Origin of the sequence: Variovorax monticola (genome assembly GCF_051216855.1) — a bacterium.
GTDB lineage: Bacteria > Pseudomonadota > Gammaproteobacteria > Burkholderiales > Burkholderiaceae_C > Variovorax.
Genome location: NZ_JBPJZP010000003.1, coordinates 113,519 through 331,803 on the forward strand (window position 1 = coordinate 113,519; position 218,285 = coordinate 331,803).

Annotated in this window: 227 protein-coding genes and 1 pseudogene (2 of these 228 running past the window's edge); 116 read left to right on the plus strand and 112 right to left on the minus strand. The window is 67.9% G+C overall.

From position 1 onward, the window contains the following. The 4 genes in view from ACSFA5_RS11650 to ACSFA5_RS11665 are tightly spaced (at most 11 nt apart) and all read right to left on the minus strand, a layout consistent with a single transcriptional unit that may run on beyond the window. Positions 1-28: the start of an aspartate/glutamate racemase family protein gene (locus tag ACSFA5_RS11650; protein ID WP_435444192.1), read on the minus strand. 650 nt of this gene lie to the left of the window's left edge; 28 of the gene's 678 nt are visible here — the first part of the coding sequence; its start codon is at positions 26-28; its stop codon lies off the left edge, out of view. An 11-nt stretch (positions 29-39) separates the two neighbouring features. Beyond that, positions 40-810, minus strand: a complete 771-nt coding sequence (locus ACSFA5_RS11655) for an amino acid ABC transporter ATP-binding protein (RefSeq protein WP_435444193.1) — start codon at positions 808-810, stop codon at positions 40-42. Between the two features lies 1 nt (position 811). Next, positions 812-1,609, minus strand: a complete 798-nt coding sequence (locus ACSFA5_RS11660) for an amino acid ABC transporter permease (protein WP_435444194.1) — start codon at positions 1,607-1,609, stop codon at positions 812-814. Between the two features lie 9 nt (positions 1,610-1,618). Next, positions 1,619-2,452 (minus strand): transporter substrate-binding domain-containing protein, encoded by an 834-nt coding sequence (locus tag ACSFA5_RS11665; protein WP_435444195.1) that lies wholly within the window; start codon positions 2,450-2,452, stop codon positions 1,619-1,621. 148 nt (positions 2,453-2,600) lie between these two features. Between ACSFA5_RS11665 and ACSFA5_RS11670 the strand changes: the two genes are divergently transcribed. From ACSFA5_RS11670 to ACSFA5_RS11695, 6 genes are all read left to right on the plus strand, one after another. After that, entirely contained in the window at positions 2,601-3,731 is a 1,131-nt protein-coding gene (locus tag ACSFA5_RS11670; protein ID WP_435444196.1) for a sterol desaturase family protein, read from the plus strand. After that, on the plus strand, positions 3,731-4,519 hold the full coding sequence (locus ACSFA5_RS11675) for a YaeF family permuted papain-like enzyme (RefSeq protein ID WP_435444197.1): 789 nt from the start codon (positions 3,731-3,733) through the stop codon (positions 4,517-4,519). Before ACSFA5_RS11670 ends, ACSFA5_RS11675 begins: the two co-directional genes overlap by 1 nt. After that, positions 4,516-5,760: a BaiN/RdsA family NAD(P)/FAD-dependent oxidoreductase gene (locus tag ACSFA5_RS11680; RefSeq protein ID WP_435444198.1), complete on the plus strand. Its 1,245-nt coding sequence runs from the start codon at positions 4,516-4,518 to the stop codon at positions 5,758-5,760. Before ACSFA5_RS11675 ends, ACSFA5_RS11680 begins: the two co-directional genes overlap by 4 nt. A gap of 110 nt (positions 5,761-5,870) precedes the next feature. Next, positions 5,871-6,083, plus strand: a complete 213-nt coding sequence (rpsU, locus tag ACSFA5_RS11685; protein ID WP_007833691.1) for a 30S ribosomal protein S21 — start codon at positions 5,871-5,873, stop codon at positions 6,081-6,083. A gap of 108 nt (positions 6,084-6,191) precedes the next feature. Then, a complete protein-coding gene (locus tag ACSFA5_RS11690) occupies positions 6,192-6,641 on the plus strand; it encodes a GatB/YqeY domain-containing protein (RefSeq protein WP_435444199.1) in 450 nt (149 codons plus the stop codon). Then, complete coding sequence (locus ACSFA5_RS11695) at positions 6,641-7,120, plus strand: NUDIX domain-containing protein (RefSeq protein WP_435444200.1); 480 nt, start codon at positions 6,641-6,643, stop codon at positions 7,118-7,120. Before ACSFA5_RS11690 ends, ACSFA5_RS11695 begins: the two co-directional genes overlap by 1 nt. Before the next feature lie 13 nt (positions 7,121-7,133). Here the strand turns inward: ACSFA5_RS11695 and ACSFA5_RS11700 are convergent, their stop codons facing one another. Next, positions 7,134-7,889 (minus strand): sulfite exporter TauE/SafE family protein, encoded by a 756-nt coding sequence (locus tag ACSFA5_RS11700; RefSeq protein ID WP_435444201.1) that lies wholly within the window; start codon positions 7,887-7,889, stop codon positions 7,134-7,136. Between the two features lie 113 nt (positions 7,890-8,002). Between ACSFA5_RS11700 and ACSFA5_RS11705 the strand changes: the two genes are divergently transcribed. Beyond that, positions 8,003-8,908: a LysR family transcriptional regulator gene (locus ACSFA5_RS11705; protein ID WP_435444202.1), complete on the plus strand. Its 906-nt coding sequence runs from the start codon at positions 8,003-8,005 to the stop codon at positions 8,906-8,908. 41 nt (positions 8,909-8,949) lie between these two features. On the opposite strand, the gene pmbA is transcribed toward ACSFA5_RS11705, so the two are convergent. After that, positions 8,950-10,320 carry a metalloprotease PmbA gene (gene pmbA, locus ACSFA5_RS11710; RefSeq protein ID WP_435444203.1) on the minus strand — a complete coding sequence of 457 codons (1,371 nt, stop codon included), beginning with the start codon at positions 10,318-10,320 and terminating at the stop codon, positions 8,950-8,952. 115 nt (positions 10,321-10,435) lie between these two features. On the opposite strand from pmbA, the gene yjgA reads away from it, so the two are divergent. Both yjgA and mog read left to right on the plus strand, forming a co-directional pair. Then, a complete protein-coding gene (gene yjgA / locus ACSFA5_RS11715) occupies positions 10,436-11,092 on the plus strand; it encodes a ribosome biogenesis factor YjgA (protein ID WP_435444204.1) in 657 nt (218 codons plus the stop codon). Positions 11,093-11,240: 148 nt separating this feature from the next. Further along, positions 11,241-11,831, plus strand: a complete 591-nt coding sequence (mog, locus tag ACSFA5_RS11720; protein ID WP_435444205.1) for a molybdopterin adenylyltransferase — start codon at positions 11,241-11,243, stop codon at positions 11,829-11,831. A 41-nt stretch (positions 11,832-11,872) separates the two neighbouring features. Here mog and ACSFA5_RS11725 read toward each other — a convergent pair whose 3' ends face one another. The 4 genes from ACSFA5_RS11725 to czcI all read right to left on the minus strand — a co-directional run bounded on the left by ACSFA5_RS11725 (position 11,873) and on the right by czcI (position 18,324). Then, the gene (locus ACSFA5_RS11725) at positions 11,873-15,064 is read right to left on the minus strand and encodes a CusA/CzcA family heavy metal efflux RND transporter (RefSeq protein WP_435444206.1); all 3,192 of its coding nucleotides are present in this window, start codon (positions 15,062-15,064) and stop codon (positions 11,873-11,875) included. A 9-nt stretch (positions 15,065-15,073) separates the two neighbouring features. Next, positions 15,074-16,501: an efflux RND transporter periplasmic adaptor subunit gene (locus ACSFA5_RS11730; protein WP_435444207.1), complete on the minus strand. Its 1,428-nt coding sequence runs from the start codon at positions 16,499-16,501 to the stop codon at positions 15,074-15,076. An 18-nt stretch (positions 16,502-16,519) separates the two neighbouring features. Next, entirely contained in the window at positions 16,520-17,851 is a 1,332-nt protein-coding gene (locus tag ACSFA5_RS11735) for a TolC family protein (protein WP_435444208.1), read from the minus strand. A gap of 98 nt (positions 17,852-17,949) precedes the next feature. Beyond that, positions 17,950-18,324: a cation efflux protein, CzcI family gene (gene czcI, locus ACSFA5_RS11740; RefSeq protein ID WP_435444209.1), complete on the minus strand. Its 375-nt coding sequence runs from the start codon at positions 18,322-18,324 to the stop codon at positions 17,950-17,952. A 161-nt stretch (positions 18,325-18,485) separates the two neighbouring features. Here czcI and ACSFA5_RS11745 point away from each other — a divergent pair, with 161 nt between their 5' ends. Both ACSFA5_RS11745 and ACSFA5_RS11750 read left to right on the plus strand, forming a co-directional pair. Next, positions 18,486-19,163: a heavy metal response regulator transcription factor gene (locus tag ACSFA5_RS11745; protein ID WP_435436568.1), complete on the plus strand. Its 678-nt coding sequence runs from the start codon at positions 18,486-18,488 to the stop codon at positions 19,161-19,163. Next, the gene (locus ACSFA5_RS11750) at positions 19,160-20,500 is read left to right on the plus strand and encodes a heavy metal sensor histidine kinase (RefSeq protein ID WP_435444210.1); all 1,341 of its coding nucleotides are present in this window, start codon (positions 19,160-19,162) and stop codon (positions 20,498-20,500) included. The genes ACSFA5_RS11745 and ACSFA5_RS11750 overlap by 4 nt, the downstream gene beginning before the upstream one ends. 18 nt (positions 20,501-20,518) lie before the next feature. On the opposite strand, the gene ACSFA5_RS11755 is transcribed toward ACSFA5_RS11750, so the two are convergent. Continuing rightward, positions 20,519-21,784 (minus strand): cation:proton antiporter, encoded by a 1,266-nt coding sequence (locus ACSFA5_RS11755; RefSeq protein ID WP_435444211.1) that lies wholly within the window; start codon positions 21,782-21,784, stop codon positions 20,519-20,521. An 89-nt stretch (positions 21,785-21,873) separates the two neighbouring features. Further along, positions 21,874-24,219 (minus strand): heavy metal translocating P-type ATPase, encoded by a 2,346-nt coding sequence (locus ACSFA5_RS11760; RefSeq protein ID WP_435444212.1) that lies wholly within the window; start codon positions 24,217-24,219, stop codon positions 21,874-21,876. 70 nt (positions 24,220-24,289) lie between these two features. Between ACSFA5_RS11760 and cadR the strand changes: the two genes are divergently transcribed. From cadR to ACSFA5_RS11785, 5 genes are all read left to right on the plus strand, one after another. Further along, positions 24,290-24,760, plus strand: a complete 471-nt coding sequence (cadR, locus tag ACSFA5_RS11765; RefSeq protein WP_435444213.1) for a Cd(II)/Pb(II)-responsive transcriptional regulator — start codon at positions 24,290-24,292, stop codon at positions 24,758-24,760. Between the two features lie 176 nt (positions 24,761-24,936). After that, the gene (locus tag ACSFA5_RS11770) at positions 24,937-25,134 is read left to right on the plus strand and encodes a CsbD family protein (RefSeq protein ID WP_435444214.1); all 198 of its coding nucleotides are present in this window, start codon (positions 24,937-24,939) and stop codon (positions 25,132-25,134) included. A gap of 43 nt (positions 25,135-25,177) precedes the next feature. Then, a complete protein-coding gene (locus ACSFA5_RS11775; RefSeq protein ID WP_435444215.1) occupies positions 25,178-25,426 on the plus strand; it encodes a CsbD family protein in 249 nt (82 codons plus the stop codon). Between the two features lie 37 nt (positions 25,427-25,463). Then, a complete protein-coding gene (locus ACSFA5_RS11780) occupies positions 25,464-26,438 on the plus strand; it encodes a hypothetical protein (protein ID WP_435444216.1) in 975 nt (324 codons plus the stop codon). A gap of 85 nt (positions 26,439-26,523) precedes the next feature. After that, positions 26,524-28,011 (plus strand): PAS domain S-box protein, encoded by a 1,488-nt coding sequence (locus ACSFA5_RS11785; RefSeq protein WP_435444217.1) that lies wholly within the window; start codon positions 26,524-26,526, stop codon positions 28,009-28,011. Between the two features lie 15 nt (positions 28,012-28,026). Here ACSFA5_RS11785 and cysE read toward each other — a convergent pair whose 3' ends face one another. Together cysE and ACSFA5_RS11795 are read right to left on the minus strand one after the other, a co-directional pair. Continuing rightward, complete coding sequence (gene cysE, locus ACSFA5_RS11790; protein ID WP_435444753.1) at positions 28,027-28,827, minus strand: serine O-acetyltransferase; 801 nt, start codon at positions 28,825-28,827, stop codon at positions 28,027-28,029. Between the two features lie 57 nt (positions 28,828-28,884). Next, complete coding sequence (locus ACSFA5_RS11795; RefSeq protein WP_435444218.1) at positions 28,885-29,640, minus strand: RNA methyltransferase; 756 nt, start codon at positions 29,638-29,640, stop codon at positions 28,885-28,887. A gap of 120 nt (positions 29,641-29,760) precedes the next feature. Here ACSFA5_RS11795 and ACSFA5_RS11800 point away from each other — a divergent pair, with 120 nt between their 5' ends. The 5 genes from ACSFA5_RS11800 to ACSFA5_RS11820 all read left to right on the plus strand — a co-directional run bounded on the left by ACSFA5_RS11800 (position 29,761) and on the right by ACSFA5_RS11820 (position 35,547). Further along, positions 29,761-30,813: an inositol monophosphatase family protein gene (locus ACSFA5_RS11800; protein WP_435444219.1), complete on the plus strand. Its 1,053-nt coding sequence runs from the start codon at positions 29,761-29,763 to the stop codon at positions 30,811-30,813. Continuing rightward, positions 30,813-33,059 carry an FUSC family protein gene (locus ACSFA5_RS11805; protein ID WP_435444220.1) on the plus strand — a complete coding sequence of 749 codons (2,247 nt, stop codon included), beginning with the start codon at positions 30,813-30,815 and terminating at the stop codon, positions 33,057-33,059. Before ACSFA5_RS11800 ends, ACSFA5_RS11805 begins: the two co-directional genes overlap by 1 nt. Then, complete coding sequence (locus ACSFA5_RS11810; RefSeq protein WP_435444221.1) at positions 33,056-34,132, plus strand: mechanosensitive ion channel family protein; 1,077 nt, start codon at positions 33,056-33,058, stop codon at positions 34,130-34,132. Before ACSFA5_RS11805 ends, ACSFA5_RS11810 begins: the two co-directional genes overlap by 4 nt. A 165-nt stretch (positions 34,133-34,297) precedes the next feature. Further along, positions 34,298-35,059, plus strand: a complete 762-nt coding sequence (locus ACSFA5_RS11815; RefSeq protein WP_435444222.1) for a FecR family protein — start codon at positions 34,298-34,300, stop codon at positions 35,057-35,059. A gap of 95 nt (positions 35,060-35,154) precedes the next feature. Further along, positions 35,155-35,547 (plus strand): YbaN family protein, encoded by a 393-nt coding sequence (locus ACSFA5_RS11820; RefSeq protein ID WP_435444223.1) that lies wholly within the window; start codon positions 35,155-35,157, stop codon positions 35,545-35,547. A 32-nt stretch (positions 35,548-35,579) separates the two neighbouring features. On the opposite strand, the gene ACSFA5_RS11825 is transcribed toward ACSFA5_RS11820, so the two are convergent. Next, positions 35,580-36,056: an Lrp/AsnC family transcriptional regulator gene (locus tag ACSFA5_RS11825; protein ID WP_435444224.1), complete on the minus strand. Its 477-nt coding sequence runs from the start codon at positions 36,054-36,056 to the stop codon at positions 35,580-35,582. 106 nt (positions 36,057-36,162) lie between these two features. On the opposite strand from ACSFA5_RS11825, the gene ACSFA5_RS11830 reads away from it, so the two are divergent. After that, positions 36,163-36,792: a LysE/ArgO family amino acid transporter gene (locus ACSFA5_RS11830; RefSeq protein WP_435444225.1), complete on the plus strand. Its 630-nt coding sequence runs from the start codon at positions 36,163-36,165 to the stop codon at positions 36,790-36,792. Here the strand turns inward: ACSFA5_RS11830 and ACSFA5_RS11835 are convergent. After that, complete coding sequence (locus tag ACSFA5_RS11835; RefSeq protein WP_435444226.1) at positions 36,765-38,012, minus strand: DUF418 domain-containing protein; 1,248 nt, start codon at positions 38,010-38,012, stop codon at positions 36,765-36,767. The genes ACSFA5_RS11830 and ACSFA5_RS11835 overlap by 28 nt on opposite strands. Positions 38,013-38,134: 122 nt before the next feature. Here ACSFA5_RS11835 and ACSFA5_RS11840 point away from each other — a divergent pair, with 122 nt between their 5' ends. Next, positions 38,135-38,278, plus strand: a complete 144-nt coding sequence (locus ACSFA5_RS11840) for a hypothetical protein (RefSeq protein ID WP_435444227.1) — start codon at positions 38,135-38,137, stop codon at positions 38,276-38,278. 18 nt (positions 38,279-38,296) lie between these two features. Here ACSFA5_RS11840 and ACSFA5_RS11845 read toward each other — a convergent pair whose 3' ends face one another. Further along, positions 38,297-39,289, minus strand: a complete 993-nt coding sequence (locus ACSFA5_RS11845) for a LysR substrate-binding domain-containing protein (RefSeq protein ID WP_435444228.1) — start codon at positions 39,287-39,289, stop codon at positions 38,297-38,299. Positions 39,290-39,434: 145 nt separating this feature from the next. Here ACSFA5_RS11845 and ACSFA5_RS11850 point away from each other — a divergent pair, with 145 nt between their 5' ends. The 3 genes from ACSFA5_RS11850 to ACSFA5_RS11860 all read left to right on the plus strand — a co-directional run bounded on the left by ACSFA5_RS11850 (position 39,435) and on the right by ACSFA5_RS11860 (position 42,936). Next, positions 39,435-40,445, plus strand: coding sequence for a Bug family tripartite tricarboxylate transporter substrate binding protein (locus ACSFA5_RS11850; RefSeq protein ID WP_435444229.1), 1,011 nt, complete (start codon positions 39,435-39,437; stop codon positions 40,443-40,445). Positions 40,446-40,628: 183 nt separating this feature from the next. Then, positions 40,629-41,597, plus strand: a complete 969-nt coding sequence (locus ACSFA5_RS11855; RefSeq protein ID WP_435444754.1) for a Bug family tripartite tricarboxylate transporter substrate binding protein — start codon at positions 40,629-40,631, stop codon at positions 41,595-41,597. A gap of 22 nt (positions 41,598-41,619) precedes the next feature. Further along, the gene (locus ACSFA5_RS11860) at positions 41,620-42,936 is read left to right on the plus strand and encodes a sulfatase family protein (RefSeq protein WP_435444230.1); all 1,317 of its coding nucleotides are present in this window, start codon (positions 41,620-41,622) and stop codon (positions 42,934-42,936) included. Positions 42,937-43,022: 86 nt separating this feature from the next. Here ACSFA5_RS11860 and ACSFA5_RS11865 read toward each other — a convergent pair whose 3' ends face one another. Beyond that, positions 43,023-43,889 carry a protein NO VEIN domain-containing protein gene (locus ACSFA5_RS11865; protein WP_435444231.1) on the minus strand — a complete coding sequence of 289 codons (867 nt, stop codon included), beginning with the start codon at positions 43,887-43,889 and terminating at the stop codon, positions 43,023-43,025. Positions 43,890-43,989: 100 nt separating this feature from the next. Beyond that, the gene (locus tag ACSFA5_RS11870) at positions 43,990-44,730 is read right to left on the minus strand and encodes a hypothetical protein (RefSeq protein WP_435444232.1); all 741 of its coding nucleotides are present in this window, start codon (positions 44,728-44,730) and stop codon (positions 43,990-43,992) included. A gap of 151 nt (positions 44,731-44,881) precedes the next feature. On the opposite strand from ACSFA5_RS11870, the gene katG reads away from it, so the two are divergent. Further along, positions 44,882-47,140 (plus strand): catalase/peroxidase HPI, encoded by a 2,259-nt coding sequence (katG, locus tag ACSFA5_RS11875; RefSeq protein WP_435444233.1) that lies wholly within the window; start codon positions 44,882-44,884, stop codon positions 47,138-47,140. 49 nt (positions 47,141-47,189) lie between these two features. Here the strand turns inward: katG and ACSFA5_RS11880 are convergent, their stop codons facing one another. From ACSFA5_RS11880 to ACSFA5_RS11915, 8 genes are read right to left on the minus strand one after another with little or no spacing between them, the layout of a single operon-like run. Further along, on the minus strand, positions 47,190-47,987 hold the full coding sequence (locus tag ACSFA5_RS11880) for a crotonase/enoyl-CoA hydratase family protein (protein ID WP_435444234.1): 798 nt from the start codon (positions 47,985-47,987) through the stop codon (positions 47,190-47,192). A gap of 13 nt (positions 47,988-48,000) precedes the next feature. Then, positions 48,001-49,002: an acyl-CoA dehydrogenase family protein gene (locus ACSFA5_RS11885; protein ID WP_435444235.1), complete on the minus strand. Its 1,002-nt coding sequence runs from the start codon at positions 49,000-49,002 to the stop codon at positions 48,001-48,003. Positions 49,003-49,022: 20 nt separating this feature from the next. After that, positions 49,023-50,180 carry an acyl-CoA dehydrogenase family protein gene (locus ACSFA5_RS11890; protein ID WP_435444236.1) on the minus strand — a complete coding sequence of 386 codons (1,158 nt, stop codon included), beginning with the start codon at positions 50,178-50,180 and terminating at the stop codon, positions 49,023-49,025. Beyond that, positions 50,177-51,424, minus strand: a complete 1,248-nt coding sequence (locus tag ACSFA5_RS11895) for a CaiB/BaiF CoA transferase family protein (protein ID WP_435444237.1) — start codon at positions 51,422-51,424, stop codon at positions 50,177-50,179. Before ACSFA5_RS11895 ends, ACSFA5_RS11890 begins: the two co-directional genes overlap by 4 nt. 10 nt (positions 51,425-51,434) lie before the next feature. Then, positions 51,435-52,415 (minus strand): Bug family tripartite tricarboxylate transporter substrate binding protein, encoded by a 981-nt coding sequence (locus ACSFA5_RS11900; RefSeq protein ID WP_435444238.1) that lies wholly within the window; start codon positions 52,413-52,415, stop codon positions 51,435-51,437. Between the two features lie 11 nt (positions 52,416-52,426). Then, positions 52,427-53,422, minus strand: a complete 996-nt coding sequence (locus ACSFA5_RS11905; RefSeq protein WP_435444239.1) for a tripartite tricarboxylate transporter substrate binding protein — start codon at positions 53,420-53,422, stop codon at positions 52,427-52,429. A gap of 37 nt (positions 53,423-53,459) precedes the next feature. Next, positions 53,460-53,969 (minus strand): MaoC family dehydratase, encoded by a 510-nt coding sequence (locus ACSFA5_RS11910; protein WP_435444240.1) that lies wholly within the window; start codon positions 53,967-53,969, stop codon positions 53,460-53,462. Then, positions 53,966-55,141 carry a CaiB/BaiF CoA transferase family protein gene (locus ACSFA5_RS11915; protein WP_435444241.1) on the minus strand — a complete coding sequence of 392 codons (1,176 nt, stop codon included), beginning with the start codon at positions 55,139-55,141 and terminating at the stop codon, positions 53,966-53,968. Before ACSFA5_RS11915 ends, ACSFA5_RS11910 begins: the two co-directional genes overlap by 4 nt. 89 nt (positions 55,142-55,230) lie before the next feature. Between ACSFA5_RS11915 and ACSFA5_RS11920 the strand changes: the two genes are divergently transcribed. Next, entirely contained in the window at positions 55,231-56,124 is an 894-nt protein-coding gene (locus ACSFA5_RS11920) for a LysR family transcriptional regulator (RefSeq protein ID WP_435444242.1), read from the plus strand. Positions 56,125-56,145: 21 nt separating this feature from the next. Here ACSFA5_RS11920 and acpA read toward each other — a convergent pair whose 3' ends face one another. Next, on the minus strand, positions 56,146-58,344 hold the full coding sequence (gene acpA / locus ACSFA5_RS11925; RefSeq protein WP_435444243.1) for an acid phosphatase: 2,199 nt from the start codon (positions 58,342-58,344) through the stop codon (positions 56,146-56,148). 200 nt (positions 58,345-58,544) lie between these two features. Between acpA and ACSFA5_RS11930 the strand changes: the two genes are divergently transcribed. The 3 genes from ACSFA5_RS11930 to ACSFA5_RS11940 all read left to right on the plus strand — a co-directional run bounded on the left by ACSFA5_RS11930 (position 58,545) and on the right by ACSFA5_RS11940 (position 61,653). Then, positions 58,545-59,963: a cytochrome-c peroxidase gene (locus ACSFA5_RS11930; protein ID WP_435444244.1), complete on the plus strand. Its 1,419-nt coding sequence runs from the start codon at positions 58,545-58,547 to the stop codon at positions 59,961-59,963. Positions 59,964-60,158: 195 nt separating this feature from the next. Then, positions 60,159-60,749 carry a PadR family transcriptional regulator gene (locus ACSFA5_RS11935; protein WP_435444245.1) on the plus strand — a complete coding sequence of 197 codons (591 nt, stop codon included), beginning with the start codon at positions 60,159-60,161 and terminating at the stop codon, positions 60,747-60,749. A 64-nt stretch (positions 60,750-60,813) separates the two neighbouring features. Then, a complete protein-coding gene (locus ACSFA5_RS11940) occupies positions 60,814-61,653 on the plus strand; it encodes a siderophore-interacting protein (protein ID WP_435444246.1) in 840 nt (279 codons plus the stop codon). A 134-nt stretch (positions 61,654-61,787) separates the two neighbouring features. On the opposite strand, the gene ACSFA5_RS11945 is transcribed toward ACSFA5_RS11940, so the two are convergent. The 4 genes from ACSFA5_RS11945 to ACSFA5_RS11960 all read right to left on the minus strand — a co-directional run bounded on the left by ACSFA5_RS11945 (position 61,788) and on the right by ACSFA5_RS11960 (position 65,510). After that, positions 61,788-63,323 carry a DHA2 family efflux MFS transporter permease subunit gene (locus ACSFA5_RS11945; RefSeq protein ID WP_435444247.1) on the minus strand — a complete coding sequence of 512 codons (1,536 nt, stop codon included), beginning with the start codon at positions 63,321-63,323 and terminating at the stop codon, positions 61,788-61,790. After that, positions 63,320-63,793, minus strand: coding sequence for a MarR family winged helix-turn-helix transcriptional regulator (locus ACSFA5_RS11950; protein ID WP_435444248.1), 474 nt, complete (start codon positions 63,791-63,793; stop codon positions 63,320-63,322). Before ACSFA5_RS11950 ends, ACSFA5_RS11945 begins: the two co-directional genes overlap by 4 nt. A gap of 64 nt (positions 63,794-63,857) precedes the next feature. Further along, entirely contained in the window at positions 63,858-64,835 is a 978-nt protein-coding gene (gene corA, locus ACSFA5_RS11955) for a magnesium/cobalt transporter CorA (protein ID WP_435444249.1), read from the minus strand. Between the two features lie 48 nt (positions 64,836-64,883). Then, positions 64,884-65,510, minus strand: a complete 627-nt coding sequence (locus ACSFA5_RS11960; protein ID WP_435444250.1) for a hypothetical protein — start codon at positions 65,508-65,510, stop codon at positions 64,884-64,886. Between the two features lie 277 nt (positions 65,511-65,787). On the opposite strand from ACSFA5_RS11960, the gene ACSFA5_RS11965 reads away from it, so the two are divergent. Genes ACSFA5_RS11965 through ACSFA5_RS11985 form a run of 5 tightly spaced genes read left to right on the plus strand, consistent with a single transcriptional unit; the run spans position 65,788 to position 70,830 of the window. Continuing rightward, complete coding sequence (locus tag ACSFA5_RS11965; protein WP_435444251.1) at positions 65,788-66,123, plus strand: type II toxin-antitoxin system RelE/ParE family toxin; 336 nt, start codon at positions 65,788-65,790, stop codon at positions 66,121-66,123. 2 nt (positions 66,124-66,125) lie between these two features. After that, the gene (locus ACSFA5_RS11970; RefSeq protein ID WP_435444252.1) at positions 66,126-66,458 is read left to right on the plus strand and encodes a helix-turn-helix domain-containing protein; all 333 of its coding nucleotides are present in this window, start codon (positions 66,126-66,128) and stop codon (positions 66,456-66,458) included. A 28-nt stretch (positions 66,459-66,486) separates the two neighbouring features. After that, positions 66,487-69,144 carry a DNA mismatch repair protein MutS gene (gene mutS / locus ACSFA5_RS11975; protein WP_435444253.1) on the plus strand — a complete coding sequence of 886 codons (2,658 nt, stop codon included), beginning with the start codon at positions 66,487-66,489 and terminating at the stop codon, positions 69,142-69,144. A gap of 28 nt (positions 69,145-69,172) precedes the next feature. Next, a complete protein-coding gene (locus tag ACSFA5_RS11980) occupies positions 69,173-70,012 on the plus strand; it encodes a proteasome-type protease (protein WP_435444254.1) in 840 nt (279 codons plus the stop codon). Between the two features lie 5 nt (positions 70,013-70,017). Further along, on the plus strand, positions 70,018-70,830 hold the full coding sequence (locus ACSFA5_RS11985; RefSeq protein ID WP_435444255.1) for an alpha/beta hydrolase: 813 nt from the start codon (positions 70,018-70,020) through the stop codon (positions 70,828-70,830). A gap of 36 nt (positions 70,831-70,866) precedes the next feature. On the opposite strand, the gene ACSFA5_RS11990 is transcribed toward ACSFA5_RS11985, so the two are convergent. From ACSFA5_RS11990 to ACSFA5_RS12020, 7 genes are read right to left on the minus strand one after another with little or no spacing between them, the layout of a single operon-like run. Continuing rightward, on the minus strand, positions 70,867-72,339 hold the full coding sequence (locus tag ACSFA5_RS11990; protein WP_435444256.1) for an amidase: 1,473 nt from the start codon (positions 72,337-72,339) through the stop codon (positions 70,867-70,869). Between the two features lie 48 nt (positions 72,340-72,387). Then, the gene (locus ACSFA5_RS11995; protein ID WP_435444257.1) at positions 72,388-72,768 is read right to left on the minus strand and encodes an AzlD domain-containing protein; all 381 of its coding nucleotides are present in this window, start codon (positions 72,766-72,768) and stop codon (positions 72,388-72,390) included. After that, a complete protein-coding gene (locus tag ACSFA5_RS12000) occupies positions 72,768-73,508 on the minus strand; it encodes an AzlC family ABC transporter permease (protein ID WP_435444258.1) in 741 nt (246 codons plus the stop codon). Before ACSFA5_RS12000 ends, ACSFA5_RS11995 begins: the two co-directional genes overlap by 1 nt. Then, a complete protein-coding gene (locus ACSFA5_RS12005) occupies positions 73,505-75,142 on the minus strand; it encodes a dipeptide ABC transporter ATP-binding protein (protein ID WP_435444755.1) in 1,638 nt (545 codons plus the stop codon). The genes ACSFA5_RS12000 and ACSFA5_RS12005 overlap by 4 nt, the downstream gene beginning before the upstream one ends. A gap of 22 nt (positions 75,143-75,164) precedes the next feature. Continuing rightward, a complete protein-coding gene (locus ACSFA5_RS12010; protein WP_435444259.1) occupies positions 75,165-76,037 on the minus strand; it encodes an ABC transporter permease in 873 nt (290 codons plus the stop codon). A 2-nt stretch (positions 76,038-76,039) separates the two neighbouring features. Continuing rightward, positions 76,040-76,981 carry an ABC transporter permease gene (locus ACSFA5_RS12015; RefSeq protein ID WP_435444260.1) on the minus strand — a complete coding sequence of 314 codons (942 nt, stop codon included), beginning with the start codon at positions 76,979-76,981 and terminating at the stop codon, positions 76,040-76,042. Between the two features lie 32 nt (positions 76,982-77,013). Then, positions 77,014-78,636 carry an ABC transporter substrate-binding protein gene (locus tag ACSFA5_RS12020; protein ID WP_435444261.1) on the minus strand — a complete coding sequence of 541 codons (1,623 nt, stop codon included), beginning with the start codon at positions 78,634-78,636 and terminating at the stop codon, positions 77,014-77,016. A gap of 201 nt (positions 78,637-78,837) precedes the next feature. On the opposite strand from ACSFA5_RS12020, the gene ACSFA5_RS12025 reads away from it, so the two are divergent. From ACSFA5_RS12025 to ACSFA5_RS12040, 4 genes are all read left to right on the plus strand, one after another. Further along, positions 78,838-80,256 carry an aminotransferase-like domain-containing protein gene (locus ACSFA5_RS12025; protein ID WP_435444262.1) on the plus strand — a complete coding sequence of 473 codons (1,419 nt, stop codon included), beginning with the start codon at positions 78,838-78,840 and terminating at the stop codon, positions 80,254-80,256. 56 nt (positions 80,257-80,312) lie between these two features. After that, positions 80,313-80,924, plus strand: a complete 612-nt coding sequence (locus ACSFA5_RS12030; RefSeq protein ID WP_435444263.1) for a GNAT family N-acetyltransferase — start codon at positions 80,313-80,315, stop codon at positions 80,922-80,924. A 99-nt stretch (positions 80,925-81,023) separates the two neighbouring features. Next, entirely contained in the window at positions 81,024-81,728 is a 705-nt protein-coding gene (locus ACSFA5_RS12035; protein ID WP_435444264.1) for a response regulator transcription factor, read from the plus strand. Then, on the plus strand, positions 81,638-83,542 hold the full coding sequence (locus ACSFA5_RS12040) for a sensor histidine kinase (protein WP_435444265.1): 1,905 nt from the start codon (positions 81,638-81,640) through the stop codon (positions 83,540-83,542). The genes ACSFA5_RS12035 and ACSFA5_RS12040 overlap by 91 nt, the downstream gene beginning before the upstream one ends. Before the next feature lie 40 nt (positions 83,543-83,582). On the opposite strand, the gene ACSFA5_RS12045 is transcribed toward ACSFA5_RS12040, so the two are convergent. Then, complete coding sequence (locus tag ACSFA5_RS12045) at positions 83,583-84,410, minus strand: undecaprenyl-diphosphate phosphatase (protein ID WP_093128436.1); 828 nt, start codon at positions 84,408-84,410, stop codon at positions 83,583-83,585. Between the two features lie 155 nt (positions 84,411-84,565). Here ACSFA5_RS12045 and ACSFA5_RS12050 point away from each other — a divergent pair, with 155 nt between their 5' ends. Further along, complete coding sequence (locus ACSFA5_RS12050) at positions 84,566-85,459, plus strand: hypothetical protein (RefSeq protein WP_435444266.1); 894 nt, start codon at positions 84,566-84,568, stop codon at positions 85,457-85,459. A 27-nt stretch (positions 85,460-85,486) separates the two neighbouring features. Here the strand turns inward: ACSFA5_RS12050 and ACSFA5_RS12055 are convergent, their stop codons facing one another. Genes ACSFA5_RS12055 through ACSFA5_RS12065 form a run of 3 tightly spaced genes read right to left on the minus strand, consistent with a single transcriptional unit; the run spans position 85,487 to position 88,455 of the window. After that, entirely contained in the window at positions 85,487-86,128 is a 642-nt protein-coding gene (locus ACSFA5_RS12055) for an aspartate/glutamate racemase family protein (protein WP_435444267.1), read from the minus strand. Positions 86,129-86,152: 24 nt separating this feature from the next. After that, complete coding sequence (locus tag ACSFA5_RS12060; RefSeq protein ID WP_435444268.1) at positions 86,153-87,067, minus strand: transporter substrate-binding domain-containing protein; 915 nt, start codon at positions 87,065-87,067, stop codon at positions 86,153-86,155. A gap of 53 nt (positions 87,068-87,120) precedes the next feature. Continuing rightward, complete coding sequence (locus ACSFA5_RS12065) at positions 87,121-88,455, minus strand: aspartate aminotransferase family protein (RefSeq protein ID WP_435444269.1); 1,335 nt, start codon at positions 88,453-88,455, stop codon at positions 87,121-87,123. Between the two features lie 126 nt (positions 88,456-88,581). Between ACSFA5_RS12065 and ACSFA5_RS12070 the strand changes: the two genes are divergently transcribed. After that, positions 88,582-89,448 (plus strand): MurR/RpiR family transcriptional regulator, encoded by an 867-nt coding sequence (locus tag ACSFA5_RS12070; RefSeq protein WP_435444270.1) that lies wholly within the window; start codon positions 88,582-88,584, stop codon positions 89,446-89,448. A 12-nt stretch (positions 89,449-89,460) separates the two neighbouring features. Here ACSFA5_RS12070 and ACSFA5_RS12075 read toward each other — a convergent pair whose 3' ends face one another. Continuing rightward, positions 89,461-90,189 (minus strand): GntR family transcriptional regulator, encoded by a 729-nt coding sequence (locus tag ACSFA5_RS12075; RefSeq protein WP_435444271.1) that lies wholly within the window; start codon positions 90,187-90,189, stop codon positions 89,461-89,463. A gap of 183 nt (positions 90,190-90,372) precedes the next feature. Between ACSFA5_RS12075 and ACSFA5_RS12080 the strand changes: the two genes are divergently transcribed. Continuing rightward, positions 90,373-90,738, plus strand: coding sequence for an SPW repeat protein (locus ACSFA5_RS12080; RefSeq protein WP_435444272.1), 366 nt, complete (start codon positions 90,373-90,375; stop codon positions 90,736-90,738). Positions 90,739-90,839: 101 nt separating this feature from the next. Here ACSFA5_RS12080 and ACSFA5_RS12085 read toward each other — a convergent pair whose 3' ends face one another. The 4 genes from ACSFA5_RS12085 to ACSFA5_RS12100 all read right to left on the minus strand — a co-directional run bounded on the left by ACSFA5_RS12085 (position 90,840) and on the right by ACSFA5_RS12100 (position 101,018). Further along, positions 90,840-92,327, minus strand: a complete 1,488-nt coding sequence (locus tag ACSFA5_RS12085) for an efflux transporter outer membrane subunit (protein ID WP_435444273.1) — start codon at positions 92,325-92,327, stop codon at positions 90,840-90,842. A 13-nt stretch (positions 92,328-92,340) separates the two neighbouring features. After that, positions 92,341-95,616 carry an efflux RND transporter permease subunit gene (locus ACSFA5_RS12090; protein ID WP_435444274.1) on the minus strand — a complete coding sequence of 1,092 codons (3,276 nt, stop codon included), beginning with the start codon at positions 95,614-95,616 and terminating at the stop codon, positions 92,341-92,343. Positions 95,617-96,256: 640 nt separating this feature from the next. Beyond that, positions 96,257-99,454 carry an efflux RND transporter permease subunit gene (locus ACSFA5_RS12095; protein WP_435444275.1) on the minus strand — a complete coding sequence of 1,066 codons (3,198 nt, stop codon included), beginning with the start codon at positions 99,452-99,454 and terminating at the stop codon, positions 96,257-96,259. A 34-nt stretch (positions 99,455-99,488) separates the two neighbouring features. Further along, positions 99,489-101,018, minus strand: coding sequence for an efflux RND transporter periplasmic adaptor subunit (locus ACSFA5_RS12100; RefSeq protein ID WP_435444276.1), 1,530 nt, complete (start codon positions 101,016-101,018; stop codon positions 99,489-99,491). A gap of 266 nt (positions 101,019-101,284) precedes the next feature. Here ACSFA5_RS12100 and ACSFA5_RS12105 point away from each other — a divergent pair, with 266 nt between their 5' ends. The 5 genes from ACSFA5_RS12105 to ACSFA5_RS12125 are packed head-to-tail and all read left to right on the plus strand — an operon-like array spanning position 101,285 to position 105,026. Next, positions 101,285-101,806 (plus strand): DUF6622 family protein, encoded by a 522-nt coding sequence (locus ACSFA5_RS12105; RefSeq protein ID WP_435444277.1) that lies wholly within the window; start codon positions 101,285-101,287, stop codon positions 101,804-101,806. A gap of 44 nt (positions 101,807-101,850) precedes the next feature. Further along, entirely contained in the window at positions 101,851-102,807 is a 957-nt protein-coding gene (locus ACSFA5_RS12110; protein WP_435444278.1) for a sterol desaturase family protein, read from the plus strand. Beyond that, the gene (locus ACSFA5_RS12115; RefSeq protein ID WP_435444279.1) at positions 102,804-103,100 is read left to right on the plus strand and encodes a 2TM domain-containing protein; all 297 of its coding nucleotides are present in this window, start codon (positions 102,804-102,806) and stop codon (positions 103,098-103,100) included. Before ACSFA5_RS12110 ends, ACSFA5_RS12115 begins: the two co-directional genes overlap by 4 nt. 2 nt (positions 103,101-103,102) lie before the next feature. Next, positions 103,103-104,176 carry a sensor histidine kinase gene (locus tag ACSFA5_RS12120; protein WP_435444280.1) on the plus strand — a complete coding sequence of 358 codons (1,074 nt, stop codon included), beginning with the start codon at positions 103,103-103,105 and terminating at the stop codon, positions 104,174-104,176. A gap of 19 nt (positions 104,177-104,195) precedes the next feature. After that, entirely contained in the window at positions 104,196-105,026 is an 831-nt protein-coding gene (locus tag ACSFA5_RS12125) for a LytR/AlgR family response regulator transcription factor (protein WP_435444281.1), read from the plus strand. Positions 105,027-105,117: 91 nt separating this feature from the next. On the opposite strand, the gene ACSFA5_RS12130 is transcribed toward ACSFA5_RS12125, so the two are convergent. Continuing rightward, positions 105,118-105,465: a hypothetical protein gene (locus tag ACSFA5_RS12130; RefSeq protein ID WP_435444282.1), complete on the minus strand. Its 348-nt coding sequence runs from the start codon at positions 105,463-105,465 to the stop codon at positions 105,118-105,120. 149 nt (positions 105,466-105,614) lie between these two features. Between ACSFA5_RS12130 and ACSFA5_RS12135 the strand changes: the two genes are divergently transcribed. Further along, positions 105,615-107,441, plus strand: coding sequence for a glutamine--tRNA ligase/YqeY domain fusion protein (locus ACSFA5_RS12135; protein WP_435444283.1), 1,827 nt, complete (start codon positions 105,615-105,617; stop codon positions 107,439-107,441). A gap of 83 nt (positions 107,442-107,524) precedes the next feature. On the opposite strand, the gene ACSFA5_RS12140 is transcribed toward ACSFA5_RS12135, so the two are convergent. Further along, positions 107,525-107,794, minus strand: coding sequence for a hypothetical protein (locus ACSFA5_RS12140; RefSeq protein ID WP_435444284.1), 270 nt, complete (start codon positions 107,792-107,794; stop codon positions 107,525-107,527). Between the two features lie 235 nt (positions 107,795-108,029). Here ACSFA5_RS12140 and ACSFA5_RS12145 point away from each other — a divergent pair, with 235 nt between their 5' ends. The 3 genes from ACSFA5_RS12145 to ACSFA5_RS12155 are packed head-to-tail and all read left to right on the plus strand — an operon-like array spanning position 108,030 to position 110,496. Further along, entirely contained in the window at positions 108,030-108,995 is a 966-nt protein-coding gene (locus tag ACSFA5_RS12145) for a GSU2403 family nucleotidyltransferase fold protein (RefSeq protein WP_435444285.1), read from the plus strand. Further along, positions 108,992-109,555, plus strand: coding sequence for an rRNA large subunit pseudouridine synthase E (locus tag ACSFA5_RS12150; RefSeq protein ID WP_435444286.1), 564 nt, complete (start codon positions 108,992-108,994; stop codon positions 109,553-109,555). Before ACSFA5_RS12145 ends, ACSFA5_RS12150 begins: the two co-directional genes overlap by 4 nt. 32 nt (positions 109,556-109,587) lie before the next feature. After that, positions 109,588-110,496: a M23 family metallopeptidase gene (locus ACSFA5_RS12155; RefSeq protein WP_435444287.1), complete on the plus strand. Its 909-nt coding sequence runs from the start codon at positions 109,588-109,590 to the stop codon at positions 110,494-110,496. A gap of 60 nt (positions 110,497-110,556) precedes the next feature. Here ACSFA5_RS12155 and ACSFA5_RS12160 read toward each other — a convergent pair whose 3' ends face one another. Beyond that, positions 110,557-110,946, minus strand: a complete 390-nt coding sequence (locus ACSFA5_RS12160) for a DoxX family protein (protein WP_435444288.1) — start codon at positions 110,944-110,946, stop codon at positions 110,557-110,559. Between the two features lie 31 nt (positions 110,947-110,977). After that, on the minus strand, positions 110,978-111,913 hold the full coding sequence (locus ACSFA5_RS12165; protein ID WP_435444289.1) for a M14 family metallopeptidase: 936 nt from the start codon (positions 111,911-111,913) through the stop codon (positions 110,978-110,980). Positions 111,914-112,060: 147 nt separating this feature from the next. Between ACSFA5_RS12165 and ACSFA5_RS12170 the strand changes: the two genes are divergently transcribed. Continuing rightward, positions 112,061-113,251 carry a Fic family protein gene (locus ACSFA5_RS12170; protein WP_435444290.1) on the plus strand — a complete coding sequence of 397 codons (1,191 nt, stop codon included), beginning with the start codon at positions 112,061-112,063 and terminating at the stop codon, positions 113,249-113,251. A 28-nt stretch (positions 113,252-113,279) separates the two neighbouring features. On the opposite strand, the gene ACSFA5_RS12175 is transcribed toward ACSFA5_RS12170, so the two are convergent. Together ACSFA5_RS12175 and ACSFA5_RS12180 are read right to left on the minus strand one after the other, a co-directional pair. Next, the gene (locus ACSFA5_RS12175) at positions 113,280-114,482 is read right to left on the minus strand and encodes an ammonium transporter (protein WP_435444291.1); all 1,203 of its coding nucleotides are present in this window, start codon (positions 114,480-114,482) and stop codon (positions 113,280-113,282) included. Between the two features lie 202 nt (positions 114,483-114,684). Continuing rightward, on the minus strand, positions 114,685-115,119 hold the full coding sequence (locus ACSFA5_RS12180; protein WP_435444292.1) for a PaaI family thioesterase: 435 nt from the start codon (positions 115,117-115,119) through the stop codon (positions 114,685-114,687). A 208-nt stretch (positions 115,120-115,327) separates the two neighbouring features. Here ACSFA5_RS12180 and ACSFA5_RS12185 point away from each other — a divergent pair, with 208 nt between their 5' ends. Continuing rightward, positions 115,328-116,164, plus strand: coding sequence for a hypothetical protein (locus ACSFA5_RS12185; protein ID WP_435444293.1), 837 nt, complete (start codon positions 115,328-115,330; stop codon positions 116,162-116,164). Between the two features lie 21 nt (positions 116,165-116,185). Here the strand turns inward: ACSFA5_RS12185 and ylqF are convergent, their stop codons facing one another. Continuing rightward, complete coding sequence (gene ylqF / locus ACSFA5_RS12190; protein WP_435444294.1) at positions 116,186-117,154, minus strand: ribosome biogenesis GTPase YlqF; 969 nt, start codon at positions 117,152-117,154, stop codon at positions 116,186-116,188. 331 nt (positions 117,155-117,485) lie between these two features. On the opposite strand from ylqF, the gene ACSFA5_RS12195 reads away from it, so the two are divergent. Both ACSFA5_RS12195 and ACSFA5_RS12200 read left to right on the plus strand, forming a co-directional pair. Further along, on the plus strand, positions 117,486-117,914 hold the full coding sequence (locus tag ACSFA5_RS12195; protein WP_435444295.1) for a CBS domain-containing protein: 429 nt from the start codon (positions 117,486-117,488) through the stop codon (positions 117,912-117,914). Positions 117,915-118,032: 118 nt separating this feature from the next. Continuing rightward, a complete protein-coding gene (locus ACSFA5_RS12200; protein ID WP_435444296.1) occupies positions 118,033-118,392 on the plus strand; it encodes an HPF/RaiA family ribosome-associated protein in 360 nt (119 codons plus the stop codon). Between the two features lie 39 nt (positions 118,393-118,431). Here ACSFA5_RS12200 and ACSFA5_RS12205 read toward each other — a convergent pair whose 3' ends face one another. The 4 genes from ACSFA5_RS12205 to ACSFA5_RS12220 all read right to left on the minus strand — a co-directional run bounded on the left by ACSFA5_RS12205 (position 118,432) and on the right by ACSFA5_RS12220 (position 122,489). Beyond that, positions 118,432-119,355, minus strand: a complete 924-nt coding sequence (locus ACSFA5_RS12205) for an SDR family NAD(P)-dependent oxidoreductase (protein WP_435444297.1) — start codon at positions 119,353-119,355, stop codon at positions 118,432-118,434. Positions 119,356-119,528: 173 nt separating this feature from the next. Beyond that, positions 119,529-119,909: a response regulator gene (locus ACSFA5_RS12210; RefSeq protein WP_435444298.1), complete on the minus strand. Its 381-nt coding sequence runs from the start codon at positions 119,907-119,909 to the stop codon at positions 119,529-119,531. Positions 119,910-120,043: 134 nt separating this feature from the next. After that, positions 120,044-121,603 (minus strand): glutamate--cysteine ligase, encoded by a 1,560-nt coding sequence (gene gshA, locus ACSFA5_RS12215; protein WP_435444299.1) that lies wholly within the window; start codon positions 121,601-121,603, stop codon positions 120,044-120,046. A gap of 214 nt (positions 121,604-121,817) precedes the next feature. Then, positions 121,818-122,489 carry an alpha/beta hydrolase gene (locus ACSFA5_RS12220; protein ID WP_435444300.1) on the minus strand — a complete coding sequence of 224 codons (672 nt, stop codon included), beginning with the start codon at positions 122,487-122,489 and terminating at the stop codon, positions 121,818-121,820. A gap of 163 nt (positions 122,490-122,652) precedes the next feature. On the opposite strand from ACSFA5_RS12220, the gene ACSFA5_RS12225 reads away from it, so the two are divergent. Beyond that, the gene (locus tag ACSFA5_RS12225) at positions 122,653-122,961 is read left to right on the plus strand and encodes a hypothetical protein (protein ID WP_435444301.1); all 309 of its coding nucleotides are present in this window, start codon (positions 122,653-122,655) and stop codon (positions 122,959-122,961) included. Between the two features lie 82 nt (positions 122,962-123,043). On the opposite strand, the gene ACSFA5_RS12230 is transcribed toward ACSFA5_RS12225, so the two are convergent. Further along, positions 123,044-123,961: a Bug family tripartite tricarboxylate transporter substrate binding protein gene (locus tag ACSFA5_RS12230; RefSeq protein WP_435444302.1), complete on the minus strand. Its 918-nt coding sequence runs from the start codon at positions 123,959-123,961 to the stop codon at positions 123,044-123,046. A 167-nt stretch (positions 123,962-124,128) separates the two neighbouring features. On the opposite strand from ACSFA5_RS12230, the gene ACSFA5_RS12235 reads away from it, so the two are divergent. After that, entirely contained in the window at positions 124,129-124,605 is a 477-nt protein-coding gene (locus tag ACSFA5_RS12235) for a Fur family transcriptional regulator (RefSeq protein WP_435444303.1), read from the plus strand. 30 nt (positions 124,606-124,635) lie between these two features. On the opposite strand, the gene zigA is transcribed toward ACSFA5_RS12235, so the two are convergent. Then, the gene (zigA, locus tag ACSFA5_RS12240; RefSeq protein WP_435444304.1) at positions 124,636-125,829 is read right to left on the minus strand and encodes a zinc metallochaperone GTPase ZigA; all 1,194 of its coding nucleotides are present in this window, start codon (positions 125,827-125,829) and stop codon (positions 124,636-124,638) included. 162 nt (positions 125,830-125,991) lie between these two features. Here zigA and ACSFA5_RS12245 point away from each other — a divergent pair, with 162 nt between their 5' ends. After that, a complete protein-coding gene (locus tag ACSFA5_RS12245) occupies positions 125,992-126,645 on the plus strand; it encodes a glutathione S-transferase (RefSeq protein ID WP_435444305.1) in 654 nt (217 codons plus the stop codon). Positions 126,646-126,652: 7 nt separating this feature from the next. Here the strand turns inward: ACSFA5_RS12245 and ACSFA5_RS12250 are convergent, their stop codons facing one another. Next, positions 126,653-127,555, minus strand: a complete 903-nt coding sequence (locus tag ACSFA5_RS12250) for a LysR substrate-binding domain-containing protein (protein ID WP_435444306.1) — start codon at positions 127,553-127,555, stop codon at positions 126,653-126,655. Between the two features lie 171 nt (positions 127,556-127,726). Between ACSFA5_RS12250 and ACSFA5_RS12255 the strand changes: the two genes are divergently transcribed. After that, the gene (locus ACSFA5_RS12255; RefSeq protein ID WP_435444307.1) at positions 127,727-129,058 is read left to right on the plus strand and encodes an MFS transporter; all 1,332 of its coding nucleotides are present in this window, start codon (positions 127,727-127,729) and stop codon (positions 129,056-129,058) included. A 47-nt stretch (positions 129,059-129,105) separates the two neighbouring features. Continuing rightward, positions 129,106-130,209, plus strand: coding sequence for a M14 family metallopeptidase (locus ACSFA5_RS12260; protein ID WP_435444308.1), 1,104 nt, complete (start codon positions 129,106-129,108; stop codon positions 130,207-130,209). A 27-nt stretch (positions 130,210-130,236) separates the two neighbouring features. On the opposite strand, the gene ACSFA5_RS12265 is transcribed toward ACSFA5_RS12260, so the two are convergent. After that, on the minus strand, positions 130,237-131,034 hold the full coding sequence (locus ACSFA5_RS12265; protein ID WP_435444309.1) for an enoyl-CoA hydratase/isomerase family protein: 798 nt from the start codon (positions 131,032-131,034) through the stop codon (positions 130,237-130,239). A gap of 15 nt (positions 131,035-131,049) precedes the next feature. Beyond that, complete coding sequence (locus ACSFA5_RS12270; protein ID WP_435444310.1) at positions 131,050-131,430, minus strand: hypothetical protein; 381 nt, start codon at positions 131,428-131,430, stop codon at positions 131,050-131,052. 195 nt (positions 131,431-131,625) lie between these two features. Between ACSFA5_RS12270 and ACSFA5_RS12275 the strand changes: the two genes are divergently transcribed. Then, entirely contained in the window at positions 131,626-132,822 is a 1,197-nt protein-coding gene (locus ACSFA5_RS12275) for a lactonase family protein (RefSeq protein ID WP_435444311.1), read from the plus strand. Positions 132,823-132,848: 26 nt separating this feature from the next. Then, a complete protein-coding gene (locus ACSFA5_RS12280) occupies positions 132,849-133,061 on the plus strand; it encodes a hypothetical protein (RefSeq protein ID WP_435444312.1) in 213 nt (70 codons plus the stop codon). Between the two features lie 61 nt (positions 133,062-133,122). Here ACSFA5_RS12280 and ACSFA5_RS12285 read toward each other — a convergent pair whose 3' ends face one another. The 3 genes from ACSFA5_RS12285 to ACSFA5_RS12295 form a co-directional block, all read right to left on the minus strand. Continuing rightward, the gene (locus tag ACSFA5_RS12285; protein WP_435444313.1) at positions 133,123-134,031 is read right to left on the minus strand and encodes a DUF808 domain-containing protein; all 909 of its coding nucleotides are present in this window, start codon (positions 134,029-134,031) and stop codon (positions 133,123-133,125) included. A 119-nt stretch (positions 134,032-134,150) separates the two neighbouring features. Further along, positions 134,151-134,834, minus strand: coding sequence for a PepSY-associated TM helix domain-containing protein (locus ACSFA5_RS12290; protein ID WP_435444314.1), 684 nt, complete (start codon positions 134,832-134,834; stop codon positions 134,151-134,153). 5 nt (positions 134,835-134,839) lie between these two features. After that, positions 134,840-135,358, minus strand: a complete 519-nt coding sequence (locus ACSFA5_RS12295) for a GNAT family N-acetyltransferase (RefSeq protein WP_435444315.1) — start codon at positions 135,356-135,358, stop codon at positions 134,840-134,842. A gap of 87 nt (positions 135,359-135,445) precedes the next feature. Between ACSFA5_RS12295 and ACSFA5_RS12300 the strand changes: the two genes are divergently transcribed. From ACSFA5_RS12300 to ACSFA5_RS12310, 3 genes are read left to right on the plus strand one after another with little or no spacing between them, the layout of a single operon-like run. After that, positions 135,446-135,595 (plus strand): hypothetical protein, encoded by a 150-nt coding sequence (locus ACSFA5_RS12300; RefSeq protein WP_435444316.1) that lies wholly within the window; start codon positions 135,446-135,448, stop codon positions 135,593-135,595. Next, positions 135,592-135,891 (plus strand): VF530 family protein, encoded by a 300-nt coding sequence (locus ACSFA5_RS12305; RefSeq protein WP_435444317.1) that lies wholly within the window; start codon positions 135,592-135,594, stop codon positions 135,889-135,891. Before ACSFA5_RS12300 ends, ACSFA5_RS12305 begins: the two co-directional genes overlap by 4 nt. Then, complete coding sequence (locus ACSFA5_RS12310) at positions 135,888-136,175, plus strand: 2Fe-2S iron-sulfur cluster-binding protein (protein WP_435444318.1); 288 nt, start codon at positions 135,888-135,890, stop codon at positions 136,173-136,175. The genes ACSFA5_RS12305 and ACSFA5_RS12310 overlap by 4 nt, the downstream gene beginning before the upstream one ends. Here ACSFA5_RS12310 and ACSFA5_RS12315 read toward each other — a convergent pair. Continuing rightward, positions 136,172-137,371 (minus strand): MFS transporter, encoded by a 1,200-nt coding sequence (locus ACSFA5_RS12315; protein WP_435444319.1) that lies wholly within the window; start codon positions 137,369-137,371, stop codon positions 136,172-136,174. The two genes, ACSFA5_RS12310 and ACSFA5_RS12315, sit on opposite strands and share 4 nt — an antisense overlap. Before the next feature lie 218 nt (positions 137,372-137,589). Between ACSFA5_RS12315 and ACSFA5_RS12320 the strand changes: the two genes are divergently transcribed. Beyond that, a complete protein-coding gene (locus ACSFA5_RS12320) occupies positions 137,590-138,261 on the plus strand; it encodes an RluA family pseudouridine synthase (protein ID WP_435444320.1) in 672 nt (223 codons plus the stop codon). On the opposite strand, the gene ACSFA5_RS12325 is transcribed toward ACSFA5_RS12320, so the two are convergent. The 5 genes from ACSFA5_RS12325 to egtB all read right to left on the minus strand — a co-directional run bounded on the left by ACSFA5_RS12325 (position 138,258) and on the right by egtB (position 142,896). Further along, positions 138,258-138,704 (minus strand): universal stress protein, encoded by a 447-nt coding sequence (locus ACSFA5_RS12325; RefSeq protein WP_093128323.1) that lies wholly within the window; start codon positions 138,702-138,704, stop codon positions 138,258-138,260. The two genes, ACSFA5_RS12320 and ACSFA5_RS12325, sit on opposite strands and share 4 nt — an antisense overlap. A gap of 152 nt (positions 138,705-138,856) precedes the next feature. Next, on the minus strand, positions 138,857-139,612 hold the full coding sequence (locus ACSFA5_RS12330) for a 2OG-Fe dioxygenase family protein (protein WP_435444321.1): 756 nt from the start codon (positions 139,610-139,612) through the stop codon (positions 138,857-138,859). Beyond that, positions 139,609-139,893: a DUF427 domain-containing protein gene (locus ACSFA5_RS12335; RefSeq protein WP_435436443.1), complete on the minus strand. Its 285-nt coding sequence runs from the start codon at positions 139,891-139,893 to the stop codon at positions 139,609-139,611. The genes ACSFA5_RS12330 and ACSFA5_RS12335 overlap by 4 nt, the downstream gene beginning before the upstream one ends. 724 nt (positions 139,894-140,617) lie before the next feature. Further along, positions 140,618-141,634 carry an L-histidine N(alpha)-methyltransferase gene (gene egtD, locus ACSFA5_RS12340; RefSeq protein WP_435444322.1) on the minus strand — a complete coding sequence of 339 codons (1,017 nt, stop codon included), beginning with the start codon at positions 141,632-141,634 and terminating at the stop codon, positions 140,618-140,620. Between the two features lie 2 nt (positions 141,635-141,636). After that, a complete protein-coding gene (gene egtB / locus ACSFA5_RS12345) occupies positions 141,637-142,896 on the minus strand; it encodes an ergothioneine biosynthesis protein EgtB (protein WP_435444323.1) in 1,260 nt (419 codons plus the stop codon). A 155-nt stretch (positions 142,897-143,051) separates the two neighbouring features. On the opposite strand from egtB, the gene ACSFA5_RS12350 reads away from it, so the two are divergent. Next, complete coding sequence (locus ACSFA5_RS12350; protein ID WP_435444324.1) at positions 143,052-144,398, plus strand: NAD(P)/FAD-dependent oxidoreductase; 1,347 nt, start codon at positions 143,052-143,054, stop codon at positions 144,396-144,398. A 22-nt stretch (positions 144,399-144,420) separates the two neighbouring features. On the opposite strand, the gene ACSFA5_RS12355 is transcribed toward ACSFA5_RS12350, so the two are convergent. Next, the gene (locus tag ACSFA5_RS12355; protein ID WP_435444325.1) at positions 144,421-144,954 is read right to left on the minus strand and encodes a thermonuclease family protein; all 534 of its coding nucleotides are present in this window, start codon (positions 144,952-144,954) and stop codon (positions 144,421-144,423) included. 131 nt (positions 144,955-145,085) lie between these two features. Here ACSFA5_RS12355 and ACSFA5_RS12360 point away from each other — a divergent pair, with 131 nt between their 5' ends. Further along, complete coding sequence (locus tag ACSFA5_RS12360; RefSeq protein ID WP_435444326.1) at positions 145,086-145,565, plus strand: tetratricopeptide repeat protein; 480 nt, start codon at positions 145,086-145,088, stop codon at positions 145,563-145,565. Positions 145,566-145,588: 23 nt separating this feature from the next. Here ACSFA5_RS12360 and ACSFA5_RS12365 read toward each other — a convergent pair whose 3' ends face one another. Then, the gene (locus ACSFA5_RS12365; protein ID WP_435444327.1) at positions 145,589-145,837 is read right to left on the minus strand and encodes a GlsB/YeaQ/YmgE family stress response membrane protein; all 249 of its coding nucleotides are present in this window, start codon (positions 145,835-145,837) and stop codon (positions 145,589-145,591) included. 269 nt (positions 145,838-146,106) lie between these two features. Between ACSFA5_RS12365 and ACSFA5_RS12370 the strand changes: the two genes are divergently transcribed. Both ACSFA5_RS12370 and ACSFA5_RS12375 read left to right on the plus strand, forming a co-directional pair. Further along, positions 146,107-146,286 carry a DUF3606 domain-containing protein gene (locus ACSFA5_RS12370; RefSeq protein WP_435444328.1) on the plus strand — a complete coding sequence of 60 codons (180 nt, stop codon included), beginning with the start codon at positions 146,107-146,109 and terminating at the stop codon, positions 146,284-146,286. A gap of 304 nt (positions 146,287-146,590) precedes the next feature. Then, positions 146,591-149,728, plus strand: a complete 3,138-nt coding sequence (locus tag ACSFA5_RS12375; RefSeq protein WP_435444329.1) for an autotransporter family protein — start codon at positions 146,591-146,593, stop codon at positions 149,726-149,728. A gap of 39 nt (positions 149,729-149,767) precedes the next feature. On the opposite strand, the gene ACSFA5_RS12380 is transcribed toward ACSFA5_RS12375, so the two are convergent. The 3 genes from ACSFA5_RS12380 to ACSFA5_RS12390 all read right to left on the minus strand — a co-directional run bounded on the left by ACSFA5_RS12380 (position 149,768) and on the right by ACSFA5_RS12390 (position 153,206). Further along, positions 149,768-150,328 carry a M23 family metallopeptidase gene (locus ACSFA5_RS12380; RefSeq protein WP_435444330.1) on the minus strand — a complete coding sequence of 187 codons (561 nt, stop codon included), beginning with the start codon at positions 150,326-150,328 and terminating at the stop codon, positions 149,768-149,770. Positions 150,329-150,330: 2 nt separating this feature from the next. Beyond that, complete coding sequence (locus tag ACSFA5_RS12385; RefSeq protein WP_435444331.1) at positions 150,331-151,395, minus strand: L,D-transpeptidase family protein; 1,065 nt, start codon at positions 151,393-151,395, stop codon at positions 150,331-150,333. Positions 151,396-151,517: 122 nt separating this feature from the next. Continuing rightward, complete coding sequence (locus ACSFA5_RS12390; protein ID WP_435444332.1) at positions 151,518-153,206, minus strand: long-chain fatty acid--CoA ligase; 1,689 nt, start codon at positions 153,204-153,206, stop codon at positions 151,518-151,520. A gap of 228 nt (positions 153,207-153,434) precedes the next feature. Here ACSFA5_RS12390 and ACSFA5_RS12395 point away from each other — a divergent pair, with 228 nt between their 5' ends. The 29 genes from ACSFA5_RS12395 to ACSFA5_RS12535 all read left to right on the plus strand — a co-directional run bounded on the left by ACSFA5_RS12395 (position 153,435) and on the right by ACSFA5_RS12535 (position 175,729). Beyond that, the gene (locus ACSFA5_RS12395) at positions 153,435-153,875 is read left to right on the plus strand and encodes an OsmC family protein (protein ID WP_435436432.1); all 441 of its coding nucleotides are present in this window, start codon (positions 153,435-153,437) and stop codon (positions 153,873-153,875) included. Positions 153,876-153,916: 41 nt separating this feature from the next. After that, positions 153,917-154,891 carry a Bug family tripartite tricarboxylate transporter substrate binding protein gene (locus tag ACSFA5_RS12400; protein WP_435444333.1) on the plus strand — a complete coding sequence of 325 codons (975 nt, stop codon included), beginning with the start codon at positions 153,917-153,919 and terminating at the stop codon, positions 154,889-154,891. 389 nt (positions 154,892-155,280) lie between these two features. Beyond that, positions 155,281-155,988, plus strand: coding sequence for a hypothetical protein (locus ACSFA5_RS12405; protein WP_435444334.1), 708 nt, complete (start codon positions 155,281-155,283; stop codon positions 155,986-155,988). A gap of 11 nt (positions 155,989-155,999) precedes the next feature. Next, positions 156,000-156,743 carry a tetratricopeptide repeat protein gene (locus tag ACSFA5_RS12410; RefSeq protein ID WP_435444335.1) on the plus strand — a complete coding sequence of 248 codons (744 nt, stop codon included), beginning with the start codon at positions 156,000-156,002 and terminating at the stop codon, positions 156,741-156,743. Between the two features lie 34 nt (positions 156,744-156,777). Beyond that, positions 156,778-157,212, plus strand: a complete 435-nt coding sequence (locus ACSFA5_RS12415; protein ID WP_435444336.1) for a hypothetical protein — start codon at positions 156,778-156,780, stop codon at positions 157,210-157,212. Between the two features lie 123 nt (positions 157,213-157,335). Then, positions 157,336-158,127 carry a GntR family transcriptional regulator gene (locus tag ACSFA5_RS12420; RefSeq protein WP_435444337.1) on the plus strand — a complete coding sequence of 264 codons (792 nt, stop codon included), beginning with the start codon at positions 157,336-157,338 and terminating at the stop codon, positions 158,125-158,127. After that, positions 158,124-158,924 carry a transporter substrate-binding domain-containing protein gene (locus ACSFA5_RS12425; RefSeq protein ID WP_435444338.1) on the plus strand — a complete coding sequence of 267 codons (801 nt, stop codon included), beginning with the start codon at positions 158,124-158,126 and terminating at the stop codon, positions 158,922-158,924. Before ACSFA5_RS12420 ends, ACSFA5_RS12425 begins: the two co-directional genes overlap by 4 nt. Positions 158,925-158,939: 15 nt before the next feature. Next, positions 158,940-159,602 carry an amino acid ABC transporter permease gene (locus ACSFA5_RS12430; protein ID WP_435444339.1) on the plus strand — a complete coding sequence of 221 codons (663 nt, stop codon included), beginning with the start codon at positions 158,940-158,942 and terminating at the stop codon, positions 159,600-159,602. Between the two features lie 27 nt (positions 159,603-159,629). Beyond that, a complete protein-coding gene (locus ACSFA5_RS12435) occupies positions 159,630-160,283 on the plus strand; it encodes an amino acid ABC transporter permease (RefSeq protein WP_435444340.1) in 654 nt (217 codons plus the stop codon). Further along, positions 160,267-161,046 (plus strand): amino acid ABC transporter ATP-binding protein, encoded by a 780-nt coding sequence (locus ACSFA5_RS12440; RefSeq protein WP_435444341.1) that lies wholly within the window; start codon positions 160,267-160,269, stop codon positions 161,044-161,046. Before ACSFA5_RS12435 ends, ACSFA5_RS12440 begins: the two co-directional genes overlap by 17 nt. 177 nt (positions 161,047-161,223) lie before the next feature. Next, positions 161,224-161,724, plus strand: coding sequence for a P-loop nucleotide/nucleoside kinase family protein (locus ACSFA5_RS12445; protein WP_435444342.1), 501 nt, complete (start codon positions 161,224-161,226; stop codon positions 161,722-161,724). Between the two features lie 41 nt (positions 161,725-161,765). Continuing rightward, entirely contained in the window at positions 161,766-162,263 is a 498-nt protein-coding gene (locus ACSFA5_RS12450; protein ID WP_435444343.1) for a GNAT family N-acetyltransferase, read from the plus strand. A gap of 34 nt (positions 162,264-162,297) precedes the next feature. Next, positions 162,298-163,191: a LysR family transcriptional regulator gene (locus ACSFA5_RS12455; RefSeq protein WP_435444344.1), complete on the plus strand. Its 894-nt coding sequence runs from the start codon at positions 162,298-162,300 to the stop codon at positions 163,189-163,191. 97 nt (positions 163,192-163,288) lie between these two features. After that, complete coding sequence (locus tag ACSFA5_RS12460; RefSeq protein ID WP_435444345.1) at positions 163,289-164,269, plus strand: Bug family tripartite tricarboxylate transporter substrate binding protein; 981 nt, start codon at positions 163,289-163,291, stop codon at positions 164,267-164,269. After that, a complete protein-coding gene (locus tag ACSFA5_RS12465; protein WP_435444346.1) occupies positions 164,266-165,243 on the plus strand; it encodes a M14 family metallopeptidase in 978 nt (325 codons plus the stop codon). Before ACSFA5_RS12460 ends, ACSFA5_RS12465 begins: the two co-directional genes overlap by 4 nt. A gap of 86 nt (positions 165,244-165,329) precedes the next feature. Next, positions 165,330-165,914: a DUF1439 domain-containing protein gene (locus ACSFA5_RS12470; protein WP_435444347.1), complete on the plus strand. Its 585-nt coding sequence runs from the start codon at positions 165,330-165,332 to the stop codon at positions 165,912-165,914. Next, complete coding sequence (locus ACSFA5_RS12475; RefSeq protein WP_435444348.1) at positions 165,911-166,927, plus strand: glycerophosphodiester phosphodiesterase; 1,017 nt, start codon at positions 165,911-165,913, stop codon at positions 166,925-166,927. Before ACSFA5_RS12470 ends, ACSFA5_RS12475 begins: the two co-directional genes overlap by 4 nt. Before the next feature lie 27 nt (positions 166,928-166,954). Beyond that, a complete protein-coding gene (locus ACSFA5_RS12480) occupies positions 166,955-167,398 on the plus strand; it encodes a hypothetical protein (protein WP_435444349.1) in 444 nt (147 codons plus the stop codon). 77 nt (positions 167,399-167,475) lie between these two features. After that, entirely contained in the window at positions 167,476-168,990 is a 1,515-nt protein-coding gene (locus tag ACSFA5_RS12485) for a TolC family protein (protein ID WP_435444350.1), read from the plus strand. Between the two features lies 1 nt (position 168,991). After that, on the plus strand, positions 168,992-170,380 hold the full coding sequence (locus ACSFA5_RS12490) for a multicopper oxidase family protein (RefSeq protein ID WP_435444351.1): 1,389 nt from the start codon (positions 168,992-168,994) through the stop codon (positions 170,378-170,380). A gap of 17 nt (positions 170,381-170,397) precedes the next feature. Then, on the plus strand, positions 170,398-170,907 hold the full coding sequence (locus tag ACSFA5_RS12495; RefSeq protein ID WP_435444352.1) for a cupredoxin domain-containing protein: 510 nt from the start codon (positions 170,398-170,400) through the stop codon (positions 170,905-170,907). A gap of 14 nt (positions 170,908-170,921) precedes the next feature. Further along, on the plus strand, positions 170,922-171,368 hold the full coding sequence (locus tag ACSFA5_RS12500; protein WP_435444353.1) for a DUF411 domain-containing protein: 447 nt from the start codon (positions 170,922-170,924) through the stop codon (positions 171,366-171,368). A 32-nt stretch (positions 171,369-171,400) separates the two neighbouring features. Continuing rightward, positions 171,401-171,691: a copper-binding protein gene (locus tag ACSFA5_RS12505; protein ID WP_435444354.1), complete on the plus strand. Its 291-nt coding sequence runs from the start codon at positions 171,401-171,403 to the stop codon at positions 171,689-171,691. A gap of 66 nt (positions 171,692-171,757) precedes the next feature. Then, positions 171,758-171,976, plus strand: a complete 219-nt coding sequence (locus tag ACSFA5_RS12510; RefSeq protein WP_435444355.1) for an addiction module protein — start codon at positions 171,758-171,760, stop codon at positions 171,974-171,976. 2 nt (positions 171,977-171,978) lie between these two features. Next, positions 171,979-172,221, plus strand: coding sequence for a hypothetical protein (locus tag ACSFA5_RS12515; protein ID WP_435444356.1), 243 nt, complete (start codon positions 171,979-171,981; stop codon positions 172,219-172,221). A 160-nt stretch (positions 172,222-172,381) separates the two neighbouring features. Beyond that, positions 172,382-173,416 (plus strand): P1 family peptidase, encoded by a 1,035-nt coding sequence (locus ACSFA5_RS12520; RefSeq protein ID WP_435444357.1) that lies wholly within the window; start codon positions 172,382-172,384, stop codon positions 173,414-173,416. Positions 173,417-173,427: 11 nt separating this feature from the next. Beyond that, positions 173,428-174,807, plus strand: a complete 1,380-nt coding sequence (locus ACSFA5_RS12525; RefSeq protein ID WP_435444358.1) for a TAXI family TRAP transporter solute-binding subunit — start codon at positions 173,428-173,430, stop codon at positions 174,805-174,807. A gap of 51 nt (positions 174,808-174,858) precedes the next feature. Beyond that, positions 174,859-175,359, plus strand: a complete 501-nt coding sequence (locus ACSFA5_RS12530; RefSeq protein ID WP_435444359.1) for a MerR family transcriptional regulator — start codon at positions 174,859-174,861, stop codon at positions 175,357-175,359. Further along, positions 175,274-175,729: a carboxymuconolactone decarboxylase family protein gene (locus tag ACSFA5_RS12535; RefSeq protein ID WP_435444360.1), complete on the plus strand. Its 456-nt coding sequence runs from the start codon at positions 175,274-175,276 to the stop codon at positions 175,727-175,729. The genes ACSFA5_RS12530 and ACSFA5_RS12535 overlap by 86 nt, the downstream gene beginning before the upstream one ends. Before the next feature lie 3 nt (positions 175,730-175,732). Here the strand turns inward: ACSFA5_RS12535 and ettA are convergent, their stop codons facing one another. Further along, positions 175,733-177,394, minus strand: a complete 1,662-nt coding sequence (gene ettA, locus ACSFA5_RS12540) for an energy-dependent translational throttle protein EttA (RefSeq protein ID WP_435444361.1) — start codon at positions 177,392-177,394, stop codon at positions 175,733-175,735. A 297-nt stretch (positions 177,395-177,691) separates the two neighbouring features. Between ettA and ACSFA5_RS12545 the strand changes: the two genes are divergently transcribed. Then, complete coding sequence (locus ACSFA5_RS12545) at positions 177,692-179,533, plus strand: DEAD/DEAH box helicase (protein WP_435444362.1); 1,842 nt, start codon at positions 177,692-177,694, stop codon at positions 179,531-179,533. Positions 179,534-179,607: 74 nt separating this feature from the next. Here the strand turns inward: ACSFA5_RS12545 and ACSFA5_RS12550 are convergent, their stop codons facing one another. From ACSFA5_RS12550 to ACSFA5_RS12575, 6 genes are all read right to left on the minus strand, one after another. Then, the gene (locus ACSFA5_RS12550) at positions 179,608-180,324 is read right to left on the minus strand and encodes a YajG family lipoprotein (RefSeq protein ID WP_435444363.1); all 717 of its coding nucleotides are present in this window, start codon (positions 180,322-180,324) and stop codon (positions 179,608-179,610) included. A 291-nt stretch (positions 180,325-180,615) separates the two neighbouring features. Further along, positions 180,616-181,686: an ABC transporter ATP-binding protein gene (locus ACSFA5_RS12555; RefSeq protein WP_435444364.1), complete on the minus strand. Its 1,071-nt coding sequence runs from the start codon at positions 181,684-181,686 to the stop codon at positions 180,616-180,618. Positions 181,687-181,706: 20 nt separating this feature from the next. Further along, positions 181,707-182,558 carry a carbohydrate ABC transporter permease gene (locus ACSFA5_RS12560; protein WP_435444365.1) on the minus strand — a complete coding sequence of 284 codons (852 nt, stop codon included), beginning with the start codon at positions 182,556-182,558 and terminating at the stop codon, positions 181,707-181,709. Positions 182,559-182,640: 82 nt separating this feature from the next. Further along, entirely contained in the window at positions 182,641-183,528 is an 888-nt protein-coding gene (locus ACSFA5_RS12565; protein ID WP_435444366.1) for a carbohydrate ABC transporter permease, read from the minus strand. Between the two features lie 37 nt (positions 183,529-183,565). Then, positions 183,566-184,948 (minus strand): ABC transporter substrate-binding protein, encoded by a 1,383-nt coding sequence (locus ACSFA5_RS12570; RefSeq protein ID WP_435444367.1) that lies wholly within the window; start codon positions 184,946-184,948, stop codon positions 183,566-183,568. A gap of 116 nt (positions 184,949-185,064) precedes the next feature. Continuing rightward, positions 185,065-185,808: a FadR/GntR family transcriptional regulator gene (locus ACSFA5_RS12575; RefSeq protein WP_435444368.1), complete on the minus strand. Its 744-nt coding sequence runs from the start codon at positions 185,806-185,808 to the stop codon at positions 185,065-185,067. Positions 185,809-185,956: 148 nt separating this feature from the next. Between ACSFA5_RS12575 and ACSFA5_RS12580 the strand changes: the two genes are divergently transcribed. The 5 genes from ACSFA5_RS12580 to ACSFA5_RS12600 all read left to right on the plus strand — a co-directional run bounded on the left by ACSFA5_RS12580 (position 185,957) and on the right by ACSFA5_RS12600 (position 190,551). Then, entirely contained in the window at positions 185,957-187,693 is a 1,737-nt protein-coding gene (locus ACSFA5_RS12580; protein ID WP_435444369.1) for an IlvD/Edd family dehydratase, read from the plus strand. 1 nt (position 187,694) lies between these two features. Beyond that, positions 187,695-188,615, plus strand: coding sequence for a 2-dehydro-3-deoxygalactonokinase (locus tag ACSFA5_RS12585; RefSeq protein ID WP_435444370.1), 921 nt, complete (start codon positions 187,695-187,697; stop codon positions 188,613-188,615). Continuing rightward, complete coding sequence (locus tag ACSFA5_RS12590; protein WP_435444371.1) at positions 188,612-189,253, plus strand: 2-dehydro-3-deoxy-6-phosphogalactonate aldolase; 642 nt, start codon at positions 188,612-188,614, stop codon at positions 189,251-189,253. The genes ACSFA5_RS12585 and ACSFA5_RS12590 overlap by 4 nt, the downstream gene beginning before the upstream one ends. Before the next feature lie 32 nt (positions 189,254-189,285). Beyond that, positions 189,286-190,023 carry an aldolase gene (locus tag ACSFA5_RS12595; protein ID WP_435444372.1) on the plus strand — a complete coding sequence of 246 codons (738 nt, stop codon included), beginning with the start codon at positions 189,286-189,288 and terminating at the stop codon, positions 190,021-190,023. A gap of 213 nt (positions 190,024-190,236) precedes the next feature. After that, positions 190,237-190,551, plus strand: a complete 315-nt coding sequence (locus ACSFA5_RS12600; RefSeq protein ID WP_435444373.1) for a hypothetical protein — start codon at positions 190,237-190,239, stop codon at positions 190,549-190,551. A 63-nt stretch (positions 190,552-190,614) separates the two neighbouring features. Here ACSFA5_RS12600 and ACSFA5_RS12605 read toward each other — a convergent pair whose 3' ends face one another. The 4 genes from ACSFA5_RS12605 to ACSFA5_RS12620 all read right to left on the minus strand — a co-directional run bounded on the left by ACSFA5_RS12605 (position 190,615) and on the right by ACSFA5_RS12620 (position 194,781). After that, positions 190,615-191,322 carry an SDR family oxidoreductase gene (locus ACSFA5_RS12605; protein WP_435444374.1) on the minus strand — a complete coding sequence of 236 codons (708 nt, stop codon included), beginning with the start codon at positions 191,320-191,322 and terminating at the stop codon, positions 190,615-190,617. Positions 191,323-191,359: 37 nt separating this feature from the next. Next, a complete protein-coding gene (locus ACSFA5_RS12610; protein ID WP_435444375.1) occupies positions 191,360-192,799 on the minus strand; it encodes an MATE family efflux transporter in 1,440 nt (479 codons plus the stop codon). A 19-nt stretch (positions 192,800-192,818) separates the two neighbouring features. Then, on the minus strand, positions 192,819-194,153 hold the full coding sequence (locus ACSFA5_RS12615; protein ID WP_435444376.1) for an MFS transporter: 1,335 nt from the start codon (positions 194,151-194,153) through the stop codon (positions 192,819-192,821). A gap of 172 nt (positions 194,154-194,325) precedes the next feature. Next, positions 194,326-194,781, minus strand: a complete 456-nt coding sequence (locus ACSFA5_RS12620) for a MarR family winged helix-turn-helix transcriptional regulator (protein WP_435444377.1) — start codon at positions 194,779-194,781, stop codon at positions 194,326-194,328. 75 nt (positions 194,782-194,856) lie between these two features. On the opposite strand from ACSFA5_RS12620, the gene ACSFA5_RS12625 reads away from it, so the two are divergent. Continuing rightward, positions 194,857-195,405 carry a PaaI family thioesterase gene (locus ACSFA5_RS12625; protein ID WP_435444378.1) on the plus strand — a complete coding sequence of 183 codons (549 nt, stop codon included), beginning with the start codon at positions 194,857-194,859 and terminating at the stop codon, positions 195,403-195,405. Between the two features lie 56 nt (positions 195,406-195,461). On the opposite strand, the gene ACSFA5_RS12630 is transcribed toward ACSFA5_RS12625, so the two are convergent. The 23 genes and pseudogenes from ACSFA5_RS12630 to ACSFA5_RS12740 form a co-directional block, all read right to left on the minus strand. Continuing rightward, positions 195,462-196,277 (minus strand): tetratricopeptide repeat protein, encoded by an 816-nt coding sequence (locus tag ACSFA5_RS12630; RefSeq protein ID WP_435444379.1) that lies wholly within the window; start codon positions 196,275-196,277, stop codon positions 195,462-195,464. Between the two features lie 104 nt (positions 196,278-196,381). Further along, positions 196,382-198,736 (minus strand): TonB-dependent receptor, encoded by a 2,355-nt coding sequence (locus ACSFA5_RS12635; RefSeq protein WP_435444380.1) that lies wholly within the window; start codon positions 198,734-198,736, stop codon positions 196,382-196,384. A gap of 946 nt (positions 198,737-199,682) precedes the next feature. After that, positions 199,683-200,096: a Mor transcription activator family protein gene (locus ACSFA5_RS12640; RefSeq protein WP_435444381.1), complete on the minus strand. Its 414-nt coding sequence runs from the start codon at positions 200,094-200,096 to the stop codon at positions 199,683-199,685. Then, complete coding sequence (locus tag ACSFA5_RS12645; protein ID WP_435444382.1) at positions 200,093-200,503, minus strand: regulatory protein GemA; 411 nt, start codon at positions 200,501-200,503, stop codon at positions 200,093-200,095. The genes ACSFA5_RS12640 and ACSFA5_RS12645 overlap by 4 nt, the downstream gene beginning before the upstream one ends. After that, on the minus strand, positions 200,500-200,760 hold the full coding sequence (locus ACSFA5_RS12650; protein WP_435444383.1) for a hypothetical protein: 261 nt from the start codon (positions 200,758-200,760) through the stop codon (positions 200,500-200,502). The genes ACSFA5_RS12645 and ACSFA5_RS12650 overlap by 4 nt, the downstream gene beginning before the upstream one ends. Next, positions 200,757-200,975, minus strand: coding sequence for a hypothetical protein (locus ACSFA5_RS12655; RefSeq protein WP_435444384.1), 219 nt, complete (start codon positions 200,973-200,975; stop codon positions 200,757-200,759). The genes ACSFA5_RS12650 and ACSFA5_RS12655 overlap by 4 nt, the downstream gene beginning before the upstream one ends. Before the next feature lie 128 nt (positions 200,976-201,103). Continuing rightward, positions 201,104-201,589: pseudogene (locus ACSFA5_RS12660) on the minus strand (SAM-dependent methyltransferase); the annotation flags it as partial. A gap of 94 nt (positions 201,590-201,683) precedes the next feature. Further along, positions 201,684-201,974 (minus strand): hypothetical protein, encoded by a 291-nt coding sequence (locus tag ACSFA5_RS12665; RefSeq protein WP_435444385.1) that lies wholly within the window; start codon positions 201,972-201,974, stop codon positions 201,684-201,686. A 148-nt stretch (positions 201,975-202,122) separates the two neighbouring features. After that, positions 202,123-202,425, minus strand: coding sequence for a hypothetical protein (locus ACSFA5_RS12670; protein ID WP_435444386.1), 303 nt, complete (start codon positions 202,423-202,425; stop codon positions 202,123-202,125). Beyond that, positions 202,422-203,123: a DUF2786 domain-containing protein gene (locus ACSFA5_RS12675; RefSeq protein ID WP_435444387.1), complete on the minus strand. Its 702-nt coding sequence runs from the start codon at positions 203,121-203,123 to the stop codon at positions 202,422-202,424. The genes ACSFA5_RS12670 and ACSFA5_RS12675 overlap by 4 nt, the downstream gene beginning before the upstream one ends. After that, on the minus strand, positions 203,120-203,521 hold the full coding sequence (locus tag ACSFA5_RS12680) for a nicotinamide mononucleotide transporter (protein ID WP_435444388.1): 402 nt from the start codon (positions 203,519-203,521) through the stop codon (positions 203,120-203,122). Before ACSFA5_RS12680 ends, ACSFA5_RS12675 begins: the two co-directional genes overlap by 4 nt. After that, positions 203,518-203,979, minus strand: coding sequence for a hypothetical protein (locus ACSFA5_RS12685; protein WP_435444389.1), 462 nt, complete (start codon positions 203,977-203,979; stop codon positions 203,518-203,520). The genes ACSFA5_RS12680 and ACSFA5_RS12685 overlap by 4 nt, the downstream gene beginning before the upstream one ends. Then, positions 203,966-205,048: a DUF5131 family protein gene (locus ACSFA5_RS12690; protein ID WP_435444390.1), complete on the minus strand. Its 1,083-nt coding sequence runs from the start codon at positions 205,046-205,048 to the stop codon at positions 203,966-203,968. Before ACSFA5_RS12690 ends, ACSFA5_RS12685 begins: the two co-directional genes overlap by 14 nt. Further along, entirely contained in the window at positions 205,045-205,377 is a 333-nt protein-coding gene (locus ACSFA5_RS12695) for a hypothetical protein (RefSeq protein ID WP_435444391.1), read from the minus strand. Before ACSFA5_RS12695 ends, ACSFA5_RS12690 begins: the two co-directional genes overlap by 4 nt. Then, the gene (locus ACSFA5_RS12700; RefSeq protein WP_435444392.1) at positions 205,374-205,991 is read right to left on the minus strand and encodes a DUF3164 family protein; all 618 of its coding nucleotides are present in this window, start codon (positions 205,989-205,991) and stop codon (positions 205,374-205,376) included. The genes ACSFA5_RS12695 and ACSFA5_RS12700 overlap by 4 nt, the downstream gene beginning before the upstream one ends. Before the next feature lie 12 nt (positions 205,992-206,003). Then, on the minus strand, positions 206,004-206,369 hold the full coding sequence (locus ACSFA5_RS12705) for a hypothetical protein (protein ID WP_435444393.1): 366 nt from the start codon (positions 206,367-206,369) through the stop codon (positions 206,004-206,006). Beyond that, positions 206,366-206,800, minus strand: coding sequence for a hypothetical protein (locus ACSFA5_RS12710; protein WP_435444394.1), 435 nt, complete (start codon positions 206,798-206,800; stop codon positions 206,366-206,368). The genes ACSFA5_RS12705 and ACSFA5_RS12710 overlap by 4 nt, the downstream gene beginning before the upstream one ends. Further along, a complete protein-coding gene (locus ACSFA5_RS12715) occupies positions 206,797-207,072 on the minus strand; it encodes a hypothetical protein (RefSeq protein ID WP_435444395.1) in 276 nt (91 codons plus the stop codon). Before ACSFA5_RS12715 ends, ACSFA5_RS12710 begins: the two co-directional genes overlap by 4 nt. Positions 207,073-207,353: 281 nt before the next feature. Beyond that, positions 207,354-207,782 carry a hypothetical protein gene (locus ACSFA5_RS12720; RefSeq protein ID WP_435444396.1) on the minus strand — a complete coding sequence of 143 codons (429 nt, stop codon included), beginning with the start codon at positions 207,780-207,782 and terminating at the stop codon, positions 207,354-207,356. Further along, entirely contained in the window at positions 207,779-208,393 is a 615-nt protein-coding gene (locus ACSFA5_RS12725; protein WP_435444397.1) for a hypothetical protein, read from the minus strand. Before ACSFA5_RS12725 ends, ACSFA5_RS12720 begins: the two co-directional genes overlap by 4 nt. Continuing rightward, positions 208,393-209,145, minus strand: coding sequence for an AAA family ATPase (locus ACSFA5_RS12730; protein ID WP_435444398.1), 753 nt, complete (start codon positions 209,143-209,145; stop codon positions 208,393-208,395). The genes ACSFA5_RS12725 and ACSFA5_RS12730 overlap by 1 nt, the downstream gene beginning before the upstream one ends. Positions 209,146-209,210: 65 nt before the next feature. Beyond that, on the minus strand, positions 209,211-211,391 hold the full coding sequence (locus tag ACSFA5_RS12735; RefSeq protein WP_435444399.1) for a Mu transposase C-terminal domain-containing protein: 2,181 nt from the start codon (positions 211,389-211,391) through the stop codon (positions 209,211-209,213). Further along, positions 211,388-211,621 carry a helix-turn-helix domain-containing protein gene (locus ACSFA5_RS12740; RefSeq protein ID WP_435444400.1) on the minus strand — a complete coding sequence of 78 codons (234 nt, stop codon included), beginning with the start codon at positions 211,619-211,621 and terminating at the stop codon, positions 211,388-211,390. Before ACSFA5_RS12740 ends, ACSFA5_RS12735 begins: the two co-directional genes overlap by 4 nt. A gap of 83 nt (positions 211,622-211,704) precedes the next feature. Between ACSFA5_RS12740 and ACSFA5_RS12745 the strand changes: the two genes are divergently transcribed. The 9 genes from ACSFA5_RS12745 to ACSFA5_RS12785 form a co-directional block, all read left to right on the plus strand. Then, the gene (locus ACSFA5_RS12745; RefSeq protein WP_435444401.1) at positions 211,705-212,163 is read left to right on the plus strand and encodes a helix-turn-helix domain-containing protein; all 459 of its coding nucleotides are present in this window, start codon (positions 211,705-211,707) and stop codon (positions 212,161-212,163) included. A 26-nt stretch (positions 212,164-212,189) separates the two neighbouring features. After that, entirely contained in the window at positions 212,190-212,792 is a 603-nt protein-coding gene (locus tag ACSFA5_RS12750; protein ID WP_435444402.1) for a hypothetical protein, read from the plus strand. Positions 212,793-212,895: 103 nt separating this feature from the next. Further along, complete coding sequence (locus ACSFA5_RS12755) at positions 212,896-213,441, plus strand: lysozyme (RefSeq protein WP_435444403.1); 546 nt, start codon at positions 212,896-212,898, stop codon at positions 213,439-213,441. Beyond that, the gene (locus ACSFA5_RS12760; protein ID WP_435444404.1) at positions 213,438-214,091 is read left to right on the plus strand and encodes a hypothetical protein; all 654 of its coding nucleotides are present in this window, start codon (positions 213,438-213,440) and stop codon (positions 214,089-214,091) included. Before ACSFA5_RS12755 ends, ACSFA5_RS12760 begins: the two co-directional genes overlap by 4 nt. Then, on the plus strand, positions 214,088-214,393 hold the full coding sequence (locus ACSFA5_RS12765; protein ID WP_435444405.1) for a hypothetical protein: 306 nt from the start codon (positions 214,088-214,090) through the stop codon (positions 214,391-214,393). Before ACSFA5_RS12760 ends, ACSFA5_RS12765 begins: the two co-directional genes overlap by 4 nt. Beyond that, complete coding sequence (locus ACSFA5_RS12770) at positions 214,393-214,890, plus strand: DUF1804 family protein (RefSeq protein WP_435444406.1); 498 nt, start codon at positions 214,393-214,395, stop codon at positions 214,888-214,890. Before ACSFA5_RS12765 ends, ACSFA5_RS12770 begins: the two co-directional genes overlap by 1 nt. Positions 214,891-214,893: 3 nt before the next feature. Beyond that, positions 214,894-216,570, plus strand: coding sequence for a phage terminase large subunit (gene terL / locus ACSFA5_RS12775; protein ID WP_435444407.1), 1,677 nt, complete (start codon positions 214,894-214,896; stop codon positions 216,568-216,570). After that, a complete protein-coding gene (locus tag ACSFA5_RS12780) occupies positions 216,567-218,093 on the plus strand; it encodes a hypothetical protein (protein ID WP_435444408.1) in 1,527 nt (508 codons plus the stop codon). The genes terL and ACSFA5_RS12780 overlap by 4 nt, the downstream gene beginning before the upstream one ends. Before the next feature lie 14 nt (positions 218,094-218,107). Then, on the plus strand, positions 218,108-218,285 hold the 5' portion of the coding sequence (locus tag ACSFA5_RS12785; protein ID WP_435444409.1) for a hypothetical protein. 749 nt of this gene lie beyond the right edge of the window; only the first 178 of its 927 coding nucleotides appear in the window; its start codon is at positions 218,108-218,110; its stop codon lies beyond the right edge, outside the window.

A 218,285-nucleotide genomic window follows, 5' to 3' on the forward strand; every position in this document is an offset into this window, starting at 1 on the left:
CGCCGAGGAAGGGCGCTGCGTTGCGCACAGCGCCCGCCACTAGGCCGCCACGCCCTTGAAGCGGCCCAGGAAAGCCTGCGTGGACGCCTGCCGCGGGTTGTCGATCACCACCTCCGGCGGCCCGCTTTCCGCGACCACGCCGTCGCGCATGAAGATGACCTGGTCGGCCACCTCGCGCGCGAAGCCGATCTCGTGCGTCACCAGGATCATGGTCATGCCGTCCTTCGCCAGGCCCTTGATGACGCCGAGCACCTCGCCGACCAGTTCGGGGTCGAGCGCGGATGTCGCCTCGTCGAACAGCATCACGGCGGGCTTCATGGCCAGTGCGCGCGCAATGGCCACGCGCTGCTTCTGGCCGCCCGAGAGCTTGTCGGGAACGTAGTCCGCGCGATCGAGCAGGCCCACCTTGGCGAGCAGCGCGCGCGCCTCGGCCTCGGCCTGCGCCTTGGGCGTCTTCAGCACGGTGACGGGACCCTCCATCACATTGCGCAGCACCGTCATGTGCGGGAACAGGTTGAAGTGCTGGAACACCATGCCCGTGGACGCCCGAAAGCGTGCGAGCGCGCGCTCGTTGGGCAGCGTGGTGTGCACGCCGTTGAACTCGATGGTCTGCTCGCCCACCGTGATGCGCCCGCCCTGGGGCACCGACAGCAGGTTGATGCAGCGCAGCAGCGTCGATTTTCCCGAGCCCGAGGGCCCGATGATCGCGACCACCTGGCCGCGCTCGACCTGCAGCGAAATGTCTTTCAGCACCACGTTCTGCCCGAAGGCCTTCCTGAGGTTGCTGATCTGGATCAAGGGCTGGGGCATTTCAGACTTCTTCCTTCGGCCCGGCGCCGAATTCCATGCGCTTGGCCCAGATGGTGACGGGCAGCAGCACCGCAAAGTAGGCGACCGCGATGAAGGTGTAGAGCTCCAGCGGACGGTAGGTTTCGTGCGCGATCACCTGGCCCTGGTAGAGCAGGTCGGGCACGGCCAGCACCGACAGCAGCGAGGTGTTCTTCAGCTGCATGATCGACTGGCTCATGAGCGGGGGCACCATGCGCTTGAACGCCTGCGGCAGCACCACGCGGCGCATGAGCTGCAGGCGTGTCATGCCGAGCGCGCGGGCCGCCTCGACCTGGCCGCTGTCGATGGAAATGATGCCGCCGCGCACGATCTCGGAATAAAAGGCGCCGCCGTACAGCGACAGGCACAGCGTGGCGGCCACGACGGCCGAGATCTCCAGCCCCGTGAGCACCGGCAGCGCGTAGTAGAACCACACGAGCTGCACCAGCACCGGCGTGCAGCGGAACACCTCGATGTAGGCACGAATCGGCGCCGACACCCAGGGGTTGCGCGACAGGCGCCCCAGCCCCGTCGCCAGGCCGACGAGCAGCCCCAGCACCACGCACACGACGGTGAAGACCAGCGTGTAGGCCAGGCCGATGAGCAGCAGCCTGCGGTAGGTCCAGAGCACGCTGAAGTCCCAGTCGTAGGCCGTGCCCGAGGCGCCGCCCGAGAAGTGGCGCACCGCGGCCCAGACGCCGGCGAGCCCGCACGCGAGCAGCAAGGCCGTGCCGAGCCGTGAGCGGCCGGTGGGCCCGCTCGCGGGATCGTGGAGGTCCATGACGCCCCCTTAGAACTTGATTTCGGGCGGGAAGGCGCTGGCCGGCACGCCCGCGAGCTTTTCCATGTTCTTCAGGATGACGCTGCGGACTTCGCCCTTGGAGCGTTCTTCGGCCAGCCAGGCGTTCACGGCTTTCTGCAGGCCGGGGTCGGTGTCCTTGCGCAGGCCGATGCTCACGGGCGCGGTGTAGACCGGCTGCGGAACGTACATCGTGCCCAGGCCCGGACGCTTGGCCAGCAGCGGCTCGGCCAGCAGGATCACGAGCACCTGGCAGTCGGCGCGGCCGGCCTGCAGCGACATGGTGGCGGCGCCGGAGTTCTCCAGACGGGTGACGTCGGCCTTCGGCAGCACCCGCTGGGCCAGCTGGTCGTGGCTGGAGCCGATGTCCACCACGATCTTGGTGTCGGGGGTGTTCAGCTGCTCCCAGCTCTTTTGCGGCACGCCCTTCTTGCAGACCACCGTGTAGGTGTTCTCGAACAGCGTGTCGGCAAAGTTGACCATGGCGGCGCGCTGCGGCGACGGGGCCAGGCCGAACATGGCGTCGATCTTGTTGGACTGCAGGTCGAGCACCGCATTGCCCCAGGTGGTCTCGACGTACTCGACCTTGGCGCCGAGGCTCTTGGCAAGGCTTTCGCTGAAGTCGGGGCCGAAGCCTTCCCACTTGCCGGTGCCGGGGTCCTTGGCGAAATACGGAATGGCGCCGGCGATGGCGCCGACGCGCAGCACATGCGTGCGCTGAACCCGCGCGAGCGAGCTTTCCTGGGCTTGGGCAAAGGCCGACCCGAGGGTGCAGGCGGCGACGGCAGCCACGAGGGCGCGAATGAAATTTCGTTTGATGGTCACGACCACTCCAAGCAATTAGTTTGCCAATGTACAAAGGTCGACGATTGTGTTCCAAGGCATCCCCTTGCGCGCCGGAGGCGCCCCGGGGAGGCCCGCGCGACCTAAAATCCGCCGCACAACAAACACAACGCAACCCCGAGGGGGCTCCATGCTCGACATCGACAAACTCAACGATTTCACCCAGAACCACGGCGAACTGCGCCGCGGCCAGGGCCTGGTCACCGGCACCATCGCACTGAGCCTGGCCATCCTGTGCTTCCTTGGCGTGCTGGCCTTTCACTTTCCGCAGTACCTCACCACGCCCGAGCTGCGCAAGAGCTACAACGTCGACGTGATGCGCTACATCCTGCTGGTGGCGCTGGTCGTCTCCGGCGGGCTGTCGCTGGTGAACATCATCTTCAACCGCTCGCGCTGGCTCTCGTCGGCCGCGTTTTTGCTGGTGGCGGCCTCGGCGCTGCTGGGTGGCCACAAGGTGCCGGTGCACGACTTCGCGGACAACACGCCGTACATCGGGCTGGACTGGTTCATTCTCGACCTGCTGGGCTCGTCGCTGATCTTCATCTTCATCGAGAAGCTCTTCGCCCTGCGCAAGGACCAGCCCGTGTTCCGCGAAGAGTGGCAAACCGACTTCCACCACTTCGTGGTGAACCACATGATCGTGGGCTTCGTGCTGCTGGCCACCAACCTGATGGTGCACAAGCTCTTCGGCTGGGCCGCCAACGACGGCATCCGCGGCTGGGTGGGCAACCTGCCGTTCTGGGCCGGCATTCTTCTGATCATTCTGGTGGCCGACCTGGTGCAGTACTGGACCCACCGCGCCTACCACGAGGTGCCCGTGCTGTGGCGCCTGCACGCGGTGCACCACAGCGTCAAAAGCATGGACTGGATGGCCGGCTCGCGCCAGCACATCCTGGAGCTGCTGATCACGCGCACGCTGGTGCTGGCGCCCATCTACGTGCTGGGCTTCAGCAAGGAAGTGATCGACGCGTACATCGTGGTGGTCGGCTTCCAGGCGGTGTTCAACCACTGCAACGTGAGCGTGCGGCTGGGCCCGCTGCGCTACCTGATCGTGACGCCCAACTTCCACCACTGGCACCACAGCCAGGACATCGAGGCGCTCGACAAGAACTATGCGGCGCACTACGCCTTTCTCGACTACCTCTTCGGCACGGCCGTGAAGACCACCAAGCTCTGGCCCGAGAAGTACGGCGTGCTGGGCGACTACGTGCCCAACGGCTTCTTCAAGCAGCTGAAGTTTCCGTTCGTCTGGAAGGGCTGATGCGCGCCGCTCTCAAGACCGCCGCGGTCATCACCGCGGCGGGCGCCGCCCTGCTGCTCTCGGCCTGCGCCACCCGGCTCGACCTGCCAAGCAAGGACAACGGCCTGCGCCTGCGGGTGCAGAGCTCGGTCATCGCACCGGGCAACGGCGGCGAGCTCATCGCCGCCGACGCGCTGGAACCTGGCGACATCCTGCTGACCTCGATCGCCACGGTGAACTCCTTCGGCATCCGCCTGGGCACCTTCTCGCCGGTGAGCCACGCCGTGTTGTACCTCGGCGACGGCCAGATCGCCGAAGCCGTGGGCACGGGCGTGCGCGCGCGGCCGCTGGCCGAGGTGGTCGACGAGGAGCAGATGGTGGTGGCGTTTCGCGTGCCTGGCGTCAACGAAGCCGGTGCCGGTCGCCTGCGCGAATGGGCGATGTCGCAGGTGGGCGCGCGCTACAACACCGTGGGCGTGCTGCTGAACGCGCCTTTCGTGCTGAACCGCCGCCTGTGCGAACTGCCGCTGGTGCCCGGCGCCATCAGCAACTACTGCATGACCGGCATGGCCATGGTGCAGCTGGGCGCGAGCCGCAACGACCAGTTCTTCTGCTCGCAGTTCGTGCTCGAAGCCTACAAGCAGGCCGGCCTGCCGATCACCAGCGCAGACCCGCGCTGGGTGAGCCCGGCCGACCTGCTGCACATGCGCGAGGGCGACGTGCCCTCGATTGCCGCCACGCAGCCGCTGCGCTACGTGGGCCACCTGAAATACAACCCGCCGCCGCTGCTGGCGGCCGACGGGCCTTGAGCGCCGCGCCTGCTCCAGCCGCCCGCTTCGACGTCGTCGTGATCGGTGCCGGCGCCGCCGGGCTGTTCTGCGCCGGCGTGGCCGGCCAGCGCGGGCTGAAGGTGCTGGTGGTGGACCACAGCGAGAAGGTGGGCGAGAAGATCCGCATCTCGGGCGGCGGGCGGGCCAACTTCACCAACCGCGACCTCGACGTGCGCGCGCCGCAGCGCCACTTCATCGGCGACAACCCGAATTTCTGCCGCTCGGCGCTGTCGCGCTATGCGCCGCAGCAGTTCGTCGAACTGGTGCAAAAGCACGGGATCGCCTTCCACGAGAAGCACAAGGGGCAGCTGTTCTGCGACGGCTCCTCGCAGCAAATCGTCGACATGCTGCTGGCCGAATGCGCCGCGGGCGGGGTCGAGCGCTGGCAGCCGTGCAAGGTCGGGAAGATCACGTTTTCTGCCGCTCACGCTGATTCGGCGGGCGTGGGGTGCTATCGAATCGAGAGCGACCGCGGGGTCGTCGAGGCATCGAAGATCGTGGTCGCCACTGGCGGGCTGTCGATTCCGCAGATCGGCGCGAGCGACTTCGGCTACCGCATCGCCGAGCAGTTCGGCCTGCGCCTGGTCACGCCGCGACCGGCGCTGGTGCCGCTGACCTTCGGCGGCGACGCCTGGGCGCCGTATGCAGAACTTGCGGGGCTGGCGCTGCCGGTGCGCATCGAGACCGGCGCCAGGAAAGAGAAGATGGGCTTCCTCGAAGACCTGCTGTTCACCCACCGCGGCCTGTCGGGCCCGGCGGTGCTGCAGATTTCGAGCTACTGGAAGCCCGGCACGCCGCTGACGCTGGACTTCGCGCCGGGCGTGGACGTGATCGCGTCGCTGGGCGAGGCCAAGCTCCGCTCGAAGAAACGCATCGCCAACGAACTGGCCTCGCTGGTGCCTTCACGGCTTGCGGACGCCTGGGTCGGACAAGACCCGGCTTTGCAACGGCCGGTGAACGAAGCGGCCGACAAGGCGCTGGCGGCGCTGTCGGAACGCATTGCGCACTGGCAGATCACGCCCAGCGGCACCGAAGGCTACAAAAAGGCCGAAGTGACGGCCGGCGGCGTCGATACCCGCGATTTGTCCTCCCAGACGATGGAATCGAAGCAACCGGGCCTGTTTTTCATCGGCGAAGTGGTGGATGTCACGGGTTGGTTGGGCGGATACAACTTTCAATGGGCATGGGCAAGCGCCCATGCGTGCGCAACCGCGCTATAATCGCGGGCTAACTCTGGCCTCCCCTCAACGGCCGCAAAAAGTTTTCAGTTGAGGAACCCCGGCTTTGGGCCTCGATCTCCCCGAGCCAACTTCAGTTCAACGATTCATCAATGACCACCATCCGCGTTAAAGAAAACGAGCCCTTCGACGTCGCACTTCGCCGTTTCAAGCGCACCATCGAAAAGCTCGGCCTGCTGACCGACCTGCGTGCCCGCGAGTTCTACGAAAAGCCGACCGCCGAGCGCAAGCGCAAGAAGGCCGCTGCAGTCAAGCGCCACTACAAGCGCGTGCGCAGCATGCAGCTCCCCAAGAAGCTGTACTAAGCAACGTCCAGGGCAGCTGGCCGCGACGAAAGTCTCCGCCAGCGCCTCGTTGCCCAAGCCGCGCCAGGGAAACCTGCCGCGGCTTTTGTTTTTTCCGAAAGGTTGCGAATGACACTCAAAGAACAGATCACCGAAGACATGAAGACGGCCATGCGCGCCAAGGACTCCGAGCGCCTGGGCACCATCCGCCTGCTGCTCGCGGCCCTGAAGCAGAAGGAAGTCGACGAGCGCGTGGAGCTCGACGACGCCATGGTCGTGGCCATCGTCGACAAGATGGTCAAGCAGCGCAAGGACTCGATAGCCGCCTTCACCACGGGTGGCCGCGCCGACCTGGCGGACAAGGAAGCCTCCGAGATCAAGGTGCTCGAGGTCTACCTGCCCCAGCGCATGAGCGCCGACGAGACGGTGGCCGCGGTGAAGGCCATCGTGGCCGAGCTGGGCGCCAGCGGCCCCGGCGACATGGGCAAGGTCATGGGCGTGGTCAAGACCCGCCTGGCCGGCAAGGCCGACATGGGCCAGGTCAGCGCAGCGGTCAAGGCCGCCTTGACGGGCGCCTGATGACTGCCACCGGCACCACCGCCCCGATCCTCAAGGCCTGCGCCTGCCTGGTCGACGCGCGGGGCCGGCTGCTGGTGTTTCGCCATCCCGAGGACGGCAACATGCAGCTCCCCAAGGGCACCATCGAGCCGGGTGAGTCGCCCGAGGTGGCCGTGCGGCGCGAGCTGCTCGAGGAGTCGGGCCTGGCCTACGCGGGCCCGCTGCAATCGCTGGGCACGCTTCAGCGCGAATGCGAAGCCGGCGTCGAGGGCAACACCCACCGCCACCCGCAGCTGTGGCACCTGTTCCTGATGCGCGCCGAGGGCCAGCTTGTCGACGTGCCCGAGACCTTCGCGCACACGGCCACCGGCAGCCCCGAGGAAGAAGGCCTGGTGTTCCTGTTCAGCTGGCTCGAAGCCGGCGACGCCATCAGCGACTTCGCCCTGCCCTACCGCCAGACCATCGAGCGCGTGCGCGCGGCCCTGTTGCTCGCCGCCTGAGCAAGCCTGGTCGTCACGCCAGGGCGCGCGTGGCCATGTAGAGCCCCAGCAGCGCCAGCCCGATCAAAAAGCAGCGCCGGAAGACGGCCACCGGCAGCCGTTTGCGCAGCCATGTTCCCAGCAGCATGCCGCCGACGGCCGGCACCAGCATCGCGAACGACGCCCCCACCGCCGACATCGGATAGCCGCCGTTCCCCGCCAGCCCGACGGCCAGCACCACCGTCGAGGTGGTGAACGAGATGCCCATCGCCTGGATCAGCGCATCGCGCTCGAAGCCCAGCGCCTGCAGGTACGGCACTGCCGGCACCGCGAACACCCCGGTCACCGCCGTGACCAACCCCGTGGCCATGCCCACCAGCGGCCCGAGCCAGCGCGCCTGTGCATCGCTCACGTGCGCCTGGCGTCCGGTCAGGCTCCACCCGGCGTAGACGACCAGCGCCACGCCCAGCGCCACCGAAGCCCACGCCCCCGCCGGCACCCCCAGCCACAGCGCCCCGCCCAACGTGCCGATGACGACACCCACCTGCATGCCGCCGATGCGCCGCAGCACCGGCATGAAGGTGGCGCGCGGCCCGGTCTGCCAGAGGTTGGTGACCAGCGAAGGCACGATCAGCAGCGCCGCGGCCTGCACCGGCGGCATCCACAGGGCGAGCACCGCCATCGACACCGTGGGCAGCCCCAGCCCGATCACGCCCTTGATCACCCCCGCCAGCAGGAACACCGCCGTGGCAGCGGCCCAGAAACTCGTCATGTCGTTCGAATGCGTCATCGCGGCGGAGTCTGCCGGGCAACGGCGCGCCTGGAAATGCGGGATTCGCGGAGCCGGCCTCAGGCTGCGGCTGAGGCTGCGAACGGTGCTGCTGGTGCACACTGCGCCGCACCATGCGATTCGACCTCACCGACCTGCGGCTCTTCCTGAACGTCGCCGAAGCCGGCAGCCTCACCGGCGGCGCCGCTCGTTCGCACATGACGCTGGCCTCCGCCAGCCAGCGCGTGCGCGGCATGGAAGACGCACTGGGCACACCGCTGCTCACCCGCCACGCGCAAGGCGTGCGCCCCACCGAAGCCGGCCGCACGCTGCTGCACCATGCGCGCGTCGTGCTGCAGCAGATGGAGCGCCTGCGCGGCGAGCTCGGCGAGTACGGACAGGGCTTGAAGGGCCATGTGCGCCTCATGTGCGGCACCTCGGCGCTGACCGAGCACCTGCCCGAGGTGCTCGCGCGCTTCCTGGCGCAGCACCCGCGGGTGTCGATAGACCTCGAGGAACGCCCCAGCCCCGACACCGTCGAGGCGCTGCGCGCGGGGCTGTGCGACATCGGCATCGTCTCGGACGCGATCGACACGCAGGGCCTCGAATGCCATGCGTTCCGGCGCGACGACCTCGTGCTCGTGATGCCGCGCGGCCATGCGCTGGCCGGGCGCCGCCGTGTGACGCTGGCCGAGGTGGTCGAGGTGGCCGACATCGAGTTCGTGGGCCTGCCCGCCGACAGCGCGCTGCAGCAGCTGGTCGCCACGCAGGCCCGCTCGCTGGGGAGGCACCTGTCGTACCGCGTGCGCGTGCACAACTTCGAGGCCGTGTGCCGCATGGTCGAGCAAGGCATCGGCGTGGGCATCGTGCCGCAGACCGCGGCCGCGCGTTGCGCCCGCACGATGAAGATCGCACGCGCCTCGCTGGCCGAGGCGTGGGCGCAGCGCACTTTGCTGGCGTGCGTGCGCGCGTCGCAAGCGCTGCCGCTCAATGCACAGCGCATGCTGCAGCACCTGCTGGATGCGCCGGAAGCCCCTTAGCACGAGCCCGCGAGCCCGGCGTTCGCGTCAGATCGGCCGGCTCAGCTGCCGGCGATCTTCATGCGGTTGACCAGGATCGATCCCGTGGTCTTGGCGCCGAAGGTGTAGGCGTCCGCGCCGATGGCCTGAATGCCCATGAGCATGTCCTTCAGGTTGCCGGCGATGGTGATTTCTTCCACCGGGAAGGCGATGCGGCCCTTCTCGACCCAGAAGCCGCTCGCACCGCGCGAGTAGTCGCCGGTCACGTAGTTCACGCCCTGGCCCATCAGCTCGATCACGAACAGGCCGGTGCCCAGCTTGGCGAGCATGGCGTCGAGGTCGTCGCCGTGCTTCGTGAGGCGCGAGCTCAGCGTCAGGTTGTGCGAGCCGCCGGCGTTGCCGGTGGTCTTCATGCCCAGCTTGCGGGCCGAATAGGTCGAGAGAAAGTAGCCTTCGAGGCGGCCTGCATCGACCACCTTGCGGGCGCGCGTGATCACGCCTTCGTCGTCGAAGGGCGAGCTGCCCTTGCCGCGCATCACATGCGGGTCTTCGGCGATGTCGATGTGCTTGGGCAGCACCGGCTTGCCCAGCGAATCGAGCAGGAAGGTGCTCTTGCGGTACAGCGCACCGCCGCTCACGGCCTGTACCAGCCCGCCCAGCAGGCCCACGGCCAGCGGCGACTCGAACAGCACCGGGCATTCGGTGGTCTTGATCTTGCGCGACTTCAGCCGGCTGAGCGCGCGCTCGGCGGCGTAGCGGCCCACGGCCTGCGGGCTGGCCAGCTCGTCGGCCGCGCGCATGGAGCTGTACCAGGCGTCGCGCTGCATGCCGCTGCCCTTGCCGGCGATGGGCGCCACCGAAATGGAATGACGCGAACTGGCATAGCCGCCACGAAAGCCATGCGTGTGGGCGCTGAAGAAGTGGCTCTGCTGGGCCGACACACCCGCGCCTTCGCTGTTGGTGATGCGCTTGTCGGTCGACAGGGCCGCCGCTTCGCATTCCAGCGCCAGCGTGGCGGCCTGCTCGCTCGTCACGTCCCAGGGGTGGAACAGGTCGAGCTCGGGGTGTTCCTTGGCGATATCGGCCTCGTCGGGCAGGCCGCTCACCGGGTCTTCGGCGGTGAAGCGGGCAATGTCGTAAGCCGCCTGCACGGTCTGCCGGATGGCGGCCTCGGAGAAGTCGGAAGTGCTGGCGTTGCCGCGGCGGTGGCCCACGTAGACCGTGATGCCCAGCGACTTGTCGCGGTTGCGCTCGACGTTTTCCAGCTCGCCCTTGCGCACCGACACGCTCAGGCCGCAGCCCTCGGAGGCCTCGGCCCCCGCGTCGGTGGCACCGAGCTTCTTGGCATGCGCCAAGGCCGTGTCGACCAGGTTTTCGAAGAAGGAGCGGCTGTAGGCGAAGCCGGAATCGGCGCGCGAGGAGGATGTCGTCATGTGGTGGCTATGATACTTGCGCCCCCTGTTTCACGTTCACCCCCCAGCTTCCCACTGCCCATTGCACGCATTCCATGCGTTGCAACGCCGCACGGTGCGGCCCAGAATCCATCTCATGTCCCGCAAACCCAAAAAAGGCTATTTCGTCCGTGGCCAGTTCGTCGCCGAAGGCAGCGAACTCGACCTGGAGCTCAAGCGCGAGCTCAAGGGCACCGACGAATCCAGCCGCACCGATCTCAAGCGCGAAAGCGACGAACTGCAAAAGCTCGGCGAGGAACTGCTCGGCCTGCGCGCCGCACTGTTCGAGGCCTTGCCGCTGAGCGAAAAACTGGTCGATGCCGTGGCTGAAGCCAAGCGCATCACCAATTTCGAGGGCAAGCGCCGGCAGATGCAGTTCATCGGCAAGCTCATGCGCAAGCTTGACGAGCCCACGCTGGAGGCCGTCAAGCTGGCCCTGACCGAGCAGAACACCGTGCCGGCCGCCGAGGCCGCCGCCCTGCACGAGGCCGAACGCTGGCGCGACCGCCTGATCGGCGACGACGACGCCCTGGGCGGCTGGATCGAAACCCATCCCGCCACCGATTCGCAGCAGCTGCGCGCGCTGGTGCGCCAGGCCCGCAAGGACATGAAGACCGGCCCGGCCGGAGAAGCGCCGCGCCAGGGCAAGGCCTACCGCGAGATCTTCCAGCTGGTGCGCCAGCAATTGGCCGTGCACGGCGGCGACGACCATGCTGCGGCGGCCGCGGCGCAGGATCGCGAAGAGGACGCGTGAGACGCGCGAGCTTCCTGTCTTTCTCCCTCCCCTCCCGGGGGAGGGCCGGGGTGGGGGCACGACGGCCTTCGAACCGCCATGGCGTCACCGGCGCCGCTTGCCCCCATCCCCACCTTCCCCCGGAAGGGGAAGGAGGAACCCCAACACCATGAACACACACGACCCCGTCCGCATCGGCATCGTCTCCATCAGCGACCGCGCCTCCAGCGGCACCTACGAAGACAAGGGCCTGCCCGCACTGAAAGACTGGCTGGCCCGTGCGCTGAAGAACCCGATCGAATTCGAACCCCGGCTCATCCCCGACGAAGCGGCCCGCATCAGCGCCACGCTGATCGAACTCGTCGACGCCGGCTGCGCGCTGGTGCTGACCACCGGCGGTACCGGCCCCGCCCTGCGCGACGTGACGCCCGAGGCCACGCTGGCCGTGGCCGACAAGGAAATGCCCGGCTTCGGCGAGCAGATGCGCCAGATCAGCCTGCGCTTCGTGCCCACCGCGATCCTGTCGCGCCAGGTCGCGGTGATTCGCGGCCAGAGCCTGATCCTCAACCTGCCCGGCCAGCCCAAGGCCATCGCGGAAACGCTCGAAGGCCTGAAGGATGCCGACGGCACCCAGCTCGTGCCCGGCATCTTCGCGGCCGTGCCTTACTGCATCGACCTGATCGGCGGGCCGTACCTGGAAACCGACGACGCGGTCTGCAAGGCCTTCAGGCCCAAATCGGCCATCCGTCAAAGCCGCTGAAGGCGCGCGGGCAGGTCTGAGCCGCGCCGCGCGGCTGCAAATCAGGTCGGCTGCACGGTGGCCGCCTGCTGCCCGTCCCGCACCTCGTCCTCCTCGCGCCGGTGCGCCATGCGATACAGCAGCGGCAACACCAGCAGCGTCAGCGCAGTCGAGGAAAGAATCCCCCCGATCACCACCGTCGCCAGCGGCCGCTGCACCTCGGCGCCGGTGCCGGTGGCGATGGCCATCGGCACGAAGCCCAGCGAGGCGACCAGCGCCGTCATCAGCACCGGGCGCAGCCGGGTGAGCGCGCCTTCGCGGATGGCCGCGTCCAGCGGCAGGCCGTTGTCGCGCAGGTTGCGGATGAACGAGATCATCACCAGCCCGTTGAGCACCGCCACGCCAGACAGCGCGATGAAGCCCACCGCCGCCGAGATGGACAGCGGAATGTCGCGCAGCCACAGCGCCACGATGCCGCCCGTGAGCGCGAACGGAATGCCGGTGAACACCAGCAGGCCGTCCTTCAGGTTGCCGAACATCGCGAACAGCAGCGTGAGCACCAGCAGCAGCGACACCGGCACCACCACCTGCAGCCGCTCGGTGGCCGAGGCCAGGTTCTCGTACTGGCCGCCCCACACCGTCCAGTAGCCGGTGGGGATCTTCACGTTGCGCATGGCTTGCTCGGCCTCGGCCACGAAGGAACCCAGGTCGCGCCCGCGCACGTTGGCGCTCACCACGATGCGGCGCTTGCCGTCTTCGCGGCTCACCTGGTTGGGACCGGGCGCGATGTCCAGCGTGGCCACCTCGCCCAGCGGGATGAAGCTGGTGCGCAGGCCCTCGGCGCCCGCGCCCTTGGGCAGCGCCACGGGCAGCCGCTTGATGGCTTCCAGGTCGGTGCGCAGGTGCTCGGGCAGCCGCACGATGATGTCGAAGCGCCGGTCGCCGTCGAACAGCGTGCCCGCCTCGCGCCCGCCCACGGCGATGGAAATAGCGTCCTGCACGTCGCCCACGTTCAGGCCGTAGCGCGCGGTCTTCTGGCGGTCGATGTTCACGGTGAGCATCGGCAGGCCGGTGGTCTGCTCGACCTTCACCTCGGCCGCGCCGGGGATCTTGCCCAGCGTTTCCGACACCTCGGCCGCCGTCTGGTTCAGCACGTCCATGTCGTCGCCGAAGATCTTCACGGCCACGTCGCTGCGCACGCCCGAGATCAGCTCGTTGAAGCGAAGCTGGATGGGCTGCGAGAACTCGTAGTTGTTGCCCGGCAGCTTCTCCACCTCTTCCTGCACGGCCGTCAGCAGCTCGGCGCGGCTGCGCCGCCGTGAAGCGCCATCGGTCACGGGCCACTCGCTCTCGGGCTTGAGCATGATGTAGCCGTCCGAGATGTTCGGGGGCATCGGGTCCGACGCGATCTCGGCCGTGCCGGTGCGCGCGAACACGCGCTCGATCTCCGGAAACTTCGCCTTCAGCGTGCTTTCCAGCTGCTTCTGCATCTGCACCGACTGCGTGAGGCTGGTGCCCGGAATGCGCAGCGCCTGGATCGCGAAGTCGCCCTCGCTCAGGCTGGGCACGAACTCCGTGCCCAGGCGCGTGGCCAGCAGGCCCGACAGCACCACGGCCACCACGGCGACGGTGATGACCAGCGCCTTGGCCTGCATCACGCGCGCCAGCAGCGGCTCGTAGCCTCGCTTGGCCCACACCATCAAGCGGTTTTCCTTCTCGCTGACCTTGTTGCCGATGAACAGCGCCACGGCCGCGGGAATGAAGGTGATCGACAGAATCATCGCGCCCACCAGCGCAATCACCACGGTGAAAGCCATCGGGTGGAACAGCTTGCCCTCCACGCCCGTGAGCGCAAAGATCGGCAGGTACACGATCATGATGATCAGCTGGCCGAACAGCAGCGGGCGCCGCGCCTCCTGCGAGGCCGCGAACACCTCGTGAAAGCGCTCGCTGCGCGTGAGCGGGCGCCCGTGCTTCGCCTGCGCATGCGCGAGGCGCCGCACGCAGTTCTCCACGATCACCACCGCCCCGTCCACGATGATGCCGAAGTCCAGCGCCCCCAGGCTCATGAGGTTGGCGCTGACCTTCTGGTTCACCATGCCGGTGAAGGTGAACAGCATCGACAGCGGAATCACCAGCGCCGTGATCAGCGCCGCGCGAATGTTGCCCAGGAACAGGAACAGCACCGCAATGACCAGCACCGCGCCTTCGAACAGGTTCTTCTTCACCGTGGCGATGGCCTTGTCGACCAGCACCGTGCGGTCGTACACGGTCACGGCCTTCACGCCCGCGGGCAGCGTGCGGTTGACCTCCTGCATCTTCCTGTCGACCGCCTGCGACACGGTGCGGCTGTTCTCGCCGATCAGCATGAACACCGTGCCCAGCACCACCTCGCGGCCGTTGTCGGTGGCCGCGCCCGTGCGCAGTTCCTGCCCGATGCCGACCTCGGCCACGTCCTGCACGCGCAGCGGAATGCCGCCTGCATTGCCCAGGATGACGTTGCCGATGTCTTCGGCCGACTTCACCTGCCCCGGCGCGCGAATGAGGTACTGCTCGCCGCGCTTCTCGATGTAGCCCGCGCCCACGTTGGCGTTGTTGCGCTCCAGTGCGGTGACCAGGTCGGTCATGCTCAGGCCGTGGGCCAGCAGCTTGGCCGGGTCGGGCGCGATCTGGAACTCCTTGGCGTAGCCGCCGATGGAGTTGATCTCGGTCACGCCGGCCACGTTGCGCAGCTGCGGCTTGATGATCCAGTCCTGGATCTCGCGCAGGTCGGTCGGCGAATACGGCTTGCTGTCGGCCTTCTTCGCGCCCTCGTCCGCCTCCACGGTCCAGAGGTAGATCTCGCCCAGGCCGGTCGAGATGGGCCCGATCACCGGCGAGATGCCGCTGGGCATGCTCTCGCGCGCCGACTGGATGCGCTCGTTGACCAGCTGGCGCGCAAAGTAGATGTCGGTGCCGTCCTTGAAGATCACCGTCACCTGCGAGAGGCCGTAGCGCGACAGCGAGCGCGTCTGCTGCAGGCCCGGCAGGCCGGCCATGACGGTCTCGATCGGGTAGGTCACGCGCTGCTCGGTCTCCAGCGGGGAGTAGCCGGGCGTGGCGGTGTTGATCTGCACCTGCACGTTGGTGATGTCGGGCACCGCGTCGATGGGCAGCTTCTGGTAGCTGAAGACGCCGAGCGCCGCCATGCCGAGCACGGCGAGCAGCACGAGCCAGCGCTGCGCGATGGAAAAACCGATGATGCGTTCGAACATGCGGTGTCCTCAGTGCGTGTGCGTGGCCGAGCTCTTGCCCTGCTGCGACTTCACGACGAAGCTGCCGCTCGCGGCATAGGCGGCGCCGGGCGCGAGGCCGCCGACGATCTCTACCCGCTTGCCGTCGCTGCGCCCCGTCTGCACGTGCTGCGGCACGAAGCCGCCGGGCACGCGCAGGAACACAGTGGGCTTGTCTTCCACCGTTTGAATCGCTTCGGCAGACACGGTGACGGGCGCGTCCGTCTCGGAGGCCACGAGCTCGACGTTCACGAACAGGCCCGGGCGCCAGATGCGCTGCGGGTTGGTCAGCGTGACGCGCGCGGTGGCGGTGCGCGTCTGCGCGCCGATGAGCGAGCCCACGTACGACACCTTGCCGGCGGCCGTCTGGTCGAAGGCGCTGGAGCGAACGATCACCGGCTCGCCGATGCGCACCAGGTTCAGGTTGCCGGCAGCCACGGCAATCTCGGCCCACACGCTCGACAGGTCGGAAATGGTGAACACGTTGACGTCTTCCTTCACCGACTCGCCCAGCGCGATGTGCTTCTCGACCACCATGCCGTCGAAGGGCGCGCGCAGTTCGTAGCGCCCGAGCGCGGCCGAGCCCGGCGTGGCGCCCAGCGCCAGCAGCTTCTGGTTGGCGTTGGCCACCTCGATCCGGGCCTCCTGCATGGCCTGCTCGGCCTGCAGGTAGTCCTGCTGCGGGGAGATCTTTTCTTCCCACAGCTTCTTCTCGCGCTCGTAGGTGGTGCGGGCCAGCGCCAGCCGGCGCTGCGCCGTCTGCAGCGCGCTGCGCTGCTCCGACAGCGAAGGGCTCGACAGCACCGCCAGCACCTGGCCGCGCTTGACCTCCTGACCCAGGTCGGCCGACACGCCCTCGACCACGCCCGCCACGCGCGGCACCACGTGGGCCGTGCGGTCTTCGTTGAACCTGATCTCGCCGGGCAGCTGCAGCGCGAGCTTGATGCGCGCGGGGCCGGCGCTGGCGATGGCGATGTCGGCGGCCTTGACCTGCGCGTCGGTGAAGGCGATCTTTTCTTCGCCTTCCTCGCTTTCCTTGTGCGCGCCGCCCTCCTTGCCTTGCGCGGATGCGTCCTGGCCTTGCGTGCCGCCTTCCTGCTTCTTGCCCTGCGCGTGGTGCTCCTTGTCGGCATGGCCGGCGGCCTCGCCGTGATCGTGGTCGTGGTCCTTGTCCGCTGCCTTGCCGGCTTCCTTGGCGCCTTCTTTGCCGGCCTCCTTGCCGTGCGCCTCACCCTCTTCATGGTGCTCGCCGTCGCCGTGCCCGGCCGCTTCCGAATGACCGGCCGCCTCGGGCTTGGCGGGCGAGGTGCGCAGGATCATCGCGCCGGCGCCGAGCCCCACGACGAGGACCACCGCGATGGCGATCCACTGCTTCTTGCCGACGCGCTCGGCCACGGGTTTGCGTTCTTGTGCGTTCATGGTGTGTGAGATTCCTTGTCAGCGCGCGACGGGTGTCGCGAGCGAGATGTCGTCGCCGTGGCGGCCCAGCAGCCGGTCGAGGTCGCCGGCCGCGCGGTGCGCGTCGGCCAATGCCAGCAGGTACTGCGCACGCACCTGGAACAGCGTGCGTTGCGCATCCAGCGCCTCCAGGAAGCTGAACTTGCCGAGTTCGAAGCCCTTGGTCGCGGCCTTGTAGGCGGTCTCGGCGCCGGGCAGCGCGTCGCTCTGCAGCGTCTGGGCGGTGGCCCGCGCGGAGCCCAGGCGCTCGGTGGCCTGGGCCACGTCGGCGCCCAGTTGCAGTTCGGCGGCGGCCAGTTCGTCGCGCGCCTTCTCTTCGCGGCTCAGGGCCTCGGCCACGTTGCCGCGGTTGGAGTCGAAGATCGGCAGCGGAATCGACAGGCCCACCACCACCTGGTTGCGCCGCCCGCCGCCCGTGTCGCCTTCGGACGAGGGCACGCGCTTGGCGCCCAGCGACACGGTCACGTCGGGCATGCGCTTGGCCTGCTCCAGCTCGGACAGCGCCCGGCGGCGCTCGACCTCGAGCTGCGCCTGCCGCACCACGGGCGCGGCGGCCAGGCGGCTTTGCACGTCCTGCGCCGACGCCATGGCCGGCAGCTGGTCGACCGCGCCGTCCACCTGCGTGAAGCGCGGCGCCGGGTTGCCCCACAGCGCGGCCAGTTGCTGGCGCACGGAGCGCAGCGTGCCTTCGGCCTGGAGCAGTTCGACGCGAATGCCCGCCTCGGCCACGCGCGCCCTGGTTTCTTCCAGCGGCGAGACCTTGCCGGCGGCCACGCGGTTAGTGGCCGCGCGGGTGCCGGCCTGCGCGAGGCTCACCGAATCCTGCGCAAGACGCAGGCGCTCCTGCGCGGTCAGCACCTCGAAGAAGCCGGTGACGGTGGCCGCGCGCACCTCGGCACGGCGCGCGTCCAGCGCCGAAGCGGCCTGGTCGCGCGCACGCTCGGCCGCCGTCACCCGCGCCGCGCGCTTGCCGCCCAGCTCGAGGGGCTGGCTCAGCAGCAGCGTGGTGGTGCGGTTGTCGCGGCGCAGGTCTTCCACCTGCGCGTCGAGCGTGGGGTTGGGCCAGGCGCCGGCCTGCACGATGGCGGCTTCGGCGGCGTCCTGCTCGCGCGATGCGGCGGAAAGGCCCGGGCTGGCCTGCAGCGCCATGGCGAGCGCGGCCTGCAGGTTCAGCGGGCCAGCGGGCTCCAGCATGCGGGCGGCCGCGCGGGAGGACGGGTAAGGGGAGCCGGCCGAGGTCTGCACGACCTGCGAAAAAACCGGGGGCGCCGCCATGGCCAAAACGGCCAGCGGCACGAAGAGCGTGCGCATCGAATTCTCCTGGGTTGCGAAACAACGGACGGACGAATTCGGCGAGAAAAGCTCAGCTGACGATGAAGATCAGAAGGTGTGTGTGTTCTCTCGCCGAATCAGAGGGCGAGAGACCAATCGGGACGCACTGGAACGTCGGCGATGTGCGAGGCGAAGCGCTCGCCCGGCGCGGCGCGCAGGACCTGGGCCGCGCGGGCCACGGCCAGCGCGGGCTCGGTCGATGCGTCGGCATGTTGCGCCCAGCCCGCATGGCAGACCGCGCAGTAGCCGACCACGGCGTTGGGCTGGGTGCTCGAATTTTTCTGCGCGCCCTCGCCGCTGTGGCTGCGGTCGGTGCCGCGGCCTTCGCTTTCGTGGTGGCCCCAGTGCTCGGGCTGCGTGTCGCGCTCATGCTGGCAGTACGCCGATGCCGCGGCCCAGCTGAGCTGGAGCGGCAAGAGGGCGAGCAGAAAGATGAGGAGCCAGCGGCGCATGGAGGCAAAAAGTATATCGACGGCCTTCGGCGCGACTTGCGCCAAAGCCCCTGCAAACCGCAGGCCCGGCGCAATGTATGACACCAGGGCCCGCATTTGTCCGTCAATAGGATGACTAAATCGTAATCAACATATCAAGAGTATTTAGTTACCATCTCTGGATGCGAATTCTGGTCATTGAAGATGAGCCCAAGCTCGGCGATTACCTCAAGAAGGGGCTCGAAGAGAACGGATACGTCGTGGATATCGCCCGCGACGGCATCGAAGGAAAGTACCTCGCCACGGAGGGCGACTACGCCCTGGTCCTGCTCGACGTGATGCTTCCCGGCATCGACGGCTTCGGCGTGCTGCAGGCCATACGCCGCACGAAGAACGTTCCCGTGCTGGTGCTCACCGCGCGCGACAAGGTCGAAGACCGCGTGCAGGGGCTGCAGCAAGGCGCGGACGACTACCTCGTCAAGCCCTTCTCGTTTTCCGAACTGCTGGCCCGCGTGCAGGCGCTGCTGCGGCGCGGCAAGCCGCAGGAATCGACCCACCTCCGGCTGGCCGACCTCGAGGTCGATCTCATCAGCCGCAAGTGCGCACGCAACCGCACCCGCCTGGAGCTCACGGCCAAGGAGTTCACGCTGCTCGTCGTGCTGCTGCGCCGGCGCGGCCAGATCCTGTCGCGCACCACGCTCGCCGAGCAGGTGTGGGACATGAACTTCGACAGCGACACCAACGTGGTGGAGGTGGCCATCCGCCGCCTGCGCAGCAAGCTGGACGACCCGTTCGACGTGAAGCTGCTGCACACGGTGCGCGGCATGGGCTACGTGCTCGAAGACCGCTCCTGGGCATGAGCCCGCGGCCGCACCGGCACTCGCTGCAGCGGCGGCTGTCGCTCTGGTTCGCGGTGCAGACCCTGTTCGGGTTGAGCGTGATCTGCCTGGCGGTGTACATGGTCACGGCATGGAGCTTCGCGCAGAAGCAGGAAGACGAGATCAACCAGAAGGCCGTGCTGGTTCAGCACCTGCTGCAGGAGGCCGAAAAAGGCGGCGACCTGGTGTTCTTGCGGCACAAGCTGGACGACTTCTTCTCCATGCAGGACGACGTGTCGCTGCGCATCTCGCACGCGGGGCGCGAGCTCTTCCAGTCGGCCCCCGTGCCCAACGCCCAATGGATGCGGCGCGACCTGGAGGTGCCCTGGACGCAAGGCGGCACGGCCCTGCAGCTGTCGGTGCAGCTCGGCGTGAACATGGCGCAGGAAGCCCGGCTGCTGCAGCGCCTGGCCTGGACACTGCTGGGCGCCGTGGTGCTGGGCACCGCGCTGGTCTCGCTCACGGGCATGTGGCTGGTGCGCCGCGGCCTGCGCCCGCTGAGGGCGCTGGCCGACCGCACCGCCGCCATGGCACCCGACAAGGCCAACCAGCCCATCGACGCCATGGCTTTCGCCGAAGAGCTTCGCCCTTGGATCACGCAGTTCAACGCGCTGCTGCTGCGGGTGCAGCGGGCCTACGTGCAGCTGGAGTCTTTCAATGCCGACGTGGCGCACGAGCTGCGCACGCCGCTGGCCAACCTGCGCGGCTCGACCGAACTGGCGCTCACGCGCCCGCGCAGCAACGAGGAACTGCAGACGGTGCTCGCGTCCAACCTCGAGGAGATCGGGCGGTTGTCGGGCATCGTCACCGACATGCTGTTTCTGTCGCAGGCCGAGCGCGGCGGGCCGATGCGCACGCGGGCCGTCACCGGCCTGGCGGCGCAGGCCGCCGACGTGATCGACTTCTACGACGCCATGCTGGAAGAAGCCGGCCTGCGCGCCGAGGTGCGGGGCGACGCCACGGCCGACGTGGACGCCGCGTTGATACGGCGCGCCCTGTTCAACCTGCTGGGCAACGCGATCCGCTTCGCCGCGCCGGCCTCGACCTTGCGCATCGAGATCGGCGAGTTCCGTGAAGACAACGCGAACGAGTTCTCCGTGGCCGTGGTCAACCGGGGCGAGCCGATAGCCCCGGCGGCCCTGCCCCGCCTGTTCGAGCGCTTCTATCGCGCCGCGCACGCCCGCGACGGCTCCACGCGGCACCACGGCCTGGGCCTGTCGATAGTGGAGGCCATTGCGCGCATGCACGGCGGGCGCGTGTTCGCGGCCAGCCAGGGCGGCGAGACGCGCATCGGCTTCACGGTGCGGCGCGGGGACTGAGCCGCCGCCGCGAGCCCGTCAGGGCTTGGCCACCGCGCCCACCTCTGCCGTGCCGGCCGGCACGCTCGCCTTGCGGCCGATGAACAGGTTGATCAGCGGCCCGGTCATCGCGGTGGTCACCAGCGCCATCACCAGCAGCATCGTGAACAGCTCGGGGCCGATGAGGCCGGCGTCCAGCCCGATCTTCATGACGATGAGCTCCATGAGCCCGCGCGCGTTCATCAGCGAGCCGGTGGCCAGGCTGTCGCGCCAGCCGTAGCCTGCCATGCGCGCGCCGATGGCGCCGCCGGCGATCTTGCCGAAGGCGGCCACGCCCAGGATGAGCAGCATGGCGCCGAAGCCAGCGCCCGAGAACGCGCTGGACGTGGTGCCCAGGCCCGCGAGCGCGAAGAACAGCGGCATCAGCACCACGATCGAGATCGGCTCGATGCGCTCGGTCAGTGACTTCAGCAGCCGGTCGTCGCGCGGCAGGCAGGCGCCGAACAGGAAGGCGCCGAACACCGCATGCAGGTGCAGCCACTCGGTGACCAGCGCGGTGGCCAGCAGCCCGATCATCAGCGCGGCCATCAGCGTGATCGACGGTTCGCCTTCGGGCGCCCTGGTGCGCAGCAGCCAGGCGAAGGCCGGCTTGACGGCCAGGAACAGCACGCACAGCACCACCACCATGCCCAGCGTGGTCTTCAGAAGGCCTTGGAAGCCCTCGCCCGCGCCGACCATCGCCACCACGAAGGCCAGCAAGATCCAGGCGAACACGTCGACCACCGCGGCCGCGCCGAGCGACAGCTGGCCGAAGGAGGTGCGCGTCATGCCGCGGTCTTTCAGGATGCGCGCCATCACCGGGAACGCGGTGATCGACAGCGCCGCCGCGATGAACAGCGCGAAAGGCCAGAAGCCCACGCCAGCCGGCGCGAGCGAGGGATGCAGTGCCGGCGCGATGGCAATGCCCAGCGCGGCCGGCACCACGGTGCTCAGCACGCCCACATAGCCGGCGGAGCGCAGCTGCTCGCGCACGCCCTGCGACGCCCGCAACTCCAGCCCGACCACGAACATGAACAGCACCAGCCCCAGCGTGGACAACGACGAGAGCCCCTGCAACGACTCCTTGGAGAACAGCTGCGCGTGCAGCGAGGGAAACAGCGCGCCCATCACGACCGGGCCGAGCATGAGCCCCGCCGCCATTTCGCCGACCACGCTGGGTTGGCCCACGTAGCGAAGCAGCCAGCCGCAGATGCGCGCGGTGGTCAGGATGACGATGAGTTGCAGCAGCAGGGAGGTGGCGGACATCGGTGGGCCGAAGGGGGTGGAAAACGGCTGATGTTAGTGCGAACCCATGTCGTCAGGCCACCCCCGCCCGGCTGCTCTGGCTGGCCGGCCTACTTCGTCGTGCGCATCAGCCGCAGCCCGTTCGCCACCACCAGCAGGCTGGCGCCCATGTCGGCGAACACCGCCATCCACATGCTCGCGCTGCCGAACACGGCCAGCACGAAGAACACCGCCTTGATGCCCAGTGCCAGCGAAATGTTCTGCCACAGCACCGCATGCGCGCGGCGCGACAGGCGGATGGTCTCGGGAATGCGGCGCAGGTCGTCGTTCATGATGACCACGTCGGCCGCTTCCATGGCGGTGTCGGTGCCGGCGCCGCCCATGGCGAAGCCGATGTCGGCCTGCGCGAGCGCGGGAGCGTCGTTGATGCCGTCGCCGGTCATGGCCACCGCGCCGTAGCGCTGCTGCAGGGCCTGGATGGCGGCCAGCTTGTCTTCAGGCAGCAGGTTGCCGCGCACGTCCTCGATGCCGGCATGCGCGCCGATGCTCTTCGCGGTGGCGGCGTTGTCGCCGGTGAGCATGACGGGCACCACGCCCAGCGCGCGCAGTTCGGCCACCGCGGCCTGCGACGACGCCTTGATGGTGTCGGCCACGGCGAACAGCGCGAGCACGGCCTTGTCGGACGCCAGCAGCGTGACGGTGCGCCCGGCCTCTTCATGGCTTTGGAGCTCGGCCTCGAGTTCGGGCGAACACAGCCCGCGCTCTTCGATCAGGCGGTGGTTGCCCAGCACATAGGCCTGGCCCGCGACCGTGGCCTGCACGCCGCGCCCGGGGAGCGCGGTGAAGTCGCCCACCTCTTCAAGCGCCTTTTCGAGCGCCTCTTCGCGCGGCCCCCTCAGCCCGTCGGCAATGGCCTTGGACACCGGGTGGTCCGAGCGGCCCGCGATGCTCGCGGCCGTTGCGAACACCGCCGCCTCGTCGGCCGACGCATCGCGCAGCGACGAGGCCACCAGCTTGGGCTTGCCTTCGGTGATGGTGCCGGTCTTGTCGAGCGCGATCGCCTTGAGCTTGCGCGCCTCCTCGAGGTAGGTGCCGCCCTTGATGAGAATGCCGCGCCGCGCGGCCGAAGCCAGCGCGCTCACCACGGTGACGGGCGTGGAGATGACCAGCGCGCACGGGCACGCGATGACCAGCAGCACCAGCGCCTTGTAGAGCGCCTGCAGCCAGGTCCAGTCCATGAACAGCGGTGTGAACACGGCCACGGCCAGTGCCAGCACGAAGACGGTGGGCGTGTAGATGGCGGCGAAGCGGTCGACGAAGCGCTGCGTCGGCGCGCGCGAACCTTGCGCTTCCTCGACCGCATGGATGATGCGCGCGAGCGTGGTGTTGGCCGCCACGGCCGTCACGCGGAACTCCAGCGCGCCGGTCTGGTTGATGGTGCCCGCGAACACCGGGTCGCCCACGGTCTTGTCGACCGGAATGCTCTCGCCCGTGACCGGCGCCTGGTCGATGGTGCTGGTGCCCGCGGTGACCACGCCGTCCAGCGGCACGCGCTCGCCGGGGCGGATGCGGGCCACGGCGTCCAGCGCGACGGCGTTGGCCATCACGGCCTGCCAGCTGCCGTCGGGCTGCTTCACCTCGGCCTGCTCGGGCGCGAGTGCCAGCAGGCCCTGGATGGCATTGCGCGCGCGGTCCACGGCGCGGGCCTCGATGAGCTCGGCAATCGCGTACAGCGCCATCACCATCGCGGCCTCGGGCCACTGGCCGATGATGAACGCGCCGGTCACGGCCACGGCCATCAGGGCGTTGATGTTCAGGCGGCCGCGCACCAGCGCGGCAAAGCCCTTCTTGTAGGTGTCCAGGCCGGCCAGGCCGATGGCGCCCAGCGCCAGCACCATCTCGGCGGCCATGAAGCCCTTGCCCTCGAACCCCATGAACGAGATCGACTCGGCCGCCACGGCCAGCACCAGCGCCGCGATGAGCCGCACCAGGCCCACGCTCATGCCCGCGATCTGCGCGGGCGCGGCGGCAGCCTGCGTGCCCGACGCGGGGCCGCCCGCGGCGTTCAGCGGCTCGGGCTTGAAGCCGGCCTTGCGGATGGCGGCCAGCGCCTCGGGCAATGCGCCGTCGTCGGTGGTGATGGCCATGGTGCGTTCGCCCAGGCGAAAGCGCAGCGCCTTGACGCCCGCCACGGGCTCCAGGGCGCGGCGGATGTCGGACTCTTCGACGGCGCAGTCCATGGTGGGGATGCGAAAGAGCTGGGCGCCCTTGGGCACGTCGGCCACATCGGGCGTCAATGGAACCGGGCCGTGGCTGCTGCCGCAGCAGGCGTCGGCGGCATGCGAGTGGGCATGGGCTTGGCCTTGGGTGGGCGCATGGTCATGGCCATGACCGTGGTCATCGGCGTGGGAATGCGCATGTGGCGCGGGCTGCTTCAGGGCGTTCTCGTTCGTCATGCAATCGATTGGAAACCCTGAAGCAGGTGTAGAGTCAAACGCTCTTTTCCATTCGTTCATTTGCCGCATCATGAAAATCGGAGAACTGGCCAAGGCCACGAACACGCCGGTCGAAACCATCCGGTACTACGAGCGAGAGCTGCTGCTGCCCGAGCCGGCGCGCACCGACGGCAACTACCGCATCTACGACGAAGACCATGCCCAGCGCTTGGGCTTCATCCGGCGCTGCCGCTCGCTGGACATGACGCTCGACGAGATCCGCAGCCTGCTGAAATTCCGCGACGCGCCGCAGGAAGACTGCGGCCAGGTCAACCAGCTGCTGGACGACCACATCGGCCACGTGGCCGCGCGCATCGCGGAACTCAAGACGCTGGAAAAACAGCTGAAGGCGCTGCGCCTGCAGTGCGGCGGGCCGGCGTCGGCGAACGCCTGCGGCATCCTGCAGGAGCTGGACACGGCGGCGGTCGCGCCCGACAGCTTCGGCCAGCATGCGGGGCATGTGCATGGTGCGCTGCATCCACCGGCCAAGCGCGCCGCCTGACCTTCGCGCGGCGCCGCCTCCTACGCAGCCGGCGGGCACCGCGAAATTTGCCCCCTCTTCTGGAGCAAATGCACTAGGCGGTCTGGTGCATACGCAGCTGTTTCGCGGTGCGGCGCAAACCTAACATTCCTTTCACCAGGCAACTTCGCCTGTGCATTTTTCGAAAGGAATTCGCCATGAACAAGAACACCGTCGACGGCACGCTCAAGCAGGTCAAGGGCTCCGTGAAGGAAGCGCTCGGCAAGGTCACGGGCAACGAGAAGCTCGAGGCCGAAGGCGCCACTGAAAAGGTCGAGGGCAAGGTGCAGGAAGGCGCGGGCAAGGCCCAGCAGGCCGCCAAGGACCTGGCCGACAAGGTGCGCCCGTCGAAGTGACCGCGCATCGCACCCTCCCCCACTGAACCCAAGGAAAAAAACCATGTTCGAACGAACCGAAGGCGCGATGCAGAACATCGCAGGAAAGATCCAGGACGCCGTGGGCAGCGCCACGGGCGACGTCGGCACGCAGATCGAAGGCAAGGCGCGGCAAGTCGCCGGCCGCACGCAGCAAGGCTACGGCGAGGTGCTGGCCCAGCTGCGCAGCGCGGCACGCACCAGTCCCGTCGCCACGCTGGCGGCGGTGGCGGCCGTGAGCTTCATCGCCGGCGCGCTGTGGACCAGGCGCTGAGCGCGCCGTCTCATCGAACATTCAGGGAAGCAACAACATGAACACCACCAACCTGCTGACGGCCGAAGGGCTGCGACCGTGGCCTTCGCGCGTCTCCTGGGGCGCCGTCTTCGTCGGCCTGTTCCTCGCACTCGCGACCTACCTGTTCCTGGGCCTGCTCGGCACAGCCGTGGGCTCCGGCGCCATCGACGCGCTGGGCGAACGCAACCCGCTCGCCGGCTTCGGCACGGGCACCGGCGTTTGGGTCGGCGTGTCCACGCTCGTCGCGCTGGCCGTGGGCGCCTTCTTTGCCGGGCGCTCGGCGCCGGGCAAGGGCATCCTGCACGGCGTGCTGTGCTGGGCGGTGACCACGCTGGTCACGGTGTATGCGATCTCGTCGCTGGCAGGCGGCGTGATCGGCGCGGCCTCCGGCGTGGCGAGCACCGGCCTGTCGCTCGCCGGCCAGGGCGTGGCGGCCGCCGCACCCACGCTGGCGTCGGGCGTGAAAGACCAGTTGCAGAAGAACGGCATCAACTTCGACCTGTCGGACGCCCGTGCCCAGCTGGAAACCCTGCTGCGCCAGACCGGCAAACCCGCGCTGGACCCCGACAAGCTGAAGGCTGACGCCCGTGCGGCGGCCAGCGACGGCAAGGCGACCGCCGCGGACGCCGCCACCACGCCGCAGACCTCGGCGGACGACCTTGCGGGCTTCTTCGAGCGCCTGCGCCAGAAGGCCCAGCCCGGCCTGGACGCGGCCGACAAGGACGCGCTGGTGAACATCATTGCCGCGCGCACCGGCAAGAGCCGCGCCGAAGCCGAGCAGGTGGCGAACAACTACGAGCAAAGCTTCAACCAGGCGGTCGCGAAGTACAACGCCTTCAAGCAGCAGGCCGAGCAGAAGGCCCGCGAAGCCGGCGATGCGGCGGCCAAGGGCGTGAGCCATGCCGCCTGGGCGGGCGTGATCGTGCTGCTGCTGGGCGCCCTGGTGTCGGGCGGCGCGGGCTTCCTCGGCCGGCGCAGCAGCCGCGACTGACAGCAGAAGAAGCTGAAAGCACCGCATCGCGCGGCCGGGGTCTAATGGCGCGCATGCGGGCTTTCCGCGGTTCGAGACGTACACCATGAACGATCGCGTTCTACAGACCCAGACCGACAGGCGGCAGCTGCAGCAGATCATCACCGGCCTCACCGAGGGCGTGATGCTGGTCGAGCCCGACCAGCGCATCGTCTGGGCCAACGAGGCAGCGCTGAAGATGCACGGCGTGGTCACCATCGCCGACCTGGGCGGCGACGTCACGCAGTACCGCGAGCGTTTTCGCCTGCGCTACCGCAACAACCACCCGCTGCAGGAAGGCCAGTACCCGATCGAGCGCGTGATCGCCGGCGAATGCTTCAGCGACGTGATCGTCGAGGTGTTTCCGGCACACGACGAAGCGGTGAACTGGGTGCACCGCGTGCGCAGCCTGGTGCTGACCAACAGCGACGGCGAACCCGACTGCCTCGCGCTCATCCTGCACGACGCCAGCGAGTGGGCCAGCGCCGAGACGCGCTTCGAGAAAACCTTCAATGCCAACCCTGCGCCGGCCGTGATCTGCCGGCTGAGCGACCAGCGCTACATCAAGGTCAACCAGGGCTTCCTGGAAATGACGGGCTATGTGCGCGAACAGGTCATCGGGCGCTCGGTGTACCAGCTCGACGTTTTCGAGAACGCCGACAAGCGCGACCTGGCGGTGGAGCGGCTCGGCGAAGGCGGCACCATCCCGCAGATGGAGGCCGAGCTGCGGCTGCCCGACGGCGGCCACAAGCCGGTGGTGGTGGCGGGCCAGCCGATCGACATCGGCGAGGAGGCTTGCATGCTCTTCACCTTCATGGACCTGGAGCCGCGCCGCAAGGCCGAGAGCACCCTGCGCCAGAGCGAGGAACGGTTCCAAAAGGCGTTTCGCATGCTGCCCGTGCCGAGCGCGGTGCTGGCGGCGCAAGACCTGACGCTGCTCGACATCAACGAGGCGTTCACCGCGGTGACCGGCTACGCGCCCGAAGACCTCATCGGCCGTGCCGCGGACACGGCCGGCATCTGGCTGAACGATGCGCACGAAGCCATCGCGGCCCAACTGGCGCAAAGCGGCAGCGTGCGGGCGGCCGAGTTCCGCGTCGGACGCAAGGACGGCGAGCCCATCGACTGCCTGGTGTCCGCCGAGAACGTGACGATCAACGGCCAGGCGTGCGTGCTGATGGCATGGCTCGACATCAGCGAGCGCAAGCGCTCCGAGCTGGAACTGGTCAGCGCCATCGAGACGGTGATGAAGGACGCCTCCTGGTTCAGCAAGTCGCTGATCGAGAAGCTGGCCAACGTGAAGCGGCACAACGAATCGGGCCGCACCGCCCAGCTGGACGACCTGACCCCGCGCGAGCGCGACGTGTTCGACGCGCTGTGCGAAGGCCAGGCCGACAAGGAGATCGCCAGGAAACTCGGCGTGGCGCTGAGCACGGTGCGCAACCATGTGTCCACCGTGTACGCCAAGCTCGACGTGCACAGCCGCGGCGCGGTGGTGCTGTGGGCGCGCAACCACGGCTACTTCGTGGCGCGCCGCCCCCCGCAGGCGGACTGAAGCGCGGCGGCGGGCTTACTTGCCCACCAGCTGCGTGAGCTTCTCCGCCTCGAAGCTCTCGTCGCGCGCCGCGTCGCGCGGCACGCAGTCCCTGGTGCCCGGCTGCGCCGACAGCTTCTCGATGGCCTGCCACAGCAGCGCGATCTGGTGTTCCTGGCTGGAGGCGTTGTCGATCAGCCCACGCATGGCCTGGCTCAGCGGATCGTCTTCCTGCGTGATGCCGTAGGCCGAGAACTTCTGCGGCGAGGCCACGTCGGCGCTTTCGCCGTCCAGGCTGCTTTTCGACAGGATGATGCGGGCCGGAATGCCCACCGCCGTCGCCCCGGCCGGCACCGGCTTGATGACCACCGCATTGCTGCCGATCTTCGCGCCGTCGCCGACCAGGAAGCCGCCCAGCACCTTGGCGCCCGCGCTCACCACCACGTTGCGGCCCAGCGTCGGGTGCCGCTTGGCGCCCTTGTAGAGCGAGGTGCCGCCCAGCGTCACGCCCTGGTAGATGGTGCAGCCGTCGCCGATCTCGGCGGTTTCGCCCACCACCACGCCCATGGCATGGTCGAAGAACACCCGCTCGCCGATCTTGGCCGCCGGATGGATCTCGATGCCGGTCAGGCCGCGCGCGCAGTGCGCGATGAAACGGGCCGGCCACTTGAACCCGTGGTTCCAGCACGCATGCGCCCATCGATGCAGCACCACGGCATGGAAGCCGGGATAGACCGTGATCACTTCCCAGGCGCTGCGGGCGGCCGGGTCGCGTTCGAGGATGCACCGGATGTCGGCGCGCAGTCGAGAGAACATCGCTGCCTTTGTTTTCGTTATATCGATAGAGGGCGCGCAGTCTATAACCCGGCGTCATCGCGTACACGCAATGGGGGTTTAGAGACCCGTCGGGTCCTTCGGGGCGGTTGCGCCGCGGGGCGGGCGGGTCGCGTCGCTCATGGCCTTGGCGATGCCGCGCAGGATGTGGATCTCTTCCGGCGTGGGCTGGGCGCGGTTGAACAACTGCTGCAGGCGCGGCATGAGCTTCTTGGGCGCCTCGGGGTCGAGAAAGCCGATCTCCACCAGCGAGCGCTCCCAGTGGTCGAGCATGCCGGCCACGGCCTGCGCGTCGGCCTGCACGGAGGGCACGGCCTCGCGCACCCCGTAGCCGCCCAGGGCAAGGCGCCATTCGTAAGCCACCACCTGGATGGCGGCGCCCAGGTTGAGTGAGCCGAACTTCGGGTCGGTGGGAATGGTCAGCGCCACGTTGCAGCGGTACACGTCTTCGTTTCGCATGCCGAAACGCTCGGAGCCGAACAGGAAGGCAACGTGCTGGTCGCCCTGCTTGCCCAGCGGTTCCAGGTGCTCGCGCGGGGTGCGGGTGGGCGGGCCGAAGTCGCGCGCAATCATGGCCGTGGCGCACAGGTGGGTCACGCCGTCGAGGGCCTCGTCGAGCGTCTCGACGATGCGCGCGTTGGTGAGCACGTCGAGCGCGCCGCTCGCGCGCTGGATGGTTTCCTCGCGCCGCAGCACGTTGGCCCAGCGCGGCGCCACCAGCACGAGGTCGTCGAAACCCATGGTCTTCATGGCGCGGGCGGCGGCGCCCACATTGCCGGCGTGGCTGGTCTGGATCAGGATGAAACGGGTGCGCATGGCGGGTTGGGGAGACACGAACGGGCGGACCCGGTAAAATGCGCCGATTCTCGCCGCCCGCATCGCCGGGTCGCTTCCAGGGGTTCCCAGAGGCCCCTTTCCTGTTCTTCTCACAATCCAATGTCGTCCCCCAACCTGCATCCCATGCTCAATGTGGCCGTCAAGGCCGCACGCGCCGCCGGCGCGATCATCAACCGCGCTGCCCTCGATGTCGAGGCCGTGCGCATCTCCCAGAAGCAGGTCAACGACTTCGTCACCGAAGTCGATCACGCCAGCGAAAAGGTCATCATCGAGACCTTGCTCGGCGCGTACCCGGGGCACGGCATCCTGGCCGAAGAATCGGGCACCGAGCATGGTGCGCAAGACTCCGACTACGTCTGGATCATCGATCCGCTGGACGGCACCACCAACTTCATCCACGGCTTTCCGGTGTACTGCGTGTCCATCGCGCTGTCGGTGCGCGGCAAGATCGAGCAGGCCGTCGTTTATGACCCGAGCCGCAACGACCTGTTCACCGCCACCAAGGGCCGTGGCGCCTACATGAACGAGCGCCGCATCCGCGTGTCCAAGCGCGTGAAGCTCAGCGAGTGCCTGATCTCCACCGGCTTCCCGTTTCGCACCGGCGACAACTTCAAGCAGTACCTGGCCATCATGGCCGACATGATGCCCCGCATGGCCGGCCTGCGCCGCCCCGGCGCCGCCGCGCTCGACCTGGCCTACGTGGCCGCCGGCTTCACCGACGGCTTCTTCGAAACCGGCCTGAACCCCTGGGACGTGGCCGCGGGTTCGCTGCTGGTCACCGAGGCCGGCGGCCTGATCGGCAACTTCACGGGCGAGCCCGACTTCCTCGAGCAGCGCGAATGCCTGGCCGCCGCACCGCGCATCTACGGCCAGCTGGTGCCGCTGCTCGCCAAGTACTCGAAGTTCGCGAATGTGGACGACAAGCTGCGCGCCAGCGACCGCGTGCGCGCCGTGTCCGCCTCGACCAAGTCGAACCCGGAAGACGCCTCGGCCGACCTGTACGCCCGCAGCACCGTGGCCGACTTCGTCGATGCACCGGCCGAGGGCGACGCGCCCGCCGTGGCCCCTGCCGCGCCGCGCAAGCTCACGCGCATCCGCCGCGACGCGCCCGCCGCCGGCGGCCCCTTCGAGGGCGACGCTTCCGCCAAGTGATGCTGGGGCCCCACGCCGCGCCCCGCCTTCGCGCCGCCCTGCGCATTGCGCTGAGCCACTACGTCGCGAGCGGGCTCACCGTGGCGCTGGGGCTGCTGTTCATCTCGGGCGGCATTCACTTCTGGCTGGGCACGCTCGCGGCCTCGGCCGCCGCCACCGGCGTGATCGTCACCGCGCCGCCCGACCTGCCCGGCCCGCGCCGCGGCAAGTTCCTGCAGATGCTGCCGGCGCCGCTCATCGGGCTGCCGCTGTTCCTTGCGGTGCAGATGCTGCACACCGCGCCCATCCGCCTCGGGCTGCTGCTGGTGCCGGCCACCTTCATGGCCTTCCTGGCCATGGCCTGGGGCAAGCGGGGCATTCCCATTGCCATCGCGGTGATGTTCTCCATGATCTTCTCGATGGCCACGCCCACGCCCACGGGCTTGGCCGACGCGCTGGAGCGCACCTGGCACTTCGGCATGGGCGCGGGCCTGTACGTGCTGTGGGCGACGCTGTCGAACCTCGTGCTCAACGGGCGCTTTCGCACCCAGTCGATCGCCGACGTGCTGTATTCGCTGGCCGCGCTGATGCGCACCGAGGCCAGCCAGTTCCTGCCGCAGGACGAGACGCGCGACGTGCGCGACACCCCCGCCCCGCTGCTGGGCCAGCTGCTGCGCGAGCAGGCCGCGCTGGCCGACCAGCTGCAGGCCACGCGCGACATCGTGCTCGAGTCGCCCCGCACGCCACGCCGCCAGCGGCTGGCCGCGATGCTGGTGATCGTGCTCGAAATGCGCGACCAGCTGCTGGCCAGCGAGCTCGACCTCGACACCCTGCGCGCCCACCCCGCGCATGCCGAGGCGCTCATCCAGATGCGCACCGTGCTCGAGGAGCTGTCCGACGAAACCGTCGCGCTGGCCGACGCCCTGCTGATGCGCCGCCACCCCGAGGCCGTGGCCGACCGCCGGCCGCGGCTGGCGGCCATCCATGTGTCGGCCGACGACAGCAACAGCCACGGCGGCCACATCGGCCCCACCGCCGCCATGCTCGCGCGCGGGCTGGCCAGCCGCATCGGCCACATCAACGACGAAGTGCTGCGCCTGTCGGCCATGGCGCGCGGCGACGTCGAGCCCAACCTGGCCGTGGTGCGCGCCAACTGGCAGATGTTCGTGAGCCCAACGGACTGGTCGTTTCGCCCCTTCTTCACGCTGTGGCGCTGGGACCAGCCGCCGCTGCGCCATGCCATTCGCGCAGCGCTGGCCATTGCGGCGGGCTACGCCATCGCGGTGTCGATGCCCTGGGGTTCGCACGACTACTGGATCCTGCTGACCATCGTGGTGGTGCTGCGCGGCAGCCTCTCGCAGACGCTGGAGCGCCGCAACGCGCGGGTGGCCGGCACGCTGCTGGGCTGCGTGCTCGCGGTGGCGCTGCTGTCGGGGCATCCGTCCGCGCTGATGCTGCTGGTGATCGTGACCGTGGCACAGGCCATTGCGCACAGCTTCGCGGTGCGCCGCTACCTCATCACCGCCGTGGCAGCCACCGTGCTCGGCCTGGTGCAGGCCCACATGCTGAACGTGGGCGTGGCGCCCATCTTCGCGCTGTTCGAGCGCATTGCCGACACGCTCATCGGCGCCACGCTGGCCTGGGGCTTCTGCTACGTGCTGCCCTCGTGGGAACGCACGCAGATTCCGGCACTGGTGGCGCGCGTGCTCACAGCGCAGGCCCGCCATGCGCGCCTGGCGCTTGGCCTGGGCCAGCTGCAGGCCATCGACAGCAGCCCCGAACTCGAATGGCGCCTGGCGCGCCGCGAGGCCTACGACAGCCTCTCGGCGCTGGTGCAGGCCACGCAGCGTTCGCTGTCCGAACCGCGCGCGGTGCAGCCGCCGCTGGAACCGCTCGAACACCTGCAGGCCCACAGCTACCAGTTGCTCGCGCAGCTGAGCGCCGTGAAGTCGATGCTCGTGCTGCGGCGCGACCGCCTCACGCCGGACGACATCGTGGGCCCGATCAGCCGCACCTCGCAAAGAATCGAAGCGGCCATCGGAACTCTGCCCACCACCGGGCCCTCTCAACCCGAGAGCGCTGGTTCCACCGCCGTCGGCGGACCCATTCCCTTGCCCGACCCGTTCGACAACGACATCAGCCCCTGGCTGCTGCGCCGGCTCGACCAGGCCACGGCGCTGGCCACGCAGCTGCGCGACGACGCGGCGCGCATTCTTCAAACCCTGAACGAGACAACGGAAACAGCAAACACGACCACCGCCCGATGACCAAAGAGATACTCGCCCACCCCTGGTTCGGCACATGGATTGCCGCCCTGATCGCGGTTCCCCTGGCTCTTCTCGTGCACCGCATCGGCGGCCTGGTGCTCCGGCGCATTACCCGCCCTGCCCCGACGATCCACACGATGGTGGTCAACTGCAACGCGGCGGCGCGGCTCGTGCTGCCGCTGGTGGCGCTCAACGTGGTGTGGCAGGGCGCGCCCGACGACCTTCGCTTCATCGGCAACGTGCGCCACCTCACCGGCTTGCTGCTCATCGCATCGAGCACCTGGCTCGCGGTAAAGGCCATCAGCGGCTTCGCCGACGGCGTGCTCGCGCAGAACCCTTCGGACGTGTCCGACAACCTGCAGGCGCGCCGCGTGCTCACGCAGACCCGCGTGCTGGCGCGCACCGCCGCCACGGTGGTGCTGGTGGCCGGCGGCGCCATGATGCTCATGACCTTTCCGGGTGCGCGCCAGGTGGGTGCCAGCCTGCTGGCCTCGGCGGGTGTGATCGGCATCGTGGCCGGGCTGGCGGCCAAGCCGGTGTTCAGCAACCTCATCGCGGGGCTGCAGATTGCGCTGGCGCAGCCGATCCGCATCGACGACGTGCTCGTGGTCGAGGGCGAATGGGGCCGCGTGGAAGAAATCACCGGCACCTTCGTGGTGGTCAAGATCTGGGACGAGCGCCGCCTCATCCTGCCGCTCACCTACTTCATCGAGAAGCCGTTCCAGAACTGGACGCGGCATTCGGCGCAACTGCTGGGCGCGGTGTTCATCTACGCCGACTACGGCATGCCGCTCGCGCCGCTGCGCGAAGAGGTGGAGCGCATCGTGAAGGCCGCGCCCGAGTGGGACGGCCGCTTCTTCAACCTGCGCGTGACCGACGCCACCGAACGCACCATGCAGATTCGCGTGCTGTGCACCGCGGCCACCTCGAGCCTGGCCTTCGACCTGCGCTGCAGCGTGCGCGAAGGGCTGATCGACTTCATGCAGCGCGCGTACCCGCAGTTCCTGCCGAAGATGCGCATCGAAAGCGACGGCCCGCAGGAACGGGAACAGCCGCGGGCGATGGCCGCCTGAACCGGCCGAGTAACCCGAGGCGGCCTGGGGGGACAGGCGAAAACCATCAGATAAGAACAATTCTCACCTATCATTAAGAATTGTTTCTTACATGAGGTCCTCATGCGCGGCGCGTCTTCCCCTTCGACCGGGCGCCCGGTCCAGACACCCATCGCACGCAGGAACGTGACACGCCGCCGCGCCGTGCGCACGCTGGCCGTGGTGCTCGGCGGCGGCCTTGCGCTGTGGCTCGCCGTGGCGCAGGACCCGGTGAGCCGCGCGCGGACCGGCTACAGCACCGGTCAGGGGGAGCAGCTGCGCGTCGAACTGGACGACGGCAGCGTGCTCGTGCTGGCCCCGTCCACGCGCGCCGACGTGCGCTTCGACGCGAACGAACGCCGCATCGTGCTGCGCCAGGGCCGCGTGATGGCGACCGCGGGCGCGGACGCCGACGTGGCGCAGTCCAGGCCCTTCTTCGTCGAGACCGGCGACGGCCGCGTCCAGGCGCTGGGCACGCGTTTCTCGGTGGCGCTGGCCGGTGAAGGCGGCAAGGACGGCAACGGCAGCGAGGTGCAGGTGTTCGAGGACGCCGTGCGCATCCGCCCCGCCTCCGGCGCCGCGGCGCGCACGCTCGACGCCCGGCAGCGCGCCCGGCTCGACGCGCAGGGCGTGCACGACATCGGCACGCTCGATGCCGACGCCGACGCGTGGGCCGACGGCCTGCTCGTCGCACGCGACATGAAGCTGCGTGACCTGGTCGAGGCGCTCGCGCCCTACCGGCGCGGTCGCATCGCCTGCGACGCCGAGGTGGCAGACCTGCGCATCTCGGGCGTCTTCAGCCTCACCGACACCGACCACACGCTGTCGCTCGTCGAAAAATCGCTGCCCGTGCGCGTGGCTACGTCCACCCGCTACTGGGTCACGTTGAAGGCCGCGGCGCCGCGCTGAACCCGAGGGCGCAACCTGGTGAAGAATCGGGGGCCGGCGAACGTGCCGAACCCCATCGGCCATCGCCAGGTCCCGATCACCCCGAGAGTGCCGCGTTGAAGCCAGACCCCGAACGAAACTCCCCGCTCACGCGGCTCCTGCTGTACGCCTTTGCCGTGCTGTGCCTGGTGCTGGGGCTCATCGGCGTCGTGCTGCCCGGCATGCCGACGACAGTGTTCATCCTGATGGCCGCATGGGCCGCCGCGCGCAGTTCGCCGCGCCTGCACGCCTGGCTGCTGAACCACCGCCTGTTCGGCCCGCTGCTGCGCAACTGGGAAAACGGCCGCACCGTGAGCCGCCGCGCCAAGTGGAGCGCGACCATCACCATGGCGGTGTGCGCGGTGATCGTGTCGTTCACCGCGCACCGCGCGTGGCTCGCCGTGCTGGCCATCGCGTGCATGGCGACGGTGCTGGCCTGGCTGTGGTCGCGGCCGGTGCCGCGTGCATGAGACTGTCTATCGAGGCTGTGTATTGAAGCTGTCTATGCCGGCTTCGCCGGCTTGAGCTCGGCCATGCCCGCAGGCGCCGCCACGGCCCGCGCCGGAATCGGCACCGACATGACGATCGACGTGCGCGTCTCGCCCAGGTGGTTGATGCTGCTCACGAAGGCTTCGAGGTGTTCGATGTCGCGCGCAATCACCTTGAGCACATACGAGTCCTGCCCCGTCACGTGGAGGCACTCCAGCACTTCGTGCTTGCCCTTGAGCAGCTTCAGCAGCCGCGCCTTGTCGGGCTGCGCGGTCGTGATGCCGACGAGCGCCGTCACCGTGTAGCCGACCTTGCGCGGCGGCACCAGCGCGCGGTAGCCGTCGAGCACGCCGGCTTCTTCCAGCCGCTTCACGCGTTCGGCCGTCGAGGGCACCGACAGGCCCACCTGCTTCGACAGCGCCGTGAGCGAAGTGCGTGCATCGACCTGGAGCACGTCGAGGATCTGCCAGTTCTTGCTGTCGATTTCCATGAATTTCAGGCTGGTGTTGACGATGGGCTCTCGATTTCAGGCGAACAAGGTGTTCTGCCTGCGTTTCGCCATTCTCTCCAGCTAGGCTGCGCGGGACAATTTCGGCATGGACTTCTCTCTCTTCCTCAAGGCCCTGGTCATCGGGCTTTCCATCGCTGCGCCCGTGGGGCCCATCGGGCTGCTGTGCATCCAGCGCACGCTGGCGCACGGCCGCGGCATCGGCTTTCTCAGCGGGCTGGGCGCCGCGCTGGCCGATGCGGTGTACGGAGCCATCGGTGCGCTCGGCGTGTCGGCCGTCGTCTCGAGCATGGTCGCGGCGCGCGTGCCGCTGGCGCTGGGCGGCGCGGCGTTTCTCGCATGGATGGGCGTGCAGCTGCTTCGCGCGCCGGCCGCGACCACGGCCAGCGCGGCGCCGGACGCGGTCGCACCGTCGAAGGCGATGAACGCGGTGATGTCGATCTTTGTGCTGACGCTGGCCAACCCGATGACGATCCTTTCGTTCATTGCGGTGTTCGCGTCCATCGCGACCGGCCATGTGGGCAGCGCCGGTGCGGCGGCGACGATGGTGCTGGGCGTGTTCCTGGGCTCCGCACTGTGGTGGCTCGGCCTTTCGACAGCGGTGGCGTCGGTGCGGCACAAGCTCGGCGCAGGCGCCATGCGGTTCATCAACCGGCTGTCGGGCGCCGTCTTGCTGGCCTTTGCGGCGTATCAGCTCTGGACGCTGCTCGCGCGCTGAGCGGGTGACGCCGGCCTTTTCCGCATCGGCGGCAGCTCGAGATTCGTGAACGCGCGCAAGACCCACTCCACCGGCCCGTAGACAAAGCGGCGCATCCACCAGCGGCTCAGCACCAGCTGGCACGCGAAGATCGCGAAGGCAATGGCGGTGGTGGCGAGCGGCCCGAAGGTGCCGATCCACCGCAGGCCATAGGCCAGGAAGAGCCATGCGCACACCAGCGACTGCAGCAGGTAGTTCGACAGGGCCATGCGCCCGGCGGGCGCGAGCAGGCCCTCGACCCCATGGCCGCGAGGGCCCAGCATCCACAGCACCAGCGCGCACGCGTAGGCGGCGGACAGGAACGGCGCGGTCAGCAGCGTCGCGGCAAGGCCGTAGATCTCGCGGATCGAGTGGTCCACGCGCGCCGAGGGCCAGGCATAGACGGCAGCACCCGGCAGGCCGATCACCAGCCCCCAGACCAGCAGGCGCCGGAACAGGCCGCGGTGCGCCTCGGCATTCACGAACAGCCCGCGCCGGCCCGCGATGAACCCGGCGAAGAACATGGCCAGCGCCGTCGGTGCCTGAACCAGCACGGTGATCCACCAGATCTGCGTCAGCTCGCGCACGTGCTGAACCATCACCGTGGCAGGCGTGCCGCGGTAGGCCGCCAGCGCCCTGCCCGCTTCTGCGTACGCACCGCCCATGTCCGTCGACAGGTTGGCGAACGCCAGCAGGTAGCCGATGCCGGCCCACAGCAACGACGTGACGAGCACCAGCCCGATGGCGAGGCACGCCAGCAAGACATCGCCGCGCCGCCGCAGCATCAGCAGCACCACGCCGATCACCGCGTACGTGGTGAGGATGTCGCCGTGATAAAGCACCACGGCATGCACCACGCCGAGCACCCACAGCCCCAGCAGCCGGCGCGCCATGCGCGGCGCGAACGACACGCCGATGCGCTGCGCCGCCTGCATCTGCAAGCTGAAGCTGTAGCCGAACAGGAACGAGAACAGCAGGTAGAACTTGGTCTCGAACACGAAGGTGCGCACGAACGACGCGCCACGCTCCACCAGCGACAGGCCCAGCGGGTCGGGCACGCCCGCACCGTAGTAGGTCGACGAGAAGCTGGCGATGTTCACCACCAGGATGCCCAGCAGCGCGAAGCCGCGCAATGCATCGACGAGCGACTGGCGCTGGGGTTGTTCGGCGGGGGAATCGGGGAGGCTGGGGGTTTCGTTCATGGTCTGTCGGCGCACGCGCGAAAAGCTGCGCGGTGTCGAATGCTGCCGCGCCGGCACCGCAGGTTACCTGACCGATACTTCGCCCCTTTTTTGAAATCGCCGACAGCACCGACCTCGATGCGGTGGCGCGTCAGTTGGGCTTGCGCGGCGTCGACGGCCGTGGCCTGGCGCGCGAGGCCGGCAAGGGCGCATGGATCGTGGCGAGCAAGCTCAAGGGTCGCGTCGAAGTGGGCTGCCAATACCCGAACCCGAAGATCAGCTCCTGAGCGACCCGCGACGCGACATCAGGCCTTGCGCTTGCGCACGATGGCGCGGATCTCCTCGATCAGCAGCCGCGCGCCCTCGCCCATTCCGCCCACTCCGCCGCCTTCGCTGCCTTCACCGCCTTTGCCGCCTTCGCCGCCTTCGCCGGACTCGAGCGTTCGCCGCACGGTGAGCCCCACCGGTCCTTCGGTGCCGGCGGTGGCTATTGCCACGCGCTTGAGTTCTCCGCGCGCGAGCAGCCCTTCCACCGCGCCCTGCGGTGCGAACCACACCGCCTCCGAACGCTGCAGCAGGCCGACCGCAAAGCTGGTGTCGGTCGCCTCCACCAACTGGTTCGGCAATGCCATGCCTTGCGCGATGAGGAAGGCGTCCGCCGTGTGCCGGATCAGCGTGCCCGACACCGGCAGCACCAGCGGGCAGGCCGCCAGCGCATCGAGTGTCGGCTTGCGCCGCGACGCCAGCGGATGCCCGGGCCGCACCACCAGCAGCAGCGGCTCGCTGTAGAGGTGCTCGAACGCCAGGTCGGCCATGGCCGAAGCCTGCGCGAGCCGGCCCAGCACCAGGTCGATTTCGCCCTGGCGCAGCTGCGTCATCAATTGCGCATTGGTGCCGCTCGCCACGCGCACGCGCACCGCCGGGTGCGATGCGTGCAGTTGCGCCACGGCTTGCGGCAGCAGCTCGCCCGCCATGTTGGGCAGCGCGCCGACGGCCACGCGCAGCTGGTCGGCCTCGGGCTGGTCCATGGCCAGGCCCAGGCCTTCGCGCAGGCCGCGCAATGCCGAGACGGCATGCCGCACCAGCACCTCGGCGGCCGGCGTGAGCTCCACGCCCCGGCGACGCCGCAGCAGCAACTGGCGCCCGACGATTTCCTCCAGTTCCGCCACGGTCTTGGACACCGCCGGCTGCGTGAGCGACAGCACCCTGGCCGCGCGCACCAGGTTGCGCTCCTGCGCCACCATCACCAGGCACTGCAGGTGGCGCATCTTCAAGCGTGCAAAGTTCATGGCTGACATGGTGTTTCCTTCTGGCGCGGCATCGTTCAAATATAACGACAGGGAATACCTGGCGGATGAGCTTTCAGTTGTGAAGCGCGCGCCGCCCTTCTAGAGTTGCCTTCGATACCCGGATCCCGAGATACCGAAACACAAAGAGAGACACATGACCCCCCGCCTCCTGAACGCCTTCGGCGGCACACGCCGCCTTGCCATCGCCACCCTGGCAGCCTGCGCAGCGCTGTCCCTTGGCAACCCCGCCGGCGCGGCCGGCGCGACCGATGTGCCCTACCCCACCAAGGCGGTGAGGCTCCTCACCAACTTCCCGGCGGGCGGCCCCATCGACATCCTGGCCCGCGCGCTGGCCGATGCGCTGCAAAAGGACCTGAAGCAGCCCTTCATCGTCGACAACCGACCCGGCGCGGGCGGCAACATCGGCGCCGACCTGGTCGCCAAGAGCCCGGCCGACGGCTACACGGTGCTGCTGGGCATCGACAGCACCTTCACCATCAACCCGCACCTGTACGCGGCCATGCCCTTCGCCGCGAAGGACCTGAAGCCGCTGATGATCTTCAGCTCCTCGGGCCTGAGTTTCGGCGTGGCCTCCGGCGTGAAGGCCAAGACGCTGCCCGAGTTCATCGCGCAGGCCAGGGCCGAGCCCGCCACCTTCAGCTCGGCCGGCAACGGCAGCCCGGGCCACATTGCCGCGGAAATCTTCGCCACAGAAACGGGCGCGAAGATCACGCACGTGCCCTACAAGGGCAACGCGCCCGCGGTGCTGGCGCTGATGGGCAACGAGGTGCAGGCCGGCATCCTCGCCACGCCGGGCCTGCTGCCGCAGGTGCAGTCGGGCAAGCTGCGCGCGCTGGCCGTCACCGGCAAGCAGCGCTCGCCGCTGCTGCCGCAGGTGCCCACCGTGGGCGAGCTGGGCCTGAAGGACCTGGAGTTCGAGGTGCTCTACGTCGCCATGGTGCCCGCGGCCACGCCCGAACCGGTGATGCAGACGCTGCGCCAGGCGCTGCAAAAGGCCATGGCCCTGCCCGAGGTCAAGTCGCGCCTCGCCTCGCTCGACATGGTGGCGCTCGGCGAGACCGGCAATGCCGCCAGCGAGCACCTCGCCGCGAGCCAGGCGCGCTACGGGCGCATCGTGAAAGCAACAGGCATGAAGGTCGATTGACACCTTCGGGTTAACCCGGGCAATGGTTGATTTGAACAATCAGATGCCGCGTCTTCAGAATGGTCCGCAACCGCGGACCTCGCGGCCACACTCACCGGCCACCGCCCGAACGACGAAGACCAGGACCTGCCCATCATGCTGACGAACCCGACCTCCATCCCGTCCTCCCTGTCCACCCCGCGCATGACGCGCCGTCTGGTCGGCCTGCTGGCCATCGCCGCCGCCACGGCGGCTTTCGCCACCGGCGCCGCCGCGCAGGCCAAGCTCGAGACCCCCCTGCACCTCGTGGTCGGCTACGCCCCCGGCGGCGCCACCGACCGCGTGGCGCGCATCGTGGGCGACAAGCTCTCGGCCAAGCTGGGCGTGCCGGTGGTGGTCGACAACAAGCCCGGAGCGGGCGGGCGCCTGGCAGCGCAGCAGGTGAAGATCACGCCCGCCAACCAGAACGTGCTGATGCTCGCCAACCCCGCCGTGATGGTGGTCGCGCCGCTGGTCTTCAAGGACAACAACTACGACGCCGAGCGCGACTTCGTGCCCGTGTCGCACGTCAACGACTACGACTTCGCGCTGGCCGTGTCGCCCACCTTGCCCGTGCGCGAACTGAGCCACCTGCTCGCCTGGATGCGCGCCAACCCCGCGCAGGCCAACGTGGGCGTGCCCGCCACCGGCAGCCTGCCGCACTTCTTCGGCCTGATGGTCGGCGAAAAAGCCAAGGTGCAGACGCAGGTGATCGGCTACCGCGGCTCCGCTCCGCTGCTGAACGACCTGATCGGCGGCCAGGTGCCCATGGCGGTGGACACCGAAGACGTGGTGCTGCCGCAGCATGCGGCGGGCAAGCTGCGCATCCTGGCACTGTCGGGTGCCAAGCGCTCGCCGTTCGCGCCGGACATTCCCACCTTCAAGGAAGCCGGCCTCGACCTGTCCGCCACCGGCTGGAACACCTTCTTCGCGCCGACCAGCATGCCCAAGGCCAAGGTCGAGCAGCTGGCCACGGCCATCCGCGAAGTCATGCAGGACCCGGACACGCAACGCAAGTTCAAGGACTCCGGCATGACGCCGGTGGTCAGCACGCAGGCGCAGACCGCCGCGATGCTCAAGGCCTACCGCGCGCAGTGGGCGCCCGTGGTGCAGAAGTCCGGCTACCAGCCTTGAGCCCCCCAACATCCGCAGAGACATGACACGACCCAACATCATCTTCATCGTTGCCGACGACCTCGGCTATGCCGACCTGGGCTGCTACGGCGGGCGCGACGCCGCGTTCGGCCCCGTGTCGCCCGTGCTCGACGGCCTGGCGGCCAACGGGCTGAAGCTCACGCAGGGCTACGCGAACTCGCCCGTGTGCTCGCCCACGCGCTTCGGCATGATCACCGCGCGCTACCAGTACCGCCTGCGCGGCGCGGCCGAGGAGCCCATCAACAGCAAGAGCCGCGGCAGCACCACGCTCGGCCTGCCGACCGACCACCCCACGCTGCCGTCGCTGCTGAAGGCCAGCGGCTACCAGACCGCGCTCATCGGCAAATGGCACCTGGGCTACCCGCCCAGCTTCGGGCCGCTGCGCTCGGGCTACGACGAATTCTTCGGGCCCATGTCGGGCGGCGTCGACTACTTCACCCACTGCGACTCCACCGGCCGACACGACCTGTGGTTCGGCGAGGAAGACAAGAAGGAAGACGGCTACCTGACCGACATTCTTTCGAAGCGCGCGGTCGACTACGTCGAGCGCATGGCCAAGCAAGACGCTCCGTTCTTCCTGAGCCTGCACTACACCGCGCCGCACTGGCCGTGGGAAACGCGCGACGACGCCGAGAAGGCGCCCACCATCAAGGACAACCTGTTCGACCTGGCCGGCGGCAACATCCACGTGTACCGCCGCATGATCCATCACATGGACGAAGGCATCGGCTGGCTCATGGCCGCGCTGGAAAAGCACGGCATCGCGCAGAACACGCTGGTGGTGTTCACCAGCGACAACGGCGGCGAGCGCTTCTCGGACAACTGGCCGCTGGTGGGCGGCAAGATGGACCTGACCGAAGGCGGCATCCGCGTGCCATGGATCGCGCACTGGCCCGCCGTGATCGGCAAGGGCGGCGAGAGCACGCAGCTGTGCATGACGATGGACTGGTCCGCGACCATGCTCGACGCGGCCGGCGTGTCGGCCGACCCGGCCTACCCGCTGGACGGCGTGTCGCTGATGCCTGTGCTGAAGGACGCGACGAAAAGCTTCCGCCGGCCGCTGCACTGGCGCATGAACCACCGGGGGCAGGAAGCCCTGCGCGATGGGGACTGGAAGTACCTGAAGGTGGACGGGAACGAATACCTGTTCAACATTCCCGCGGATGAACGGGAGCGGGCGAACCTGGCCAGGAAGGAACCCGAACGGCTCGCCGCGATGCGGGCGGACTGGGCAGCATGGAATGCGACGATGCCTGCGATTCCGGACGATGCGACGGTCAGCCTGGGGTATTCGGTGAAGGATATGCCGCAGCGGTGAGGGGTCAATCCTTCCGGAGGCACTCGGCAGAAGCAACAACGCCCCGCAATGCGGGGCGTTGTTGCTCTATCGAACGCTGGAGCCGTTCAACCCAGCGGGTCGTACCCCGGCGCCGAGCTGATCTCGGTGGCCTTGAAGACCTTGTGCTGCGCCGTCGGGCCGAGGGCGTCCAGCACCACGATCAGGCGCCACAGCGGCTCGCGGGCCAGCGTGGTGCGTTCTTCGGCGGTAAGCTGGAAGCTCGACACGCCCGAGCCCGTGCCCTTCACCGCGACCCGGAGAAGCGTCGCGCCCTTCGAGTTCGACACTTCGAGGTCGTAGCCGAGGTTCTGCTCGCTCACGTTCTCGGCCTTGTAGCCGTAGCCCTTGAAATGGCGCGTCACGAAAGCGAGCGCGGCAGACAAAATTTCTTCCTGCGAGGCCTGGCTGGCCACCACCGGGGCCAGCACTTCGGGCTCCGGCACGTTGCTGCGCGCCTTGGCGGTCTTGATTTCTTCGTGGCTCGGAACCCAGCCGCGCGGGCCGCGCACGAGCACGGCCAGCTTGTCGTCGAGTTCCCAGCTGGCCACGTGCCATTCGTCTTCGTCGCGCACGCGCGTGGACACCTTGGCGTCCTTGTTGCTCTCGAGCTCGACGATGGCGATGCGGTTGGTCTGCACCACGGCGCGAAAGCCCGTGCCTGCGTCCCAGGTGCGCTTGAGCAACGACAGGCGGTCCTTGGCGCGCTGCACCTGGTGGGCGCTGCGCGCGCCGCCGTCGGCACGGCGCTGCACGTCGAGCGGCTCGAGGCAGAACCAGCGTCCGCCGGTGCCCACGCTCACCCATTCGGCCCAGATGGTGGCGATGACGTTGTCGCCCGTGGCGAGCCAGGCGTGGTCGAACGGCTTTTCGCGGGCGTCGAACACACCCATCTTGGCAACGATTTCGACGGGGGTGAGCCGTGGTCCGGACAATCGCTTTTCATTGATGACAGCGAGTACCTGGGGATCGACTTCGTTTTCCATTCAGCGGGCTTCTGGCGAGTTATAGGGGGGCTGGGGAGTATGACATCCGTCAGTCGGCAGGGCGCCACATGCCGGATTCAGGGCACACGATGGCCCGGGCGCTGTTCAGCCAGACCTGCTCTTCGCCCAGTTGCAGCGCGGTGGCGGGGTCGGTGTCGAAGGGGACCCGGAGCGCGCGGCCCGCGGCGGTGTCTTCGAGCGGAAGCTCCCAGGTCAGGAACACCAGGGTGCAGTCCTGGCCGGGTGCGAAATCGGCCGCATCGAAGCCGCTGGCGCCGCGCCGGACCACGGCATGGGGCTGCCCGGTGTCGAACACCACGGCCGTGCCCCGGGTCAGGGGCATGCGAACGCCCGCGCCGGGAAAATGCAGGTCGAGGCCCTTGTCCTCGCTCAGGAAGAGATTGCAGAAGGCCGCGCCGCCGTATTGCTCGCCGTCGTGGTGATAACGCGCGCCGCGGCAGGCCATGAGGGCGACGTCGCTGGCGGCCAGCACGTCCGGCAGGCCCAGAGTGCGCGTCCAGTCGGACGCAGCCTGCACGCAGTGCCCGTAGTCCGGCCAGCGCATGCGTGCGCGGGCCAGGGGCAGTTCTTCCACGTCGCCCGGTTCCAGGGCCAGGCGCGAAGCGATGTCACGCTCCCAGTCCGCCACCAGGCGCGCGGGCGGCTCGGGCACGTCGAGCGTGCCCGACAGCACGACATTGCTCACGTCCCGGCTGCGAATGGAGTCGCCACTCCAGAAGTAGGACGTGAGACGTGGTGGCGCGTGTCGAGGTCGATCGGATGAGGTCATTCGCGTTCGCGGGCAAGTGCAGAAACAAGTCTTCTCTTTTACAGCCAGACGGCGGTCCCGCTATCACTGGAATTAAATGGTTCTATTCGCCTGAAGCCGGCATCTGTCAGAGAATTTGCCGGTCCCCACAGCACACACCAGGAGAACCCCCATGAGCAGTGACAAGACCGAAGCCAAGTGTCCTTTCAGCCAGGCCGCAGGCGCCGGCACCACCAACCGCGACTGGTGGCCCGAGCAACTGCGCGTGGACCTGCTGCACCAGCACTCGTCCAAGTCCGACCCGATGGGCATCGGCTTCGACTACGCCACCGAGTTCAAGAGCCTCGACCTGGCCGCTGTCAAAAAAGACCTGGCCGCGCTGATGACCGACTCGCAGGACTGGTGGCCGGCCGACTTCGGCCACTACGGCCCGCTGTTCATCCGCATGGCCTGGCACAGCGCCGGCACCTACCGCATCGGCGACGGCCGCGGCGGCGCCGGTCGCGGGCAGCAGCGCTTCGCACCGCTCAACAGCTGGCCCGACAACGTGAGCCTGGACAAGGCCCGCCGCCTGCTCTGGCCGATCAAGCAGAAGTACGGCAAGAAGATTTCGTGGGCCGACCTGATGATCCTCACGGGCAACGTCGCGCTCGAGACCATGGGCTTCAAGACCTTCGGCTTCGCCGGTGGCCGCGCGGACGTGTGGGAACCCGACCAGGACGTGTACTGGGGCCGCGAGAAGACCTGGCTCGGCGGTGACGTGCGCTACGCACAAGGCTCGCCCGGCGTCGACAAGGACCGCGGTGTGCTCGTGAAGGACGACGACAGCAAGGTGCCGCACACGCGTGACCTGGAGAACCCGCTGGCTGCCGTGCAGATGGGCCTGATCTACGTGAACCCCGAAGGCCCGGACGGCAACCCCGACCCGCTGGCCGCGGCGCGCGACATCCGCGACACCTTCGCACGCATGGCCATGGACGACGAGGAAACCGTGGCGCTCATCGCCGGCGGCCACAGCTTCGGCAAGACCCATGGCGCGGCCGAGGCGTCGAATGTGGCGCACGAACCCGAGGCGGCCGGCATCGAGGCCCAGGGCTTCGGCTGGAAGAACAGCTTCGGCACCGGCAAGGGCGGCGACACCATCACCAGCGGCCTGGAAGTGACGTGGACCACCACACCCACGAAGTGGAGCAACAACTTCTTCGAGAACCTGTTCGGCTTCGAATGGGAGCTCACCAAGAGCCCCGCGGGCGCCCACCAGTGGGTGGCCAAGGACGGCGCCGGTGCCGGCACCATTCCGCATGCGCACGACCCGTCGAAGCGCCTTGCGCCGACCATGCTCACCACCGACCTGTCGCTGCGCATCGATCCGGCCTACGAAAAGATTTCGCGCCGCTTCCTCGAAAACCCCGATCAGTTCGCCGACGCCTTCGCCCGCGCCTGGTTCAAGCTGACGCACCGCGACATGGGGCCGCGCGTGCGCTACCTCGGCCCGGAAGTGCCGGCCGAAGAGCTGATCTGGCAAGACCCGATTCCCGCGGTCGACCATGCACGGGTCGACGCGCACGACGTCGCGGCGCTGGGCCAGAAGGTGCTGGCCTCGGGCCTCACACCGGCGCAGTTGGTGGCAACCGCCTGGGCCTCGGCCTCGACCTTCCGCGGCTCCGACAAGCGCGGCGGCGCCAACGGCGCGCGCATTCGCCTGGCACCGCAGAAGGACTGGGCCGTCAATGAGCCCGCTCAGCTGGCCAAGGTGCTGCAGGTGCTGGAAGGCATTCGCGGCGAGTTCAACGCGGCGCAATCGGGTGGCAAGCAGATCTCGCTGGCCGACCTGATCGTGCTGGCCGGTGGCGCCGGTGTGGAGCAGGCCGCGCGCAACGCGGGCCGCGAGATCAAGGTGCCGTTCACGCCGGGCCGTGCCGACGCCTCGCAGGCGCAGACCGACGTGCCCTCCTTCGCGCCGCTGGAACCCGCCGCGGACGGCTTTCGCAACTACACCAAGGCGCGCTTCAGCGTGCCAGCCGAAGTGCTGCTGGTCGACCGGGCACAGCTGCTCACGCTCACGGCGCCTGAAATGACGGTGCTGGTCGGCGGCCTGCGCGTGCTGGATGCCAACGTCGGCCAGAGCAAGCACGGCGTGTTCACCGGCAAGCCGGGCGCGCTGAGCAACGACTTCTTCGTGAACCTGCTCGACATGGGCACGGAATGGAAGCCGGCCTCGGGCGACAACGCGCAGTACGAAGGGCGCGACCGCAAGTCGGGCGAACTCAAGTGGACCGGCACACGCGCCGACCTGGTCTTCGGCTCGAACGCGCAACTGCGCGCCATCGCCGAGGCCTACGGCAGCGCCGATTCGCAGGACAAGTTCGTTGCCGACTTCGTGGCCGCATGGACCAAGGTGATGAACCTCGACCGGTTCGACATCGCCTGACCCCGCGGCGCCGGCCGCACCGCTTCAAGCGTGTGCGCCCGGCGCGCGCTCAATCGTTGCCGAACACCGGCTTGCGCTTTTCCACGAAGGCGCGCACCGCTTCGCGGTGGTCGCCGGTCATGTGCGCAATGGCCTGGTAGCCCGCCGACATCTCGAGCAGCGACTCGAGCGTGCTGCGCTCCCCTTCGCGCAGCAGCCGCTTGGTCATGCGCAGCACGCCGCCCGGGTTGGCGGCGATGCGCGCGGCGAGCTTCAGGCTTTCTGCCATCAGCTGCTCATTCGGCACCACGCGCGACACCAGGCCGCAGGCCAGTGCTTCCTGCGCCGTGAGCAGGTCGCCGGTGAACGCCATTTCCGACGCCTTCGACATGCCCACCACGCGCGGCAGCAGCCACGCGCCGCCATCGCCCGGCACAATGCCGACCTTGACGAAGCTCTCGGCGAAGGTCGCCTTGTCCGACGCGATGCGGATGTCGCACATGCAGGTCAGGTCCATGCCCGCGCCGATGGCCGCACCGTTCACCGCCGCGATCACAGGCACGTCGAGGTTGTAGAGCGCCCTGGGCAGGCGCTGAATGCCGTTGCGGTACTCCTCGCGAATGACCTCGGGCGAAAGGCCCTGCTTTTCATAGCGCTGCATGTCCTTCACGTTGCCGCCCGAGCTGAACACGGGGCCGGCACCGGTAAGCACCACCACGCGGATGCTGCGGTCCAGCGTGACCTGCGCGCAGGCCTGCACGATCTCGTCGACCGCTGTGTTGCCCGTGAGCGCGTTGCGCGTTTCGGGCTGGCTCATGGTCAGCGTGAGGATGGCGCCGTCGCGCTCGGACTTCAAAAACGTCGTCATGGGGGTTCTCTTTTCAAGCAAGGTCGGTGGTGGCGCGCACGAGGTCGAGCGCAAGGCCCTGGCTGTGGTCCACCAGCGCGGTGCCGACGACGTCGTGCCAGTAGGACTCCGACCCGCCCGCCTGGCGCCAGGCGTGCAGGCGGCGCGTGTACAGCTGCAGGTCGAACTCCTCGGTGAAGCCGATGGCGCCGTGGATGGAATGGCTCAGCGCCGCCACTTCGAGCGCGGCCTCGCTGGTGCGCGCCTTGGCGATGGCCACGCGCAACGGGTCGGCGCTGCAGCCCATCTGCGCGGCCATGCGGGCGGCGAAGGCGTGCTCGGAAATCACGCCCAGCTGGTGTTGAATGGCCTGGAACTTGCCGATGGGCCGGCCGAACTGGTTGCGGTCGTTGGCGTACTGCAGCGTGCGCGTGAACACGCTCATGAGCACGCCGGCGAGCTGCGCGGCGAGCACGCAGGCCAGCGGCACGCGCACGTCGGCCACACCCGGCACCGGCAACGCGGCGGCCTGCGCGGGCGCAGACCACGACAGCGTGGCGTCCAGCGGCGCGACGGCGGCGGCCGACGCTGCCGCATCCACCGGCAGCAGCAGGCAGGTCTTGCCCAGCCCCAACTCCAACTCCAACCCCACCAGCACCCAGTCGGCCACGCGGCCGAAGCTCACGCGCTCGCACACCAGCGTGCCGTCGCCCTGCAGCCGGCCCTGCGCCAGCGCGATGCTGCCGCCGGGCCGTGGCACGCCCGCCTGCGTCAGCTGCAAGCGCGCCACCATGGTCTCGGCCAGCGGCACGGGCACCACGAAGGCGCCGCAGAGTTCGAGCAGGGGAAAGGCATCGGCCAGCGAGAGGCCCGCGCCGCCTTCGGCCTCGGGCAGCAGCGCATCGGCGAAGCCCGATTCCTCGATGGCCTCCCACAGCGCTTGCGCCGATTGCCCGCCTTCGATGCCGCGCACGGCCTGCAGCGTGCAGCGGTCGGTGAGTACGCCGCGCAGGGCGTCGATGTAGATGTCATCCATCGTCTGTGGTCCTTGTGGTGTCAACGCAGGCCGAGGCCGCGCGCGATCATTCCGCGCAGGATGTCGCGCGTGCCGCCGCGCAGCGAGAACGACGGCGCCACCTGCGTCACGTAGTCGAGCGTGCGCAGCAGTTCGAGCGGAACGTGCTGCCCGTCGCGCCCGTACAGGTCGTCTGCAATGGCCGCGGGAATGAGCTGCTCCACGGCGGTGCCCAGGTCCTTGACGAGCGCGGCCTCCACGATGGGGCTGCCGCCCTGCGCCACCTTCTCGGTGACGGCGAGCGACATGGCGCGCAGCGGTGCGAGCTGGCTCAGTATCTTGCCGGCCAGCCGCACCGATGCGGGCGTGCGGCCGGCCTCGGTGCGCACGAAGGCCAGCCACTCGTCGAACAGCACGATGCTGGAGAACAGCCGCTCGGGCCCGCTGCGCTCGAAGGCCAGCTCGGCCGTCACCTGCTCCCAGCCCTTGCCCTCTTCGCCGATGAGCGCGTCGGGTGCGAGCGCCACGTTGTCGAAGAACACCTCGCAAAAATGCGAGTCGCCCGACAGGTCGGTGATGGGCCGCACGGTCACGCCCGGCAGGCCCAGGTCGACGATGACCTGCGACAGGCCCTTCTGCCTGTCTTGTGCGTCGCCCGAGGTGCGCACGAGCGCGATCATGTACTGGCAGTGGTGCGCGTTGGTGGTCCAGATCTTCTGGCCGTTCAGCGTGAAGCCTTCGGCGGTACGCACGGCGCGGGTGCGCACGCTGGCCAGGTCGGAGCCGGCGTTCGGCTCGCTCATGCCGATGCAGAAGAACGACTCGCCGCGGCAAATGGGCGGCAGGTAGAAGCGCTTTTGCGCCTCGGTGCCGTACTTCAGGATGAGCGGCCCGCTCTGGCGGTCGGCGATCCAGTGCGAACCGACGGGCGCGCCGAAGTTCAAGAATTCTTCGACCAGCACATAGCGCGCGAAGGCGCTGCGCCCGCCGCCGCCGTATTCCTTCGGCAGCGTGATGCCGAGCCAGCCGCGCCGGCCGAGTTCGCGGCTGAAGGCGGCGTCATAGCCCGACCACGACTTGGCGCGAACGTGCGCGGGCACGTGGGCGAGCGCATCGGAAAGAAAGGCCCGCACGGGCGCGCGCAGCGCCTCGTCTTCGGGCGGGATCGCGGTCATCGACAGCGAGGTCAGCGCGCTCATGCGACCACTCCTTGTTGAATCAATTCGGCAATCGCCTCCGGCGCCATGCCCATCACGTCGGCCAGCACGTCGCGCGTGTCCTGGCCCAGCAGCGGCGGCGCCCGGCGGTACTGCACCGGCGTGCGCGACATGCGCAGCGGACTGGCCACGAGCGGAATCTCGCCCGCCACCGGATGCGTCATGCGGATCTGCGTGCCGCGCGCCTTCACCTGCGGATCTTCGAACACATCGGCGATGGTGTTGATGGGCCCGCAGGGCACGCCCACCTGCTCGAACAGCGCGATCCACTCGGCGGCGCCGCGCGTGACGGTGAGCTCGCGCATCAGCGCGATCAGCACCGTGCGGTGGGCGATGCGGTCGGCGTTGGTTTTGAAGCGCGCATCGTCGGCCCACTCCGCATGCCCGACCGCGCGGCAGAAGTTGCCGAACTGCCCGTCGTTGCCGATGGCCAAAATCATGAAGCCGTCTCGCGTCGGAAAGTCCTGGTACGGCACGGTGTTCGGGTGCGCGTTGCCCATGCGCCCGGGCGATCCGCCGTACAGGTGGTTCATGCCCTGGTTGGCAAGGCAGGCCACCTGCACGTCGAGCAGCGCCAGGTCGATGTGCTGGCCCACGCCCGTGAGGTCGCGCGACTGCAGCGCGGCCAGGATGGCGGTGCTCGCATACAGCCCCGTGAGGATGTCCGTCAGCGCCACGCCCACCTTCATCGGGCCCGCGCCCTCTTCCCCGTCGGCGCGGCCGGTGATGCTCATGAGCCCGCCCATGCCCTGCATGAGAAAGTCGTAGCCCGCTCGCTGCGCATACGGCCCCGTGTGGCCGAAGCCGGTGATTGAGCAATACACCAGCCGCGGGTTGACCGCATGCAGCGACGCGTGGTCGAGCCCGTACTGCGCGAGGCTGCCGACCTTGAAGTTCTCGATGACCACGTCGCAGCGCTGGGCCATCTCTCGCACCAGCGCCTGGCCCGCAGCGGTGGTGAAGTCGATGGCGACCGACTTCTTGTTGCGGTTGGCGCAGAGGTAATAGGCCGAGTCGCGCGTGTCTTCGCCCTCGCGGTCTTTCAGGAAGGGCGGCCCCCACAGGCGCGTGTCGTCGCCGCGCCCGGGCCGCTCGATCTTGATGACCTCCGCGCCCAGGTCGCCCAGCGTCTGGCTGGCCCAGGGCCCGGCCAGCACGCGCGACAGGTCGAGCACGCGGATGTGCGACAGCGCGCCTGGCGAAGGTTGTGCGTGCGGGTTTTTCATCGGCGCTTCCTTACTGCTGCTCGACATTGGCCTTGACCGCAATGCGCTTCCACAGCTGGATTTCCGCGGCCTGGAAGGCACGCATTTCCTCGGGCCCGCCGCGCATCACCTCGGCGCCGATGCGTTCGTAGAACTCGCGCGTCTCGGGCATGGTTTCGATCTTCGTCAGCAAGGCTGCCAGCTTGTCGGTCTCGGCCTTCGGCGTCTTCGAAGAAACCATCGCGCCGACCCAGGTGTAGGCCGCGAAGCCCGGCAGGCCGGCCTCGCTGGCGGTGGGCACCGAAGGCAACGCGGGAATGCGCTTGTCGGCCGCCACGGCAAGCGCATGCACCTTGCCCGACCTGGCCAGCTCCTGCACGCTGGTGATCTCGGCGAAGGCCATGTTCACCGTGCCCGAGACCACCGCGATGACCGCCTCGCCCGCGCCCTTGAAAGGCACATGCGCCGTGTGCACCTTGGCCGCGTCGTTGAACAGCTCGGACATCAGCTGGTAGCCGGCCGAGCCCGCGCCGTAGTTCAGCACGCCGGGCCTGGCCCTGGCGCCCGCAATGAGGTCGGCCAGCGTCTTGTATTCGGAGTCGCCGGGCACCACCACGAGCGCGGGCGAACGCATCATCATGGTGAGCGGCGCCAGGTCGGCCACCGGGTCGTAGGGCAGCGACTTGAACAGCGCCACGTTCACCGCCAGCGTCGAGTTGCTGCCGACGAACACGGTGTAGCCGTCGGCCGGCGCGGAGAGCACCGCCTTCACCGCGATGAAACCGTTGGCGCCGGGCTTGTTCTCCACCACCACCGGCTGGCCGGTGAGTTCGGTGAGCTTGCGGCTGAAGTAGCGCGCCGAGGTGTCGGTGCCGCTGCCGGGCGGGAACGGCACGACGAACTTGATGGGCTTCGACGGAAAGTCCGCCGCCGTCTGCGCCGCTGCGGGGCCCGCGCCGAACACGGCCGCCAGTGCCAGCAACGGCGCGATGAGCTTGGTGGGAAATGTCATGTGCGGCGCCTTCAATCGAGCGTCACGCCCGTGGCCTTGACCACGCCGGCCCAACGGGCCAGTTCCTTCTTCACGTAGGCACCGTACTCCTGCGGCGTGGAGCCCAGCGGCTCGGCGCCCTGCAGCGCCAGGCGGTCGCGCACGTCGGGCGACTTCAGCGCCTTGACGATCTCGGCGTTGAGCTTGTCGACCACGGCCGGCGGCGTGCCCGCGGGCACCATCACGCCTTGCCATGCCCCTACCTCGAAGCCCGGCATGCCCGACTCGGCCAGCGTGGGCACGTCGGGAAACAAGGTCATGCGCCTGGCCGTGGTCACGGCCAGCATCTTCATGCGCTTGTCGCGCACGAAGCTCATCACCGAGTTGACGGTGTCGGTCATGAACTGGATCTGCCCGCCCACCAGGTCGACGTCGGCCGGCGCGCTGCCCTTGTAGGGCACGTGCGTGGCCTCCAGGCCGTTGGCCTGCACGAACTGGAAGGCGCCCAGGTGCGTGACGTTGCCGTTGCCCGCCGAGCCGTACGAGAGCTTGCCCGGATGCGCCTTGGCGTAGGCCACGAACTCTTTGACGGTGTTGGCCGGAATGGACGGATGCACGACGAGCGCGAGCGGCACCACGGCCACCAGCGCCACGGGAGCGAAGTCTTTCTGCACGTCGTACGACACGCTCTTGTAGAGCGCCGGGCTCAGCGTGATCGACGAGGTGTTGTAGAGCACGGTGTAGCCGTCGGCCGGGGCCTTGGCCACCAACTGCGCGCCGATGTTGCCGTTGGCGCCACCGCGGTTGTCCACCAGCACGGTCTGCCCCATCTGCTCGCCGAGCTTCTGCGCAAGCACGCGCGCGACCAGGTCGGTCGGGCCGCCCGGCGGGAACGGCACGATCATGGTGATGGGCTTGGCCGGGTAGGCGGCGCCCTGCGCGAAAGCGCCCGGGGCGGCAAGGCCGAGCAGCGCGGCGGCCGTGGCGAGCGCCAGCCGACGCCGCGTGGGGAAGCGGGATGCATGCATGTCTTTTGTCTCCGTTGTGGTTACGTGTCGTTCGAAATCAGTGCGCGCCACTTGCGAAATCCGCGCGGCCCGCGAGCAGGCGGCGCGCGTCGTAGTGCATGACACAGCGGCCGTGCTGGTTGAAGACCTCGATGCGCGAATCGACGATGGCACGCCCGCCCTTCGACGTCGGGCGGATGCCGGTCACTTCGACGACGGCCTCGATGCTGTCGCCCACCAGCACGGGCGCGTGGATCTTCTGCACCAGCTCCAGCATCGCCAGGCCCGTGCCCTGGATCATGGTCTGCAGGATGAAGCCCTCGATCAGCGTGTAGGTGAGCGCGGCCGGCACCGGGCGGCCGGCGATGGCGCTGCCTTCGTAGTCGGCATCGATGAAGATCGCCTCCAGCATGCCGGTCACGCCGATGAAGTTGACGAGGTCGGTTTCGGTCACGGTGCGGCGGAAGGTGCGCAGGCGCTGGCCGACCGCAAGGTCCTGCCAGACGAAGCCCTGGCCCAGGCGGGGCAGCGCGCGGTGTTCGGGTGAGAACTGGGGCAAGTCGGTCATCGCGGGGTCTCCATGAGGCTGTCGATCTGTGCGCCGGACCAGCCGGCCGCGGCAAGGCTTTCGCGGGTGTGCTCACCCAGGCGCGGCGGCATGCGCACGGGGGGCCGCACGCCGTCGAATTTCACGCTCACGCCGGGGAAGCGCATCGAGCCCATGCGGGGGTCTTCGAGCTCGGTGAAGAAGCCGGTCGCCACCAGGTGCGGGTCGTCGGGCAGATCGTCGAGCCGGCCGATGGGCGCGGCCGGGATCTCCAGCCGCTCGCAGGTGGCGAGCCAGTGGGCCGTGGTGCCGCTCGCCACGAAGCTGCCGGCCAGCTCCAGCAGGTCGCCGATGTGCTGCGTGCGCGCCGCCATGTCGGCGAAGCGCGGGTCGCTGGCCATGGCGGGCTCGCCCACCTCGGTGAAGAAGCGCTGCCAGTGCTGGGTGGTGTACGGCATCATGCAGATGTGCCCGTCGGCCGTGCGCCACGGACGCCGCCACGGCGTGAGCACCCGCGGGTAGCCGGCCGGCGCGAGCGGCGGCTCGAAGTGCCGCCCGTACATGTGCTCCACAAGGTTGAAGGCCACCATGGTCTCGAACATCGGTATCTCCACGAAGCAGCCGCGCCCCGTGCGCTCGCGCTGGAACAGCGCCGCGAGGATGGCCTGCGCACCGACCAGCGCGCAGGTCTTGTCGGCCGCGATGGTGGGCAGGTAGCGCGCCTCGCCGCCCTGCTGCGCCATCAGCGCCGACAGGCCCGACATGCCCTGGATCACATCGTCGTAGGCCGGCCGCCCCGCGTAAGGCCCGCCCTGCGCAAAGCCGTGCAAGCCGGCGTACACCAGCCGCGGAAAGCGCTGCATGAGCGTCTCGGGGTCTATGCCCAGCGCCGCCAGCTTCTGCGGGCGCATGCTGTGCATGAACACGTCGGCACCGGCCAGCAGCGCCATCAGCGCCTCGCGCGCGGCGGGACGCTTGAGGTCGAGCACCACGCTCTTCTTGCTGTGGTTGCTGCCGAGGAACACGGCCGACATGCCGGCCTCGGTGGCCGGGCCGGTGTGGCGGGTGGAGTCGCCCTCGGGCGGCTCGATCTTGATCACCTCGGCACCGTAGTCGGCAAGCGTCTGGCTCGCCAACGGTCCGAACACCACGCTCGAAAGGTCGAGCACCTTCACGCCCTGCAAGGGAAGCATCGTCTGTTTGTCTCCTGGCGCCCATTCTGGGAAGCGCAGGCCATGCCGTCCAATATCAAATTCCCGCTCTGTGATACCTTTTGGAGATCATGGACACACGCCAGCTTTGCCACTTTCTCGCCCTGGCCGAAACGCTCAACTTCCATCGCGCGGCCGAGCGGCTGCACATGGCGCAGCCGCCGCTGTCGGCCTCCATACGGCGGCTCGAAGAACAGGTGGGCGTGCCGCTGTTCGTGCGCAACCGGCGCGGCACCGAGCTCATGCCGGCCGGGGCTGCCGCTCTGGAGAACGCGCGGCGCGCGGTGTTCCACACCGAGCAGTTCGCGCTGGCCGCGCAGGCCGCCTCACGCGGCGAGGCCGGCACGCTGCGCGTGGGCTTCGTCGGCTCGGCCACCTATGCGCTGATGCCGCGCGTGCTGCCGAGCTTCAGGGCGCGCTACCCGGGCGTGCACCTGCAGCTGGCCGAATCGACCACTGCGCGCATCGTCGAGATGGTGGAAAGCGGCGACGTCGACGTGGGGCTGGTGCGCTTTCCCATCGGGCGGGCATGCAAGGCGCGCATCTTTCCGGTGGAGCGCGACGTGTTCATGGCGGCGCTGTCGATCGACCACCCGCTGGCGCGGCGCCGGCGGCTCACGCTGGCCGACCTGGCGCAGGAAACCTTCGTGATGTACGGCGCCATGGAGGTGCCGGGCCTGCACGCCGCGGCGCTGCTGGCATGCCAGCAGGCGGGCTTCATTCCGAACGTGCAGCAGGAGGCGGTGCAGGTGCAGACGCTCATCAGCCTGGTGGAAAGCGGCCTGGGCGTGGCGCTGGTGCCCTCGGTCGCGGCGCGGCACGTGGCGCGCAACATCGTCTTCAAGAAGCTCGCCGGACCGGGCGCGCAGACGGCCATCGGCATTGCGCTGGCGTTGCCGCCGGGCGGGCAGACCTCGGCGGCGCAGCGCTTTCAGGAGAGTGTGCTGGAGCAGCCGCCCACATGAAAGCGCCGCGCCTGCTGGCGCTCAGGTCTTGCCGGCGAAGCTCAGCGCACCGGTCAGGTCACCCATGGGGTGGCTGCCGTTCTTCACCAGCGCGGTGTCGCGCTCGACCAGGCCCTGCAGCGGCGCCAGCGACCAGCGGTGCGTGATGAAGCGCAGCGTGGAGGCGGTGTCGTACTGGGTCTTGTCGACGAAGCCCTTCTTCGCGAACGGCGAAACGATCAGCGCGGGAATGCGCGTGCCAGGGCCCCAGCGGTCGCCCTTGGGCACGGCGGCGTGGTCGTAGAAGCCGCCGTTTTCGTCGTACGTGACGACCACGAGCATGTTCTTCCACTGCGGGCTGGCCTGCAGCTTGGCGAGCACGTTGGCGATATGGGCGTCGCCGTCGGCCACGCTGGCATAGCCGGCGTGCTGGTTCAGGTTGCCCTGCGGCTTGTAGAAGCTCACGGCGGGCAGCGTGCCGGCGGCGGCGGCGCTCAAGAAGTCGGCGTCGAAGTCCTTCAGGTGGGCGGCGCGCGCGTCGGGGTGGGCCTGCGGGTCGAAGGCCGCGTAGTAGTTGAACGGCTGGTGGTGGAACTGGAAGTTCGGCGTCTGCGCGGCGGGCGGCACGGCCGCGGGGAACACGCGGTTGCCCGTGGCGATGGCCGTGGTGTCCTTCCACGCGCCGCCGTACCAGGCCCAGCTCAGGCCCTTGGCGGTGAGCAGGTCGCCGATGGTGGCCTGCGTCTGCGGGGGCAAGGTGTTGGCCTTGGTCGGGTCTGCGAACAGTTTGCTGGTGTCGCCGGCCGACGGTGCGTTGCTGCTGGGCTGGTACGGCGGCTGCATGGTGTTCACGGCGTAGAAGTTGCCGTTGGCATCCTTGGGCGTGAGCGTGCTGTCGTTGACGTACGTGGGGGCGCCGTTCAGCACAGTCGTCGGCGCGTTGGTACCGGGCGTGAGGCGCACGAAGGCGCCGTTGGCATCGGTGTCGATGGCCGAGATCGAGCCCTTGGCCGGCGACGCGGCCGCATCGGCATTCGGGTACTGCGGCGCGCAGGCGCACACCAGGTACTGGTGGTTCAGGAACGAGCCGCCGAAAGCGCCCATGAAGAAGTTGTCGGCCAGCGTGAAGTTCTTCGCCACCTGCCACAGTTGCATCTTGGTGCCGTCGTAGTAGCCCATGCTGAGGCCGCCGGCGTCCGAGTAGGCGGCGAACTTGTCATTCTTGCCGCCGTCGATCTGCATCTGGTTGTTGTAGAAGCGATGCACCAGGTCGCGCGAAATCACCGTCTGCGGCACCTGCGTGCCGGTGTTGAAGAAGCCCGCATCGGCGTCGATCTGGAACATCCGGTTGGGCATGCCCACGGTCTGCGCCTGCGTGATAGTGGTGGTCTGGCCGCCGGCCGTCACGCCGCCCCACACGGGCGGCAAGGTCGGCAGCGTCGAGCCATCGAAGTCCTTCTGCGGCTCGGGCGTGGTGGTCGACGAACTCGGGTTCACGCCCGGAATGCCGTTGGCGCCCGGGAACAGGCCGTACAGGTTGTCGAAGCCGCGGTTTTCCGCGTAGATCACGACCACGTTGGTGATCTGGTCGAGTGCGAAGCGGTTGCGCAGCGCGGCGATCACGTCGCCGCCGGGGCCGGCCTCGGCCACCGCTTCGGCGATGCGCTCGAGCGACTGGTCGATCTCGTTCTGCAGCGCGGTCTTCACGGCCGCGTCGCTCACCTTGTTGTGGTCCGCGAGCAGTTGGGCTTCGCTCACGCCGATGCGTGCGGCCAGCGCGGTGCGCGCGGCGGCGAGGTTGCCGCCATTGGCGTCCATCAACGCGACGAGCTCGGTGGTGATGGCGTTCACCACGCCGTTGGCGCCGGCCGGCGCGCGGAACACCAGCGGCTGGGTGACGGCGGTCTCGGTGTTGGTGGCGGGGTCGAAGCGCTTGCTGGCGGTGCCGATCTCGGCCACCACGGCGCCCTGGCCGTCGAGCGTGAACGCGCCGTTGGCGTCGGTGGTGGTGCTGGCTTCACCGGTGTCGCAACGGCCGTTGTTGTTGGCGTCGATGCAGACTTTGGCGTTGCGGTAGTAGCTGCCGGTGACCACGCCCGTGGTCGACGCCGTGCTGCTGCCGCCGCCGCTGCCACTGGAAGGAAAGCTGAAGAAGCCTGGTCCGTTGTTGTCGCCGCCGCCGCAGGCAACGACCAGCGCCGCCGCGGCGATGGCTGTCGGCCAGGGGGACAGGTGACGCATGAGTCTGCGTGCGCGGGCAGGCGCACTGCTGCGTTGGAAGGGGGTCATCATGTGTGGTGTTATGAGGTGTGGATGAGCCAGACCGGTGGTCGGGCGGCGTGATGCTCGGCGGGGCGCATGACAGCCATGTTTCAATTCGTCGTACGCGGCTCTTGCTAATTCGGGGCTAAGAAATCTACTGCGCATGTCACGCCGCTGACATGTGCGAAACCGATCCTCGTTGGCTGCCCGCGGCCCGCCCGCTCATCGCGCTCCTGGCGCTGCTCCACGTGCTCCCGACGACCCGTTCCCTTCGCCACCTGGCGCCGCTGGCCGCGACCGCCCTGCTCTTCGGCCTGCTGGCGGCCTGCGGTCCCGATGCGTCCTTGTCGTCGCCTGCCGCCGCACCGGCGCCGCAGGCCGCGCCAACGCCGGCGCCGACGCAGCCCGCCTACGTCGGCGCCACCTACGCGCCTGTGCCGGGCCACCCGCAACCGAGCGCCGCGCAACTCACCGACATCGGCCGGCGCATCTTCTTCGACGGCAGCCTCTCCGGTTCGGGCAAGGCCTCGTGCGCGAGCTGCCACGATCCGCAGCACGCCTGGGGCCCGCCCAATGCGCTGTCGGTGCAGTTGGGTGGCGCGGACGGCAAGCAGGAAGGCCCGCGCGCGGCACCCTCCTTGCGCTACCTGGAAACGCTGGCCGCCTTCACCGAACACCACCACGACAACGACGGCGACGACAGCATCGACGCGGGCCCCACCGGCGGCCATATGTGGGACGGCCGCGCCGGCTCCACGCACGAGCAGGCGGGCATGCCGCTCTTGTCGGCGGCCGAGATGGGCAATGCGTCGGTCCAAGACGTGGCCGCCAAGCTCGAACGCGCGGCCTACGCCAGCGAACTGCGCAAGGCTTTCGGAGACGACGTGTTCCGGAACCCGGACGCAGCCTTCAAGGCGGCCGGCCTCGCGCTCGAAGTGTTCCAGCAGTCGCCGACGGATTTCTATCCCTTCACCAGCAAGTACGACGCGGTGCTGCGCGGCCAGGCGAAGCTGAGCGTGGCTGAGGCGCGCGGGCTTCGGCTGTTCAACGACGAGGGCAAGGGCAACTGCGCCTCCTGCCATATCAGCGAACGCACGCAGGACGGCGCGTTTCCGTTCTTCACCGACTTCGGCCTGATTGCGCTGGGTGTGCCGCGCAACCGCACGCTGAAGGCGAATGCCGACCCCGCGTTCCACGACCTCGGCCTGTGCGGCCCCTACCGCACCGACATGAAGGACCACCCCGAATACTGCGGCCTGTTCCGCACACCCTCACTGCGCAACGTGGCGGTGCGGCAGAGCTTCTTTCACAACGGGGTGGTGCACTCGCTGGAGGAAGCCATCCGCTTCTATGCACAGCGCGACACCGCGCCGCAGCGCTGGTATGCGCACACCCGCAACGGCATCGTGCAGCAGTACGACGACCTGCCCCGGCAGTACCACGCCAACTTGAACACCGACGCACCCTTCGGCCAGAAGCGCGGCGACAAGCCTGCCCTGACCGAAGCGGAGATCCGCGACGTGGCGACGTTCCTGCGCACGCTGACCGACGCGGACCAGAAGAACGCGCCGATCGCTGCAGTGCGCCAGCGAAGCTGAGCGGCAAGCCGCCTGATCGACCCTCGCGTCAGATCCGCCCCCGCCACACAGCGAAGCACGACGTTCGCACGAATGCACGCGCACCGGGCATGCATCGCCTGCAGGCTCCTGCTTCAGGCATCTTCACTGTATCGGTTTGACTTTATTTTAGATATATCTAAAATAATTCCGATACACATCAAGAAGGATGCCCTCATGCGACATTTCCACGCAGCCCATCACCACTGCCGCACCGCACGCGGCGAACATGAAGACGGCCTTTCCGGCGGCCGCGAACACCGTGGCGAACACCGTGGCGGACGCGGCGGCGGTGGCGGCGGACGCGTGTTCGGCCACGGTGGCCTGCGCTTCGTGCTGCTGCAGCTCATCGCCGACAAGCCGGCCCACGGGTACGAGCTGATCAAGGCCATCGAAGACCGCCTCGGCGGCAGCTACGCGCCGAGCCCCGGCGTGGTCTACCCCACCCTCACGCTGCTCGAGGAAATGGGCTACCTCAGCGTGGAAACCGCCGACAACGGCGGGCGCAAGCGCTACAGCATCACCGACAGCGGCCGCGACTTTTTGGCGGCCAACCGCGAGACGGCCGACGCCATGATGTCCCGCATGAGCGGCGGCGTCGACGGCGCCGGCCCGCGCGGCGGCCGCCCGCCGCAGGTCACGCGCGCCATCGAGAACCTCAAGCTCGCCATGCGCATGCGCCTGTCCGGCACGCCGCTGACCGAACAGCAGGCGCACGACTTCGCGGCCGTGCTCGACAGCGCGGCGCAGCAGATCGAAAAGATCTGAACGCCCGGCCGCCGACGTCCTTCACCCCCATCTCAACCCGCCCTGCTCACCCAGGACCTCTGCAATGACCGACTTCAGTACCTCATCTGCTTCCACTGCCCCCGACCGCACACCGCGCCGGGTGCGCCACGACCTGCGTTTTCGCCAGCTCACGGTGAAGACCGCCGAGCGCGTGACGCCGCACCTGATCCGCATCACGCTCACGGGGGACGACCTCGCGGGCTTCAACAGCCCCGGCTTCGACGACCACGCGAAGATCTTCTTTCCCGACGCGGCCACCGGCACGCTCACGCTGCCGACCGCCGGGCCCGACGGTCCGGTGTGGCCCGCGAGCGGCCGCCCGACCATGCGCGACTACACGCCGCGCCGCCACGACGCGCAAGCCGGCACGCTGGAGATCGACTTCGCGCTGCACGACGCCGGCCCCGCCACGCAATGGGCCGAGCGGGCCAGGCCCGGCGACGTCGTCGGCGTGGGCGGCCCGCGCGGCTCGTTCATCGTGCCGACCGGCTTCGACTGGCACCTGCTGATCGGTGACGACACCGCCCTGCCCGCCATCTCGCGCCGACTGGCCGAACTGCCCGCCGGTGCGCGCGCGGTGGTGCTGGCGGAAGTCGACAGCGAGGCCGACGAACTGCCGTTCGAGACACAGGCCGAGCTCACGCTGCAATGGGTGCACCGCCGCGGCGCCGAGCCGGGCACGAGCCCCGTGCTGGTCGATGCGCTGAAGGCGGCGACGCTGCCGGCCGGCGACTTCCACGCGTGGGTGGGTTGCGAGTCGGCCGTCGCCAAGGCGCTGCGCGCGCACCTGATCGGCGAGCGCGGCGCGAACCCGAAGTGGACGCGGGCCTCGGGCTACTGGCGTCGCGGTGCGGTGGCCACGCACGATTCGCACGACGAGTGACCGGTCTTGCTCCTTCCCCTTCCGGGGGAAGGCCGGGATGGGGGCAGGCTTTCGATCAAGGGCTGCGTTTGCGCTGATGCCGCCGTTCCCCCACCCCTGCCCTCCCCCAGCGGGGGAGGGAGAAATACACAAGCTCAGTGCGGCACTTCCGCCGGGCCCGATGCCGCCGCATTCCGCCGTGGGCTCTTGATCAGCAGCAGCAGCAGCGGAATCGCCAGCACCGTGATGACCATCATGATTCCGAAGTCGTCCAGGTAGCCGATCAGCGCGCCTTGCCGCGTCACCTCGGCGTTGATCAGCGCCAGTCCGGTGATCGTGTCGGGCGACATGATCTGCGGCAGCGTCGCCAGCGCCTGGTTGCCCGGCGCCACGGTCGCGGCGATCTGCGCGTGCGCCTTGCTCGAGCCTTCGGTCAGCAGCGCCTGCACGATCGAGATGCCCACGCTGCTGCCGATGTTGCGCAGCAGGCTGAAGATGGGCGTGCCCTGGTTGCGCAGACGCGGCGCCAGCGTGGCGAAGGTGGCGGTCGACAGCGGCACGAAGGTGAAGCCGATGCCCAGGCCCTGGATGAAACCCGAGACGATGATCAGCGAGCTGTCCATCTGCAGCGTGAGCCGCGTCATCTGGTAGAGCGAGAACGCCGTGAGCCCGAAGCCCACCGCCATGATCGCGCGCACGTCGATGCGCTGCACCAGCCGCCCCACGATGATCATCGCGATCATCGTGCCCACGCCCCGCGGCGCGGTCACCTCCCCGGTGTAGATCACCGGATAGCCCATCAGCCCCTGCAAAAAGTTGGGCAGCAGCGCCATGGTCGCGAACAGGATCATGCCGACGATGAACGCGAACAGCAGGCCGGTGACGAAGTTGCGGTCTTTCAGCAAGTCGCGGTCGAAGAACGACACGCCCTGCACGGTCCAGGTGTGGACCACGAAGAAGCCGAAGGCCACCAGCGCGGCAGCCGCCTCGAGCTTGATTTCCCACGAGTCGAACCAGTCGAGTTGCTCGCCGCGGTCCAGAAAGAGCTGCAGCATGCCGATGGCCAGGCTCAGCGTGACGAAGCCGAAAATGTCGAGCTTCTCGCCCTGCGGCCTGCTCTCGGGCAAGTAGCGCGCAATGCCCCAGAACGCGAAGATGCCCACCGGCAGGTTGATGAAGAACACCCAGCGCCAGTCGAAGTTCTCGGTGAGCCAGCCGCCCAGCAGCGGCCCGAGGATGGGCCCGACCATGATGCCCGCGCCCCAGATGGCCATGGCCTGGCCCACCTTCTCGCGCGGGTTGATGTCCAGCAGCACCGCCTGAGACAGCGGCACCAGCGCCGCGCCGAACACGCCCTGCAGCAGGCGCGCGGCGACGATGCCGACCAGCGAGGTCGCCAGCCCGCACAGCGCCGAGGCCACCGTGAAGCCGATGACCGAGATGATGAACACGCGCCGCCGGCCCCAGTGGCCGCACAGCCACCCGGTCAGCGGCAGCGCGATGGCCGAGGCCACGATGTACGAGGTGAGCACCCAGGTGATCTGGTCCTGCGAGGCCTGCAGGCTGCCCTGCATGTGCGGTAGCGCGACGTTGGCGATGGTGGTGTCCAGCGCCTGCATGATGGTCGCCAGCATGATCGAGACGGTGATCATCCCTTTGTGCGGCACGGTGGTTCCGGGGGCGACGCTCATGGCTTCTGCCCTCCCCCGGTGATGTCCGCAAGACTGCCCTGTACCCGGCTCAGCAGGTTCAGCAGCTGCGCGCGCTCGGCCTGCGTCAGCACCGACATCACGCGCGCATTGAGCCCGTCGCTGATGCTCAGCGCGGCGTCGAGCGCCTTCTCGGCGCTGGGTTCCAGGTGGATCTTGTTGACGCGGCGGTCGGTGGCACTGGGCTCGCGGCGGATCCAGCCGGCCGCGGCCATGCGGTCGCACAGTCCGGCCACGGCCATCGGTGTCAGGTCGAGCCGCTGCGCCAGTTCGGTCTGCGACAGCGGCTCGACCTCGTCCGGGTCGCCGTGCATGGCCAGCGCGCCGAGCAGGCGGCACTGGGCGCTGGTGAGGCCGATGCGTTCGCGCGCCAGGCGGTCGAACTCTTCGATGTAAAGCTTGCCGACGCTCTTGACCAGAAAGCCGAAACGCTGGGCGAAGTCCCTTTTCATAAGGGACTGGATTATCTACATGTTTATTAGTTTGGCATTAGCAACGGCCCGGCGGGGCCGTCGCTCACAGCCAGCCGGCGCGCCTGAACCGGTAATAGAGATAACCGCAGGTGGCGACGATCAGGCCCAGCGCCACCGGGTAGCCGTAGTGGAATTTCAGCTCCGGCATGTTCTCGAAGTTCATGCCCCAGATGCCGGCGAACGCGGTGCACACCGCGAAGATGCTGGCCCAGGCCGCGAGCCGCTTGGTGACCTCGCTCTCCTCGATGGTCACCATCGACAGGTTCACCTGGATCGCCGTGCCGATGGTGTCGCGCATGGCGTCGATGGAGCCGTTGATGCGCCCCAGGTGGTCGCCCACGTCGCGAAAGTATTCCTGCGAGCTCATGCAGATCTGCGGCACGCGCCCGCCGTGCATCTTGCCGGCCGCCTCCAGCAGAGGCGCCACCGCGCGCTTGAGGATCATGCTGCGCCGCTTCAGGTCGTACAGCTGCTTGATCTTGTCGCGCGCCGCGCCGCCCTGGCCAAAGATCTGCTGCTCGATGGCTTCCAGCTCGACCTCGAGCGCATCGATCACCGGAAAGTAGCGGTCGACCACCGCGTCCATCAGCGCGTACAGCACGAAACCCGCGCCGTTGCGCAGCAGCTCCGGCTCGCGCTCGCAGCGCTCGCGCACGCCCAGGAAGCCCTGCTTGCTGCGGTTGCGCACCGACAGCACGTAGTTCGTGCCGACGAACACGTCGACCTCGCCCACGTTGGTGCAGTGCTCGCCCTCGGCCGAAGGTTCCACCAGGTGCATGACCACGAAGAGCGAGTCGCCGTATTCCTCCACCTTGGGGCGCTGGTGGCCGTGGTGGGCGTCCTCGACCGCCAGCGGATGCAGGTTGAATTCCTTCTGCATCTCTTCCAGCTCTTCGTTGGAGGCGTCGCTCAGCGCCACCCAGACGAAGCACCCCGGCCGGGTGATGTAGTCGCTGATGTCCTCGACCGAAATGTCGGCGAGCTTGGCGCCGTTTTCATAGGCCACGCAGTTGATCAGCATGGAAGCTCCGAAAAATTCACAGGGGTTGGGGGAATGCCTGCAGGCCGGTCACGCCGCGTCGGCGCCTGACTTGGCCGCCAGCGCGCCGGTGTCCGACAGCGCCGCCTCGATGGCCTGCGTCTCGCTCTTGAGCAGGGCCAGGCCCTTGTCGGCCAGCGCGGCGTGGCTCGCCGTGTCGGCCCACAGGCTGGTCGCGGCTTCGAAGCCGGTGAGCGACGTGAAGCGGATGCGGCCCTGCGCCAGGTCCATGAAGCGCTTTTCGCGCAGGGGGTCCGCCCGGTCCCACGCGCCACCGATGATCACGCGCCGGCCGCGCTTCACGCGCGGTTCGAGCTCGGCGAAGAACGGCAGCTTGGCGGACGCCCAGCCTTGCATGCCGGCGTTCGCTGCGGTGTCGAAGGCGGAGGGGGCGGCGTTCGCTTTCGCAAAGTCGCGCAACGCGCCGAGCTGGTAGCGCACCGGCTGGTGCGCCCCGGCCGCGCCGCCTTCCACCGGCCGGATCACGCTGGCGCTGCTGCCCACGCGCCCGTCGGGCCGCTTCGACTTGCGCAGGTCGGCGAGCTGGGCCGGCGGCATGCACAGGTACAGCGCGGCAAGTTCGGCGGAGACAGTGGCGCTGTCTGGCAGCGCGGTGGCGACCGCTTCAGGGCCTTGGGATTCGTTCAGCTGGGCCATGGGCGCCTTGTTCTTCACGCGGGGGTTGCGCCGGCGGATTTTAGAGCGGTGGATGCGGGTCGATGGCCGGGATGTCGGCGGGGTTGCCGCGGTTCTCGCAGGCCATACCAATCGATCGGCATCGATATGCCGCAAAGTTCACAGCCTTCTGCATCGAGTTCGTGCCGCATGAAGCAAAAGCATCCAGGCCTTGCCAACAATGCGGAATCAGGGAAGCCATTGCGCGAAGGCGCATCCGGCCTTCGCGTATAAAATCTTATACATACAGGCGCATGGGATGGACGAAAAAGAAATCCGCTGGGTAGGCTCTTCTTATGCCGATCTGCTGTCATTTCCCGTAGAGTCGCGCCGCGCAGCCGGTTTCGAATTGGGCAAGGTCCAGGCCGGGCAGGACCCGACGGACTGGAAGCCGTTCAATGACGTAGGTTCCGGCACGCGGGAAATCCGGCTCAGGGACCCGAGCGGCATCTACCGCGTGATGTACGTGGCCATGTTCGAGGAAGCAATCTATGTCCTACATTGTTTCCAGAAGAAAACACAGGCGACCAGCCAGCAGGACAAGGCGATCGCAGAAGCATGCTATCGCGCAGTGATCAAGACGAGGAAAAATTGACCATGAAAACCGACACAGCAATCAATCACGTCACCAAGCCCGGCGCCAACCTCTTCCTCGAGTTGGGTTTTCCACCCGCAGAGGCCAAGCGCCTGCAGGCGGCATCGCAAAAGCAGATCACCGATACGCGTCTGCTGAAACAGCAACTCATGGATGAGTTGTCGAGCTGGATCTCGGAGCATCACCTGAAGCAAGCCGAAGCGGCCGACATCCTGATGGTCTCCCGTCCTCGGGTTTCTGATGTGGTGAACAAGAAGACAGCCAAGTTCACCATCGACACGCTGGTCGAAATGCTCAGTCGCATCGGCAAGCCGGTCAAGCTGGTCATCGGCTGAACTCCGCCCGTCCCCGATAATCGCCCGAGTGAAAACGACGACTGCCCAACCCTCCCCCTCGACCAGCGACTTTTCCGGGCACACGCCCATGATGGCGCAGTACCTAGGCCTCAAGGCCGACCACCCGGACACCCTGCTGTTTTACCGGATGGGCGATTTCTACGAGCTGTTCTGGGCCGATGCCGAAAAGGCTGCGCGCCTGCTCGACATCACCCTCACCCAGCGCGGCCAATCTGCCGGCCAGCCGGTGTTGATGTGCGGCGTGCCCTTCCATGCGGTCGACACCTACCTGGCGCGGCTCATCAAGCTGGGCGAATCGGTCGCCATCTGCGAGCAGGTGGGCGAGGTCGGCGCGAGCAAGAGGCCGGTCGAGCGCAAGGTGATGCGTGTGGTCACGCCCGGCACGCTGACCGACTCCGAACTGCTGAGCGACAAGAACGAATCGCTGCTGCTCGCGGTGCATGCGGGCACGCGCAATTTCTGCGGGCTCGCATGGCTCAGCGTGACGGGCGCCGAACTGCGGCTGGCCGAGTGCCCGGCCGACGCGCTCGAAACCTGGATCGCGCGCATCGCGCCCAGCGAGCTGCTGTACAGCGCCGAGGTCACGCCCGCCTTCGAGCAACGCCTGAAGGCCGCGCGCAGCGCCACCCCGTTCACGCTGTCGATCCGCCCCGCGTGGCAGTTCGACGGCGGCCTGGGCGAGCGCAAGCTCAGCGAGCAGATGGGCAGCAACAGCCTGGCCGCGTGGAACGCCGAATCGCTGAGCAACGCACATGCCGCGGCCGCCGCGCTGCTGGGCTACGCCGAGCACACCCAGGGCCGCGCGCTCTCGCACGTTCAGCGCCTGACGGTGGAACGCGACGGCGACCTGATCGAGCTGCCGCCCACCACGCGGCGCAACCTCGAGCTGGTGCAGACGCTGCGCGGCGAAGACTCGCCCACCATGTTCTCGCTGCTCGACACCTGCATGACGGGCATGGGCAGCCGCCTAGTGAAGCGCTGGCTGCTGTCGCCGCGCCGCGACCGCAGCGAAGCGCAGGCCCGGCTCGAAGCCATCGGCGCGCTGCAGTCCACGGTGCTGGGGGGCACGGCCGCGCCCTGGCGCACGTTGCGCGAGCAACTGAAGAACACGAGCGACGTGGAACGCATCGCGGCGCGCATCGCGCTGCGGCAGGTGCGCCCGCGCGAACTGCTGGCGCTGCGCCTGGCGCTCGACAAGGCCGAGCAGCTGGCGCCTCTGCTTCCCGCGTCCGCCCCGCTGCTCGCCGGCATCGCCGAGCGGCTCGCCCCGCCGCCGGGCTGCGCCGACCTGCTGGTGAGCGCCATCAAGCCCGACCCGTCCGCGCTGGTGCGCGACGGCGGCGTGATCGCCACCGGCCACGACGCCGAGCTCGACGAGCTGCGCGCCATCAGCGACAACTGCGACGACTTTCTGCTCAAGCTCGAAATCAGCGAGCGCGAGCGCACCGGCATCAGCAACCTGCGGGTGCAGTTCAACCGGGTGCACGGCTTCTACATCGAGGTCACGCAAAGCGCGCTGTCGAAGGTGCCCGACAACTACCGCCGCCGCCAGACGCTGAAGAACGCCGAGCGCTTCATCACGCCCGAGCTGAAAGCCTTCGAGGACAAGGCCCTGAGCGCGCAAGACCGTGCGCTGGCGCGCGAGAAGTGGCTCTACGAACAGCTGCTCGACGCGCTGCAGCCCTCGGTGCCCGCGCTCACGCAACTGGCCGCCGGCATCGCGTCGCTCGACGCGCTGTGCGCGCTGGCCGAGCGCTCGCACACGCTGCACTGGCGCGCGCCGGTCTTCGTGTCGCACCCCTGCATCGAGATTTCGCAGGGCCGCCACCCGGTGGTGGAAGCCCGGCTGGCCGAAAAGTCGTCGGGCGGCTTCATCGCCAACGACACGCAACTGGGCCCGCAGCAACGCATGCAGGTCATCACCGGCCCCAACATGGGCGGCAAATCGACCTACATGCGGCAGGTGGCGATCATCGTGCTGCTGGCCTCCATCGGCTCGCACGTGCCGGCGGCGGCCTGCCGGCTGGGACCGATCGACGCCATTCACACCCGCATCGGCGCGGCCGACGACCTGGCCAACGCGCAGTCGACCTTCATGCTCGAGATGACCGAAGCCGCGCAGATATTGCACAGCGCCACGGCGCAGTCGCTGGTGCTGATGGATGAAATCGGCCGCGGCACCAGCACCTTCGACGGCCTGGCGCTGGCCGCGGGCATCGCGGCGCAGCTGCACGACCGCAGCAAGGCCTTCACGCTGTTCGCCACGCACTACTTCGAGCTGACCGAGTTCCCGGCCACCCACCACGGTGCGGTGAACATGCACGTGAGCGCCACCGAAGCGGGCCGCGACATCGTGTTTTTGCACGAAATGCAGCCCGGCCCGGCCAGCAAGAGCTACGGGATCCAGGTGGCGCGGCTCGCGGGCATGCCCGCTGCGGTGGTCAACCATGCACGGCAAGCACTGGAAGCGCTCGAATCGCAGCATGCCCAAACGCGTGCACAGGTCGACCTTTTCGCACCGCCGCCGGTGGCCGAAACGCCCCTGGCCAGCGCCGTAGAATCCGCCCTGGCTGCGCTCGACCCCGACACCATGAGCCCGCGCGAGGCACTCGACGCCTTGTACGCCCTTCAAAAATTGAACCAACGCGAACAGGCTGCCGGCTGACCGGGCACTGTTCATGCGAGAAGAACTCATGACTTATTGCGTAGGCATCAAACTCAACGCCGGCCTGGTGTTTCTGTCCGACTCGCGCACCAATGCGGGCGTGGACCACATCAGCACCTTCCGCAAGATGATCGTGTACGAGCAGCCGGGCGACCGCGTGATGGTGCTGCTGTCCTCGGGCAACCTGAGCATTTCGCAGTCGGTGCGCGAAATTCTGCAGATCGAAGAACTGCGCGAAACCCGCGAAGACGGCACGCCGGGCGAGCCCATCACCATCTGGAACGCCAAGAGCATGTTCGATGCGGCCCGCGTGCTGGGCTCGGCGGTGCGCCATGTGTACGACCGCGACGCCGAGGCGCTCAAGCACGCGGGGCTCGATTTCAACGTGTCGTTCATCTTCGGCGGGCAGGTCAAGGGTGAGGGCATGCGCCTGTTCCTGGTGTACGCGGCCGGCAACTTCATCGAAGCCACCACCGAGACGCCCTACTTCCAGGTCGGCGAATCGAAGTACGGCAAGCCGGTGCTCGACCGCGTGCTCACCCCCGACACCCCGCTCGACGAAGCCGCCAAGTGCGCGCTGGTGTCGATGGACTCGACCATGAAGTCGAACCTGTCGGTCGGCCTGCCGCTGGACCTGGTGGTGTACGAGGCCAACAAGCTCGAGACCGACCGCGTGATCTGCATCGACGCCGACAACCCCTACTACCGCATGATGCACAACAGCTGGGGCCAGAAGCTGCGCGAGGTGTTCGACAGCATCGAAGACCCGGTGTGGGACGACAGCCACACCGAGCATCCGCTGAAGATGCCCGCCACCCGGCACGGCGCATTGCGCAAGATTTCCACGCCTGACGAAAAGCTGATCTGAACCCCGTGCCACCCGTCGTTTTTTCGCACGGCAACAGCTTTCCCGCCAGCACCTACCGCGTCGTTCTCGACAGCCTGCGCGCCCGCGGCTTCGAGGTCGACGCCATCGAGAAGTTCGGGCACGACCCGAAGTACCCCGTCACCGACAACTGGCCGCACCTGGTGCAGCAGCTGGCCGACTTCGCCAGGCTGCGTGCCGAGCGCGCGGGCGGCCCGGTGTTTCTGGTCGGCCACTCGCTGGGCGGCTTCCTGAGCCTGATGTGCGCGGCGCGGCATCCGGAACTGGCACGCGGCGTGGTGCTGGTCGACTCGCCCATCCTCGGCGGCTGGCGCGCCAACACGCTCAACATGGTCAAGCGCACGCCGCTCATGAAGAGCATTTCGCCCGGTGCCATCAGCCGCAAGCGCCGCAACAGCTGGGAGCATCGCGAGGCGGTGTTCGCGCATTTCCGCAGCAAGAAGGCCTTTGCGAAGTGGGACGAGCAGGTGCTGCACGACTACATCGACCACGGCACCTTCGACGGCGACAAGGGCGGCGAAGAAGGCCGCGAGCTGAGCTTCGACCGCGATGTGGAAACCGCCATCTACAACACCCTGCCCCACAACCTGGGCGCATTGCTGCGCGCGCACCCGCTCAAGTGCAAGGCCGCCTTCATCGGCGGGCGGCAGTCGGCCGAGATGAAGCGTGTGGGCATGGCGATGACCGAGCAGGTCACCAAGGGCCGCATCGCCATGATGGACGGCACCCACCTGTTCCCGATGGAAAAGCCGCTCGCCACCGCCGCGGCCATCGAGGCCGCGCTGCGCAACCTGCTCTGAGCCGCGGCGGCCTTGCCGCCACTCCGGCCGCCCCTGTCACACCTTCGTGACGTGCACCCCGGGCCGCTCGCCCGCATTCCACTTGCCCCCCAGCGCCCGCTCGATCTGCGCGGCCAGCTGCAGCAGCAACCCGTCGTTCGCCTGCGCCGCCTGCGCCTGGATGCCCAGCGGCAGGCCGTTCTCCTGCGCGGCCATCGGCAGCGAGATGCCGGGCAGCCCGCACAGGTTGGACAGCGGCGTGTACGCGAAGTTTTGCCACAGGTTGGCGAACCAGTCATAGACCGAGGCGTTCGTGCTGGTCGTGAGGTACTCGCTGGTGCCCACCTTGGGCGTGGGCAGCGCGGTAATGGGCGTGAGGATGATGTCCCAGCCCTGGAAGAAGTTGCCGAAGGCGCGCGAGGTGGTGTTGAACACCGCCTGCATCTTCGAGCGCTCGGTGTACGAAGTGTTCAGCCCGGCTTCCCAGATCTTGATGTTGATCGGCTCCAGCAACTCGGCCGGCGGGCGCTGCAGCCCCAGGCGGTGCAGGTGGCCGTCGATGACCTGCGCGAAGTTGCTGATGTAGCAGGTGGTCTGCGCGGCAAAGGCCGTTTGAAAGTCCACCTCGGGCAGCACCCACTCCACATGGTGCCCCAGCCCTTCGAGGAACTTGCCCGTGCGCTCCAGCTCGGCCACGAAATGCGGCGTGGCGCGAAAGTCGCCCCATTCGTGCGACAGCGCAATGCGCAGGCGGCCCGGGTCTTTCCTGATGAGTTCGCTGTAAGGCTCGGCCGGCGACCAGAAGGGCATGAACTCGCCCGGCGCGCCGCCCCGGCAGTGGTCGACGAAGGCGGCCGTGTCGCGCACGGTGCGGCTGTGGCAGCCCTGGATGGACACCAGCCCCGACAGATCGGACAGCCCCGGCGCCAGCGAGAAAACGCCGCGTGACACCTTCAGGCCGATGTTGCCGTTCACGCCCGCGGGAATGCGGATGGAGCCGCCGCCGTCGGTGGCATGCGACAGCGGCAGCACGCCCGCCGCCACGGCCGCCGCCGTGCCGGCCGACGAGCCGCAGGTGGTGTATTCGACGTCCCACGGATTGCGCGTGACGTGCAGTGCGTTTTCCACCGAGCTGCACACGCCGAACTCGGGCGTGGTGCTGCGGCCCACGATGTTCAGGCCGGCCTTGCGCAGCTTTTGCGTGAGAAAGCTGTCGGCCGCCGGGCGGTGGCCCTGCATCATCATCGAGCCGAACTCCTGCAGCCGGCCCTTCAGCGTCGGGCCCAGGTCCTTCATGAGGTACGGCAGGCCGGCGAACACGCCTTCGGGGTCCATGCCGTCCTTCAGCGGGTCGGCGACCACGTCGTCGAACACCTCGACCACCGCGTCGAGTTGCGGGTTGACCTTCGCGATGCCGGCGGCGGCCTGCGCCGCCAGTTCGGCCGCCGTCACGTCGCCCTTGCGCACGCGTTCGGCCAGCCCGATGCCGTCGTGCGCGGCCCATTCGTCCCAGCTCATTGCCAGCGTCATCTCGTGTTCTCCATTCGCTTGAAAAAATTAACAGCCAAAGTGTTCGTGTCAGGGCCAGCCGAAGCCGAGCCGCAAGAGCATCAGCGTACCCGTGCCGACCAGGATCGTGCCGGCCACATCGTTTCGCCGGACCAGGTAGTAGGCCAATGCGGCGCCCACTGCAAAGAGCCGCGCGTCGTGCCAGTCGGACAGCAGGCGCCCGTTGCTCAAGAAAACGTCGGGCACCACCATCGCCAGCAATGCCGCCACCGGTGCATGGCGCAGGCCGCGCCACAGCCAGCCGGGCAGCTTCGGCTCGCTGTCGGGCAGCAGGAAGAAGCTGCGCGTGAGCACCGTCACCGCCACCAGCGCGCCCACGGCCAGCCACACGTACGCGTCGTGCCCCAGGTGCCCAAAGTGCCCTGTGTGCCCCATGTGCCCGATGTGCATCAGCGCGGGCTCCAGCGCCGGTCGGCCCAGGTGCCGGCCACGAAGGCGGTGGCGATGGCCGCGACCACGTTGAGCCCCATCGGCAGCGAGGCCGTCGCCAGCGCCACCGTGCCTGCGGCCAGCGCCGAGCAGCGCACCGCGCGGTCGGTGAGCATCGGCAAGGCCAGCGCCAGCAAGGCGAGCACGCCGATGAAGCGCAGGCCCCACGCCGCGGGAATGGCGTCGGCCAGGAAGATGCCCGCCAGCGACGCGATGTGCCACGCCGCCCAGTTGGTCAGCGCCAGCCCAAGAAAGTAGCCCTGCTGGCGCACCGTGGCGCGCCCGTCGGACGACGGCTGCGGATGCCGGTGCACGAACTGCGCGTACACCGGGTCGCCCGCCAGGTAGGACAGCAGCACGCGCGACACCCGGCGGTGCCGCCCGAAGTAGCGCCGCCAGTTCACGCTGAACACCACGAAGCGCAGGTTCAGCACGCACGCGGTCGCCACGATCACCCACAGCGGCGCGCCGGCCGCGATGAGCGGCAGGCAGGCCAGCTGCGAGGCGCTGGCGAACACCAGCAGCGACATCGCCAGGATCACGCCCAGCCCGACGCCGCTCTTGGCCATGGCCACGCCGGCCACCAGGCCCATGGCCAGGGTGCCGAGCGCGGCGCCCGCGATGTCGCGCCGCCCTTCGGCGAAAGCGCCGCGCCACACCGGGTCGCGAAGGGCTGCGCGCCAGGCGCCCCACACGCTCACCGTGGGCTCGCGAGTTCCGCACGCGGCGCGGCCGCCAGCAGCCGCCGCGTGTAGTCGTTGGCCGGCGCGTTGAACACCTGGCCCGTGGGGCCCTGCTCCACGATGCGGCCCTGGCTCATCACGATGACGCGATCGCACAGCTGCGCCGCCACGCGCAGGTCGTGCGTGATGAACAGAATGCCCAGCCCCAGGTCGCGCTGGATCTCGCGCAGCAAATCGAGAATCTGCGCCTGCACCGACACGTCGAGCGCCGACACCGCTTCGTCGGCCACCAGCACCTGCGGCTGGCAGGCAATGGCGCGCGCAATGGCCAGGCGCTGGCGCTGGCCGCCCGAGAACTGGTGCGGATAGCGCTCCAGCGCGGTGCGCGGCAGCTGGATGCGGTCCATCAGTTCCTCGGCGGTCTGGCGCGCATGCAGCTTGCTCAGGCCGAAGTTCACCGCCCCCTCGACCATCGACGAGCCCACGGTGCGCCGCGGGTTCAGCGAGCGGTTCGGGTCCTGGAACACCACCTGCACGCGCGAGCGCAGCGGCCGCAACCGGCCTTCGGGCAGGTCGTGCACCTCGGCGTCGCCCCACAGGATGCTGCCCGCGCTGGGCGCGATCAACCGGATCATGCAGCGCGCGAAGGTCGACTTGCCCGAGCCCGACTCGCCCACCACGCCCACGGTTTCGCCGCGGTGCACGGCCACGCTGGCGTCCTGCAGCGCGGTGTTGTGCTTCGCGCGGCCGATCCAGTCGCGCCGCGTGTAGATCTTGCCGACGCCCGTGCCCGTCAGCAGCGGCTTGCCGCCGGGCAGCGCGCGCGCGGGCGGCGGCGTCATGCCGGGCACGGCGTCCAGCAGCATGCGGGTGTAGGCCTCGCGCGGCTGGTGCAGCACCTGCGCGCACGGGCCCTGCTCCACCAGCGCGCCGCGGTGCATCACCATCACGTCGTCGGCGATCTCCGCCACCACGCCCATGTCGTGCGTGATGAAGAGCACCGCGCTGCCCTGCTCGGCCTGCAGCTCGGCGATGAGCTTCAGTATCTCGGCCTGCGTGGTCACGTCCAGCGCGGTGGTCGGCTCGTCGCAGATCAGCAGGCGCGGCTTCAGGATGATGGCCATCGCAATCACGATGCGCTGGCGCTGCCCGCCCGAGAGCTGGTGCGGGTAGCTCGCATGAATGCGCGCCGGGTCGGGCAGCCGCACGCGCTCGAAGATGGCGATGGTGTGCGCCTTGCGCTCCGCCGCGCCCCACGGGGTGTGCGTGCGCAGCAGCTCGTCGACCTGCTCGCCGCAGGTGAGCACCGGGTTCAGCGCGGTCATCGGCTCCTGGAACACCATGCCCATGCCGGTGCCGCGCAACTGGCGCAGCCGCTTGTCGGAGGTGAAGCGGCCGTTGTCGACCAGCTTCTCGCCCGACAGCGTCACGTCGCCGGCCTTCAGCACCAGCCCCTTGGCCAGCAGGCCCATCACGGTGGTGGCCAGCACCGACTTGCCCGAGCCCGACTCGCCCACGATGCACAGCGTGCGCCCGGCCTCGATGCGCAGGTCAAGGTGTTCGATGGCGTGCGGGCGGTCGGCGTCGGAGGGCAGCGCCACCTGCAGGCCGCGCACTTCGAGGATGGCGGCGCCCGGATTCGATTCGGTCATGACGGTCATGAAAATCTGCGCCTCACACGCGTTTGGAAAACTTGGGGTCGAGCACGTCGCGCAGGCCGTCCCCCAGCATGTTGATGGCCAGCACCGTGGGCACCAGGAACAGCGCGGGGAACAGCACGTTGCCCGGGCTCTGCGAGAACTGCACGCGCCCTTCGGCCATGATGTTTCCCCAGGTCGGCACGTCGGACGGCAGGCCCAGGCCCAGGAAGCTCAGGATGGCCTCGGTCAGCACGGCGGAAGCCGCGATGAAGGTGCCCTGCACGATCAGCGGCGCCAGCGCGTTGGGCAGAATGTCGCGCCACAAGATGGTGGCGTCGGGCGTGGCCAGCGCGCGGGCCGCTTCCACGAAGGGCTCGTCGCGCAGGCTCATCACCAGCGCGCGCACCAGTCGTGTGACGCGCGGCACCTCGGGCACCGCGATGGCCAGGATCACCGTGGGCAGGCTGGCGCCCAGCACCGCCACCAGCGTGATGGCCAGCAGCACGGCGGGGATGGCCATCACACCGTCCATCACGCGCATCAGCACGGCGTCGACCGCCCGAAAGTAGCCCGCCAGCATGCCCAGCAGGCAGCCGAAGGCGATGGCGACGAAAGCGGTGAACAGGCCCACCGCCATCGAGATGCGGGTGCCGTACAGCACGCGGCTCCACACGTCGCGCCCCACGCTGTCGCTGCCCATCCAGAAGGTGTGGGCGAACTGCGCGCCGTCGGGCAGCGTCACCTGGCCTGCGGTGCCCGCGCCCACCGAGATGAAGCTCGCGTCCATCACCGAAGGGTCGAAGGTGCCGAGCCAGGGCGCGAACACGCCCAGCAGCGCCAGCGCGACCAGCACGATGATGCCGCCACGCACGGCGGCGTTGCGCCAGAGTCTTTTAACGGTGGTCATGATCAGTAGCGGATGCGGGGGTCCAGAAACAGGTAGCTCACGTCGACCAGCAGGTTGACGGCGACGTACACCACGGCAAAGAACAGCACCACGCCCTGCAGCACCGGAAAGTCGCGGTTCAGCACCGCGTCGACCGTGAGCTGGCCCAGGCCCGGAATGGCGAACACCGTCTCGGTGACCACCACGCCGCCCAGCAGCAGCGCCGCGCTCACGCCGATCACCGTGACCACCGGCACCGCCGCGTTGCGCAGTGCGTGGTGCTTGAGCACTTCGAGCTCGGTGATGCCCTTGGCGCGCGCGGTGCGAATGAAGTCTTCGGTCAGCGCCTCGCTCACCGCGGCACGCGTCACGCGCGACAGCAGCGCCACGTAGGTGATGGCCAGCGTGAGGCACGGCAGCACCAACTGGTGGAGCCACGGCCCCACGCCCTCGCCGATGCGCCGGTAGCCCTGCACCGGAAACCACTGCAGCTTCATCGCCAGCACGTAGATCAGCACATAGCCGACCACGAACACCGGCACCGAGAAGCCGGCCACCGAGAAGGCCATGACGGCCTTGTCGAGCCAGCCGCCCATGCGCCACGCGGCCAGCGTGCCCAGCGGCAACGCGATGGCCACCGCCAGCAGCAGCGTGCCGCCGGCCAGCGAGAGCGTGGGCTCCATGCGCTGGCCGATGAGCTCCAGCACCGGCTTGTTCAAGAAGAACGAGAAGCCCAGGTCGCCGTGCAGCACACCGTTGCCCCAGATCGCGAACTGCTCCCACAGCGGCCTGGTGAGCCCGAGCTGCACGCGGATGCGGTCCAGGTCTTCGTTGGTGGCGCTGTTGCCGCCGATGACGGCCGCCGGATCGCCGGGCGTGAGGCGCACGATCATGAAAATCGCCACCGCCACCACCAGCAGCACGGGAATGGTGGCGAGCAGGCGCTTGCCGAGGAAGGTCAGCATGGACAGGCTCTCTTCTTTCTTCTTTTTTCTTCTTATTGCTTCTTGATGTTCCAGTACACCTGCGCGCCGGCCGGCACCAGGCCGCTCACGTTCTTGCGCAGCGCGGCGGGCTGGTTGTACTGGCCCACGGGCACGTGCGTGGCCGTCTCGAAGGCGCGCAACTGGGCGGCCTGCGCGAGCTTCTTCTTCTCGGCGTCGGTCTTGGCCTGGGTGAACTGGACCTTGATTTCTTCCAGCCTGGCGTCGGTCTGCCAGCCGAACCAGCCCTTGTCGCCGGTGGCGTTCATCATGGCCATGGTGATCGGGTTGAGGATGTCGGAGGCCGTCCACGAGGTCATGAACGCGCTCCAGCCGCCGGCCGAGGGCGCGTCTTTCTTGGCGCGCCGGGCCACCAGCGTGGACCAGTCCATCGACTGCATGTCGACCTTGAAGCCGGCCTGCTCCAGCTGCTGCTTGGCCACCAGCGGCAGCTTGCCGATGGTCGGGTTGTCGGTCGGGCGCATCAGCACCACGGGCTCGCCCTTGTAGCCGGCCTCTTCGAGCAGCGCCTTGGCCTTCTGCGGGTTGGCCACGCCGGTGTAGTCACCCGTCTGCTCCGACTCGAACAAAGTGCCGCAGGGGAACATGCTCTTGCAGTAGCGCGTGAGGCCGGGCGTGCCGACCTGCGTGCGCAAGAAAGCCTCTTGCCCCAGCGCCAGCAAGGCGGCGTGGCGCACCTTCTCGTTGTTGAACGGCGGCTGCAGGAAGTTGAAGCGCAGGATGAACTGGTTGCCCGCGGGTTGCGCGTCGACCAGCTTGATGTCGGGGTTGGTGCGCAGCGTGGCGTACTGCTCGAAGGCCGGCTGCTCCAGGATGTCGGCTTCGCCGTTGAGCAGCGCATTCATCTGCGTCTGCGCGTCGCGGATGATGAGCCACTCCACGCGGTCCACGTACACGTTCTTGCCGCCGGCCGTGCCCGAGGGGGCCTCGGCGCGCGGCTTGTAGCGCGTGTTCCTGGTGAACACCACGCGCTCGCCGGGGCGGAACTCGTCGGCCTTGAACACGTAGGGGCCGGAGCCGATCGACTCCTTGATCTGCGTGTCGCCCGAGGTGTCGGCAATGCGCTTGGGCATGATGAACGGCACGTTCGAAGAAGGCTTGCCCAGCGCCTCGAGCACCAGGCCGAAGGGCTCCTTCAGCACGATGGAGAAGGTCCTGGCGTCGGGCGTCTCGTAGCGCTCGGTCACCTTGGACAGCTGCGCGCCGAAGGTGTCGCGGCTGGCCCAGCGCTTGAGGGACGCGACCACGTCCTCGCTGGTGACGGGCTTGCCGTCATGAAACTCCAGGCCGTCGCGCAGCGTGAAGGTCCAGGTCTTGTTGTCCGGCGACACCTTCCACTTGTCGACCATCTGCGGCTTGATGTGGCCTTCGAGGTCGGTGGCGAACAGGGTGTCGTACACCATGTACCCGAAGTTGCGCGTCACGTAGGCCGTGGTCCAGATCGGGTCGAGCACGGTGATGTTGCTGCTCGGAATGATCTTGAGCGTGGTGGTCTGCGCCATCGCGGGCGCAATGACCGCACCGGCCAGCAGCGCGGCGGCGCCCCATCGGGCAAGGCGGCGCGACAAGGTACTGGCCGGGCGGACAGGCGAAGGCGAGAAGAGCTGCGGTTGCATGTGGTTTCCTGAAAGATGGAACGGGGAGCGCGATGCCGGTCTTGCGAGGGGCTGGCGGCGGCGAGGTCTCCATTGAGACATCTGTCAGGTCAAATGCATATATACAGTTCAATTCTTCTGTAGTAGAACAGTCGCTCTCTTCCCTTGTATTCGGCCCCGTGTTGGGGCTTTTTCGTGCACACGAAGCGTGCACGCCTTGCCGTGATCACTGTCAACCCTTCACTGCCCACGCCGCTGGTGCGCCAGGTCTACGACGCGCTGCTCGCGCAGATTGCCTCCAGCGCAATGAAGCCCGGCGACAGGCTGCCGTCGGTGCGCACGCTCTCCGGCGACTGCGGCGTGAGCACCATGACCATCACCAACGCCTACCAGCGCCTGGTGGCCGAAGGCCATGTGGAAGCGCGGCGCGCCAGCGGCTACTACGTGGCCGAAGCCGAGCGCTCGGCGGCCACGCGGCGCAAGCCCTTCCTGGGCCGCACCTCGGTCGACTCGCTGTGGCTGCTGAAGCACGTGTACGAAGACGACCGCACGCTGCTGAACGCGGGCTGCGGCTGGATCCCGCCAGAGATGCTGCATATAGACGGTGTGCGGCGCGCGCTGGCCGCGCTGTCGCGCAAGTCGGCCGCCGGGCTGGCCAACTACGGCACGCCCTACGGCTACCTGCCCCTGCGCCAGCAGATACAGACGCTGCTGGCGCAGCAGGGCATCGAGACCGCGCCGCACCAGATCGTGCTGACGCACGGCGCCTCGCAGGCGCTGAACCTGGTGGCGCGCTGCCTGCTGCAGCCGCGCGACGTGGTGCTGGTCGACGAGCCCGGCTCGACCAACCTGTACGCCATGCTGCGTTCGCTCGACCTGAAGCTGGTGGGCGTGGAGCGCACGGTGAACGGGCCCGACGTGGCGGCGCTGCAGGCGCTGGCGCAGCGCCACGGCGCCAAGGCCTTCTTCACCACCACCAACCTGCACAACCCCACCGGCGGCCCCTGCACGCCGGCGGTGGCCTACCAGATGCTGCGGCTGGCCGAGCAGCTGGACTTTCACATCGTCGACAACGACGTGATGGCCGGGCTGGAGCCGCCCGGCGCGGCCACGCCGCTCGCGAGCCTCGACCGGCTGCAGCGGGTGATTCATGTCGGCAGCTTCTCCAAGACGGTGTCGCCCGCCCTGCGCGTGGGCTTCGTGGCATGCAACGAGGAGTTCGCCGAGAAGATGATTCTTCAGAAGATGGTCAACAGCCTCACCACTTCGGAGCTGACCGAACGGCTGCTGCACGAAGTGCTGGTGGAGGGCCGCTACCGCGCCCATGTGGCGCGGCTGGCCGGGCGGCTGCAGGCGGCGCAGCACACCGTGTGCGACAAGCTGGAGGCCGCCGGCATGCAGCTCTTCACGCGGCCGGCGGGCGGGCCCTTTGTGTGGGCGCGCTTCGAGCGCGACGACGTCGACATGCGCGCGCTGGCGCAACGCGCCATTGCCGAGAGCTTTTTGCTGGCGCCGGGCGACCTGTTCCGCACCGACCTGCGGCCGACACCGTGGCTGCGCTTCAACGTGGGCTATGCGGACGACCCGAAGCTGTACCGCTTTCTGGCGCAGGAGGCGAAGCGGCTGCGCGCCAAGGCCTGAGCCGACGCAAAGCGGCTCCCTAGAATCGCGCGGCCGCCCCTGCCCCCAAGATCCGCATGCCGACCGAACCCCTGCCCCTGTCGCTCTCCACGCCCGCGCTGGCCGACGCGCTGATCGTCGACCCGTTCTACCTGGCGATTTCCGTCGATTTCGAGCACGACATGCACCAGCGCAAGGCGATGCTCGCCGCGTACTTCGCCTGGTCGCTGGGCGAGGCCGCGCGCACCGGCCGCTGCCTGACGACCGAAGACCCCGAACTGGGCGCGGCGGCGTGGCTGCTGCCGCGCGCGAACGATGTGGACGCCGCCGAGTCGACTGCGAAAAGCGCCTTCCTCGCCGGCGCACTGGGCCCGCGCGGCCTGGCCAACTACCGCCGCATCGTCGACTTCATGGCGGCGCGCGCGCCGGCCGTGGTGCCTGCGGACGCGTGGTACCTGTCGATCTTGGGCATTGCGCCCGCCGCGCAAGGGCGCGGGCTGGGCGCGCGGCTGCTGGCGCCCACGCTGGCCGAGGCCGACGCGGCGGGTGTGCCCTGTTTCCTGGAAACCTTCACGCCGCGCAGCGTGGGGTTCTACGAGCGGCTGGGCTTTCGCAGCGAGGCCGCGCACCGGGAGCCGGTGTCGCACGCCGAATACCTGATCATGTGCCGGCCCCCTCAGCCGACCTGAGCGGGGCGCAACAAGGCGCCGAGGATACAAAAAGCAATACTTGGCAACAATCCAGGAGAATCAGCCACCGTCCGCCACCCGCCCGGAGCCCTTGCGCCCATGTCCGTTCTCCCCGTTGAAGACGCCGATCCCGTCTCGCTGAGCCCCGCCCTCATCGTCGAGGACGACCCGCAGATGCAGCAGCGCCTGCGCCATGTGCTGTCCACGCTCGGCTGCGACGACGCGCACATCGCGGTGACCGACAGCGTGGCCGGCGCACAGCAACTGCTCGGCGCCCACCGCTACAGCGTGGCGCTGGTGGACATCGGCCTGCCCGACGGCAGCGGCGTGGAACTCATCGGCTGGCTGCAGGCGCACCAACCGGGCGTGCCGGCGGTGGTGATCTCGGCCTGGCGCACGGAAGAAGTCATCTTCGCGGCGCTGCGCGCGGGCGCCATCGGCTACCTGCTGAAGGAGCGCGACGACCTGGAGCTGGCCATGGCGCTGCGCAGCATCGAGCAAGGCGGCGCACCGATCGACCCGACCATCGCGCGGCGCATCCTCGCGTGGGTGGCGGCCACGCCGGCGCCCGCGACGGCGTCGGCCGAGGCGCCCGGGGATGCACTCCTCTCGGCGCTCACACCGCGCGAACGCAAGATCCTCGAACTCGTGTCGCAAGGCCTGAGCAACCGAGAGATGGCCGAGATGCTGTCGATTTCCAGGCTGACCGTCGAATGCCACACCAAGAACATCTACCGCAAGCTGGCCGTCAACTCGCGCACCGAAGCGGTGTTCCAGGCGCGGCGGCATGGCTTGCTGCGCTGATCGGCGCGCTGCTTCTCTTTCTTGCAGCCGGCCCGGCTTTCGCGCAGGCCGGAGCCGAACCGGCGCTGCGCGTCGAGGCCGTGCGCGGTGCCGGCTGGCATGACACCGCGCCACCCGCCGAAGGCTGGACACCGGTCACCCTGCCCGACAGCTGGGCCGGGCGCTGGCCCGGCTTCGACGGCGTGGTCTGGTACCGGCTGACCTGGACGCAGCCCGAACAGGTGCGCGAAACCGGCCTGCTGCTGCACTACCTGAACATGGCCGGCGAGGTGTCGCTCAACGGCACGCCCATTTCGCGCGACGCCAGCCTGGTGGAGCCCCTCACGCGCGCCTGGAACACGCCGCGCCACTGGCTGCTGGCGCCGCCGCTGCTGCGCGCCGGCACCAACACGCTGCTGGTGCGCGTGTCGGGCCTGTCGGCCTACCAGGCGGGGCTGGGGCCGGTCGAACTCGGCACGCCGGCGGCCACGCAGGCCGTGTTCGACCGCGAGCGGCTGCTGCGTCACGACCTGCAGGTGCTGGGCCTGGCGGTGAGCGCGGCAGTCTCGGCCTTCTTCGCCGCGTGGTGGTGGCTGCGCCGGCGCGAAACGGCCTACGGCTGGTTCGCGGCGATGTCGGTGCTGTGGCTGCTGTTCGCCTACAACCAGATCGCGACCAGCCCCTGGCCGTTTGCATCCAACCACGGCTGGCAGGCGCTCAACACCTCGCTGCTGCTGGTGTTCAGCCTGTCTTACCTGGTGTTCGCGCTGCGCTATGCCGGGCGGCGCATGCCGCGCCTCGAAGGCGTGGCGCTGCTGGTGGCGGCCGCGGGCGTGGCCGACCTCTGGGCGGCGCCGCTGGCCGACCTCATGGCGCATCGCGCGATGTGGACGCTGGTGGGCGGGCTGACGATCATCGTGGTCAACAGCGTGGCCATCGTGCATGCCTGGCGCCGTCGCGGCAGCCCGCTGCGCGCGCTCGCGCCCTTCATGGCGCTGTCGGCCGTCACCGGCGCGCACGACCTGCTGGTGTTCACGCAGGTGATCGACAGCAACATCTACTACACGAACATGTCGTCGTACGTGCTGTTGCTGGGCATGGCGCTGACGCAGGCCGCGCGCTTTGCGCAGAGCCTGCGGCGCATCGAGAACTTCAACACCGAGCTCATCGAGGAGGTGAACGCCGCCAAGGCCGAGCTGGCCGCCACGCTGGCCCAGCAACACGCGCTGGCGCTGGCGCATGCGCGCATCGGCGAGCGCGTGAACCTGGTGAGCGACCTGCACGACGGCCTGGGCGGCATGCTGGTGGGCAGCATCGCCACGCTGGAGCGCGCACCTGACAACCTCAGCGCGCCGGAGCTGCTGGCCATGCTCAAGCGCCTGCGCGACGACCTGCGGCTGATCATCGACGCCACCGGCCGCGACGACGGCGCCCGCGCGCTGGGCGAACTGCTGGCGCCGTTGCGCCACCGCAGCGCGCAGCTGCTGGACGCCAACGGAATCGACTGCCGCTGGCAGGTGGCGAACATCGACACGCTCGAACTGCCGCCTTCGCAGAGCCTGGACCTGATGCGCTTCCTGCAGGAGGCGCTGACCAATGTGCTCAAGCACAGCGCGAGCCGGCGCGTGGACGTGAGCGTGGTGCGCGCCGGCGCGGAACTCCGGCTCAGCGTGCGCGACGACGGCCGCGGCTTCGCGGTGGAAAACACCAACCAGGCAGGCGGCGCCGGGCTGCGCAACCTGCGTGCGCGGGCGCGCCGGCTGGGCGCCGAGCTGCAACTGCAGTCGCGCCCCGGCGAGACGCAGGTGGCGCTGCGGATGCCGCTGGCCGCCTAGAGGGCGCGGGCCGCTCGCAGCCCTGCGCTTCGGTTCTTCTTCAGTCCGCCCAGACCACCACGCCGCTCCATGCGGTCGCCAGCACCACGATGCCGAAGGCGATGCGGTACCAGGCGAAGGGCACGAAGCTGTGGCTGCTGATGTAGCGCAGCAGCCAGCGCACGCACAGCCAGGCGCTGATGAACGAGAACACCAGGCCCACCGCGAACAGCGGCAGGTCGGCCATCGACAGCGCCGCGCGCTCCTTGTAGACGCTGTACACGCCCGCGCCGATGAGCGTGGGAATGGCCAGGAAGAACGAGAAATCGGTCGCCGCCTGGCGCGACAGGCCCAGCAGCATGCCGCCGATGATGGTCGAGCCGCTGCGGCTGGTGCCCGGGATCATCGCGAAGCACTGCACCAGGCCGACCTTGAGCGCGTCCCAGGGCGTCATGTCGTCCACGTGCTCGACGCGCACCGAACCTGGCGGGCGCTTTTCGGCCCACAGGATGATGAAGCCGCCGATGATGAAGGTGCTCGCCACCACCGTCGGAATGAACAGGTGCGCCTTGATGACCTTGCCGAACAGCAGGCCCAGCACCACCGCCGGCAGGAAGCCGATGAAGATGTTCAGCGCCAGGCGCTGCGCCTTGGGCTGCCGGGGCAGCGCCACCACGGTGGAGCGGATCTTCTGCCAGTACACCAGGATCACCGCGAAGATCGCGCCAGTCTGGATGGCGATCTCGAAAACCTTACCCCGGTCGTCGCCGAAGCCGCCGAGCAGCGAGCCCGCAAGAATCAGATGGCCGGTCGACGAGATCGGAAGAAATTCGGTCAGCCCCTCCACGATGCCCATGATGGCGGCCTTGACCAGCAAAACGATGTCCACGCGTACTCCTTGAAAGAGCGGCAATTATGGCGAGCGGGATGGTCAGGTCAGGTTCAGGTCGCGCTCAGGATACCCAGTTCAGGTGATGTTCCTGCGCATTTGGTTGACACATAGTCACAAATGAACCGGACCCGAGGTCCGCAGGAGCTTCACCCATGCAGACCCTCACCCCCGGCAACGGGCTCGAAGAGCATGTCTCGACCGCCGACGACCACTGCGAGGACCGGCGCAAGAACACGCAGGACATCGAGCGCGAGCAGTGCGAGTCGATGCGCCGCGTGACCCAGGCCACCGGCGCGTCGGGCAGCGAGTTGCGCCTGCTGATGCAGCGCCTGCTCGACATCGGCCGCGAGGGTTCGAGCGCGGGCATCGTGGCGCAGGGGCACATCGCAGCCGACCGGATGCAGTCGGGCATGCCGCGGCTGGACCTGGGCGACGGCCACACGGCCGACCAGCGCAGCGACGCGGCGCAGAGCATCGACTTCTGGCTGCTGGAGCCGCTGGACCCGGCGCACGACAAGAAGTGGTACGCCCGCTGGAAGTTCTGGAGCTTCATCCTGGGCGCATCGGGGCCCGACGTGTCGCTCACCCTGCAGGGGCTGGCCTTGCGACCGAGCGAGCCGGGCGATGCGCATGCCGACCTGGTGGCCAAGGCGCGCAAGGTGCTGGAAGGCTGGCGCCGCACCTCCGAGCCGCTGTTCTGGGCGGCGGTCGAGTGCTATGTGCGGCAGCAGTCGTTCTCGCTCGAAACGCAGGCCTACCTGATGCACTGCATCGCTGCGGTCTTTCCGGGCGACGGCATGAAACTGTCGAACGCGCAGAGCGAAGCGCTCACCGCCGCGCTGACCGGCACCTACTGCGACGCGCTGGGCAACTCTGCGACGCTGCCCTCGGCCGACATCTACCGCCGCCTGTCGCAGGGGCTGCAGGCCACCGACCGCGAGACCGGGCTCACCCGGCCGTTGGGACGCAGCGACGCGGCGCAGATCGCGGTCACGGCGCTGTTCTCCATCATCGAGAGCGCGCGCGTGCCTTGGCCTGGGCCCTGACCCTGCACGGCCCTGCCCTCCACCGCGCTACCCGGCGCGGCGGCGCAGCGCACGCACCGCGCTGTCGACCGTGGTCGCCACCGGCAATCCGCTCGCGGCCTCGCACGCGGCACGCGCGCGCGCCATGCTGAACTGCGCCAGCGCAAGGCGCGTGCAGCCGCGTTCGCGCAGGACCACGGCCTGGGCGGCAATGAGCGCGTCGTGCCGCTGCGTGTCGCCGGCGTTCAGTGCGTCGAGCGCGCCTTCGGCCAGCGCGAGTTCGAGCGGCGTGCCCTGCGCAAACTCGCCCGGCATCGACGCCAGCGTGGGCGCGAAGGTGGCGATGAGACCGAGCCGGCCGTGCCCTTGCGCCACCTCGTCGATCATGGCCTCGTTGGGCTTGAGCACCGCGATGCCCGCATGCCTGCGCGCCACCGCCTCGATGCACGGCCCGAAGGCCGAGCAGGTGAACAGAATGCCTTGCGCGCCCGTGTCGACCGCGTACTGCGCAAGACGCGCAAAGCGCTCGTGCATGGCCGCGTCCAGGCCCTTGCCTTCGCGTGCCAGGTCGGCGGAGAGACTGTCGTCGAGCAGGTTCATGCGCAGCGCCTCGGGCCAGTCGCGCGCGAAGGCTTCGTTGATGGGCGCGACGGAGTGCGAAAGCGCGTGGATCAGGGCGATGCGGGTCATGGGTTCGTGCGGTTCGAATGCGCCTCAGATGCCCTTGGACGACGGGTTGGCGAACGCGTCCTTCGTCTCGGCATTCAGCGGGTAGTTGATGTTGATGCCCTTGGGCGGAATGGGCGACATGAACCACTTGGCGTACAGCCTTTCCATCTCGCCCGACTTCATCATGCCCGACACCACCCGGTCGACCAGCGCCTTGAAGGCCGGGTCGTCCTTGCGCAGCATGAGCGACTGGTTCTCGGTACGCAGGCTCTCGCCGGTGATGACGAAGTCCTTCGGGTTGCGCGCGTTCGCAAGCTGCCCGGCCAGCAAAATGTCGTCGAGCACGAAGGCCTGCGCACGGCCGCTTTCCACCAGCAGGAACGAGTCGCTGTGGTCCTTGCCCGCGAGGTTGGTCACGTCCAGGCTGCGGCCCCGGTCGGCCTCGCGCAGCAGGCGGAACGACGTGGTGCCGGTGGTGGTGGCCACCGTCTTGCCCTGCAGGTCGGCAATGCCCTTGATGCCCGAATCGGCCTTCACCAGCATGCGCACGTTGTAGCGAAAGATGTCCGGCGAGAACGCCACCTGCTTCTGCCGCTCGACCAGGTTGGTGGTGGAGCCGCATTCGATGTCGACCGTGCCGTTCTGCACCAGCGGAATGCGGTTGGCCGAGGTGACGGCCTGGTACCGGATGTCGATGGCCGGCATCTTCAGCTCGGTCTTCACCGCCTCGACGATGCGGTTGCAGATCTCGATGCTGTAGCCCACGGGCTTGAGGTTGCCGTCAAGGTACGAGAAGCCGAACGACGACTCGCGGTAGCCGAAGGTGATGGCGCCGCTGGCCTTGATCTTGGCGAGCGTGTCGCCCTCCTGCGCCTGCGCGGCGGTGCAAGGCAACAGGGTGGCGAAGGCCAACGCGAGCGCGGCGGCACCGCAGGAAAACGGCAGACGTGGCTTGGGCATGGAACGCTCCTTGGAACGACGGTTGAAGAAAAAAACGAAAGGAGAAAAGGGGCTCAGCGCACCGCCGCGCGCGTCACGGTGTCGACCGATTCGGCCAGGCGCTCGGCGATGGTCCGCAGCTCTTGCCGCGTGGCGATGAAGGGCGGCGCCAGCAGCACGTGGTCGCCCTGCCGCCCGTCGACCGTGCCGCCGAAGGGGTAGCACAGCAGGCCGCGCGCCATGGCGTCCTTCTTGACGGCGGCGTTCAACTTCAGCGCCGGATCGAACGGCGCCTTGCTCGCGCGGTCGGCCACCAGCTCCAGGCCCCAGAAGAAGCCGCGCCCGCGGATGTCGCCCACGTGCGGGTGCGTGCCCAGCGCCGCCTGCAGCATCGCGCCGAACGCGATGCCGTCGTCGCGCACTTTGGCGACCAGCCCGTCGCGGCGAATCACCTGCTGCACCGCGAGCGCGGCGGCGCAGGCCATCGGGTGGCCGAGGTAGGTATGACCGTGCTGGAAGAAGCCGCTGCCGCTGGACATGGCATCGACGATCTTGCCCTGCGCCAGCACCGCGCCCACCGGCTGGTAGCCGCCGCCCAGGCCCTTGGCGACAGTGACCAGGTCGGGCACCACGCCCTCCTGCTCGCAGGCATGCAGCGTGCCGGTGCGGCCCATGCCGCACATCACCTCGTCGAGGATCAGCAGCACGCCGTATTTGTCGCACACCGCGCGCACCGCCTTGAAGTAGCCCGGCACGGGCACGAGCACGCCGGCCGTGGCGCCCCCGACCGTCTCGGCCACGAAGGCGATCACACGGTCGGCGCCCTGCGCGAGGATGGCCGCTTCCAGCTCGGCCGCCAGGCGCAGGCCGTACTGACCGTCGCTTTCGCCCTCGCGCCGTTCGCGGTACGCATAGCACGGCGACACGTGCGTGGCCGGCACCAGGATGGGCGCGAAAGGCTCGCGCCGCCAGGCGTTGCCGCCCACCGCCAGCGCACCCAGCGTGTTGCCGTGGTAGCTCTGGCGGCGCGCGATGAAGTGGGTGCGCTGCGGCTGGCCGATTTCAACGAAGTACTGGCGCGCCATCTTCAGCGCCGACTCCACCGCCTCGGAGCCGCCGCTCACCAGGTACACATGGCTCATGCCCTCGGGCGCAAAGGCGATCAGCTCGTCGGCCAGTTGCTCGGCCACCTCGCTGGTGAAGAAGCTGGTGTGGGCGTAGGCCAGCGTGTCGAGCTGCGCATGCATGGCGGCCAGCACCTCGGGGTGCGCATGGCCCAGGGACGACACCGCCGCGCCGCCCGAGGCGTCGAGGTATTCGCGGCCCTCGGCGTCGCGGATGTACATGCCGTGGGAGCCGGCGGCAACTGGCGGGGTCTGGCGAAGATGGCGGTGGAAGACGTGCGTCATGGTGTTCTAGCGGATTGGAACCAACGTTACGGTTGCATTATTGTTTGGAACATTTGTTCCGTCAACTGCCCCAGGAAACCCCCTCCGGTACATTTGTTCCAACGACCGACAAAGAGGGACACCGTCATGGGCGCCAGAGACCAGATCCGCCAGCGTTTCAACGAACTCAGCCCCGCCCTGCAGCAGGTGGCGCGCTACCTGCTCGACCATCCGAACGAGGTGGTCACCGGCTCGATGCGCAACGTGGGCACGCGCTCGCAGAGCACGCCCGCCACCCTCGTGCGCTTTGCGCAGCACCTGGGCTTCGAGGGCTGGCCGCAGCTGAAAGAGGCCTTTGCCGCGGACATGGGCCTGGGCACCGAGACCTACGGCGGGCGCGCCAAGCAGCTCGTCGGCCGCGCCAAGGACCAGAGCCTGACCGGGGAGATGTTCGAGGTGCAGCGCCGCAACCTCGAGGCCACGCACCGGCAGAGCGAGCAGGCGCTGCAGAAGGCCTGCGCGCTCATCGAAAAGGCGCCGGCCGTGCATGCCGCGGGATTCCGCGCCTGCTTCCCCATCGCCTTTTCATTCGTCTACGTCTATCGCATCTTTCGCAGCAGCGTGCACCTGGTCGACGGCCAGGGCGGCTCGCTGGAGATGCAGCAGCGCGCCTTCGCCAAGGGCGACGCGCTGGTGGTGGCGAGCTTTGCGCCTTACTCGCGCGAAGCGCTGCAGGTGGCGCAGGCGGCCAGGGCGGCCGGTTGCCGCATCGTGGCCATCACCGACAGCCTGACCTCGCCGCTGTCGCTGCTGGCCGACGAGACGCTGCTGTTCACCATCCACAGCCCCTCGTTCTTCCCGTCGGTGGCGGCCGGCGTGGCGCTGTCGGAAGCGCTGGTCGAGCTGCTCGCCAGCCGCGCGGGCAAGCCGGTGGTGCGGCGCATCGACCAGGCGGAGGCGCAGTTGTTCGAATCGGGCGCGTACCTGGCGCCGCCGCCGGCACGCGGCGGCTAGAAGCTGTTCGCGCTATGCAAGGGCGCGGGGCTGCGCGGCGTTCTTGCGCAGGTGGTACACCAGCAGATCGCGGCGGCCGGTGATGTGGTCTCGCATGATGACCTCGGCGGCGGCGGCGTCTTGCCGGCCCAGCGCATCGACCAGGCGGCCGTGCTCCTCGACCGCCTGCATCGCCTGGGTCTGGCGGGAGAGCTGCATCGACGCATCGCGGGGGTGCGGGCGCAGGTTGCTGTCGAAGATGATCGGCAGCTGGCAGGCCCGTTGCACGGCCTCGCTCAGCCAGCGGTTGTCCGCCACCGCCAGCAGCTTGCGGTGAAAGTCCAGGTTCAGGTCGTGCCAGCGCAGCGCCCGCGCCTGCGTCCATTCCTTGCCCTGCAGCAACTTCTGCTGCTCGGCCACCATGGCCTGCAACTGTGCGTGCACCTCGCCGTCCAGGCCGCGCTCGCCGAGCATGCGGCAGCCCATGCCTTCCAGGTTGGCGCGCACGCTGAAGGCGTCGAACACGTCCTTGGCGTTGAAGCGGCGCACCTGGAAACCCTTGTTGGGCACATAGACCAGCAGCCCCTCGTCCGCCAGCCGCGCCATGGCGCCGCGCACCGGTGTGCGCGACACGCCGAGTTCATTCGCGAGCGTGGTCTCCATCAGGTGGGAACCGGGCGCGAACACGCCGTCGAAGATGCGGTTGCGCAGCGTCTCGGCCACGGACAGGGCGCGTGTCCGGGTAGGGTCGGAAGGGGTCATCGAACGTCGGAAACTGAAGACAGCCGGAAATGGGCCGGGCGGATCGTAAGGTGCGCCGCGTGCGCTTCATATCCCCGGTTCCCGTAGAAATTCGCTTCGCTCGGCGTTTTCGGCCGGAACCCCGCCCGGCCGCAGCGGTCCAACGTTTGTCGCGGCGCCTTGTCGCGACAGGAGGCAATGACCATGAAGCAAGTGAAGCATTGGCAAGACCCCGTCAACGCCGTCGCCGGCGCCTGGCTGATCGTCTCGCCCTGGGTTCTGGGCTTTTCGGACTTGACGCCCGCCATGTGGACGATGGTGGCGACCGGCATCGTGCTGGGCGCCGTGGCACTCGGCGCGACCTTCGTGCCCCGACAGTGGGAAGAATGGACCGAGGTCGCGCTGGCGGCCTGGCTCGCGGTGTCTCCCTGGGTGGTCGGCTTCCGCGGCATCGAAGCCGCCATGGTCGACGCGGTGCTGGTGGCCGCGCTGATCCTGGTGCTCGCGCTGTGGGTGCTGGTGACCGACAAGGACTACCTGGGTCACACCATCGACCGTCCGGCGCATTGACCATCGGCGCGCCGTGACACCACAAGGCCCGGTCGGGCGGCGCCCGCGCCGCGCACCGGACCGAAAGGACGGGCCCGGGGTCTGTCCGCCAGATCAGCCGTTCACTGCGCGCGGGGCGTGGTGGCGGGGTCCGCCGGCTGCGCACCGGCACTGCTGCCCATCCACCCCGCCTGCCAGCCACCGCCCATCGCCTGGATCAGCGCGATGGCGGTGGTCTGGCGGTTCACCTGCAACTGCACCAGCGTGCGCCGCGCACTGAGCGCTGCGGCCTGCGCCGTGACCACGTCGGTGTAGCCCACCTGCCCTGCGCGATAGCGGTTGAGCAGTTGCTGTTCGGTCTTGTCGGCCGCCGCCGAGGCCTCGCGGCGCAGGCCCTCCTGCTGCGCGAGCGTGGCGCTGGCTGTGAGCTGGTCTTCCACCGCCTGGAAGGCGGTGAGCACGGTCTGGCGGTAGCGCGCCACGCTCGACGCATGGCCGGCCTTGGCCGAATCGACATTGGCCGCGATGGCGCCCGCGTCGAACACCACTTGCGCCACCGACAAGCCCAGCGACCACAGCGAGTTGGCCGAGCCGAACAGGTCTTTCACGCGGCTCGCATTGCTGCCCACCGAGGCAGTGAGGTTGATGCTGGGGAAGTAAGCCGCGCGCGCAATGCCGATCTGCGCGTTGGCCGACGCCACCGTGCGCTCGGCCGCGGCGATGTCGGGACGGCGCTGCAGCAGCGTCGAGGGCACGCCGGTCGGCACGCCCGGCACGTTCGGCGTCCACTGCGCGGCCGGCAGGCTGAAGTCCGCGGGGGCCACCCCCAGCAGCGTGGCAATGGCATGTTCGTAGGTGGCGCGCGTGCGCTGCAGGCCCACGCGGTCGGCCTTGGCGTTGACGAGCTGGGTCTGCGCCTGCAGCACGTCGGTCTGCGCGGCAATGCCGGCGGCATAGCGGTTGCTCGTGATGTCGAAGGCGCGCTGGTAGCCCTGGATGGTTTCGTCCAGCAGCACGATCTCGGCGTCGGACTCGCGCAGCGAGAAGTAGTTGGTCGCCAGGTCGCCGACAGCCGACAGGCGCGCGGCGGCCAGGTCGGCCTCGCTGGCCTGCGCGCTGGCCTGCGCGCTGCTCACGGCTTCGCGCAGGCGGCCCCACACGTCGGGCGTCCAGCTGGCGCCGAGCGAGGCGGAGAACGCATTCGACGGGCTGGAGGTGCCGCTGGCGCCCACCGTGCCGGTGCGCTTGCCCGATCCATCGAAGGCGACCGACGGAAACAGCGCCGCCTGCTCGCCCCGCACCAGCGCCTGGGCCTGCGAGTAGTTGGCCACCGCCGCGGCGATGTTCTGGTTCGACACCTGCACGCGCCCGGCGAGATCGTCGAGCGTGGCGTCGCCGAACAGCTTCCACCATTCGCCACGGTCCAGCGCATCGGCCGGCGCCGCGGGCATCCAGCCTTCGGCGGTCTGCAGCTCTTTCCAGTTGGCGGGCAAGGCGGTGGTGGGTTGCTCGTAGCGCGGACCGACGGCGCAGCCGGCGAGGGCCGCGGCCAGAGAGATCGCCGAGAGCGCCGAAAGCGAAAAGCGGGAAGCGGAAAACAGTGCGTTCATGGTGTCGTTGTTCTCAAGCAGGCGTTGCGCGGCCGAGCTCGTGTTCGTGTTTGCCGCGGCGGCGCAGCTTGTCCATCAGCAGGTAGACCACCGGCGTGGTCAGCAGCGTCAGCAACTGGCTCGCAATGAGGCCGCCGATGATGGCCACGCCCAGCGGCCTGCGCAGCTCGGCGCCCTCCCCGAAACCGATGGCCAGCGGCAGCGCGCCCAGGGCCGCGGCCAGCGTGGTCATCAGGATCGGGCGGAAGCGCAGCAGGCAGGCTTCGCGCACCGCCTCCAGCGGCGTGAGCCCGCGCGAGCGCTCGGCCTCCAGCGCGAAGTCGATGATCAGAATGGCGTTCTTCTTCACGATGCCGATCAGCAGGAACACGCCGATCAGCGCAATGATCGAGAACTCCATGCGGAACATCAGCAGCGCCAGCACCGCGCCCACGCCGGCCGAAGGCAGCGTCGAGAGCACCGTGATCGGGTGTACCAGGCTTTCGTACAGGATGCCGAGCACGATGTAGATGACCACCAGCGCCGCGAAGATCAGCATCACCTGCTGGCTCTGCGACTGCTGCGCGCTGGCCGCCGTGCCGGCGAAGGCGCCGCGCACATTGGTGGGCATGGCGATGTTGGCCTCGGCCTTGGCGATGGCCTCGCGCGCGTCGCCCAGGTTCGCGCCCTCGGCGAGGTTGAACGAGATGGTGGTGGCCAGCTCGCCGTCCTCGTGGCTCACCGAGGTGGCCACCGACTGTTCTTCGAACTTCGCGACCGCCGACAGCGGCACCAGGCTGGTGGCCGTGTTGCTCAGCACGTTGCCCGACGACGCATTGCGCAGCGCCGGGTTGGCCGACACCGGCACCGCCGTGCTGGCGGCACCCGATGCCGCGCTCGAGGTCGACGAGGACGTCGAAGCCGTGGCGGTCGATGCCGCCACCTGCGTGGTCACCGTCTGCCCCGCCACCACCGACGTCCTGGTGGCCGGCACGTAGATGTCCTTCAGTGCGTTCGGGCTGCGCGTGTAGCGCGGCGCCCACTCCATCACCACGTGGTACTGGTTGAGCTCGGTGTAGATGGTCGCCACCTGCCGCTGCCCAAAGGCGTTGTACAGCGCGTTGTCGATGGACGTGGACGTGAGGCCCAGCCGGCGCGCGCTGTCGGGGTCGACCTTGACCACCGTTTCCACGCCGTTCTCGTCCTGGTCGGTGTCGACGTCGGTCAGCACCGGCTGCTGCTTCAGCTCGTCGGACAGCTTCAGCGCCCAGGTGCGCAGGTCGGCCAGGCTGTCGCTCTTGAGGGTGTACTGGTAGGTGGAGTTGCTGGCGCGCCCGCCCGAGCGCACGTCCTGCACCGTGCCCAGGAACACGCGAAGGCCCGTCACTTCGGCGAGCTGCGGGCGCAGCCGCGCGATGACGGCCAGGCCGCTTTCGGTGCGCTGGTTGGCCGGCTTCAGGTTGACGAACATGAAGCCGCCCCCGGCACGGCCCGCGCCGGTGAAGCCCACCACCGTGTCCACGGCCGGGTCGGCGCGAATGATGTCCACCACCTGGCGCAGCTTGGCCGCGAGCGCCTGCGACGAGATGCTCTGGTCGGCGCGCAGGCCGCCGTTGAGCTGACCGCTGTCCTGCTGCGGGAAGAAACCCTTGGGCGCGGCGCTGAAGAGATACACGTTCAACCCCACCACCGCCACCAGGATCAGCATGACCAGCGCCTTGCTGTCGAGCGCCCAGTCGAGGCTGGTCTCGTAACGCTTGAGCACCCAGTCGTAGCTGCGCGCGGCCATGCGGCCCAGGCGGCCCTGCGGCTTGTTCTTGTCGTGCTCGCCGCCCGGCTTGAGCAGCCACGCGCACATCATGGGCGTGGTGGTGAGCGAGATGACCAGCGAGATCAGCACCGCCGCCGACAGCGTGATCGCGAACTCGCGAAAGAGCCGCCCCACCTGCCCACCCATGAACAGCAGCGGAATGAACACCGCCACCAGCGACACGCTGATCGACAGCACCGTGAAGCCCACTTCCTTCGCCCCGAGCAGCGCCGCCTTCATGCGCGTCATGCCCGACTCGATGTGCCGGCTGGTGTTCTCCAGCACCACGATGGCGTCGTCCACCACGAAGCCGGTGGCCACCGTGAGCGCCATCAGGCTCAGGTTGTTCAGGCTGAAGCCCAGCAGGTACATCACCCCGAAGGTGCCCAGCAGCGCCGCCACCGTGGCCACGGCCGGCACGATGGTCGCGCGCACGCTGCGCAGGAACAGGCTGACCACCAGCACCACCAGGATCACGGAGACGACCAGCGTGAACTCCACCTCGCGCAGCGAGCCGCGGATGGAGTTGGTGCTGTCCGAGGCCACCTGCAGCGTGACGTCGGGCGGCAGTTGCGCCTGCAGCTCGGGCAGCAGCGCGCGAACGCTGTCGACCGTCTCGATGATGTTGGCCGAGGGCTGCCGCGTGATGAGCACGATGATCGCGGGCTCGCCGTTGAACAGGCCCAGCGTGCGCGTGTCTTCCACGCCGTCGAGCACCTCCGCCACGTCCTGCAGCCGCACCGCCGCGCCGTTGCGCCAGGCGATGACCATCGAGGCGTAGTCGCTCGCGCGCAGGGCCGGCGTCTGCGTGTAGATCTGCAACTTGCGCCCGTCCCCCTGCACCGTGCCCTTGGGCCGGTTGGCATTGGAGGCCTGGATGGCGGCGCGCACGTCGTCGGTGCTGATGCCGTAGCGGCTGAGCGCGAACGGCAGCAGCTCGATGCGCACCGCGGGCAGCGAGCCGCCGCCGATTTCGACGTCGCCCACGCCGTCGACCTGCGACAGGCGCTGGCTGACGATGTTCGACACCGCGTCGTAGATCTGGCCGGGCGTCTTGGTCTTGGACGTGAGCGCCAGGATGATGACCGGGGACGCGGCCGGGTTGGCCTTGCGGTAGGTCGGGTTGCTGCGCAGCGTGGCGGGCAGGTCGACGCGGCTGGCGTTGATGGCGGCCTGCACTTCGCGCGCGGCGCCGTCGATGTTGCGGCTCAGGTCGAACTGCAGGGTGACACGGGCTGAACCCACCGAGCTGGTGGAGGTCATTTCGTTGACGCCTGCGATGGTGCCCAGATGGCGCTCCAACGGCGTGGCCACGCTGGTCGCCATCGTTTCCGGACTTGCTCCGGGGATCGATGCTCTGACCGAGATGACGGGGTAGTCGACCTGGGGAAGCGGGGAGACCGGCAATACGAAGAATGCTGCTATGCCGGCCAGTGCGATGCCTATGGTGAGGAGCACTGTGCCTATGGGGCGCTTGACGAAGGGGAGCGACAGGTTCATCGTTGCGCTCTTTTTTGGGTTCCGGGGCCGGGACTCGCCCCGGCGGGCGAGCTACTTTCTTTTGCTTCGCCAAAAGAAAGTTGCCAAAGAAAAGGCGACCCTGCTGGCTGCGTCCCTGCGCTTCGCTCCGGGCAACCTGCGGTGCTCACGTTTCGCGGGGTCTCGCCCAAACTCGCTTCGCTCAAACAAGGGCGAGCCCTCATCCGCGAAACGCTCCGCTCCTCGGCGCATCCAGAAGGGATTTGGATACCAACGGGCCTTCGCTGCGCTCGGCCACAGAACAACCAGCAGCCAGCAACCAAGACTGACGATTCCATACCAACCGCTGCAGGCGCGAAGCGCCTGCAGCGGCTTGGGGGCCGAGCAACGCGATGGCCCGATTGGTCTCCACCCCCTCTGGCTGCGCCGAGGAGCGCAGCGTTTCGCGGATCAGGGCTCGCAGCTGTTTGAGCGAAGCGAGTTCTGCGAGACCCCGCGAAACGCGAGCACCGCAGGTTGCCCCGTAGCGCAGCGAAGGGGTCGCAGACAGTGGGGTCGCCTTTTCTTTGCTTACTTTCTTTTGGCGAAGCAAAAGAAAGCAAGTCGCCCGCCGGGGCGAGTCCCGGCCTCGGGAAACAAACCAGGCAGCAAGAGACAAGTTTCAAACCGCCTCCTCCTCGACAACACGCCGAGTGCTCCCCCCACCCAGCCGGTCGAACGCCAGATAGATAACAGGCGTAGTGAACAGAGTCAGCAGCTGACTCACAATCAGCCCCCCGAAAATCGCCAGCCCCAGCGGACGACGCAACTCCGCCCCATCCCCGAAACTCAGCATCAACGGCACCGCAGCAAACAGAGCCGCCAGCGTCGTCATCAAGATAGGCCGGAACCTCAGCAACGCAGCCTGGTGAATCGCCTCCCGCGCCGACTTCCCCTGGTTGCGCTCCGCATCGATAGCGAAGTCGATCATCATGATCGCGTTCTTCTTCACGATGCCGATCAGCAGAATGATGCCGATGATCCCGATCACCCCCAGGTCGTTGCCCGTGATCATCAGCGCCAGCAAGGCGCCCACGCCCGCCGAAGGCAGCGTCGACAAGATCGTCAGCGGATGCACATAGCTCTCGTACAGCACCCCCAGCACGATGTACACGCAAACCACCGCCGCCAGAATCAGCCACAGCTGGTTGGACAGCGACTTCTCATAAGCGCCTGAAGCCCCGAGGAACGTCATCGTCACGCTGCTCGGCAACCCGATGTCTTTCGCCGCCGCGCGAATCGCATCGACCGAAGACCCGAGAGACACCCCGGGCGCGGTGTCGAAATTCAGCGTGCTCGCCGGGTACTGCGCCACGTGCGTGATCTGCAGCGGCGCCTGCTGCTCGGTGATGTCCGCAATGGCCGACAACGGCGTGGCGGTGCCCGAGCCGGCGATCAGGTTCAGTTGGCCCAGCGTCTGCGGCGTGTTCACCAGGCCGGGCTGCGCCTCGAGAATCACGCGGTACTGGTTGGTCTCGGTGAAGATCGTCGACACGATGCGCTGGCCGAAGGCGCTGTAGAGCGCGTCGTCCACCGTGCTCGCGGTGATGGACAGGCGAGCGGCCGTGTCGCGGTTCACGTTCACGAAGGCCGCCAGCCCTTGCGCGCCGGCGTCGCTGCTCACATTGCGCACCTTGCTCGAGTCCTGCAGCCTGGCCACGAGCTTCTTCATCCACTCGGTGATGGCCGCGCTGTCCACGCCCTCGAGCGACACACGGTACTCGGTGGGGCCGGTCTCGGCGTCGATGGTCAGGTCTTGCGTGGGCTGCAGGTAGAGCGTCACGCCGGCCACCTGGTGCACGCGCTCGCGCAGGCGGTCCATCACGTCCTGCTGGTCGCCATGGCTCTTCTTCAGGTTGATGAGCATGCTGCCGGTGTGCAGCATGGTGTTGTTGGCCGCGTCCACGCCCACGAAGGAGCTGAGGTTCTCGACGTCGGGGTCTTCGAGCACGGCATGCGCGGCCTGCTGTTGCAGCTGCGCCATGCGCTCGAACGACACGTCCTGCGCGGCCTGGATGCGGCCTTGCAGCTGGCCGGTGTCCTGCGTGGGGAACAGGCCCTTGGGGATCGAGAGGTACAGCACCACGGTCAGCACCATGGTGAGCAGCGCCACCAGCAGCGTGAGCGGCTGGTGCGCGATCACCCAGTGCAGCGAACGGTCGTAGCGCACCATCACGCCGTCGAAGAACCGCTGGGCGCGCGCGCCGAAGCCGTTGCCGGCCGGGTCTTTCTTCGGCTCGTGCCTGAGCCAGCGCGCCGACATCATCGGCACCAGCGTGAGCGACACCACGGCCGAGATCAGGATGGTGATGGCCAGCGTCACCGCAAACTCGCGGAACAGCCGCCCCACCACGTCGCCCATGAACAGCAGCGGAATCAGCACCGCGATGAGCGACACGGTCAGCGAGATGATGGTGAAGCCCATTTGCGTGGCGCCCTTGAAGGCGGCCTGCAGGGGTTTTTCACCCTCCTCGATGTAGCGCGCGATGTTCTCGATCATGACGATCGCGTCGTCCACCACGAAGCCGGTGGCGATGGTCAGCGCCATCAGGCTCAGGTTGTTCAGGCTGTAGCCCAGCAGGTACATCAGCCCGAAGGTGCCGATGAGCGAGATGGGCACCGCGATGCTGGCGATGACGGTCGCGCGCAGGCTGCCCAGGAAGGCGAAGATCACCAGCACCACCAGCACCACGGCCAGCACGAGCTCCATCTCGACGTGCTGCACCGAGGAGCGGATGCCGGCGGTGCGGTCGCTCAGCACCTCGATCTTCAGGCCGGCGGGAAAGCCGGCCTGCAACTCGGGCAACTGGGCCTTGATGGCGTTGACGGTGGCGATCACGTTGGCGCCCGGCTGGCGTTGCACGTTCAGGATGATGGCGGGCGTGAGCTTGCCTTCGCCGCCGTCGGCGGCCCCGGGCTGCCGACGGGCCGCCCCAAGGCAGCCGCCCCCCTGGGGGGGGGGTTGCGAAGCAACTTCGGGGGGGCACTTTGTTCCGGCCCAGGCGCCGAGCTGCGTGTTCTCGGCGCTGTTGACCACCTTCGCCACGTCGACCATGCGGATCGGCGCGCCGTTCTTGTAGCTGACGATGAGGTTCTTGTAGTCGTCGACCGTGAGCAGCTGGTCGTTCGAGTTGATGGTGTAGGCACGCTTGGGGCCGTCGAAGCTGCCCTTCGCGCCATTGGAGTTGGCCGCCGCAATGGCCGTGCGCAGCGTGTCCAGCCCGATGCCGTTGGCGGCCAGCGCCTGCGTGTTGGCCTGGATGCGCACCGCCGGGCGCTGCCCGCCGCTGAGCGACACCAGCCCCACGCCGGAGACCTGGCTGATCTTCTGCGCAAGCCGGGTGTTGACGAGGTTCTGCACCTCGGTGAGCGGCAGCGTGTCCGACGTGATGGCCAGAGTGAGCACCGGCGCGTCGGCCGGATTGACCTTGGCGTATACCGGCGGCGCGGGCAGGTCGGCCGGCAGCAGCGAGCCACCGGCGTTGATGGCGGCCTGCACCTCCTGCTCGGCAACGTCCAGCGTCTGGCCCAGCGAGAACTGCAGCGTGATGATCGACACGCCCGCCGCGCTGGTCGAGCTCATGCGGTCCAGCCCCGACATCTGGCCGAACTGGCGTTCCAGCGGCGCGGTGACGGTGTTGCTCATGACCTCGGGGCTGCCCCCGGGGTAGAGCGTCTGCACCTGGATAGTCGGGTAGTCGACCTGCGGCAGGGCCGACAGCGGCAGGAAGCGGAACGCCACCAGGCCGGCCAGCACGATGGCGACCATCAGCAGCGAGGTCGCCACCGGGCGAAGAATGAACGGGCGTGAGGGATTCATCGGGCGCGGCGCGTGCGGGTACGGGTGCGGGTGCTCAGCGGATCGCGCCGCCCGGCGCGGCGGGCGGCGTACCCGGCGTCACGTTGGGCGCAGCCGGCGGCACCGAGGTGGGGGGCGGCGAGGTGGGCGATTCGGCCGGCGGCGCGCTGCGCGCCCCACCCTGTCCACCCGCTCCACCCGGTCCACCCGCACCGGCACCGCCTTCGCGTCGGCCGCTGCCGCGCTCCCCATTCCGTTCGCCGCGGTTGCCACGCCGCGCGCCCGAGGCCGCACCCGACGCCGGTACCGCCGGCCGGTCGACCGCGGTCTGCACGCGCGCACCGTCCTTCAGCCGGTCGCCGCCTTCAGTGACCACCTGCTCGCCGGCCTTCAGGCCCGACATGAGGGCCACGTTGTCCACGCTCGACTCGCCGCGCGTCACCGGACGCTGCGACACCGTGCTGTCGTCGTTCAGCACGTACACGTAGTCGCCGTTGGGGCCGTGGCGCAGCGCCGTCACCGGCACCACCACCGCGCTGCTCACGGTGCGCAGCAGCAGGCGCAGGTTGACGAACTGGTTCGGGAACAGCGCGTTGTCGGTGTTGGTGAAGCGGGCCTTGGCCTTGACGGTGCCGGTGGCGGTGTCGACCAGGTTGTCGAGCGTGGCGAAGGTGCCGTTGGCCAGCCGGCGCGTGCGCGTGCGGTCGAAGGCGGTGGCGTCGAGCTTGGCGCCCTGGGCCAGGCGCTCCTGCACCTCGGGCACGCGGTCTTGCGGAATGGCGAACTCGACGTCGATGGGCGCGATCTGCGTGATGGTCGCCACGCCGTTGGTGGTGCCGGTCGAGATGTAGTTGCCCGCGTCCACCGGCCGCAGGCCGATGCGACCGCTCACGGGGGCCGTGATGCGGCTCCAGCTGAGGTTGAGCTTGGCGGTGTTCTCGTTGGCGCGGTCGATCGCCACGGTGCCTTCGAGCTGCTTGACCAGCGCGGCCTGGGTGTCGACGTCCTGCCGGGCGATGGAGTCCTGCCCCAGCAGCGTCTGGTAGCGCTGCAACGTCACGCGCGCCGCGGCCATCTGCGCCTCGTCGCGCTGCCGCGCGCCGGAGGCCTGCGCCAGCGCGTTCTGGAACGGCTGCGGGTCGATGGTGGCGAGCACGTCGCCCTTCTTGACCATCTGCCCTTCCTGGAAGAGCACGCCGGTGAGCACGCCCGACACCTGCGGCTGCACGATCACGTTGGCGACCGGGGTCACCGTGCCCAGCGCCTCGAGCTGCACCGGGATGTCGGACTGCCTGGCCGTGGCGATGCCGACCGTGCTGGAGGCCGCGCCGCCGCCGCCCCTTCCACCGGGGCCGCCGGGGCCGCCAGGACCGCCGGGTCCGCCCGGGCGGGCGCCGCCGCCCGGTCCCGCACCGGGGCCGGCGACGGGCGTCTTCGCGCGCTGGATCAGGTACCAGGCACCACCGCCCAACGCCGCGAGCAGCAGCAGGGTCAGCAGGCCTCCCACCCAACGGCGCCTGCGCACCGGCGGGTGTGTGGTCGACACGTTGGCGGGCAGGGGCTCGGGTTGTTTTTCTTGTTCCATGGACGTTGCGTGCGGAGAGGACGGAGGTGCGAACCTGGGTAGTACACGCGGAATGGTAGTCGCGCTCTTTGCTGGGCCGTAAAGCGACGGTAAAGCTGTCACATGTCGCCCGCGATTCGCGCCGCCTGGCGGCGGTTCGCGCTGCCCTCGGACGTTCCGTCGCACACCGGTGGCGGGGGCGCCCGGGCGTCGGCACAGTCCGCCCATCGATTCCCGTCCCCTGCGTCCTTCTTCCAGATTCCTTCAACTTTCACCGGAGCGCCACCATGCTGATGCAAGTCATCCTCCATACCCCGAAGTGGGTGTTCGCCGTGTTCTTCCTGCTGCTGTGGCTCGGCGCCAAGCAGCTTCTTGCCAACGACGTGAGCCTGAGCCGGGTCACGCTGATGCCCGTGGCCATGGGCGGCCTGTCGGTGTACGGCGTGATCTCGGTCTTCGGCGATGCCTTCGGCCCGCTGCTGGGCTGGGCCGCCGCGGCCGTGGTGATGCTGGCGCTGGTGCTGCAGCGCCCGCTGCCCGCCACCACCCGCTACGACGCCGCCGAGCGCCGGTTCCACGTGGCCGGCAGCCCGGTGCCCCTGATGCTGATGATGGGCATCTTCCTGACCAAGTACGTGGTGGGCGCCACCCTGGCCATGCACCCGGAGCTGCGCCAGCAAGCCCTCCTCGGCATCGTGGTGCCGGTGATCTACGGCGCGTTCAGCGGTGTCTTCGCGGCCCGCGCCGTGCGGCTGTGGAGGCTGGCCATCCGTACCGACGCCATGGCGGCGAACGTGCGTCCCGCCTAAGATTTCGGTCCGAGCCCGGCCCACCGCATCCAGGAACCACCCCCATGAACGCGCTCTTGCTGATCCTCAAGATCTCCGTCACCGTGGTGCTCGTGGCGTCCATTGCCGAAGCGTTGGTGCTGTCGCTTCGCCACGGCTGGCGCAGCTACGACTGGAAGGCCTCGGCCCTGTCGGTGGTCGACTTCCTGGTGCGCGAATATCCGCTGCGCTGGCTGCTGCCGCTGGCCTTCTGGACCGGCGCCATGGACTGGTTCTACGCCAACCGCCTGTTCAGTTTGCCGATGAACCACTGGAGCGGCTGGGCCGCGTGCTTCATCGGCCAGGAGTTCTGCTACTACTGGTACCACCGCGCGGCGCACCGGGTGCGCTGGTTCTGGTGCACGCATTCCATCCACCATTCGCCGAACCAGCTGAACCTGTCGGCGGCCTACCGCTTCGGCTGGACCGGCCGCCTCACCGGCACGCTGGCCTTCTTCATGCTCGCGCCGCTGCTGGGCATGCCGCCTCGGGTGGTGCTGCTGATGTTCACGCTGAACCTGCTGTACCAGTTCTGGATCCACGCCACCTGGATCCCGCGCCTGGGCCCGCTCGAATGGGTGCTGAACACCCCCTCGGCCCACCGCGTGCACCACGCATCGAACCTCGAGTACCTGGACGGCAACTACGGCGGCGTGCTGATCGTGTTCGACCGCCTCTTCGGCACCTACATTCCCGAGCGCGCCGACCTGCCCTGCCGCTACGGGCTCGTGAACCCGATCACTTCGTACAACCTGCTCGAGATCGAATTCACCCAGTGGCGCGCGCTGCTGCGCGACCTGGCCTCGGCCCGCTCGGTGCGCGCCTTTGCCGGCTACCTCGTCAAGCCCCCGGGGTGGAAGCCCGAAGGGCCGGGCGACACCACCGAGGAACTGCGCCAGCGCGCAGCATCGCAGGCAACGCCGTCACACTCGGTGCCCGCGCCCGAGTTCATTCCCGTGCAGTACAACAAGGAGTTGTCATGATCCACACCGCTTCGAACCCCTCCCCTTCCGAAGTCGAGCGCCTTGCCCGCCGCCGCGCCGGCGCCAAGATGGGCTGGTACATCCACGCCATGGTCTATGTGCTGGTCAACCTCGGCCTGGTCGGCCTGTCCGCCGCCAGGGGCCACACCTGGGCGATCTACCCGCTCATGGGCTGGGGCCTGGGCCTGCTGGTCCACGGCGCCGTGGTCTGGTTCGTGGCGCCGGGCGGCGGCTTCTACGACAGGCTGGTGGAACGCGAACGCCGCGCGCTGGGTGGGCAGAACCGCTCGTGAGCATGCCCCCGTCCGCAGCCGACGCCGGGCTTGACCGGTTCGGCTCCGAGAACCTGCGCGACATGCTGCGGCATGGCCTGATCACCGCCGTTTTCTGCTGCCTGATCGCCAGCGCGCTGACCATCACCGACGGCGGTGGTTGGGCACCGCACCTTGTCTATTCGCTGTCGATCGGCACCATCAGCTGGCTGTTCATCGACACCAGCCGGCTGTTCCTGACCCGGAACAGCGACATTCGCTGGCCGCTCGGCGGCTGGGGCTACCTGCTTGTCGCCATCGGCGTGACGCTCGGCTTCCTGGGCGGCAACTTCATCGGCGACGCCTGGAGCGGCGCGCCGACCTTCGACTTTCTGGACCTGGCGGGGCACAAGCTGGCCACCGGGGTCATCATCACCATTGCCGCGACGATCGGCATGTGCTTCTTCTTCTACAGCCTGGGCAAGAGCAAGCACCTGCAAGGCCAGGTCGACCTCGCCCAGCGCGCCGCCACCGAGGCGCGGCTGAAGCTGCTCGAAACCCAGCTGGAGCCGCACATGCTGTTCAACACGCTGGCCAACCTGCGTGTGCTGATCACCGTCGACCCGCCGCGCGCCGTGGCCATGCTCGACCGCCTCAACAGCTACCTGCGCATGACGCTGAGCGGCTCGCGCGCGCTGTCTCATCCGCTGTCGGCGGAGTTCGACCGGCTGGGCGACTACCTCGAACTGATGTCGGTGCGCATGGGCGAGCGCCTGCGCTATACGCTGGAACTGCCCGACGATCTGCGCGACACGCCCGTGCCGCCTCTGCTGCTGCAGCCCCTGGTGGAAAACGCCATCCGCCACGGGCTGGAGCCCCAGGTGGAAGGCGGCAGCATCACGGTGCGCGCGCGCCGCGAGGCCGACCGGCTGGTGATCGAGGTGAGCGACACCGGTGTCGGGCTCGACGCGGCTGCGCCCTCCGAGGGCAGCGGTTTCGGGCTCGGGCAGGTGCGAGAGCGGCTGGCCACGGTGTACGGCGACGGCGCCCGGCTGGACCTGGCGCCCGCGCCGGACGGCGGCACCTGCGCCACACTGAGCTTTCCGCGGCCGAACTGACAACCGGACAACAGCAAAGATGCAACCCACCGCCCTCATCGCAGAAGACGAACCCCTGCTCGCCCAGGCCCTCAAGGCCGAACTGACCGCGGCTTGGCCCGAACTGCAGGTCGTGGCGATCGCAGGCGATGGCCGCAGCGCCGTGCGCGAGGCGTTGCGCCTGCTGCCGCAGGTGCTGTTCTTCGACATCCGCATGCCCGGCCTCGATGGGCTGGGCGCCGCCGCCGAACTGGCCGACTGTTGGCCCGCCGACGAGGCGCCGATGCCGCAGCTGGTGTTCGTCACGGCCTACGACGAGTACGCCGCCCGGGCCTTCGAGGCCCAGGCCATCGACTATGTGCTCAAGCCCGTGCAGCCCGAGCGGCTGCGCAAGACCGTGGGCCGGCTGCAGCAGGCGCTGGCCGCGCGGCAGCCTGCGGCCGCGCCTGCCGTGGTCGGCGAAGCGATGGAACGCACGCTCGCCCAATGGCGCCAGGTGCTGGGCGCCGCCGGGGCCGCGTCGGCCGCGGCGTCCTCTGCCCCGCTGCGCATGATTGCCGCCAGCGACGCCGGCGGCAGCACCGTGCGCATGGTGCCCATCGACGAGGTGCTGTATTTCGAGGCCGCCGACAAGTACCTGCGCGTGCTGACGGCCTCGCACGAATACCTGATCCGCACGCCGCTCAAGCAGTTGCTGCCCCAGCTCGACACCGACACCTTCTGGCAGGTGCACCGCGCGGTGGTGGTGCGCAGCGCGGCCATCGAGTCGGTGCACCGCGACGAGGCCGGCAAGATGCACCTGACGCTGCGCGGACGCACCGAGAAGATTCCGGTAAGCCGGCTGTACGCCCACCTGTTTCGCGCCATGTGAAATTGCAGCCCCGCGCGATTTGCATTTGTCAAACAAAAAGCCGACCCTTGCGGCGCCGGCTTTTTCATTCAGTCACGAATGGTGTGGCAATTTAGCGCCAGTGACCATGACCGCGGTAGTAGCCGCGACCACCGTAACGCGGGCCGTAATAGGCCGGCGGGCCGTAATAGACGGGTGCGGGACGGTAGTACACCGGTGCCGGCGGCTGGTAATAGACCGGCGGGGGCGGCGCGTAGTACACGGGGGCCGGCGGGTAGTACACCGGTGCCGGCGGGTAGTAGGCCGGAGCGCCCACGCCCACCGCAATGCCGGGAAGGCCGACACCGACCGACCAGCTCACGTCGCCGCGGGCGCTGGCCGAAGTGGCTGCAAACAATGCACCGGCTGCCACCACCCCTGCGGCGGCCCATTTGAAGAAAGTAGAACGTGTGAGGCTCATGATGTTGGACTCCTTGAATCAGTGGGCCGGGTTCGGGTCTGAACCGCCTATGTGTGTATTGAACGCCGCAATTGCAAACCGGGTGCACCGGCCAATGTGAAGAACGTTGCCAAAGGTAACCCCAGAGGGGTGCCCTCTAGAATGGCCCGATGACTTCCCCGACCGACAAAAACGGCGCCAAAACGACCGCTGCACCGAGCAATTTCCTGCGCCACGTGATCGAGAACGACCTCGAACAGGGCGCCTACGCGGGCCGCAAGTGGGGCGGATCGCCCGGCAGCGCCGCCCACCATGCCCAGGGCATGGCCGACCCGGCCAAGGTGCGCATGCGCTTTCCGCCCGAGCCCAACGGCTACCTGCACATCGGCCACGCCAAGAGCATCTGGCTGAACTTCGAACTGGCCCGCGAATACGGCGGTGTGTGCCACCTGCGCTTCGACGACACCAACCCTGAAAAAGAAGACCAGGAGTACGTCGATTCCATCCGCGACGCCGTCAAATGGCTCGGCTACGAGACCTACCTGGCCGACCGCCCCAGCGCGCCCGGCACGATGCAGCCGCACGAGTACTTCGCGAGCAACTACTTCGACTTCATGTACGAGGCGGCCGAGTACCTCATCGGCGCCGGCCTGGCCTACGTCGACGAGCAAACGCCCGAGGAAATGCGCGTGAACCGCGGCGACTTCGGCAAGGCTGGCACCGACAGCCCCTTTCGCGGTCGCAGTGTGGAAGACAACCTCGCGCGCTTTCGCGAAATGCGCGACGGCAAGCTCGACGACGGCGCCGCCATCCTGCGCGCCAAGATCGACATGGCGAGCCCCAACATCAACATGCGCGACCCCGCGCTGTACCGCATTCGCCGGGCCACGCACCACAACACGGGCGACAAGTGGTGCATCTACCCGATGTACACCTACGCGCACCCGATCGAAGACGCGTTGGAGCAGATCACCCACAGCATCTGCACGCTCGAGTTCGAAGACCAGCGCCCGTTCTACGACTGGCTGCTCGACCGCCTGGCCGAAGGCGGCCTGGTCGCCAGCCCGCATCCGCGCCAGTACGAATTTGCGCGGCTCAACGTCACCCACGTGATGACCAGCAAGCGCAAGCTGCGCCAGCTGGTTGAAGAAAAGCACGTCGACGGCTGGGACGACCCTCGCATGCCCACCATTGCAGGCCTGCGCCGCCGCGGCTACACGCCCGAGGCACTGCGCCTGTTCTGCGAGCGCAGCGGCACCACCAAGTCGGGCGGCTGGATCGACTACGCCAGCCTGGAAGCCGCGCTGCGCGACACCCTCGATCCCGTCGCCCCGCGCGCCATGGCCGTGCTCGACCCGGTCAAGCTGGTCATCAGCAACTGGGGCGAGCTGATGGGCGGTCCCGACAAGGATGAAAGCGTGCTCGACGACTGCTCGGCCCCCGTGCACCCGCACCACCCCGAGATGGGCAAGCGCGAGTTCAGGCTGGGTCGCGAGGTGTGGATTGAAAGCACCGACTACGAAGACGTGCAGCCCAAGGGCTTCTTCCGCCTGTTCCCGGGCAACAAGGTGCGGCTGAAGTACGGCCATGTCATCGAGTGCACCGGCGCCACGCGCGATGCGAACGGCAAGCTCGTCGAAGTGCAGGCCACGCTGGTGCCGGACACGAAGAGCGGCACGCCCGGGGCGGACGCGGTCAAGGTGAAGGGCAACATCACCTGGGTGGCGGTGGCGGACGCGGTGCAGGCCGAAGTGCGGCTGTACGAGCGGCTGTTCTCGGAAGCCAATCCGGGCAGCGGCGAGCTGATGGACGAGCTCAACAAGGCGAGCCTGCAAGTGTGCGTGGCGTTCGTGGAGCCGTCGCTCGCCAAGGCGGCGCCTGGCGTCGGGGTTCAGTTCGAGCGGCACGGGTACTTCGTGCCGGATTCGAAGGCCGGTGCGGATGGCAAGCCGGTGTTCAACCGTGCGGCCGGGATGCGGGACAGCTGGGGCAAGTAAGCCCGCTCACCTTCTCGCTCGGATCTCCTCTCCCCCGAAGCCGGGCCCGCAAGGGCTCCGGCTTTTTCTTTTTCAGCGGCCCGTCATTCAGGCCGCTTGTAGACCACGCCGAGCACCGCGCTGTTCTCGTCGGTGGTGCACACCGCCGAGCGACCTTGCGGGCCGACCTTCAGGTTGATCGTGTAGACGCCGTCGCGGGGTGTGGAGCCGCTGTCCACCGCGATGCTGCCCGCGGGCACCCGCAGTTCGCGCGCGGCCGCTGCCACGCAATTCTTCACGCTCGCCTCGGGTGCGCCGCCGACGCGAACGGAGGTGCTGTTGCAGGCGGCGAGCAGGAGCGTTGCGCTTGCCATGCTTGTGAGTTGGATGAGGCTTCGCATTTTCATTGGTGACGTCCTGTTGGCTCTTGGAACGACATTGGGGCTTGTTCGAGGAAGGCACGATGCAGGACGGCCGCCCTCCAGCGTGTGGCCCGCCGCCGCTTCTTGCCTCGCAGCAACTTTTCGCTTCAAATCGAAAGGCATAAGCTGTTAATTTAAATGAATTTTCCGTATAAATTTTAATTTATGTGATTCATACGGAAAAACAATGGATTTCCAAGACATCGGCGACGACGCGCGCCGCCAGTACATCGACGCCAGAGCCACCTTCGAAGCCCTTGAAGCAGCTGAAGCCCTGGCTGCGGGAGTGCGCGGCGGCATGTACTGGAAGAGCGCCAATGGTGTCGACTACCTCATTCGCACCAGCACGCGCAACGCACAAAAGAGCTTGGGCGCCCGAAGCTCTGAAACCGAAGCCATCCACACCAGCTTCGTCAGAAGGAAGGAAGAAGCCGAGAGCCGGATCAAAGACCTGAGCGAGGCACTCACTCGCCACCAACGCATGAACCGGGCCTTGTTCGTCGGCCGCGCTCCGACCATCGTCGTCGACATCCTCGACATGCTGAAGCGCGCCGACATCTCGGAGCACTTCACCGTGGTCGGTACGCACGCGCTCTATGCCTACGAAACGGCAGCGGGCGTGCGCCTGCACAGCGCAGCGGTGGCCACGCGCGATGTCGATCTGCTCTGGGACACGCGCAAGCGTTTCCGGCTGGCCACACAGCTCAAGCGGCTGGACTCGTCCATGCTGGCGCTGCTGCGCAAGGTCGACAAGACGTTTTCGCTGATCGACGATCAGCGCTACACGGCCGTCAACAGCAAAGGCTTCGAGGTGGACATCCTGCGGCGCGAGGTGCAAGAGAAAGACCCCCACCCTGCGCAGTTGAGTGACGCCGAAGACGACTTCTGGGTCGTGCAGGCCCGCAACACGGAACAGCTGGTGAGCGCGCCACGTTTCTCCGCTGTGGTGGTCGGGGCCACAGGACACATGGCGCGGATGAACACTGTGCATCCGCTCGCCTTCGTGCGCTTCAAGCGGTGGCTGGCGCATCGGCCCGATCGCGACCCACTCAAGTCAAGGCGCGACACCCTGCAGGCGGACACCGTCGAGCGACTGGTGCGAGACTATCTGCCGCAGCTGGCCGATGCGCCACGCAACGCCACCCGCCCATGAATTTGCCGACCTCTTCCTCCCGCCTGATCCGCTTCAACAAACCCTACGGCGTCCTCAGCCAGTTCACGCCCGAGGGCCGCTGGCGTGGCCTGAAGGACTTCATCGACCTGCCCGGCGTGTACGTCGCCGGCCGGCTCGATGCCGACAGCGAAGGCCTGCTGCTGCTCACCGACGACGGCAAGCTGCAGGCACACATCGCCGATCCGCGCTTCAAGATGGAGAAGACCTACTGGGTGCAGGTGGAAGGCGCACCGACCGACGAGGCCCTTGCGGCCTTGCGCAGCGGCGTGCAGCTCAACGACGGACCTACGCGCCCGGCCAGGGCGCGCCTGCTCGACCCGCCGCCCGAGGTGTGGGACCGCGAGCCCCCGATCCGCGAGCGCAAGAACATCCCCACCGCGTGGCTGGAGCTGGCGATCAGCGAAGGCCGCAACCGCCAGGTCCGGCGCATGACGGCCGCCGTCGGGCTGCCGACGTTGCGCCTGGTCCGCGCCGCCATCGGGCCCTACACGCTGGACGGACTGGCGCCGGGAACCTGGCTGGAACAGCCCGGCGGCTGATCCGCACACAACCTTTCATCCGAATCCTTTCCATGCACACGATCCTTCCTTTCTCCGACCTCCCCTCCGCCGTGCTGAACCGCCGCAGCGCCGTGCTCGGCGCCATCGGCTTGCTTGCGCTGCCGGCGATGCACGCCAACGCGGCAACCTCGGCCAAGACAAAGAAGCCATCCGCGCCCGACGTGTGGCCGCACGCGTCGCAGGTGCCGGGCGGCGTCGTCCGCCTCTCGCTCGGCCCCTCGGCCACGCGCCCCAAGGCCTTCGCCGGCGACGTGCCGCTGCTGGTGCTCGGCGATCCGATCGAATGGACCGCGCTGGCCGGCATTCCGCTCGCGGCCGAACCTGGCGAGGCCCGCATCACGGTGCGTGCCGACGGCAAGCCCGAGCGTCAGGTCGCCTACACCGTCGCCGCGAAGCAATACCGCGAACAGCGTCTGACGGTGGCGCCGCGCACCGTCGACCTGTCGCCCGAGGACGAGGCCCGCTACGTGAAGGAGCGCGACCACCTCACCGGCGTGATGGCCACGCTCACCGACATGCGCCCCGACGCCGCGCTGCAGATGCGCGTGCCCGTGCCGGGCCGCCGCTCGAGCTCGTTCGGGCTGCGCCGCGTGTTCAACGGCCAGTCGCGCAATCCGCACAGCGGCATGGACATCGCGGCGGGCACGGGCACGCCGGTGTTGGCGCCGCTGCCGGGGAAGGTGATCGATACGGGGGACTACTTCTTCAACGGCGGCACGGTGTGGATGGACCACGGCGGCGGGCTGCTGACGATGTACTGCCACCTGAGCCGGGTGGACGTGAAGGTCGGCGATGTGCTGAAGACCGGGGAGCCGCTGGCCGCGGTGGGCGCGACCGGGCGGGTGACGGGGCCGCACCTGCATTGGGGTGTGATGCTGAACCGGGCGATGGTGGATCCGGCGTTGTTCGTTGCGGGTTGAGCAACGAACCGAACTGTCACGACGCCGACGGAAGCACCGAAGACAAGCCGCGCCACCCGCTCATCTGCCGACCGCACTTTTCGGCCACGCAGAGGTGCACCACGCAATGAGCCCCAACAACCCCACCTGCACCGGCAACCGCACCACCAACGCCCAATACGGCACGTTCGCAAACAGCTCCGGCCTCTGCAGCATGTAGAAATGCGCCGGCGTCACCGCAAGCGTCAGCAGGAACAGCCCGATACCCGCAGCCCTGCGCGCAGGCCGCCACAGCAACCCGGCCGCCCCCAGCAACTCGAACACCCCGCTCACCAGCACGGCCGCGCGCGGCCACGGGATGTACGGCGGCACGATGCGCATCTCGGTCTCGGTCAGCGCGAAATGCGCCACGCCGCCGATGGCGAACCACAGGAAGACGAACGTGAGCCCCGCCACGCGCCAGCGGCTCATGGCGGGCATCGCGTTCATCGCGGGGCCGGCCTCACAGCGGCTTGGTGAGGTACACCGCCTCGCGCCCGACGATCGTGCGCTGCGCGGGCATGAAGATCGTGCAGTCGTCGCACAGCGCGCGAATTTCTTCCGCGCCGTTGGTCGCGATCAGCTCGCCCTTGGCGAAGGTCTCGAAGCCGATCAGCGGGCGCACGAAGGCGAAGTCTTCCGACTTGATGACGTAGGTCTGCAGCAGCTCGAAGCGCCGCTGCGGCTCGGGCGCGGGGTTGGCCGGGTTCTGGTCGACGAGGCCGAAGTACGCAAGAAAGTCATAGGTGACGGCGGTCGCCAGCTCTGAAGCGGAGCGCAAAAAGTGCTGGCCGCACTCGACCACCATCGCCACACCCTTGCCGTCCGGGCCGCCGTGGCTGCCGTACTGGATCAGCGGCGTGCCCGAGCCCAGGCCGTCGGGCATCACGAGGTGCACCGACGGGCGGCCGATGGCCAGCGCGACCTTGGCGTTGCGCTCGAAGGCCGGGTACACCCAGAACGGCACCACGGGCTGGCTGGTCGAGTGGATGTCCAGGATGTGGTCGGCCGCGTCCACCACCGGGCGCAGGATGCGCGCGCGGCGCAGCTCGGGGCTGTCTTCGGTGCCGTCGAGCCACTCGGGCGACCAGATGCGGTTGAGGTTGTGCACGATCTGGCGGCTGTCGTAGGGCGACTCTTCCTTGAACGACTCGTAGGCGTCGATGTTGGCGAAGGCCACGGTGAGCGTGCCGATCTTCGGGCGCACGTTGTTGTCGAGCAGGTGCGTGGCGGCCGTCATGCCGCAGATTTCGTTGCCGTGCGTGAGCGCGTTGATCAGCACGTGCGGGCCGGGCTTGCCGGACTCGAAGCGGTGCACGTAGTCGATGCCGACGTTGCCCTTGCGGTAGGCAGAGAGGTCGCGGGGGAGGACTTCGAGGGCGGGGGGAGATTGGGTCATGTGGCGGTAAGAAGTGAATTCGTGGTCTGACTTTGAAGTTTGCTACAGGTAACCAATTTGTGCCTTTGTTCGCGAAAACCGTGCACGTGCGCCGCAAATTCACATTTACGAATCATTTTTTGAGCCGATTTACGTAAAATTCGGTTCATGGTCTCCTCCACCTCCCTCTATATCTGGCAGCAACCCGACTGGCCAGCGCTTCATTACGACGCAATAGCGGCGGGCCCTGCGCTGGCCCAGGCACGCGAGCTCAAGGGCGAGGTGGGTGGTTTGGCTCGCGCCATCGGCCTGGACGGCCTGGTCGAGGTCGAAGAAGCCCTTTGGACGCAGGAGGCCGTCGCCACCGCAGCCATCGAGGGGGAGCGGCTCGACCTCGCCGCGGTGCGCTCCTCGGTGCTGCGGCGGTTGGGTACGAGTGACGCTGGCCCGATCGACCGGCATGTCGACGGCCTGGTGCAGGTCATTCACGACGCCACCACGAACTTCGACGCGCCGCTCGACGCGGACAGGTTGTGCCGTTGGCAATCGGCGCTCTTTCCCGGCGGCACCACGGGCATCCGGCGTATCGCAGTCGGCCGCTACAGGGATCATGCCGACGCCATGCAGATCGTGAGCGGTCTGCCCGGCAGGGAGGTCGTGCACTACACGGCGCCCCCGTCTTCCTCCGTGGCGCGGGAGATGGAGGCCTTCCTGGCGTGGTTCGCTCAAACGCGCCACGGCTCGATGGACGGCATCGCACGCGCCGCCATCTCCCACCTGTGGTTCGAAACCATCCACCCCTTCGAGGACGGCAACGGCCGCGTCGGCCGGGCGGTCGCCGACATGGCATTGGCACAGGACAGCCGCGCATCGACACGTCTCTTCAGTCTTTCACGCCAGTTGCTGGCGGACCGCAAGGGCTACTACGACGCCTTGGCAAACGGCCAATCGGCCGGCATGGACGCAACGGCCTTCGTGCAATGGTTCGCACAAGCCTTCGGGCGTGCGTGCATCGCATCGGGCAACACCATTCAGTCCTCGCTGGAGCGCTCGCGCTTCTGGACGCGGCATGCGCAGCACGACATCAACGAGCGGCAGCGCCAGCTGTTGCGCAGGCTGCTCGAAGCGGGGGACGGCGGCTTCCTCGGCGGGCTCAACGTCGAGAAGTACCTGAAGATGGTGCGCGTGTCGAAGGCCACCGCCACGCGCGACTTGTCGGACCTGGTGCGCAACGGCATGCTTTACACCGTGGGCCAGGGAAAAGCCCTGCGCTACTACGTGAACATGCCCGGGTGGACGCACGGCGCAGCGGGCGCGAACGACGCCCGGAACGACACCCAGGAAGGCGCAGACCCCTGACCTCGGAACATCGCGCGCCCGCGTGGACCTACCAATTCACCTCCCGCTCCGGCGTCGCCGAAATATGGTGAATCGACAGGTCCGCCCCGTCGAATTCCTCTTCCTGCGTCAGCCGCAGCCCCACCGCCTTCTTCAGCGCGCCGTACACCGCCCAGCCCGCCAGGCCCGCCCACGCCACGCCCATCACGGTGCCGATGAGCTGCGCCCACAGGTTCACCCCGCCGATGCCGCCCAGCGCCTGCGTGCCGAAGATGCCCGCCGCAATGCCGCCCCAGGTGCCGCACAGGCCGTGCAGCGGCCACACGCCGAGCACGTCGTCGATCTTCCATTTGTTCTGCACCAGCGTGAACATCTTCACGAAGATGGCGCCGGCCACACCGCCCACCACCAGCGCGCCCAGCGGGTGCATCAGGTCGGAGCCGGCGCACACCGCCACCAGCCCGGCGAGCGGGCCGTTGTAGACGAAGCCCGGGTCGTTCTTGCCCATGGCCAGCGCCACCAGCGTGCCGCCGACCATCGCCATCAGCGAGTTGACGGCAACGAGCCCTGAGATCTTGTCGATGCTCTGCGCGCTCATCACGTTGAAGCCGAACCAGCCCACGCACAGCACCCACGCGCCGAGCGCCAAAAACGGAATGTTCGACGGCGGATGCGCGCTGAGCGAGCCGTCGCCGCGGTAGCGGTTGCGGCGCGCGCCCAGCAGCAGCACGGCCGGCAGCGCGAGCCAGCCGCCCACGGCGTGCACGACCACGGAACCGGCGAAGTCATGGAACTCATGCCCCGTGAGCGACGCGATCCAGCCCTGGATGCCGAAGTGCCTGTTCCAGGCGATGCCCTCGTACAGCGGATAGACGAAGCCGACGATCACCGCCGTGGCAATGAGCTGCGGCCAGAACTTGGCGCGCTCGGCGATGCCGCCCGAAATGATGGCCGGAATGGCCGCCGCAAACGTGAGCAGGAAGAAGAACTTCACCAGCTCGTAGCCGCTTCTTGCCGCCAGCTCGGTGGCGCTCACGAAGAAATGCGTGCCATAGGCCACGCCATAGCCCACCAGAAAGTACACGACGGTCGACACCGAGAAGTCGACCAATATCTTCACCAGCGCATTGACCTGGTTCTTCTTGCGCACGGTGCCCAGTTCGAGAAAGGCAAAACCAGCGTGCATGGCCAACACCATGATGGCGCCGAGAAGGATGAACAGCGCGTCAGCGCCCTGTTTGAGTGCGTCCATGGGAGCTTCTTGCAGTTTTTTGATTTGAATTGGTGCGCCGCACCCGAATCACTCGGAGCGGCGGCCAAAGAAAGCAAAAATGGTGCCTATCAGCTCCTTGATGGTGCAATATGAACCAAACAAGGGCCCTCCAAAACTTTCACGCACCGGATCAGCCCGCCCTGGCGTTCAACCCATGTCGGGCTGAAGCGCGCGAAGACGGCTAAGCCGCCGGCTTCGCCGCAGCCGCTGTCGGATCTTCCACCGGAACCAGGATGGCGTTCCCCGTCGCCACGAGCTTGAGCGCATCGCCTTCGCCCTGCGCATAGAGCTCGGCGGTCGCGAACACCTGCTTGCGCCCCGCTTTCACCACCCGCCCGCGCGCCACGAACGCACGGCCCACGGCGGGCGAGATGCAGTTGACCGAGAAATGAGACGCCAGCACGCGCCCCGCCACGGTGGCGGCCGCGAAGCCGCTCACGGTGTCGAGCATCGCGCCGATCAGCCCCGCGTGCAGGAAGCCGGCGTACTGGCCCATGTCTTCCTCGCGAAAGTTCATGCGCAACTCGGCTTCGCCGTTGGCGGCGCTGACGGCTTCGAAGCCGGCCCAGCGGTTGAAGGCGGCGGTCTTGTTGATGGCCTGGATGGTGTCGAGCATGGCGGTGTGTCCTGTGTTGACGGCAATGCAGTCCACTCTAAGAAGCACCGCCGGCATTGAGGGTCGCGCGCGTGACGGCGAATGCGCGCGCTGACCCTGGACGGTGTGGCACCGGCGCTGCCGTCTCTGCCCTCAGTTGCGCGTCAGGCCCGCGTGGCATCCTTGGGAGCCCGAACGCTCAGCCTGCATTTCCTTGGGAGAAGAAAACGTGAGATGGATCCATCGGCGAGGCGCGCTGGCCTTTTCGGCCGCCTCCGCCCTGCTTGCCGCTTCGGGCTGCGGGCAGCACAGCGCGCCCGCGGCTTCCGCGCCGGAGCCCGCCGCCCCACCCGACCCGCCCGCCCCCGGCAGCATCGCCATCACGCAGGAAGACATCGACTGGTTCCGCCGCAGCAAGGCCGAATGGATGGCCTGCGAATCGGGTGCGCCCGCCATCGTTCCGCCCGACCTGTCGCTCGAACAGTTCGGCGAGGCGCTCGACGGCGGCAATGCGCAGGTCTTGCCCGCGTTCGAGCGCTTCGTGCGCGTGACCTCGGCCTTCTTCCTGTACGCGAGCTTCGCGCCCGGGCACTACGGCTTCCTGCCGCCCTTCGACAAGCGCACCGCCTTCGACGTGACGGCCGAGCACATCCGCCTGCTGCAGCACGCGAACTGGCGCACCTTCATGATCGACTGCAAGCGCCCGTACGGCGACTTCACGCACTACCAGATCGACATGGCCGACATCCTCGGCCTGCCGGTGGCCAAGGATGCCAAGGGCCATGCGCAGATCGGCAAGGACGCCGAGCAGCGCATGGACGCCCTGCACGCGGACATGCTCTACGCCCTGCAGGCCTACATCCGCTTTGCGCGCCTGAACCCCGGGCGCTATGTGGTGCCCGAACGCGGCCTGTCGCAGACGGTGGGCCGGCCGCTGTGCCGGCCGGTGTCGGCCACGCGCATCGCGCTGTACCAGCGTGCGCGGGCCGCCGCCGGGCCCCATCCCGATTCACGCCGGACAGCGGCGCTCAACGAAGCAGCCGGAGCGCTGTTCGCATTGGACTGAGCAAGCCGGGGCCCGCCGGGGTCAGGCCGGGTCGGCGGCCTCTGGCGCGGGCTCGCCGCCGCCCTTGCGCTTCTTGCTGCGCGCGGCCTTCTTCGCTGCACGCTCTGCGTCGGCCAGTTGCCCCGCGGCGAGCCACTGCGCGAACTCTTCGGGCGTTTCGAGCGTCGCGCGCCCGAAGTTGCCGGCGCGAAATTCGTGCATCACGATTTCGGCCGACTTCTGCAGGTTGACCTTGCCCTTGCCCAGCAACGCGCCGCGCTTGCGGCCGATGGTGTCGAGCAGGTCCTCGTCCTTCATGCCGCCCATGGTCTCGGCGTCGAGCTCCACCAGCTTGAAACGCGCCGCCACGCCGGCGGCGTAGTGGGCCTTGAGGTAGTTCAGCAGCTCGAGCGCCACCTCTTCCTCGTCGAAGGCATTGCGCCCGATCGCGCCGCTGGCGGCCAGGTTGTAGCCGCTCTTGGGCACGACGATGCGCGGCCACAGCATGCCGGGCGTGTCCCACAGGTAGAAGTCGTCGGCCAGCGTGATGCGCTGCTCGAGCTTGGTGATGCCGGCCTCGTCGCCGGTCTTGGCCTTGCGCCCGCCGATGAGCGTGTTGATGAGCGTGGACTTGCCCACGTTCGGAATGCCGCAGATCAGCACGCGCATCGGCTTGGCCATGCCGCCGCGGTTGGGCGAGAGCTCATGGCAGGCCTTCACCAGCTGCTGCGCGGGCGCGGTCTGGCTCGCGTCCAGCCCGATGGCGCGGGTGGCCGGCAGCGCGTTGTAGTGCGCCAGCCAGCGCGCGGTGCGCTCGGGGTCGGCCAGGTCCTGCTTGTTGAGCACCTTGACGCTGGGCCGGCCGACCGTGAGCTCGGCCAGCATCGGGTTGGCGCTGGAGCCGGGCAGGCGCGCGTCGAGCAGCTCAATGACCACGTCGATGTCCTTCACCCGCTCGGTGATGGCCTTCTGGGTCGAATACATGTGACCGGGGAACCACTGGATCGCCATCGGTGGGCTTCTTTCTTTTCGCGCTGTCGCTGTCTGGAATGGGGGGCCTCGCAGGGCCGGGTGCGCATTGTGGCCCCGGAACCTGAACGCAAGCTTGTTGCTACGTTTTCGATAGCTGCAGGCAGGCATTCTGCCCCGCCATCCTCGCCATGCAGGCAAGGCTCGCGGCACCGGCGCAGCCCTGAGTACTCGCGCATTGCCTGCGGGCGCGCACGCAGGCAATCCCCTAGAGGTTTTTGCATCGCGCAGACGGGTATCGCCCCTATCATTTGACCGAGTGCGGCGGCCGAGCGTCGGTCGAATCGACAACCCTTTGATGGAGTGACCCGCGATGAAACCCGTCTCCGAATTGCTCAAGCGCCATGATTCCGCCGCATGGCGCACCTCCCCCGACACCAGCGTGTTCGACGCGCTGTCCACACTGGCGCACTTCGAGGTGGGCGCGCTGATGGTGATGGACGGCGAGAAGCTGGTGGGCTTTCTCTCCGAGCGCGACTACACCCGCAAGGTGGCGCTGCAGGGCAAGAACTCCAAGGAAGTGAAGGTGCGCGACATCATGACGCCCGACGTGATGACCGTCACGCCGCAGACCCGCACGCGCGCCTGCATGACGCTCATGAGCCAGCGCAAGTTCCGCCACCTGCCGGTGGTCGACGGCGACAAGGTGGTCGGCATGATTTCCATCCAGGACTTGATGGACGACATCATCTCGGACCAGGAAACGACCATCGAGCAGTTGACCACCTACATCCAGAGCTGAGCAAATCCGCCGCATTGCGGACCCTGCCCGGCGCGTGGGTAGGGAATAGACCTACGCGCACCCGGGTGCCGCAGGGCGCACAGTGAGGCTTCGTTCATCCATCCAGCAGGGACATTGCATGCAGATTCAGGTCAACACGAGCAACGGTATCGAGAACAAGGACACGCTGGAACGCTGGGCCGACACGGAGATCAAGCAGCACCTGAGCCGTTTCGCCGAAGACGTGACGCGCGTCGAGGTGCATCTGAGCGACGAAAACCACGACAAGGCCGGCGCGGCAGACAAATGCTGCGTGATGGAAGCGCGCCTCGCGCACCACCAGCCGCTCGCGGTGACGCAGCATGCCGCCAGCCTCGACGAGGCCTTCCGCGGCGCAACCGACAAGCTCAAGCGTTTGCTCGACAGCACGCTGGGCCGCCTTCACAACCACCGCGATCGCGGCTCGATCCGCACCGACCCGAGCTTCATCGCGGAATAGGCTTCGCTCTCCCCGGGCCCCGCACCGGGGACTCCGGGCTCAGCCCCGCTTGGCGTTCGCCATCGCCTTGCCGACCTCGTTGGTGCCCTGTGCAGCGCCGCTCTGGGGCACCACTTCACCTTCGCGCGAGGTCACCTCGGCCAGCCGCGCCGCCAATTGTTCGGGCGCGTCGAGGCCGATGCCCACCCAGGCGCCCTGCGTCATCGTGATGTGCGCGGCCTCGAAGGTGCCGGCGCCCGCGCACAGGATGGTGCGGTTGGGCGCGTCCTGCGCGGCCAGCACCAGCATCGCGGGCACCACGGCTTCGGGCTTGAGCGCATCGAGCACTTCCTGCGGCATCAGGCCTTCGGTCATGCGGGTGGCGGCGGTGGGCGCCAGGCAGTTCACGCGGATGTCGTTCTTCGCGCCTTCGATGCTCAGCGTCTGCATGAGGCCCACCAGCGCGAGCTTGGCCGCGCCGTAGTTGCTCTGGCCGAAGTTGCCGTACAGGCCCGACGACGACGTGGTCATCACGATGCGGCCGTACTTCTGCTCGTTCATGAGCGCCCAAACGGCTTTTGTGCAGTTCACCGCGCCCATCAGGTGCACGTCGACCACCAGCCTGAAGTCGTCCAGCTCCATCTTGGCGAAGCTCTTGTCGCGCAGGATGCCGGCGTTGTTGACGAGGATGTCCACGCGGCCCCAGGTGTCGACCGCCTGTTTGACCATGGCCTGCACCGCCTCGAAATCGGTGACGGAAGCGCCGTTGGCGATGGCCTCGCCGCCGGCAGCCTCGATCTCGTCGACCACCGCCTGCGCGGCGCTCACCGAGCCACCGGAGCCGTCGCGCGCGCCGCCCAGGTCGTTGACCACCACCTTGGCGCCGCGCGCGGCCAGGGCCAGCGCATGCTGGCGGCCCAGGCCGCCGCCCGCGCCGGTCACGATGGCCACGCGGCCCTTGAAGTCGATGTTGTTGCTGCTCATGTCTCTGTGTCGCTTTCCTGGGGAGTTGCCGTTGTTTCGTCGCCGCCTGGGGGCGGCAGCGTGGCGTTTTAACCCAGAACGGCAACGGCGCGCAGTCCCCCGCACGGAAGACAAGTCACCCCGGCGTCAGGCCCGTGCGTGCATTCCCCCGGTCAATGGTCAATGGTCAATGGTCAATGGCGGGCCGAGCGCACCTGCTCGCAGTACGCCACCAGCTGGTCGAGTTCGGCCGACTTGTCGAAGAAGGCATCCGCGCCCAGCTGCTGCGAGCGCTCCCGCATGTCGGCGGTGGCGTAGTTGCTCAGCACGACCACCTTCTGGTGCGGCGCGCGGTTGCGGCAGGCGCGGATCACGCCCAGGCCGTTGCCGCGCTTGAGGAACAGGTCGACGATGGTGAGGTCCCAGTCGTCGGTGTGAAGCCGCAGCCAGGCAACGGCTTCTTCCTCGGTGCTGGCCGACGCCACGACATGCGCGTCCGCCACGTCTTCGAGAAAGCCCACCAGGTTCTCCCTGATGACGGGACTGTCTTCGACGAGGTAAGCCTTGAATGTCATAGCCGTCATCGTCGCTGCCCATCGGACGCGTGCGGTGGGCGATGCGGGCCAATGCCTGTAGGCCATCCGCCACCGCCCCTGTCGTCATGCGAAGGGGCGCGAGGCCAAGGGAAAGGAAAGGAAGGACGAAAGTCTTAGGCGGCAACCGCCATGCGGCCGCGCGCCATGCCCAGGCGCGCGGGCGAGACGTACTGCTCGCGGTAGATCTCGAAGGGCATGGTGTCTGCCGCCTCGATGCGCTTCTGCTCCTGGATGGAGCCGGCGGTCATCTGCTCGAACCCGGCTTGCAGCGCCGCCGGGAACGGCAGGTCCAGCAGCGTGGAACGGGTCTGCTCGGACTGGGCGCGCACGAAGCCGATGAAGGAATTGCCGTGCGCGCTCTCGATGGCCGTGAGCACACGGGCCGAGGGCAGGCTGTCCGGGTTGCGCAGCGCGGCCCGGGCGGCATGCACCGCGTCGGCGTGCAGCGTGCCGCCGCCCTGTGCCGCGTCCAGCGCCACGGCAATGGGCAGGCACTGTTCGACCAGCTCCGCGCCCCAGTCGGCCAGCGACACTTCACGCCCCTCGCGCTGCAGCTGCAGGCCCGGTTCGCGGCCGCGCGCGGCCGTCAGGTGCTGGTTGTGCGCGAGCTCGGCAATTTCCTGCGGGGTGTCGTCGGCGCTGTCGCTCAGCAGGCAGTGCAGCAGGAACACGTCGATGAAGCGCATGGTCTGCGCGTTGATGCCGACGGTCTCGAAGGGGTCGAGGTCCATCAGGCGCACCTCGACGTACTCCACGCCGCGCTCGCGCAGCGCGTGCAGCGGCCGCTCGCCGGGGTGGATCACGCGCTTGGGGCGGATGGTGCCGTAGAACTCGTTCTCGATCTGCAGCAGGCTGGTGCCCAGCTGGTTGTAGTCGCCGCCGAGGTTGCGGATGCCGATGGCTTCGTACGCCGGCCACGGGCGCGTGAGCGCATCCTGCAGCGAGGCACCGTAGCCGTCCAGGCTGTTGTAGCTCACGGCCAGCGAGGCCTGCGCGTCGCTCTGGTAGCCCAGGCGGCCCATGCGCAGCGAGGTGCCGTGCGGCATGAACATGCTGCCGTCGCCCAGCGGCTGCAGCTCGTGCGGGCGGCCCGCCACGAAGCTCGAACACAGCGCCGGCGAGGCGCCGAACAGGTACAGCAGCAGGAACGCGTGGCGGCGGAAATTGCGGATCAGCGCGAAGTACTGTTCGCTCGACACGTCGGGCAGCGACCAGTTGTAGTGAATGCCCGAGATGGTTTGCATGCGGCGGCCATAGCGGTGGCTCAGGCCCATGCGGTAGACGCTCTTGGCGCGGCCCACGTTCGACGCGCCATAGCGGCCGATGGGAATGGTCTCGTCGGTCGGCAGGCCGCAGGGCATGCTGGACACCCACAGGCGCTCGTCGCCCAGCGTGTCGAGCACGCGGTAGGTGAACTGGTGCACGCGCGTGAGTTCTTCCAGGGCCGCATCCACGTTGGCGTGAACGCCCGTGATGAGCTCGAGCTGCGATTCGCTGAAGTCGGTCGTGATGTGCGGATGCGTGAGCGCGGAGCCCAGGGCCACCGGGTGCGGCGTGAGCGCGAGCTTGCCGTCGGGCAGCGCGCGCAGGCTTTCCTTCTCGATGCCGCGTCGCATGCCCTGGAGGCGTGCGGCCGAGAGCGCACCCAACCTCTCCTGCAATCTGTTGCTCATATTGTTATGACCCATCAATCTTCTGAGGGGCTGGAAGGTAGCACGGGCGCGCGGGCGTTGCTTGCGCAGGGAATCCCGGCCTTTACCAGCCTGTCAAGCGCTATGTTTTTGATAGCTACATACATAAGCAATACGCCGGTGATCGCTTTCAACGGCTTGTGAAATACCGGCCATGGCGGCTGGCCGGCAGGTCGAATCGCGGCGTCCGCCCGAATCAGCCGAGCACGCGCAGAAGAAAGCGGTTCAGGTCGGCAATTTCCTCCATGCACACCGAATGCGCGATCGTGTATTCATGCCACTCCACCGTGTGGCCCAGCGCGGCCAGCGCATCGCGCGAGCGCAAAGCGGCGGCAAGGGGCACCACCGGGTCTTGCCGGCCGTGGGCGAGGAACACGGGCGTGTCGTGGTTGGCCGCATGGCGCTCGGCCGCCGTGGTGGCGGCAATGGGCAGGTAGCCCGAGAGGCCGACGATGCCGCCCAGGCGCTCGGTGTGGCGCAGGCCGGTCATGAGCGCCATGGCGCAGCCTTGCGAAAAGCCGGCCACCACGATGCGTTCGGCGGCAATGCCGCGGGCCTTCTCGCTGGCGATGAGCGCCTCGATGGCGGCCTGCGATCGGCGCAGGCCGGCCTCGTCTTCCTGGCTCGACAGGTCGGGCGCGGCAATGTCGTACCAGGCGGGCATCTGGTAGCCGCCGTTGATGGTTACCGGGATGACCGGCGCGTTCGGGAACATGAAGCGCACCGGGCCCACGCCCGACAGGTCGAGCTCGTTGGCAAGGGACACGAAGTCGCTGCCGTCGGCGCCCAGGCCGTGCAGGACGATCACCGTGGCGGTCGGGTGGGGGGCGGTTTCGATCTCGATGGGGGGACGGGAAGCAGACGGCATGGTCGGGCGAAGTGGGTCAAGAAACGGATGGCCGCACCTTAGCGCATCCGGGGCCTGCTACAGCGCGAGAGCGCGACCTGGGGCATGGAAACGGCGGGTTGGCTGACTTGCACACAACGGCGCCGCGCCCAACATCGTGGGCAACAACACCAAGGAAATCCACGTGAGCCATTCCCCTCCCATGGTCGAGACCAAGCTGGCCGGCGTCGTGCTCGTGTGCGGCGACTGCGAAGAGCGCAAGGACGGCCCTTCGAAACTCACAGCCCGGCAAGTGCGCAAGGAGCTCAAGCACGGCCTTTCGCACCTGCCGGTGCGGCTGCGCGTGGTGCAGTGCAGCTGCCTGGGCCTGTGCCCGAAGAAAGCCATTGCGCTGGCGGCCGTGGCGCAGGGCCACGCCCCGATGGCCGCCGAGGTGTGCCGCGAAGACGACGTGGAGGCCTTTGCCAAAACGGTGGCCCGGTCGTTGAAGTGACCGTGCGCTATTCGGGCTTGATGCCGACCGCTTTCACGATCTGCGCATAGCGCTCGTACTCGGCGGCCACCTGGGTCTGGAACTAGCGCTGCGGATACCCGGTCGCTTCGATGCCCTGCGCCGCGAGTTCGGTGCGCAGGGCAGGCGCCTGAACGATGCGCCCCGCATCGGCCGCGATGGCATCGATCACCGGCTGCGGCGTGCGCGCCGGCGCGAACAACCCGAACCACGTGCCCGAGCGGTAGCCCTTGTAGGTGTCGCCCACGGTGGGCACCTCGGGCAGCAGCGCATGGCGCTTCTCGCCGCTGGTGCCCAGCGCCACCAGCCGGCCGCTGCGGATGTGCGGCAGCGCAGGGCCCACGGCGATGAACATCACGTCGACCTGCCCGCCGATCACGTCCTGGATGCCCAGCGGACCGCCGCGGTACGGAATGTGGGTGACGTAGATGCCGGCCTTCTGCTTGAGCAGTTCCATGCTGAGCTGCTGCGGACTGCCGTTGCCGGCCGAGGCGTAGTTGATGCGCCCCGGGTGCGCCTTGGCCGCGCGCACGAAGTCGGCCACGGTGCGAAAGCCGGTCTTCGGGTTGGCGACCAGCACGAAGTCGATCTGCCCGAGCGACACCACGGGCACCAGGTCGCGCCGCGCGTCGTAGGGCAGGCCGGGCTGGATGTTGGGCAGGATGGTGATGGGCCCGTCCGCGCCCACCAGCAGCGAATAGCCGTCGGGCGGCGCCTTGGCCAGCGCGTCGGCCGCCAGGATGCCGGCCGCGCCGGCGCGGTTGTCGACCACCACCGGCTGCTTCCATTGCTCCGACAGACGCTGCGACAGCAGGCGCGCGAGCACGTCGGGCGAGCTGCCGGGCGTGTTCGCCACCGTGATGTGCACGGCCTTGGACGGATAGGCCGGTGCGGTCTGGGCCTGCGCCGCCATGGCGAGACACAGGCCGGTCCACAGCGCCAGCACGGGTTTCAGCAGCTTCAGCGAAGAATGGGCGCGCATGGAGAACTTTCGGTTGCAGGAGGCAAAGCGCACGATTCTGTCGCGCCGCGGCCCGCAAGCGAACGACCCATTCGTCAGATGCTTAGGCGCATTCGGGCATATGCAGGGCCGGCCCGCCTCCCCGCGCGGGACATGGGGACCCCGGATGCAACACAATGGCGTTTCGCATGAAGACCTCCACCCCGCACCCGAAGCCCCCGCTGGCCGCCGCCCCGTTCGACAGCGAAACGCTGCTGCGCGACAGCGGCCTGCGCGTGACGCGCGCCGCGCAGACGGTGCTCGCACTGCTCGAACACAGCTCGCAGCCGCTGACCCACGAGGACGTGGCCTCGGCCTACACCACCGCCACCGGCGAGACGCCCGACCGCGTCACCGTGTACCGCGTGCTCGACCGGCTCGTCGAGGCCGGCCTGTGCGACCGCCGCGTGGGCGCCGACCGGATCAACCGCTTCTCGCGCCATGTGGACGCCGCGTCGGGCAACACCTTCGAGTGCAACCACTGCCACAAGGTGCTGGCGCTCCCGTCCGACCCCGAACTGCCGAAGGTGATGGGCCGGCTCGGCAAGGCGCTGCGCAAGCAGGGCATCGACACCCGGCACACGGCGCTCACGCTGCACGGCACCTGCGGCGAGTGCGCCCGGTAGCTGGTAGCCAGCCACCCAGCCGGCGTTCCTTCAGACGTTCCAGGACGGGAACGGGTCCTCGAAGTTCTGCCACCACGAGGCGCCGAAGCGCATCTCGTTCTCCGTCAGCAGGCAGGCGTCGAGCCGCGCACGCAGCGCGGCCTCGTCCATGCCGATGCCGATCAGCACCAGTTCCTGGCGCGCATCGCCCGTGGCCGGGTCCCAATTCTTCTGGATGAGTTCGAGCGCTTCCGCATCGGTCGGCCAGTGCTCTCGCGCCACCGCGGCCCACCAGAAACCCGCCGCCCCATAGCGGCAGGCGCCGCCGGCCTGCGACCACGTGCCCGCGCGCGTGGCGCGGCTCGCGAGCCAGAAGAAGCCCTTGGAGCGCACCACGCCCTCCCACTCGCTTTGCACCAGCTTCCAGAAGCGCATCGGGTGGAACGGCACCCGCGAGCGGTACACGAAGCTGCGAATGCCGTAGGCCTCGCTCTCGGGCACATGCTCGCCGCGCAGTTCGACCAGCCAGCCCGGCGCCTGCTCGGCCTGCTCGAAGTCGAACAGGCCGGTGTCGAGCACGCGGTCGAGCGCCACGCGGCCGAACGCCGACAGCTCGATGCGCGCGCGCGGGTTCAGGCTGCGCAGAATGGCCATCAGCCGGTCGCGCTCCTCGGGCGTGACCAGGTCGGTCTTGTTCACCACCAGCACGTCGCAGAACTCGACCTGCTCGATCAGCAGGTCGACCACCGTGCGCGTGTCCTCGTCGCCCAGCGACTGGCCGCGCTGGCCCAGGCTGTCGGCCGAGCCGTAGTCGCGCAGGAAGTTGAAGGCGTCGACCACCGTCACCATGGTGTCCAGCCGCGCCACGTCGGCCAGGCTCTTGCCGTCTTCGGCGGCGAAGGTGAAGGTCTCGGCCACGGGCAGCGGCTCGGAGATGCCGGTCGACTCGATCACCAGCTGGTCGAAGCGCCCCTCCTTCGCCAGGCGCCTCACCTCCAGCAGCAGGTCTTCGCGCAGCGTGCAGCAGATGCAGCCGTTGCTCATTTCGACCAGCTTCTCCTCGGTGCGCGAGAGCTTGGCGCCGCCGTCGCGCACCAGCGCGGCGTCGATGTTGACCTCGCTCATGTCGTTGACGATGACCGCCACGCGGCGTCCCTCGCGGTTGTGGAGGATGTGGTTCAGCAGCGTGGTCTTGCCGGCACCGAGAAAGCCGGAGAGCACGGTGACGGGGAGGCGATCGGCCATGGGGACAGGCTCCATATATGCAACAGAATTGCATTATATGAAGCATACGCAACAGGGTTGCGTTTAAAACGTACGAGCCAGCTTGCGCCGTGCACGCACGCGCGGTAGCCTGCGCCAGGTCGTCGCAGAAAATCGGCGTCTTCGCCTTCCGCCGCTCCGCCAATGCCCACCGCCCTCCCCGTTCTCTACTCCTTCCGCCGCTGCCCCTATGCGATGCGCGCCCGGCTCGCTCTGGTGGCCAGTGGCCAGCGCTGCGAGCTGCGCGAGGTGACGCTGAAGAACAAGCCGGCCGAGATGCTCGCGGCGTCCCCCAAGGGCACGGTGCCGGTGCTGGTCACGCCCGAGGGCATGGTGATCGCGCAGAGCCTGGACGTGATGCTGTGGGCGCTGCGGCGAAACGACCCGCAACGCTGGCTGCAGCCGCAGTCCGGCACGCTGGAAGACATGCTGGCGCTCGTGGCGGCGTGCGACGATGACTTCAAGCCCCAGCTCGACGGCTACAAGTACCCGCAGCGCCACGCCGACGGCGGCGTGCCGGCGCGTGAGCAAGGCGCGCAGTTCCTGAGCAGCCTGCAAGCGAGGCTCTCGGCCTCGCAACATCTGGCCGGCGCCCACGCCACGCTCGCCGATGCGGCCCTGATGCCTTTCGTGCGCCAGTTCGCGATGGTCGATGCCGGCTGGTTCGAGGCCCAGCCCTGGCCTCGGCTGCAGGCGTGGCTGGCGAATTGGACCGCCTGCGACCTGTTCACGCGCGCCATGCACAAGCACGCGCCGTGGCAAAGCGGCGAGGCCGGCGTCGCCTTCCCGCCGGCCTGAACGCCCGTCAGGCGCCCATCGCCATCGCCGAGGCCCGCTGGATGCACTCGATGAAGTGCTGCGCCGCCGGCGTCGTCAGCTGCCCCCGCCGGCGCACCACGCACACGTTGAGCATCGGCAGCTGTTCCTCGATGTCGACGCGGCGAATGCCGTGCCGCTTGAAGGTGAGCTTGACCAGCGGCTCGACGAACAGCCCGATCAGGTCCATGTGCCCCACCAGGCCCAGCGCCACCGTGACCGACTGGCCCTGGATGATGCGCGACGGCGGCGGCAGCCCCAGCGGCGTGAACAGCGGCGACACCGACTCGCGCCCTCGGTGATCGTCGCCCGGAAGGATCCACTCGGCCGCATACAGGTCGAGCAGCGAGCGCGCCGCGCGCAGCGGGTGGCGGTTGCGCATGCCCACCACCAGCTGCACCGGAAACAGCTCCAGCGCCTCGAACTGCGGATCGAGCGTGCCCGGCACCACGTGCGCGACGGCAAAGTCGAGGTAGCCGTCGCGCAGGCGCGCCAGCATCCAGGGCAGCACCGCCTCGCTGAACTGCACGTCGACTGCGGGCAGGCGCGTGTGGAAATCCTTGAAGGCCGCGGGCAGCACGGTGAGCGCGAACGAGGCGCTCACCGCCATCGACACCGAACCGGTGGCGCCGTCGCGGATCTGCGCAATCTCGTCGCGGGCGCGCTGCATGTCGGCCAGCAGCAGCCGCGCGCGCGGCGCGAAGGCCTGGCCGAACTCGGTGAGGCGCACGCCCTTCACGCTGCGCTCCACCAGCGGAGCGCCGACCTCGCGCTCCAGCTCGCGCACGATCTTGGTCACGGCCGGCTGGGAAATGCCCAGCACGCGCGCGGCGGCGCGGATGCTCATCTGCTCGACCACCGCCACGAAGGCGTGCAACTGGTTGGGTTTCATCGGGTGCCGTCGCGTTTTTCGGGGGCCATAGGGTTTCAACCATGACAACCAAAAGTTATCTTTTCGCCCCAATTATTGTCTTTTCATGACACGACCAAGTCTCTAGCATCCGGCGCGGCCCGGGCATACCTTCGGCCGACAACACCTCGAACAGCAACCCACTGGACAGACATGAGCATTCCAAGCAACCGGCCTTCTCCTGCGTCGCCACCTTCCCCCGCGCGCAGGCGCCAGACCATCGTGGCCACCACGATCGGCAACGGGCTGGAGTTCTTCGACTTCACCGTCTACGGTTTTCTCGCCCTGGTGATCGGCAAGCTGTTCTTCCCGACCTTCAACTCGTACGGCCAGCTCCTGTTGACGGTGGCGAGCTTCGGCGTGGGCTTCATCATGCGGCCGCTGGGCGGCATCGTCATCGGCGCCTACGCGGACCGCGCGGGCCGCAAGAAGGCCATGACGCTCACCATCTTCCTGATGGCGCTGGGCTGCGCGCTGATCGCCTTCACGCCCACCTACGCGAGCATCGGCGTGGCGGCGCCTCTCATCATCGTGCTGGCGCGGCTCATCCAGGGCTTCTCGGCCGGCGGTGAGGTGGGCGCGTCCACCACGCTGCTGGTGGAGCACGCCACGCCCGCGAACCGCGGCTACATGGCGAGCTGGCAGTTCGCCAGCCAGGGCCTGGGCGTATTGATGGGCGCCGTGGTGGTGGGCGTGCTGACGACGTCGCTTTCGCCGGAGGCGATGCTGAGCTGGGGCTGGCGCGTGCCGTTCTTCATCGGCATGCTGATTGCGCCGGTAGGCATGTACATCCGCCGCCACCTCGAAGAGTCGCTGCACATCTCGCCGGAGCAAGCCGCCGCGCCGCGCGAAAGCAGCCTGAAGATCGTCTGCACGCAGCACGGCAAGACGGTGCTGGCTGCCATTCTTTCGCTGGTGGGCGGCACCACCGCCGCGTATGTCGTGACCTTCTACATGCCCACCTACGCGGTGCGCGAGCTCGGGTTCACGCCGTCGGTGGCGCTGTTCGGGGCCGCGCTCACGGGCCTCATCTCGTTCGGGTTCGCGCCCTTCGTGGGCAAGCTGTCGGACAAGGTGGGCCGCAAGCCGCTCATCCTGTGGGGCCGCATTGCGCTGGCCATCCTCATCTACCCGGGCTTCCTGTGGCTCAACGCCTCGCCCACGCCCACGGTGCTGTTCGTGGTGCTGGGGGTGTTCAGCCTCGGCCTGGTGGTGCAGACGGTGCCCGGCATCACGATGCTGCCGGAGATGTTTCCGAAGGCGGTGCGCGCCAGCGGCATGTCGCTGGTGTACAGCGTGGGCGTGGCCCTGTTCGGCGGCTTTGCGCCCTTCATCAGCACCTGGCTGCTGAACGCCACGGGCAGCAAGCTGGCACCGGCCTGGTACCTGGTGGCGATGACGGTGGTCTCGCTGCTGGGCCTGCTCTGGCTGCGCGACCATACGGGCCGCGACATCGATGCCGCGGGCGCGCACGCCGCAGGCTGACCCTTCTTCGTTTTTTCAAGACACTCCACGCACAGGAACCCCACGCCATGCCAACCCAACGCAGCGCCGCCACGCGGTATTTCTCGGGCACGTACGCCGAAGCCCGCGCCAAGTTCCTCGAGGCCGCCGCCCAGCGCGGCGCGGCCGTCGAGTCCTTCGTGCACCCGGCGCACCGCGGCGCGCTCGGCGAAGAGCTCGCCACCGACGTGGCGCTGATCGGCGCCATCGACGCGAAGAAGATCCTGCTCGTCACCTCGGGCACGCACGGCCCCGAAGGCTTCTGCGGCTCGGGCACGCAGGTCGCCACGCTGAACGATGCCGACCTGCTCGCGCGGCTGCAGCAGGCCGGCGTGGCGCTGTTGCTGGTGCATGCGGTGAACCCGCACGGCTTTTCGCACCTGCATCGCACCAACGAAGACAACATCGACCTGAACCGCAACCACATCGACTTCAATGCGCCGCTGCCGGTGAACGCGGCCTACGCCGACGTCGAGCCGCTGGTGCTGCCCGACACCTGGCCGCCGACGCCCGCCGACGACGCGGCCGTGGCCGCCTACATCGGGCAGCACGGCATGACCGCCTTCCGCGCGGCCGTCACCAAGGGCCAGTACACCTCGCCCGACGGCCTGTTCTACGGCGGCACCGCGCCGTCGTGGAGCAACAAGACCATTCGCGCGATCCTGCGCAAGTACGCGGCGTCGGCCACGCACCTGGGCTGGATCGACGTGCACACCGGCCTGGGGCCCTACGGGCACGGCGAGAAGATCTACCCGGGCCGCAACACGCCCGAAGACCTGGCGCTGGCGCACGCATGGTGGGGCGCCGACGTGTTCGCGCCGTTTGCCGGCGACTCGGCCTCGGCCGACGTGTCAGGCCCGGTCATCTCGACCGCTTACGACGAATGCCCGAACGCCCGCATCGCGCCGATGGGCCTGGAGTTCGGTACCCTGCCCGACCTGGAAGTGCTGGTTCGCCTGCGCGCGGACACCTGGCTGCGCCGCCACCCCGACGCGCCGGCGTCGCAGCAGCGCGACATTCGCGCGCAGCTGCGCGACGCGTTCTACTGCGACAACGAAGAATGGAAGGGCATGGTGCTGGGGCAGACGCGCGTGGTGCTGCTGCAGACCCTGCAGGGCCTTCGCAAGGCCTGATGCCCGACGAGTCAGGCCCGCCGGACTTCAGCCGAAGTTCGGCGCGCGCCGTTCGCGCAGCGAGGCCACGCCCTCGCGCACGTCGGCGCCCGCGAAGCCCATGAACTCGAGCGCCAGCGAGGCGTCGAAGGCCGGGCCGGCCTGGCGCAGCCAGTTGTTCAGCGCGTACTTGGTCAGGCGAATCGCGCTCTGGCTGCCGGCCGCGAGCCGGTCGGCCACCTCGTAGGCGCGCGGCAGCAGCTCGGCCTCTTCCACCGCGAGCGAGACCAGGCCGATGCGCTCGGCCTCCTCGCCGCTCACCGGCTCGCACAGCAGCAGGTGGTACTTCGCCTTGGCCATGCCGCACAGCAGCGGCCACACGATGGCCGCATGGTCGCCCGCCGCCACGCCCAGGCGCGTGTGGCCGTCGACGATCTTCGCGTTCTTCGCGGCAATGGAAATGTCGGCCAGCAGGCCCGCCACCAGCCCCGCGCCCACGGCCGGGCCGTGCATGGCGCTGACGATGGGCTTGTCGCAGTTGATGAGGTTGTAGACGAGGTCGCGCGCCTCTTTCCACACGCGCTGGCGCACCGCGTCGTCGGTGGTCATGTCCTGCACCATGGCGAGGTCGCCGCCGCCCGAGAAGCCCAGGCCCTCGCCGCGCAGCACGGCGCAGCGCACCGTGTCGTCGGCAGACACGTCGCGCCAGATCTCGGCCAGCTCGCGGTGCCCTTCGTGGCCCGCCGTGGGCAGCTTGCCGTTGAGCGCCCGCATCTGGATGTCGAGCACCGTGCCGTTGGCGCCGCGGCGCGTGATGGCAAGGGTCTGGTAGCGGGCGTAGTCCATGGTGTGTCCCTGTTGCTATTTCTTGGCCGCCACCTCGCGGCAGCGGCGCAGGTTGGCATCGAAGCGCGAGGCCAGCCCGGGTTCGCATTCGTCGGACGGGGTCAGCCTGCACAGGCCGACCACAGCGTAGTCCATGACGGCTTCAGTGCACATCGGGTAGGCCGCGAGGTCGGGGTTGGCCGTGACCTTGAAGCCCCAGCGCTCCGAGAACTGCACCGTGCGGGCCATCGCGCCCTGGAAGAAGCTGCGGTCCTTCGTGGCGATGGCGGCCTCCATGCGGGGCAGCTCCTCGTTGAGGTAGCCGACGGAGTCGAGTGGAAAGCCGGCGGGGTCCTGCTGCGCGACGGCCATCGAGGCGGCACACACGAAGGGCAGGACGGCAAGGGCGCGCAGCATGGGTGAAAGCGCGGGGCGAAGGAGCGTGCGGTGGAAGTGCATGGCTGCGAATTCTGCAACGTTTTGAAGCACTTTTGAATGCGCGGCGATGCGCGGGCGCGACATGAGCGGCCGTGCCCCCAGGGGCGTTCCATCGATCGTGCCGACCGCCGTTCGCTACCATGCGCGCACACAACAACACCGGAGACAGACGACATGAACTTCCGCCCCGCCGCGCTCGCGGCCCTTGCCTTGGCCGCCGTCGCCTCGCTCGCGGCCTGCACCTCCATGACCCCCACCGTGCCGCAGCGCCAGCTGATGCTGGTCGCCAACGACGAGAAGCAGTCGTGGAACGATGCCGGCGCCGTGATCCTCGCCCCCATGGGGCGCGACACGGTGCAGGTGCTCGACATCGGCACCGACCCGCTGTCGCCCAAGGTGCTCGGCACGCTGCAGTTGGACAACACCATCGCCGGCCCGCCGACCAACCTGGCGATCACGCCCGGCGAAACGCTGGCACTGGTCGCCAATTCGCTCAACGTGGTCGAGGAGAACGGCGTGCGCAAGCAGGTGCCCGACAACCGCCTGTTCGTGATCGACCTGACCACCACGCCGCCCAGCCTGCTCGACACACTGCAGGTCGGCAAGCAGCCCTCGGGCCTGTCGATCAACCGCGCGGGCACGCTGGCGCTGGTGGCCAACCGCGCCGACAACTCGGTGAGCGTGCTGCGCATCGCGGGCAAGAAGGTCACGCTGATCGACACCGTGGCCATGGGCGACTCGGTGGCGCACGTGCGCTTCACGCCCGACGGCAAGCGCGCGCTGGCCGCCAAGTTTCCGAGCCACAAGATCGCGCTGCTGAACGTCGATGGCGAGAAGGTCACTTACAACAAGGTCGACCTCGCGGCCGGCCTGTGGCCCTACAACGTGGACGTGACGCCCGACGGCAAGCTGGCGCTGACGGCCGACAACGGCAACTCGGGCGCGTCCGACGGCCAGGTCGACACCGTGAGCGTGATCGACATGGAAGCCGCGCCGCCGCGCGTGGTCGACAAGGTGGTGGTGGGCGACGGCCCCGAAGGCCTGGCCGTGAGCCCGACCGGGCGGCATGCGGTGGCGGTGATATTGCGCGGCAGCAACGCCGCGAAGAACGCCTACTTCTACAACCGCAACGGCTCGGTGGTGCTGCTGAAGATCGACGGCAAGAAGGTCACGCGCGCCAACGAGGTGGTGGTGCGCGGCCTGCCCGAAGGCGCGGTGTGGAGCGCCGACGGCAAGTACCTCTACGTGGGCAACTTCATCGACCAGGACATCACGATCCTTCGGCTCGACGGCGACACGCTGGTGCCCACCGGCCGGTCGTTTCCGCTGCAGGGCCATCCGGCCGCGATGCGCGGGACAATGACCCACTGACTCCACTCACCCAGAACGAAGAACCCATGGCGCAACCCAAACGACAACTCCGCACGCTCGAACGCGGCATTCTCTGCCTGGCGATCGGCGCCGCAGTTCTGCTGGCGCCGCGCTTCCTGCAGGGCACGCGCTGGTTCGAGATGGTCGCCGGGGCCTACCTGGTCGGCTGGTTCGCATTGGTGCTCGGCGCGGTGCTGGTCGTGCGCGAACTGGTGAAGCGCGGCAAGACGGGCCAGTAAAAAGAAAAACCCGCCTCATGGCGGGTTTAGGCAAGAACGGCAGGGTGCCCGCATAGCAGGCTCAGGCCTTCTTCTTGCGCAGCTTGCCGACCAACTCCACCACGGCCAGCACGATGGCGCCGGCCACGAGGCCCACGCCGGCATTCACGCCCATCGAGCCGAGCGTGCCGAACACGCCGCCGGTGGCCTTGGCCCAGTCTTCGACCGCATGGCCCAGCGCCGGCACGCCGTGCACCAGGATGCCGCCGCCCACGAGGAACATCGCGGCCGTGCCGGCCACCGACAGCGCCTTCATGAGCCACGGCGCCGTCCACAGGATGCCGCGGCCCAGGGCCTGCGCCGCAGCGCTCGCGCGCTCGCTCAGGTAGAGGCCCGCATCGTCGAGCTTCACGATGCCGGCCACCAGGCCGTACACGCCGATGGTCATGATCAGCGCAATGCCGACCAGCACGCTCAGCTGCGTAAGAAAGGGCTGGCCCTGCACCGTGCCCAGCGTGATGGCGATGATTTCCGCCGAAAGAATGAAGTCGGTGCGCACCGCGCCCTTGATCTTGTCCTTTTCGATGGCCACCAGGTCGACCGCCGTGTCGGCCACGGCCTTCTCGTGGCGCTCGGTGTCGGCACCGTGTTCCTTCTTGTGCAGGAACTTGTGGGCCAGTTTCTCGAAACCTTCGAAGCAGAGGAAGGCGCCGCCCACCATCAGCAGCGGCGTGACCAGCCAGGGCAGCCAGGTGCCGATGGCCAGCGCCGCGGGCACCAGGATGGCCTTGTTGACGAGCGAGCCCTTGCACACGGCCCACACGACCGGAAGCTCGCGCTCGGCGCGCACGCCGGACACCTGTTGCGCATTGAGCGCCAGGTCGTCGCCCAGCACGCCTGCCGTCTTCTTGGCGGCCACCTTGGTGAGGATCGACACGTCGTCGAGAACGGTCGCGATGTCGTCGAGCAGCAGGAGCAGGCTGGTGGCCATGGGCAATGTGGGGGGGGCTGAAAAGAAGCGGCGAGCTTAGCCGCAGCCGCCGCGCACCCCTGGAATACCCGTACGCGGCCGCCCTGAACGGGCGCCGGGAAACGTGCCTTGTGCCCGGATCAGAGCGCGCTCAGCGCAATTGCGAGCACGGCGGCCAGCGAGGCGCCGAACAACGCCAGCCCCACGCGGCGGCGGCGGTGCGTGAGCATCCACAGCGCCACGCCCGAGAGCGACAGGAAGATCAGGCTGCCGGCCAGCGTGTCGACCAGCAGGATCCAGGGCAGCGGCATGCCGCCGCCCTTGTGCATGCTGGTGAGCGTGGCGACAAAGCCGTTGTGCGTGGTGGCCACGCCGACCGAGCGGTTGCCCTGCCAGTACTCGGCCTGCACCGTTTCGTCGGGCCCGCCGAAATTGAAGACCCAGTGCGCCGGCTGCATGAGCGCGGGGGCGCTCTTGTCGCCCTTTTCCGCCCAGGCCACCGGTCTGGACGGCTCGATGCGCGACGAGTTGGGCGGCCCGCTCATGCGCAGCGCGTCCTGCAGCCACTGGCTCATGGCCTCGGGCGTTTCGGGCACGGGGTCGGGCAGCGCCAACTGGGCGCGCGTGCGCTCTTGCGCCTGCGGCAGCTTCAGCACGTTGCGGTGGTTGAGCCAGATGCCGCTGAACCCGAACAGCAGCCCCAGCACCGCGCCCCACAGGCCGAACCAGCCGTGGGTGCGGCGGATCCACTGCACGAGGGTCGTGCGACGCTGCCGGGCGCGCACCCGCGCGGCGTGGTCCAGGGTGCTGCCGTCGGCGCTCATGCCGGTCAGGCGACGCTGCGCTTGAGGCGGATTTCCTCGACGCGCACCGAGCCCATGGCGGTCGTCTTGGCGGTCTTCATCTCGCGCTTGAAGCCGGCGAGTTCATGGAAGCGCAGGGCGCGGTCGTTGCGAATGGGCACCCACACGGTGACCATGGTGCAGCCCTCTTCTTCGAGGCCTTCGCGCGCCGCGTCCCACAGGGCCACGCCCACGCCCTTGCCCCAATGCTCGGGCTTCACGTAGATGGCCCAGATTTCGCCGGTGGTGGGCGGTGTCTTGGGATCGCGCGAGCGGTCGTAGCCCACGAAACCGACAATTTCGCTGCCCAGCACGGCCACGCGCACCTGCGGTTCGCTGTACTCGATGGCTTCGCGCCACTTGGCCTCGCGCGAGGCCGGGGCCAGCACGGGCAGTTCTTCTTCGGGGAGGATGCCTTGGTAGGCCGCCTTGGCGGCCAGGGCATGGACTTCGGCGACGGACTTGGCGTCGCGCAGGGTAGCGGGTCGAACTTCGTAATCTGACATGAATGCGGGGAATCGGATGGAACCTCGTATTGTCGCCGCACCGCTAAACTGCTTGTTGCATCCGTCGTAACAACAGGAGAAATCGACATGGCCAAAGGTCAACAACGCGCCACCAAGGAAGCGAAGAAACCGAAGAAGGACACCTCGCCGCCCAAGCCCGTGGGCACTGGCGGCATCGAGCCCGTTCGCACGCTCACCACCGCGGTGATTCCGCGCGGCAAGCTCAAGAACAAGTGACCGACGAAGCGCCAGCACCGGCCCCCGCAGCCAAGAAAGCCCAGCCGCGCAACCCGCTGCACGGGCTCACGCTGGAGGCCATCGTCACAGCGCTGGCCGATCACTACGGATGGGAGCACCTGGGCGAGCTCGTTCCCATCCGTTGTTTCGCGATCGACCCGAGCGTGGGCTCCAGCCTCAAGTTCCTGCGCAAGACGCCGTGGGCGCGCGAGAAGGTCGAGAGCCTCTATCTCTTCATGCTGCGCGAGCAACGCCGCGAACAGCAGCAACAGCAAGACCCCCCGCCCCCGCCATGAAGGTTCGACTGGCGCCGTCGGGCCTCGCGTTCGACGCCGAGGCCGGCACCACGCTGCTGAAAGCCGCCGAAGCGGCCGGCATCGAGCTGCCGAGCTCGTGCCGCAACGGCACTTGCCGCACCTGCATCTGTCGGCGGCTGTCGGGCGAAACCCGCCACACCATCGAATGGCCCGGCCTGAGCGCCGATGAAAAAGAAGAAGGCTGGATCTTGCCCTGCGTGGCGCAGGCCCTGAGCGACCTGGCGCTCGACGCGCCGCTCGCGCGATCGCTGTTCGCCGACTAAGGTCGAACGACAGGCGCCGCAGCCGCCACCACCAGCCGGTCGCGCTGCGCCAGCGAGGGGAACAGCTTGAACCAGGTGATGGCGACCAGCATCGTCCCCACGCCGCCCACCACCACCGAGCCGACCGGACCCAGCAGCGCCGCCGTGGCGCCCGACTCGAACTCGCCCAGCTGGTTGCTCGCGCCGATGAAGATCGAATTGACCGCGCTCACACGCCCGCGCATGCCGTCGGGCGTTTCCAGCTGCACCAGCGTCTGGCGGATCACGACGTTGACCATGTCCGCGCCGCCCGACACGGCCAGCGCGATCAGCGACACGACGAAGCTCTTCGAGATGCCGAACACCACCATGCACGCCCCGAAAAGCGCGATGGCGATCAGCAGCGTGCGTCCCACGTGGCGCTCCACCGGCCGGCGCGTGAGCGCGATCGACATCACCAGCGCGCCCACGGCCGGCGCGCCGCGCAGCAGCCCGAGCCCCCAGGGGCCGGTGTGCAGGATGTCCTTGGCATAGATCGGCAGCAGCGCCACCGCGCCGCCCAGCAGCACCGCGAACAGGTCGAGCGAGACCGCGCCGAGCACGGGCTTGCGCTTCCAGATGAAATCGACGCCCGCGAACACCGTGGCCAGCGTGACCGGCTCGCGCGCGGCCGGCGTGTAGGCATAGCGCAGGCGCAGCACCAGCGCGCAGGCCACCACGAAGCACACCACGCTGGCCCCGTAGACCACTGCCATGCCCGCCACGAACAGCAGGCCACCCAGGGCAGGCCCGCCGATGATCGCGCCCTGCATGCCGGCCGAGCTGAAGGCCATCGCACGCGCCAGCATCGTCGGCGGCACCAGCAGCGGCGTGAGCGCCTGCTGCGCGGGCATCTGGAAGGCGCGCACCGCGCCCAGCACCAGCGACAGGCCCAGCAGCAGGCCGCGCGTGTCGTGCTTTTCCATCACCGCCAGCAGCAGCACCAGCGCCACCAGGCCCTGCACCGCGAAGCAGGCGGCCACGATGCGCCCGCGGTGGTGGCGGTCGACGATGTGGCCGGCCAGCAAGGCCAGCAGCAGCGCGGGCACGAACTGGTAGAGGCCGACCAGGCCCAGGTCCCAGGCGCTGCCGGTGAGGTCGTACATGTGCCAGCCGATGGCCACCAGCAGCATCTGCGAGGCGGCGGTGCCGAACAGGCGCGCCGTCCACATCTGCATGAACGGACGTTCGCGCGTCAGGTCGGAAAAGCTGGGGGGAGAGACTGTGCCGGGCGCCGAAGCGGCAGTGGCACCTGGGGAGGAAGTGGAGGCGGAAGCGGGGCCGGACATTCGTTCGAGGATAGCCGAGGCTTCATGAGCGGATCGTGAGGGCACCGCAACGGCCCTTCGAGCCCGCTGCCAGGGCCTTGGCCGGCTCTCTACACTCGACGGCTCCCATGACCGCGCCGCCGCCCCTCTACCCTGCTCTGCCCCCGGTTCACGAAGACCCGTACCTGCTGGTGTTCGACAAGCCCGCCGGCCTGCTCTGCGTGCCCGGCCGCGGCGAGGACAAGCAGGATTGCCTGAGCGCGCGCGCCATGCAGCGGTGGCCCGACGCACTGATCGTGCATCGGCTCGACATGGGTACCAGCGGCCTGGTGGTGATGGCGCGCGGCCTCGCAATGCAGCGCGCACTGAGCGCGGCCTTTGCCGAGCGGCGGGTGCACAAGCGCTATGAAGCCGTCGTCGACGGCGCGATGCCGGTGCGCGAAGACTGGTCGCTGATCGACGCGCCGCTGGTGGCCGACTGGCCGCGCCGCCCGCTGCAGAAGGTGGACCCCGCAGGCAAGCCGAGCGTCACGCGGTGGAAGGCGGTTTCTTCTTCGTCAGAGGGGGACGCCACGGCAACGCATGTGCTGCTGGAGCCCATGACCGGGCGCACGCACCAGCTGCGCGTGCACCTGCTGTCGATCGGTCACCCGATCCTGGGCGATGCGCTGTACGGCGATGCTGCGGTGCAGGCACGCGCGCCGCGCCTGCTGCTGCATGCGAGCGAACTGGGCTTCGTGCACCCGGTGACGCAGCAGGACCTTCGCTTCAGCCGTCCGGCCGATTTCGCGCCCGCTTAGTTGAAGCCGCCCTTGACCACCAGCACGGGCATGTTCGCGTCCTGCAGCACGCGCTGCGTGACGCTGCCCAGCAGCAGTTTCTCGATGCCGCTGCGGCCGTGCGAGCCCATCACGATCAGGTCGGCCGCGATGGCGATGGCCGTGTCGACGATGCCTTCATGCACCACGTGGCCGTCGATCACACGCTGGTCGCTGTGCAGGCCTTCGGCTGCAAGGGCAGCCACGCCGCGTGCAAGCGCCGCATTGGCACTCGCGGTGGCTGCGGCCAGGTATTCGTTCTGGCCGAGCGCGTAGTCCGCGCCCACGCCGATGAAGGGGTAGTTGTCGATCACGTGAATCAGCGTGATGCGGCTTCCGAACGCCAATGCGAGGCCGCTGGCCTTGCTGACGGCGAGCATGGAAGTTTCGGAGCCGTCGATCGGAACCAGGATGTGATTGAACATGGCGGACCTCGCTTTCGTTCGCAGACAGACTCGGCCCCTTGAGAAGGCACAAGGCGCCGGGGCTCGAATTTAACCTTTGTTGCCTGACCGGGCTGTAGGACTCCCGCCAGCACCGGCGAAACGCTTGCGCGCATTCGCCTTCGAGCGGGTTTTCAGCTTCCCTGGAAACCCTGGGCCCGGCAGGTGACGACGAGCGTGTCGCGCCAGCCTTCGCCGCCGTCTTCCAGCGGCTGAATCGGTGTGGATTCGTGGATCACGCGCGCGTCGTCGAGCAGCAGCAGGCTCCACGGCTCGGTCATGGTGAAGCGCTCGCCGCGACGGCCGTTGGCCTCGAACACGCGCGTCTCGCCGCCCTTGATGCCCTGGCGGCCGACCAGCGCAACCGCCACCAGGTCCACGCCGTCGCGGTGCGCGCCTTCGGGCGTCGGGCGGCCGATGCCGCCGGCGGTGTCGATGCGGAACTGGTGCGCTTCCACGAACCAGCGCTGCGGTGCGCCGCGCATGTCGCTGCTGGCCTTGCCGAGCTGCTGCAGCAGCCGCCGCCACACCGGCTGCGCCACCGTGCCTTCGAGCATCGGCGCGAACCAGCGCTGCATGCCGCCGTGCAGCGCGTTGTATTCGACCGGCTGCCAGTGCGCGCGATGCGGCACCTGCGCCAGCGTGGCGTGGTCGTCGGCCTCGACGGTGAAGCAGGCATGGCGCCGCGTGCGGTAGTGGCCGCCGTCCTTCAGGTATTCGTCGGGCGGCAGGTCGTTCCAGTCGGCATGCAATGACTCGAGTTGCGCGAGCGGCACGCCCAGCCATTCGCCGACGCCCTGCGGGCTCAGCACCGCATAGCCTTGCTCGCGCATTGCGGCGGGCAGCTCGGTGGGGGCGATGAACGGGGGTGTGAAAGCCGCCGTGGTCACTGCGCGCTGACCTTCACGTCCTTCCAGAACGCCACGCGGTCGCGGACTTCTTCGGCTTCGGGCTTGGGGTCGGCGTAGTACCAGGCGGCGTCGGTGTTGAGTTCGCCGTTGACCAGCAGCGAGTAGTAGCTCGCCGTGCCCTTCCAGGGGCAGGTGGTCTTGTGGTTGCTGAAGGTCACGTGATCGCGATGGAGCGAACTCATCGGGAAGTAGTGGTTGCCTTCGACGAGCACGGTGTCGTCGCTTTCGGCGATGGTGACGCCGTTCCAGGTTGCTTTCATGATCTTGGTCTCCAGAGGGAGGGTTGCGGGCGGTGGCCGTTGCGCTGCCGCACGGGGCAGGGGTATTGTGCCGCTGCTGCGGCAAGCAGCTTTTGCCGGGGTTGTATCCAGGGTGGCCGTGCTGGTTTATTTCCCGGGGCCGGGTCTCGCCCCGGCGGGCGATCTACTTTCTTTTGCTTCGCCAAAAGAAAGTAGCCAAAGAAAAGGCGACCCTGCTGGCTGAGTCCCTGCGCTTCGCTCCGGGCAACCTGCGGTGCTCACGTTTCGCGGGGTCTCGCCCAAACTCGCTGCGCTCAAACAAGGGCGAGCCCTGATCCGCGAAACGCTCCGCTCCTCGGCGCATCCAGAAGGGATTTGGATACCGACACGCCTTCGCTGCGCTCGGCTTCGGAAGTGCCAACAGCCAACCCTAAAGACCCAATACCAACCGCAGTAGGCGCGAAGCGCCTGCTGCGGCTTGGTGGCCGAGCAACGCGATGGCCCGATTGGTCTCCACCCCCTCTGGCTGCGCCGAGGAGCGGAGCGTTTCGCGGATCAGGGCTTGCAGCTGTTTGAGCGAAGCGAGTTCTGCGAGACCCCGCGAAACGCGAGCACCGCAGGTTGCCCCGTAGCGCAGCGAAGGGGTCGCAGACAGTGGGGTCGCCTTTCTTTTGCCTACTTTTCTTTGGCGAAGCAAAGAAAAGCAGGTCGCCCGCCGGGGCGAGTCCCGGCCCCGAAACCCAATCTAGGCAGCCAGCCAATGAACGCTGAAGAGCCTCTCAGGATCAGTCCACACAGCCCCAGGCTTGAAGCCTGCGCGAACGGCCAAAGCACGCAACCCTTCCACAGTGAACTTGTGCGAGTACTCCGTATGAATGGTCTCCCCCTCCTCGAACCCGAAGCTCTCACCATTCAACGAAACGCTCTGAGCGCGCCGGCTCACCAGGTGCATCTCGATCCGCCGCCGAGGCGCGTTGTAGAACGCCGCATGCGCGAACCCGTCGACATCGAAGTCCGCATCGAGCTCCGCGTTCGCACGGTGCAGCAGGTTGAGGTTGAACTCCCCCGTCACCCCTTGCGCATCGTTGTACGCCGCATGCAGGCGCGCCGGGTCTTTCACCAGGTCGACCCCTATCAGCAGCCCGCCACCGCGCAGCATCCGCGCGGCGAGCTGCAGAAAAGCCAGCGCCTCGTCGGGCTCGAAATTACCGATCGTCGAGCCGGGAAAAAACCCGACCCGACGCCCGGCACCTGCCATGGGCGCAGGCAGCACCAAAGGCATCGTGTAGTCCGCCGCAATGGGCTGCACGACGAGCGCCGGATAGTCGGCCTTCAGCCGCTCGGCCGCCGCTTCCAGGTGCTCGCCCGAGATGTCGATGGGCAGATAGCGCTTCGGTGACTCGAGCGCATCAAGGAGCAGGCGCACCTTGGTCAACGACCCCGCCCCGAATTCCACGATCTCGGCATTCGGCCCGATCTGCTGCGCGATCTCGCCCGCGCATTCGCCCAGGATGCGCAGCTCCGTGCGCGTCGGGTAGTACTCGGGCAAATCGCAGATGCGGTCGAACAGTTGCGACCCCGCCACGTCGTAGAAGAACTTCGGCGAGATGCTGCGCGGCGAGCGCAACAGGCCCTCGTGCATCTCGCGCCCGAACTCGGACAGCGGCGCGCCAGCAGCGGCACCCGAAGCGCGCGGCTTTTTCTGCGAGGGTCCGCTGGCAGGCACGAACGACACCGACGACGAAGAAGTTGGATTTCGCATGATCAAAGGTCTTTCGCGAGCCGCAGCCCCGAGAACTGCCAGCGCGCGGCCGGCGGAAAGAAGTTGCGGTAGCTCGCGCGCGTGTGCCCGGCCGGCGTGGCCACGCTGCCGCCCCGCAACACCAGTTGCCCCACCATGAACTTGCCGTTGTATTCGGCCGCGATGCCGGGCATGGGACGAAAGCCGGGGTACGGGTCGTACGACGACCGCGTCCACTGCCAGACATGGCCCGCCATCTGCGTGATGCCGGGCGCGTCGCAGGCGGCCTCCCACTCGAACTCGGTCGGCAGTCGCGCGCCGGCCCATTCGGCATACGCGGCGGCTTCGTAGAAGCTGAGTTGCGACACCGGCGCATCCGCCTCCATCGGCCGCACACCGTGCAGGCCGAACACATGCCAGCTGGCGGCGCCCTGCGACTGCGCCCCCAGGCCCAGCCGCGGATCGTCGCTCGCAAGCCAGTACGCCGGATGCCGCCAGCCGTTCGCCTGCACCGCGGCCCAGCCGTCGGACAGCCACAGCTCGGCCCGCTGGTAGCCGCCGTCGGCAATGAACTGGGCGTAGTCGCCGCAGTTCACCAGCCGGTCGGCCATGGCATGCGGCTGCACCAGTGCCTTGTGGCGCGGCGTCTCGTTGTCGAAACAGAATTCCTGCTGCCCGCCGGCAAAGCCCACCTCGACCACGCCGCCCGGCTGCGCGATCCAGCGCATGGCGGGCGGCACCGCGGCCAACCGCAGCGCCGGGCCGCTCGCGGGCTTGTACGCCGGCAGCAGCGGATTGCACGACAGGGCATGCAGGATGTCGGTGAGCAGCAGTTCCTGGTGCTGCTGCTCGTGGTTCAGCCCGAGCGTGACGATGGGCTCGATGGCGGCCCAATCGAGCCCTCCCGCTTCCAGCAACGCCACCACCGCCTCGTCCACATGGCGGCGGTAGGCATGCACCTCGTCCGCCGAGGGGCGCGTGAGCAGGCCGCGCTGCGGGCGCGGATGGCGCGGCCCCAACGCCTCGTAGTACGAGTTGAAGAGGTAATGAAATCGCACGTCGAACGGCTCGTAGCCCGTTGCGTGCGGCTGCAGCAGCACCGTCTCGAAGAACCACGTCGTGTGCGCCAGGTGCCACTTGGTCGGGCTCGCGTCGGGCATGGACTGGATGCACTGGTCTTCGGCGGAAAGCGGCTCTGCAAGTGCCAGGCTCGTGGCGCGCACCTCGCGGAACTTGTCGCGCAGTGCGCTCGCCGCCGGTGTGATCGGCCGGGAAAGCGTCATGGGGTCTCCAGTCGGGTCAACGACAAGTTTTAGCCCATCCCGGTGACGGCGCTGCGTAGGACAACGCCCCGCAGGTCCGCAGCCGGGAAGTCGGCGGGCAGCCACTGTGGCACAAGATGCCCGAGCGCGCAGGACGGCTGCGTATCATCCGCAGGATGCAAACGACCACCCCCTCGGGCAGGCCCCACGTCGTCATCGTCGGCTGCGGATTCGGCGGACTCGAAGCCGCGCGCAAGCTGCAAAGCGCCGACGTCGATGTGACAGTCATCGACAAGACCAACCACCATCTGTTCCAGCCCCTGCTCTACCAGGTGGCGACCGCCGGGCTGGCCGCCCCCTCCATCGCGGCGCCGGTGCGCTCGCTGTTTCGCAAGCAACCCCGCATCACGACGCTGCTGGGCGAAGTGAGCGGCATCGACCCCGCCACGCGCACGGTGCACATGGCCCATGGCGACCACGTGACCTACGACCACCTGATCGTCGCGGCCGGCGCCACGCACAGCTACTTCGGGCACGACGAATGGGCGAGCGTGGCACCCGGGCTGAAGACGCTGGCCGATGCCTTCGAGATCCGCCGCCGCGTGCTGCTGTCGTTCGAGGCCGCCGAGATCAGCACCGATCCCGCGCGCCGCCGCGCCCTGCTCACCTTCGTGGTGATCGGCGCCGGCCCCACGGGCGTGGAAATGGCCGGCACGCTGGCCGAGATCGCCAAGCACACGCTGTCGGGCGAGTTCCGCCACATCGACCCGAGCAGCTCGCAGGTGCTGCTGGTGGAAGGCGGCCCGCGCGTGCTGCAGGCCATGCCCGAATCGCTGAGTCTGAAGGCGCTGGAGCAACTGGAAAAACTGGGCGTCGAGGTGCGGCTGAACGCGCGCGTGACCGCCATCGATGCGACCGGGCTCGAAGTGCAGACCGGTGGTGGCGCAGACGCTACGCCGGTCAGCAGCTACCGAATCGATAGCAGCTGCGTGGTGTGGGCGGCTGGCGTGGCAGCCTCGCCGCTGGGCCGCCTGCTTGGCACGGCCACCGGCGTCGAATGCGACCGCGCCGGCCGCATCAAGGTCGAGCCCGACCTGAGCCTGGCCGGCCACTCCGAGATCAGCGTGGTCGGCGACCTGGCCGCCGCCATGAGCCATGCGCCCGGCAAGCCGCCCGAGCCGGTGCCGGGTGTGTCGCCCGGCGCCAAGCAGATGGGGCGCGCGGCGGCCGCGAACATCCTGCGGCGCATCGCAGGCCAGCCGACGGTGCCGTTCCGCTATGCGGACTACGGCAACCTGGCCACCATCGGGCGCAACTCGGCCGTGGTCGACCTGGGCACGCCCTTCGGCCCGCTGCGCTTCAGCGGCCGGCTCGCGTGGCTGTTCTGGCTGTTCGCGCACGCGTACTTCCTGATCGGGTTCCGCAACCGCATCGTCGTGATGATGGACTGGGCCGGCGCCTACTGGAGCTTCAGGCGCAACGCGCGCGTGGTGGCCGACGTGCAGGGCAAGAGCGAGTCCTGAAGCCGAGGCCGCGCCGCCCGGGTCAGAAGAAGCCGCCCCAGTGCGGCTGCTCGTTGCGCTGGTGCTTGCGCCAGTCCCAGGGCGGCATGGGCTTCGCGTCGGCCCACAGGCCCAGGTGCCGCGCCCGTGCGCTGTCCTGCAGCTTGAACAGGCCGCCGCCCCGCTTCGTGGCGATGCGGTCGTAGTCGTACACCCAGGCCCAGCCGTCGGACACCATGCGGGCGCCGGCGTCCTCGCCGTTGCAGTCCACGTCGGCCACCGTGCGGCCGTAGCGGTCGGTGTCGATCTCGTTGATGCGCGCCTTCACCTGGAAGCAGATGTCGCTCAGCGCCTGCTTGCTGCGCTGGCCGTAGGGCTGCGAGCGTTCGGGCGCGTCGATGGCGGCAATGCGCACCTTCACGCGCTCGTAGGCGCCCGCGCGTCCGCAGCGGGCGGTCAGCGTGTCGCCGTCGCTGATGCCGACGACGAGGCAGGTGCGCGGAGCGGCCTGGGAAGAGAGAGGAAAAGCCAGGAGGCTGAAAAGACAGAAGGCAGAGGAGAGCGCGCGAAAGTGCATGAAAGAGCAGGAGATAGGCAGAATGGCCGCCGGATCGAGGCTAAGTCATTCGCGCGCCGCCACGCCGCGGTACACATACTTTTTCCTTTCTCCCCTTTCTTCCCGCCGGCGCTTCGAAGGAGACCCGCACCATGCAAGAACCGACCAACGACGACTGGTTTCTCGCGGCCAACGACGCATGGGATGCAGGTGCGCACAAGAAGGCGCTCTCTCTGTTCCTGAAGGCGGCTGCGGCGGGCGAAACCCATGCGCTCAATAGCGTGGGCTACTTTCTGGACCACGGCATCGGCGTGAAGAAGAACGCCGCGGCTGCGCGCGAGTGGTACCGCAAGGCCGCCAGGGCCGGGGACATCGCGGGCTGCGCCAACCTGGCGATTTGCTACCGCGACGAGGGCAACTTTCGCTGGGCGCGCTTCTGGTTCGAGAAGGCCTACCAGCAAGGCGACGACGATGCGGCGCTGGAGCTGGGTCGGCTTTTTCTGTGGGAAGGCCCCAACCAGAACCACCGCAAGGTCGTCGACTACCTGAGCAAGGCCGCCGCTTCGCCGGGCATCAGCGCGGACGGAAAGAAGGAAGCGGGCTCGCTGCTGAAGTCGCTGGCGCGCAAGTAAGCGCCGCTCGGCGTTGCGCGTGCTCAGGCGCGCTTGGTCACCATCCCGTAGATCACCAGCACCACGACGGCCCCCACCACCGACGCGATGAACCCGGCGCCGGTGCCTGCCGCATACCAGCCCATCGCCTGTCCCAGATAGGTGGCGATCAGCGAGCCTGCAATGCCCAGCAGGGTCGTCCAGATGAAGCCGAGTGTTTGCCGGCCCGGCAACACCGCGCGTGCCACCAGACCCGCCAAGAAGCCAATGATGATCGTCCAGATCAGCGACATGAAAATTCCTTGAAAAAAAGCAGCGGGAGCTCCGCTGCCAAGACCGTCGAACATTCCGGGCACATCGCCCGGATGCAGCCTATGGTGCTTGCTGCACCGCCGCGGCGCTGTAGGAAGTGGCCGCTTGGCCGCATCGCGCGTGCACCGACGTCCGGTGCACCGCGCAGCCGAACGGCAAGACGCGCGGGTGCTGGCGTTCCACGGCCCAGGCCTACAGCACTGAACCGAAAAATCGGCCACCGTGGATCGCTTTATGGAGGATCAATCTGATGCCCGACAACACCAAAAAGACAGCGCTCGACAGCAAACTCATTTCTCTTGCAGAGGACTACGAAGTGCGCGACTGGACACGGAGCCTTGCATGCACCCCCGCGGCGTTGCGTGAAGCAGTCAAGTCCGTTGGCAACTCGGCGGACAAAGTGCGCGAATACCTGGCGGCCAAAAAGTAGCCGTCTGGGTTGCCTCGCGCCGGGCCGCGCCCGTAATACTTTGAACCTACAGTCGAAACATCCGTTACGCCCTGAAGCAGTTCAGGGGTACGGCCGGTAAAGCGCATCGCCCTCGGCACCGGGCTCGCGCCACACACCCGCACACGGCATGCGGGGGGTACCGCCTATCGGGCATACCGCGGTTTTCTACCCGTTCTTACATTTTCAACTTGTATTTCGGAAATCACGTGACGTGGAGGCGCAGCCCACTGCAGCCGCACGTGGGCGCCTGCCCCATCAGGTATCGAAGCAACAGGTTGAGGCCATGAACAAGATCTATGGAACTCTGTGGAATCCCACGCATGGCGCCAGCGTGGCCATCGACGAAGCCGCACGCGGCCATAGCGATCACGCACGGTCTTCCCGCAGTGTCCGCAAGGGCCGCAACCTGGGTGCGATCGCCACGGCGGCGGCACTGCTGTGCGCCGGGCCGGCCATGGCGGCAGGCGGCGCAGGCGGCCAACCGGTGGGCGCTGCGCTGCTGCATGCGGGGGCCGGCGGCAGCGACGGCGCCGGCGGCAACGGCGCGCTCAACGATGCGAGCGTGAACGCGAGCGGCGGCAACGGCGGCTCGTCGACCCCCGCCGGCGTCACGGCCGGCAGCAATGCGAACACGGGCACCTTCGCCGGGGCCACGGCGGGCACGGGCGGCGCGGCGGGCACCACCAGCAACATCGTCGGCCCGGGCGCGTTCCAGGGGGCGAGCGGCAGCGCCGGCCAGTCGCAGACCGGCGATGCGCTCAACGGCAATGGCTACGGGGGCGGCGGCGGTGGCGGCTTCCAGGGCGCGTCGATCCCCAACAACCTCAGCGGGTCCACCGACAGCCACACCGGCGGTGCCGGCGGGGCGGGTGGCCAGGGCTATTGGGCCGCGGGCGGCGGCGGTGCAGGCGGCTACGGCGCCATCCTCGATGCCCCGCTCCTCAGCTACACCTCGGCAGGGCCGGCCATCGGCGGCGCGGGAGGCGTCGGCGGCAACGCCTTCTCGCAGGCCGGTGGCGGCGGCAGCGGCGGCGGCGGCTTTTACGTGAACGCCGCCACGCAGGGGCTGGCGTTCACCAACCTGTGCACCATTGCCGGAGGCGTGGGCGGTGCCGGCGGCACCAACCTGCTGCCGAGCCAGCTCAATGCGTCGGGCGGCGGCGGCGGGGCCGGCGGCATTGGCCTCACGCTGGTCGGCAGCACCATTGCCGCGCACAACGCCGGGGTGATCTCGGGCGGCGCCGGCGGGGCGGGCGGAAACGGCGGCGGTGGCGCCACCGGCACAGGCGCACCGGGCGCGGGCGGCGACGGCGGCGTGGGCCTGTCGTCCACGGGCACCTCGGCCACCATCGCCAACACCGGCAGCATCACAGGCGGTGCCGGCGGCGCGGGCGGGCTCGCCAACAACGGCGGCACCAACGGCGCGAACGGCGCGGGTGGTGCCGGCGTGCGGGGCTCGAACCTCACGGTCACGAACACCGGCACCATTTCGGGCGGGCTGGGCGGCGACGGCGTCACCCGCGCGTCGGCCGTTCAATTCACCGCCGGCGGCAACAGCCTCACGCTGAGCCCGGGCGGCGTGCTTGTCGGCGCGATTGCCATCGACCCCGGCGCCACCGCCAGCGTGATCGCCGGGGCCAACGGCCTGAGCGTACCCAACGCGCTGATCCTCGGGGGCACCGGCACCATCGACACCAACGGCAACAGCCTGAGCTGGACGGGGCCCATCTCCGGCGCCAGCGATCTGGTGAAGGCCGGCGCGGGCGTGCTGACGGTGAGCGGCGCCAACACCAACAGCGGCGCCACCCGCGTCGCGGCCGGCACCTTGCGCGCCGGCGTGGCCAACACTTTCAGCAGCGCGAGCGCGTTCAACGTGGCCTCGGGCGCCACGCTGGACCTGGCCGGCCACAGCCAGACCGTGGCGTCGGTGACCAACGCCGGCACCGTGTCGCTGCTTGGCACGGTGCCCGGCACCACGCTCACCGTGACCGGCCCGTGGGTCGGCAACGGCGGCACGCTGCGCCTGGGCACCGTGCTGGGCAACAGCAGCAGCGTGAGCGACCGGCTGGTGCTCAGCGGGGGCACCGCCATTGCCAGCGGCACCACCAACGTGCAGATCGTCAACCTGGGCGGCCTGGGGGCGCTCACCGCCGGCAACGGCATCGAGGTGATCAGCGCCATCAACGGCGCCACCACCACGGCGCAGACCACCCGCAACGCCTTCACCCTGTCGGGCGGCCACGTCGATGCCGGTGCCTACGAGTACCGGCTGTATGCGGCCGACGCCAGCGGCGCGGGCCAGAACTGGTACCTGCGCTCGACCACCACCGTCACGCCGCCGGGCACCACCACGGCAACAGACCCGGTCACGACCACCGGCACCGGCACCCCGCTTGCCGCGACTGCGGGCGCGACCGGTACAGGCACGGCCGCGGCCGGCATCGTCGTGCCCACCTACCGCGCCGAAGTACCGCTCTACGCCGCGCTGCCCGAGCAGTTCCGCCAGGCCGGCCTGGCGATGCTGGGCAACCTGCACCAGCGCGTGGGCGACGACGGACCGAGCGGCGCCAACACCGCGTCTGCCGAACAAGGCTACCGCCAGGCCTGGGGCCGCGTCATCAGCACCGACCGCACCATCGGCCAGACCGGCACCGTCAGCCCCACCAGCGAAGGTCGCCTTACCGGCTTCCAGGCGGGAACCGACCTGTGGGCCGACCCGAACTGGCGCGTGGGCGTGTACGTCGGCCAGCTCGACGGCGACATGCGCGTGAGCGGTTTCGCCAGCGGCGTGCAGAACCTGGCCGTGGGCTCCAACGACCTGCGCAGCCAGTTCTTCGGTGCGTATGCCACCTGGAAGAACGACGGCGGCCTGTACGTCGACAGCGTGCTGCAGGCCGGGCGCCACCGCTACACCGTGTCGCCGACGGCCAGCTTCGGCAGCTCGGGCAAGGGCGACAGCCTGCTGGCCTCCGTCGAGGTGGGCCAGGCCTTCGCCATTGCGCCGAACTGGACCATCGAGCCGCAGCTGCAGCTGGTGCACCAGCGCGTGCGCCTGGACGACAACGGCATCTCCGGCGCCGTGGTGCAGCAGAACAGCCACGACGGCTGGCTTGTGCGCGCGGGCGTGCGGGTCAAGGGCGAGATCGCGACAAGCGCAGGCCTGCTCCAGCCCTACGTGCGCTTCAACGTGTACCGCAGCGGCAGCGGCACGGACATCACGCGCTTCGTGGGCCCTGCGGGCTCTACCGACATCGCCACGCGCACCGGCGGCACCAGCACCGAGCTGGCGGCCGGCGGCACGCTGCAACTCACCGAGAGCACGAGCCTGTATGCGGAGCTGGGCAAGCTGTGGGCCTCGGGCGGCGACACGCGAACCAAAGGCGGCGTGCAGGCGAGCCTGGGTGTGAAGGTGCGCTGGTAAGGCAACACCCGCAACGCCCCGGAGAAGCCGAAAGCCGAACTAGGGCAACTGCCGCAACGCCGTGTACGGATTGATCGCCGTGCCTTTCCACCAGCGCTTGTCCGCGTCGAGCACGAAGACGGCGAAGTGCAGGTGCGGCACATCGGGCGGTGCATTGCCCGTCGTGCCGACATAGCCGATGACGTCGCCCCTTCGCAGCGGCATTCCTTCGCGCAGGTTCTCCGCGTACCGGTCGAGGTGGGCGTAGTAGTAAGACAGCCGGCCGCTCGCATCGAACTGATAGACCGTGAGCCCGCCCGGCACGCTGGTGAACAGCTTGACCAGTTTTCCGTCGTCCACGGCGCGAATCGGCGTGCCGCGCGGCGCAAGAATGTCGAGTGCCTCGTGCGAGCCGCCGGTGCGCCCGTCGGTGAAGGTGTCGTGCAGCGCACGACCCGGCACGCCTTCGATGGGCATCGCAATGCCGCGCGCCGCCAGCAGCGCGGCGCCGTCCTCGGGCGCAACGCCCTGAGCCGATGCGACACCCAGGCCGGCAAGCCAAAAGCAGGCACCCCACGTGCACGCCGCGAGCAGGCGCATTCCGAAGATCACCCCGCGCATGGCTAGGCCCGAACCTCGACCGCGAACCCGGCCTTCGCCAGCTGCGAAAGCCGCGCCGCGTTCCAGTTGGTCAGGTGGATGCAGCCGTTCGTCTCTTCGTGACCGACGCGCTCAGGCGACGGCGTGCCGTGAATGCCCCAGTGCGGCTTGGAAAGCCCCATCCAGATGTTGCCCACCGGGTTGTTGGGCCCCGCCGCGATGTCGACCTTCTGTGCATCGGCCGGCACGCCCTTTTTCAGGATCGCCGGGTTGTAGGTGAACGTGGGGTTCTTCACCTCGTTGGTGATCTTCATCTTCCCCACTTCCAGCGGATCGAGCGGCCCGCCGATGCTGATCGGGAATCCCGCGAGCGGTGCGCCCTTGCCGTCCAGCACGAAGAGCATGTGGTCCCCCTTCATGATGCGGATGGACCTGGCCGCGGCCACCACGCGCGCGTCGGCATCGGTTGCCGCGCCGACCACGACGATCGCATCGCCGGCCTTGAAGCCCGAGCCCTTGTTCAGGTCCGCCAGAAGACGCGGTGCCATGTGGAAGCGCTCCGAAAGCGCTTCCTTCAGGTTCTGGTAGTCGAGCGACTTCAGCTTCGCGCGCTCGGCCATCGCGGCCGGCGTCGGGGTGAAGGGGCCGGCCGCGTCCTTGTCGGTGATGGTGTACGACTCGAACAAGGGCGCTGCCTCTTTCGTCAGCACTGCCCACGTTGCGGCGTCGACCTTGCCGGTGGTGGAGAGGCCGTTGGCCTCCTGGTAGGCCGACACCACGCGCCGCATGTTGGCGCCGAACCCCCCGTCGATCTCGCCGGGCGAAAACCACACGCGGTCCAGCAGGATCTGCGCGCGCACCACCGCGCTGCCCTTGGAACCTTGCGCGAGCACCGGTGTGCTGTTCTGTGCATTCAGCTTGTCCAGGCCATCGGACGCTTCGGGCTCCTGCTGCTTCTTCTTCGCCGACGGCCCCGCCGCCCATACCGGCCACGGCGCCGTTGCCGCGCACACAGCCAGGGATGTCGTCAGGAATGTGCGGCGGGTCGGGACGATCGTATTCGTATGGCTCTGCGGGCTTGTAGGCATGGCGACTCCTGTGAAAACGCGAACCGTACAGCCCCGCGAGCGAGCGCGCTGTAGTCTCAGACGGTCAACGCACGCACGAAATCACACCACAAGACAAGGCGACCGCATCGCGCCGCCGCCGCTCAGGCCTCGGCCTCCTGCAGCAGCCGCCACATCACCTTGCCGCTGCCGCTCTTGGGCAGCGCATCGACGAACTGCACCTTGCGCGGGATCTTGTAGACCGCCATGTTCTCGCGGCACCAGTCGACGATCTGCTGCTCCGTCGTGTCCTTGTGCGTGGCGCGCAGCACCACCACGGCCTTGACCGATTCGCCGCGGTAGTCGTCCTTGGTCGAGATGACGCAGGCCTCCTGGATGGCCGGGTGGCGGAACATCAACAGCTCGACCTCGGCCGGCCACACCTTGAAGCCGCTCGCGTTGATCATGCGTTTGAGCCGGTCGGTGATGAAGAAGTACCCGTCCTCGTCCACGCGGCCCATGTCGCCCGAGCGGAAGAAGCGCTTGCCCTCGAACTCGACGAAGGCGGCCTTGGTGGCGTCGGGGCGCTTCCAGTAGCCCTGGAACACCTCGGGGCCGTGGATGATGATCTCGCCCGATTCGCCGACGGGCATCTCCTGCAGCGTGTCGGGGTCGACCACGCGCGCGTCGGTGCTCATGAACGGAATGCCCAGGCACTGCTGCTTGGGGTTGTCCGACGGGTTGGTGTGCGACGGGGCGGCGGTCTCGGTGAGGCCGTAGCCCTCCTGGTACCTCAGGCCGTACTGCTCGAACAGGCGCTGCGCCACGGCCTGCGGCATCGCGGCGCCGCCGCCGCCGATGTAGTTCATGCTCGACAGGTCGTAGCTCGCGAAGTTGGGGCTGGCCATCAGGTCGATGACCATGGTCGGGATGTTGGTCCAGGCCGTGACCTTCCAGCGCGAGATCATCCGGCCGGCCACGTCGCGGTCCCAGCGCGGCATGACGACCAGCGTGGCCGCCGCCAGCACGGCCGTGTGCATCATGCTCACCACGCCGGTGATGTGGAACATGGGCACCACGGCCAGCACCACCGCTTCGGACGTCGAGCCGCCCCACATCTGGCCGGCCACCGCGTTGTGCATCAGGCTCGAGTGGTGGTGCACGCAGCCCTTGGGCAGGCCGGTGGTTCCGCTGGTGTACGGCAGCAGCGCCATGTCGTTGGCACCCACCACGTGCGCGGGCGGCGTGTGGTCGGCGGCCAGTGCGTCGGTCCAGGCCAGCGTCTTGCCGTTGGCCAGCTCGGGCAGGGGGTGGCGGGTGGTGAGCCAGTCTTTCCAGGCCGGTGCAGGGGCGTCGTCGCCGGACACGTCGGCGTCGAAGGCGTCGGTGAACTGGGTCACGATCATGTGCGCGAGCTGCTGCCCGGGCGGCAGGGCGTTGCTGGCCTTGGCCAGTTCGCCGGCCAGGTCGCCGGTGATGATGGCCACCTTGGCGTCGGGGTCGGTGATGTAGTGCTTGAGCTCCTCGGCCCGGTTCATCGGGTTGACCGGCACCACCACGGCATTGGCGCGCAGGATCGCGAAATGCGCGATCACCAGCTGCGGGCAGTTCTGCATGTCCAGGATCACGCGGTCGCCGCGCTGCACGCCCAGCGCATGCAGCGCACCGGCCAAGCGCTCGGCCTGGGCCGCGAAATCGCGGTAGCTGAGCACGCGGCCGAAGAACACCAGCGCGGGCTTGTCGGGGTAGCGTGCGGCCGAGGTGGCCAGGTTGTGCCAGAGCGAGGTGGCGGGGACGGTGATCGAGTGCGGGAGGCGTTTGGGCCAGAACTTGTGATGCGGGCGTTGTTGCATGGTGAGAACAGGCGGGAAAGAAGAGCGGACAGCGCCCCAGCCTAAGCCGCCGGGGCCGCCTCTCCCAGCGGGGAAGCCCCCGTAGCGTCACATTGGCGACGCCCTTTTGTCTCACACTGCGCCCGTTCGCAGTGCATGCAGCGCGCGCCGTGCGACTACAGACAAGCGCCGCTCCAGGGGCGAAGCTGAAGTTCTCTTTTCATCCACCCACCGACTGAAGGAACCGACATGGCAGCAGACAAGCACGCAAGCGTTCACTGGGAAGGCGCCGGCAAGACCGGCAAGGGCCAGGTCAGCACCGAGACCGGTGCGCTGAAAGACTACCCCTACGGCTTCGCCAGCCGCTTCGAGGACGACAAGCGCGGCACCAACCCCGAGGAAATCGTGGGCGCGGCGCATGCCGCCTGCCTGACGATGGCCTTCGCGTTCGCGCTGGAAGCGGCGGGACTGGCCGCCACGCGCATCGACACCAAGGCAGCCGTGCGGTTGGCCAAGGACGGCGCCGGTTTCAAGATCGATCGCATCCAGCTGGAGCTCGACGCCGCCGTGCCCGGCCTGGACGAAGCCAAGTTCCAGGAAATCGCAGCGGCCGCCAAGGCCGGCTGCCCGCTGTCGAAGGCGCTGGCGAGCGTGCCCGAGATCACGCTGAAGGCCACGCTGGCCGCCTGACCGGGCTGCTTATGATCCGCTCCACAACAAGGAGACGGATCATGAACACCCCCATCCGGGCCGCGCTCGCGGCCCTTTCTTTCGCCACGAGCGCGCTCGCCACGACCGCGCTGGCGGCCTACCCCGACAAGCCGATCAAGGTCGTCATCGGCTTTCCCGCCGGCGGCCCGCTCGACCAGCACGCGCGGCTGTTGCTCGACAAGCTGCAGGCCGTGCTCGGCCAGCCGCTGATCGTCGACTACAAGCCGGGCGCCGGTGGATCGGTGGGTGCCGACGCGGTCGCCAAGAGCCCCGCCGACGGCTACACGCTGATGCTGGCCAACACCGGCGTGGCGGTGATCAACGGCGCGCTCTACAGCAAGCTGCCCTACAACACGCAGCGCGACTTCGTGCCCATCGCGCGCACCGCCATGCAGCCGCTGGCGCTCCTCGTCACGCCCAAGCTGCCGGTGCAGAACCTCAAGCAGTTCATCGACTACGCCCGCGCTCGGCCCGGCCAGGTCAACTACGGCTCGGCCGGCAACGGCGGCATCAGCCACCTGGTGCCCGAGATGTTCAAGACCGCGACCGGCCTGTTCATGGTGCACATCCCCTACCGAGGCAGCGCGCCGGCCTTCACAGACCTGATGGGCGGGCAGGTGCAGTTCATGGCCGAGTCCATTCCGCAGGCGGCCAGCTACCACAAGCAGGGCAAGGTGCGCGCGCTGGCCGTGACCAGCCGCGAGCGCAACCCCGCCCTGCCCGACGTGCCGACCGTGATCGAGTCGGGCGTGAAGGGCTTCGAGATGGTGGGCTTCTACGGCTTCCTGGCACCGAAGAACACCCCCGGCGACGTGGTCGCCAAGCTGAGCGATGCGTTCAGGCAGGTGCTGGCCAGCCCCGAGGTGCGCGACCGCATGGTGAGCCAGGGCGCGGACCCGGCCTTCCTGGGCAGCGAAGACTTCGCGCGCTTCCTGGCGACGGAGACGCCGCGCTGGGAACAGGCGGTGAAGGCGTCCGGCGCGCGGATGGACTGAAGGTTTCCGGCGCTCAGCTGGGCCTGGCCGCGTGCCGCTCCAGCTGCGTGCGGCTCAGCAGCTCGATTGCGGTAGCGCCGCAGGCTCACGAGCCGCGTGAAGGCCATGTGCACGTCGGGATGCTCGGCCACCAGCCGGTGGAAGTCGGCCGCCGCGACCACTGCCATTTCGGTCATGTCGACCGCGCAAGTGTCTTGCACGCGCTCGCGCCCCACAGCGAATCGAGAGTGTGGACGCGAACTTAGCCGCAGTTGTACGGACCGATTCGGCTGCGGCTCTCCAAACGCGCCGTAACGCCGTTTACATTTCCCTGCACTTGGTCACGCCGAGGCGAATCGAATTGCCCGGCATGCCAAGGTGAACGCAAACAACACGGGGGAAATCGCGCCATGCGCAAAAAACGAACTCATGCCGGCCTCAGGCGCCGGACGGCCTTTCTGAGCTGCCTTTGCGCAGCATCCATGTCGGCCATGGCGGCCGGCACCGGGGCGGCAAGCCTCGCGCCCGATACGCAAGACACCCAGGCGGCGCTCATCGCGTTCGCGCAATGTGACTCGTCCTTTTTTACGCTTCTGGGCAAGACGCCGCGGCTGCTCGGCCCGGGCGTCGAAGTTGCCATGACCGGCGCCGCGGCTGCGCCCAAAGTGGCCGATCCCTTGTCCGAAAAAGGACGTGACCAGACCTTCGCCAAGCCCATCGATGTCGCAGGCCTGCGCCTGGCCGGCTGGCACAACGAGGTGAGCTACGACGCAACGGCGGGCGCCTTCATCTGGTGGGGCTTCGACGTCGAAGGCAGCACCGATGCAACCGCAACCGCGATCAACCGCCTGCTGCAGCCGGCACAGCGCGTGCTGAAGATCCGGGGCTCGGACTGGGCCCGCTCCGAGAACCGGCGCATCGGCGACCCGCTCGACGAATGGCGCCGTGGCGGCGAGAACGGCACGGTGACCGCCAGGGGCACGGTCGAGCGGGCATTGACCATCGAAACCGATGAAAGAACCGGTCGCACCAAGCTGTATTGCACCCTGCAGGGCTCCGTCATGCCACCGCTGCTGGACCGCGTTCGCCCCGACCTGCCGGCTTCGCTTCACCCATGAGCAAGCCCGCCATGAAGAAACTCATCCTCATCGCCGCCCTCGGGCTGGCCCTTACCGGCTGCGCAACGCGCCCCGCTACCGGCCTTGCGGTATGCCGCATCGCTGCGGCGCTTCCCCTGAGCGCCGGCAAGGACGCCTACGAGGACCCTGAGCGTGCGATCACGCTCTGGACTCGTTGCGCCGACGAAGGCCCGCAGACAGACCTGATGAAGAGCCTCGCGCTGCGGATGCGCAGCCACGCGCACAAGCAACTCGAGCAGTACGACGCTGCCATTGCGGACATCGAACAGGCGCAGCGCCTGTCGCCACCCAAGACGGCCTGGGACTTCATCAACATCGCGTCCCTGTACCGCGATTCAGGGCAACCCGGGAAGGCGCTCGAGACGCTTCGGAAGATGCAGGCCGACCGCATCGGCATGACCGGCCGCGGCACGCCTGAAGGCATGCCGATCTACTACCACCTCGGTTGGACCCTGAACAATCTCAAGCAATGGCCCGAGGCCGTCGAGACGCTCACGGAAGGCCTGACCTACCAGCCGGGCTATGCATGGGCCTACATGCAGCGCGCGTTCGCATACGACGCCATGGGCAACCGCGAGCGGGCCGAAAAGGACCTGAACCGCGGCCGCGAACTCTTCGGTGAGAACAGGAAGCCGGGCGACCGCGAGCAGCAGATCGACTCTCTGCGCAAGCCGCCTTACAAGGAACTGCTGTCCCGGTACAGCTTCGACGCCGAGGCATTCACTGGCAAATGAACCGGCCGATCGGACACACAGAGAGAATTTCAGGATGAAGAACGCACAACACATCGCCCTTCTGCTGCTCGCGGCCGTCGCCAGCCAGGCATCGCTCGCGGCGGACTACGGCAGCTACCGTGGCAAGGGCGGCATGACCGCCTATGACATCAAGCCGAACGTCTACGAGTACCACTACGACAAGGGCTTCACCGGCGTCGATGCCATCGGGTGGGACCCGAACCTGCAGTTCGCATGGTCGCGGCTCGGTGCGGCCAGGACCTGCGGCCTGCCCTTCGACCAGCCCAAGGCCATGGCGGCGCTGATCGCGAAGTATCAGCAGGACAAAATGACGCACGAAATGATCGGCATCGACTTCCATGCCATGAAAAGCAAGGCCAACCCCGCGTTCTGCACTGCGGAGCGCGTCGAAGAACTCCAGCGCGTGATCCCCGGATTCCAGGACGGCAACTTCCCGACGAAGTTCTAGGCGCCAGGCCTCGCGGCACAGTGCACCCCAAAGTCGGCTCCCCTTGCAAAAGGGCAGCCGGCTTCTTTTTGGTGCACACATCTTGCATACCAGTTGGCACAGAAGCTGCTGATATGCAGGACCATGGCCATCTCCGCATCCGAAATCAGTGCACGCATCGTCGAAGCGGTGATGGCGCAAAAGCTTGCGCCGGGTTCGCGCCTGGGCGAGCAGCAGCTGGCCATGCTGTTCGACTGCAGCCGCACCATCGTGCGGGAAGCCCTGACCCGGCTGGCGGCGCGCGGCATCGTCACGGTGAGTGCGCGACGCGGCTGGTTCGTCATCGAGCCCTCGCAGGACGAGGCGCGTGAGGCCTTCGAGGCCCGCCACGTCATCGAGCTGGGACTCATCCGAAGCGCGGGCCGCACCGGAAAGATCGAAAAGAGCGCGCTGCGCCAATTGAAGGCGCACCTTCAGCGGGAAAAAGCCGCACTGAAAGAAAGCGACGTCGGCAACCGCAGCTTTCTGCTGGGCGACTTTCATGTATGCCTGGCCGAATGCCTGGGCAACACGCTGCTGGCCGACACGCTGCGCGACTACACGGCGCGCACCACGCTGATCGCCATGCTCTACCAGTCCACGCACGACGCGGTGCAGTCGTGCGAAGACCACGTGCAGATCGTCGCGGCGCTGGAGCGCGGCGACCACGCCGCCGCCGAGGCGCTGATGGGCGCGCACATCGGCACGGTGCAGTCGGCCCTGCGCGTGCAGGCGCCCACCGACCCCCTCGCGCAACTGCGCGACGCGCTGGCACCGCTGCACAACACCAATGCCGCCCCGGCCCCCAAGCCCAGGCGCCGCAAGGCCGCCGGTGCACCCGCCGATTCCGCTGATTCCGAATCCGATTCTTCGACTTACCTAGGAGCCCTGCTATGACCTTCTCTTCGTCCAAACGCCACCTCGCGCTCGCACTGGCCTCGGTCGCCATGCTGGCCGCCACGGGCGCCGCCCACGCCCAGAACGCCCTGGACAACGTGCTCAAGGCCAAGACCATCAAGATCGCCGTGCCCACCGACTACCCGCCGTACGGCTCGGTCGACAAGAACATGTTGCCGCAGGGCCTGGACGTGGAAATGGCCCAACTCATTGCCGCCAAGCTGGGCGTGAAGATCGAGCTGGTGCCCGTGACCAGCGCCAACCGCATTCCGTACCTGCAGACCCGAAAGGCCGACCTGGTCATCTCCACGCTCGGCAAGAACGCCGAGCGCGAGAAGGTGATCGACTTCTCGTCGGCCTACGCGCCCTTCTTCCAGGCGGTGTTCGCGGCCAAGAGCCTGAACATCAAGACCTTTGCCGACATGGGCGGCAAGAGCGTGGCCGTGACGCGCGGCGCGATGGAAGACCAGGAACTCGCCAAGGTCGCGCCCACCACGCTCGACTACAAGCGCTTCGAGGACAACAACGCCACCATCGCCGCCTTCGTCTCGGGGCAGACGCAGACGCTGGCCGCCAGCGCCGCCGTCGCGGGCGACATGATGCAGAAGAACCCGCAGCTCAACGCCGAGTACAAGCTGCTGCTCAAAGACAGCCCCTGCTTCGTCGGCATCGCCAAGGGCGAGGACAAGCTGAAGGCCAGGGTCAACGAAATCATCGCCGCCGCGCGCAAGGACGGCACCATCGACGCCATGGCGAAGAAGTGGCTCGGCCGGCCCGCCGGCGACCTGCCGGCCTGACCGACCGACGCGGCCATGAACATCGAATTCGACTTCGGGGCGGTGCTCGCCGAATGGCCGCTGCTGCTGCGCGGCGTGGCGTGGACCGTCGGCCTCACGGCCGTGGGCACCGTGCTGGGCATGGTCGTGGGCACCTTCTGCGCGTGGGCCCGCTCGGGCGGCCCGCGCTGGCTGCGGCTCGTGGTGGGCACCTATGTGGAGCTGATCCGCAACACGCCCTTCATCGTGCAGCTGTTCTTCATCTTCTTCGGGCTGCCGGCCGCGGGCGTCAAGCTCTCGCCGGAGGTGGCTTCGGTGATTGCGATGGTGATGAACCTGGGCGCCTACTCCACCGAGATCATCCGCGCCGGCATCGAGGCCACGCCCAAGGGGCAGATCGAGGCGGCCGTGAGCCTGGCGCTGAGCAAGGCGCAGGTGTTCCTGCGCGTGGTGCTGCCGCCGGCGCTGAAGAAGGTGTGGCCCGCCATGGTGAGCCAGATCATCATCGTGATGCTGGGCTCGGCGGTGTGCGGGCAGATCTCCACCGAAGAGCTGAGCTACGCGGCCAACCTCATCCAAAGCCGCAACTTCCGCGCGTTCGAGGCCTTCATCGTCGCCACGCTGATCTACCTGGCGCTGTCGGTCGCGCTGCGCCGGCTGCTCGACTGGGCCGGACCGAAGTTCTTTTTCGGCCGCTGACCGACCGCACACCGGAGCTTAGTCACCATGTCTGATTTTTCTCTCTGGGACATCCTGCGCAACCTGCTGCTGGCGCTGCGCTGGACCGTCGTGCTTTCGCTCATCGCCTTCATCGGCGGCGGCATCGTGGGCGGGCTGCTGCTGACGCTGCGGCTGCGCGGCGGCAAGATCGCGAACAAGGCCGTGGGCCTGTACGTGCAGCTCTTCCAGGGCACGCCGCTGCTGATGCAACTGTTCCTGGCCTACTTCGGCATTGCGCTGTTCGGCATCGACGTGTCGGCGTGGACCGCGGCGAGCGTGGCGCTCACGCTCTACACCAGCGCGTTCCTCACCGAAATCTGGCGCGGCTGCGTGGCCTCGATCCCCAAGGGCCAGTGGGAAGCCTCGGGCAGCCTGGCCCTGAGCTTCGGCGAGCAGATGCGCCACGTGGTGATGCCGCAGGCCGTGAAGATCGCCATTGCGCCGACTGTCGGCTTCCTGGTGCAGGTCATCAAGGGCACGGCGCTGGCGTCGGTGATCGGTTTCGTCGAACTCACCAAGGCCGGCAGCATGATTTCGAACGCCACCTTCAAGCCCTTCGTGGTGTTCAGCTTCGTGGCCCTGCTTTATTTCGTGCTGTGCTTTCCCGTGAGCCTGTACGCCAAGACCCTCGAGAGGAAAACCCATGGCCGCCGTGCTTGAACCGCAACAACCCGCCACCTCGGTGGGCGCCCCCATCGTGCGCATCACCGCGCTGCGCAAGTCCTACGGCACCAACGAGGTGTTGAAGGGCATCGACCTGGACGTGAAGCGCGGCGAGGTGATCGCCATCATCGGCAAGAGCGGCTCGGGCAAGAGCACGCTGCTGCGCTGCATCAACGGGCTGGAGGTGTTCCAGGAAGGCTCGCTCACGGTCGACGGCAAGCCGCTGCTGCACGAAAGCGCCATGGCCATGCGCGAGCTGCGCCAGCGCGTGGGCATGATCTTCCAGAGCTTCAACCTGTTCCCGCACCTCACCGTCGGCAAGAACGTGATGCTCGCGCCCACGCTGGTGAAAAAGCGCGGCAGCCTGGAAGCCGCCTCGCAGGCGCGCAAGCTGCTCGAGCGCGTGGGCCTGGCCGAGAAATTCGACGCCATGCCCGAACAGCTGTCGGGCGGCCAGCAGCAGCGCGTGGCCATCGCACGCGCGCTGGCCATGGAGCCGGCCGTGCTGCTGTGCGACGAAATCACTTCGGCGCTCGACCCCGAATTGGTGGGCGAGGTGCTGCGCGTGGTGGAGTCGCTGGCCGACGAGGGCATGACGCTGCTGATGGTCACGCACGAGATGAGCTTCGCGCGCAAGGTCAGCGACCGCGTGATCTTCATGCACCAGGGCCGCGTGCATGAAATGGGGCCGCCGGCGGAGATGTTCGGCAACCCGCAGACGGCGGAGCTGAAGCAGTTCCTGTCGTCGCTGCATGACTGAGGGCGCCAGGCTGGGCTATCCTCGGCCCATGGCTTGCCTGCAGACCGCGTCGATTATTCGCCCCCTTCGAAAGATGGTGGGTTAGCGCGCGGTTCCACAAGTACACGCCACACGACCCGCCCCACGAGGCGGGTTTTTCGTTTCCTGGGGTTCTTTTTCATACCGACTCACCAGGAGATGACATTGCAATCGCCTACACCCACCCCCGTACTGCACATGGTCTGCGGCAAGATCGGCGCCGGCAAATCGACGCTCACGCGGCAGCTCGCCGAAGCGCCCGCCACGGTGCTGATCAGCGAGGACACCTGGCTCGCCGCGCTGTACCCGGGCGAGATCCGCGAGCTGCCCGACTACGTGCGCGCATCGGGCCGGCTGAAGAAGGTCATGGCGGACCACGTTGGCGCCTTGCTGCGCGCCGGCGTGTCGGTGGTGCTCGACTTCCCCGCCAACACCGTGAGCGGCAGAAGCTGGATGCGCGGCATTTTCGAGGCGACCGGTGCGGCACACGCGCTGCACTTTCTGGACGTGCCCGACGCCGTCTGCAAGGAGCGACTGCGCGCTCGCAATGCCCGTGGGGAGCACCCTTTTGAAACGACGGATGCGCAGTTCGACCTGATCACCAGCCACTTCGCTGCACCGTCGGCGGCGGAAGGTTTTGACGTGGTGCGGCACGGTTGAGGCACATCGCCGCCCGAAAGTCACCGGTATGCTCGAACCAGATGCAAATAGAACAAGCCCGCCCCGAAGAAGCCGCCACCGTCGCGGCCGTGTTGAACGAAGCCGCGCAGTGGATCGCCGCCGAAGGCCGGCCCCTCTGGTCGGCCGCCGACGTTGCGCTAGAACGCATCCAGCGTGACACAGACGCCGGCAGCTACTTCATCGCGCGCAAGAACGGCGAGGTGGCCGGCGTGGTGCGGCTCGACCTCGAAGACCCGTACTTCTGGCCCGAGATCGAAAGCGGCAGCTCGCTGTACGTGCACAAGCTCGCGGTGCGCCGGGCGTGCGCGGGCCAGGGTGTGCCGGTGCAGCTGCTGGACTTCGCCCTCGAGCGCGCACGCAGCCTGGGTCGCCCTTTTCTGCGGCTGGACTGCGTGGCCGACCGCGCACCGCTGCGCGCGCTGTACGAACGCTTCGGCTTCTCGCTGCACAGCGTGGTCCACAAGGGCGAACGGGGCTTTGCGCGCTACGAGCTTGCGGCAAGACCGCTCGGCAACTGACTCCCGCGACCCCCACACACCCCGCACCCGCGCCATGCAATTCAAGTGGATGGAAGACTTCATCGTGCTGGCGCAAACGCGCAGCTTCACCCGCGCGGCCGAGCTGCGCCATGTGACGCACCCCGCCTTCGGACGCCGCATCCGCGCGCTGGAGTCGTGGGCGGGCACGGCGCTGGTGGAGCGCGGCAGTTCGCCCGTGGCGCTGACGCCCGCGGGCGAGAGCTTCCTGGAAAACGCCAGCCAGATGGTGCGCGGCGTCGAAAGCTCGCGCGAAGAGATGCACAGCGTGGCCGGCCGCCAGGCCCGCACCGTGACCGTGGTCACGGGCCGCACGCTGGCGCGCACCGTGATGGCCGACTGGCTGGTGCGGCTGCAGCCCCTGCTGCGCGGCGGCGAAGTGCGCGTGCTGACCGGCGCGCTGGCCGAGACGGTGCGCATGCTCGAACACAACGAGGTCGACTTTTCGCTGATCTTTCATCACTCCGCGCTCACCTTCCGTCTCGACGGGCGGCAGTTCTCGCACGTCACCGTGGCGTCCGACAAGCTGGTGCCGGTGTCGCGCGCCGACGCGCAGGGGCAGGCCGCGCACAGCTTCGACGCGCCGGGCGACGTGCCGTTTCTCTCTTACGTGCGAACGCTGGCCATGGGCCGCCTGGTGGAAGACCTGCTCGCCAACAACCCGCAGGCGCCGCGCCTGAAGCGCCGCATCGAATGCGATTCGGCCGACGCGCTGTACGAATACGTGCTGCGCGGCCTGGGCGTGGCGTGGCTGCCGTGGTCGATGGTGCAGGCCGACTGCAAGGCCGGCCGGCTGGTGCCCGTGGGCGGGCGGCGCATGGAAGTGCGCTTCGAGGTGCGGCTGTACCGCCCCAAGCGCCGGCTGGGACCGCTGGCCGAGGACGTGTGGCGCGCCATGGCCGCGCGCTGAGCGGGGCCCAATCGGCACGGACCGGTGCCAGCATGGCACCACGAACCGGGGCGGGGCTTCGCAGAATTCGCGGACTCACTACAACACCGAGGCCACGATGCGACTTTCCCGTGCTTTCTCTTCCTGTGTTGCGCTGGCCTTGTGCAGCCTGGCCGCAGCGGCCACGGCCCCCGCCTTCGCCGACTCCTACCCCGCCAAGCCCATCACGCTCGTGGTCGGCTACCCGCCGGGCGGCTCGACCGACCTGACCGCGCGCGCGCTGGGCGTGGAGCTGTCGCACCGCCTGGGCGTGCCGGTGATCGTGGACAACATCGGCGGTGCCGGCGGCGCGATCGGCGCGCAGAAGGTGGCCAATGCGGCGCCCGACGGCTACACGCTGCTGCTGGGCGCCAACAACGAGATCGCCATCACCAGGCTGGTGAACGCCAGCGTGCGCTACGAGCCGAAGGACTTCACGGCCATCGGCCTGGTCGCCTCGCAACCGCTGGTGCTGGTGGCCACGCCGGCATCGGGCGTGAAGAACGCGGGCGAGCTGCTCGCATTGCTGAAGAAGAACCCCGGCAAGTACAGCTACGGCAGCTCGGGCGTGGGCACCTCGCTGCACCTGGCCGGCGAAATGCTCAAGCAGCAGGGCGGCGTGTTCATGACCCATGTGCCCTACCGCGGCGTGGCGCCGCTCACCAACGACCTGATGGGCGGCAACATCGACTTCGGCATGTTCGTGCTGTCCAGCGCCCTGCCCTACATCCGCAGCGGCAAGCTGGTGGCGCTGGGCACCACCGAGGCCAGGCGCTCGGCCATCACGCCCGACCTGCCCGCGCTGAACGAAACCCCGGCGCTCCAGCGCATGGACATCGGCGTGTGGTTCGCGCTGATGGGCCCGGCCAAGTTGCCCGAGCCGGTGCTGGCACGCCTGAAGAAGGCGCTGGACGAAACCCTGCAATCGCCCGACTTCCGCAAGAAGATGGAAGCGACCAGTTCGGTCGTCCCACTGGCGCCGTTGGACATCGACCGCTTCCTCGTCACCGAAACGAGCAAATACCGCAACATCGTGCAATTCGCCAACATCAAGGAATGAGCTTGTCCGCGTCCAATTTCGAACTCCCCGCGCCCGACATTTCCGCCTGGCGCGCCGGCAACACCGGCACCGAAGGCGTCTGGCGTTTCGACGCGGGTCAACCCGGGCGCCGCGTGATGATCAGCGCGCTGGTGCACGGCAACGAGGTTTGCGGCGCCTGGGCGCTCAAGGGGCTGCTGGAAGCCGGTGTGCGCCCGCAGCGCGGCAGCCTGACGTTGGCTTTCTGCAACCTGGAGGCCTTCGACCGTTTCGACCCGGCGGACGCCGACGCATCGCGCTTCACGGACGAAGACCTCAACCGCCAGTGGTCGCCCGACCGGCTCGAAGCCGGCGGCACGCGCGAACGCCGTCGCGCCGCTGCGCTGCAGCCGCACGTGGCGCAGGCCGACTGGCTGCTCGACCTGCATTCGATGCACGAACCGTCCGCGCCGCTCACGCTCACCGGCGTGCTGCCGCGCAACCTGGCGCTGGCGCGGCAGCTGCGCAGCCCCGAGCACATCGTGATCGACGCGGGCCACAAGGACGGCGTGCGCATGCGCGACTTCGGCCGCTTCGGCGCGCCGGATGCCGACCCGGCCACCGACGCGCTGGCGCTGCTGGTCGAATGCGGCTTTCACGGCGACCCGGCCAGCCGCACCGTGGCGCAGGACCAGTGCGCGCGCTTCCTGCGCGCGGCCGGCACGCTCGACGACGCGGCCATCGCCCAGGCACTGCCGGGCTGGCTGCAGCCGGACGCGCCGCGCCAATGGGCCCTGGACGTGACCGGGCCGGTGGTCGCGCGCAGCGAGGACTTCCGCTTTGCCAAGCCCTTCACCGGCCTGGAAGTGATCGCCCAGGCTGGCACCGTCATCGGCTGGAACGACGGCGAGCCCGTGACCACGCCGTACGACGACTGCGTGCTGGTGATGCCCTCCACGCGCCAGGCCAAGCCGGGCGTGACGGTGGTGCGTTACGCGCGCCGCCGCGCGCTCTGAGGCGGTTGCGCGCGCCGCCGCGCGCTCTGAGGCGTTTTCCGCGCTGCCGGCAGGAAGACGCCTGGCTGTGGCAAGCTCCGGGCGGTATGCACATCCGCCCCTTTCCCCCCGCTTCCTCCCGCCGCCTGATGCTGCGCGCGCTGCTGGGCGCCGCGGCGCTGCAGGCGCCGTTCGCGGCGCTGGCCGGCTTCAATTTCTTCACCAGCGAATACACCGCCACCCGCGACGAACTGCAGGCGCAGATCGCCAAGCGCTTTCCGGTGGCCGAGCGCTATGCCGAGATCTTCATGGTCGGGCTGCGAGAGCCGCAGCTGGGCCTGGACGCAGCCGCCAACCGCGCGACCATCAGCGCCACGCTGACCATCGCGAGCCCCCTGCTCGCGGCCTCGCCGGTGCAGGGCCTGGTGTCTGTCAGCAGCGCGCTGAAGTACGACGCCGCCACGCGCGCGCTGCGCCTGGACCAGCCCAAGGCCGAACGGCTCGAGCTGCAGGGCGTGGAAGGCCGCGACGCCGAGCGTCTTCAGCGCGTGGCCGCGGTGGTGGCGCAGGAGCTGCTGCAGGGCCAGGTGCTGCGCAGCTTCACGGCCGACGAACTCACGGTCGGGCGCAAGACCTACGAGATCGGCGACATCACGGTGCAAGACAACGGGATCAAGGTCCAGCTCAAATGAAACACGCATCGCTGGCCGCCGGCCTTCTTGTTGCCGCCCTGGCCGTGGCCGGCTGCGCGTCCATCGCACCCACCGCCCGGCAGCACTTCGACCTGGAAGCCCACCGCGGCGGCCGCGGCCTGGCGCCCGAGAACACGCTGGCCGCGTTCGACAACGCCATCGACCTGGGCGTGAACACGCTGGAGCTGGACATCGGGCTCACGGCCGACGGCGTGGTGGTCATCTCGCACGACACCTCGCTCAACCCCGACCACACGCGCGACGCCAGCGGCGCCTGGCTCGCGCCGAAAAGCGGCGCGGCCATTCGCTCGCTCACGCTGGCGCAGTTGCAGACCTACGACGTGGGCCGCCTGAACCCGTCGAGCAACTACGGCAAGCAGTTCGCGCTGCAGCGAGCGCGCGACGGCGAGCGCATTCCGACGCTGGCCGCGCTGTTCGCGCGGGTGCAGGCGCGCGGCGCGAACGCGGCCACGGTGCACTTCAACATCGAGACCAAGGTCGACCCGACCAAGCCCGACGAGACCGCCGCGCCCGAGCCGATGGTGCGCGCGCTGCTCGCCGAGATCGACAAGGCCGGAATGGCCGATCGCGTGACCGTGCAGAGCTTCGACTGGCGCACGCTGGCGCTGGTCGGCCAGCTTGCGCCGCAACTGCCGCGCGCCTACCTCACGACCGCCCGCACGCTGAAGGACAGCCGCTGGACGGCCGGCCTGGACGCGGGCAGCTTCGCCTCGGTGCCGCAGATGGTGAAGGCCGCAGCGGCTGGTGCGAGCGGTGCGACCGGCCCGCTGACCTGGTCGCCGGCCTACGCCGACCTGACACCCGCCGTCATCAGGCAAGCGCACCAGCTCGGCATGAAGGTGCTGCCCTGGACGGTGAACGAGCGCGCCGACATGCTGCGGCTGATGGACGCGGGCGCGGACGGCCTCATCACCGACTACCCCGATGTGCTGCGCGACCTGATGCGCGAGCGCGAACTGTCGCTGCCGCCGCCTGGAAAAAGCACGCCCTGAGCCGGGCGGCGTTTATCATCCGGCCCCATGCGCACCCTGCTGCTCGCCCTCATGATCGCCCTGCTGCCCATCCGCGGCTGGCTGGGCGATGCGATGGCGGTGGAGATGGTGAAGCACTCGCTGCCCGTGGCAGCGGCCGCGTCCGCCTCGACGGCGACGGCCGCCACCGAAGCCCATTGCCATGAAGCGATGCAAGCCGGCGACCACGGCGGCATGGACATGCAGACGAGCGCGGCCGCCGACATGCCCGATCCCTCTGCGCACGCAACGCACGACGCGCACGACAGCGCCGGTGCCGACCACCAAGGATGCGGCACCTGCACCGCCTGCCAGGTCTGCCACACGGTGGCGCTCGGCGGCATGCCCCTCGTCGACACCGTGCACGGCGCGCCCCAGGCGCCGCCCGCCGCACATGCCAGCCGGTTCGCCAGCGCAGAGCCCGCCCAGGGCCTGAAGCCACCCATTTCCTGATCTCCCTGCCCGTGGTCCGTCCGCAGTGAGCCCAACCGGGCTCGCGGCGTTGGTCGTATTGCTCATGGAGATCGAGCGTGAACCCCTTTATCGGCTGGCCATTGGCCGGCATCTGTTGCTATCAACAACATAGCGACACACGCCCGCGTGGCGTACGTGAACACCGTATTTCATTCATCAGGTCGGCCGCCGCGCTGGCGGCCGCGTCGGTGCTGGCCGGCTGCGCCAGTCTGTCGGCGGACGGCGGCAGCGCCGATGTGCAGGCGCTGGTCGGCGGCAACCCGCTCGTGGCGGGCGCCACGGCCCAGCGCACGCCCGACGCGGCCTCGCAAAGGCGCGTGGACGAGCTGCTCGCCACGCCGCTGGACGCCGAGGCCGCCGTGCGCATCGCGCTCGTCCACAGCCCGCGCGTGCAGGACGCCTTTGCCACGCTGCAGCTCAGCGACGCCGACCGCGTGCAGGCCGCGAGCCTGCCGAACCCGGTGTTCGCCTTCAGCCGCCTGACCGAGGGCAGCGAGCGCGAGATCGACCGGCTGCTGCGCTTCAACGTGGTGGGCCTGCTCACGCTGCCGTGGCAGGCGCGCTGGGCCGGGCAGCGGCACGAGTCGGCCAAGCTGCAGGCCGCGCAGAGCGTGCTGGTGCTGGCCGCCGACACGCGCCGCGCCTGGGTGCGCGCCGTGGCTGCGCAGCAGAGCGTGGCGTACCTGCGCGACGCGAAGGAGGCCGCCGAAGCCGGCGCCGAGCTCGCCCACCGCGTGGCGCAGGCCGGCAACTGGAGCGCGCTGCAGCGCACGCGCGAACAGCTGCTGCTGGCCGACGCGGCGGCGCAGCTTGCGCGCGCGGAACAGGCAGCGGTGGCCTCGCGCGAGCAGCTCAACCGCTTGCTCGGCCTGAGCGGCGAGCGCACCCGCTACACCCTGCCCGACCGCCTGCCGCCGCTGCCCCAGGCCGCGCCCGAACTCGGCGACGTGCAGGCGCTGGCGCTGCGCGACCGGCTCGACGTGCGATCGGCGCAGGCGCAGAACACCGCGGTGGCCGGCGCGCTGGGCCTCACGCACGCCACGAGCGTGGTCAACGCGATGGAACTCGGCGTGGCGCGCAACAGCAAGTTCGACAGCGCGCCCGACCGCTCGCGCCGCACGCAGCGCGGCTTCGAGCTCGACCTGCCGATTCCGGTCTTCGACTGGGGCCAGGTCCGCAACGCTCGGGCCGAGGCGCTGTACCTGCAGTCGGCCGCGCGCGTGCGCAACGTGGGCGTGCTGGCCGCCAGCGAGGCGCGCGAAGCCTGGCAGGGCTGGAACACGGCCTATGCCATCGCCCGGCGCTACCGCGACGAGGTGTTGCCGCTGCGCAGGAAGGTCAACGAGGAGATGGTGCTGCGCTACAACGGCATGCTCGCGAGCGTTTGGGAGCTGCTCGGCGAAACGCGCGCCAGCATGCTCGCGGTGAACGCGGGCATCGAGGCGCAACGCGATTTCTGGCTGGCCGATACCGACCTGCAACTGGTGCTCACGGGCAGTTCGCCGGGTGGCATGACGGCGCTGCAGACCGCAGTTGCCGCCGGCGATGCGCTGGCGGCAGGAGGGCACTGAAATGAACCGCCGCAACTTCTTCGCGGGAGCGGCCACCGCCGTCGCCGCCAGCACCGTCAGCCGCGTATCGATGGCCGCCCTCCCCGAGCCCGTGTCGCAAAGCTCCACCGCCACAGCAGCGCCGCTGACGCCGCCGAACGGCCGCCCCTACAACCCCGTCGTCACCCTCAACGGCTGGACGCTTCCCTGGCGCATGAACGCAGGCGTGAAGGAATTCCACCTCGTCGCCGAACCCGTCGTGCGCGAGATGGCCCCGGGCTTCAAGGTCAACATGTGGGGCTACAACGGCCAGTCGCCCGGCCCGACCATCGAGGTGGTCGAAGGCGACCGCGTGCGCATCTTCGTGACCAACCGGCTGCCGGAGCACACCACCGTGCACTGGCACGGCCAGCGCCTGCCCAACGGCATGGACGGCGTGGGTGGCATCACGCAGCCGCACATTCCGCCGGGCAAGACCTTCGTCTACGAGTTCACCGCCCGCCGGCCCGGCACCTTCATGTACCACCCGCACGCCGACGAAATGGTGCAGATGGCCATGGGGATGATGGGCTTCTGGGTCACGCATCCGAAGGAGAAACATCCGCTGATCGACACCGTTCAGCGCGACTTCTGCTTCCTGCTCGGCAGCTTCGACGTGGAGCCCGGCAGCGCCACGCCCAAGGTCAACACCATGACCGACTTCAACATCTGGAGCTTCAACAGCCGCGTGTTCCCGGGCATCGACACGCTCAACGTGCGCCGCGGCGACCGCGTGCGCATTCGCGTGGGCAACCTCACGATGACCAACCACCCGATCCACATCCACGGCCACGAGTTCGAGGTGACCGGCACCGACGGCGGCCCCGTGCCGCGCACCGCGCGCTGGCCCGAGGTGTCGGTGGACGTGGCGGTGGGCCAGATGCGGCAGATGGAGTTCATCGCCGACGAGGAAGGCGACTGGTCGCTGCACTGCCACAAGGCGCACCACACCATGGGCCCGATGGGCCACGAGGTGCCGACCATGATCGGCGTGGACCACAAGGGCGTGGCCGAGAAGATCAGGAAGCTCGTGCCCGACTACATGGTGATGGGCGACAAGGGCATGGCCGACATGGGCGGCATGGAGATGCCCATTCCCGACAACACGCTGCCCATGATGGCCGGCAGCGGCCCCTTCGGCCCGGCCGAGATGGGCGGCATGTTCACGCTGCTGAAGGTGCGTCGCGACCAGAAGCCCGGCGACTACCGCGACCCCGGGTGGTTCAAGCACCCGGCGGGCACGGTGGCGCGCGAAGTGCCGAACGCCGACGTGCCGCCGGCCACGCGCCACACGCCCGCCGCCACCACCCCGGGCGGCAGCCCCGACGCCACCGTGCGCAAGCCCTCGGGCCATGGCGACCACAACCACTGATTTTCTGGAGCTCACCCATGAACAAGATATTGAAGAGCCTTGCCGCCGCCCTTGCGCTCGCCGCACTGTCCACCGCCTCGCCGGCCCATGAAGGCCACGACCCCAAGGCGAAGAACGCCGCCGCGCTCGCCCCCGAGCAGAAGCCCTGGGGCATTGCCGGAAACGCTGCCGCCGTGAAACGCACCATCGACATCGCGATGGCCGACGACATGACGTTCACACCCTCGGTCATCGAGGTGCGCGAGGGCGACACCCTGCGCCTGCGCCTGAAGAACCGCGGCAGGGAACTGCACGAGCTGGTGCTCGGCACCACGGCCGAGATCGAGGCGCACGCGGCCATGATGAAGAAGTTTCCGGACATGGAGCACGACGACCCGTGGATGGTGCACGTGCCCGCCGGCAAGACCGGCGACATGGTGTGGACCTTCAACCGCGCCGGCGATTTCGACTTCGCCTGCCTGGTGAAGGACCACTACGAGCTCGGCATGGCCGGGCGCATCCGCGTGCTGCCCGCGCGCAAGTCCTGACGAGGAACATCGACATGCAAAGAAGAAACCTGCTGGCCCTGGCCGCCACCCTGCCGTTCACGCCGCTCGCCCTGGCCGCCGCGCCCATGGTCGAGATCTGGAAAGACCCGGACTGCGGCTGCTGTCAGGACTGGGTGAAACACCTCGACAAGAACGGCTTCGCCACCCGCGTGCACGACGAGGGCAACACCGCCGCGCGCACGCGGCTGGGCATGCCGGCCAGGCTGGGCTCGTGCCACACCGGCCAGGTCGGCGGCTATGCCATCGAAGGCCACGTGCCGGCGCGCGAGGTGCGGCGCCTGCTGAAGGAAAAGCCCAAGGCGTTGGGCCTCGCCGTGCCCGGCATGCCGGTCGGCTCGCCCGGCATGGACGGCCCGGCCTACGGCGACCAGCGCGATCCCTACGACGTGCTGCTGGTGCTCGCCGACGGCAGCACGCGTGTCTACCAGAGCTACCGCTGAACCCGCCCGCAACCCGACAAGGAAAATCACCCATGAAGAAGCTCGCCATCGCGCTTTCCACCGCCCTCCTGGCCGCCATCGCCTTCGCGCAGGCGGCCCTGCCTTCGGTCGAAGGCGAAGTCCGCAAGGTCGACACCGACGCGAAGAAGATCACGCTGAAGCACGGCGACATTCCCAACCTCGAGATGACCGGCATGACGATGGTCTTTCGCGTGAGCGACCCCGCGCTGCTCACCCAGGTGAAGCCGGGCGACAAGGTGCGGTTCACGGCCGAGAAGGTCGACGGGGCGCTCACTGTGATGTCGATGGCGCCGGCGAACTGACGGTACGCGGCAGCTCAGGTACCGGTGCATAGAATGAAGCGTTGATCCACTCATTGGGAGATCGAATTGGGAAGCTCCGATCTGCAACAGGCCCTTTCTTCGTTGAGCGTGGCGGAACGCATCGAACTGGCCGAAGAACTGTGGGACAGCGTCGCCCGTGACGTCGAAGCACAAAGGCTGAGCGCGCACGAACAGCAGGAAGTGGCGCTTCGTCGCGCGGAACACCGCGCCGACCCACAGGCGGTTGTGCCTTGGAACCAGGTCAAGGCGTCGTTGAAGCTCTGACCTTGCTGAACGTTGTTTTTCGAACAAACGCCGCACGCGAGCTGCAGGACGCGCAGCGCTGGTACGAGTCGCAGCGCGCAGGCCTGGGCGCAGAGTTCGCGCGCAGCCTGGAGGCCGTGGTGCACCGGATCGTTCGACAGCCCGAAGGCGCGCCGCTGGTCTGGGAAGACGTTCGCAGGGCACATCTCAAGCGCTTTCCATATTCATTTTCTTCATCGTCGAGCCGGAGCGGCTGGTGGTGCTGAGCTGCCTCCATCAGCGCCGCGATCCAGCAGGCTGGCCGCCTTCGTCTTCCTGAAGACGAGTCGACGCATGAAACAACCGCGCCTGTGGGCGTCGGCAGGGAAACTTCTTGCAACCGTCATGCGGCGGATCGATGCAGGGGCGGTCCCATAATCGGCCGCCATGTCCGCCCCCTCCCACTCCCCTCGTCCATCCCCTGACGCCGGTTCCATCACCGACGTCGCCGGCATCGAAGTCGGCCATTTCTCCGACACCCGCCGCCCCACCGGCTGCACCGTGATCATGGCGCGCGACGGCGCCGTGGGCGGCGTGGACGTGCGCGGCGCCGCGCCCGGCACGCGCGAGACCGACCTGCTCGCGCCCGGCAATCTCGTACAGCACGTGCATGCCGTGATGCTCGCGGGCGGCAGCGCCTGGGGCCTGGCGGCGGCCGAAGGCGCGATGCGCTGGATGGAAGAACGCGGCATCGGCATGGACGTGCGCTTCGGCACCCTGCCCATCGTGCCGGCCGCCGTGCTGTTCGACCTGCCGATGGGCGACGCGCGCATCCGCCCCGACGCGGCCGCCGGCTACGCCGCCTGCGAGGCCGCGAGCGCCGCGGCGCCCGCAGAAGGCAACGTGGGCGCGGGCACCGGCGCGCTGGTGGGCAAGCTGTTCGGCGTGCACCGCGCGATGAAGGGCGGCATCGGCACCGCGTCGGTCACGGTCGGCGGCGTCACGGTGGGCGCGCTGATCGCCGTCAACTCGCTGGGCGACGTGATCGACCACAACACCGGCCAGCCCGTGGCCGGCGCCCGCACCGAAGACGGCACCGCGCTGCTCGACACGCGCCGCGCGCTGCTGCGCGGCGACCTGCCCAAGCCGCTGCTGGCGGGCACCAACACCACCATCGGCGTGATCGCCACCGACGCGGTGCTGACCAAGGTGCAGGCCAACCGGCTGGCCATGGTGGCGCACGACGGCCTGGCGCGCGCCATCAATCCGGTGCACACCATGAGCGACGGCGACACGCTGTTCGCGCTGGCCACCGGCCGCGTGCCGCTGGAAGGCGACGCCCCCGGCATGACGGTGCTGAGCACCATGGCGGCCGAGGCGGTGGCCATCGCCACGCTGCGCGCGGTGCACGCCGCGCGCACGGTGACGGTGGGCGAGCTGCACATTCCCTGCGCCGCCGACCTCGGCGCGCCGCGAAGCTGAAAGCGCACACCATGGCCATGCCCAAGACACTCAAGCTGATCCTGCTGTCGATCCGGGACCTGATGGCCTCGGCGGGGCCGATCGTGTTCCTCGTCATCGGCCTGCTGATTGCCGCCTACTGGTACCTGCAGCCTCAGCCGCCCAGGCACGTGACGCTGGCCACCGGCCCCACGGGCAGCGCCTACGCGCAGTTCGGCAAGCGCTATGCGGAAGCACTCAAGCACACCGGCATCGAGGTCGAGCTGAAGGCCACCTCGGGCTCGACCGAGAACCTGCAGCTGCTGCGCAGCGGCGGCGCCGACGTGGGCTTCGTGCGCGGCGGCAGCGCCGACCCGAAGGCCGACGAGGAGGCCGGGCTCAACTCGCTGGGCAGCCTGTTCTTTGAGCCGATCTGGCTGTTCTACCGCGCCGACACGGCGCAGAAGATCGACCGCAAGACCGGCACGCTCACCTCGCTCACGCAACTGCGCGGCCTGCGCGTGAACGTCGACCTGCAGGGCAGCGGGCTGCCCGAGATCATGGAGCGCCTGTTCAAGGCCAACAAGCTCGGGCCCGACGACCTGCTGCTTTCCAACCTGGAGCAGGGCGCTGCGGCCGCCGCGCTGGAGGCCGGGCTGCTCGACGCCATCGTGCTGTCTTCCGCGCCGCAGTCGCCCCAGGTGCAGCGCCTGCTGCGTTCGGACGACATCAAGCTGATGGACTTCGGGCAGGCCGACGCCTATTCGCGGCGCTTTCCGTTCCTGTCGGCCGTGACGCTGCCGCGCGGCGTGGTCGACCTGTCGAAGGACCTGCCGCCGCACGACGTGGCGCTGCTGGCGGCCACCACCTCGCTGCTGTCGCGCGAGGAAACGCACCCTGCCCTGCGCCAGCTGTTCGCGCAGGCCGCGCAGTCGGTGCACAGCGGCGCGGGCTGGTTCAACCGGGCGCGCGACTTTCCGAACACCCGCACCAGCGAACTGCCGGTGAGCCCCGAGGGCGACCGCGCCATCAACGGCACGCCGCCGGTGTGGCAGCGCTACCTGCCCTTCTGGGCCAGCAACCTCATCGAGCGCATGTGGCTGGTGCTGGGCGGCCTGCTGGTGCTGATGCTGCCGCTGAGCCGCGTGGTGCCGCCGCTCTACCAGTTCCGCGTGCGCCGGCGCGTGTTCCGCTGGTATGCGCGGCTGCGTGACATCGAGGCGAAGGTCGACGCGGGCGCCGCGGTGAAAGAGGGCGAGCAGAAGGCCCTGCTCGACGACCTCGACCAGCTCGACCGCACGGTCAACAAGGTGGCGGTGCCGCTGTCGTATGCGGACGAGCTCTATGCGCTGCGCAACAACATCTATGCGGTGCGCAAGCGGGTGCTGGCGCGGGGCAACCCGGACGCCGAGCTGGTCACCGCACCCAGATAGTTCGACAAAACGCTTGACTTGGAGCGCGCTCTAATTTCGAGAATCGACGCCATGGAAACCAGTCTGACCATTGCGCAAGTCGCGGAGCGAACCGGCCTCACGGCCTACACGCTGCGCTACTACGAACGCATCGGACTGATCGCCGCGGTGCATCGGGCACCGGGCGGTCAGCGCCGCTATGCGGGCGCCGACATGGACTGGCTGGCGTTCCTGTTGCGCCTGCGCGAGACCGGCATGCCCATCCAGGGGATGCAGGCCTTCGCCAGGCTTCGAAACCAGGGGGACGCCAGCGTCGGCGAACGGCGCGAGATGCTCGAGCAGCACCTCGCCGACGTTCAGGCCAAGGTGGCGGCGCTGCAGCAATCCATGCAGGCGCTGTCGCTGAAGATCGACCACTACCGTGCGGTCGAGAAGACGAAAAGGCGTTCTCCTTTGTCGGGCACTGCCCCGCAAGGAAAGACGAGCGATGACGAACACACAAGCAACCCCGAGCCCCGACGACAGCCTGCGCTACGCGCGCGGCCTGGCCAAACTCCAGCAAATCGACGGTGAGGGCGGCGTCAAGGTGGTCGAGAGCCTGGCCGACATCGCGCCGGATTTCGCCCGGCTGCTGATCGAGTTTCCGTTCGGCGACATCTACTCGCGCCCCGGCCTCGACCTGCGCGCGCGAGAGATCGCGGTGGTGGCCGCGCTCACGGCCATGGGCAACGCGGCGCCGCAGCTGAAGGTGCACATCCAGGGCGCGTTGAACGTCGGCGTGACGCGCACCGAGGTCGTCGAGGTGATCATGCAGATGGCGGTGTACGCGGGCTTTCCGGCGGCACTGAACGGCCTTGCCGCGGCGCGCGATGTGTTTGCAGCCGACGATGAAAAAAGCGCGCAGTCCCTTGCGGAACCGCGCGCTCTTGCCGAAGCAGCCTGAGCCTTACTTCAGCGCCTTGTAGCGCATGCGCTTGGGCTTGGCGCCTTCTTCGCCCAGGCGCTTCTTCTTGTCGGCTTCGTACTCCTGGTAGTTGCCGTTGAAGAAGGTCCACTGGCTGTCGCCTTCGGCCGCGAGGATGTGCGTCGCGATGCGGTCGAGGAACCAGCGGTCATGGCTGATGACCATCACGGTGCCGGCGAATTCGAGCAGCGCGTCTTCCAGCGCGCGCAGGGTTTCCACGTCGAGGTCGTTCGACGGCTCGTCGAGCATCAGCACGTTGCCGCCCGCGATCAGCGTCTTGGCCAGATGCAGCCGGCCGCGCTCGCCGCCCGACAGCGTGCCGACCTTCTTCTGCTGGTCGGCACCGTTGAAGTTGAAGCGCCCCGCATAGGCACGGCTGGCCATCTGGAACTTGCCGACGTTGATGATGTCCAGGCCGTTGGAGATGTCTTCCCACACGGTCTTCTGGTTGGCCAGTTCGTCGCGATGCTGGTCGACGAAGGCCGCGCGCACGGTCGAGCCGATGACGACTTCGCCGGTGTCGGGCTGTTCCTTGCCGGCGATCAGCTTGAACAGCGTCGACTTGCCGGCGCCGTTCGGGCCGATGATGCCGACGATCGCGCCCGGTGGCACGGTGAAGCTCAGGTCGTCGATCAGCATCCGGTCGCCGAAGGACTTGCTGACGTTGTGGAACTCGAACACCTGCTGGCCCAGCCGCTCGGCCACAGGAATGAAGATTTCCTGTGTTTCGTTGCGCTTCTGGTATTCCATGTCGCTCAGCTCTTCGAAGCGCGCGAGACGGGATTTGCTCTTGGCCTGGCGCGCCTTCGGGTTCTGGCGCGACCACTCCAGTTCCTTCTTCAGTGCCTTGGCATGGGCTTCTTCGCCCTTCTGCTCCTGCGCCAGGCGTTCGCCCTTCTGCTCGAGCCAGGTGCTGTAGTTGCCCTTCCAGGGAATGCCGCGACCGCGGTCCATTTCGAGGATCCACTCGGCCGCGTTGTCCAGGAAGTAGCGATCGTGGGTGATGGCCACCACGGTGCCGGTAAAGCGCTGCAGGAACACTTCGAGCCACTCCACCGATTCGGCGTCCAGGTGGTTGGTCGGCTCGTCGAGCAGCAGCATGTCGGGCTTGGACAGCAAGAGGCGGCACAGCGCCACGCGCCGCTTTTCGCCGCCTGACAGCAGGCCGATCTTCGCGTCCCACGGCGGCAGGCGCAGCGCGTCGGCGGCGATTTCCAGCTGATGCTCGGAATCGGTGCCGGCGGTGGCGATGACGGCTTCGAGCTCGGCCTGCTCGGCGGCCAGCGCGTCGAAGTCGGCGTCTTCGGCACCGTAGGCGATGTACACCTCTTCAAGGCGCGCCTTGGCCTTGAACACCGCGCCCATCGACTCTTCGACCGATTCGCGCACCGTGTGCTCGCTGTTGAGCTTGGGTTCCTGCTCCAGATAGCCGATCGTCATGCCCGGCATGGGCAGCGCCTCGCCCTCGAACTCCTTGTCCACACCCGCCATGATCTTGAGCAGCGTCGACTTGCCCGAGCCGTTCAGGCCGAGCACGCCGATCTTGGCGCCGGGGAAGAAAGAGAGCGAAATGTCCTTCAAGAGCTGCCGCTTGGGCGGCACGGTCTTGCTGACACGGTTCATCGAATAGACGTATTGAGCCATCTGTGGAAAGTTACCTTGGGTACAAAGATTCGGGGAAAAGCGCGGTCGCCGGAAAGAAGCCCTTGCGCAACATCGGGGCGCGCCAAACCACCGATTATCGACTCATGCGACAATTCGTCTCGTTGCCGGGTCCAGTTGCCCGCAACACCGGCTCTCTGCCGGGGACGAAGAAGACCCTTCTCACAACAGGTTTTCCGGCTCCCACCCCTGACCTTCATCTGCCTTGACTGGCTCGGCGTCAACAAGACGTCAAGCGGGCCGATGCCACTGCGCCGTGCATGGCGCTTATTGTTTCCAATGAATTTTGAAGAACTGAAGCTGGCTCCCGCCATCTTGAAGGCTGTGCTCGAACACGGCTACGACACCCCAACGCCCATCCAGGCGCAGGCCATTCCCGCGGTGCTCGAAGGCCACGACCTGCTCGGCGGCGCACAAACCGGCACCGGCAAGACGGCCGCCTTCACCCTGCCGATGCTGCACAAGCTCACCATGAGCCGCAGCGCCACCAACAAGTTCGGCGGCATCGGCATCCGCGCCCTGGTGCTCACCCCTACCCGCGAACTCGCGGCGCAGGTCGAAGAGTCGGTTCGCACCTACGGCAAGTACCTGCAGCTCGACTCCACCGTGATCTTCGGCGGCGTGGGCATGAACCCGCAGATCAGCAAGCTCAAGAAGGGCGTCGACATCCTCGTGGCCACCCCCGGCCGCCTGCTCGACCTGCAGCAGCAGGGCATGCTGGACCTGAGCCAGGTCCAGATGCTGATCCTGGACGAAGCCGACCGCATGCTGGACATGGGCTTCATCCACGACGTGAAGAAGATCCTGGCCCTGGTGCCCAAGGAAAAGCAGAGCCTGCTGTTCTCGGCCACCTTCAGCGACGAAATTCGCGACCTGGCCGCCACGCTGCTGAAGAACCCGCAAAGCATCCAGGTCACGCCGCGCAACACCACCGTGCAGCGCATCACCCAGGTGATCCACCCGGTGGGCCGCGGCAAGAAGAAGGCGCTGCTCGCGCACATCATCAATGAGCACAAGTGGAGCCAGGTGCTCGTGTTCACGCGCACCAAGTTCGGTGCCAACAGCGTGGCCGAGTTCCTGACCAAGAACGGCATCGAGGCGATGGCGCTGCACGGCAACAAGAGCCAGAGCGCCCGCACGCAGGCGCTGGCCGGCTTCAAGAGCGGCGACATCCGCGCGCTGGTGGCCACCGACATCGCCGCGCGCGGCATCGACATCGACGAGCTGCCGCACGTCGTGAACTTCGAGATTCCGAACGTCAGCGAAGACTACGTTCACCGCATCGGCCGCACCGGCCGTGCCGGTTCGAGCGGCGAGGCCGTGAGCTTCGTGTGCCTGGACGAAGAAGGTTTCATGCAGGAAATCGAACGCTTCACCAAGCAGACGATTCCTGTGCAGATCGTCGAGGGCTTCGGTCCTGAGGACGGCGAACGCGCCGAGCCGATCGCCATGGGTCGCCAGACGATCTGGGGCGGCGCCGGTCGTCCGCCGAGCCGCGACGTGATGCAGGCAGCCGCCAAGGCCGCCCGCACCGAAATGCTCTCGCGCATCCGCGAGAACAAGGCCGGCCAGGGCGGCGGCGAGCGCGCTGGCGGCGGCGGCGGCGGCGGCGGTCAACGTCGCGGCGGTGGCCAGGGTGCTGGCGGTGGCGGCGGTCAGGGCCGCAACGCCAATGGCGGCGGTCAAGGTCAGGGCCAGGGCCCACGCGGCCAGGGCCCACGCCCGGCGCAAGGCCGCGGCCCGCAAGGTCCGGCACGCACGCCGCACCACGCACCGCAGCATGCGCCACAGAACCATCTGCCGCATGACGAGCGCCAACCGCGCCATCACGGCAACAGCCACAGCCCGACGCAAGCCAACCAGGTCGCGCACCTGCGTGCCGAAGCGGTCGCTGGTGGCGAGGGCCAGCCGGATCCGTTGCGCACGAGCGTCGACCACATGGGTGCCGGACGCGGTCGCGGTCGCCCGGGTGGCGGCGGCGGCGGTGGCGGCTATGGCGGCAACCGTTCGGGCGGCGGTGGCCGTTCGGGTGGCGGTGGCGGCGGTGGTGGCGGCTACGGCGGCGGTGGCGGTGGCCGCTCGGGTGGCGGTGGTGGTGGCGGCCGTTCGTTCGGTCGCTGAACTCCGGGGCAGGTCATCCCTGCCCCGCACTCCAGATCAAGGGCACTTCGGTGCCCTTTTTCTTTGGCGCCCGCTCAGCGCGGCGGCGCCGTGCTCGCGCGGATGTTCTTCGCGATGCGCAACGCCAGCGCGTCGACGGCGTCTTCGTAGCTCCGGGTCACGGCCTGCGGCTGGCCCACCAGCTCCCCGAAGCTCGCCCAGCGGTACGCCGGATTGCCCGGCACGCTGGTCGGCGTGTCGCCGCTGGCATCGGCACCGTAGTAGATCGTGTCGGTCCACACGGTGTCGCCGTTCTTGGCGCTCATCAGGTAGCCGCTCACGTTGACGCGCGGCACGTAGTCGTTGGAGAAGCGTGCCGACAGCATGCCGACCTCGTTGAAGTACACATGCAGCACCGGCAGCGAGGTCGGCAGCTTCGCCAGGTCGATGCTGTCGGGCGAGCGCGCAGGCCGCACGACGTCTTCGAGCACCTGCGCCTGGTAGCCCTGTGCGTTCAGTTGCGCGACCAGCGCCGCCGTGAGCCTGGGCGCCATGTCCTTGCGAACGGCCTCCATGCGCTCGTTGAAGTCCGCACCCTTCACGCGGTCGGCGATCGACTGCCACAGCACGCCCAGCGGAATGCCCTTGTTCTCGGTGTGCAGCTTGTCGATCGGCGCCACGGGGATCACCATGATGCGGTTGACGGCGGGCGGCGGGGCCGAAGGGCTGGAGCCGCAGGCGGCGAGCCAAAGGCTGCCCGCCAGTGAGAAAGCAAGAAGAAGGCGGCGTGACGGGGCGTGACGAGGCTTCATGTTTTCCGCGCCCGGCGCGGCTCCCTTGATTGGTTTTTTTATGGCGTTGCGTGCCTGGCTTGGCACTCGCGGCGCAGCGGGCAACAGTTTAGTCAGCAATCGCAGCTCGGGCCGCGCGCGGCGCTGCGGCCGTGCGGCCCTGCGCTGCATCGTCGTCGACCTGCTGCAAGGCACCGGCGTGCCGCTGCTGGTGGTGGGCGACTTGAATGGCAATCCGCACGGCGTGACCACGCAACTCGAAGCCGCCACGTCGGAAGTGGCGTACGGACTGAACTGCCCCGCGCCGGCCCGTCAGACCATGCGCTTGCCGGTCTGCTGGTCGAACAGGTGCACGCTCTCGGACTCGATGGCCAACCGCACGAGCTCGTCAGGCCGTGCATCGACGCGGCCGTGCACCGCCAGCACCAGCTTCGCTGCGCCGACCTCCACCAGCAGTTCGGTCTCCGCGCCCGTGGGTTCGACCACGATCACCTTGGCTTCCACGCTCTGCGCGCCGCCGCCGAGTGTCATGTCGCCGGGGCGCACGCCGTAGTGCACCGGCTGGCCGTCGGGGGCGGAGGTGCCCACCGGCACCGGCCAGCGCGTGCCTTGCGACTCGACCCAGCACTCGCCGCCCGCACGCCGCACCGTGCCCTCGATCACGTTCATCGACGGCGAGCCGATGAACTGCGCCACGAACAGGTTGTCGGGCCGGTCGTACAGGTCCAGCGGCGTGCCGATCTGCTCGACGATGCCGTCGTGCATCACCACGATGCGGTCGGCCATGGTCATGGCCTCGATCTGGTCGTGCGTGACGTACACCGTGGTGGTCTTCAGCCGCTGGTGCAGCGCCTTGATCTCGGCGCGCATCGCCACGCGCAGCTTGGCGTCCAGGTTGGACAGCGGCTCGTCGAACAGAAAAACCTTCGGGTCGCGCACGATGGCGCGGCCCATGGCCACGCGCTGGCGCTGCCCGCCCGACAGCTCGCGCGGATAGCGCCCGAGCAGCGCATCGAGGTTCAGGATCTTCGCGGCGCGCATCACGCGCTCCTCGGTCACCGATTTCTCGGCGTTGCGCAAGCGCAGGCTGAAGCCCATGTTCTCGCCCACCGTCATGTGCGGGTAGAGCGCGTAGCTCTGGAACACCATGGCGATGTCGCGGTCCTTCGACTCCAGGTCGTTGACCACGCGGCCGTCGATGACGATCTCGCCGCCGCTGATGTCTTCCAGGCCCGCGAGCATGCGCAGCAGCGTCGATTTGCCGCAGCCCGAAGGCCCGACCAGCACGACGAACTCGCCGTCGGTGATGTCGAAGCCCAGGCCCTTGATGATCTGGACCTTGCCGAAGGATTTCTCGATATTGCGAAAAGAGACGGAAGCCATTTTTCAGTTCCTGCGTTGGCTCAGCTCTTCACGGCGCCGGCCGTCAGGCCGCCCACCATGTAGCGCTTGAATGCGTAGTAAATAGCCGCGGGCGGCAATGCGTAGATCAGGCCCGTGGCCATCAGAAGCTCCCACGGCGAATCGTCGGCCGACAGGAAGTTGCCCAGCGCCACCGCCAGCGTCACGCTCTTGTCGTTCGACAGCAGCAGGAAGGCATAGAGGTACTCGTTCCATGCGAGCAGCAGCGAGTACGTGCCCACGGCCACCAGCGAGGGCACCATCAACGGCAGGTACACCAGGCGGAACAGCTGAAGCGGCGATGCGCCGTCCATGCGCGCGGCTTCGTCGAGCTCGTACGGCAGCTTGTCGGAGGCCTGCTTCAGCACCCAGATGCAGTATGGCGACGCGATGGTGACCATCGCCAGAATCAGCGCCCACTGGCTGTTGAGCAGCCCGTAGTTGCCCATCGTCTTGTACATGGGCACGGCCAGGAACGCCGCCGGAATGAAGTACGTGAACAGCGCCAGGTTCATCACCGTGCGCCCGCCGCGCACGCGCAGCCGGCTGATCGCGAATGCCGCCGTGGTGGCCACGAACAGCGTGATCGCACCCACCGACAGCGCAATGACCAGCGAGTTGCCCAACTGCACCCAGAAGTGGCTCAGGTAGAAGTGCTTCTGCTGGAACACCGTGGCAAAGTTGTTCAGCGTCGGGTGCGTGGGCCACAGGTGACCGGAGGTGGCCGAGTCCTTCGACGAGAAGGCGAACAACGCCATGTGATAGACCGGAATCAGCGTCCACAGCAGCACCGGAATGCCGATGAGCAGCAGCTTGGCCTCGGTCGCTACGGCCTTGGGGGTCCAGCGCTTCATTTCGCCCTCCGACGAGCCGCCTCCAGGTGGGCGAGCGCCCCCCCGGGGGGCAGCGAACACACGAAGTGATGAGCGTGGGGGTTCATTTCGAGAGCCTCTTCATCATGAAGTACACGAGTGGCAGTATGAGAGGCAGCGCCACGACGATGGATGCCATCGACAGGTCGACCTGGTCCAGCCGCAGATAGCGAATGCCCAGCGTGGCGAGCACGTGCGTCAGGTCCGCGGGGCCGCCGCCTGTGAGCAGGTACACGCTGTTGAAGTCGCCCAGCGTCCAGATCATCGACAGGATGAGCGAAGTGACGTACAGCGTCTTCAGCGCGGGCCAGCTCACGAAGCGGAACTTCTGCCACGAGGTGGCGCCGTCGACCGACGCGGCCTCGTACTGCTCGCCCGGAATGGCCAGTCGCCCGGCCACCAGAATGAGCGTCCAGAACGGCAGCGACTTCCACACGTGCACCAGCATCGCGAAGCCGAGCGCCAGCGCCGGGTCGTTGAGCCAGTTGGGACCGTCGGCGCCGGTCAGGCGGAAGATGGTGGTGTTGATCACGCCCCACTCGGGGTTGAGCATGAAGCGGAACGAAAGAATGGTGGGAATCGAAGGCATCGCCCACGGCAGGATGAAGATCGCCGAGACGATCTTGATCCACCAGCGCGATGTCACGAAGAAGCCCGACAGCACGAGTGCCACGGCCATCTTGATGTTGATCGCCACGACCAGAAAGATGGCCGTGTTGATCACGGAGCGGAAGAAGATCGGGTCTTCGACCAGCTTCACGTAGCTTTGCGGATGGCGTGCGAGCCAAAGCCCGTACCCCACCGGGTAGAGCACGAACACCACGAACACCAGCAGGTAGGGCACGACCATCACCGCGCCCCAGAACTGCCAGCGCGCGTGGCGCGCACCCAGGTTGGCAACAGGCGCCGCGGGGTTCGCGGCGGCGGCGGGAGCAGTGACGGTCGAGCTCATGGCGTCCTCGGCTGTGCGTTCGTGGCGCGTGCCGCGCCTACTGCGCCGCCACCGTCTTGATGCGCGCGATCATCTCGTCCACCGCCTTGTCCACCGGCACCTTGTCGGTCACGACGCGGCTCATGGCCTTGGCCCAGACGTTCTCGTTGTTGATCACGGTGAAGCGGTAGTTCTTGGTGAACTCGAAGGTCACGGTGCCGGCGGCGTACTGGTTGAACACCGACTTGCGGTGCGAATCGGCCTGCCAGAACGGGCTGGCCTGGCCGGCCTTGGTGACCGGGAACCAACGGCCCAGCGAACCCTCGACGTACGGCGTGAGGTTTTCTTCCTGCAGCAGGAAGGACACGAACTCCTTGGCGCGCGCCTTGTTCTTGCCGTCCTTGAACACCACACCGGTCTTCACGGCCGTGCGGTAGACCATCTTGGTGCCGTCGGGCTTGGTCGGGAAGCCGGCGGTGCGGATACGCTCGGTGTAGTTCTTGCGCGCTTCTTCACGCTGCTCGGGCGTGAGCGTGGCGTTGTTCGAGTCGTCCAGCCACTTCGCCGGCAGCGAGATGGTCGCGTTGTGCGTCATCACGGTCGTCTTGTTGTGGAAGGCGACGTTGTTGTCCGGGTCCTTCCAGCTGGTGGAAGAAGGCGGCGTGCAGCCCGTGAGGTAGGGCTTGGTGTAGTCGGTCATGGCGGCGATGAGGCCGGTGCGCACCTTGGGGTCGTCCACCAGCAGCTTGCCGTTGTCGTCCACCAGCTTCACGTTGTAGGCGTCCATGAAGGTCAGGAACGAATAGAACGCGTCGCTCGAATCCACGCCCATCGGCATGCCGATGCCGAAGGTGCGCTTGCCGCTCTTCTGGCGGCTCGCGGGTTGGACCTTCTCGCACCAGAAGGGCCAGTATTCCTTCCACGTGGTGGGGATGTCGGACTCCTTGAAGCCGGCCTCCGCGAGCATGTCGAGCCAGTACTCGATGTGCATCGTCTGCTGCTTGATGGGGAACGCGTAGTAGGCCTTCTTCTTCGTCTGGTCGTTGTAGAGGAAGGTGGTCTCGATGGTGTTGGTCGCGAAGCGGTCCTTCATGGGCGTGAGCACGCTGCCGATGTCTTCGAGCTTGCCGTCGAAGGCCCACTTGCCGGTGACCTGGAAGTCGTACACGTCGGCGTAGGCCACGTCGGGCGGGCTGCCGGAGTCCAGCGCGGACACGGTCTTCGGAATCATGTCCTGCACCGGGTACTGCGACAGCTCGACCTTCACGTCCTTGTGCTTTTCCTCGAACTTCTTGATGGCGGCGAACAGCGCGTCGTCCTCCGCCTTGTAGAAGCCCTTGACCCACCAGACGGTGAGTTTCTCTTGTGCGGCGGCGTTGCCTGAAGCGATCAGGCCCAGCGCGACCAGCGTCGGCGCAATGAGCGACTTGACGAGTTTCATGGTTTTGTCTCCTTCTCTTTTTCGGTGGAATTGGCTCGGCGGGCGAGCGTAGGGTGAAAGAACCGGATGCGAACTTCGGACAAACGCGTAGACGGGAAGCGAGCGGGCCGGTGCGGCTAGCTGGCCTTGAGCCTGGGCGGCGGCCTGCTCAGGCGCGGCAGGCGCCGACGCGAGCCGAGAATTTCTTCGATGTCCTGGCGCGCGCCGTCGATGAGGCGGATGACCGCCACTTCGGCCAAGTCGGGCTCGTGCGCGATCACCGCGTCGAGCACCGCACGGTGCAGGGGCAGCGAAAGCGCGGGGCCGTCGGGCTTGGTGGTCGACAGCTCGAAGCTGGTGCGCAGCAACGCATTGAGCGCCTTGCTCATCTGCGCGAGCATGCGGTTGCGCGCGGCGCTCAGCAGCCCGTTGTGAAAGCGCAGGTCGAAGGTGACGTAGTCGCCGCCGTTTTCCACGGCCTCTTTCATGCCCGCGTAGGCCTGCTCGATCTCGTCGATGTCTTCCTGGCTGGCACGCTCCGCGGCAAGGCGCACGGCAGCCGGCTCCACCACGCGGCGCAGGTCCTGCAGGTCGCGCAGGAACTCGGGCGTGAGGCCGGCGCGTGCCTGCCAGGTGATGACGTCGGGGTCGAACCAGTTCCACTTGTCCTTGGGCAGCACACGCGTGCCGACCTTCGGCCCGGTCACGATCAGGCCCTTGGCCACGAGCGACTTGATGGCCTCGCGCACCACCGTGCGGCTCACGCCGAGCTCCTCGCCGAGGATCGGCTCCGCGGGAATCGATGCGCCGATGGCGTAGCGCCCCGCGACCACGGCTTCACCGAGCAACTCGAGGGTGCGGCCGTGGATGTTCTTGATCATGTGTGATGTGAAATTTGCTATCTCGCCGCTCGCAAAACCTGAGGTCTCTGCGGCTTGATCGCGCTTATCATATGATGATTGAAATCGACCTTCGGCAGGACAAACCCTGAGGTTTGGGGCCGCTGAAACCAATAAACGGAGACACCCCATGAGCACTTCCCCCAAGAAAAAAGCAGGCGAGCTTCGCAGCCAGCAATGGTTCGGCCGCAACGACCGCGACGGCTTCATCTACCGCAGCTGGATGAAGGGCAAGGGCGTGCCGCACGACCAGTTCGACGGTCGTCCGGTCATCGGCATCTGCAACACCTTCAGCGAACTCACGCCCTGCAACTCGCACTTCCGCACGCTCGCGGAGCAGGTGAAGATCGGCGTGTACGAAGCGGGCGGCTTCCCGCTCGAGTTCCCGGTGATGTCGCTCGGCGAAACCCTGCTGCGCCCCACCGCCATGCTGTACCGCAACCTCGCGAGCATGGACGTGGAAGAGAGCATTCGCGGCAATCCGCTCGACGGCGTGGTGCTGCTCATGGGCTGCGACAAGACCACGCCCGCATTGATGATGGGCGCGGCCAGCGTCGACCTTCCGACCATCGGCGTGTCGGGCGGCCCGATGCTCTCGGGCAAGTGGCGCGGGCAGGAGCTGGGCTCGGGCACCGGCGTGTGGCAGATGAGCGAACAGGTGCGCGCCGGCACGCTCAAGCTGGAGGAATTCTTCGAGGCCGAGAGCTGCATGCACCGCAGCCACGGCCACTGCATGACGATGGGCACCGCGAGCACCATGGCCTGCATGGTGGAATCGCTGGGCATCGGCCTGCCGGGCAATGCGGCCTACCCCGCCGTCGACGGCCGGCGCAACGTGCTTGCGCGCCAGGCCGGCCGGCGCATCGTGGACATGGTGCATGAAGACATGAACATGTCGAAGATCCTCACGCGCCAGGCCATCGAGAACGCGATCAAGGTCAACGCAGCCATCGGCGGCTCGACCAACTTCGTGATCCACCTGCTGGCCATCGCGGGTCGCATCGGAGTCGAGCTCACGCTCGACGACTTCGACCGGCTGGCCTCCGAGCTGCCCTGCCTGGTGAACCTGCAGCCCTCGGGCCAGTTCCTGATGGAAGACTTCTGCTACGCGGGCGGCCTGCCGGTGGTGATCAAGGAGATTGCCGAGCACCTGCACAAGGACATCCTCACGGTCACCGGCCAGAGCCTGTGGGACAACGTGAAGGACGCCGAGAACTACGGCCCGCAAGTCATCCGGCCTCTGGCCGAGCCTTTCAAGGAGAAGGCCGGCATCTGCGTGCTGCGCGGCAACCTCGCGCCCAACGGCGCCATCATCAAGCCCAGCGCGGCCACGCCCGAACTGCTGGTGCACAAGGGCCGCGCGGTGGTGTTCGAGAGCGCCGAAGACCTGCACAAGCGCATCGACGACGAGAACCTGGACATCGACGAGCACTGCGTCATGGTGCTGAAGAATTGCGGCCCCAAGGGCTACCCGGGCATGGCCGAGGCAGGCAACATGCCGCTGCCGCCGAAGGTGCTGCGCAAGGGCATCACCGACATGGTCCGCATCAGCGACGCACGCATGAGCGGCACGGCCTACGGCACGGTGGTGCTGCACACCGCACCGGAAGCCGCGGCGGGTGGTCCCCTGGCGCTGGTGCAGGACGGCGACATCGTCGAGCTCGACGTGCCCAACCGCAAGCTGCATCTGCACGTCAGCGACGAAGAGCTGGCCAAGCGGCGCGAGAAGTGGGTCGCGCCCAAGCCGCCGCTGGATTCCGGTTACTGGAAGCTGTACGTCGACACGGTGCTTCAAGCCGACCAGGGGGCCGATCTGGCGTTCCTGCGTGGTCGTCGCGGGGCATTCGTGCCGCGCGACAATCACTGAGATGACAACACTGATAGCCATCGACTGGGGCACCAGTTCACTGCGCGGCGCCCTGCTGGACACAGACGGCAAGGTGCTCGAGGAGCGCAGCGATGCACGCGGCATTCTCACCGTGCCTGCAGGCGGCTTTCCCGCCGTCTTCGAGACACTGTTCGGCGACTGGATGCGGCTTGAGGGCACGCGCTGCCTCATCTCCGGCATGGCCGGCAGCAAGCAGGGCTGGGTCGAGGCGCCCTACTGCGCGTGCCCGGCGGGCCGCGTGGAAGTGGGCCGCAAGATCATCGGCCTGAACATCGGCATGGGCGCCGCGCCCGGTGCGCGCATCGCCATCGTGCCGGGCCTGCGCGACGAGCACGACGGCGTGCCCGACGTGATGCGCGGCGAAGAGGTGCAGATCTTCGGCGCCATGTCCATCACAGGCCAGAGCGACGGCGTCTTCGTGCTGCCCGGCACCCACAACAAGTGGGTCACGGTGAAGAAGGGCCGCGTGGCGGGTTTCCGCACCTACATGACGGGCGAGTTCTACGCGCTGCTGAGCCAGCACTCGATTCTGGCGCGCACGCTCGATGCCTCCGCGCCGCTCGACGAGGCGTCGTTCCTCGAAGGCGTCACCCGCTCCGAGAACGGCCACGGCCTGCTGCACAACGCCTTCGGCGCGCGCACGCTCGCGCTGTTCGAGCGCATGCCGAAACAGGAACTGTCGAGCTACCTCTCCGGCCTGCTGATCGGCGAAGAGCTGCGCACGCAGTCGCTGCAGGCGGTGGGCGAGGTGGTGCTGATCGGCTCCTCCACCCTCACCCAACGCTACACACTGGCCCTGCGCGCCACCGGCGTCGCCACGCGCACGCTGGGCGCCGAAGCCACCTGGGCTGGACTGCACGCGCTGTCCGGCTTTCTCGACACCGACCGGACTCCCGCATGACCACGCCCCTCGACAAATTCAACGCCGCCATGGGCGCGCTGCCCCTGGTGGCCATCCTGCGCGGCCTGTCGCCCGCCGAGGCCGCCGACGTCGGCGACGCCATCGTCGAGCCCGGCTTCCTGCTGCTCGAAGTGCCGCTCAATTCGCCACAGCCGCTGGAGAGCATCGCGCTGATGCGCCAGCGCTTTCCGCAGGCGCTGGTCGGCGCCGGCACGGTGCTGAGCGCACAGCAGGTGCGCGACGTGCAGGCGGCCGGCGGCGAGCTGATCGTGTCGCCCAACTTCAATGCCGAGGTCATTGCCGAGGCCGCGCGCCTGGGCATGGTCTGCCTGCCGGGCGTGATGACGCCGACCGAGGCCTTCGGCGCGCTCGCGGCCGGCGCCACCGGGCTCAAGCTGTTCCCCGCCGAACTGGCCTCGCCCGCCGTGGTGAAGGCGTTGCTGGCCGTGCTGCCCGCCGGCACGCCGGTGATGCCCGTGGGCGGCATCACGCCCGCGAACATGGCCGAATGGCGCGCGGGTGGCGCCGCAGGGTTCGGCATCGGCTCCGCGCTGTACAAGCCCGGCAAGCAGGCCTCCGCAGTACGCGAGGATGCGAAGAAATTCGTCGCGGCCTGGAACGGCCTCGCGCTGGCCTGACCGCTCCCCGAAGAACAAAAGGAGACCCCACGATGTCCGCCGATTCCGACTACGCCAGCCCCGCCGTTCGCAAGCTGCGCGAAGACCTTGCCCTCGCTCTTCGCGCGGCCGCCCACCACGGGCTGTCCGAGGGCGTGTGCAACCACTTCAGCGTGATGCTGCCGGGCGCGCAGGACCGCTACCTCATCAACCCGCGCGGGCTGCACTGGAGCGAGATCGGCGCCGACGACATCGTGCTGATCGACGTGCGCGGCGAGGTGCTGGCGGGCCGCCACCGCGTGGAGCCCACGGCGCTGTTCATCCACGGCGCGGTGCACCGGCTCACGGGCCATGCGGTCGTGCTGCATTGCCACATGCCGTATGCCACCGCGCTCACGATCACGGTCGACCGCGCGCTGGACCCCACCGCCAGCCAGAACGCGATGCGCTACATGAACCGCATCGCCATCGATGCCGAATACAACGGCCTGGCGCTGGACGACGCCGAGGGCGAACGCATCGCGCGCGCCATGGCCGGCAAGGACGTCGCCTTTCTGGCGAACCACGGCGTGATCGTGGCGGGCGGCACCATCGCGCACGCCTACGACGACCTCTACTACCTGGAGCGCGCCTGCCTGCACCAGGTGATCGCGCAGTCCACCGGACGCCCGCTGGCTCCGGTGAATGCGAAGCTGGCCGCGCACGTGGCGGCGCAGATCCAGGGCGAGCGCGAACAGTCCGACCTGTTCTTCGAAGCGCTGCGCCGCATGCTGCCGGCCCCGCGGGCCTGAGCCAACGGCCTACACCGATTGGCGCGCCTCATGAGGCGCGCCAAAGGCGTTACGCCTTTAGGATCGTGTTGATAAGCCGTGGCCAGCGCAGTGCACCAGACGAATTGGCGCGCGCACGGGCTTACAGCTCTTCATCCGATTTCGCTCCAGCCTTACACGTGCTTCACACGGGGACGCGAGGATGAGGGTTCCAACCACATACCGGGGGATCACATGAAAAAGCTTACTTTTGCATTCGCAGCCGCAGCCTTGTTGTCGCTTGCAGCGCTCAGCGCGCCGGCGCAGGCCCAGCGTGGCGGCCCCATCGTCCAGGCGCAGGTTTACGTCGTGCCGCCGCCTCCGCCGCGCCGCTACTACGCACCGCCGCCCCCGCCGCGTTACTACAACGCCCCGCGCCACTACGGACCCGATCGCCACTACCGCGATCGCCGCTGGGACGACCGCCGCCATTACGGGCGCCGCGACAGCGACCGAGACGGCGTGCCCAACCGCTACGACCGCCGGCCGAACAATCCGTACCGCTACTGATGCAAAAACCCGGGCCTGGCCCGGGTTTGTGTTTGTGGCGGCGTTGCGTGTACCTGCACAGACTCAGGCCGGTGCCGCCGCATAGGGCGGCGTGTCGCTCGACAGGCCCTGCTTCAGCTGCCGCGAGACCCCGTCGGCCAGCACCTCGGGCTTGCCGGCCTCCACGCCTTCGAGCGCCTGGCGTGCCACGTCGTCGGGCGACACCTTGTCGCCAGGCATGTGCGCGGCCATGTCGGTGTCCATCAGCGCCATGTGCAGGCTCGTGACCTGCGTGCCCTGCCCCGCGAGTTCGTTGCGCAGCCCGTTGCTCAGCGACCAGGCCGCCGACTTCGTGGCGCTGTAGGTGGCCACGCTCGGGAAGGTGGTCCAGCTCAGGGCCGACAGCGCGTTGACGACGGCGCCGCCGCCATTGGCCGCGAGCACCGGCGCGAAAGCCTGCGTCACGGCCCAGGGGCCGAAGAAATTGGTTTCGAACTCGGCCCGCGCGGCGGCCACGGCATCGGGCGAACCCAGAAAGCTCGACCCGCGCGAGATGCCCGCGTTGTTGATGAGCAGCGTGACGTCGCCGCAGGCGCGCGCGGCGGCCTCGATCTGCGCGGGCTGCGTCACGTCCAGCGCCACCGGCGTCACGCCGGGCAGCGTGACGCTCTTCGGGTCGCGTGCCGCGCCGTAGACCTTGCGGGCACCGGCCGCCAGCGCCGCCTTGGCGAATGCCAGCCCGAGGCCGCGGTTGGCACCGGTGATGAAGACCACGGAATCCTTGATTTTCATGACGAGCTTTCGTTGAACGAGGTTGTTGAAAATTGCTTCAGGTCTGCGCCACGCGGCGCAGCAAGCCGTTGGTGGTGCGCGGCCAACCCACGCGGCCGAACCAGGCGCCGCCCGCAATGGCCGACGCGATCACGATGCCGTACACCACCAGCGCCACGCCCTGTGCCGCGAACACGCCGGTGAGCCCGCCGCCCCAGCGCAGCGCCAGCCAGCCGCCGGTGCCCGCCACCACCAGACGAGCGATGTTGCCCAGCACCGGCCACAGCAGCCGGCCAGCGCCCTGCGACGCGAAATACAGGACCAGCCCGACACCGAAGAAGCCGTACAGCGGCCCCACCAAGCGCAGGTAATGTTCGCCGGTTTCGAGCATGGCGGGGTCGTTGCCGAACAACATCAGCCAGGGCCGCGGGAACAGCGCCGCCAGCACGCCGATGGTCTCGGTCAACACAAAGGCCATGGCCGCGCCGGCCCAGGTGGCACGCAGCGCGCGCTCGCGCTGCCCCGCGCCCATGCAGGTGCCGACCATGGCCACCAGCGGCGCGCCCAGGCCGAACACCAGCGGCACCAGCAGGTACTCGAGCCGCGAGGCCGTGCCGTAGCCGGCCAGCGCACCCGAGCCGAAATGGCCCGTGAGCGCGGTGGCGATGCCGATCGACAAATTGGTTGCCACCGTCGACACCGCGCCCACCAGCCCGATGCCCAGGATGTCGCGGAACATTGGCCAGCGCAGCTTGAGCGCGTCGAGCGTGGGCCGCAGCAGGCTGCGCGGCGAGCGCAGGTAGACGATGAGCGCAATGGAACCCAGCAGGTAGTACAGCAGCAGCGCCATCGCGCCGCCCGCGATGCCCATGCCCGGCAGCGGGCCCACGCCGAAGATCAGCAGCGGCGACGCGGGAATCAGGAACACCACGCCCACCACCGTCACGTTGGCCGGCACCGACATGTTGCCGGTGCCGCGGATGATGGCCGACAGCGAATTGAAGAGCCACACCAGCGTGGCGCCCGCGAACACCCAGTTCGAGTAGGTGAGCGCCGCGTCGAGCGCGGGCCCCGTGCCGCCCATGATCCCGTAGAGCCAGCGTCCGCCCAGCAGCAGCGCCAGCGTGAAGAACAGGCCGAAGCCCAGCGCGATGACGATGGCATGCCACACCAGCGCATCGGCGTCCGCGCGGCGGCGCGCACCGAGCGCCCGGGCAATCGACGAGGCGATGCCGCCACCCATGGCGCCGCTGGACGTCATCTGCATCAGCATGACGATCGGAAACACCAGCGCCATGCCCGCGAGCGCATCGGTGCCCAGCTTGCCGACGAAGTAGGTCTCGATGAGGCCGACGGAGGCCTGCGCCACCATCACCAGCACGTTGGGCGCGGCCAGCCGCAGCAGCGTGGGCACGATGGGCGCCTCGAGCAGGCGGCGCGTGCGCGGGTCGAGCTCGCCCTGGGCTTGCGGCGCTGTCGGCGTTGTGGACGTTGTCATGGCAGTGGCTCGGGTGGGTTCAGGCGCGCGCGGCCGTGTTGTTGCTTGTGGCGGGGGTGGCGGCGACCGGCGTGCCGGTCTTGGCCGCGGGGCGGCGGATCATCATCACGATCACGGCCGCCACCAGGCAGGCCGCGCCGGCCGCGTACAGCGCCGGGGTGTAGGTCAGCAGCAGCGTGCGCGCGAAGCCCGCGCCATAGGCGGCCGTGGCGGCGCCCAGCTGGTGCGCGGCAAAGATCCAGCCGAACACCAGGCCCACCTTGGCGGGGCCGAAGGTGGCGCCCGCGAGCTTGACGGTCGGCGGCACGGTCGCGATCCAGTCGAGGCCGTAGAACATCGCGAACAGGCCCAGGCCGTAGATGGTGAATTCCGAATGCGGCAGCCAGAACAGCGACAGCCCGCGCAGCCCGTAATACCAGAACAGCAGCTTGCGGTTGTCGTAGCGGTCCGACAGCCAGCCCGACAGGATGGTGCCCACGAAGTCGAAGGCGCCCATCATCGCGAGCACCGAGGCCGCCGGCACCGCGCCCATGCCGTTGTCGCCGCACAGCGATATGAAGTGCGTCTGCACCAGGCCGTTGGTGCTCAGGCCGCAGATGAAGAAGGTGCCCGCCAGGATCCAGAAGGTGCGGTTGGTCGACACCTCCTTCAGCACGCGGAACGGCGTGGCGAAGTTCATCATCGGCGCCGCCGCGGCAGGCGCGGCCGGCTGCGTGCCCGGCACCTCGCCGTAGGGCAGCAGGCCGATGTCCGACGGCCGGTTGCGCATGAGGCACAGCGCGAGCACGGCAATGAGGATGGCGCCGATCACGATCGGCACGATGGCCGAGCGCCAGCCCCAGTGCTCGATCATCCAGGCCGCGAACGGCAAAAAGGCCAGCTGCCCCGTGGCCGAACTGGCCGTGAGCATGCCGATGACGAGGCCGCGCCGCGTCACGAACCAGCGGTTGGCCACCACCGCGCCGAGCACCAGCGCCGTCATGCCGGTGCCCAGGCCCAGCATCAGGCTCCACAGCACGAACAGCTGCCACAGCTGCGAGGCCATGGTGACCAGCGCCATGCCCAGGCCGACCAGCGCCAGGCCGGTGCAGATGACGGCGCGCAGGCCGTAGCGCTCCATCAGCACTGCGGCGAACGGGCCCATGAGGCCAAACAGCGCAAAGCGCAGCGCGAGCGCGGAAGAAATTTGCTCCGTGCTCCAGCCGAACTCCTTGGTCAGCGGCTGCAGCATGGCGCCCGGCAGGCCCAGCGCGGCCGACATGGTCAGCATGGTCAGGAAGGTGATGGCGGCGACGATCCATGCGTAATGGATGCCGCGGCGCTGCAGCCATGCGGAGACTTGGGTGGCGAACATGGGACCTCTGTTGTTGGAATGAATCTGGAGGAGAGAAACGCGGAGCGCAGACCACGCGGCTGTGCGCGGGGTCGATGAATGGGGTCGGTGAGCGGGTGCGGGTGACGTCGGCGGTGTCGAGGGTCGAGGGTCGAGGGTCGAGGGTCGAGGGTCGAGGGTCGAGGGTCGAGGGTCAGTCGTCGATGGCGGGCTCTTCGTCGGCCCCGAGCAGTTCCATCGCTTCGTCGATCAGCTGGTGCAGCGCGAGCACGCGCTCCACGCCCAGCAGTGCATTGATCTTCTGCTGCGCCGCCTTCCAGTACTGCTGCGCTTCGCGGCGCTTGGCCTCGCCGGTGTCGGTGAGCTGCACCAGCAGGCTGCGCGCATCGGCGCCGGCACCCTGCGCGATGAAGCCCGCGGCGATCAGCGGCTGCAGGTTGCGGCTCAGGGTCGAGGCGGTCATCTTCAGCTCGCCCGCCAGGTCGACCGGGCGCGAGGGACCGAGCCGCGCCAGGTGCGACAGCAGCGAGTACTGCGTGGTCTTGAGGCCGCTCTGCGACACCTCGGCGTCGTAGTGCTGCGACAGCCGGCGCGACAGCTGTCGCACCTTGAAACTGGTACAGCCGCGTGGCTTGGTGGGGGTGTCCATGGGATATTATTGTAGGTGCAACTGTTGCATATGCAACTACCACCCCCCGCCAAAGCCCCCAGGAGGAACACAGGCATGACACAACCCACCAGCCAGCTCGAGGCCTGGATCGCCGAAGAACGCCGCATCACCGACCGCCTCGACGGCGGCCCGGGCCCCGGCCTTGCCCGCCCCGACCAGCTCGCGGGCAAGACCGGCCTCGAGATCATGCAGGCCATGCTGAACGGCGAGATTCCCTATGCGGCCATCGCCAAGACGCTGGACTTCACCGTCTTGGAGGTGCGCCCCGGCGTCGCCATCTTCCAGGGCACGCCGCTGCCGCAGCACCTGAACCCGCTGGGCACCATCCACGGCGGCTGGGTCGCCACGCTGCTCGACTCCGCCCTGGGCTGCTCGGTGCACACGATGATGCCGCCCGGTCGCGCCTACACCACGGCCGAGCTCGGCGTGAACTACGTGAAGGGCCTCACGCCCAAGGTGCAACGCGTGCGCGCCGAGGGCAAGGTGATCCATTGCGGCAAGCAACTCGCCACCGCCGAGGCGCGCCTGTACGGGCCCGACGGCACGCTGTACGCGCATGCGACGACCACCTGCCTGGTGTTCGAGATTCCGCCGGCACGCTGAGTGCGGGGAGGCGATCGTATTGGCAGGGGGCTCAGGCTCTCGAAAACTGAAAACCGCTAATGCCGACGCGGGGTGATGGCCATTTGGACTTCGGGGCAGTGGTCGCGCGTTTGGCAACGAATGCGGTGTCCGACCGACTGAACTTTTTCGAGTGTTGACATCGCAAGAAGACCCGCAATTCGTTGAAGATGGACAGCGGGTGCCGAGGCGGCAATGCGTTCGAACCATTCCACCGCCGCGTCGACTTCCCCTTGATCCAGCAACATGCTCGCGTAGCTGAACTGGCCTCTGAAGTCACCGGCTTCCGCCGATTGCCGGTAGAACGCGAAGGCGCGGGCCGCGTCTTGCGCAACGACCATCCCTTCTTCGAAATAGCGGCCGACCATGTTCAAGGAGCGTGCGTGCCCGAGTCCGGCCGCGCGCAGGTACAACTCGAACGCCTGACGCTGGTCAAGCGCCACCCCTCGGCCCGTCGCCAGCATATTGGCGAGGTTGTACATGCCCCAGCCCAATTCGCCGTCGGCCGCCTGGCGATAGAGCCGCACGGCCTCGGGATGGTTCTCGGCAGTGCCCCAGCCGTGCTCCAGGCATCGGCCGGCCATGTTCATGGCCATGAAGTGGCCCTGCGCGGCCGCCCGCTGGAACCAGCCGAAAGCCGCAGCTTCATTTCGGGCCACGCCTCGCCCGTCGAGCAGCCATTGACCCAGCACCGCCTGAGCCTGCGCATGGTGCTCACGGGCCGCAGCGGTAATCCATGTCACGGCCGGGGCTGGAGGGCCGTTCAGGATGGCCTCCCATTGCTCGCGGCTGATCGCATTGAGATCGGTCGCGTTGGGAAAGATGCGATGGGGGCCGAGGCTGCCTGCGGTCACGTTGGGCGGTGTCAGTGCGCCTTGCGGCGAAATTGCGAAAAAGTCCTGGAGGCGTCGGCCTCCAGGACTTGGCTGGAACCATCAGGCCGTCTGGCCGTCCGGCCTTAGAACGAGAAGCTGCCCATCAACGTCACCGAACGGCCCGGCGCCATGTTGGCGTAGTGGGTTGAATAGGCCGAAGAGTAGTAGGTCTTGTCCGTCAGGTTCTGCACGTTGAGTTGCAGATTGAAGTTCTTGTTGACCTTGTAGCCGACCATCGCATCCACACGGGTGTAGCCGGGCACGCTGCGCTTGATGAGCGTGGCGCCGCCGGTACCCGCCGCATAGGCAAAGCCGCCGTAAACCTCGCTTTGGTAGAACGCGCCCAGGCCGAAGGTCCAGTCCTGCGTCGGCTTGTAGGTGGCCCAGATGCTGGCACTGTGCTTGGGCGTGTTCGGGAAAGGCTGGCCCGTGGCTGCGTTCGGCACGTACACGGTGCGATTGTTTGCATCGGTCGTGCTCGACAGGCCCATGTTCTTGCCCTTGCTGTCCAGCATGGTGTAGCCGCCGAAGACCTGCAACTGGCGCGTGACGTTGCCCGAGAAGCCGAGCTCGAAACCGCGCACCTGCTTGTCGCCAGCCAGCATGACGCTGCCGTCCGTGGGGTTGGTGATGCGGGCGTTCGTGGTGTCGATCTGGAACAAGGCGCCGGTCAGCGACAGCTTGCGGTCGAGCAGCTCCCACTTCGTGCCGATTTCAACGCTACGGTTCTTCTCGGGCTTCAGATCCAGTGCCGTGTTGGCAACGCCGCCCACGGTGGCGCTCAATGCCTGCGACTCCAGGCCCTGGCCCAACGAGTTGCCGCCCGGGGTGGACGAGGTGCCGATGGAGGCATAGATGCTGCCGTTGGGTGCTGGCTTGTAAACCACGCCGAGCTGGTAGTTGGCCAGCGTGTCGTCCCGCGAGAACTCGGTGCGGGTACGGCTCGTGATGACCGGCAGGCTCAGGCCGCCTGCTGCCGTCGTGCTGGCATAGGGGTTGGTCTGGCGGGTCTTGTAGTTGTCCAGGCGCAAGCCGCCGTTGATGAGCCACTCGGGCGTCAGCGCCACCGTGTCGAAGGCGTAGAGCGATGCCGTGTCGGTGCGGAAGCTGGTCGGGTTGTTGTTGGGCACAAAAATGCCCAGCCACGGATCAGAGAGGTTCGGCGAAAACAGGCTGGTGCAGACGTAGCTCGAACGAGCGAGGCCGCCGGCGCATTTCTGCTGGGCCGTGTAGGCGCTGCTCAACTGCGTGTAGCTGTCGTTGTCGGCTTTTTCACGCGACAGTTCAAGGCCCAGCGCGTAGCTGTGCTTCACGCTGCCGGTCTGGAACTTGCCGGTCAGCTCCGAAGCATTGGCGAAGGTGTCGATGTCGCGCAGGCTGCCGTTGAAGCGGCGCCACACCAGCCCGCGCGCCACGTTGCCCTGGCTGTCGTCGGGCTGGGTCCAGATGTAGTTCATGCTCGACTTGGTGAAGCGCGTGATATTGCGGAACTTCATGTCGGGCGTGATGTCGTGCTCGACCTGGAGGGTCAGCGCGTCGGACTTGTCCTGGCGGAAGTCACGGTTCTTCACGCCGTACCAGTTGTCGCGGTTGCCGCCGAAGGTCGGCTGCAGCTTGACCTCGCCGAAGCGCGGGAAGCTGGAAGGCAGTGCGTACGGCACGCCGCCATCGGGCACGTCGTTCGTCTGCATGTGGAAGTACGACAGCGTCACGCGCGTGGGCGTGTTCAGGCCCCAGGTCACCGAGGGCGCGATGCCCCAGCGCTTGTTGCTTGGGCCGTAGCGGCCCGGCACGTCGGAGCCAAAGTCCATCACGTTCAGGCGGAAGGCGCTGCTCTCGCCGAAAGTGCGGTTCAGGTCGATGGTCTCGCGGTGGTACTTGTCGCTTCCCAGCCCCACGGTACCGGTGAAGAAGTTCTCGTTCTTCGGCGTCTTGCTGTAGAGGTTGATGGTGCCGCCGGCGCCGCCGCGGCCGCCCGAGGTCGAGTCCGGGCCTTTGACGACTTCCACCGATTCCAGGTTGAACACCTCGCGCGTGCTTGGTGCAATGTCGCGCAGGCCGTCGACGTAGGTACTGGCCTGGCTGTCGTAGCCGCGCAGGAAGGGCCGGTCGCCCACCGGATTGCCGCCCTCGCCGGCGCCGAAGGTGATGCCCGGCGTGGTGCGCAGCGCCTCGCTCAACGACGTCGCGTTGATCTGGGTCATCACTTCCTGCGGGATCACCGTCACCGATTTGGCCGTGTCCAGGAGCGGTGCCGTCGCCTTCGAGGACGACGACTGGTCGACCTTGTATTCGGACCCCGCCTCGACGCGTACTTCGTTGAGCGTCTGGGCATGCACAGCGCCCACGGAGCCGATGGCGACCAAGGTTGCGGTTGTGGCCGTGCGGCCGGGAATGTAGCGCGCAGGCGAGTGCTTGCGACTTCGGATGTAAGTCATTGGATCCTCCAGGAGTTCATGGACCGCTTACCGGAAGCCCTCCCGATCTCTGACATCGGAGGGACGCGGCTGCACTGGCGTTGTCGCTTCTGCGCGGTTTTGTGAATCGTAATTACTCGCAATACGATTTGGCCCCAGCTTTACCTTTCGTTTGCAAAGCGAAGTGAACTTTGTTGCACACGTAAGACACCATTTGGCCGTTTGCAACGGGAGAAAAAGCATCACGAGTGAACGAAGAGGCGCAGGAGACGCCCCTTCCGACGGCACATCAGGTTTGGGCCATCAGGCGTTTAACCGCTGCTGGCGTCCGCCCGAAGCGCGCGACGCACTTCATGGGCGTCGCCCCACGCGCAGTAGTGTGGGGAGGTGATCGTATTGGCAGCGGGACCTAGACTCGCCAAAATCGGAAATCGCTAATGCTGACGCGGGGTTACGGCCATTGCGGGCCTCGTGACAGTCGTCGAGGTGTTTGGCAACGAATGGGCAGACCGAGGCCATAGAACGGGCAGGAACGGCTTTAAACGGGCTGGTCCAGGAGGATGGTGCGGCGGACCGATCTAGCGCGTTCTAGGCGCTGCCATTGGAGAAATCGTGAAAACAGCCCTATTGGGGCACCCGCCGATCCCGTCAGCAATTCCCTGGAACTCGCACTTTCGAACTCGCACCGGGAAATGGGCGTGCGAGTTATTTTTTGCACGTATATCAACAACTTACGTAGATCGATAACCCTCTGCCACAACGTGCGAGTTAGATGAACTCGCACTCCAAAATGGGCGAATTTGAAGGCGTCGGCCGTTAAAGTCGCACCAGGTCGTGCGACTTTAACTAGGGAAAAACCGTACCGAGTGGCAGGCGCGACTGATCGGCGCAAATCTGCGCTCGGCCTGGGCTGAGCCCGCCGCCGCCAGAGGGCGGGAAGCAGAAGAGTTAAAGGCGGGAGTTAAAGCTACCAGACCAGATTGGTCTGGCGCTCGTCGGTCGGGCGAACGCCGGACACGATGCGTTCGATGTGACGCTCGGTTAAATGGTGCTCGACTGCGAGCATGCGAGTAGATTTTCCCGCCTGGTAGTCATCACGAATGCGTGCATTGCGCACGGCGTTCAGCGCCCGCATTGCCTTCGGCAACAGGAAGCGGTCACCCTGTCCGTCGACGCCGATGGCCTCGGCCAGCTTGATCAGGTTGGCGTATCCGATGACCTCCGCGAACGGATGTTCTTCCGGTGGATTCGCGGGGATGTAAATGCGCAGACCACCGAAGCGCTCGACCATCGACATGGTCGCCGGGAGACCGATCAGCTCCACCAGCTCCTGCAGCTTTGGCGAGAGTAGTTCGGTGGCCAGGGCGGTCCAGGGCTTCATTGCTTGCTGGTGCTCCGATTGAGAATCGCCTTCAACGCTTCGATGACCTTGCTGGCTTCCACGGTCGGGAGGAACTTGAGGTGGGAAACCTCGGTGTTTGCGGTGCGTCCGACGAACGCCAGCAGCGATGCCTTGGACGCGTCCTTGAGCGCGCCGGCCTCGCTCAACTTGGTCCAGAGCCATTCGATTTTCTCGACCTGGCCGAACGGCTTCCCGCTAAAGCCCATGCCCTTGAAATAGGCCATGACGTGCTGCCGGCCGTCATAGGTGAGCTTGCTCGAACTGCTCTCCCCGCCTTGCGCCAGCAGGATGGTGCGGTATTCCTCGTCGGTCAGCTTGAAGTGCTTCTTGGCCATGTGGATCACGGCCAGGTCGGTGTTGCGGTGATTGCGCGCGAGCTTGCTCATCGGTCGCTCCGGTCGTGATTCGCGAACTGGTGCTCGTCGCAGACCGTGCCCATCTGCACCTTGATCTGGAGTTGGCGGCAACGCAGGTTGATCTTGCGGAAGGCGAGCTGCCCCTTCGAGCCGCAATAGTCGCTGTCGTCATAGACGAAGTGCTTGCAGTTGCGGCACTGCGCATAGCGCTTCGGTTCTGGCGGAACGGCCTTGCGGAACCCAGACGGCGCGCTCTTGTCGGCCGGCGCATCGATGTTGGGATTCATGCGGCACCTCGCAGTTCTGCCGCAGCGGCTTCCAGCGCCCGACGAACTTCGATCTCGAAACCTCTAACCGTCAAGGTTTTGCCTGTATCGAGTTCGATCTCGACGCCCCAGTTTCCGTTGTAGGACACCGGCCAGAAGTGCGTGACGCGGGCCACCGCGACGGTGACTTCGCGAGCGCCGACGCCGTACCCTTGGAAGGTGACGAAGTGGCTCATAGCTTCGGGACTTTCGGTTCGTTGGGATATGCCCACGAGCACGATTGCTCGTGAGGCAGCACGCCGCATTCGCACATGCGACGGGCAGGATGAGAGCTCTTGATCGCTCCCTCGCTCATCTCGGCCGGCTTCATGAACACGAGCCAGTGCGTCATCCCGCTGCGGCCACTGATCTGGCCGAACATAGGATGCTCGGGCGTGAGTGCGAGAACCTCGCGCAGCTTGACCTGCGCTTCGTTCCACTTGAACACGAGCACGCCATGCGGCTCCAGCACACGGAAGCATTCGGAGAACCCGGCGCGCAGATCCTCGCGCCAGTTGTCGCTGAGCTTCCCGTACTTGGCAGCGAGCCAGCTGCGCGGGCCAGCCCGCTCCAGATGAGGCGGATCGAAGGCGACGAGCCGGAAGCGGCCGCTGGGGAAGGGCAGCGCACGGAAATCCATGAGCGTGTCGGGCTCGATGGTCAGCGTGCGTGTGCCGTCCTCCCTGTGGGTACGGTCGGTCACGACGATGGTTTCGCTGCGGCGGTCGCCGAAGATCGCGCGCGAATCTGCCTTGTCGAACCACATCATTCGGCTGCCGCAGCAGGGGTCAAGAACAAGCGCTTCATTCATGAGCCCTCTCCCTCGACCGACGCGCTGGAGCTCGGGAGCGACGTGTCGACCAGATGCACGATGTTGGATTCGACGTTCACGGATTCAGGACGGCTCATTGCTGTACCAAGTGGGTGAAAAGGCTGCGCTGCCCACTCGCATCAGATGCGGCGGTGCGGCATGCGGGGCAAAGGTGCTTGTTCGGCCCGGTCTGAATGGCGTGGGCCTCGCAGAGCGGCAGATTGCATATGGGGCGGCCATACCCCCGGCCGTCGCACAAAAATTCACTGACGACGAGGCAAGGGGCTTCCTTGCCGTCTTCCAGAACCTTGGCCGAGCAGGGAAACGGGAGACCCGTTCCCTTCATGTGATAGACGCCGAGCGTCGGGCTGCGATAGAACGGCATCAGATCCCCGCTCCCTGCGCCTGGACGGGCATCGGGCGAGCGGCACAGGCACCTGGCATGCCGATACACAGGTTGAAGTCGACAACGTCGAACCAAGCCAGCGCGTAGAGGGTGAGCACCAAGGCGCCGACGAATCTGCAGAGGCCCTTCATCGCGTCAGCCTCCGCATCGGTGCCGGCAGTTCGAACAGCTCGGCGGATTCATCGTGAGCTTGGCGAGTGCGCGGGCGCACCTGGTCCGGACGCACCACCTTGCATTCGACTTCCGGTGCTTCACCCGGTGCGTAGGTATGGCGGTCTTCGCCGTAGCCCAGCTCGCACTTGATAGCGCTCTGCATCAGCTCGAAGACCTTCATGCCCTTGTCGGCCGGCATCAGGAAGCGGTCGAAGCCGATGGTCACGCAACACATAGCGACCGGTTTGCGGGCCGTTGTTTTAGCGGCTCTGGTCATGCCAACAGCCCCTTCGGCGCGAAGGCGCCCACGCCACGATTGAGCTGGGCCTTCTTGCCCGCTTCGAAGCCGGCCAGGCTGTGACCGCTATCGATACGGCGCCGCTTCGTCGTGTCCCGAGGCTTGATCGTCCTGAGGTCGGGGTGCCTGTCCTCCATGTAGGCCAGCAACAGCGCCTCGTCGCGCTCCGGGTTGGCGAACTTCTCTACAAGCGACGAGACGGCGAAGACCCAGGCCCTGGCGAACTCGTCGCCGCGCGCGGTCTTGGTGATCGGCTTGCAGTTGCGCGGCTGCTTGCGAATGTGCGCAAGTCGATCCCGTGCGCATTGCCGCGAGAGCACCTCGAAGGCATACGCCGCGACCGTGGGCGCAGAGTCGATGCCCACGAAGACGCAATGCCGTTCCCGGATGTAGTTGAAGGCCGCGTTGAGGCGGCTGGTGAATTGCCCGTACTGCTCGCAGCCGAAGGCCTCGGCGACCAGCACCGCCAGCTTCACTTCCCATACGTTCAACGCCGGGCTGGTCGCTTTCACGCTCACCTCCTGGACATCGACCATCGACATGTCGCGCTCGGTGAGGCTGTGAGCGGTCATCAGCGCTTGAGCCTGGCGAAGCGCCGTCGCCGCCTCGTTCGCGTTGCCGCTCTTCGCCAGAGCCAGGCACTTCTTGATCTTGGATAGAGCTTGGTCTCGGTTCATGGCTTGATCAGACTTTTAAAAATACCTGGGCCGGTGTCCAACTGGTCGTCGTGCGCAGGCGTGGCAAAGGACTCGAACTGCGCTGCGCTGGGGTTTTCGAGCGGCTGCAGCGTGATGGGGCCAAGCAGCTGGATGCGCCTCGACTTGCTGCGCGACCACCGAGCGATTCGCGGCTGAATGAGCCACCGCCAGATGCCCAGGAGACTCGTGAACGTGAAGACCGCCTGTTGCACGAGGAACCAGTGATGCCCTGCCTGCTCGCTGAACAAGATCCAGGCGACATTGCTGGCCAGGAACACGACGAATCCCCAGCCCGACCAGCGGCTGTTGGTGGCCAGCAGCAGAGCGCCGATGCAGCCCAGGACCGCGCCCACGATCTCAAGGTGTTCCTGTGTCATCGAGCGACCCTCACGTTGGCGCGAACCCATGCCTGGGCGCGATAGATGATTCCGTCCCAGCCATACCAGGCGGAATAGAAGTGCGACTCGACCTCGGGCAGGTACTCGGCGTATCGGCTCACCTCGGGCACCTTCGTCAACGCGAGCTGCAGGAGGCTGGCCTGCGCGTCAGTGCGGCAATACACGTGCACCCCGCCTTCAGTGGGACGCCCGTCGAAAGGGGTCCAATCGTTCACCTGTGCTTCAATGCCGCCGCCACATTCGGGGCAGCGATAGAACGATGGGAGCGCCACGGCCAGGTCGGTGCGCAGCACGAGCGGCGGCAGCCCGCAGCGGCTGCGTGAAGTCCGGAAGTCATCCACGATGGCGCGGCTCGCCGACCGATAGACGAATTCGATACGGGCGGCCACGGCGGCCTGGGCCGACCGACACAGGGCGTCGAGGTCAAACGGCTGCATGGCTGCCTCCTGCGGGCATCTGGTCCCACGTCAGACCGTCAAGCGAACGCCCTGCAGCCTTCTTGCCCACGAACGTCATGCTGGTGTCGATGCCGAACCGGTTGAACATGCGGGGCGAGACATCGCAGTAGACGAACCCGTTGGCGTCGGGCCAATGGAGCGCGAACTTGCCAGGCACGTCGGGCTGCGAGGTCATGCCAGGCGCCCAGGCACCCCATTGCTTGAAATGGAAGGGCACACCGGCACCCTTGCACTGGTCGCGCAAGCTGCGCGCCCACGCCGGGTGCATGGGGCGAGCGTCAGCGCCGCTCTCGCCACCGACGATCACCCAGTCGATCCGGGCCTTGACCTCGATCTCCTGCCCGGAGAGGTCGCAGACCCGGGCGCCCGTCAGCCCGTTGAGGTATGGCATGTCGCAGCATGAGTCGCTGCAGTTGGGCGCGGGCAGCCGGGTCAGATCCAGCGGCCCGAGCAGCGGCTCGGCACTGACGAAGCGAACGGCTGCAGGCGTGGCCAGCAGATGCGGGATGCGCGTGTCTGCCCGGGCCTGGTCTTCGGCGCTGACACCCAGCCAGGCATTGAGCAGCGGAAGACCCGACCAGGTCGAAACCGGTTCGCCCGCGCGCTTCAAGTGCAAGCGGCTCACCTGTACGCCGATCAGCGTTTCGCGCATCGGGTGTTCGAAGTACTCGCGCATGCGCGCCGCGCGCTTGGTGAGCACCTGGAACGTGTGTTGCGGGGCGAGCGCCATCACAGCGAACACCTGGTCGATCCAAAGATCGGGCACCGACTCGTGAAACAGATCGCCGTGGGCGCAGACGAAGATCATCCGCCCCCGCGACCACTGCAGCGGCTGTTCAAGCCACTGTTCGTTGAAGCGAACCTCGCCGGTCCACACCGGGCCAGCAGCGCTTTGCTGGGTCAGGCCGGCGCGGCTTGGGTGGTGCTGCAGGCGGCTGCCGGCCAGTTTCATGGCGTAGCAGTTCTTGCAGCCTGGGCTGGTCACGCTGCAGCCGGTGACCGGGTTCCAGGTCGCATCGGTCCATTCGATGGTGCTGTGCTCGCTCATGCCTGACCTCGCGCCTTCTTCCATCCATCGGCTTTGTTCCAGGTCATCAGCACTTCGGGCAATTGGCCCTCGGTGACCACGCGGAATGTCACTCGGTGCGCGTCGAGATTCCCCAGGGTGTTCGCGGCATCGAGAACGTGTTCGGACGAAACGTCATTGACGGCGTCGAAATGGATCACGTCCTTCCATGCACCGCTGTTGTTGAGCTGGAGCTTCACGGGCTTGCGACGGACCTCGGCAGCTGCTTGCTGGTCGTGGAGCTTCTCCAGCAGTGCCTTTGCAACGGCGTCGTGATCGCGCGGGTTCGCGCGGTAGACCTTCGCGCTCATACCGCAGCGACGTCCAGGTTGATGGGCACGTAATCGCCCGAGTGGTCATCGCGCTCGTAGAAGCGGATGTAGGGCTTGGTGCTGGCCACCTTCATGCTGTCGCCGATGGCCTTCATGGCCATCAGCCATTTTTCGTCGGTGATGTTGTGGCGGCGCAGGCCCAGGACGCGCGCCGTGCTGATGTTCCCTTGCTTGTCGACCTGGAAGGCATCGTTCACCAGTACCCTGAGGTTGAGGTTGCTGCCCTTGCTCCACCCCTGGATGCACGCGTCGATCAGCGCCTTCGCTGCCTGCAGGCGTTCGTCGAACGTGATGGTGTCCTGCATGCGACGCTCGACCTTGAACCTGCCGTCGAAGCTCACCAGCGTGACGTTGCCCTTCTTGCCGCCTGGCTTGACGTCGTAGGCAGCGAGGCTGTGCTCCAGGAAGTCCTGCACGGTGGTCATCGCCGAGACCTTGAAGCCCACCAGCGCCGCGCTCTGCTTCTTGGCCTCGTCGCACAGCTGGAGGACGAGCGCATGACGTTCCTTGTCGATGGGCTTGATCTTCCCGATGGGAATCAGCGAGTCGTTGGCGTCTTTCCAGTAGCCGGGGTGGTTCGTTGCTTCTTGCATTTCTGTTTCCTCTCAGGAGTCGATGACGTTGAAAAAATTGATCTGTCCGATCAGGGCGGGCAGAGAGACCTTGCGCATGCGGCTTTCGAGCAGCAGGCTGGAGATAGCGCGGGCGCGCAGATAGCGAAACGTCTCCTCCAGCTCCTCAACCGTTGCTGCGATGAAGTAGCCCGCCTCGGGCTTGCCGCAGATCGGGTGGCCGACCATGCGCAGCTCGGCGATGAACTCGCGCGCCCGGCGCTCCAGCGCCGGGGCCGGGAGGGAGAGGTTCGTGATGCAGGCGACCAGGTCGCGAACATGGATGCCGCTTTCTTTGCCCTTGTGGCGCTCCAGCTCGTCGAGCACCTGCGCCGCCGTGATCAATGCGGCGGGGCTCATTGCAGGGAACTCCGGTAGTCGGTGCGGTGGCCGAGCAGGACGCTCGGGATGCGCAGGAAGTCCGTCGCGCCTGGTCGCATCGCCGGGCCCGGCGCGGGCTGGTAGACGGTCGTGTCCAGAACCATCACCTGGCGCGACGTGGCCACCGTGCTCACGACCGGGCTTGTGCCTTGTTCCCATACGCGCTGGCCGTCCTCATCCGTGCGAGCGCAATGGATGTGCCCGGCCCTGGCCAGCGCGTTCAGATGACGGCGCAACTCCGTCAACGCCGAGTCGTCTGCGTAGGCCTCGATGGTGCGCATGAGCATCTGGTCGAGGCCCATCGTCGAGGTCGGCCCGTGGGCCTTCAGATGAGCGACGATGGCGCGGCGTTCTGCGCTGGGGAAGGCGCCGGCTGGTGTGTGGTGGCGGCCAAGTGCAAGCATGCTCATGCTGTTGTTCTCCGTTGGGGGGCAAGTTGGTATCCAGGCAGGGCCTGGCAGCTGGAGGTGACCGCGTAGGTCATCTGGGCGGGGGCGCGGGGGTCGAGCGGGCGTCTTTCCAGGAAGCCGAGGCGGTGCAGGCGTTCAAGGTGATCGCGCACCTCGAAGTCCGCGAAGACCGGGCGCCAGTGGTGCGTCAGGCTGGACACGGACCACCAACCGCCGTCGTCGCGCAAGGTCAACCACAGGGACCGCGCAGCGAGGTCGATGGCGTTACCCATAGCAGCGCTCCTTCAAAGCCCGCCACAGGGCGCGCAGGGCCGTTCCCAGGCCTGCGCGCCGGTGGATCTCCACCACGCCGGGCGCGAACGGAAAGCGCGCGCTGCTCATGCCACACCTCCACGCAGAACCTGCAGGGTCGGCCGATTCGGTCCGACGAAGGCTCTGTAGTCGAAGGCTGCGCTCTCGACAGCCACGCGGCGACTGACCCCGTGGCAGCGCAAGATCTTGCGAGCGCGGCTCTTGATCCACTGCAGGGGCGGACGTTGATAGCGCTGCGGGCTCATTCGTTCGCTCCTTCCTCTGTCACCTTGCGCGACTTCACTTCGCGCGCAACAGGCGGCGCACTCGCTGCCTTGTGCGGGCACTGCTGGCAGGACTGCCAGTGCTGCAGCTCGCGCGGGCTGCCAATGGGCACGAGGCGGTGGGCGTACGCACGGCATTGCTCGGCCGTGATGACCACGCTCTCTGCGCCTTCTGCCTGCTCGGTGAGGTGTGGGCATTCGAAGCGCCCGAAGGTGTGCAGCACCCGGTCGGCGATGCGGTCGGTCTTCGCCTCGCCGGTTCCGTACTTGCCGCTGCCGTTGAGCACCTGACTCAGCGCAGCCGGGCTGATGCCAAGCATCAGCGCAACCTTGGAGCGGTTGCTGGCGGCGCAGCGTTCGTTGAGGAGCGCGAACCAAGGTTCGGCCATGTATCCGAGGGTCGTCATGCGGTCGTGGCTTTCTTGGCCTTCTGCACCCTGAATGCGGGTGGTGTGCTGCCCAGGTCGTCCAGGAGCACATATCGTTTAAAACCGTCGATTCGCTTCTTGCTGACCTGCAGCTCGCTGGGATAGCGGCGTGACCAGGCGAGCAAGATCGCGCCGAACTGGCTGCGCGCCGCAGCGATGTCTTCGCCCGCGTCGGTGAGCGAGGCAGCGGCCTCGTCGGCCGTTAGGGCGCGGCGGATGCGGAGCAAACTCCAGAGGCGCTGGGCGAGCGGATCGACAGGCACAGCAGGCAGAGCACCATGCGCAGCCGGATTCAGCGCTCGGTCGGCGGTGTAGGCGGCGCGCGCGGTCGCCACGCCGGTCTCGGTCAGACGCCAGTAGAGGACCGGACGCACGCAACTCATGCGAACCGTCTTCTCCTCCAGCCGCTCGGCCTCTTCGCGCAGCACGAGGCGATCAATCGCCAAGCGCGCGTACGAGGCCCTTGGATAGGTGGGCACCCAACTGGCCAGATCGACCTCGCTGAAGGGCACGTTGGCATTGCCGTTGCTGCGGTGCTGGCCGAGTGCGACCAGCGCCGCCAGGACGTGCCAGGCGGGACGACGCTGCATCAAACGCCTCCCTGCCGTCCGAGGCGCATGGCGCCGGTGAACTCGGTGCACAGCGCCTTGCCCTTGACCTGGTCGAATGCGACCTTGGTCCAGCTGTTGGCCTGCGCCCACTGCTCGACGTTGGCGATGGCGTTCAGCACCAGACGCATGCGGCCCGAGGACTGCTTGTGGATCTCGCCGACCAGGTCGTCGTCGATGGCCACTTCGGCCTTGGCCGCGACCGTGGACCGCACGTCCTGCAGGCTCAAGGGCAGCAGCTCGACCACCTTGGCCACGCGGCTGGCGATGTGCCCATGCACGGCGACCTTGGCGGGGAAGTTCTCCATGCCGACCAGAAAGCAGGTGCTGCCCGTCAGGTCGGTGATATCGCGCACCGCCTCCAGCATGTTGGCCGTGGTGCGGCTTCCCTTGCCCTTCAGCAGGAAGTCGGCCTCGTCGATGATCATCGGCACCATGTCGATGGCCAGCCGCCCGATGATCCGGGCTTGCACTTCCTTCGCATTGCCGACTTGGCTCAGCCCCATCTTGCCGGCCAGCTCGTCGAGCAGGCCGCGCACGGTCCAGGTCTCTTTGGCACGCACGAACACCCAGCCGCTGTCCGCTGCCCAGCGCTCGGTCAGTTCACTCTTGCCGATGCCGTAGTGGCCCTTGATCAGGACCAACCCGGCCTCGCGCGCACCACGGCGCTCGACGTTCTTCTGCGCCTCGGCGAGGCGCTTGAAGTTCTCGGTTTTGACGAAGCCTTTTTTCACAGTACATTTCTCCTTGCTGTCACGCTGATTCAGTTAGCCGGCACGCTCAGTGAAGGCGGCAACCTTCACTGGGCACTCTTAAAAACATTCCCCGTCTCGACTTCGCTCCAACCCAATCCGCGGTTGTTGAAGTAGTCCGACAGATCGGCGTAGTCCTCGCTACGCACATAGGTCTGCACCCAATCTGTATCCGCATCGCTCCACTCGGAGCGGTGGGCCATGAGCCACTCGTAGCGCTCGCTCGCGGTCTCGAAGAAAGGCCTGCCTGCAGCCGCGTGAGCGACCGCACCCGTGGGGGAAGGGACTTGCAAGGAGGGAACAAACGCCTCCACGATGGGCACCAGCACGTTCGGCGTGCCGGGCTCTGGCAGGGAAAGGGTTGCGGCCTGCATGACTGGGGACAGCTCACGCAGCGCCAGGTCGATCTGCTGCTGGCGACGCTTGACGGTCGCGTTGACGCGCTTCTCGCGGGCGATCTCGATGACGGCCTTCGGGTAGTAGTCCACGCTGCTCGCGTTCCACTTCGCCTCACAGACGAACTCGCCGCCCGTCGTGTAGACCATGACGAAGTTCGGGTCGTGAATGTCGTAGCGCACCGACACCTGTTTGCTGGCAACGCGCTTGTCCATCAGCTCGGGCGCTTGGTAGTGCTGGTTGAACAGCACGACCTCGCCCCGCTCGGCCTTGCGCAGCATCGAGGGCATGAATGTCATGCGCAGCTCGGCGGGGCTCATGCGGTGCTGCTGGTCTTGGTCGAGCATCGACGTCCATGCCTCGACCGGCGTCATGCGCTTGCCGTCTGCGCGCTTGGGCAGGCTGCGGTGGCGGTGCGTGGCGTTGTACTCGGCGATGCCTGCATCGACGGCGTCGACGAACTGCTTCCAGCTCGGGCACTTCGGGCTCAAGGCGATGACCTCGCCCGTTTCCTGGGCACGGCGCACAGCGCGCTGTTCCTTGTCCAGCTCGGCCTTGACCTTGCGAAAGGTGCCGCTGTCGACGTCGCCGCCCTGGAACGTCGCGAATTGGCGCGCGACGTTGATCATGTGCGTGCGCCAGCTGCGCTCGATCAGGCCGTGGCCTTGCGGGTGGCCAGGGATGCCGGTGTGATGCTCGCTGCCCAGGCGCTTGATGATCCCGTCGACGGGGCAGTCGAAGACCTTGGCGCTTTCGCCGGGGCCATTGTCCGAATAGACGATGGCGAAGACGCCCACGTTGCCCACCGCATGGCGCAGGGCATCGCCGACCGCGATGGTGTTTTCGGAGAGCGACACCGACCAGCCGCACACCATGCGCGTGGCGGCATCGATCACCAGCGTGACTTCGGGCGCAAACGGTGCCCCGTGGTCGGGGTGACGGACCTTCGCTTTAAAGGAGTGGCCGTCGACCAGGCACACGTCGAGAGGCTTGAGCACGCTGGTGTCGCGGCGCTTGAATGGCAGCTTCGCAGCGCGCTCCGAGCCTGAGTGGCGGGCCTTGATCAACTTGACGTTGTCGACCTTCTCCAACGCGCGGCGCGAACGGCCGTATAGCGCGGTCCATGTGTCGAATTCGCGGCCGAACTGTTTGGTGACGTGCTTCGCGGCGTTGGTGAGGCTGCGGAACTGCGGGTCACGGGAGTGGAAGCAAGCGAGAACGGCAGCGACGTCTTCGTCGATGGCCATCAACTGCTCTTGCGCTGCAGGGGCGGGCAAGAGGCCCCACCAACCGTTTTGTTGGTACTGCGCCATCCAACGGTACAAGGTGCGCTCGCCGACAGCGGTTGTGCGGGCGCGCTTGTTGGCCAGGCGTGCGGCGTTCTGGAGATCTGTCGAGCATTCGCCGCTGACCAGTTGAAGCGCCAGCAGCTGGCATGCCTTCGTGGTGCCATTGAGGCGGGCCAGTTCCAGTACCTGTGTCACAAGGATGAGGCGCGCATCCCCGCAGGCTTTTTCCTGCAGTGATGGCGGGCGGCGGCCAAGTGCCGCGACGCTGGTCGGCGTTTGGAGCGCCACGGCCTGCGGCTTGGGTGCGGGTGTCGCTTCAGCAGTCCCCGCAACCACAACGCCCGCCTGGGCGATCTGTTCGAGCATCAGCGCCTTGCGAGTCTCAACCGGTAGCGCGCTGCAGTCGTACTCGCTGCCGCCGCCGCGACCAGCTCGTGGTCGTAAAGGCGAGTTGAGCTTCCCCAGCTTTTCCCGTGTGCGGAATTCGGTCGATGGCATGCCCGGAAGACCGGCCAGTTCTCGCGCTGTGAGCCACACGGTCATTTGGCTTTCCGCCGCAGTGAGTTGGACCTTGCCGTTTCATAACGGCCCGGCCAGACCTGGCTCACCGTCTTGTCAATCGTCTTGGCAATCGCCTCGGCGACTCGTCGCGAGGTGATCCGGCTATGAATCACGTTGCTGACCGTCATTCGAGAAACGTGGAGATCGTCCGCCAGCGCTGCCGGCGTGGTGCCACGCATGCGGATGTCCGCCTTGATTTGTTCTGGATGCATTCGGTGGTAGGCTGGTGAACTTAGAAAACGGTTCAAGTTGAAACGTATTCTATGGTCCATTTTGAACCAGAGCAAGCAAGCCCATGGAAAAAAGCGAACCCGAAGATCAGCAGGTCGACAAAGTCATAGAGCGCATCGCATCTGCGTTGGGCGTGTCTACGCAAGAGGAATGGATGGCGCGTCTCCAGATCGCCCCCGAGACAGTTCGAACTTGGAGAAAGCGCGGCAAGGTTCCTGCGGCACAACTCCTAAAGGTGGCCGAGCTTTCTGGGCGCTCTGTTGAGTCCATTGCCCGAGGTGGAGTTTTTTTTCCCCAGAAAGAGAAACAATTAATCCGGCCGCCGTCGCACGACCTTGACTTGCTCATGAACGTAATGACGGTGGTGTTGGAGTCGCTGGAGCAGCAAGGCCTCTCTTTGCCTCCACAGAAAGTCAGCGACCTTGTGCGACTGATTTATGAGCATGAGAGTGCACATGCATCGACGGTCGCTGAAAAAGGAATCAGGCAGACGGCGGATCGCTACCTGCGACTCGTGTCTTGATTTTTTTTTGGGGTGAGATTTGAGATATGACGGACGAACTTGGCGAGAAGGTGTCTCGCATTTTGGAGAGCGCGAGACCAGTCAAACCGTGCGCAGAAGTGCCCGCCTGGCACGTATCGGGGAACGGCCATCTTGTGGCAGGCCGCGATATCAACATCATTAACTCGTCGAGAAATTACAGGAGGGGGTTGAACGTGATAGGACCTAAATCAGAGACCAAGATATTCCGTTGGGCTGGTTATGCCGTCGCGGCCGCAGTCGCGGTCGGTAGCGTGTGGTGGCTTCAGTTTGGAAAGAGCGAAGCTTGGGCGAGACGAACAGTGCAAGAACGACTCACAGACCCCGGTTCTGCTCTTTTCCGTAACCTGCATTCGGTTGATCCAAAGACGATGTGTGGTGAGGTGAATGCAAAGAACTCGATGGGCGGCTACACGGGCTATAAGCGCTTTGTGGTGACAGCGACAAAACAGAATGAATCGTGGGCGACGATTGAGTCGACCGCGCGCGAAGTTGAAGATGAAGCGCAGGTGAATCAAATCGCGGCCACGCTTGGCCAAGATACCTCTCGTCAACGCTTCATTGGGCGCGAGGTCTTCGCTGTAGTTGGTTCTTCGTGCAGGTGGAATTGACCGACTTTTCGCGAGCGTGCTAACCTAAAACGCAGCTTTCACGCGCACAGGCCGACCGATGTCGGCCTTTTTATTTGGTGCCTGGGCCTCGACGATCTGAGGCATGCGCACCTACCTCACACAACGATTCAAGCGTTGGCAAATGCAGCTCGGTGCTGCGTCGCGCCAGCTGCTCGCCACGCTGGCCTTCAGCGCTGTCGGCCTGGTTGGCCTGGCCGTCAGCGAAGGCTACACATCCAGGGCCGTTCCAGACCCCGTCAAGGGCACAGCGGTCCCGACCATAGGCTTCGGCACCACTGGCGGCGTGAAGATGGGCGACACGACGACGCCCGTTGAAGCACTCCAGCGCAAGCTCGCGGACGTCCAAGCCTTCGAGGGCGCGCTGAAGCGCTGCGTGCATGTACCGCTGCACCAGTACGAGTACGACGCGTACATCGACCTCTCCTACAACATCGGCTCGGCCGCGTTCTGCGGCTCGACGCTCGTCAAGCGGCTCAACGCCTCCGACTACGCCGGTGCGTGCTCGGCCATCCTGGACTGGAAGTACGTCGGAAAGGTCGATTGCTCCGCGCCCGGCAATCGATCCTGCACTGGACTCTGGACACGTCGTCAGCGGCTGAACAAGCAGTGCCTCGGGAACGCCCAGTGAAGGCGCTCTTTAAAACCTTCGGCAGCGCGCTGCTCGGCATGGTCGTGATTGCGGCGCTGCTGTTCTCGCTAGGCCTCGTGGTCTTCCAGGCAGGCCGCACCCAGGAGCGCCTCGTCTGGGTCGAAAGGGAAGCAGATCAGGCGAAGAAGTTCGCCACCCAGCTCAACGCCGAGGTCAAGCGCGGCCAAGACGCTTCCAAGAAGTTCCAGGCCGAGCAAGCCGTGCTGCAGGCCTCCTACGCCACCCTCGAAAGTCAATATGCCGAAGTACGCCGCCGCATTTCTTTTGTGCTCGCTCCTGTTGTTCCTGCTCGCGGTGCTGACGGGCAGCCACGCCCTTCGGCAGATGCCCTGGCCGGATCGAAGCAACAGCCTGCGGACCCTGGCCAAGCACAGCGTGCTGATGGCAGCGGTGACCATCGGCTGTCTCTCGCTGCTGTCTGGATGTGGAACAGCAGCCTCGCGGGTGCTGACGTACCCGCCCATTCCTGCGGACTTGCTGACGCCTCCAGCGAAGCCTGTGCTCCTGACTCCGGTCTCACCGTCGAAGACGCCTGGAGCAACCAACACATCAACGCCAAGTCCTGCGCTGCCGACCGACTCCGCTTCCGCGCGCTGATCGAATTTCTTACTGAGAGACCTGCTGAATGAGCGCACCTGATGAACGCGACCGCGAGAGCAACCAAGGGCGCACGCAGGAGCTTCTCCTGCTCGGCCAGATCCACGGGCTGGTGCTCGCCCTCAAGGACGGCCAGGACGTCACCAACCGCCGTATCGATGACCTGTCGAACCGCGTCGACTCACGCCTGGACGGCATCGACGCGCGACTGCGCCTAGTCGAGCAGAAGGCCGCTGTCGCGGGCGCTGTATCGGGCGGCGCAATGGCGGTTGGCACCGCGCTGATCATCGAGGGCGTGAAGCTCTGGCTGCGTGGTGGACCGGGCTCGCCCTGATGGCTCACGGCACGGAAAAGCGCAGCCAGCTGCGCGGGCTATACGTCTATCAGCGCCTGCCGATGGAGACGGCCTGCGGCAAGGTGGGCGTGCCCCGCAGCACGGCCAACCGCTGGAAGGCCGAGGCCGCTGCTGGCGGTGACGACTGGGACAGCGTGCGCGCCGCAGTGGCGATGGGCGACGACACCTTCTCGACGCTCGGCAGGCGCCTCCTGGAGGACTACCTGGTGCAGCACCAGGCCACGATGGATCTGCTGCGTGATGCGAAGGACATGAGCGCGATGGATCGCGCCCAGACCTTGGCCAGCATGAGCGACAGCTTCAACAAGACGATGGCCAGCTTTAAAAAGCTCTCGCCCGAGTTGAACAAACAGTCGATCCAGCTGGACGTCCTGCGCCTGTTCGCGACCTTCGCGCAGCGCCGATACCCGCAGCACGTGCCCGCGCTGCTCGACATGCTGGAGCCCTTCGGCGAAGAACTCGCGAAAGCGGGGTAAGCCTTGGCCAAGATCAGCAAGGAATTCTTCACCGGCCTGACCGAGCTGGCCGAGTCGCTGCGCCGCCAGATCGACGCCGACCTGGACGGTTGGGACGTTTCGCCCGAGGCCGTCGCTGAGCGTCGGCGCAAGGTGTTCGATCCGGTCAACGGCTTCGAGTACTGGGACCGCCACTACTTCCCCCACTACGGCAAAGCCGAGCCGAGTGAACTGCACAAGTACCTGTACCGGCGCTTGCCGCAGATGGTCAACACGCCGAGCGGTCAGCGCGATGCGCTCGCGGCACCGCGGGGCGAGGCGAAGTCGACCAAGGTCTCGCTCTCGTTCGTGACCTGGTGCGTGGTCACCGGCATCAAGTGGTACGCGGTCATCATCATGGACGCCTTCGAGCAGGCGGCCGAGATGCTGGAGGCCATCAAGGCCGAGCTGGAAGCCAACCCGCGCATGCAGAGCGACTTTCCCGAGGCCTGCGGGCGTGGCAAGGTCTGGCGTGCGGGTGTCATCGTCACGGCCAACGGCCGCAAGATCGAAGCCTTTGGCAGTTCGAAGAAGATCCGGGGCCGCCGCCACGGTGCCCATCGGCCCGACCTGGCCGTGATGGACGACATCGAGAACGACGAGAACGTCAACACGCCGGCCCAGCGCGACAAGCTGCAGAAGTTCGTGACGGCCAGCGTGCTCAACCTCGGGCCGCCCGACGACAGCATGGACGCGATCCTGATCGGCACCGTGCTGCACTACGACAGCGTCCTGGCACGCTTCCTCAAAAACCCGCTCTGGAACCGCAAGGTGTTCAAGGCCATCATCCAGTGGCCGGAGAACATGGTCCTGTGGGATGAGTTCGAAAGCTTGCTGCTCAACGCGGAGACGCCCCAGCTGGGAGAAGCCGCCGCGATGGCCCTGTACCGTGAGCGTCAGGAAGAAATGGACAAGGGAGCGCTGGTGAGCTGGCCAGCGCTGCGCCCGATCTTCAAGCTCATGATCCGGCGCGCGCGCGAGGGGCACTCCGCCTTCGACAGCGAGCAGCAGAACGACCCTGTTGCCGGCGAGGACGCTCCGTTCTCGAAGAGCATCGTGTTCTGGGTCAACCGCCTGGCCGAGTGGGTGTTCTATGGCGCGTGCGACCCCAGCCTGGGCAAGGCCGGCGCGAGCCGCGATCCGAGTGCCATCGGCGTAGGCGGCTATCAGCGCGTCAAGGGCATCCTGGACGTGGTCGAAGCCAAGATCAAGAAGCGCACGCCCGACCGCATCATCAGCGACATCATCGAGATGCAGCGGGAGTACTGCTGCATCGTGTGGGGCATCGAGGCGGTGCAGTTCCAGGAGTTCCTGCGCACCGAGCTGGTGAAGCGCAGCGCTGCCCTGCAGGTCCCGGTGCCGGCTCGTGCGCTCACGCCCATCAGCGACAAGGTGCTGCGCATCGAGTCGCTGCAGCCGCACATGCACAACGGCCTGATTCGGCTGCACAGCAGCCAGCAGACGCTGGTCGACCAGTTCCGACACTTTCCCAAGGCCGACCACGACGACGGCCCCGACATGGTCCAGATGCTCTGGATGCTTGCGGTGACGGGCGGCATTGCAGCGGCCAGCCAAGGCGGTAACTCCAGCCAGGCACCACAAACCGCGCGAGAGCGCTACGCGCGGCAAGCGTCGCGCATGTTCAGAGGAGGCCGCAATTGAGCTGGCTCGAAAAAGTTAAAAGCATGTTCTCCACGTCCCCGGAGACGGACCCGGCGACGTCGCCCGTCGACGCCGCCACCACTACGAGGGTGACCGAGGCGAGCAGCGCGCAGAGTGCGGCCGAGCCGGGCTGGACGCGCCTGACAGGCGATGGCACGGGCAAGCAGAACGAGCGCGACCTGACGCCGCTCGCCCAGGACCGCATGCAGAAACTGGCGGAGTGGCTGTGGCAGAGCAACCTGCTGGCCAACCGCCTGGTCGAGATCCCGCTCGCCTACCTGCTGGCCGAGGGAGTGACCTTGCAGTGCAAGGACCCAGAGCATCAGAAAGCACTGAATGCGTTCTGGAGTGACCCGATCAACAACTGGCCGTTGAAGCTGAACAACCGGGTGCGTGCGCTCGGCCTGCTCGGCGAACAGTGCTACATCGCCCATGTGAACGAGGGCAATGGCTTCGTGCGCCTGGGCTACCTTGACCCGCGCCAGATTGCCACCGTGGTGATGGACCCGGACAACCCGGAGCAACCCATCGGTGTGGTCACGAAGAAGGACAGTCGAGGGCGCAACTACAAGTACCGCGTGATCGTCCTCGGCGAGGACGACGCTTTGTTCACCGCGCGCACCGCGCAGATCCGGGCCGATGACTTCCAAGACGGCGAGTGCCTGCTCTACCAGGTCAACAAGTTCCCGAACGGCAGCCGAGGCCGCAGCGACCTCCTGGGCCAGATGGACTGGCTCGACGCCTACGACGACTTCCTCTTCAACGAGATCGATCGCATCAACTACCTGCGCAGCTTCGTCTGGGACGTCACCCTGACCGGAGCGGACCCGCAGGCGGTGAAGGACTACGAGAAGGAGTTCAAGCCACCGACGCCCAACAGCACCTTCGTCCACAACGACAGCGTCAAGCTCGAGGCCAAGTCGCCGAGCCTGCAGTCGGCGGACACCAGCGAGAGCGCACGCCTGCTGCGAAACCACGTCCTGGGCGGGGGCACGGTGCCCGAGCATTGGTTCGGCGGCGGCGGCGATGTGAACCGTGCTGCCGCGAGCGAGATGGGTGAGCCCACCTTCAAGGTGCTGACCTCCCGGCAATCGCTGCTGAAGATCATGCTCGAAGAGATCGGGCGATACGTGCTTTGGCAGAACGCCCGCAGCGGCGAGGCACCCGATTGGTCGGATGACAAGTGGCAGGTCACGGCCGTCTTCCCCGAGCTGATGAACAAGGACGTGACCAAGTTTGCGGCGGCCATGCAAAGCGTCGTGTCGGCAGTTATTCAGATGATCGATGCGGGCTTGCTCACTGAAGAAACGGCACTGAAAATCGTGGCCGATGTCGCCCAGCGCTTCGGCCAGGACTTCGATGCGAAGACGGAGCTGGAGGCGGCTCGCAAAGAGCACGCGCAGCGCAAGAAGACGCGCCAGGAGGAGGACAGCTTTAACTTGCCGGCAGACGTGCGCGACGCACTCGCCCAGGGCCAGGCGACTCCAGGCGATCCAGCTGCCGCCGTCCCCGCGCAGGTCTGAGCGATCCGCCCACCGTGACGCCGGAACAGAAAGCCTACGAGGCAGCGCTGAAGGAGCGCCTGGCTGAACGGGCGCGTACGTTACTGGCCAGCCAGCAGCAGGTCGTGAAGACCCTGCAGGATGCGCGCGGCCAGATCCTGGCGCAGCTGGCGGCACAGCCGGCCGATTGGCAACGCTGGCAGCTCGGCCAGA

What these genes read in the sequence shown, in the direction of transcription:
- ACSFA5_RS12565 (WP_435444366.1), bottom strand. Translation starts at nt 183,528, where the DNA reads ATGAGCTCGACCGTCACTGCTCCCGCCGCCGCCGCGAACCCCGCGGCG.
- ACSFA5_RS12625 (WP_435444378.1), top strand. Translation starts at nt 194,857, where the DNA reads ATGACACAACCCACCAGCCAGCTCGAGGCCTGGATCGCCGAAGAACGC.
- ACSFA5_RS12140 (WP_435444284.1), bottom strand. Translation starts at nt 107,794, where the DNA reads ATGGCAAGCGCAACGCTCCTGCTCGCCGCCTGCAACAGCACCTCCGTT.
- ACSFA5_RS11670 (WP_435444196.1), top strand. Translation starts at nt 2,601, where the DNA reads ATGCTCGACATCGACAAACTCAACGATTTCACCCAGAACCACGGCGAA.
- ACSFA5_RS12640 (WP_435444381.1), bottom strand. Translation starts at nt 200,096, where the DNA reads ATGAAGCCCTGGACCGCCCTGGCCACCGAACTACTCTCGCCAAAGCTG.
- ACSFA5_RS12650 (WP_435444383.1), bottom strand. Translation starts at nt 200,760, where the DNA reads ATGAATCCCAACATCGATGCGCCGGCCGACAAGAGCGCGCCGTCTGGG.
- ACSFA5_RS12560 (WP_435444365.1), bottom strand. Translation starts at nt 182,558, where the DNA reads ATGAAGCGCTGGACCCCCAAGGCCGTAGCGACCGAGGCCAAGCTGCTG.
- ACSFA5_RS12415 (WP_435444336.1), top strand. Translation starts at nt 156,778, where the DNA reads ATGAAGAACGCACAACACATCGCCCTTCTGCTGCTCGCGGCCGTCGCC.
- ACSFA5_RS12055 (WP_435444267.1), bottom strand. Translation starts at nt 86,128, where the DNA reads ATGACCCGCATCGCCCTGATCCACGCGCTTTCGCACTCCGTCGCGCCC.
- ACSFA5_RS12455 (WP_435444344.1), top strand. Translation starts at nt 162,298, where the DNA reads ATGCAATTCAAGTGGATGGAAGACTTCATCGTGCTGGCGCAAACGCGC.
- ACSFA5_RS12175 (WP_435444291.1), bottom strand. Translation starts at nt 114,482, where the DNA reads ATGGACGCACTCAAACAGGGCGCTGACGCGCTGTTCATCCTTCTCGGC.
- ACSFA5_RS11725 (WP_435444206.1), bottom strand. Translation starts at nt 15,064, where the DNA reads ATGTTCGAACGCATCATCGGTTTTTCCATCGCGCAGCGCTGGCTCGTG.
- ACSFA5_RS11785 (WP_435444217.1), top strand. Translation starts at nt 26,524, where the DNA reads ATGAACGATCGCGTTCTACAGACCCAGACCGACAGGCGGCAGCTGCAG.
- ACSFA5_RS11950 (WP_435444248.1), bottom strand. Translation starts at nt 63,793, where the DNA reads ATGAAAAGGGACTTCGCCCAGCGTTTCGGCTTTCTGGTCAAGAGCGTC.
- ACSFA5_RS12125 (WP_435444281.1), top strand. Translation starts at nt 104,196, where the DNA reads ATGCAACCCACCGCCCTCATCGCAGAAGACGAACCCCTGCTCGCCCAG.
- ACSFA5_RS12495 (WP_435444352.1), top strand. Translation starts at nt 170,398, where the DNA reads ATGAACAAGATATTGAAGAGCCTTGCCGCCGCCCTTGCGCTCGCCGCA.
- ACSFA5_RS12135 (WP_435444283.1), top strand. Translation starts at nt 105,615, where the DNA reads ATGACTTCCCCGACCGACAAAAACGGCGCCAAAACGACCGCTGCACCG.
- ACSFA5_RS11970 (WP_435444252.1), top strand. Translation starts at nt 66,126, where the DNA reads ATGAAAACCGACACAGCAATCAATCACGTCACCAAGCCCGGCGCCAAC.
- ACSFA5_RS12445 (WP_435444342.1), top strand. Translation starts at nt 161,224, where the DNA reads ATGACATTGCAATCGCCTACACCCACCCCCGTACTGCACATGGTCTGC.
- ACSFA5_RS12600 (WP_435444373.1), top strand. Translation starts at nt 190,237, where the DNA reads ATGAAAAAGCTTACTTTTGCATTCGCAGCCGCAGCCTTGTTGTCGCTT.
- ACSFA5_RS12755 (WP_435444403.1), top strand. Translation starts at nt 212,896, where the DNA reads ATGCGCACCTACCTCACACAACGATTCAAGCGTTGGCAAATGCAGCTC.
- ACSFA5_RS12260 (WP_435444308.1), top strand. Translation starts at nt 129,106, where the DNA reads ATGCCAACCCAACGCAGCGCCGCCACGCGGTATTTCTCGGGCACGTAC.
- ACSFA5_RS12030 (WP_435444263.1), top strand. Translation starts at nt 80,313, where the DNA reads ATGCCGACCGAACCCCTGCCCCTGTCGCTCTCCACGCCCGCGCTGGCC.
- ACSFA5_RS12170 (WP_435444290.1), top strand. Translation starts at nt 112,061, where the DNA reads ATGGTCTCCTCCACCTCCCTCTATATCTGGCAGCAACCCGACTGGCCA.
- ACSFA5_RS12005 (WP_435444755.1), bottom strand. Translation starts at nt 75,142, where the DNA reads ATGACCGAATCGAATCCGGGCGCCGCCATCCTCGAAGTGCGCGGCCTG.
- ACSFA5_RS12325 (WP_093128323.1), bottom strand. Translation starts at nt 138,704, where the DNA reads ATGTTCAATCACATCCTGGTTCCGATCGACGGCTCCGAAACTTCCATG.
- ACSFA5_RS11810 (WP_435444221.1), top strand. Translation starts at nt 33,056, where the DNA reads ATGACCAAAGAGATACTCGCCCACCCCTGGTTCGGCACATGGATTGCC.
- ACSFA5_RS12350 (WP_435444324.1), top strand. Translation starts at nt 143,052, where the DNA reads ATGCAAACGACCACCCCCTCGGGCAGGCCCCACGTCGTCATCGTCGGC.
- ACSFA5_RS12685 (WP_435444389.1), bottom strand. Translation starts at nt 203,979, where the DNA reads ATGCAGCCGTTTGACCTCGACGCCCTGTGTCGGTCGGCCCAGGCCGCC.
- ACSFA5_RS12300 (WP_435444316.1), top strand. Translation starts at nt 135,446, where the DNA reads ATGGCCAAAGGTCAACAACGCGCCACCAAGGAAGCGAAGAAACCGAAG.
- ACSFA5_RS11660 (WP_435444194.1), bottom strand. Translation starts at nt 1,609, where the DNA reads ATGGACCTCCACGATCCCGCGAGCGGGCCCACCGGCCGCTCACGGCTC.
- ACSFA5_RS12020 (WP_435444261.1), bottom strand. Translation starts at nt 78,636, where the DNA reads ATGCAACCGCAGCTCTTCTCGCCTTCGCCTGTCCGCCCGGCCAGTACC.
- ACSFA5_RS12320 (WP_435444320.1), top strand. Translation starts at nt 137,590, where the DNA reads ATGACCGCGCCGCCGCCCCTCTACCCTGCTCTGCCCCCGGTTCACGAA.
- ACSFA5_RS12530 (WP_435444359.1), top strand. Translation starts at nt 174,859, where the DNA reads ATGGAAACCAGTCTGACCATTGCGCAAGTCGCGGAGCGAACCGGCCTC.
- ACSFA5_RS12595 (WP_435444372.1), top strand. Translation starts at nt 189,286, where the DNA reads ATGTCCGCCGATTCCGACTACGCCAGCCCCGCCGTTCGCAAGCTGCGC.
- ACSFA5_RS11880 (WP_435444234.1), bottom strand. Translation starts at nt 47,987, where the DNA reads ATGACGACGTTTTTGAAGTCCGAGCGCGACGGCGCCATCCTCACGCTG.
- ACSFA5_RS12015 (WP_435444260.1), bottom strand. Translation starts at nt 76,981, where the DNA reads ATGCTGACCTTCCTCGGCAAGCGCCTGCTCGCCACCATTCCCGTGCTG.
- ACSFA5_RS12520 (WP_435444357.1), top strand. Translation starts at nt 172,382, where the DNA reads ATGTCCGCCCCCTCCCACTCCCCTCGTCCATCCCCTGACGCCGGTTCC.
- ACSFA5_RS12740 (WP_435444400.1), bottom strand. Translation starts at nt 211,621, where the DNA reads ATGCATCCAGAACAAATCAAGGCGGACATCCGCATGCGTGGCACCACG.
- zigA (WP_435444304.1), bottom strand. Translation starts at nt 125,829, where the DNA reads ATGGCCGATCGCCTCCCCGTCACCGTGCTCTCCGGCTTTCTCGGTGCC.
- ACSFA5_RS12690 (WP_435444390.1), bottom strand. Translation starts at nt 205,048, where the DNA reads ATGAGCGAGCACAGCACCATCGAATGGACCGATGCGACCTGGAACCCG.
- ACSFA5_RS12375 (WP_435444329.1), top strand. Translation starts at nt 146,591, where the DNA reads ATGAACAAGATCTATGGAACTCTGTGGAATCCCACGCATGGCGCCAGC.
- ACSFA5_RS12160 (WP_435444288.1), bottom strand. Translation starts at nt 110,946, where the DNA reads ATGAGCCGCTGGCGCGTGGCGGGGCTCACGTTCGTCTTCCTGTGGTTC.
- ACSFA5_RS12050 (WP_435444266.1), top strand. Translation starts at nt 84,566, where the DNA reads ATGCAGACCCTCACCCCCGGCAACGGGCTCGAAGAGCATGTCTCGACC.
- ACSFA5_RS12080 (WP_435444272.1), top strand. Translation starts at nt 90,373, where the DNA reads ATGAAGCAAGTGAAGCATTGGCAAGACCCCGTCAACGCCGTCGCCGGC.
- ACSFA5_RS11700 (WP_435444201.1), bottom strand. Translation starts at nt 7,889, where the DNA reads ATGACGCATTCGAACGACATGACGAGTTTCTGGGCCGCTGCCACGGCG.
- ACSFA5_RS11800 (WP_435444219.1), top strand. Translation starts at nt 29,761, where the DNA reads ATGTCGTCCCCCAACCTGCATCCCATGCTCAATGTGGCCGTCAAGGCC.
- ACSFA5_RS12725 (WP_435444397.1), bottom strand. Translation starts at nt 208,393, where the DNA reads ATGCAGCGTCGTCCCGCCTGGCACGTCCTGGCGGCGCTGGTCGCACTC.
- ACSFA5_RS12315 (WP_435444319.1), bottom strand. Translation starts at nt 137,371, where the DNA reads ATGCAGATGTGGACGGCGCGCCTGTTCGGCACCGCCGCCTCGCAGATG.
- ACSFA5_RS12065 (WP_435444269.1), bottom strand. Translation starts at nt 88,455, where the DNA reads ATGACGCACGTCTTCCACCGCCATCTTCGCCAGACCCCGCCAGTTGCC.
- ACSFA5_RS12295 (WP_435444315.1), bottom strand. Translation starts at nt 135,358, where the DNA reads ATGTCAGATTACGAAGTTCGACCCGCTACCCTGCGCGACGCCAAGTCC.
- ACSFA5_RS12395 (WP_435436432.1), top strand. Translation starts at nt 153,435, where the DNA reads ATGGCAGCAGACAAGCACGCAAGCGTTCACTGGGAAGGCGCCGGCAAG.
- ACSFA5_RS12010 (WP_435444259.1), bottom strand. Translation starts at nt 76,037, where the DNA reads ATGACCACCGTTAAAAGACTCTGGCGCAACGCCGCCGTGCGTGGCGGC.
- ACSFA5_RS12385 (WP_435444331.1), bottom strand. Translation starts at nt 151,395, where the DNA reads ATGCCTACAAGCCCGCAGAGCCATACGAATACGATCGTCCCGACCCGC.
- yjgA (WP_435444204.1), top strand. Translation starts at nt 10,436, where the DNA reads ATGTCCCGCAAACCCAAAAAAGGCTATTTCGTCCGTGGCCAGTTCGTC.
- ACSFA5_RS12575 (WP_435444368.1), bottom strand. Translation starts at nt 185,808, where the DNA reads ATGATCAAGAACATCCACGGCCGCACCCTCGAGTTGCTCGGTGAAGCC.
- ACSFA5_RS12180 (WP_435444292.1), bottom strand. Translation starts at nt 115,119, where the DNA reads ATGCTCGACACCATCCAGGCCATCAACAAGACCGCCGCCTTCAACCGC.
- ACSFA5_RS12605 (WP_435444374.1), bottom strand. Translation starts at nt 191,322, where the DNA reads ATGAAAATCAAGGATTCCGTGGTCTTCATCACCGGTGCCAACCGCGGC.
- egtB (WP_435444323.1), bottom strand. Translation starts at nt 142,896, where the DNA reads ATGACGCTTTCCCGGCCGATCACACCGGCGGCGAGCGCACTGCGCGAC.
- egtD (WP_435444322.1), bottom strand. Translation starts at nt 141,634, where the DNA reads ATGCGAAATCCAACTTCTTCGTCGTCGGTGTCGTTCGTGCCTGCCAGC.
- ACSFA5_RS12370 (WP_435444328.1), top strand. Translation starts at nt 146,107, where the DNA reads ATGCCCGACAACACCAAAAAGACAGCGCTCGACAGCAAACTCATTTCT.
- ACSFA5_RS12275 (WP_435444311.1), top strand. Translation starts at nt 131,626, where the DNA reads ATGAACTTCCGCCCCGCCGCGCTCGCGGCCCTTGCCTTGGCCGCCGTC.
- ACSFA5_RS12480 (WP_435444349.1), top strand. Translation starts at nt 166,955, where the DNA reads ATGCGCACCCTGCTGCTCGCCCTCATGATCGCCCTGCTGCCCATCCGC.
- ACSFA5_RS11750 (WP_435444210.1), top strand. Translation starts at nt 19,160, where the DNA reads ATGAGCCCGCGGCCGCACCGGCACTCGCTGCAGCGGCGGCTGTCGCTC.
- ACSFA5_RS12165 (WP_435444289.1), bottom strand. Translation starts at nt 111,913, where the DNA reads ATGACCCAATCTCCCCCCGCCCTCGAAGTCCTCCCCCGCGACCTCTCT.
- ACSFA5_RS12210 (WP_435444298.1), bottom strand. Translation starts at nt 119,909, where the DNA reads ATGACATTCAAGGCTTACCTCGTCGAAGACAGTCCCGTCATCAGGGAG.
- ACSFA5_RS12040 (WP_435444265.1), top strand. Translation starts at nt 81,638, where the DNA reads ATGCCACACCAAGAACATCTACCGCAAGCTGGCCGTCAACTCGCGCAC.
- ACSFA5_RS12100 (WP_435444276.1), bottom strand. Translation starts at nt 101,018, where the DNA reads ATGGAACAAGAAAAACAACCCGAGCCCCTGCCCGCCAACGTGTCGACC.
- ACSFA5_RS12665 (WP_435444385.1), bottom strand. Translation starts at nt 201,974, where the DNA reads ATGCCGTTCTATCGCAGCCCGACGCTCGGCGTCTATCACATGAAGGGA.
- ACSFA5_RS12440 (WP_435444341.1), top strand. Translation starts at nt 160,267, where the DNA reads ATGGCCGCCGTGCTTGAACCGCAACAACCCGCCACCTCGGTGGGCGCC.
- ACSFA5_RS11900 (WP_435444238.1), bottom strand. Translation starts at nt 52,415, where the DNA reads ATGACATTTCCCACCAAGCTCATCGCGCCGTTGCTGGCACTGGCGGCC.
- gshA (WP_435444299.1), bottom strand. Translation starts at nt 121,603, where the DNA reads ATGAGCAACAGATTGCAGGAGAGGTTGGGTGCGCTCTCGGCCGCACGC.
- ACSFA5_RS11920 (WP_435444242.1), top strand. Translation starts at nt 55,231, where the DNA reads ATGGACACACGCCAGCTTTGCCACTTTCTCGCCCTGGCCGAAACGCTC.
- ACSFA5_RS12035 (WP_435444264.1), top strand. Translation starts at nt 81,024, where the DNA reads ATGTCCGTTCTCCCCGTTGAAGACGCCGATCCCGTCTCGCTGAGCCCC.
- ACSFA5_RS12130 (WP_435444282.1), bottom strand. Translation starts at nt 105,465, where the DNA reads ATGAGCCTCACACGTTCTACTTTCTTCAAATGGGCCGCCGCAGGGGTG.
- ACSFA5_RS11995 (WP_435444257.1), bottom strand. Translation starts at nt 72,768, where the DNA reads ATGCACATCGGGCACATGGGGCACACAGGGCACTTTGGGCACCTGGGG.
- ACSFA5_RS11945 (WP_435444247.1), bottom strand. Translation starts at nt 63,323, where the DNA reads ATGAGCGTCGCCCCCGGAACCACCGTGCCGCACAAAGGGATGATCACC.
- ACSFA5_RS12615 (WP_435444376.1), bottom strand. Translation starts at nt 194,153, where the DNA reads ATGTTCGCCACCCAAGTCTCCGCATGGCTGCAGCGCCGCGGCATCCAT.
- ACSFA5_RS12150 (WP_435444286.1), top strand. Translation starts at nt 108,992, where the DNA reads ATGAATTTGCCGACCTCTTCCTCCCGCCTGATCCGCTTCAACAAACCC.
- ACSFA5_RS12105 (WP_435444277.1), top strand. Translation starts at nt 101,285, where the DNA reads ATGCTGATGCAAGTCATCCTCCATACCCCGAAGTGGGTGTTCGCCGTG.
- ACSFA5_RS12505 (WP_435444354.1), top strand. Translation starts at nt 171,401, where the DNA reads ATGAAGAAGCTCGCCATCGCGCTTTCCACCGCCCTCCTGGCCGCCATC.
- ACSFA5_RS12465 (WP_435444346.1), top strand. Translation starts at nt 164,266, where the DNA reads ATGAGCTTGTCCGCGTCCAATTTCGAACTCCCCGCGCCCGACATTTCC.
- ACSFA5_RS11690 (WP_435444199.1), top strand. Translation starts at nt 6,192, where the DNA reads ATGACACTCAAAGAACAGATCACCGAAGACATGAAGACGGCCATGCGC.
- ACSFA5_RS12060 (WP_435444268.1), bottom strand. Translation starts at nt 87,067, where the DNA reads ATGCCCAAGCCACGTCTGCCGTTTTCCTGCGGTGCCGCCGCGCTCGCG.
- ACSFA5_RS11835 (WP_435444226.1), bottom strand. Translation starts at nt 38,012, where the DNA reads ATGAACGAAACCCCCAGCCTCCCCGATTCCCCCGCCGAACAACCCCAG.
- ACSFA5_RS11910 (WP_435444240.1), bottom strand. Translation starts at nt 53,969, where the DNA reads ATGACCGACTTGCCCCAGTTCTCACCCGAACACCGCGCGCTGCCCCGC.
- ACSFA5_RS11745 (WP_435436568.1), top strand. Translation starts at nt 18,486, where the DNA reads ATGCGAATTCTGGTCATTGAAGATGAGCCCAAGCTCGGCGATTACCTC.
- ACSFA5_RS11855 (WP_435444754.1), top strand. Translation starts at nt 40,629, where the DNA reads ATGACGCGCCGTCTGGTCGGCCTGCTGGCCATCGCCGCCGCCACGGCG.
- ACSFA5_RS11890 (WP_435444236.1), bottom strand. Translation starts at nt 50,180, where the DNA reads ATGAGCGCGCTGACCTCGCTGTCGATGACCGCGATCCCGCCCGAAGAC.
- ACSFA5_RS12550 (WP_435444363.1), bottom strand. Translation starts at nt 180,324, where the DNA reads ATGAAGCCTCGTCACGCCCCGTCACGCCGCCTTCTTCTTGCTTTCTCA.
- czcI (WP_435444209.1), bottom strand. Translation starts at nt 18,324, where the DNA reads ATGCGCCGCTGGCTCCTCATCTTTCTGCTCGCCCTCTTGCCGCTCCAG.
- ACSFA5_RS12290 (WP_435444314.1), bottom strand. Translation starts at nt 134,834, where the DNA reads ATGAGCGCCGACGGCAGCACCCTGGACCACGCCGCGCGGGTGCGCGCC.
- ACSFA5_RS11915 (WP_435444241.1), bottom strand. Translation starts at nt 55,141, where the DNA reads ATGCTTCCCTTGCAGGGCGTGAAGGTGCTCGACCTTTCGAGCGTGGTG.
- ACSFA5_RS12750 (WP_435444402.1), top strand. Translation starts at nt 212,190, where the DNA reads ATGACGGACGAACTTGGCGAGAAGGTGTCTCGCATTTTGGAGAGCGCG.
- mog (WP_435444205.1), top strand. Translation starts at nt 11,241, where the DNA reads ATGAACACACACGACCCCGTCCGCATCGGCATCGTCTCCATCAGCGAC.
- ACSFA5_RS11675 (WP_435444197.1), top strand. Translation starts at nt 3,731, where the DNA reads ATGCGCGCCGCTCTCAAGACCGCCGCGGTCATCACCGCGGCGGGCGCC.
- ACSFA5_RS12085 (WP_435444273.1), bottom strand. Translation starts at nt 92,327, where the DNA reads ATGAACGCACTGTTTTCCGCTTCCCGCTTTTCGCTTTCGGCGCTCTCG.
- ACSFA5_RS12120 (WP_435444280.1), top strand. Translation starts at nt 103,103, where the DNA reads ATGCCCCCGTCCGCAGCCGACGCCGGGCTTGACCGGTTCGGCTCCGAG.
- ACSFA5_RS11960 (WP_435444250.1), bottom strand. Translation starts at nt 65,510, where the DNA reads ATGGCCCAGCTGAACGAATCCCAAGGCCCTGAAGCGGTCGCCACCGCG.
- ACSFA5_RS11825 (WP_435444224.1), bottom strand. Translation starts at nt 36,056, where the DNA reads ATGGAAATCGACAGCAAGAACTGGCAGATCCTCGACGTGCTCCAGGTC.
- ACSFA5_RS12610 (WP_435444375.1), bottom strand. Translation starts at nt 192,799, where the DNA reads ATGACAACGTCCACAACGCCGACAGCGCCGCAAGCCCAGGGCGAGCTC.
- ACSFA5_RS12555 (WP_435444364.1), bottom strand. Translation starts at nt 181,686, where the DNA reads ATGGCTTCCGTCTCTTTTCGCAATATCGAGAAATCCTTCGGCAAGGTC.
- ACSFA5_RS12680 (WP_435444388.1), bottom strand. Translation starts at nt 203,521, where the DNA reads ATGACACAGGAACACCTTGAGATCGTGGGCGCGGTCCTGGGCTGCATC.
- ACSFA5_RS12570 (WP_435444367.1), bottom strand. Translation starts at nt 184,948, where the DNA reads ATGAAACTCGTCAAGTCGCTCATTGCGCCGACGCTGGTCGCGCTGGGC.
- ACSFA5_RS12075 (WP_435444271.1), bottom strand. Translation starts at nt 90,189, where the DNA reads ATGACCCCTTCCGACCCTACCCGGACACGCGCCCTGTCCGTGGCCGAG.
- ACSFA5_RS11905 (WP_435444239.1), bottom strand. Translation starts at nt 53,422, where the DNA reads ATGCATGCATCCCGCTTCCCCACGCGGCGTCGGCTGGCGCTCGCCACG.
- ACSFA5_RS12500 (WP_435444353.1), top strand. Translation starts at nt 170,922, where the DNA reads ATGCAAAGAAGAAACCTGCTGGCCCTGGCCGCCACCCTGCCGTTCACG.
- ACSFA5_RS12255 (WP_435444307.1), top strand. Translation starts at nt 127,727, where the DNA reads ATGAGCATTCCAAGCAACCGGCCTTCTCCTGCGTCGCCACCTTCCCCC.
- ACSFA5_RS11655 (WP_435444193.1), bottom strand. Translation starts at nt 810, where the DNA reads ATGCCCCAGCCCTTGATCCAGATCAGCAACCTCAGGAAGGCCTTCGGG.
- ACSFA5_RS11870 (WP_435444232.1), bottom strand. Translation starts at nt 44,730, where the DNA reads ATGACCTCATCCGATCGACCTCGACACGCGCCACCACGTCTCACGTCC.
- ACSFA5_RS12410 (WP_435444335.1), top strand. Translation starts at nt 156,000, where the DNA reads ATGAAGAAACTCATCCTCATCGCCGCCCTCGGGCTGGCCCTTACCGGC.
- ACSFA5_RS11705 (WP_435444202.1), top strand. Translation starts at nt 8,003, where the DNA reads ATGCGATTCGACCTCACCGACCTGCGGCTCTTCCTGAACGTCGCCGAA.
- ACSFA5_RS12270 (WP_435444310.1), bottom strand. Translation starts at nt 131,430, where the DNA reads ATGCTGCGCGCCCTTGCCGTCCTGCCCTTCGTGTGTGCCGCCTCGATG.
- ACSFA5_RS12245 (WP_435444305.1), top strand. Translation starts at nt 125,992, where the DNA reads ATGCCCACCGCCCTCCCCGTTCTCTACTCCTTCCGCCGCTGCCCCTAT.
- ACSFA5_RS12545 (WP_435444362.1), top strand. Translation starts at nt 177,692, where the DNA reads ATGAATTTTGAAGAACTGAAGCTGGCTCCCGCCATCTTGAAGGCTGTG.
- ACSFA5_RS12720 (WP_435444396.1), bottom strand. Translation starts at nt 207,782, where the DNA reads ATGACGACCCTCGGATACATGGCCGAACCTTGGTTCGCGCTCCTCAAC.
- ACSFA5_RS12420 (WP_435444337.1), top strand. Translation starts at nt 157,336, where the DNA reads ATGGCCATCTCCGCATCCGAAATCAGTGCACGCATCGTCGAAGCGGTG.
- ACSFA5_RS11795 (WP_435444218.1), bottom strand. Translation starts at nt 29,640, where the DNA reads ATGCGCACCCGTTTCATCCTGATCCAGACCAGCCACGCCGGCAATGTG.
- katG (WP_435444233.1), top strand. Translation starts at nt 44,882, where the DNA reads ATGAGCAGTGACAAGACCGAAGCCAAGTGTCCTTTCAGCCAGGCCGCA.
- ACSFA5_RS12425 (WP_435444338.1), top strand. Translation starts at nt 158,124, where the DNA reads ATGACCTTCTCTTCGTCCAAACGCCACCTCGCGCTCGCACTGGCCTCG.
- ACSFA5_RS11980 (WP_435444254.1), top strand. Translation starts at nt 69,173, where the DNA reads ATGACTTATTGCGTAGGCATCAAACTCAACGCCGGCCTGGTGTTTCTG.
- ACSFA5_RS12090 (WP_435444274.1), bottom strand. Translation starts at nt 95,616, where the DNA reads ATGAACCTGTCGCTCCCCTTCGTCAAGCGCCCCATAGGCACAGTGCTC.
- ACSFA5_RS12280 (WP_435444312.1), top strand. Translation starts at nt 132,849, where the DNA reads ATGGCGCAACCCAAACGACAACTCCGCACGCTCGAACGCGGCATTCTC.
- ACSFA5_RS12405 (WP_435444334.1), top strand. Translation starts at nt 155,281, where the DNA reads ATGCGCAAAAAACGAACTCATGCCGGCCTCAGGCGCCGGACGGCCTTT.
- ACSFA5_RS12700 (WP_435444392.1), bottom strand. Translation starts at nt 205,991, where the DNA reads ATGCAAGAAGCAACGAACCACCCCGGCTACTGGAAAGACGCCAACGAC.
- ACSFA5_RS12490 (WP_435444351.1), top strand. Translation starts at nt 168,992, where the DNA reads ATGAACCGCCGCAACTTCTTCGCGGGAGCGGCCACCGCCGTCGCCGCC.
- ACSFA5_RS12205 (WP_435444297.1), bottom strand. Translation starts at nt 119,355, where the DNA reads ATGAGCAGCAACAACATCGACTTCAAGGGCCGCGTGGCCATCGTGACC.
- ACSFA5_RS11930 (WP_435444244.1), top strand. Translation starts at nt 58,545, where the DNA reads ATGTGCGAAACCGATCCTCGTTGGCTGCCCGCGGCCCGCCCGCTCATC.
- ACSFA5_RS11755 (WP_435444211.1), bottom strand. Translation starts at nt 21,784, where the DNA reads ATGTCCGCCACCTCCCTGCTGCTGCAACTCATCGTCATCCTGACCACC.
- ACSFA5_RS12155 (WP_435444287.1), top strand. Translation starts at nt 109,588, where the DNA reads ATGCACACGATCCTTCCTTTCTCCGACCTCCCCTCCGCCGTGCTGAAC.
- ACSFA5_RS12535 (WP_435444360.1), top strand. Translation starts at nt 175,274, where the DNA reads ATGACGAACACACAAGCAACCCCGAGCCCCGACGACAGCCTGCGCTAC.
- rpsU (WP_007833691.1), top strand. Translation starts at nt 5,871, where the DNA reads ATGACCACCATCCGCGTTAAAGAAAACGAGCCCTTCGACGTCGCACTT.
- ACSFA5_RS12265 (WP_435444309.1), bottom strand. Translation starts at nt 131,034, where the DNA reads ATGGACTACGCCCGCTACCAGACCCTTGCCATCACGCGCCGCGGCGCC.
- ACSFA5_RS12380 (WP_435444330.1), bottom strand. Translation starts at nt 150,328, where the DNA reads ATGCGCGGGGTGATCTTCGGAATGCGCCTGCTCGCGGCGTGCACGTGG.
- ACSFA5_RS12390 (WP_435444332.1), bottom strand. Translation starts at nt 153,206, where the DNA reads ATGCAACAACGCCCGCATCACAAGTTCTGGCCCAAACGCCTCCCGCAC.
- ACSFA5_RS12460 (WP_435444345.1), top strand. Translation starts at nt 163,289, where the DNA reads ATGCGACTTTCCCGTGCTTTCTCTTCCTGTGTTGCGCTGGCCTTGTGC.
- ACSFA5_RS12200 (WP_435444296.1), top strand. Translation starts at nt 118,033, where the DNA reads ATGCAGATTCAGGTCAACACGAGCAACGGTATCGAGAACAAGGACACG.
- ACSFA5_RS11850 (WP_435444229.1), top strand. Translation starts at nt 39,435, where the DNA reads ATGACCCCCCGCCTCCTGAACGCCTTCGGCGGCACACGCCGCCTTGCC.
- ACSFA5_RS12770 (WP_435444406.1), top strand. Translation starts at nt 214,393, where the DNA reads ATGGCTCACGGCACGGAAAAGCGCAGCCAGCTGCGCGGGCTATACGTC.
- ACSFA5_RS12645 (WP_435444382.1), bottom strand. Translation starts at nt 200,503, where the DNA reads ATGAGCAAGCTCGCGCGCAATCACCGCAACACCGACCTGGCCGTGATC.
- ACSFA5_RS12095 (WP_435444275.1), bottom strand. Translation starts at nt 99,454, where the DNA reads ATGAATCCCTCACGCCCGTTCATTCTTCGCCCGGTGGCGACCTCGCTG.
- ACSFA5_RS12705 (WP_435444393.1), bottom strand. Translation starts at nt 206,369, where the DNA reads ATGAGCCCCGCCGCATTGATCACGGCGGCGCAGGTGCTCGACGAGCTG.
- ACSFA5_RS12365 (WP_435444327.1), bottom strand. Translation starts at nt 145,837, where the DNA reads ATGTCGCTGATCTGGACGATCATCATTGGCTTCTTGGCGGGTCTGGTG.
- ACSFA5_RS12635 (WP_435444380.1), bottom strand. Translation starts at nt 198,736, where the DNA reads ATGACTTACATCCGAAGTCGCAAGCACTCGCCTGCGCGCTACATTCCC.
- pmbA (WP_435444203.1), bottom strand. Translation starts at nt 10,320, where the DNA reads ATGACGACATCCTCCTCGCGCGCCGATTCCGGCTTCGCCTACAGCCGC.
- corA (WP_435444249.1), bottom strand. Translation starts at nt 64,835, where the DNA reads ATGCTGATCAACTGCGTGGCCTATGAAAACGGCGCCAAGCTCGCCGAC.
- ACSFA5_RS11885 (WP_435444235.1), bottom strand. Translation starts at nt 49,002, where the DNA reads ATGGATGACATCTACATCGACGCCCTGCGCGGCGTACTCACCGACCGC.
- ACSFA5_RS11695 (WP_435444200.1), top strand. Translation starts at nt 6,641, where the DNA reads ATGACTGCCACCGGCACCACCGCCCCGATCCTCAAGGCCTGCGCCTGC.
- ACSFA5_RS12745 (WP_435444401.1), top strand. Translation starts at nt 211,705, where the DNA reads ATGGAAAAAAGCGAACCCGAAGATCAGCAGGTCGACAAAGTCATAGAG.
- ACSFA5_RS11845 (WP_435444228.1), bottom strand. Translation starts at nt 39,289, where the DNA reads ATGTCAGCCATGAACTTTGCACGCTTGAAGATGCGCCACCTGCAGTGC.
- ACSFA5_RS12525 (WP_435444358.1), top strand. Translation starts at nt 173,428, where the DNA reads ATGGCCATGCCCAAGACACTCAAGCTGATCCTGCTGTCGATCCGGGAC.
- ACSFA5_RS12360 (WP_435444326.1), top strand. Translation starts at nt 145,086, where the DNA reads ATGCAAGAACCGACCAACGACGACTGGTTTCTCGCGGCCAACGACGCA.
- ACSFA5_RS12285 (WP_435444313.1), bottom strand. Translation starts at nt 134,031, where the DNA reads ATGGCCACCAGCCTGCTCCTGCTGCTCGACGACATCGCGACCGTTCTC.
- ACSFA5_RS12590 (WP_435444371.1), top strand. Translation starts at nt 188,612, where the DNA reads ATGACCACGCCCCTCGACAAATTCAACGCCGCCATGGGCGCGCTGCCC.
- ACSFA5_RS12765 (WP_435444405.1), top strand. Translation starts at nt 214,088, where the DNA reads ATGAGCGCACCTGATGAACGCGACCGCGAGAGCAACCAAGGGCGCACG.
- ACSFA5_RS12235 (WP_435444303.1), top strand. Translation starts at nt 124,129, where the DNA reads ATGAAGACCTCCACCCCGCACCCGAAGCCCCCGCTGGCCGCCGCCCCG.
- ACSFA5_RS11775 (WP_435444215.1), top strand. Translation starts at nt 25,178, where the DNA reads ATGTTCGAACGAACCGAAGGCGCGATGCAGAACATCGCAGGAAAGATC.
- ACSFA5_RS12070 (WP_435444270.1), top strand. Translation starts at nt 88,582, where the DNA reads ATGGGCGCCAGAGACCAGATCCGCCAGCGTTTCAACGAACTCAGCCCC.
- ACSFA5_RS12655 (WP_435444384.1), bottom strand. Translation starts at nt 200,975, where the DNA reads ATGAGCCACTTCGTCACCTTCCAAGGGTACGGCGTCGGCGCTCGCGAA.
- ACSFA5_RS12620 (WP_435444377.1), bottom strand. Translation starts at nt 194,781, where the DNA reads ATGGACACCCCCACCAAGCCACGCGGCTGTACCAGTTTCAAGGTGCGA.
- ACSFA5_RS12735 (WP_435444399.1), bottom strand. Translation starts at nt 211,391, where the DNA reads ATGACCGTGTGGCTCACAGCGCGAGAACTGGCCGGTCTTCCGGGCATG.
- ACSFA5_RS11780 (WP_435444216.1), top strand. Translation starts at nt 25,464, where the DNA reads ATGAACACCACCAACCTGCTGACGGCCGAAGGGCTGCGACCGTGGCCT.
- acpA (WP_435444243.1), bottom strand. Translation starts at nt 58,344, where the DNA reads ATGCGTCACCTGTCCCCCTGGCCGACAGCCATCGCCGCGGCGGCGCTG.
- ACSFA5_RS11770 (WP_435444214.1), top strand. Translation starts at nt 24,937, where the DNA reads ATGAACAAGAACACCGTCGACGGCACGCTCAAGCAGGTCAAGGGCTCC.
- ACSFA5_RS12115 (WP_435444279.1), top strand. Translation starts at nt 102,804, where the DNA reads ATGATCCACACCGCTTCGAACCCCTCCCCTTCCGAAGTCGAGCGCCTT.
- ACSFA5_RS11990 (WP_435444256.1), bottom strand. Translation starts at nt 72,339, where the DNA reads ATGACGCTGGCAATGAGCTGGGACGAATGGGCCGCGCACGACGGCATC.
- ACSFA5_RS11730 (WP_435444207.1), bottom strand. Translation starts at nt 16,501, where the DNA reads ATGAACGCACAAGAACGCAAACCCGTGGCCGAGCGCGTCGGCAAGAAG.
- ACSFA5_RS12310 (WP_435444318.1), top strand. Translation starts at nt 135,888, where the DNA reads ATGAAGGTTCGACTGGCGCCGTCGGGCCTCGCGTTCGACGCCGAGGCC.
- ACSFA5_RS12145 (WP_435444285.1), top strand. Translation starts at nt 108,030, where the DNA reads ATGGATTTCCAAGACATCGGCGACGACGCGCGCCGCCAGTACATCGAC.
- ACSFA5_RS12250 (WP_435444306.1), bottom strand. Translation starts at nt 127,555, where the DNA reads ATGAAACCCAACCAGTTGCACGCCTTCGTGGCGGTGGTCGAGCAGATG.
- ACSFA5_RS11860 (WP_435444230.1), top strand. Translation starts at nt 41,620, where the DNA reads ATGACACGACCCAACATCATCTTCATCGTTGCCGACGACCTCGGCTAT.
- ACSFA5_RS12195 (WP_435444295.1), top strand. Translation starts at nt 117,486, where the DNA reads ATGAAACCCGTCTCCGAATTGCTCAAGCGCCATGATTCCGCCGCATGG.
- ACSFA5_RS12695 (WP_435444391.1), bottom strand. Translation starts at nt 205,377, where the DNA reads ATGAGCGCGAAGGTCTACCGCGCGAACCCGCGCGATCACGACGCCGTT.
- ACSFA5_RS12435 (WP_435444340.1), top strand. Translation starts at nt 159,630, where the DNA reads ATGTCTGATTTTTCTCTCTGGGACATCCTGCGCAACCTGCTGCTGGCG.
- ACSFA5_RS12355 (WP_435444325.1), bottom strand. Translation starts at nt 144,954, where the DNA reads ATGCACTTTCGCGCGCTCTCCTCTGCCTTCTGTCTTTTCAGCCTCCTG.
- cadR (WP_435444213.1), top strand. Translation starts at nt 24,290, where the DNA reads ATGAAAATCGGAGAACTGGCCAAGGCCACGAACACGCCGGTCGAAACC.
- ACSFA5_RS12400 (WP_435444333.1), top strand. Translation starts at nt 153,917, where the DNA reads ATGAACACCCCCATCCGGGCCGCGCTCGCGGCCCTTTCTTTCGCCACG.
- ACSFA5_RS12110 (WP_435444278.1), top strand. Translation starts at nt 101,851, where the DNA reads ATGAACGCGCTCTTGCTGATCCTCAAGATCTCCGTCACCGTGGTGCTC.
- ACSFA5_RS12335 (WP_435436443.1), bottom strand. Translation starts at nt 139,893, where the DNA reads ATGAAAGCAACCTGGAACGGCGTCACCATCGCCGAAAGCGACGACACC.
- ACSFA5_RS12230 (WP_435444302.1), bottom strand. Translation starts at nt 123,961, where the DNA reads ATGCGCGCCCATTCTTCGCTGAAGCTGCTGAAACCCGTGCTGGCGCTG.
- ACSFA5_RS11935 (WP_435444245.1), top strand. Translation starts at nt 60,159, where the DNA reads ATGCGACATTTCCACGCAGCCCATCACCACTGCCGCACCGCACGCGGC.
- ACSFA5_RS11830 (WP_435444225.1), top strand. Translation starts at nt 36,163, where the DNA reads ATGGACTTCTCTCTCTTCCTCAAGGCCCTGGTCATCGGGCTTTCCATC.
- ACSFA5_RS12220 (WP_435444300.1), bottom strand. Translation starts at nt 122,489, where the DNA reads ATGCCGTCTGCTTCCCGTCCCCCCATCGAGATCGAAACCGCCCCCCAC.
- ylqF (WP_435444294.1), bottom strand. Translation starts at nt 117,154, where the DNA reads ATGGCGATCCAGTGGTTCCCCGGTCACATGTATTCGACCCAGAAGGCC.
- ACSFA5_RS12475 (WP_435444348.1), top strand. Translation starts at nt 165,911, where the DNA reads ATGAAACACGCATCGCTGGCCGCCGGCCTTCTTGTTGCCGCCCTGGCC.
- ACSFA5_RS12670 (WP_435444386.1), bottom strand. Translation starts at nt 202,425, where the DNA reads ATGACCAGAGCCGCTAAAACAACGGCCCGCAAACCGGTCGCTATGTGT.
- ACSFA5_RS12710 (WP_435444394.1), bottom strand. Translation starts at nt 206,800, where the DNA reads ATGAGCATGCTTGCACTTGGCCGCCACCACACACCAGCCGGCGCCTTC.
- ettA (WP_435444361.1), bottom strand. Translation starts at nt 177,394, where the DNA reads ATGGCTCAATACGTCTATTCGATGAACCGTGTCAGCAAGACCGTGCCG.
- ACSFA5_RS11965 (WP_435444251.1), top strand. Translation starts at nt 65,788, where the DNA reads ATGGACGAAAAAGAAATCCGCTGGGTAGGCTCTTCTTATGCCGATCTG.
- ACSFA5_RS12715 (WP_435444395.1), bottom strand. Translation starts at nt 207,072, where the DNA reads ATGGGTAACGCCATCGACCTCGCTGCGCGGTCCCTGTGGTTGACCTTG.
- ACSFA5_RS12675 (WP_435444387.1), bottom strand. Translation starts at nt 203,123, where the DNA reads ATGAACCGAGACCAAGCTCTATCCAAGATCAAGAAGTGCCTGGCTCTG.
- ACSFA5_RS12585 (WP_435444370.1), top strand. Translation starts at nt 187,695, where the DNA reads ATGACAACACTGATAGCCATCGACTGGGGCACCAGTTCACTGCGCGGC.
- ACSFA5_RS12470 (WP_435444347.1), top strand. Translation starts at nt 165,330, where the DNA reads ATGCACATCCGCCCCTTTCCCCCCGCTTCCTCCCGCCGCCTGATGCTG.
- ACSFA5_RS12450 (WP_435444343.1), top strand. Translation starts at nt 161,766, where the DNA reads ATGCAAATAGAACAAGCCCGCCCCGAAGAAGCCGCCACCGTCGCGGCC.
- ACSFA5_RS11805 (WP_435444220.1), top strand. Translation starts at nt 30,813, where the DNA reads ATGCTGGGGCCCCACGCCGCGCCCCGCCTTCGCGCCGCCCTGCGCATT.
- ACSFA5_RS12580 (WP_435444369.1), top strand. Translation starts at nt 185,957, where the DNA reads ATGAGCACTTCCCCCAAGAAAAAAGCAGGCGAGCTTCGCAGCCAGCAA.
- ACSFA5_RS11940 (WP_435444246.1), top strand. Translation starts at nt 60,814, where the DNA reads ATGACCGACTTCAGTACCTCATCTGCTTCCACTGCCCCCGACCGCACA.
- ACSFA5_RS12430 (WP_435444339.1), top strand. Translation starts at nt 158,940, where the DNA reads ATGAACATCGAATTCGACTTCGGGGCGGTGCTCGCCGAATGGCCGCTG.
- ACSFA5_RS11735 (WP_435444208.1), bottom strand. Translation starts at nt 17,851, where the DNA reads ATGCGCACGCTCTTCGTGCCGCTGGCCGTTTTGGCCATGGCGGCGCCC.
- ACSFA5_RS11760 (WP_435444212.1), bottom strand. Translation starts at nt 24,219, where the DNA reads ATGACGAACGAGAACGCCCTGAAGCAGCCCGCGCCACATGCGCATTCC.
- ACSFA5_RS11895 (WP_435444237.1), bottom strand. Translation starts at nt 51,424, where the DNA reads ATGAAAAACCCGCACGCACAACCTTCGCCAGGCGCGCTGTCGCACATC.